General features: G+C 45.3%; 212 protein-coding genes, 1 pseudogene and 1 riboswitch (2 of these 214 cut by a window edge). Of the genes and pseudogenes, 96 read left to right on the forward strand and 117 right to left on the reverse strand.

Going from position 1 to position 230,686, the window contains the following annotated elements; all coding sequences use genetic code 11:
- On the forward strand, positions 1-634 hold the 3' portion of the coding sequence (locus C1S73_RS20215) for a DeoR/GlpR family DNA-binding transcription regulator (protein ID WP_038869147.1). 107 nt of this gene lie to the left of the window's left edge; the window shows 634 of its 741 coding nt (coding positions 108-741); its start codon lies beyond the left edge, outside the window; it ends in the stop codon at positions 632-634.
- Here the strand turns inward: C1S73_RS20215 and malI are convergent.
- Complete coding sequence (malI, locus tag C1S73_RS20220; RefSeq protein WP_005453001.1) at positions 631-1,653, reverse strand: Mal regulon transcriptional regulator MalI; 1,023 nt, start codon at positions 1,651-1,653, stop codon at positions 631-633. The two genes, C1S73_RS20215 and malI, sit on opposite strands and share 4 nt — an antisense overlap.
- Positions 1,654-1,890: 237 nt before the next feature.
- Here malI and malX point away from each other — a divergent pair, with 237 nt between their 5' ends.
- The 3 genes from malX (at position 1,891) to manA (ending at position 5,941) form a co-directional block, all read left to right on the forward strand.
- Complete coding sequence (gene malX, locus C1S73_RS20225) at positions 1,891-3,462, forward strand: maltose/glucose-specific PTS transporter subunit IIBC (RefSeq protein WP_005436347.1); 1,572 nt, start codon at positions 1,891-1,893, stop codon at positions 3,460-3,462.
- A gap of 91 nt (positions 3,463-3,553) precedes the next feature.
- Complete coding sequence (locus tag C1S73_RS20230; RefSeq protein ID WP_038869149.1) at positions 3,554-4,732, forward strand: MalY/PatB family protein; 1,179 nt, start codon at positions 3,554-3,556, stop codon at positions 4,730-4,732.
- Positions 4,733-4,753: 21 nt separating this feature from the next.
- Positions 4,754-5,941 (forward strand): mannose-6-phosphate isomerase, class I, encoded by a 1,188-nt coding sequence (manA, locus tag C1S73_RS20235; protein WP_038869150.1) that lies wholly within the window; start codon positions 4,754-4,756, stop codon positions 5,939-5,941.
- Between the two features lie 71 nt (positions 5,942-6,012).
- On the opposite strand, the gene C1S73_RS20240 is transcribed toward manA, so the two are convergent.
- From C1S73_RS20240 to C1S73_RS20250, 3 genes are all read right to left on the reverse strand, one after another.
- On the reverse strand, positions 6,013-6,906 hold the full coding sequence (locus C1S73_RS20240; protein WP_038869152.1) for a DMT family transporter: 894 nt from the start codon (positions 6,904-6,906) through the stop codon (positions 6,013-6,015).
- 134 nt (positions 6,907-7,040) lie between these two features.
- Positions 7,041-7,844, reverse strand: coding sequence for an alpha/beta hydrolase (locus C1S73_RS20245; protein ID WP_038869153.1), 804 nt, complete (start codon positions 7,842-7,844; stop codon positions 7,041-7,043).
- A 165-nt stretch (positions 7,845-8,009) separates the two neighbouring features.
- Positions 8,010-8,366, reverse strand: coding sequence for a VOC family protein (locus C1S73_RS20250; RefSeq protein WP_038869155.1), 357 nt, complete (start codon positions 8,364-8,366; stop codon positions 8,010-8,012).
- Between the two features lie 259 nt (positions 8,367-8,625).
- Here C1S73_RS20250 and katE1 point away from each other — a divergent pair, with 259 nt between their 5' ends.
- The 3 genes from katE1 (at position 8,626) to sodC (ending at position 11,245) form a co-directional block, all read left to right on the forward strand.
- On the forward strand, positions 8,626-10,140 hold the full coding sequence (gene katE1, locus C1S73_RS20255) for a catalase KatE1 (RefSeq protein ID WP_038869157.1): 1,515 nt from the start codon (positions 8,626-8,628) through the stop codon (positions 10,138-10,140).
- Positions 10,141-10,240: 100 nt separating this feature from the next.
- Positions 10,241-10,705 (forward strand): ankyrin repeat domain-containing protein, encoded by a 465-nt coding sequence (locus tag C1S73_RS20260; protein ID WP_038869159.1) that lies wholly within the window; start codon positions 10,241-10,243, stop codon positions 10,703-10,705.
- A 27-nt stretch (positions 10,706-10,732) separates the two neighbouring features.
- Positions 10,733-11,245 carry a superoxide dismutase family protein gene (gene sodC, locus C1S73_RS20265; RefSeq protein ID WP_038869160.1) on the forward strand — a complete coding sequence of 171 codons (513 nt, stop codon included), beginning with the start codon at positions 10,733-10,735 and terminating at the stop codon, positions 11,243-11,245.
- A 58-nt stretch (positions 11,246-11,303) separates the two neighbouring features.
- Here the strand turns inward: sodC and C1S73_RS20270 are convergent, their stop codons facing one another.
- Both C1S73_RS20270 and C1S73_RS20275 read right to left on the reverse strand, forming a co-directional pair.
- Entirely contained in the window at positions 11,304-11,999 is a 696-nt protein-coding gene (locus tag C1S73_RS20270; RefSeq protein WP_050566694.1) for a nicotinamidase, read from the reverse strand.
- 32 nt (positions 12,000-12,031) lie between these two features.
- Positions 12,032-12,757, reverse strand: coding sequence for an NUDIX domain-containing protein (locus C1S73_RS20275; RefSeq protein ID WP_005436370.1), 726 nt, complete (start codon positions 12,755-12,757; stop codon positions 12,032-12,034).
- A gap of 390 nt (positions 12,758-13,147) precedes the next feature.
- Between C1S73_RS20275 and pncB the strand changes: the two genes are divergently transcribed.
- Positions 13,148-14,458, forward strand: a complete 1,311-nt coding sequence (gene pncB / locus C1S73_RS20280) for a nicotinate phosphoribosyltransferase (RefSeq protein ID WP_038869162.1) — start codon at positions 13,148-13,150, stop codon at positions 14,456-14,458.
- 31 nt (positions 14,459-14,489) lie between these two features.
- Here pncB and C1S73_RS28270 read toward each other — a convergent pair whose 3' ends face one another.
- A complete protein-coding gene (locus C1S73_RS28270) occupies positions 14,490-14,672 on the reverse strand; it encodes a hypothetical protein (protein WP_038869163.1) in 183 nt (60 codons plus the stop codon).
- A 231-nt stretch (positions 14,673-14,903) separates the two neighbouring features.
- On the opposite strand from C1S73_RS28270, the gene C1S73_RS20290 reads away from it, so the two are divergent.
- The 3 genes from C1S73_RS20290 (at position 14,904) to C1S73_RS20300 (ending at position 16,369) form a co-directional block, all read left to right on the forward strand.
- Positions 14,904-15,263 carry a hypothetical protein gene (locus C1S73_RS20290; RefSeq protein WP_038869165.1) on the forward strand — a complete coding sequence of 120 codons (360 nt, stop codon included), beginning with the start codon at positions 14,904-14,906 and terminating at the stop codon, positions 15,261-15,263.
- 19 nt (positions 15,264-15,282) lie between these two features.
- The gene (locus tag C1S73_RS20295; protein WP_038869166.1) at positions 15,283-15,630 is read left to right on the forward strand and encodes a GlpM family protein; all 348 of its coding nucleotides are present in this window, start codon (positions 15,283-15,285) and stop codon (positions 15,628-15,630) included.
- A gap of 220 nt (positions 15,631-15,850) precedes the next feature.
- Complete coding sequence (locus C1S73_RS20300; RefSeq protein ID WP_038869168.1) at positions 15,851-16,369, forward strand: glycine zipper 2TM domain-containing protein; 519 nt, start codon at positions 15,851-15,853, stop codon at positions 16,367-16,369.
- Between the two features lie 87 nt (positions 16,370-16,456).
- Here the strand turns inward: C1S73_RS20300 and C1S73_RS20305 are convergent, their stop codons facing one another.
- Positions 16,457-17,548: a transporter substrate-binding domain-containing protein gene (locus C1S73_RS20305; RefSeq protein ID WP_038869171.1), complete on the reverse strand. Its 1,092-nt coding sequence runs from the start codon at positions 17,546-17,548 to the stop codon at positions 16,457-16,459.
- A 327-nt stretch (positions 17,549-17,875) separates the two neighbouring features.
- Here C1S73_RS20305 and C1S73_RS20310 point away from each other — a divergent pair, with 327 nt between their 5' ends.
- Positions 17,876-19,555, forward strand: coding sequence for a hypothetical protein (locus tag C1S73_RS20310; protein ID WP_038869172.1), 1,680 nt, complete (start codon positions 17,876-17,878; stop codon positions 19,553-19,555).
- Positions 19,556-19,653: 98 nt separating this feature from the next.
- Here the strand turns inward: C1S73_RS20310 and C1S73_RS20315 are convergent, their stop codons facing one another.
- The 3 genes from C1S73_RS20315 to C1S73_RS20325 form a co-directional block, all read right to left on the reverse strand.
- Positions 19,654-20,496 (reverse strand): IS3 family transposase, encoded by an 843-nt coding sequence (locus C1S73_RS20315; RefSeq protein WP_244179738.1) that lies wholly within the window; start codon positions 20,494-20,496, stop codon positions 19,654-19,656.
- Complete coding sequence (locus tag C1S73_RS20320) at positions 20,493-21,002, reverse strand: helix-turn-helix domain-containing protein (protein WP_038873058.1); 510 nt, start codon at positions 21,000-21,002, stop codon at positions 20,493-20,495. The genes C1S73_RS20315 and C1S73_RS20320 overlap by 4 nt, the downstream gene beginning before the upstream one ends.
- A gap of 69 nt (positions 21,003-21,071) precedes the next feature.
- Positions 21,072-21,980 (reverse strand): DMT family transporter, encoded by a 909-nt coding sequence (locus C1S73_RS20325; protein ID WP_038864958.1) that lies wholly within the window; start codon positions 21,978-21,980, stop codon positions 21,072-21,074.
- Between the two features lie 94 nt (positions 21,981-22,074).
- Here C1S73_RS20325 and C1S73_RS20330 point away from each other — a divergent pair, with 94 nt between their 5' ends.
- Positions 22,075-22,959 (forward strand): LysR family transcriptional regulator, encoded by an 885-nt coding sequence (locus C1S73_RS20330; RefSeq protein WP_038864959.1) that lies wholly within the window; start codon positions 22,075-22,077, stop codon positions 22,957-22,959.
- 46 nt (positions 22,960-23,005) lie between these two features.
- Here C1S73_RS20330 and C1S73_RS20335 read toward each other — a convergent pair whose 3' ends face one another.
- Both C1S73_RS20335 and C1S73_RS20340 read right to left on the reverse strand, forming a co-directional pair.
- A complete protein-coding gene (locus tag C1S73_RS20335) occupies positions 23,006-23,818 on the reverse strand; it encodes a 5'-methylthioadenosine/S-adenosylhomocysteine nucleosidase (RefSeq protein ID WP_038864961.1) in 813 nt (270 codons plus the stop codon).
- Between the two features lie 193 nt (positions 23,819-24,011).
- On the reverse strand, positions 24,012-24,521 hold the full coding sequence (locus C1S73_RS20340; protein ID WP_038864963.1) for a copper resistance protein NlpE: 510 nt from the start codon (positions 24,519-24,521) through the stop codon (positions 24,012-24,014).
- A 198-nt stretch (positions 24,522-24,719) separates the two neighbouring features.
- Here C1S73_RS20340 and C1S73_RS20345 point away from each other — a divergent pair, with 198 nt between their 5' ends.
- Positions 24,720-24,956, forward strand: coding sequence for a hypothetical protein (locus C1S73_RS20345; RefSeq protein WP_038864965.1), 237 nt, complete (start codon positions 24,720-24,722; stop codon positions 24,954-24,956).
- Between the two features lie 76 nt (positions 24,957-25,032).
- Here C1S73_RS20345 and C1S73_RS20350 read toward each other — a convergent pair whose 3' ends face one another.
- From C1S73_RS20350 to C1S73_RS20360, 3 genes are all read right to left on the reverse strand, one after another.
- The gene (locus C1S73_RS20350) at positions 25,033-26,274 is read right to left on the reverse strand and encodes a quaternary amine ABC transporter ATP-binding protein (RefSeq protein ID WP_038864967.1); all 1,242 of its coding nucleotides are present in this window, start codon (positions 26,272-26,274) and stop codon (positions 25,033-25,035) included.
- Positions 26,267-27,166: an ABC transporter permease gene (locus C1S73_RS20355; RefSeq protein ID WP_038864969.1), complete on the reverse strand. Its 900-nt coding sequence runs from the start codon at positions 27,164-27,166 to the stop codon at positions 26,267-26,269. Before C1S73_RS20355 ends, C1S73_RS20350 begins: the two co-directional genes overlap by 8 nt.
- An 88-nt stretch (positions 27,167-27,254) precedes the next feature.
- Complete coding sequence (locus C1S73_RS20360) at positions 27,255-28,247, reverse strand: ABC transporter substrate-binding protein (RefSeq protein ID WP_038864971.1); 993 nt, start codon at positions 28,245-28,247, stop codon at positions 27,255-27,257.
- A 341-nt stretch (positions 28,248-28,588) separates the two neighbouring features.
- Between C1S73_RS20360 and C1S73_RS20365 the strand changes: the two genes are divergently transcribed.
- The 4 genes from C1S73_RS20365 (at position 28,589) to C1S73_RS20380 (ending at position 30,329) form a co-directional block, all read left to right on the forward strand.
- Positions 28,589-28,879: a DUF134 domain-containing protein gene (locus C1S73_RS20365; protein ID WP_038864973.1), complete on the forward strand. Its 291-nt coding sequence runs from the start codon at positions 28,589-28,591 to the stop codon at positions 28,877-28,879.
- Positions 28,876-29,379, forward strand: a complete 504-nt coding sequence (locus C1S73_RS20370; RefSeq protein WP_038864975.1) for a NifB/NifX family molybdenum-iron cluster-binding protein — start codon at positions 28,876-28,878, stop codon at positions 29,377-29,379. The genes C1S73_RS20365 and C1S73_RS20370 overlap by 4 nt, the downstream gene beginning before the upstream one ends.
- Positions 29,379-29,582 (forward strand): (Na+)-NQR maturation NqrM, encoded by a 204-nt coding sequence (gene nqrM / locus C1S73_RS20375; RefSeq protein ID WP_038864977.1) that lies wholly within the window; start codon positions 29,379-29,381, stop codon positions 29,580-29,582. The genes C1S73_RS20370 and nqrM overlap by 1 nt, the downstream gene beginning before the upstream one ends.
- 132 nt (positions 29,583-29,714) lie before the next feature.
- Positions 29,715-30,329, forward strand: a complete 615-nt coding sequence (locus C1S73_RS20380) for a sugar O-acetyltransferase (RefSeq protein ID WP_038864979.1) — start codon at positions 29,715-29,717, stop codon at positions 30,327-30,329.
- Between the two features lie 84 nt (positions 30,330-30,413).
- Here the strand turns inward: C1S73_RS20380 and C1S73_RS20385 are convergent, their stop codons facing one another.
- Entirely contained in the window at positions 30,414-33,428 is a 3,015-nt protein-coding gene (locus C1S73_RS20385; protein ID WP_081634734.1) for an EAL domain-containing protein, read from the reverse strand.
- Between the two features lie 336 nt (positions 33,429-33,764).
- Here C1S73_RS20385 and C1S73_RS20390 point away from each other — a divergent pair, with 336 nt between their 5' ends.
- Positions 33,765-33,959: a hypothetical protein gene (locus C1S73_RS20390; RefSeq protein ID WP_038864981.1), complete on the forward strand. Its 195-nt coding sequence runs from the start codon at positions 33,765-33,767 to the stop codon at positions 33,957-33,959.
- Between the two features lie 62 nt (positions 33,960-34,021).
- Here C1S73_RS20390 and fusA read toward each other — a convergent pair whose 3' ends face one another.
- The 4 genes from fusA to C1S73_RS20415 form a co-directional block, all read right to left on the reverse strand.
- Positions 34,022-36,040 carry an elongation factor G gene (gene fusA, locus C1S73_RS20395; protein WP_038864983.1) on the reverse strand — a complete coding sequence of 673 codons (2,019 nt, stop codon included), beginning with the start codon at positions 36,038-36,040 and terminating at the stop codon, positions 34,022-34,024.
- Positions 36,041-36,349: 309 nt separating this feature from the next.
- Positions 36,350-37,336, reverse strand: a complete 987-nt coding sequence (gene dgcA, locus C1S73_RS20405) for an N-acetyl-D-Glu racemase DgcA (RefSeq protein ID WP_038864984.1) — start codon at positions 37,334-37,336, stop codon at positions 36,350-36,352.
- A gap of 14 nt (positions 37,337-37,350) precedes the next feature.
- A complete protein-coding gene (gene dgcN, locus C1S73_RS20410) occupies positions 37,351-38,355 on the reverse strand; it encodes an N-acetyltransferase DgcN (RefSeq protein WP_038864985.1) in 1,005 nt (334 codons plus the stop codon).
- Between the two features lie 151 nt (positions 38,356-38,506).
- Entirely contained in the window at positions 38,507-39,391 is an 885-nt protein-coding gene (locus C1S73_RS20415) for a LysR family transcriptional regulator (RefSeq protein WP_038864986.1), read from the reverse strand.
- A gap of 234 nt (positions 39,392-39,625) precedes the next feature.
- On the opposite strand from C1S73_RS20415, the gene soxR reads away from it, so the two are divergent.
- Positions 39,626-40,063: a redox-sensitive transcriptional activator SoxR gene (gene soxR, locus C1S73_RS20420; RefSeq protein ID WP_038864987.1), complete on the forward strand. Its 438-nt coding sequence runs from the start codon at positions 39,626-39,628 to the stop codon at positions 40,061-40,063.
- A 40-nt stretch (positions 40,064-40,103) separates the two neighbouring features.
- On the opposite strand, the gene C1S73_RS20425 is transcribed toward soxR, so the two are convergent.
- Positions 40,104-40,952, reverse strand: a complete 849-nt coding sequence (locus C1S73_RS20425; RefSeq protein WP_038864988.1) for a tetratricopeptide repeat protein — start codon at positions 40,950-40,952, stop codon at positions 40,104-40,106.
- Positions 40,953-41,147: 195 nt separating this feature from the next.
- On the opposite strand from C1S73_RS20425, the gene C1S73_RS20430 reads away from it, so the two are divergent.
- On the forward strand, positions 41,148-41,621 hold the full coding sequence (locus C1S73_RS20430; RefSeq protein ID WP_038864989.1) for an ASCH domain-containing protein: 474 nt from the start codon (positions 41,148-41,150) through the stop codon (positions 41,619-41,621).
- Between the two features lie 53 nt (positions 41,622-41,674).
- Here the strand turns inward: C1S73_RS20430 and C1S73_RS20435 are convergent, their stop codons facing one another.
- The 3 genes from C1S73_RS20435 to C1S73_RS20445 form a co-directional block, all read right to left on the reverse strand.
- Complete coding sequence (locus C1S73_RS20435) at positions 41,675-42,238, reverse strand: GNAT family N-acetyltransferase (protein ID WP_038864991.1); 564 nt, start codon at positions 42,236-42,238, stop codon at positions 41,675-41,677.
- A gap of 34 nt (positions 42,239-42,272) precedes the next feature.
- Entirely contained in the window at positions 42,273-42,860 is a 588-nt protein-coding gene (locus C1S73_RS20440; protein ID WP_038864992.1) for a class I SAM-dependent methyltransferase, read from the reverse strand.
- Between the two features lie 88 nt (positions 42,861-42,948).
- The gene (locus C1S73_RS20445) at positions 42,949-44,466 is read right to left on the reverse strand and encodes a phospholipase D family protein (RefSeq protein ID WP_038864993.1); all 1,518 of its coding nucleotides are present in this window, start codon (positions 44,464-44,466) and stop codon (positions 42,949-42,951) included.
- A gap of 589 nt (positions 44,467-45,055) precedes the next feature.
- Between C1S73_RS20445 and C1S73_RS20450 the strand changes: the two genes are divergently transcribed.
- From C1S73_RS20450 to C1S73_RS20460, 3 genes are all read left to right on the forward strand, one after another.
- A complete protein-coding gene (locus C1S73_RS20450; protein ID WP_009706355.1) occupies positions 45,056-46,213 on the forward strand; it encodes an efflux RND transporter periplasmic adaptor subunit in 1,158 nt (385 codons plus the stop codon).
- A gap of 13 nt (positions 46,214-46,226) precedes the next feature.
- Positions 46,227-49,385, forward strand: a complete 3,159-nt coding sequence (locus C1S73_RS20455) for an efflux RND transporter permease subunit (RefSeq protein ID WP_038864995.1) — start codon at positions 46,227-46,229, stop codon at positions 49,383-49,385.
- Between the two features lie 282 nt (positions 49,386-49,667).
- A complete protein-coding gene (locus C1S73_RS20460) occupies positions 49,668-49,934 on the forward strand; it encodes a hypothetical protein (protein WP_005429553.1) in 267 nt (88 codons plus the stop codon).
- 685 nt (positions 49,935-50,619) lie between these two features.
- Here C1S73_RS20460 and C1S73_RS20470 read toward each other — a convergent pair.
- The 4 genes from C1S73_RS20470 to C1S73_RS20485 all read right to left on the reverse strand — a co-directional run bounded on the left by C1S73_RS20470 (position 50,620) and on the right by C1S73_RS20485 (position 56,541).
- The gene (locus C1S73_RS20470; protein WP_038864997.1) at positions 50,620-53,721 is read right to left on the reverse strand and encodes an efflux RND transporter permease subunit; all 3,102 of its coding nucleotides are present in this window, start codon (positions 53,719-53,721) and stop codon (positions 50,620-50,622) included.
- Positions 53,718-55,046: an efflux RND transporter periplasmic adaptor subunit gene (locus C1S73_RS20475; RefSeq protein WP_038865000.1), complete on the reverse strand. Its 1,329-nt coding sequence runs from the start codon at positions 55,044-55,046 to the stop codon at positions 53,718-53,720. Before C1S73_RS20475 ends, C1S73_RS20470 begins: the two co-directional genes overlap by 4 nt.
- Positions 55,033-55,689 carry a TetR/AcrR family transcriptional regulator gene (locus C1S73_RS20480; protein ID WP_038865002.1) on the reverse strand — a complete coding sequence of 219 codons (657 nt, stop codon included), beginning with the start codon at positions 55,687-55,689 and terminating at the stop codon, positions 55,033-55,035. Before C1S73_RS20480 ends, C1S73_RS20475 begins: the two co-directional genes overlap by 14 nt.
- A gap of 192 nt (positions 55,690-55,881) precedes the next feature.
- Positions 55,882-56,541, reverse strand: a complete 660-nt coding sequence (locus C1S73_RS20485) for an HAD family hydrolase (RefSeq protein WP_038865004.1) — start codon at positions 56,539-56,541, stop codon at positions 55,882-55,884.
- A 343-nt stretch (positions 56,542-56,884) separates the two neighbouring features.
- Here C1S73_RS20485 and C1S73_RS20490 point away from each other — a divergent pair, with 343 nt between their 5' ends.
- A complete protein-coding gene (locus tag C1S73_RS20490) occupies positions 56,885-58,486 on the forward strand; it encodes a long-chain fatty acid--CoA ligase (protein WP_038865006.1) in 1,602 nt (533 codons plus the stop codon).
- Between the two features lie 102 nt (positions 58,487-58,588).
- On the opposite strand, the gene C1S73_RS20495 is transcribed toward C1S73_RS20490, so the two are convergent.
- Entirely contained in the window at positions 58,589-60,172 is a 1,584-nt protein-coding gene (locus C1S73_RS20495; RefSeq protein WP_038865353.1) for a BCCT family transporter, read from the reverse strand.
- 292 nt (positions 60,173-60,464) lie between these two features.
- Between C1S73_RS20495 and C1S73_RS20500 the strand changes: the two are divergent.
- Positions 60,465-62,874 (forward strand): annotated as a pseudogene (locus C1S73_RS20500) (beta-mannosidase).
- Positions 62,875-62,952: 78 nt separating this feature from the next.
- Here C1S73_RS20500 and C1S73_RS20505 read toward each other — a convergent pair.
- From C1S73_RS20505 to C1S73_RS20550, 11 genes are all read right to left on the reverse strand, one after another.
- Positions 62,953-63,606 carry a LuxR C-terminal-related transcriptional regulator gene (locus C1S73_RS20505; RefSeq protein ID WP_038865010.1) on the reverse strand — a complete coding sequence of 218 codons (654 nt, stop codon included), beginning with the start codon at positions 63,604-63,606 and terminating at the stop codon, positions 62,953-62,955.
- Positions 63,606-64,421: a helix-turn-helix domain-containing protein gene (locus C1S73_RS20510; protein WP_038865011.1), complete on the reverse strand. Its 816-nt coding sequence runs from the start codon at positions 64,419-64,421 to the stop codon at positions 63,606-63,608. The genes C1S73_RS20505 and C1S73_RS20510 overlap by 1 nt, the downstream gene beginning before the upstream one ends.
- Positions 64,422-64,486: 65 nt before the next feature.
- Entirely contained in the window at positions 64,487-65,503 is a 1,017-nt protein-coding gene (locus C1S73_RS20515; protein ID WP_038865014.1) for a GGDEF domain-containing protein, read from the reverse strand.
- 373 nt (positions 65,504-65,876) lie between these two features.
- Complete coding sequence (locus tag C1S73_RS20520; RefSeq protein WP_038865015.1) at positions 65,877-66,131, reverse strand: hypothetical protein; 255 nt, start codon at positions 66,129-66,131, stop codon at positions 65,877-65,879.
- 148 nt (positions 66,132-66,279) lie between these two features.
- Positions 66,280-67,506, reverse strand: a complete 1,227-nt coding sequence (gene gltS / locus C1S73_RS20525) for a sodium/glutamate symporter (protein WP_038865017.1) — start codon at positions 67,504-67,506, stop codon at positions 66,280-66,282.
- Between the two features lie 217 nt (positions 67,507-67,723).
- Complete coding sequence (locus tag C1S73_RS20530; protein WP_038865019.1) at positions 67,724-68,263, reverse strand: disulfide bond formation protein B; 540 nt, start codon at positions 68,261-68,263, stop codon at positions 67,724-67,726.
- A 12-nt stretch (positions 68,264-68,275) separates the two neighbouring features.
- Positions 68,276-68,431, reverse strand: coding sequence for a DUF5993 family protein (locus tag C1S73_RS27930; RefSeq protein ID WP_005429588.1), 156 nt, complete (start codon positions 68,429-68,431; stop codon positions 68,276-68,278).
- 159 nt (positions 68,432-68,590) lie between these two features.
- Positions 68,591-70,075, reverse strand: a complete 1,485-nt coding sequence (locus tag C1S73_RS20535) for an efflux transporter outer membrane subunit (RefSeq protein WP_038865021.1) — start codon at positions 70,073-70,075, stop codon at positions 68,591-68,593.
- 2 nt (positions 70,076-70,077) lie between these two features.
- The gene (locus C1S73_RS20540; protein ID WP_038865023.1) at positions 70,078-73,134 is read right to left on the reverse strand and encodes an efflux RND transporter permease subunit; all 3,057 of its coding nucleotides are present in this window, start codon (positions 73,132-73,134) and stop codon (positions 70,078-70,080) included.
- A 9-nt stretch (positions 73,135-73,143) separates the two neighbouring features.
- The gene (locus tag C1S73_RS20545; RefSeq protein WP_038865025.1) at positions 73,144-74,226 is read right to left on the reverse strand and encodes an efflux RND transporter periplasmic adaptor subunit; all 1,083 of its coding nucleotides are present in this window, start codon (positions 74,224-74,226) and stop codon (positions 73,144-73,146) included.
- Positions 74,227-74,329: 103 nt separating this feature from the next.
- Positions 74,330-75,211, reverse strand: coding sequence for a LysR family transcriptional regulator (locus tag C1S73_RS20550; RefSeq protein ID WP_020196069.1), 882 nt, complete (start codon positions 75,209-75,211; stop codon positions 74,330-74,332).
- 129 nt (positions 75,212-75,340) lie between these two features.
- Between C1S73_RS20550 and C1S73_RS20555 the strand changes: the two genes are divergently transcribed.
- Both C1S73_RS20555 and C1S73_RS20560 read left to right on the forward strand, forming a co-directional pair.
- Positions 75,341-75,700 carry a DUF6559 family protein gene (locus C1S73_RS20555; protein WP_038865028.1) on the forward strand — a complete coding sequence of 120 codons (360 nt, stop codon included), beginning with the start codon at positions 75,341-75,343 and terminating at the stop codon, positions 75,698-75,700.
- Positions 75,701-75,728: 28 nt separating this feature from the next.
- On the forward strand, positions 75,729-76,643 hold the full coding sequence (locus C1S73_RS20560; protein WP_038865030.1) for a LysR family transcriptional regulator: 915 nt from the start codon (positions 75,729-75,731) through the stop codon (positions 76,641-76,643).
- 76 nt (positions 76,644-76,719) lie between these two features.
- On the opposite strand, the gene C1S73_RS20565 is transcribed toward C1S73_RS20560, so the two are convergent.
- On the reverse strand, positions 76,720-77,724 hold the full coding sequence (locus C1S73_RS20565) for a DUF1214 domain-containing protein (protein ID WP_050566668.1): 1,005 nt from the start codon (positions 77,722-77,724) through the stop codon (positions 76,720-76,722).
- Positions 77,725-77,849: 125 nt separating this feature from the next.
- Positions 77,850-78,806: an AraC family transcriptional regulator gene (locus C1S73_RS20570; protein WP_244179737.1), complete on the reverse strand. Its 957-nt coding sequence runs from the start codon at positions 78,804-78,806 to the stop codon at positions 77,850-77,852.
- A 201-nt stretch (positions 78,807-79,007) separates the two neighbouring features.
- Here C1S73_RS20570 and C1S73_RS20575 point away from each other — a divergent pair, with 201 nt between their 5' ends.
- Positions 79,008-80,483: a DUF1214 domain-containing protein gene (locus C1S73_RS20575; RefSeq protein WP_038865035.1), complete on the forward strand. Its 1,476-nt coding sequence runs from the start codon at positions 79,008-79,010 to the stop codon at positions 80,481-80,483.
- A gap of 69 nt (positions 80,484-80,552) precedes the next feature.
- Here the strand turns inward: C1S73_RS20575 and C1S73_RS20580 are convergent, their stop codons facing one another.
- From C1S73_RS20580 to ppsA, 6 genes are all read right to left on the reverse strand, one after another.
- Complete coding sequence (locus C1S73_RS20580; RefSeq protein WP_038865037.1) at positions 80,553-80,849, reverse strand: Dabb family protein; 297 nt, start codon at positions 80,847-80,849, stop codon at positions 80,553-80,555.
- Between the two features lie 313 nt (positions 80,850-81,162).
- A complete protein-coding gene (locus C1S73_RS20585; protein WP_038865039.1) occupies positions 81,163-83,739 on the reverse strand; it encodes an AAA family ATPase in 2,577 nt (858 codons plus the stop codon).
- 372 nt (positions 83,740-84,111) lie between these two features.
- Positions 84,112-85,368, reverse strand: a complete 1,257-nt coding sequence (gene tyrS, locus C1S73_RS20590) for a tyrosine--tRNA ligase (protein ID WP_038865041.1) — start codon at positions 85,366-85,368, stop codon at positions 84,112-84,114.
- Positions 85,369-85,449: 81 nt separating this feature from the next.
- Positions 85,450-86,271, reverse strand: a complete 822-nt coding sequence (locus tag C1S73_RS20595) for a LuxR family transcriptional regulator (RefSeq protein ID WP_038865043.1) — start codon at positions 86,269-86,271, stop codon at positions 85,450-85,452.
- 117 nt (positions 86,272-86,388) lie between these two features.
- Entirely contained in the window at positions 86,389-87,168 is a 780-nt protein-coding gene (locus C1S73_RS20600) for a lipid-binding SYLF domain-containing protein (protein WP_038865045.1), read from the reverse strand.
- A gap of 183 nt (positions 87,169-87,351) precedes the next feature.
- Positions 87,352-89,721, reverse strand: coding sequence for a phosphoenolpyruvate synthase (gene ppsA, locus C1S73_RS20605; protein ID WP_038865047.1), 2,370 nt, complete (start codon positions 89,719-89,721; stop codon positions 87,352-87,354).
- 180 nt (positions 89,722-89,901) lie between these two features.
- Here ppsA and ppsR point away from each other — a divergent pair, with 180 nt between their 5' ends.
- The gene (ppsR, locus tag C1S73_RS20610; RefSeq protein WP_038865048.1) at positions 89,902-90,735 is read left to right on the forward strand and encodes a posphoenolpyruvate synthetase regulatory kinase/phosphorylase PpsR; all 834 of its coding nucleotides are present in this window, start codon (positions 89,902-89,904) and stop codon (positions 90,733-90,735) included.
- A 141-nt stretch (positions 90,736-90,876) separates the two neighbouring features.
- Here the strand turns inward: ppsR and C1S73_RS20615 are convergent, their stop codons facing one another.
- Entirely contained in the window at positions 90,877-92,088 is a 1,212-nt protein-coding gene (locus tag C1S73_RS20615) for an MFS transporter (RefSeq protein WP_038865050.1), read from the reverse strand.
- A 93-nt stretch (positions 92,089-92,181) separates the two neighbouring features.
- Between C1S73_RS20615 and C1S73_RS20620 the strand changes: the two genes are divergently transcribed.
- The gene (locus C1S73_RS20620) at positions 92,182-92,961 is read left to right on the forward strand and encodes an AraC family transcriptional regulator (protein WP_038865052.1); all 780 of its coding nucleotides are present in this window, start codon (positions 92,182-92,184) and stop codon (positions 92,959-92,961) included.
- Positions 92,962-93,077: 116 nt separating this feature from the next.
- Here C1S73_RS20620 and ansB read toward each other — a convergent pair whose 3' ends face one another.
- Both ansB and C1S73_RS20630 read right to left on the reverse strand, forming a co-directional pair.
- Positions 93,078-94,142 carry an L-asparaginase 2 gene (ansB, locus tag C1S73_RS20625; protein WP_038865054.1) on the reverse strand — a complete coding sequence of 355 codons (1,065 nt, stop codon included), beginning with the start codon at positions 94,140-94,142 and terminating at the stop codon, positions 93,078-93,080.
- Between the two features lie 326 nt (positions 94,143-94,468).
- Positions 94,469-96,022 carry an EAL domain-containing protein gene (locus C1S73_RS20630; RefSeq protein WP_425275241.1) on the reverse strand — a complete coding sequence of 518 codons (1,554 nt, stop codon included), beginning with the start codon at positions 96,020-96,022 and terminating at the stop codon, positions 94,469-94,471.
- 398 nt (positions 96,023-96,420) lie between these two features.
- On the opposite strand from C1S73_RS20630, the gene C1S73_RS20635 reads away from it, so the two are divergent.
- Positions 96,421-96,636 (forward strand): hypothetical protein, encoded by a 216-nt coding sequence (locus C1S73_RS20635; protein WP_080774341.1) that lies wholly within the window; start codon positions 96,421-96,423, stop codon positions 96,634-96,636.
- A gap of 163 nt (positions 96,637-96,799) precedes the next feature.
- On the opposite strand, the gene C1S73_RS20640 is transcribed toward C1S73_RS20635, so the two are convergent.
- On the reverse strand, positions 96,800-98,056 hold the full coding sequence (locus tag C1S73_RS20640) for an adenylosuccinate synthase (protein WP_005439252.1): 1,257 nt from the start codon (positions 98,054-98,056) through the stop codon (positions 96,800-96,802).
- Between the two features lie 107 nt (positions 98,057-98,163).
- On the opposite strand from C1S73_RS20640, the gene C1S73_RS20645 reads away from it, so the two are divergent.
- Entirely contained in the window at positions 98,164-99,030 is an 867-nt protein-coding gene (locus C1S73_RS20645; RefSeq protein ID WP_009706318.1) for a LysR family transcriptional regulator, read from the forward strand.
- A 3-nt stretch (positions 99,031-99,033) separates the two neighbouring features.
- On the opposite strand, the gene C1S73_RS20650 is transcribed toward C1S73_RS20645, so the two are convergent.
- Positions 99,034-99,468 carry a DUF6795 domain-containing protein gene (locus C1S73_RS20650; RefSeq protein WP_038865057.1) on the reverse strand — a complete coding sequence of 145 codons (435 nt, stop codon included), beginning with the start codon at positions 99,466-99,468 and terminating at the stop codon, positions 99,034-99,036.
- A gap of 186 nt (positions 99,469-99,654) precedes the next feature.
- On the opposite strand from C1S73_RS20650, the gene C1S73_RS20655 reads away from it, so the two are divergent.
- Together C1S73_RS20655 and C1S73_RS20660 are read left to right on the forward strand one after the other, a co-directional pair.
- Positions 99,655-100,047: a ribosome recycling factor family protein gene (locus C1S73_RS20655; protein WP_038865058.1), complete on the forward strand. Its 393-nt coding sequence runs from the start codon at positions 99,655-99,657 to the stop codon at positions 100,045-100,047.
- 84 nt (positions 100,048-100,131) lie between these two features.
- Positions 100,132-100,581, forward strand: coding sequence for a YHS domain-containing (seleno)protein (locus C1S73_RS20660; RefSeq protein WP_038865059.1), 450 nt, complete (start codon positions 100,132-100,134; stop codon positions 100,579-100,581).
- 70 nt (positions 100,582-100,651) lie between these two features.
- Here C1S73_RS20660 and C1S73_RS20665 read toward each other — a convergent pair whose 3' ends face one another.
- Positions 100,652-101,173 carry a DUF2058 domain-containing protein gene (locus tag C1S73_RS20665; protein ID WP_038865060.1) on the reverse strand — a complete coding sequence of 174 codons (522 nt, stop codon included), beginning with the start codon at positions 101,171-101,173 and terminating at the stop codon, positions 100,652-100,654.
- A gap of 427 nt (positions 101,174-101,600) precedes the next feature.
- Here C1S73_RS20665 and C1S73_RS20670 point away from each other — a divergent pair, with 427 nt between their 5' ends.
- The 5 genes from C1S73_RS20670 to C1S73_RS20690 are packed head-to-tail and all read left to right on the forward strand — an operon-like array spanning position 101,601 to position 111,008.
- Positions 101,601-102,200, forward strand: a complete 600-nt coding sequence (locus C1S73_RS20670; protein WP_038865061.1) for a DUF1449 family protein — start codon at positions 101,601-101,603, stop codon at positions 102,198-102,200.
- 21 nt (positions 102,201-102,221) lie between these two features.
- Entirely contained in the window at positions 102,222-104,309 is a 2,088-nt protein-coding gene (locus tag C1S73_RS20675; RefSeq protein WP_038865062.1) for a flotillin family protein, read from the forward strand.
- Positions 104,310-104,366: 57 nt separating this feature from the next.
- Positions 104,367-109,229 (forward strand): DNA repair ATPase, encoded by a 4,863-nt coding sequence (locus C1S73_RS20680; protein WP_038865063.1) that lies wholly within the window; start codon positions 104,367-104,369, stop codon positions 109,227-109,229.
- Positions 109,230-109,934 (forward strand): phospholipase D-like domain-containing protein, encoded by a 705-nt coding sequence (locus C1S73_RS20685; protein ID WP_038865065.1) that lies wholly within the window; start codon positions 109,230-109,232, stop codon positions 109,932-109,934.
- Positions 109,935-109,949: 15 nt separating this feature from the next.
- Positions 109,950-111,008, forward strand: a complete 1,059-nt coding sequence (locus C1S73_RS20690; protein ID WP_038865067.1) for a toxic anion resistance protein — start codon at positions 109,950-109,952, stop codon at positions 111,006-111,008.
- 142 nt (positions 111,009-111,150) lie between these two features.
- On the opposite strand, the gene C1S73_RS20695 is transcribed toward C1S73_RS20690, so the two are convergent.
- From C1S73_RS20695 to C1S73_RS20715, 5 genes are all read right to left on the reverse strand, one after another.
- The gene (locus tag C1S73_RS20695; protein ID WP_038865069.1) at positions 111,151-111,348 is read right to left on the reverse strand and encodes a hypothetical protein; all 198 of its coding nucleotides are present in this window, start codon (positions 111,346-111,348) and stop codon (positions 111,151-111,153) included.
- A 163-nt stretch (positions 111,349-111,511) separates the two neighbouring features.
- Positions 111,512-112,603 (reverse strand): alkene reductase, encoded by a 1,092-nt coding sequence (locus C1S73_RS20700; RefSeq protein WP_038865071.1) that lies wholly within the window; start codon positions 112,601-112,603, stop codon positions 111,512-111,514.
- A gap of 10 nt (positions 112,604-112,613) precedes the next feature.
- Positions 112,614-113,243, reverse strand: a complete 630-nt coding sequence (locus tag C1S73_RS20705; RefSeq protein WP_005439224.1) for a GrxB family glutaredoxin — start codon at positions 113,241-113,243, stop codon at positions 112,614-112,616.
- A gap of 79 nt (positions 113,244-113,322) precedes the next feature.
- The gene (locus C1S73_RS20710) at positions 113,323-114,510 is read right to left on the reverse strand and encodes an MFS transporter (protein WP_038865072.1); all 1,188 of its coding nucleotides are present in this window, start codon (positions 114,508-114,510) and stop codon (positions 113,323-113,325) included.
- A 99-nt stretch (positions 114,511-114,609) separates the two neighbouring features.
- Positions 114,610-115,278 (reverse strand): SDR family oxidoreductase, encoded by a 669-nt coding sequence (locus tag C1S73_RS20715; RefSeq protein ID WP_038865073.1) that lies wholly within the window; start codon positions 115,276-115,278, stop codon positions 114,610-114,612.
- A 121-nt stretch (positions 115,279-115,399) separates the two neighbouring features.
- Between C1S73_RS20715 and C1S73_RS20720 the strand changes: the two genes are divergently transcribed.
- Positions 115,400-116,323 (forward strand): LysR family transcriptional regulator, encoded by a 924-nt coding sequence (locus C1S73_RS20720; protein WP_009706305.1) that lies wholly within the window; start codon positions 115,400-115,402, stop codon positions 116,321-116,323.
- A 7-nt stretch (positions 116,324-116,330) separates the two neighbouring features.
- On the opposite strand, the gene C1S73_RS20725 is transcribed toward C1S73_RS20720, so the two are convergent.
- The 3 genes from C1S73_RS20725 to C1S73_RS20735 are packed head-to-tail and all read right to left on the reverse strand — an operon-like array spanning position 116,331 to position 118,184.
- Entirely contained in the window at positions 116,331-116,873 is a 543-nt protein-coding gene (locus tag C1S73_RS20725) for a nucleotidyltransferase family protein (RefSeq protein WP_038865355.1), read from the reverse strand.
- 5 nt (positions 116,874-116,878) lie between these two features.
- Positions 116,879-117,253, reverse strand: coding sequence for an MmcQ/YjbR family DNA-binding protein (locus tag C1S73_RS20730; protein ID WP_038865074.1), 375 nt, complete (start codon positions 117,251-117,253; stop codon positions 116,879-116,881).
- A 19-nt stretch (positions 117,254-117,272) separates the two neighbouring features.
- Positions 117,273-118,184 (reverse strand): LysR family transcriptional regulator, encoded by a 912-nt coding sequence (locus C1S73_RS20735; protein ID WP_038865076.1) that lies wholly within the window; start codon positions 118,182-118,184, stop codon positions 117,273-117,275.
- A gap of 230 nt (positions 118,185-118,414) precedes the next feature.
- Between C1S73_RS20735 and C1S73_RS20740 the strand changes: the two genes are divergently transcribed.
- Positions 118,415-121,291 carry an MGH1-like glycoside hydrolase domain-containing protein gene (locus tag C1S73_RS20740; RefSeq protein ID WP_038865077.1) on the forward strand — a complete coding sequence of 959 codons (2,877 nt, stop codon included), beginning with the start codon at positions 118,415-118,417 and terminating at the stop codon, positions 121,289-121,291.
- A 101-nt stretch (positions 121,292-121,392) separates the two neighbouring features.
- On the opposite strand, the gene C1S73_RS20745 is transcribed toward C1S73_RS20740, so the two are convergent.
- Positions 121,393-122,286, reverse strand: coding sequence for a LysR family transcriptional regulator (locus C1S73_RS20745; protein WP_038865081.1), 894 nt, complete (start codon positions 122,284-122,286; stop codon positions 121,393-121,395).
- Between the two features lie 160 nt (positions 122,287-122,446).
- Here C1S73_RS20745 and C1S73_RS20750 point away from each other — a divergent pair, with 160 nt between their 5' ends.
- Positions 122,447-123,316 carry a Vmh family MBL fold metallo-hydrolase gene (locus C1S73_RS20750; RefSeq protein WP_038865082.1) on the forward strand — a complete coding sequence of 290 codons (870 nt, stop codon included), beginning with the start codon at positions 122,447-122,449 and terminating at the stop codon, positions 123,314-123,316.
- A gap of 63 nt (positions 123,317-123,379) precedes the next feature.
- On the opposite strand, the gene C1S73_RS20755 is transcribed toward C1S73_RS20750, so the two are convergent.
- The 6 genes from C1S73_RS20755 to C1S73_RS20780 all read right to left on the reverse strand — a co-directional run bounded on the left by C1S73_RS20755 (position 123,380) and on the right by C1S73_RS20780 (position 130,831).
- Complete coding sequence (locus C1S73_RS20755) at positions 123,380-124,954, reverse strand: DEAD/DEAH box helicase (RefSeq protein WP_038865083.1); 1,575 nt, start codon at positions 124,952-124,954, stop codon at positions 123,380-123,382.
- A gap of 264 nt (positions 124,955-125,218) precedes the next feature.
- Positions 125,219-127,615, reverse strand: coding sequence for a carboxypeptidase-like regulatory domain-containing protein (locus C1S73_RS20760; RefSeq protein ID WP_227740513.1), 2,397 nt, complete (start codon positions 127,613-127,615; stop codon positions 125,219-125,221).
- A 76-nt stretch (positions 127,616-127,691) separates the two neighbouring features.
- Positions 127,692-128,384 carry a fimbrial biogenesis chaperone gene (locus tag C1S73_RS20765; RefSeq protein ID WP_038865085.1) on the reverse strand — a complete coding sequence of 231 codons (693 nt, stop codon included), beginning with the start codon at positions 128,382-128,384 and terminating at the stop codon, positions 127,692-127,694.
- Positions 128,381-128,815: a DUF4402 domain-containing protein gene (locus C1S73_RS20770; protein ID WP_081634735.1), complete on the reverse strand. Its 435-nt coding sequence runs from the start codon at positions 128,813-128,815 to the stop codon at positions 128,381-128,383. Before C1S73_RS20770 ends, C1S73_RS20765 begins: the two co-directional genes overlap by 4 nt.
- 66 nt (positions 128,816-128,881) lie before the next feature.
- Positions 128,882-129,316, reverse strand: a complete 435-nt coding sequence (locus tag C1S73_RS20775; protein ID WP_038865086.1) for a DUF4402 domain-containing protein — start codon at positions 129,314-129,316, stop codon at positions 128,882-128,884.
- Positions 129,317-130,120: 804 nt separating this feature from the next.
- Positions 130,121-130,831 (reverse strand): lipoate--protein ligase family protein, encoded by a 711-nt coding sequence (locus C1S73_RS20780; RefSeq protein WP_038865087.1) that lies wholly within the window; start codon positions 130,829-130,831, stop codon positions 130,121-130,123.
- Between the two features lie 242 nt (positions 130,832-131,073).
- On the opposite strand from C1S73_RS20780, the gene C1S73_RS20785 reads away from it, so the two are divergent.
- Both C1S73_RS20785 and C1S73_RS20790 read left to right on the forward strand, forming a co-directional pair.
- A complete protein-coding gene (locus C1S73_RS20785; protein WP_038865089.1) occupies positions 131,074-131,529 on the forward strand; it encodes a hypothetical protein in 456 nt (151 codons plus the stop codon).
- A 79-nt stretch (positions 131,530-131,608) separates the two neighbouring features.
- Positions 131,609-131,935: a DUF4156 domain-containing protein gene (locus C1S73_RS20790; protein WP_038865090.1), complete on the forward strand. Its 327-nt coding sequence runs from the start codon at positions 131,609-131,611 to the stop codon at positions 131,933-131,935.
- Positions 131,936-132,045: 110 nt separating this feature from the next.
- On the opposite strand, the gene C1S73_RS20795 is transcribed toward C1S73_RS20790, so the two are convergent.
- Together C1S73_RS20795 and C1S73_RS20800 are read right to left on the reverse strand one after the other, a co-directional pair.
- Positions 132,046-133,074 carry a hypothetical protein gene (locus tag C1S73_RS20795; protein ID WP_038865092.1) on the reverse strand — a complete coding sequence of 343 codons (1,029 nt, stop codon included), beginning with the start codon at positions 133,072-133,074 and terminating at the stop codon, positions 132,046-132,048.
- Between the two features lie 432 nt (positions 133,075-133,506).
- Positions 133,507-134,655 (reverse strand): aminotransferase-like domain-containing protein, encoded by a 1,149-nt coding sequence (locus tag C1S73_RS20800; protein WP_038865093.1) that lies wholly within the window; start codon positions 134,653-134,655, stop codon positions 133,507-133,509.
- A 124-nt stretch (positions 134,656-134,779) separates the two neighbouring features.
- Between C1S73_RS20800 and C1S73_RS20805 the strand changes: the two genes are divergently transcribed.
- Together C1S73_RS20805 and C1S73_RS20810 are read left to right on the forward strand one after the other, a co-directional pair.
- On the forward strand, positions 134,780-135,649 hold the full coding sequence (locus C1S73_RS20805; protein ID WP_038865095.1) for an AraC family transcriptional regulator: 870 nt from the start codon (positions 134,780-134,782) through the stop codon (positions 135,647-135,649).
- Between the two features lie 105 nt (positions 135,650-135,754).
- The gene (locus C1S73_RS20810) at positions 135,755-136,669 is read left to right on the forward strand and encodes a LysR family transcriptional regulator (RefSeq protein WP_038865096.1); all 915 of its coding nucleotides are present in this window, start codon (positions 135,755-135,757) and stop codon (positions 136,667-136,669) included.
- Positions 136,670-136,732: 63 nt separating this feature from the next.
- On the opposite strand, the gene C1S73_RS20815 is transcribed toward C1S73_RS20810, so the two are convergent.
- On the reverse strand, positions 136,733-137,605 hold the full coding sequence (locus C1S73_RS20815; protein ID WP_038865097.1) for a B12-binding domain-containing radical SAM protein: 873 nt from the start codon (positions 137,603-137,605) through the stop codon (positions 136,733-136,735).
- 311 nt (positions 137,606-137,916) lie between these two features.
- The gene (locus tag C1S73_RS20820) at positions 137,917-138,720 is read right to left on the reverse strand and encodes an SDR family NAD(P)-dependent oxidoreductase (RefSeq protein WP_038865099.1); all 804 of its coding nucleotides are present in this window, start codon (positions 138,718-138,720) and stop codon (positions 137,917-137,919) included.
- 231 nt (positions 138,721-138,951) lie between these two features.
- Between C1S73_RS20820 and C1S73_RS20825 the strand changes: the two genes are divergently transcribed.
- Entirely contained in the window at positions 138,952-139,191 is a 240-nt protein-coding gene (locus C1S73_RS20825; RefSeq protein WP_038865100.1) for an HP1242/YdcH family protein, read from the forward strand.
- Between the two features lie 76 nt (positions 139,192-139,267).
- Here the strand turns inward: C1S73_RS20825 and C1S73_RS20830 are convergent, their stop codons facing one another.
- Positions 139,268-139,921 carry a cupin domain-containing protein gene (locus C1S73_RS20830; protein ID WP_038865102.1) on the reverse strand — a complete coding sequence of 218 codons (654 nt, stop codon included), beginning with the start codon at positions 139,919-139,921 and terminating at the stop codon, positions 139,268-139,270.
- A 579-nt stretch (positions 139,922-140,500) separates the two neighbouring features.
- Between C1S73_RS20830 and C1S73_RS20835 the strand changes: the two genes are divergently transcribed.
- The 3 genes from C1S73_RS20835 to C1S73_RS20845 are packed head-to-tail and all read left to right on the forward strand — an operon-like array spanning position 140,501 to position 143,357.
- Positions 140,501-141,643 carry a membrane protein gene (locus tag C1S73_RS20835; RefSeq protein WP_038865103.1) on the forward strand — a complete coding sequence of 381 codons (1,143 nt, stop codon included), beginning with the start codon at positions 140,501-140,503 and terminating at the stop codon, positions 141,641-141,643.
- Positions 141,633-142,559, forward strand: coding sequence for a metal ABC transporter solute-binding protein, Zn/Mn family (locus C1S73_RS20840; RefSeq protein ID WP_038865104.1), 927 nt, complete (start codon positions 141,633-141,635; stop codon positions 142,557-142,559). The genes C1S73_RS20835 and C1S73_RS20840 overlap by 11 nt, the downstream gene beginning before the upstream one ends.
- 3 nt (positions 142,560-142,562) lie before the next feature.
- Complete coding sequence (locus tag C1S73_RS20845; protein WP_038865106.1) at positions 142,563-143,357, forward strand: metal ABC transporter permease; 795 nt, start codon at positions 142,563-142,565, stop codon at positions 143,355-143,357.
- A gap of 157 nt (positions 143,358-143,514) precedes the next feature.
- On the opposite strand, the gene C1S73_RS20850 is transcribed toward C1S73_RS20845, so the two are convergent.
- Positions 143,515-144,861 (reverse strand): DUF1501 domain-containing protein, encoded by a 1,347-nt coding sequence (locus tag C1S73_RS20850; RefSeq protein WP_038865108.1) that lies wholly within the window; start codon positions 144,859-144,861, stop codon positions 143,515-143,517.
- A 5-nt stretch (positions 144,862-144,866) separates the two neighbouring features.
- Entirely contained in the window at positions 144,867-146,351 is a 1,485-nt protein-coding gene (locus C1S73_RS20855) for a DUF1800 family protein (RefSeq protein WP_038865110.1), read from the reverse strand.
- A gap of 437 nt (positions 146,352-146,788) precedes the next feature.
- Here C1S73_RS20855 and C1S73_RS20860 point away from each other — a divergent pair, with 437 nt between their 5' ends.
- Both C1S73_RS20860 and C1S73_RS20865 read left to right on the forward strand, forming a co-directional pair.
- Positions 146,789-147,508 (forward strand): beta-ketoacyl-ACP reductase, encoded by a 720-nt coding sequence (locus C1S73_RS20860; RefSeq protein ID WP_038865112.1) that lies wholly within the window; start codon positions 146,789-146,791, stop codon positions 147,506-147,508.
- Between the two features lie 391 nt (positions 147,509-147,899).
- Positions 147,900-151,943, forward strand: a complete 4,044-nt coding sequence (locus tag C1S73_RS20865) for an NACHT domain-containing protein (protein ID WP_038865114.1) — start codon at positions 147,900-147,902, stop codon at positions 151,941-151,943.
- Positions 151,944-152,229: 286 nt separating this feature from the next.
- Here C1S73_RS20865 and C1S73_RS20870 read toward each other — a convergent pair whose 3' ends face one another.
- The 3 genes from C1S73_RS20870 to C1S73_RS20880 all read right to left on the reverse strand — a co-directional run bounded on the left by C1S73_RS20870 (position 152,230) and on the right by C1S73_RS20880 (position 154,804).
- Positions 152,230-153,435 carry a DUF3103 domain-containing protein gene (locus C1S73_RS20870; RefSeq protein WP_038865116.1) on the reverse strand — a complete coding sequence of 402 codons (1,206 nt, stop codon included), beginning with the start codon at positions 153,433-153,435 and terminating at the stop codon, positions 152,230-152,232.
- A 256-nt stretch (positions 153,436-153,691) separates the two neighbouring features.
- A complete protein-coding gene (locus tag C1S73_RS20875; RefSeq protein ID WP_038865118.1) occupies positions 153,692-154,336 on the reverse strand; it encodes an HAD-IA family hydrolase in 645 nt (214 codons plus the stop codon).
- A gap of 63 nt (positions 154,337-154,399) precedes the next feature.
- Positions 154,400-154,804: a putative signal transducing protein gene (locus tag C1S73_RS20880; protein WP_038865120.1), complete on the reverse strand. Its 405-nt coding sequence runs from the start codon at positions 154,802-154,804 to the stop codon at positions 154,400-154,402.
- 257 nt (positions 154,805-155,061) lie between these two features.
- Here C1S73_RS20880 and C1S73_RS20885 point away from each other — a divergent pair, with 257 nt between their 5' ends.
- Complete coding sequence (locus C1S73_RS20885; protein ID WP_038865121.1) at positions 155,062-155,541, forward strand: GNAT family N-acetyltransferase; 480 nt, start codon at positions 155,062-155,064, stop codon at positions 155,539-155,541.
- 117 nt (positions 155,542-155,658) lie between these two features.
- On the opposite strand, the gene phnX is transcribed toward C1S73_RS20885, so the two are convergent.
- The 5 genes from phnX to C1S73_RS20910 are packed head-to-tail and all read right to left on the reverse strand — an operon-like array spanning position 155,659 to position 160,115.
- Positions 155,659-156,483: a phosphonoacetaldehyde hydrolase gene (phnX, locus tag C1S73_RS20890; RefSeq protein ID WP_038865122.1), complete on the reverse strand. Its 825-nt coding sequence runs from the start codon at positions 156,481-156,483 to the stop codon at positions 155,659-155,661.
- A gap of 43 nt (positions 156,484-156,526) precedes the next feature.
- Complete coding sequence (phnE, locus tag C1S73_RS20895; RefSeq protein ID WP_038865124.1) at positions 156,527-157,327, reverse strand: phosphonate ABC transporter, permease protein PhnE; 801 nt, start codon at positions 157,325-157,327, stop codon at positions 156,527-156,529.
- Between the two features lies 1 nt (position 157,328).
- Complete coding sequence (gene phnC, locus C1S73_RS20900) at positions 157,329-158,144, reverse strand: phosphonate ABC transporter ATP-binding protein (RefSeq protein ID WP_050566669.1); 816 nt, start codon at positions 158,142-158,144, stop codon at positions 157,329-157,331.
- Between the two features lie 21 nt (positions 158,145-158,165).
- Positions 158,166-159,011 carry a phosphate/phosphite/phosphonate ABC transporter substrate-binding protein gene (locus C1S73_RS20905; protein ID WP_050566670.1) on the reverse strand — a complete coding sequence of 282 codons (846 nt, stop codon included), beginning with the start codon at positions 159,009-159,011 and terminating at the stop codon, positions 158,166-158,168.
- Between the two features lie 12 nt (positions 159,012-159,023).
- Positions 159,024-160,115: a phosphonoacetaldehyde reductase gene (locus C1S73_RS20910; protein WP_038865125.1), complete on the reverse strand. Its 1,092-nt coding sequence runs from the start codon at positions 160,113-160,115 to the stop codon at positions 159,024-159,026.
- Between the two features lie 193 nt (positions 160,116-160,308).
- Between C1S73_RS20910 and C1S73_RS20915 the strand changes: the two genes are divergently transcribed.
- The 4 genes from C1S73_RS20915 to C1S73_RS27935 all read left to right on the forward strand — a co-directional run bounded on the left by C1S73_RS20915 (position 160,309) and on the right by C1S73_RS27935 (position 162,891).
- Complete coding sequence (locus C1S73_RS20915; RefSeq protein ID WP_042602589.1) at positions 160,309-161,163, forward strand: LysR substrate-binding domain-containing protein; 855 nt, start codon at positions 160,309-160,311, stop codon at positions 161,161-161,163.
- 778 nt (positions 161,164-161,941) lie between these two features.
- Positions 161,942-162,154 (forward strand): transcription antiterminator/RNA stability regulator CspE, encoded by a 213-nt coding sequence (cspE, locus tag C1S73_RS20920; RefSeq protein WP_038865127.1) that lies wholly within the window; start codon positions 161,942-161,944, stop codon positions 162,152-162,154.
- A 120-nt stretch (positions 162,155-162,274) separates the two neighbouring features.
- Positions 162,275-162,475: a hypothetical protein gene (locus C1S73_RS20925; protein WP_038865129.1), complete on the forward strand. Its 201-nt coding sequence runs from the start codon at positions 162,275-162,277 to the stop codon at positions 162,473-162,475.
- A gap of 251 nt (positions 162,476-162,726) precedes the next feature.
- A complete protein-coding gene (locus C1S73_RS27935) occupies positions 162,727-162,891 on the forward strand; it encodes a hypothetical protein (RefSeq protein ID WP_167391666.1) in 165 nt (54 codons plus the stop codon).
- A 225-nt stretch (positions 162,892-163,116) separates the two neighbouring features.
- Here C1S73_RS27935 and C1S73_RS20935 read toward each other — a convergent pair whose 3' ends face one another.
- Positions 163,117-163,326: a hypothetical protein gene (locus C1S73_RS20935; RefSeq protein ID WP_038865132.1), complete on the reverse strand. Its 210-nt coding sequence runs from the start codon at positions 163,324-163,326 to the stop codon at positions 163,117-163,119.
- Between the two features lie 504 nt (positions 163,327-163,830).
- Here C1S73_RS20935 and C1S73_RS20940 point away from each other — a divergent pair.
- Positions 163,831-164,088: a hypothetical protein gene (locus C1S73_RS20940; RefSeq protein WP_038865133.1), complete on the forward strand. Its 258-nt coding sequence runs from the start codon at positions 163,831-163,833 to the stop codon at positions 164,086-164,088.
- Between the two features lie 427 nt (positions 164,089-164,515).
- On the opposite strand, the gene C1S73_RS20945 is transcribed toward C1S73_RS20940, so the two are convergent.
- The gene (locus C1S73_RS20945; RefSeq protein ID WP_038865135.1) at positions 164,516-165,049 is read right to left on the reverse strand and encodes a dihydrofolate reductase family protein; all 534 of its coding nucleotides are present in this window, start codon (positions 165,047-165,049) and stop codon (positions 164,516-164,518) included.
- Between the two features lie 99 nt (positions 165,050-165,148).
- Between C1S73_RS20945 and C1S73_RS20950 the strand changes: the two genes are divergently transcribed.
- Complete coding sequence (locus C1S73_RS20950) at positions 165,149-165,715, forward strand: TetR/AcrR family transcriptional regulator (protein WP_038865136.1); 567 nt, start codon at positions 165,149-165,151, stop codon at positions 165,713-165,715.
- Positions 165,716-165,930: 215 nt separating this feature from the next.
- Positions 165,931-166,791 carry a glutathione-dependent disulfide-bond oxidoreductase gene (gene yghU, locus C1S73_RS20955; protein ID WP_038865137.1) on the forward strand — a complete coding sequence of 287 codons (861 nt, stop codon included), beginning with the start codon at positions 165,931-165,933 and terminating at the stop codon, positions 166,789-166,791.
- A gap of 320 nt (positions 166,792-167,111) precedes the next feature.
- Here the strand turns inward: yghU and C1S73_RS20960 are convergent, their stop codons facing one another.
- Positions 167,112-168,719, reverse strand: coding sequence for a BCCT family transporter (locus tag C1S73_RS20960; protein WP_038865139.1), 1,608 nt, complete (start codon positions 168,717-168,719; stop codon positions 167,112-167,114).
- A gap of 502 nt (positions 168,720-169,221) precedes the next feature.
- Here C1S73_RS20960 and C1S73_RS20970 point away from each other — a divergent pair.
- The 3 genes from C1S73_RS20970 (at position 169,222) to C1S73_RS20980 (ending at position 171,803) form a co-directional block, all read left to right on the forward strand.
- Positions 169,222-170,391 (forward strand): D-alanyl-D-alanine carboxypeptidase family protein, encoded by a 1,170-nt coding sequence (locus tag C1S73_RS20970; RefSeq protein ID WP_050566671.1) that lies wholly within the window; start codon positions 169,222-169,224, stop codon positions 170,389-170,391.
- A 106-nt stretch (positions 170,392-170,497) separates the two neighbouring features.
- On the forward strand, positions 170,498-170,905 hold the full coding sequence (locus C1S73_RS20975; RefSeq protein WP_038865140.1) for an SPOR domain-containing protein: 408 nt from the start codon (positions 170,498-170,500) through the stop codon (positions 170,903-170,905).
- Positions 170,906-171,098: 193 nt separating this feature from the next.
- A complete protein-coding gene (locus C1S73_RS20980; RefSeq protein WP_020194703.1) occupies positions 171,099-171,803 on the forward strand; it encodes a class I SAM-dependent methyltransferase in 705 nt (234 codons plus the stop codon).
- A gap of 70 nt (positions 171,804-171,873) precedes the next feature.
- Here C1S73_RS20980 and C1S73_RS20985 read toward each other — a convergent pair whose 3' ends face one another.
- From C1S73_RS20985 to C1S73_RS20995, 3 genes are all read right to left on the reverse strand, one after another.
- Complete coding sequence (locus C1S73_RS20985; protein WP_038865142.1) at positions 171,874-172,347, reverse strand: peroxiredoxin; 474 nt, start codon at positions 172,345-172,347, stop codon at positions 171,874-171,876.
- A gap of 138 nt (positions 172,348-172,485) precedes the next feature.
- On the reverse strand, positions 172,486-173,475 hold the full coding sequence (locus C1S73_RS20990) for an efflux RND transporter periplasmic adaptor subunit (RefSeq protein WP_038865143.1): 990 nt from the start codon (positions 173,473-173,475) through the stop codon (positions 172,486-172,488).
- 3 nt (positions 173,476-173,478) lie between these two features.
- Complete coding sequence (locus C1S73_RS20995) at positions 173,479-173,973, reverse strand: hypothetical protein (RefSeq protein ID WP_038865145.1); 495 nt, start codon at positions 173,971-173,973, stop codon at positions 173,479-173,481.
- 168 nt (positions 173,974-174,141) lie between these two features.
- On the opposite strand from C1S73_RS20995, the gene C1S73_RS21000 reads away from it, so the two are divergent.
- Both C1S73_RS21000 and C1S73_RS21005 read left to right on the forward strand, forming a co-directional pair.
- The gene (locus C1S73_RS21000) at positions 174,142-175,065 is read left to right on the forward strand and encodes a LysR family transcriptional regulator (RefSeq protein WP_038865146.1); all 924 of its coding nucleotides are present in this window, start codon (positions 174,142-174,144) and stop codon (positions 175,063-175,065) included.
- 154 nt (positions 175,066-175,219) lie between these two features.
- Positions 175,220-176,854 (forward strand): sensor domain-containing diguanylate cyclase, encoded by a 1,635-nt coding sequence (locus C1S73_RS21005; protein ID WP_038865147.1) that lies wholly within the window; start codon positions 175,220-175,222, stop codon positions 176,852-176,854.
- Positions 176,855-176,929: 75 nt separating this feature from the next.
- Here the strand turns inward: C1S73_RS21005 and C1S73_RS21010 are convergent, their stop codons facing one another.
- The 4 genes from C1S73_RS21010 to cspE (C1S73_RS21025) form a co-directional block, all read right to left on the reverse strand.
- Positions 176,930-177,934, reverse strand: coding sequence for an adenosine deaminase (locus tag C1S73_RS21010; RefSeq protein ID WP_038865149.1), 1,005 nt, complete (start codon positions 177,932-177,934; stop codon positions 176,930-176,932).
- Between the two features lie 100 nt (positions 177,935-178,034).
- A riboswitch (purine riboswitch) is annotated at positions 178,035-178,134 on the reverse strand.
- A 319-nt stretch (positions 178,135-178,453) separates the two neighbouring features.
- Positions 178,454-178,594: a PA3496 family putative envelope integrity protein gene (locus tag C1S73_RS21015; protein WP_038865151.1), complete on the reverse strand. Its 141-nt coding sequence runs from the start codon at positions 178,592-178,594 to the stop codon at positions 178,454-178,456.
- A 51-nt stretch (positions 178,595-178,645) separates the two neighbouring features.
- Positions 178,646-178,855: a hypothetical protein gene (locus C1S73_RS28160; protein WP_038865152.1), complete on the reverse strand. Its 210-nt coding sequence runs from the start codon at positions 178,853-178,855 to the stop codon at positions 178,646-178,648.
- A gap of 305 nt (positions 178,856-179,160) precedes the next feature.
- Complete coding sequence (cspE, locus tag C1S73_RS21025) at positions 179,161-179,370, reverse strand: transcription antiterminator/RNA stability regulator CspE (RefSeq protein WP_038865154.1); 210 nt, start codon at positions 179,368-179,370, stop codon at positions 179,161-179,163.
- Positions 179,371-179,694: 324 nt separating this feature from the next.
- Between cspE (C1S73_RS21025) and C1S73_RS21030 the strand changes: the two genes are divergently transcribed.
- A complete protein-coding gene (locus tag C1S73_RS21030) occupies positions 179,695-180,543 on the forward strand; it encodes a pirin family protein (RefSeq protein WP_038865155.1) in 849 nt (282 codons plus the stop codon).
- A gap of 179 nt (positions 180,544-180,722) precedes the next feature.
- Here C1S73_RS21030 and C1S73_RS21035 read toward each other — a convergent pair whose 3' ends face one another.
- Positions 180,723-181,577 (reverse strand): patatin-like phospholipase family protein, encoded by an 855-nt coding sequence (locus C1S73_RS21035; protein WP_038865156.1) that lies wholly within the window; start codon positions 181,575-181,577, stop codon positions 180,723-180,725.
- Positions 181,578-181,801: 224 nt separating this feature from the next.
- On the opposite strand from C1S73_RS21035, the gene C1S73_RS21040 reads away from it, so the two are divergent.
- The 6 genes from C1S73_RS21040 (at position 181,802) to C1S73_RS21065 (ending at position 186,973) form a co-directional block, all read left to right on the forward strand.
- Positions 181,802-182,254, forward strand: coding sequence for a Fur family transcriptional regulator (locus C1S73_RS21040; RefSeq protein ID WP_038865157.1), 453 nt, complete (start codon positions 181,802-181,804; stop codon positions 182,252-182,254).
- Positions 182,255-182,350: 96 nt separating this feature from the next.
- A complete protein-coding gene (locus C1S73_RS21045; RefSeq protein ID WP_038865158.1) occupies positions 182,351-183,691 on the forward strand; it encodes a dihydroorotase in 1,341 nt (446 codons plus the stop codon).
- Between the two features lie 149 nt (positions 183,692-183,840).
- Entirely contained in the window at positions 183,841-184,401 is a 561-nt protein-coding gene (locus tag C1S73_RS21050; RefSeq protein WP_038865159.1) for an LbetaH domain-containing protein, read from the forward strand.
- Positions 184,391-185,395, forward strand: a complete 1,005-nt coding sequence (locus C1S73_RS21055) for a CobW family GTP-binding protein (RefSeq protein ID WP_038865160.1) — start codon at positions 184,391-184,393, stop codon at positions 185,393-185,395. Before C1S73_RS21050 ends, C1S73_RS21055 begins: the two co-directional genes overlap by 11 nt.
- Before the next feature lie 253 nt (positions 185,396-185,648).
- Positions 185,649-186,557 (forward strand): CDF family Co(II)/Ni(II) efflux transporter DmeF, encoded by a 909-nt coding sequence (gene dmeF, locus C1S73_RS21060; protein WP_038865161.1) that lies wholly within the window; start codon positions 185,649-185,651, stop codon positions 186,555-186,557.
- On the forward strand, positions 186,557-186,973 hold the full coding sequence (locus C1S73_RS21065) for a MarR family winged helix-turn-helix transcriptional regulator (protein WP_038865162.1): 417 nt from the start codon (positions 186,557-186,559) through the stop codon (positions 186,971-186,973). The genes dmeF and C1S73_RS21065 overlap by 1 nt, the downstream gene beginning before the upstream one ends.
- Positions 186,974-187,048: 75 nt before the next feature.
- Here C1S73_RS21065 and C1S73_RS28225 read toward each other — a convergent pair whose 3' ends face one another.
- Genes C1S73_RS28225 through C1S73_RS21070 form a run of 3 tightly spaced genes read right to left on the reverse strand, consistent with a single transcriptional unit; the run spans position 187,049 to position 187,724 of the window.
- A complete protein-coding gene (locus C1S73_RS28225; RefSeq protein WP_038865164.1) occupies positions 187,049-187,177 on the reverse strand; it encodes a hypothetical protein in 129 nt (42 codons plus the stop codon).
- Positions 187,177-187,353, reverse strand: coding sequence for a hypothetical protein (locus C1S73_RS27810; RefSeq protein WP_155396650.1), 177 nt, complete (start codon positions 187,351-187,353; stop codon positions 187,177-187,179). The genes C1S73_RS28225 and C1S73_RS27810 overlap by 1 nt, the downstream gene beginning before the upstream one ends.
- A 35-nt stretch (positions 187,354-187,388) precedes the next feature.
- Complete coding sequence (locus C1S73_RS21070; protein WP_038865166.1) at positions 187,389-187,724, reverse strand: hypothetical protein; 336 nt, start codon at positions 187,722-187,724, stop codon at positions 187,389-187,391.
- A gap of 542 nt (positions 187,725-188,266) precedes the next feature.
- On the opposite strand from C1S73_RS21070, the gene C1S73_RS21075 reads away from it, so the two are divergent.
- On the forward strand, positions 188,267-188,479 hold the full coding sequence (locus C1S73_RS21075) for a hypothetical protein (protein ID WP_227740514.1): 213 nt from the start codon (positions 188,267-188,269) through the stop codon (positions 188,477-188,479).
- 18 nt (positions 188,480-188,497) lie between these two features.
- Here the strand turns inward: C1S73_RS21075 and C1S73_RS21080 are convergent, their stop codons facing one another.
- From C1S73_RS21080 to ugpB, 5 genes are all read right to left on the reverse strand, one after another.
- A complete protein-coding gene (locus C1S73_RS21080; protein ID WP_038865169.1) occupies positions 188,498-189,322 on the reverse strand; it encodes an HAD-IIB family hydrolase in 825 nt (274 codons plus the stop codon).
- Positions 189,315-190,460 carry a sn-glycerol-3-phosphate import ATP-binding protein UgpC gene (locus tag C1S73_RS21085; RefSeq protein WP_038865170.1) on the reverse strand — a complete coding sequence of 382 codons (1,146 nt, stop codon included), beginning with the start codon at positions 190,458-190,460 and terminating at the stop codon, positions 189,315-189,317. The genes C1S73_RS21080 and C1S73_RS21085 overlap by 8 nt, the downstream gene beginning before the upstream one ends.
- Positions 190,461-191,309 (reverse strand): sn-glycerol-3-phosphate ABC transporter permease UgpE, encoded by an 849-nt coding sequence (gene ugpE, locus C1S73_RS21090; protein WP_038865171.1) that lies wholly within the window; start codon positions 191,307-191,309, stop codon positions 190,461-190,463.
- The gene (ugpA, locus tag C1S73_RS21095) at positions 191,309-192,190 is read right to left on the reverse strand and encodes a sn-glycerol-3-phosphate ABC transporter permease UgpA (RefSeq protein WP_038865173.1); all 882 of its coding nucleotides are present in this window, start codon (positions 192,188-192,190) and stop codon (positions 191,309-191,311) included. The genes ugpE and ugpA overlap by 1 nt, the downstream gene beginning before the upstream one ends.
- Before the next feature lie 127 nt (positions 192,191-192,317).
- A complete protein-coding gene (gene ugpB, locus C1S73_RS21100; RefSeq protein WP_038865174.1) occupies positions 192,318-193,625 on the reverse strand; it encodes a sn-glycerol-3-phosphate ABC transporter substrate-binding protein UgpB in 1,308 nt (435 codons plus the stop codon).
- A 230-nt stretch (positions 193,626-193,855) separates the two neighbouring features.
- On the opposite strand from ugpB, the gene C1S73_RS21105 reads away from it, so the two are divergent.
- The 3 genes from C1S73_RS21105 to C1S73_RS21115 all read left to right on the forward strand — a co-directional run bounded on the left by C1S73_RS21105 (position 193,856) and on the right by C1S73_RS21115 (position 195,690).
- A complete protein-coding gene (locus C1S73_RS21105) occupies positions 193,856-194,608 on the forward strand; it encodes a glycerophosphoryl diester phosphodiesterase (protein WP_038865175.1) in 753 nt (250 codons plus the stop codon).
- Positions 194,601-195,353: a DeoR/GlpR family DNA-binding transcription regulator gene (locus C1S73_RS21110; protein ID WP_038865176.1), complete on the forward strand. Its 753-nt coding sequence runs from the start codon at positions 194,601-194,603 to the stop codon at positions 195,351-195,353. The genes C1S73_RS21105 and C1S73_RS21110 overlap by 8 nt, the downstream gene beginning before the upstream one ends.
- A gap of 118 nt (positions 195,354-195,471) precedes the next feature.
- Positions 195,472-195,690 (forward strand): hypothetical protein, encoded by a 219-nt coding sequence (locus C1S73_RS21115; protein WP_005439057.1) that lies wholly within the window; start codon positions 195,472-195,474, stop codon positions 195,688-195,690.
- Between the two features lie 65 nt (positions 195,691-195,755).
- Here the strand turns inward: C1S73_RS21115 and C1S73_RS21120 are convergent, their stop codons facing one another.
- The 3 genes from C1S73_RS21120 to C1S73_RS21130 form a co-directional block, all read right to left on the reverse strand.
- Entirely contained in the window at positions 195,756-196,181 is a 426-nt protein-coding gene (locus tag C1S73_RS21120; RefSeq protein WP_009706243.1) for a universal stress protein, read from the reverse strand.
- 155 nt (positions 196,182-196,336) lie between these two features.
- Complete coding sequence (locus C1S73_RS21125; protein WP_005452623.1) at positions 196,337-196,588, reverse strand: DUF6482 family protein; 252 nt, start codon at positions 196,586-196,588, stop codon at positions 196,337-196,339.
- Positions 196,589-196,647: 59 nt separating this feature from the next.
- Complete coding sequence (locus C1S73_RS21130) at positions 196,648-197,241, reverse strand: TetR/AcrR family transcriptional regulator (protein ID WP_038865177.1); 594 nt, start codon at positions 197,239-197,241, stop codon at positions 196,648-196,650.
- Positions 197,242-197,355: 114 nt separating this feature from the next.
- Between C1S73_RS21130 and C1S73_RS21135 the strand changes: the two genes are divergently transcribed.
- The 9 genes from C1S73_RS21135 (at position 197,356) to C1S73_RS21175 (ending at position 210,873) form a co-directional block, all read left to right on the forward strand.
- On the forward strand, positions 197,356-198,246 hold the full coding sequence (locus tag C1S73_RS21135) for a DMT family transporter (RefSeq protein WP_038865178.1): 891 nt from the start codon (positions 197,356-197,358) through the stop codon (positions 198,244-198,246).
- 8 nt (positions 198,247-198,254) lie between these two features.
- On the forward strand, positions 198,255-198,650 hold the full coding sequence (gene tsaA / locus C1S73_RS21140; RefSeq protein ID WP_038865179.1) for a tRNA (N6-threonylcarbamoyladenosine(37)-N6)-methyltransferase TrmO: 396 nt from the start codon (positions 198,255-198,257) through the stop codon (positions 198,648-198,650).
- A gap of 343 nt (positions 198,651-198,993) precedes the next feature.
- Positions 198,994-200,565: an ABC-F family ATP-binding cassette domain-containing protein gene (locus C1S73_RS21145; RefSeq protein ID WP_038865180.1), complete on the forward strand. Its 1,572-nt coding sequence runs from the start codon at positions 198,994-198,996 to the stop codon at positions 200,563-200,565.
- Between the two features lie 175 nt (positions 200,566-200,740).
- Positions 200,741-202,897, forward strand: coding sequence for a prolyl oligopeptidase family serine peptidase (locus C1S73_RS21150; RefSeq protein WP_038865182.1), 2,157 nt, complete (start codon positions 200,741-200,743; stop codon positions 202,895-202,897).
- A gap of 641 nt (positions 202,898-203,538) precedes the next feature.
- A complete protein-coding gene (locus C1S73_RS21155; RefSeq protein WP_020194731.1) occupies positions 203,539-204,330 on the forward strand; it encodes a hypothetical protein in 792 nt (263 codons plus the stop codon).
- Between the two features lie 75 nt (positions 204,331-204,405).
- Positions 204,406-205,539, forward strand: a complete 1,134-nt coding sequence (locus C1S73_RS21160; protein ID WP_081634736.1) for an efflux RND transporter periplasmic adaptor subunit — start codon at positions 204,406-204,408, stop codon at positions 205,537-205,539.
- Between the two features lie 5 nt (positions 205,540-205,544).
- The gene (locus C1S73_RS21165) at positions 205,545-208,685 is read left to right on the forward strand and encodes an efflux RND transporter permease subunit (protein WP_038865187.1); all 3,141 of its coding nucleotides are present in this window, start codon (positions 205,545-205,547) and stop codon (positions 208,683-208,685) included.
- A gap of 106 nt (positions 208,686-208,791) precedes the next feature.
- Complete coding sequence (locus C1S73_RS21170) at positions 208,792-209,913, forward strand: OmpP1/FadL family transporter (RefSeq protein WP_038865189.1); 1,122 nt, start codon at positions 208,792-208,794, stop codon at positions 209,911-209,913.
- Between the two features lie 162 nt (positions 209,914-210,075).
- Positions 210,076-210,873: a hypothetical protein gene (locus C1S73_RS21175; RefSeq protein WP_038865191.1), complete on the forward strand. Its 798-nt coding sequence runs from the start codon at positions 210,076-210,078 to the stop codon at positions 210,871-210,873.
- Positions 210,874-210,955: 82 nt separating this feature from the next.
- Here C1S73_RS21175 and speG read toward each other — a convergent pair whose 3' ends face one another.
- Positions 210,956-211,486, reverse strand: a complete 531-nt coding sequence (gene speG, locus C1S73_RS21180; RefSeq protein ID WP_038865193.1) for a spermidine N1-acetyltransferase — start codon at positions 211,484-211,486, stop codon at positions 210,956-210,958.
- A gap of 303 nt (positions 211,487-211,789) precedes the next feature.
- On the opposite strand from speG, the gene C1S73_RS21185 reads away from it, so the two are divergent.
- The 5 genes from C1S73_RS21185 (at position 211,790) to C1S73_RS21205 (ending at position 215,255) form a co-directional block, all read left to right on the forward strand.
- Positions 211,790-211,942, forward strand: coding sequence for a hypothetical protein (locus C1S73_RS21185; protein ID WP_095760490.1), 153 nt, complete (start codon positions 211,790-211,792; stop codon positions 211,940-211,942).
- Positions 211,943-212,309: 367 nt separating this feature from the next.
- Positions 212,310-213,716 carry a cytochrome c peroxidase gene (locus tag C1S73_RS21190; protein WP_038865195.1) on the forward strand — a complete coding sequence of 469 codons (1,407 nt, stop codon included), beginning with the start codon at positions 212,310-212,312 and terminating at the stop codon, positions 213,714-213,716.
- A 115-nt stretch (positions 213,717-213,831) separates the two neighbouring features.
- A complete protein-coding gene (locus tag C1S73_RS21195; protein WP_038865197.1) occupies positions 213,832-214,194 on the forward strand; it encodes a VOC family protein in 363 nt (120 codons plus the stop codon).
- Between the two features lie 127 nt (positions 214,195-214,321).
- Entirely contained in the window at positions 214,322-214,837 is a 516-nt protein-coding gene (locus C1S73_RS21200; RefSeq protein ID WP_038865199.1) for a GNAT family N-acetyltransferase, read from the forward strand.
- 19 nt (positions 214,838-214,856) lie between these two features.
- The gene (locus tag C1S73_RS21205; RefSeq protein ID WP_038865201.1) at positions 214,857-215,255 is read left to right on the forward strand and encodes an NUDIX hydrolase; all 399 of its coding nucleotides are present in this window, start codon (positions 214,857-214,859) and stop codon (positions 215,253-215,255) included.
- A gap of 70 nt (positions 215,256-215,325) precedes the next feature.
- Here the strand turns inward: C1S73_RS21205 and C1S73_RS21210 are convergent, their stop codons facing one another.
- Positions 215,326-215,979 carry a DsbA family oxidoreductase gene (locus tag C1S73_RS21210; protein ID WP_038865203.1) on the reverse strand — a complete coding sequence of 218 codons (654 nt, stop codon included), beginning with the start codon at positions 215,977-215,979 and terminating at the stop codon, positions 215,326-215,328.
- A gap of 194 nt (positions 215,980-216,173) precedes the next feature.
- On the opposite strand from C1S73_RS21210, the gene C1S73_RS21215 reads away from it, so the two are divergent.
- Both C1S73_RS21215 and C1S73_RS21220 read left to right on the forward strand, forming a co-directional pair.
- Entirely contained in the window at positions 216,174-217,337 is a 1,164-nt protein-coding gene (locus tag C1S73_RS21215) for a MerR family transcriptional regulator (protein WP_038865205.1), read from the forward strand.
- A 7-nt stretch (positions 217,338-217,344) separates the two neighbouring features.
- Complete coding sequence (locus C1S73_RS21220) at positions 217,345-217,917, forward strand: GNAT family N-acetyltransferase (protein WP_081634737.1); 573 nt, start codon at positions 217,345-217,347, stop codon at positions 217,915-217,917.
- A 108-nt stretch (positions 217,918-218,025) separates the two neighbouring features.
- Here C1S73_RS21220 and C1S73_RS21225 read toward each other — a convergent pair whose 3' ends face one another.
- The 3 genes from C1S73_RS21225 to blaCARB all read right to left on the reverse strand — a co-directional run bounded on the left by C1S73_RS21225 (position 218,026) and on the right by blaCARB (position 220,574).
- Positions 218,026-219,075: an alcohol dehydrogenase family protein gene (locus C1S73_RS21225; protein WP_038865207.1), complete on the reverse strand. Its 1,050-nt coding sequence runs from the start codon at positions 219,073-219,075 to the stop codon at positions 218,026-218,028.
- Positions 219,076-219,077: 2 nt separating this feature from the next.
- Positions 219,078-219,593 carry a TetR/AcrR family transcriptional regulator gene (locus tag C1S73_RS21230; protein WP_005435424.1) on the reverse strand — a complete coding sequence of 172 codons (516 nt, stop codon included), beginning with the start codon at positions 219,591-219,593 and terminating at the stop codon, positions 219,078-219,080.
- Positions 219,594-219,722: 129 nt separating this feature from the next.
- A complete protein-coding gene (gene blaCARB / locus C1S73_RS21235; protein WP_038865209.1) occupies positions 219,723-220,574 on the reverse strand; it encodes a CARB/PSE/RTG family carbenicillin-hydrolyzing class A beta-lactamase in 852 nt (283 codons plus the stop codon).
- A gap of 212 nt (positions 220,575-220,786) precedes the next feature.
- Between blaCARB and C1S73_RS21240 the strand changes: the two genes are divergently transcribed.
- Positions 220,787-222,118 (forward strand): ferredoxin reductase family protein, encoded by a 1,332-nt coding sequence (locus C1S73_RS21240; protein WP_038865211.1) that lies wholly within the window; start codon positions 220,787-220,789, stop codon positions 222,116-222,118.
- 110 nt (positions 222,119-222,228) lie between these two features.
- Positions 222,229-222,759 (forward strand): hypothetical protein, encoded by a 531-nt coding sequence (locus tag C1S73_RS21245; RefSeq protein ID WP_038865213.1) that lies wholly within the window; start codon positions 222,229-222,231, stop codon positions 222,757-222,759.
- A gap of 118 nt (positions 222,760-222,877) precedes the next feature.
- Here the strand turns inward: C1S73_RS21245 and C1S73_RS21250 are convergent, their stop codons facing one another.
- On the reverse strand, positions 222,878-223,786 hold the full coding sequence (locus tag C1S73_RS21250) for a LysR substrate-binding domain-containing protein (RefSeq protein WP_038865215.1): 909 nt from the start codon (positions 223,784-223,786) through the stop codon (positions 222,878-222,880).
- 152 nt (positions 223,787-223,938) lie between these two features.
- On the opposite strand from C1S73_RS21250, the gene C1S73_RS21255 reads away from it, so the two are divergent.
- Positions 223,939-224,466 (forward strand): autotransporter domain-containing protein, encoded by a 528-nt coding sequence (locus tag C1S73_RS21255; RefSeq protein WP_038865217.1) that lies wholly within the window; start codon positions 223,939-223,941, stop codon positions 224,464-224,466.
- A 79-nt stretch (positions 224,467-224,545) separates the two neighbouring features.
- Here C1S73_RS21255 and copI read toward each other — a convergent pair whose 3' ends face one another.
- From copI to C1S73_RS21275, 4 genes are all read right to left on the reverse strand, one after another.
- A complete protein-coding gene (copI, locus tag C1S73_RS21260; RefSeq protein WP_038865219.1) occupies positions 224,546-225,091 on the reverse strand; it encodes a copper-resistant cuproprotein CopI in 546 nt (181 codons plus the stop codon).
- Between the two features lie 76 nt (positions 225,092-225,167).
- Complete coding sequence (locus C1S73_RS21265; protein WP_038865221.1) at positions 225,168-228,377, reverse strand: efflux RND transporter permease subunit; 3,210 nt, start codon at positions 228,375-228,377, stop codon at positions 225,168-225,170.
- A gap of 2 nt (positions 228,378-228,379) precedes the next feature.
- Entirely contained in the window at positions 228,380-230,098 is a 1,719-nt protein-coding gene (locus C1S73_RS21270) for an efflux RND transporter periplasmic adaptor subunit (protein ID WP_038865223.1), read from the reverse strand.
- Positions 230,099-230,110: 12 nt separating this feature from the next.
- Positions 230,111-230,686, reverse strand: partial view of a TolC family protein gene (locus C1S73_RS21275; protein ID WP_038865224.1) — the end only. Its footprint extends 813 nt past the window's final position; 576 of the gene's 1,389 nt are visible here — the last part of the coding sequence; its start codon lies beyond the right edge, outside the window; the stop codon is at positions 230,111-230,113.

A 230,686-nucleotide genomic window follows, 5' to 3' on the forward strand; every position in this document is an offset into this window, starting at 1 on the left:
GGATTTGAACTTCCTTGAGCAACAAGGCTACTTAAAGCGTGTACACGGCGCTGCGACGGCGCTACAAAGTGACGATATTGATACGCGACTCGAAGTGCGCTTCGACATCAAACAAGCGTTAGCCAACAAAGCGGTAGACTTGGTATCGCCAAACGAAACCGTGTTAATCGAAGGGGGCAGTGCAAATGCGCTCTTGGCTCGCACGTTGGCTGAACGTGGTGATGTCACCATCATTACCCCATCGGCGTACATCGCCCATCTCATCCGAAACACTTCAGCCAACATCATCTTGCTTGGTGGAGTGTATCAGCATCAAGGCGAGAGCTTGGTTGGACCGTTAACCAAGTTGTGTATTGAGAACATTCATTTCAGCACGGCTTTCTTGGGTATTGACGGCTTCCATCAAGATACTGGCTTTACTAGCCGAGACATGATGCGCGCAGAAATCGCTGAAACCATCATTGCGAAAAAGCGTCGTAACATTGTGCTGACGGACTCAAGCAAGTTTGGGCAAATCTACCCATCTTCGATTGGTAAAACGAGTGAAATCTCGGTGCTGTTAACCGACGAAGCCGCTCCGAAAAGCGACCTCGAACAACTGAGAAAGCAAGGCGTGGAAGTGGTGTTGGGTTAAGCCGACTCACGAACAATGAGTTTGGGAGGCAGGATCAAGCTGTAAGGCTCGCTGTCTTCTTGCTTCAGTTGATTGATCAATCGTTTTGCCGCTTGTCTTCCCATCTCTCGTGCATTGGAATTAACGAAGGTGAGCGGTGGTTCAATTAACTCTGCTTCTTCAACGTCATCAAAACCAATCACCGATACTTGCTCGCCGATAAACTGATCTTTACCGATGGATCGTCCTGCTCGATGTATGCCATAGACCGCGCCTAGTGCCGTCGAGGAATGGTGACAAAGGACTGCAGTAATCTGTGGATGCTCCAACAACAATTGCTGCACAGTTTGAGCGGCAGACGCTTGGCTTTTCTCACACTCGACCACCCACTCTGGTTTGAAAGGCAAACCAAACTGCATCAGAGTTGAACAATACCCACCAATACGCTCAGCACGACACAAAGAACTGCTCGCGCCACCGACATAAGCGATTCTGCGATGCCCTTGCTTAACCAGATGCTCCGTCGCCAACTTGGCGGCGTACATGTTGTCTGGTCCCACGTAGTCGATTTGCTTATCCACCGAAGCGCGTGAAATGCAGACCATTGGCAGATTGTGCTGCTTGAGGTTTTCGACATTGAACTGCTGGCTTTCACCAATCGGGCAAAATGCGATACCACCGACACCTTGGCGTGCCATGGTTAATACACACTTCTCAAACTTTTCTTGGCTATCCCCACTTTGAGCCAGAAACAGCATGTAACCTTGCTGCTCAATTTCCTCACTCAATCCTGCCGCGACTTCTGCGTAATAGGGATCACTGATGTCTTTGAGGATCAATCCAATGATTTCACTCGAATTGGATCGTAGGTTGGCAGCGGCACGGTTACGGATATAGCCAAGCTCTTCAACCGCAGCGTTGACCTTTTCTATTGTGTCTGGAGAGATCCGCCCTTTATTCCCCAACACCATAGAGACGGTGGTAACTGACACGCCAGCATGTTTAGCGACTTCTGTAATGGTCACTTTTTTTGACGACATAGATTCACTTTATGGATTAGAAAAACGTTTTATCATCAAACTGTAACCCTATTAGGTTGATTTTAAAAGCCCTACACAGTTTGTGGAAAAAGATATCTAACTCGATCACAGAATTTTTGGTAAAACGTTTTATCAAAATTTTTAGCAGCGTATATTGAGTGCATAAAAACAACACTTCATGCGCACATAATGTGATGTGTATGAGCCCTACAAGTTCTCAATTTCCGGAGACAAACTATGTCTAAAAGCAATAAATCGACCATGTGGGAGTTCTTGCAAAGCCTCGGCAAGACCTTCATGTTGCCAGTCGCGCTGCTGGCATTCTCAGGTATTCTTCTTGGTGTCGGCAGCTCGTTTTCTAGCGCCGCTATCAAAGAAGCCATCCCATTTTTAGACAACACCCCTCTGCAATACCTGTTTATGTGGATGACCAAAATCGGTCTTGTCGCATTCATTTACTTGCCTGTAATGTTCGCCGTTGCTATCCCGCTTGGGTTAGCACGTGAAGAGAAAGGCGTGGCAGGTTTCGCGGGTTTCGTTGGCTATGCTGCGTTCAACCTTGCGATCAACTTCTTCCTAACCGTCGCTGGTGTACTAGATAGTGAAGCGGAACGTGCCGCTTACGGTGTGAAAAGCATCATCGGTATTGAATCGATTGATACTGGTATCCTTGGCGCGGTGATCGTTGGTGTGATTGTTGCGAAACTTCACCAGCGCTTTTACACCTTCAAAATGCCAGATGCGCTAGCGTTCTTTGGTGGTGCTCGTTTTGTTCCAATCATTTCTGCCTTGGTACTGGGCGTTGTCGGTGTGTTTATCCCATTCGTATGGCCTTACTTTGCTGCGGGCATCAATGGTATCGGTCATGTGATTGAAGGCGCGGGCGATTTCGGTCCAATGCTGTTTGGTACAGGCGAGCGTTTATTGCTGCCTATCGGTCTTCACCATATCTTGGTTGCGCTGATTCGATTCACTGAAGCAGGCGGTACTATGGACGTGTGTGGTCAAACTGTGTCTGGCGCACTAAACATCTTCTACTCTGAATTGTCTTGTCCTGACACAACGGCATTTACACCGGAAGTCACGGCATTCTTGTCTCAAGGTAAAATGCCAACCTTCCTAGGCGGTCTGCCGGGTGCGGCTCTTGCGATGTACCACTGTGCTCGCCCTGAGAACCGCTCAAAAATCAAAGCACTGCTTATCTCTGGCGTCGTAGCTTGTGTGGTAGGCGGTATCACTGAGCCGCTTGAATTCTTGTTCCTATTTGTTGCGCCAGTGCTTTACTTCGTCCATGCGATTCTGACAGGTCTGGGCTTTATGGTGATGGGCTTGCTTGATGTCACCATCGGTAACACAGACGGCAACCTGATTGACTTCTTGGTGTTCGGTATCCTGCAAGGCACGGCAACGAAATGGTACTTAGTACCGCTGGTGGCGGGTGTTTGGTTCGTGGTTTATTACTCAGTATTTAAGTTTGCGATCACTAAGTTCAACCTAAAAACACCAGGTCGTGAAGTCGACACGGCGGAAGTGGACAAAGAGCTTGAAGCCGCTTTCATCAATGAATCTGGCAAAGGTGCCGCAGTATTGGCAGCTCTTGGTGGCAAAGAGAACATCACGGCTCTGGATAACTGCATCACTCGTCTTCGCTTGTCTGTTAACGACATGAGTTTGGTCGACGACGCTAAGTTGAAAGCCAACGGCGCTCTGGGCGTAGTGAAGCTTGATGAGCACAACCTGCAAGTCGTTATTGGTACGCAAGTTCACCTTGTGAAGAACGAAATGCAAGCCATCATGTCTGCAAGCTAATCACTGCCTTGATAGATGCTCCCCCTCGGCACAATCTCCATCCTCCCCCCAATGAGATTGTGACGAGGGACCTTAATATTGGAATATTCGTATGACTCAGAATTTCGACTTTGATACACCGATTGATCGCACCGGCACTTACTGCACGCAGTGGGACTACGTTCAGGATAGATTTGGAAAACCGGGTTTATTGCCGTTTACCATTTCAGATATGGATTTTGCTGCGCCAGAGCCCGTGATGGATGTACTTAAACAACGTTTAGAGCATCCGGTATTAGGTTATAGCCGCTGGAACCATGAGGATTTTAAGTCCGCGATTCGCTACTGGTATCAAACTCGTTTTGACTGCGAAATCGACACTCAGCAAGTGGTGTACGGACCATCGGTTATCTACATTGTGTCAAAGCTGATTGAGCAATGGAGTCAGCCGGGACAGGGCGTGGTGTTCCATACGCCAGCTTATGATGCGTTCGACAAAATGATTGAAGGGCAAGGTCGTGCGTGCGTTTGCAGTCCGCTCATCAAGCAGCAAGGTCGATTTGAAATTGACTGGCAAGATCTGGAAACCAAACTCGCTGACCAGAACAACACTGTGCTGTTGTTGTGCAACCCTCATAACCCAACAGGGCGAGTGTGGAACCAAAGCGAATTGGAAAAGATGGCGGAGCTTTGTAACCAACACCAAGTCAAAGTGATATCGGATGAGATCCACATGGACGTGAGCTTTAAGCGTCACATCCCTTACGTGGGGTTTGGTTGTTCACAAGATTGGGCTGTCGTCACATCGGCGTCTAAATCATTCAATATTCCAGCCTTGAATGGCGCGTATGCGTTGATCGCGGATTCACCAACTCGCGAACGTTATCTGCATAAACTCAAAGAGGTGGATGGTCTTTCATCGCCTTCTATCATGGGTGTGCTTGGTACGATGGCGGCTTATCATCACGGAGAACCTTGGTTAAAGGCGCTTAACGAGTATGTATTGGCTAATCATCAATACGTGAAAGAAGCACTTGAAAGCGCCTTTCCTGAAGTGAGTTACCTTGTCCCAGACGCGACCTATTTAGCATGGATTGACTTATCTGTTTTGAATCTAGATATGACGCTGTTTAATCAAGCGTTAATTGAGCAATTCAATGTCGCCATCATGTCTGGAGATGTTTATGGCGATTCTGGTAAAGGCTATCTCAGACTCAATCTGGGCTGTCCGAGAAGCAAAGTCGAGCAGGGCGTTTCAGCCTTGATTAAAGCGATCAAATTGCAGTGTTAAAACACCGTGGGAGAGTGTGAGATGTCACTGTTCAAGTTAGATAACGTGATTCAAAACTACGCTTGGGGAAGCAAAGAGTCGATTTCTAAACTATTTGGCATCGACAATGCGAAACATCAACCTCAAGCTGAAATTTGGATGGGAGCCCACCCTAATGGTTGCTCGCGCCTCGCAGCAACCGGTGAGTTATTATCTGATGTGATTGCGAGAGACAAAGCAAGTATGTTTGGTGATTACACCATGATGCGTTTCGGTGAACTTCCGTACCTATTCAAAGTGCTTGCGGCGGATTCTCCGCTCTCGATTCAAGTTCATCCTAGCAAGCGTAAAGCTGAACTTGGTTTTGTACGAGAGAATGAACAAGGTATTCCAATTGATGCTCCTAATCGCAACTACAAAGACGCTAATCACAAGCCTGAGTTAGTCTATGCGCTGACTTTCTACAAGGCCATGAATGGCTTTCGTCCGATAGAACAAATACTGATGCTGTTCCGCCAATTCGGTATTCGTAGTTTAGACGGCGAGGTGACCGCGTTAGCCGAGCACCCAAATCAAGACGGGTTGAAAGACTTCTTCACGGCGATCATGACGTTGAGCGAAACTCATAAAATTCAATCCTTGGCAGAACTGGACGCAGCGTTAGAGCGTGGTCCAAAGACGGCATTGGAAAGAGAAGTGCTCAGTTATGTGGCGGAATTTCAAAAGCACTACCCGCAAGACATTGGATTGCTGTCTCCGTTGATGTTGAACACGATAGAACTCGCGCCAGGTGAAGCGATGTTCCTCCATGCCGAAACGCCTCATGCTTATGTGCAGGGTACAGCGTTGGAAATCATGGCGAATTCTGACAACGTGCTTAGAGCTGGGTTAACGCCCAAGTACATTGATGTGAATGAGCTTATCACCAATACGGCATTTCACACCACGCAACCGGAACAGATTAAACTGTCGCCAATCCACAAAGAGGGCAAGTTGAGCTATCCAATTCCGGTGGACGATTTTGGGTTTGATATTCTCTCTTCCGATGAGGAATGCAAGCAACAGTTTGTGCGTGGTGCTGAGATTGTTTTTTGTGTTGAAGGCAGTGTTGAGGTCATGACATCAGAGACAAGTCTGACTCTTAAAGCCGGAGAATCCGCGTTTATCACTAACGATTGTAAGCTCTACCAATATCAAGGGAGTGGTACGTTGGCGAGGGCGTATAACTAGTCATTTCGTTGTTAATACTAAAAGGCCGCTTGAACAGCGGCCTTATTTGATTTTATGACGCCTAAAAACGGTTAAGCGACTTTTTCTTTTCGTTTCGCCAGCATTGCGGCGGGAGAGAAGCCGGTCACCAACATTGTCCCGCTTAGCACCAGAATGGTCCCTATGATGGTGTTGAAACCGACTGGCTCATCCAAAACTAGGTAGCCCCATAGAATACCGAAAACGGGCACAAGGAAAGTGACGGTGAGAGCCGAAGCAGGGCCAATTTCAGAAACTAGGCGGAAGTAAAGCAAATAAGCCAAACCTGTACAAACCACACCGAGAGCAACCACAGAGCTCCACTCTATACTGGTTGGTTCTGCACGCATTGGTAAAAATGGCAGTAGCGGAAGTACCCAAATAACCGCTGCCCACATACTGCCGTGTGCGTTGTCAAAAGCTGGGACTTGTGGTGCATTTTTAGTGTAGTTGGTTGCAATCCCATAGCTGAAAGAAGCCATTAAGCTTGCCCCAATAGGGAGGGTAGCCTCTCTGCCGATGATTGAAGAATCCAAACCGACAAGTACAGCGACACCGCCAATACCAATCATCATACCTAGAATGGCTTTTGCCGTTAAAGGGCTGCGATACCAAACAAAACCAATTAATGCGCCCCATATCGGTGCGGTTGAGTTGAGAATGGCTAAGGTCGACGCATTAAGTGTTTGAACAGCGTAAGCAAAAAGCAGAAAGGGCACGGCGCTATTAAATAAGCCAATAATGAAAAAGTGCTTAATGTGCTTTGTGAAGGCAAGTTTCTTTTTGAGATAGAAAGCTATCAAAAGCAATGCTATTGCCGCAAATGCAACACGAAACTCGATTAAGTAAGCCGGTCCGAACGTATTAGCGGCGACTCGCATAAACAGAAACGAGCCACCCCAAATAGCAGCGAGACAAAGTAAGCGAAAAAAACTGGCTGCAGTCATGATACATCCTTGGTCGAGGTCTAGCGCCCCATTGATTAATTGTTGCGCTAACAGTGGATTAAACCAAGGATGAGATCAACCAGAAATGCAACGCCAGCTCCGAATCTGGCTACCACTGACTTATTTTGATGGTCTTAAATTTCTTCTTTTGGAAACAAGATTGGGAGGCTGTCCCTGTAGGTGTGATACCACATTTTTCCATGATCTAAATTTTTATACTCGATAAGAGTCGGTAAATTGAAACCCATGTAGTTCTTGGTTTGTATATGTTTATAGAAAGCCTCAACGGAGGGGTGATTTCCTATGTGTGTTGAGCTGAATATAGCGGTGACTTCTAACCATGGCGAAGCCTTATAACGTTCCTCTTCCAAAGGATAGATGGTGTCTTCAATACGCCAGAACGAACCGTCGGCGATAATAAAATTCTTGAAAAACTGGCTCCCAATATCTTCTGATACCATGATATGTGCTGTTTTTGCACCTCCAAATGAATGTCCAGCCAGTGTGCGTTCATTTGGATCGATATCGTATTCGGCTTCGACAACTGGGATGAGTTCTTGGGTTAAGAAAAGGTAGAAGTCATCGACCCCTGGTGGCAAATAATCAATATTTCTGCGTCCAGGAGGACCTTCATGAATGGCGATTAGAATGACATCGAGTTCGGCATTGGCGACAAGGTTGCCAAACCCCTGACCCGTCCCATTACCATCGGAAACGTAGATAACGGGCAAAGATGTTGTGCGCTCTTCATAGTTTTCTGGCAAGTAGATGTCGTAGGGATAGCTGACGCCAGTGATATTAGAAAAGATATTGTCTTGTACTTTTTCCGCAGGAACATACGCGGAGCTGCTGTCAACAGAGGATCCATCTCCCCCACCACATGCTGATAACACAAGCCCCAAAGAAAGGGCGATGAACCAACGCTTCAAAACTTCCATGTTTTACCTTTGCTTTTGATTTAAAGAACAAAAACAATTGTATAAGATTTGAGCAATCAAGAAGCCTCGCGTTATCAACAAATGAAAAGGCGGGGCGAGCGGGTTTGTAACTCTTCGAGTCAATTATCGAATGCGGTGGTACGTTATTGTTTTACCTGTCATTAATTATTGGCTTTCAGACCAGACCGCGAACTCATTGCCACTTGGTTCGGTAAAATGGAAACGACAACCTCCCGGGAATTCGAAGATAGGGCGGATGATTTGCCCTCCGAACTGTTCGACTTTGGCTAACGTGGAGTGAATATCTGAGCTATAGAACACCAATAGTGCTGCCCCATCTGTTGTTTGGCTGACTTGCTCTGCTGCATAAAAGCCACCGTCCAAACCTTGACCTGAAAAGGCGCTGTACTCAGGACCATAATCAACGAAACTCCATCCAAAGGCTTGCTCGAAAAACTGTTTAGTCGCATTGATGTCTCGCGTGCCAAACTCAACGTAATTTAACTTTTCATGTTGGTGCATTCTGGTGTCCTTTTCATCGCTGTGCTTTTCTGTCAGTGTATTAACTCTTCGGTCTAGTTTCTCAGCCCGAGTCTAGGTTTTATTAATCAAACTGATAAAACCTCAAAAATTTCATTGGTTATCCCTATTAAATCTATCGTTATTTCCCATTAAACAAATGTAATCATTGAAGATATATTCTTCGTGGGCAGAAAAGAGCTTTTGAGTATCCATTGACCACTCGACTGGTCAAATGGTTAGCACGCATTGGAGAGCAACCATGCAGATGTCAAAAAGCTTTTTATTAATTACAGTTGGCTTAGCCAGCACATCTCTACAGGCGCAAACCCTGACAAGAGACAACGGTGCACCAGTCGGTGACAACCAGAATTCAATCACAGCAGGTGAAAACGGCAGCGTATTACTGCAAGACGTTCACCTGATCCAAAAATTGCAGCGTTTTGCCAGAGAGCGTATTCCTGAGCGTGTTGTGCATGCTCGTGGTACAGGTGCTCATGGTGAGTTTGTTGCATCGGGTGATTTTAGTGACTTAACGGTTTCCGCTCCTTTTACTAACAAAGGAAAGGTAACCCCTGTTTTCGTTCGTTTTTCGACCGTTATTCACTCAAAAGGATCACCTGAGACACTTCGCGATCCTCGTGGTTTCGCCACTAAATTTTATACTGAGCAGGGTAACTGGGATCTGGTAGGGAACAACCTGCCTGTGTTCTTCATCCGCGATTCAATCAAGTTTCCGGATATGGTGCATTCTCTAAAACCGTCTCCTGTTACCAACGTTCAGGATCCAAACCGATTCTTTGATTTCTTCAGTCATGAGCCGAGTGCGACCAACATGCTGACTTGGGTTTATAGCAACCTAGGTACGCCAGCAAGCTATCGCACGATGGATGGTTTTGGTGTGCACGCTTATAAGTGGATTAATAAGCAAGGCGATGTGAACTACGTAAAGTTCCAATGGAAGAGCCAACAAGGTATCGAAAGCCTGCGTCCTGAGGAAGTCACCGCAATGCAGGGTAAGGACTTCAACCATTTAACCAATGATCTGTATAAAGAAATTGGGCGTGGTAACTACCCTAAATGGGATCTCTACGTGAAGGTGCTGTCACCAGAAGCTCTGAGCAAACTGGATTACAACGGGTTGGATGCGACCAAAGTATGGCTGAATGTGCCAGATCAAAAAGTTGGCACTATGACGTTGAACCGCCTACCAGAAAATTTCTTTTTAGACACTGAACAGTCGGCATTTGCGCCTTCGAATTTGATTCCTGGTATCGAGCCATCGGAAGACCGTTTGCTACAAGGCCGTTTGTTCGCTTATGCAGATACACAGCTGTACCGCGTGGGTGTGAACTTGTTCCAGCTGCCAGTAAACCGTCCTCTAGCATCAGTGAACAACCATAACCAAGATGGATTGAGCAACAACGCGAAGCAAGGCAATGGTGATGTGAACTACGAACCAAGCCGTAAACTGGCACTGGCAGAAGACACGCAATTTAAAGCGGTTGAAACCAAGTTGGTTGGTACTGTTCAACAAAAAGCGATCAGCAATCCTCGTAACTTCTACCAAGCGGGTGTGTTGTTCCGCAGCATGAACGAGCAAGACCAGAGTGATTTGATTGCCAACTTAGCGGGTGACCTGAACAAGGTGATGGATAAAGACGTTAAGGAAACCATGGTGAGCTATTTCTATCGCGCAGATAAAGAGTACGGTACGCGTCTGGCTGAGGCGACAGATACCAATCTCAAGCAAGTGAAAAACAAAGCGATGATGTAAGCAATAAGTTTTGACCTGCGGGAGATTTATCTGCTCTTTTCTGCCCGAAAATCAGGGCTCCCGTGGGTCATTCTCAAATTCTGTTAGTGAGGGTGAGTAAATGAAAACCGTGTTTTTGCTCAGTGCCGTTCTGTTCTCTTTAAGCTTCTCGCTGAGCTTATTAGCTGCCGAAGACGAACTAGAAGAGGAATACCAATCTTTGGTTGAACTGTTCTTTGACGCAGCGCGAATTGGCAATAACGAAGTGGTCGATACATTTGTTTCTCAAGGCTTCCCAATCGACCAACGTAACACTCAAAGTTATACCGCATTGATGGTGGCAGCGTATCAAGGACATCGAGAAACCGTTCGCTTGCTGCTCGATTCTGGCGCTAACGCCTGCCTGCAAGATAAACGTGGTAACACTGCATTAATGGGAGCACTCATCAAGCGTGAAATTGGCATAGCGAAAGACCTCTATCAAGCGGACTGTTCACCAGAGCTGCGCAATAAAGCAGGGTTAAATTTGAAAGAGTTTGCCGAAATCTATGGTCAATCCAATGTGTTGAAATCACTTCAACACTGATAAATAACAATAAATAGGACCCACAGTATGAATAAAACAACATGGCTTGCTGCACTTACGCTTCTCTCTTTCCCAACTTTTGCCGAGACAATAAGCGTAGAAATGATTGACCTTGGCTTTGGTCAATCCACCGGAACTGTGATGATCAGCGACAGTGATTACGGCACCGTTTTTACGCCGAAACTACAGGGTTTACCTGTTGGTACACATGGCTTCCACTTACACGCTAACGGCTCGTGTGACAGCATTACCAAAGAAGGTAAAACGATACTTGGCGGTGCTGCCGGAGGGCATTATGACCCAGAAAAAACAGGTAAGCATGGCTTCCCTTGGACGGACGACAATCACCTTGGCGATTTACCAGCGCTTTACGTGAATGCTCATGGTGTGGCGGATCAGCCAGTATTGGCACCACGAGTAAAACTTGATGACGTAAAAGGTCGTGCTTTGATGGTTCATGCGGGTGGCGATAATCATTCTGACCATCCGGCGAAACTTGGCGGCGGCGGTGCTCGCATTGTGTGTGGTGTGATTAAGTAATCCCCTTCTTAGATGCCACAAACAAAAAACGGTCCAGATAAGTTGGACCGTTTTCTTTTTAAGCAAAAGCTGATGGGCTTAGGTTCAAACCGACGCAAATTACGCGAAATTCATCGACGATGATGTCATCTGCATTGCTAACAAATACTGCACCTTTCTCTTCCATCTCTGCAATCACTGCATCGATAGTATCTGGAAATACTGCGCGGCTAGAGGCTAGGTTCACAATCACTTTGAAACCTAAATCGAGCGCTTGAGTGACGGACTTTTTCACACAAAAATCAAGTGCTAAGCCACCAACAACAACCGTATCGATGTGGTTGAATTTAAGGAACTCATTCGCACCTGTAGTTTTGGTATCAGCCACGTCGTGGAAAAAGATGCCATAAGGGTGTGCGTCTGGGTCCATGCCTTTGTTGACTTGGAAATCGTATTCCAGAACAGGAGGTAGACCGTCCAGCAGTTCAACGCCCGTAGTACCAAGCACGCAGTGGCGGTTCCACTTAATGTCCACATTAGGTAGGCCTACAGGTTCAAGCATATTCGCTGGCGTTTCTGCATCCCAAGCTGCTTTTGGTGGGTGCAAATCACGGCTAACGAGCTTTAAGCGACCTTTAGTGTGGTTCTTTAATAGCTCAGGAACAATGTCTAATGCGCCAGTGACGGGCAGCTCGTCAGGACAAAGTTCGGTGAAGCCTTTTTCAGGATCCACGTCGATCACTGCGGTAGTTTGGTAGTTAACTCGAACGGTCATGGCAGACTCCTTGTCTGTCTTTTGTGCTTGCGTTAACCACGCAAACAGTTTTGGAAAAAGGTCACTTCGTCGCTTGCTAGGGTGTACACCATGGCTGGCTTACCGCCTTTACCTTTATTGGTGGAAGCGACTTTGTTGGTTGGCTTGAGTACACCTGAATCAATCAAGCGGCGTTTGATCGTCATGCGACTGATGTCGATACCGAACTCTTGATAGGCGGCAATGATGTCGGCAACCAGAAACTCTTTATCAAGTGCGAACAACAGGACCGAGGTGTATTCGATAGAGGCACGCAGCTTCTGCCATGCCTTTTCAATCATCTTTTGGTGATCAAAAGCGAGGGTTTCTTCGCCATCAAGGATTGCTTGCAGCGGGAACCACTTCAAATGACATTCTGGTACACCAGCGTTGTCGATTTGTTCTTTGTTATTGCGGTCTACTAAGGCGTAGTGGGTGATGTTCAGGCTCCAATCTTCAGGGTCACGCTTTGGGTCGCCATCGACAAAAGCTTCGCTAAAGTGGCGAGGGTAGGTGTGAATTTTTTCACGGCAGATTCTACGTCGCGCTGCTTCGAAGTTTTCGTCTGCTGCTCGTCCACCTTCGTGCGTCATGTCTTTATCAAACACAAATCCACCAGGCAAAGCCCACACACCGTGGTAGGGGCGTTCTGGATTTGAGCGTTTAATCAGCAACACTTCCAATCCTTTATCGGCACAGCCAGATAGTCTGAATGGAATGATGTCGACAGTTACGATCATGATTGGGTCCTGAGATTGATTTGTAAGTAATCTAGCGCATAACAAGTAGTCAATCAATGGGTAAGTAACCGATTGTTAGAAACGTACATGCATTTTCTTAGTGGTGGCGTTTAAGCATGAATGTGCGTATATGTTCAGGTTGTCCACAATAGCTGTTGGATTATTGCGCGTAAAAACCTTATAAAAAAGAGTGGTTAGTAACAAAAGTTGACAAACTAATAGTGGGTGTTTATTGTTTACGCAATTTAGTTAGTAACAACAAGTTATATACCCAAGTTTGCCTTGTTGAGAACTTCCCACCAACTTTGTTGGGAAAACAATAAGATGCGGTTTGCACCGTGCTGAGGGAATTTGGGTATAAACGAAAAAGGGCGTGTAGAAGGGCTCCGAATGACCACCAATTTATTTTCGTCTCGCATCATTCAAAGTGCGTTAGATTTTGACGTATACAAAGTGAATATGATGAGTGCTGTTGCAACGCTTTATCCAGATGCGATGGTGTCCTACAAATTCATTGTTCGCAGTGAAGAAGACCTGTCTGAACTACTGCCAGATGTGAAAGCGGAAGTTCTAAAACTGCAAGACATCACTTTCTCGGCAGAAGAAATCGAGTACATGAAAGGCGTCGCGCCTTATCTTAGCTCTGAGTTTGTTGACGCTCTGCATGCATTTCGTTTTAACCCTCAACGTGACGTTTCTTTCAATACTAAAACCATGGCTGATGGCACAAGCCAATTACGCATCACCATCAATGGTCTTTGGAAAGAAACCATTCTCTACGAAACCATCATCATGAGTATTGTGTCCGAAGTGCGCAGCCGTGCACGTTGGGCAGACATTCCAGTCGAGCAATTCCAATCTGTTCTTAAAGAGAAAGTTAGTCATCTAAAATCTGAACTAACACGCCGCAATATCACTAACTTTAAGTTTGCGGATATGTCGACGCGTCGTCGTTTCTCGTTTCAAGCACAGCGATCAATGCTGCAGTATCTGAGCGAAGAGTTGCCTGACAGCCTAACTGGAACCAGTAACTACCATTTGGCGAAAGAGCTTGCTCTCACGCCAATCGGTACGGTGGCACACGAATGGTTTATGGGACATCAAGCGCTGGTGAATGTTCGTGATTCACAAAAGGTAGCATTGCAGCGTTGGCAAAAGATGTTTAATGGCGCGTTAGGCATTGCTTTAACAGACACCATTGGTATTGATGCGTTCTTAAAAGACTTCGATGAAGAGCTAAGTAATGCTTACGCTGGTGTTCGTCATGACAGTGGCTGCCCTTACACATGGGGCGAGAAGATGATTGAGCATTACCAATCGCTTGGCATCGATCCTATGACCAAAACCTTGGTGTTTACAGACGGCTTGAACTTTGACCAAGCATTGGATATTTGTGAGCACTTCCAAGGTCGAGTACAAATCAGCTTTGGTATTGGTACGTTTTTGGCCAACGATATGGGCGAGTACGTGAACGCACAAAGTGTTGCGTACAAACCTCTGTCTATCGTTATTAAAATGGTGTCATGCAACGGCTCACCTGTTGCGAAAATCAGCGATGAGCCAGAGAAAGCGATGTGCGAAGATATCTTCTTTCTGATGAATTTGAAGCGTCGTTTTGAGCAACCGCTCGATCTTGATGAGTGCCGTGTTTTGATTGATCGCCTCGAAGACGAAGGCGATAACTACCTTATCGACGCTTAAGCTATCGATGAATAAGGGTGATGTTTTGTCATCACTCTTTCTCTGTGGCGCAACTTTCGTTGTATTTTATTTCGCATAGTGCGCCACATTTCATGCGATAGGGAAGACGCTTACTTCCTGTGTTCGCACGTATCCTCTTTACAATAAGCCCTTCTAGATTGGCACTTTTCAGGTGCTTTTCGCGCACTTTTTTCCAGTAGTCATCAAAAGCCATACGTCACCTTTACTATCGCTGTCATTATTTTTATAAATATGCAGCCATTTTATGCAACACAACGCGGTTTCTGATGTCAGAAAAATCCTAAAAATCGTTAGGTAAAAGGCGAATTGTTGTAACGCTCTCGTTTCTTGATTTTTACCTTCTATGGTTTCGATAAATTAATATCGGCAAACCTAACAGGCGATTTGGTTATAGTACAAGCAAAGGTCAAGTCAGGAATGAACGATGAATTTGGTTGTGCATCTACAGAAAAAAGCGATCAACAAACACGGCTATGAGTGGGCAACGCGCCAAGCTTGGAAGTGTGGAATAAAAGCGAATCTTGTGAAACGAGTGATCGGGATCTTCAAAGGTCAGATTGTTTGTGTTGTTGAAGGCTGTCGTGCAGAGCTTACTACGCCAATCAATAACCCACTACATGAAGAAGAGAAACAAGGGCGTTACGTGTTTGTTGGCGGCATTTTTTGGGAGCCGAACAATATGATTGCACCAGGATTTCCTGATTTTATGTTTATGCATTTGCGAACGCTCAGCCATCGTCATAAATACCTGACGGATGATGAATTGTTCTTGAGTTTAGCGTAGTCACTTTATTAACCTATTAATGACCAGTCTATTTTTAAAATCGATACTCGGAGCTTGCGCTGTGTTGATCATTGCCATGCTCTCTAAATCAAAAAGCTTCTATATTGCTGGTTTGGTGCCTTTGTTTCCGACCTTCGCATTGATTGCGCATTTTATTGTGGGCAGTGATCGAGATATGGAAGCACTTCGCCAAACGGCATTGTTTGGCATTTATTCTTTGATTCCTTACGCCGCTTATTTGATTTCGGTATTTTACTTCAGCTATCGTTTGAGCCTTATTGGCACACTCACCGCCGCAACTCTGGTCTGGATACTTTTTGCAACCATGCTGTTAGCATTTTGGACTCGCTGGATGGTGCCTGCCTAAAGTTTGCTCAACTTAGCGTTGTATTTAACGCAATATTCATTGTTCAAACTGATGTGATCTCGCTCCAATTGACCTTTCTCTGAGTTTTCTCTAACACAGTCTTTATAAAACGCCGTATTTTAACCTGCTAATGACCGGATGTTTGTTTTCACCTGATGTGAATTTTTCTTCTAGATTTACTATACCGCCAAGCAAAGATAACCATACTGGGAAGTAAACCATGAATATGAAATCTATCGCAATCGCAACTGCGGTTGTAGCCGTTCTCGCAGGCTGTAAAGACAAGACACCACCAGCACCAACAGAAGCAAACATCACGCTGGTTGAAGCAGTGACGGAAACGGTGAAGAACCCGCATCAAGTATGTAAAGATGTAGTCGTAACTCACAAAGTTGAACCAACAGACAACAACAAGATACTTGGTACTGTCGGCGGAGCAGCAGCAGGTGCAGCCTTAGGTAACCAAATTGGTGGTGGTTCTGGTAAAGTGATTGCAACTGCAGCCGGTACTGTTGCAGGTGCAATGACAGGTCGTAAGATTCAAGACAATGTGCAGAAAGGTGATGTAGTCACGTCAACTGAAAAGCAATGTCACACTGAATACACCACTTCTGAGAAAGTAGTAGGTTACGATGTCACTTACGAAGTTGCTGGCGCGCCAACAACCGTTCGTATGCAAAGCAAGCCAGCAGGTAAGACATTCCCAATTCAAGATGGCAAAGTAGTACTACCGCAATAATTGCCGACTTAGTTGAACCTAAAAGCCCTTTAGATTAAAGGGCTTTTTCTTATTTCAATGAAAATTAAGATTCATGGCAACTCGACATTACTTATCGGCAAAGTAATCGACTAACGTTTTGCGCCATTTCCGTGATTCACGAATTTGCAGAAGCGCACGGTTAATTTCTTCTTCATACGTGTTGTTTTCTGTAATGATGAAGCCATAGTTCTGCTTTTCTAACTGGTAAGGTAGCACCTCTAAATTATCAAATTGCCCTGATATTCTGCCATTACCAATCATGTATTTGAGTACGACATCATCGGCAACGATGGCCTCGACTTCACCATTCTCTAGTGCAGCAAGCAATGTGGGCATATCTTGGTATGTTTTGTGACGAAGTCCGAAACTCGTCAAAAGCAGAGAGGAAGTGGTGGCATTCTTTGCACCAACCTCAACGTTGGCAAGGTCGTTAATCCCTTTTATCTGTGAAGCGCCTTGGCTGAGAGTGAGCTTACTGGCTAATACCGCGGTAATACTCGCGATGAAAAGCATACTGAACACTCCAATAAACACGGTAACTATTCGTCCGGTTAAACTCTTAAATTCGAAGTAGTTAAACGGCCCGCGAGTGATGAAGAGTAAGCCGAGAATAAAGCTTTCTATCCAGCGGCCTGAGCGACTTTTCATTGAGTAGAGCTTCTCATTATTCCCTTTCTCTAATGCATAGAAGAAGGCACCAATAACACCAGCAATAAGAACAATGACACCAATGATGAGCCATAACGCAGGGTTTAAAAATATGGATTGTAGGGTATGAAAATACCCCTGATTTTTTACTGCTATGGCGAGGTGGGTTTCATAAAAAGAATGCGAGAAATCAGCGAAAAGTTCACGCTCTGGTGTGATGGATATACAGGAGACACCAATGTCTATTTGCTCAGCTTCAATGGCATTGAGCAGATCATCTAACGGGTGATGCTCGAAGGAAAACTCCACATTCATCTCCTTCGCAATCAATTCCCACAGCTCAACACTTAAACCATTCAGTTGAGTATCGACTGAGCCGATCACAAAGGGTGGGCATGGATAGGTCCCAACTTTTAATTGATCTGCATGAGAAAAAGTACTGAATAAAACAAAGAAACAAAGTGTTGAAGTGACTAGGTATCGAAGTGTCGTTTGGAAACCATTTTGCATGCACAGGCCCTCAAAAGAGAGGCAGTGAATGAATTGTATCCACGGCGATGAGTCACCCTAGAATGCAAACATGATCAGAAGTTAATGGAAACGATGACGAATTCAGCACTGCCCTAGTTTTTATTTACTGTTTTAACTATAGCAGTTGATGCTAACAACGACTTTCACCAGTGACTGACATGCAAGCACTTACATTGCTCACTTACAAAAACGCCATTACTGAAGGTTTCTTAAGCGCGTGTAAGCGAACGTAAGAATCAGAAGAAAGTGCAGTTTTTTTGTTTATCATGCTCCTCAATATTGAACGGTGTTTTATTGGAGAAAGGAATGAAAAAACGAGTATTGGCCATGAGCATTGCCTTGGCGGTGTCTGGTTGTGGTTCAGAAGGGAAAGATGGAAGCGCTAAGGAATCTAACACATTTACGTCCCAGTGTGGTGACCAACTGTCAGCTCAAGAGTCTGGCTTGTCATTTGTGGTGAAAGGAGACATCGCAGAATTGCAAGGGGTGATTTGTCAGGGCTCCCCAAAGGCGTTCGAGCAAATGATGGCGAAACACAGTAACGTGAAGCAGCTTAAGTTCATTAGTATTGATGGTTCCGTTGATGATGAATCAAACCTGGAACTGGCTTACCAAGTTCGTGCTAAACAGCTGGATTCCCATATTGCGAGCAGTGGGCAGATTGCCTCTGGCGGTACAGATTTATTTTTGGCTGGTGTAAATCGAACAATTGAAAGCGGTGCAACGATTGGCGTTCATTCATGGGCAACCGAAGACCAAGTCGCAACGGATTTCCCTGTCGGTCACAAGTATCATCAACCTTACATTGATTACTACAAGAAGATCGGTTTGCCAGACCCTGAAGGTTTCTACTACTTCACGATTAATGCAGCGTCGGCACAAAACATACACAATATGTCTGAGCAAGAGATAACCAAATACGGCCTAGGTAAACTTGTCTCCCCTGAAGGCGAAACGTCTTTGACCAGTGAGGTTGATAGTAAGCTTTTCGAGCAACTTAATGCTTCTGTGAATGCACTGAAATTCCAATCCCTTTGGGGCGGTTACGGGAACTACTTATCAGGTACGCCAGCTTACTTTCTACGCTTGGATGAAAAAAGCAGCACGCCAGTCACTGCCTATTTGGTCAATCCTTCCAAAGTCCCAGAGGAAGCGCAAAAGTTAGGCGTCAATGAAAGTGGTGCTCTGAATATCTATCAATACGAAAACAATATGCACGTCTTTCATGACGTAATAAACAAAGGTAATGGGGCGTATGAAAGGCAATATACGTTTAACGGAGCGAAGTACTATCTCCAAGTGTATAAGCCCTCAGAGACCTTCGTAAAAGGTGAGCATCAACGCAACACCATTGCATTAGCTGTGCATGAGATGTTTCATGATTATCAACTGGAGCACTTTAGCGACCCTGCCAATTACTTCAACGAGCTCAACGGTTACCCTGTGAATGTAGAGCAGATTACTTACAAGCTAGCGGTACTGGATCTGTTTAAATCTTTGCCTAAAACAATGACCCAAGACGAAGCGAAAACCATGCTCAAGCAATACATCGCTTTGACTCAGGAGCAAATCAATATTGATACCAGTAGTAAGCGTTATGCGAAGAATATGGGACTTGGCCAAGAGTTGTTTGAAGGCAGTGCTTGGTATGTTGAAGTGATGGCATTGAGAAATGCGCTACCGAATTTTTCCGAGCTCAAGTTCGTTGATAGCTACGCGTTTACGACTCAGTATCAAAATCGTGAAAGTGTGGAGTCTCAGTTTGGCTGGGGGTACTTCTATCCAAGTGGTGCAGCCGCTATTTATACCTTGAAGACGGCAGGCTATGACATCCTTCAATTGGAAAAAGGAGTGACACCCTTTGAGGCTGCAAAACAGGTGGTTGGTACGTTTGATGTTACTGACACCTTGAACCAAATTAAGCAGAGCGCTGACTTTAAAGCGCTACAGCAAAAAGCGGTAACCATTAACGCCATCAAAAACTAATGAGTCGATAATCCACGAAAGACAAGGCTCATCTGTGTTGCCCTAAAACAAAAAGCCGAGCGATGAATGAAGTGACCCCGTAAAGTTGGACATTTCTGTTAAGCGGCTTTCAAGGCCTGAGTTCGATACTCTATCGGAGTCAGGCCTTTTAGCTTCACCTTTATACGTTTGGTATTGTAGTACTCGATGTATTCTTTAATTTGCTCTATCAGAGTATCTGCATCTTCAAAGCTCTGGTTGTGATACATCTCTGTTTTAAGTAAAGCAAAAAAGTTTTCTGCAACAGCATTATCCAAGCAGTTACCTCTTCTCGACATACTTTGTATTAACCCACTCTCTTCGATTTTTTGCTGATATTGTCGATGCCGATATTGCCAACCTTGATCGCTATGTATAATTGGCTTTGAGTTCGGTCTAAGCTTTGATATCGCTTCCGTCAACATATCAATGACAAGCGGCAAACAGGCATTTTTAGCTACTCTATAAGCAACCACCTCTTGAGTAAACAAGTCGACAACCGGAGACAAGTACACTTTCTGCTCTTTGACTTTGAACTCCGTAACGTCAGTTACCCACTTTTCATCTGGCTGGGACGCACTAAAATCTCTTTCAAGTATGTTGGGAGCTGTTCTTCCAGACTCACCTCGATATGAACGGTACTTTTTAATCCTGACCGTTGATTTAAGGTTTAGCTGAGCCATAAGCCTTTGAACCGTCTTGTGATTCAACATGAAGCCTCGCTTTTTTAGTTCCAAGTGAATACGGCGGTAGCCGTATCGCCCCTTATGCTCATGATAAATTGACTTTATCAACCGCAGTTCACTTTCGTAACTATCAGTACGCTTGCTCGCTTGAGCCTGATAATAAAAGACACTTTTCGCCAGTTGCAGAGTTTGCAACAGGTGCTTCAGTGGGTACTTACCTTTAAGAGTTAGAGCTATGACCGCTTTTTCTTTGTTCGACGGTTCTTTTCTTGCTCCAACTCTTCCAACTTTTTTAGAACAGCATTCTCAGTTCGTAAGTAGATCAACTCCTCTCTTAGCTCCTCAAGTGTCATTTCATTATCTGGTTTAGTGGTACGTTGAGGCTGCTGTTTCATTGAAGGTCTTCCTTTCTGGCGAATTTTGAGCCCTTTGATACCGAGCTCGTTAAATCTTTTGAGCCAGACAGATAGTATCCCAGGGGACGAGAGGTTAAATACTGCGCTAGTGTGCGAAAGAGACCAGTCATTCGTCCACATTAAATTTAATGCTTTTAGCTTTGTTTGAGCAGAAACAGCATGTTTAGTTGGTAAAAATGAAGCTGCACCATGGATAGCAAAAACTTGGGCCCAATACCGAATCTGTCTCGAAGAAACTGAATATTGCTTTTCTAAATAACTAGATGACGTACCATTTAAGCATTGTTTAGCAATGACACATTTTAGCTCGCGGCTATATTTGGACATAAAAAGACCCCCAATAATTAGTGTCCAACTATGGGGGGTCAGTTCAGAATGCTCGGCTTTTTTGATCATTTACGCTGCTGGTGCTTGATGGTGATTTTGTTCTTCCAATTGTTTTTCGGCTTGCGCTTGTTTTTGTTTTCTACGCTCGCGTTTGGATAGCCAAATCAAAGGAACGACAATCATCACTGTGCCAATCGCCATAAAGATATCCGGTACTTCACCAAACCAGATTAAACCAACGAAGACAGCGCCAATTAAACCACTGTATTCGGCACTGGCAATTTTGTTGCTATCAATAGAGCGGTAAGCCAGTACACAAGTTGCCGCATAAATCATAATGAATAAGCTAGATCCTGTCGCGACTGGGAATGAACTCCAATCCCATGCTTCCCCTTCGATAAACACAAGCAGCAGAGATACTGGAATACCCGCGAGGTTAGTCATAAGTAGCGTGTGGACGACGGATTGATTCTTTGGCAGCTTACGGATCAATAAGTTGTTGATGGCTAGTGTTATCGCGACCGCTAATGCTGATAATGCCGCCCAATCAACTTGGTCTGGACGAATAATTACAAGCACGCCAGCAAAGCCCATGACGGCAGCGGCGATAGACTGAGCAGAGAGCTTCTCACCAAAAAAGAACGCGGCAAGTGGCAACATGATAAGTGGAGCTGCATAGAAGATCGCATTGGCGGTTGCGAGCGGCATTGAAGAGATCGCAAAAACCATAAAAATAGCACCCGTCAACCACACGTGAGCACGCACAGCATGCCATTTAAAGCCTTCCATTAGAGGGGTTTGTTTAGTGAATAAGTACACGGGCAATAACATCATTACAGCGGACAATTGTCGGTAAAATACGAACTGAAAAACCGGCACCTCGTTACCGACACTTTTGATCAAAGCGTCTGAGAGCACCGCAATTAGGTTACCAACAATTAATAGCAGCATGGCTGCGCCGACAGATGTGACTTTCACGTTATTCCTCTCCTCATTCTTTGCCAAAGAGTAGGGGATGTCATAGGATGAAGTGAAATGATATTTATTAGTTTAAGTATGAGATTTTTAGATAATGAAGCTGCCACCTTTAAGAGCGGTGCACTGTTTTGAATCGGTCGCGCGCAATCTAAGCTTTTCACTCGCTGCAGAGGAGCTCAACGTGACTCAAAGTGCGGTAAGCCATCAAATACGTTTGCTCGAAGATTATCTCGGTGAAGCTTTGTTTATTCGTCAAGGACGCAAACTGTCACTCTCGGAAACGGGAGCTCGTTATCTTGAAGACATCAGCCCCGCCATCAGTTCGATCGCAATGGCTAGTCAGAAAGTGAGAGAGGGTGATAAGGGCAGTTTAAGGTTGGCGATATACAGTTCGCTAGCGGTGAAATGGTTGATCCCACGTCTGGCGGATTTTAAGCGGTTACACCCCGATATCGACCTTACCTTGAATATGGTTGCGGGTGATCCTGAACAAACGGACAGTGTCGGAGACTGTTTCATTACGGTTCAAAAACCGAAGCGTAATTACATGGCGGTACGTTTGTATGATGAGACTTTGTACCCAGTTTGTAGTTTGAATCTTTGGAAGGAGATTCAAGACCAGCCGTTGCCGGATGCGCTTTGGAACTATCCGATTCTTTCTACTGACTCCATCTATCGTGAGCGTGGTAAAGATTGGGCAGAGTGGTGCAGCGTGGGTGGTTATGAGCTTCCAAAGAACATCGACATGCAGCACTTCAGCCACATGTTGCTGGCTATCGAAGCCGCTCGTTACGATCAGGGCATTACGTTTGCCAATGACTTCATGTTGAATGAACGGGATAAGGCTCAAGATTTGGTTTATATCCCTTCGCACGGTTTGGAGACGGGAGATAGCTTTTACTTTGTGCACAAAAAGAGCCGAGCCCGTCAGACCGAAATTATAAAACTGACAAACTGGCTCAAGCAGCAGTGCCTATAAATAGGAAAGGGAGGCGTTGTGCCTCCCTTTGCGATTCAAAAAGCGACTATTGCTTTTTGATCAGCGCTTTAATCACATCAATCGTGTATAGCTGACAATCGACAGCGGTTTGCGGGTCAAAGTCTTGTTTGTGCTGGTCAGTATTCGACAAGATGCGAATCCCAACAAATGGCACTTGGTAAGCTTGAGCAACCAAAGCCGCTGATGAGGTTTCCATCTCTTCAACAGATGTACCGTACGTTTCATGGAACCAGTTGATGCGGTCAACTTCGCGGTTCCACTCGTCCGCTGAACCAATCAAGCCTTTTACAACTTTGCCTTTTTTGTATTCTTCAGACAAAGAAAGAGCAGTTTCAATCAATGCCGGATCCGCTTTGAACTGTTTATGTTCAACAAACTCACCATCTTCACGTAAACGCATGGTTACGTCGAAGTTCTGCCACTTCGTTGGGTCGATGCCTTTGCCTTTTTCAGTAAATTCAGACTTGTATGAACCCATGTTGAAGCTTGCTTCACCGACAACAATATCACCACGGTAAAGCTTAGGGTCATGACCGCCAGATGTGCCTTGGTTGATGATGTATTTAGGATTGAAGTGTTCAATTGCAATCGTGGTAGAAGCGGCAGCATTGGCCAAGCCAACTTCGGTACGAGATACCACGACTGGGTAGCCGTCGATTTCACCTTGCCAGAAAGTCCAAGAACCAACGGTGGTTTCTTTTGCGTCATCTAGGGCTTCTACAAGCGTGCTGGTTTCAATATCCATTGCACCTTGAACTAGGATTGGTTGAGTTTGAGCGAAAACAGAGAATGAAAGCACGGCAGGAACCAGTGCGGCGAAACGTTTAAGAATTTGCATACGACATACTTACAAAAGGAAAAGATGGCGCAATCTATCAATAGCAAACGTTTGCGTCAATTGATGAATTTGTTAATTTTCTTAATGGATGACTTTTTTTGATTTTCATTCTAAATAACGAGAAATAAAAAATCCGAGCGGGGGAAGCTCGGATTTATGTTCTATCAGGGCTAAATTGAATGATGAATTAGCGCTAAGGCATTTTGCTTAGGTTGTAGAATGACGCTAGCTCGCCTGTTGCTTTTTCGCCATTCATATCCAGTTTCATTAGCATGTTTTCACCAACGAAATACTGGTTTGGACCTGACTCGTCGACCAAAGTAATGGTATTGCCAGACTCGTTCCAAGTGAACTTACCTTCAGATTTGATTGGTTCACCTTCTTTACCCTCATACAGCTCTACCAATGAGTAAGTGCCGTCTTCATTCAGTATTAGCGTGGTATCGATTCCTGCACAATCTGCACATGGAAGCTTGCCTTTGTATATGCCGTTCCAATCCAGTGCATTTTGCGCATTGTGGCCAGAATCGACAAACGTATCAGTCGTGATCACTTGCTCTTCTTCAATAGGAGTTGCATCAACCGTACTTTCAACTTCTGTCGCCTGAGGAACGTCAACTGTGGTTGTCTCTGCTGGTTTCTCGTCCTGACAACCGGCTAAAATAAATACGGCACTGGTGAGTGCTAATAGTGTCTTTTTCATTTTATTCCTCTTTTAATCAACAAGTTGATATACCGAAATGATCTCGAAGCATGTATGCTAAGGTCACTTGGGTATATGGTCTTAATAATAGACTCGTTTCCTACACCTGCGTCAGAAGAAAGCAAACCATTGATCTTCCTTTGTTAGAAAAACTCTTTAACGTCAGTGATTTGCAAATAGAAAGACAGGGAAGTAAAAATGGAAGAATTACTTATAGGAACTGCCCGAGTATTGGGTTCGCTTATTCGTTGGCTCATGTTTGAACTCATTTTAAATAGCGTTGTTTATCGTATTGGGTATGCGGGATTGTATATTCTGACGCTAGGTAAATGGCCTCATCGACCGGTATCACCAGAGATGAAAGGGCGAGTTCTTCTGTTTGGTATTGTGTTGTGTCTGTTGGTTTTTGCCTTACTTATATGGTTGCACTCTTAATGAGAGCCAGTAGGTAACAAGACAGAGATAGCTAGAAAAATAGAAAAGGCTCATCAGATGATGAGCCTTTAACCTATTAGGACGCCTTATCCATTGGCGGAGGGGTTTTGACCTCCTTTGATGGTGCTTCCTCTTCTGAAGCATCAGTGAAGATCTCTGCTACGGCGCTGCGTTCTAGCTCACCTTGCAGGTTACCTTCGTCATCAACCACTGGGAGTGAGTAATCGCATGACATAGTGTCAGGCAGAACTTGTTCAATAACCGTGTCTGGAGAGACAACAGGTACTTCCTCGTAAATCTCGTCATCCAACTCTTGCGCACCGTCACTCTTCGCTGCGTCCAATAAGCTTTCTTTGGTGACAACACCTTGATAGCCTTCGTCGGTCACGTGGTAGGCATAATCTTGCTTCACACGCTTCATTTCGATGAGGGCTTCCTCGATAGTTGTTGCTGCAATGCGGTACGCTGGTGGCTGCATTACGGTTTCAACTGTGAGCGCGCGGGCACGGTTCACGTCTTTAACAAACGCCTCTACATACTCATCAGCAGGATGAAGCAGAATTTCGTCTGGAGAACCTTGCTGTACTAACTCGCCGTCCTTCAAGATCGCAATGCGATCGCCTAAACGAAGTGCTTCGTCCAAATCATGAGTAATGAAGATGATGGTTTTGTGCAGCTTCTCTTGCAGTTCGATAAGCTGATCTTGCATTTCACTTCGGATCAAAGGATCGAGAGCGGAGAAAGCTTCGTCCATCAATAGGATCTCTGCATCGGTTGCTAATGCGCGCGCTAGCCCCACACGTTGTTGCTGACCACCAGAAAGCTGGGCTGGATATTGGTTCTCGTAGCCTTTTAAACCAACGGTTTCTAACCACTCGTTCGCTTTTGCAAGGCGCTCATCTTTCTTGAAGCCTTGAATTTCAAGGCCGTAAGCAACGTTGTCTACGACAGTGCGGTGAGGGAGCAGCCCAAAGCGTTGAAATACCATCGACATCTTGTGACGACGAAATTCTTCCAACTCTTTTGGTGAAAGTTTCATCACATCGACACCTTCAACCAAAATCTGCCCCATCGTTGGGTCAATCAAGCGGTTGAAGTGGCGAATCATTGTCGATTTACCAGAGCCAGATAGACCCATGATGACAAAAATTTCGCCTTTCTTGATTTGTAGATTGATGTCTTTCAATCCGACCGTATGACCCGTATCAGCAAGTATTTGGTCTTTGCTTTGTCCTTGCTTAACACGGTCGATAACAGAATTTGGTTTTCGGCCGAAGATCTTATACAGGCCGCTGATTTCGATAAGAGGCTTAGTCATGTTTCAGATCTCCTAAATGCGCTTGAGTGCGTTTCGCGTAGGCTTGTGATGCACGGTCGAATAAAATTGCCAATGCCACAATGGCCAAGCCGTTTAACAAACCAAGTGTAAAATATTGGTTGGTAATCGACTTCAGTACAGGCTGACCTAAGCCTTTTACGCCAATCATCGAAGCGATAACGACCATAGAAAGCGCCATCATAATAGTTTGGTTAATGCCCGCCATGATGGTTGGCATTGCCAGTGGGAGTTGAACTCCAACCAAGCGTTGTTTCTTGCTCGCGCCAAAAGCGGTGGCGGCTTCAAGCACTTCTTTGTCTACAAGCCGGATACCAAGGTTGGTAAGGCGAATGACAGGCGGTATCGCATAGATGACCACCGCAATCAATCCCGGAATTTTACCGATACCAAGCAGCATAACGACTGGAATCAGATAGACAAAGGCTGGCATGGTTTGCATTACGTCCAGCAGTGGTGTTACGACGGATTGCACTCGGTTAGAGCGGGCCATCGCAATACCAATGGGGATGCCAAGGGCAATGGCGAGCATAGTACACACAGTAATGATGCTGAGTGTTCGCATGGTGTCTTCCCACATGCCGAAATAGCCAATGAGCAAGAGAGAGCCAAAGCACGCGACACCAAGTTTCCAAGATCGACTTGCTGCATAAACTAATGCGGTGCAGACGGCGAGAATGATCACCCAAGGGGTAGTGATTAGCAGTTTTTCGAACCAAACGAGGAATGAGAGTAATGGGTCGAAGAAGGATTCAATAAGGTCGCCATATTCACGAGAAAAATCACGGTAGGCACCATCGAGCGTTTTACGGATGGCTCTAAGATCGGAGCGATCCATCTCTGGAAATTCGCTCAGCCAGTTCGAGTCAGACATGTTTACTTCCTTTTCTTACCGAGGCTCTATTGAGCCTCGGCATACAACAAATGCGGTATTCCTATACCGTTTACGAAACGTCTAAGTCTTACAGTGCGCCTTGCACTTTTTTAGCTACGTCTTGAGGAACCCATGCGGTCCAGATTTGTGGGTAGTTTTCTAGGAAATGGAACATAGTTTCTTCACCGTCAGCTTGATTGTCTTCCATCCAAGCCAATAGCTGGTTCATGTCCGCATTCGTAAAGCCACGCTTAGAGAAGTAGTTATAAGCCTCAGGAGAACGTGAAGCGAACTCTTCTGTAGTAATGGTATGAACAGGTGAAGGTGGGTACATGGTGGGTTTTGGTGCATCACATTCAGGTTGAGTTGTACAGTTCACAAACTCTTCTAAATCGACGCCGCTACCGAAATCGACTTTCACCATGTCGTATTTCCCTAACACAGCCGTCGGCGCCCAGTAGTAGCCAAACCACGCTTGTTCACGTTCGTAAGCTTTTGCGATAGAACCGGATAGGCCAGCGCTTGAACCTGGGTCGATAATGTCAAAACCAGCACTTGCAAGATCCATCGCTCTGTATAAGTTACCCGCACTGATTTGGCAGTTCCAGCCCGCAGGACAACTGTAGAAAGCAGACTTACTTTTATCTTCTGGGTGAGAGAACAGCTTAGCGTGCTTCTTCACACCTTCGATGGTTTTCATTTCAGGGTATTGTTTAACCAGATAAGCAGGAATCCAGAATCCTTCTTCACCGCCATCAACTAGAGCTTTGCCGGCATAACGAAGGCGCTTTTCTTCCACACCTTTATCTAACGCATCTTTGAGACTGTTACTCCAAAGCTCAGGAGCAACGTCTGGTTGGCCTTTTTCAATCATTGAGGTGCCGGTTGGCATGGTGTCGCCAGGGATGAGTTCGGCATCACAGCCGTAGCCGTGCTCAAGAATAAAACGGTCCACGTTAGCAATCAGTGTCGCAGAGTTCCAGTTCATGTCTGCGATGGTAACCGTTCCACACTCACTTGCGTTTGCGTTGGTCGCTGCTAGCGCACCAATCGCTAGTAGTAAGGGAGTTTTGTACGTCATATTGAGTTTCCTTTCTCTAAATAGCCTACTTAGGGTAACTAATTAATCATTAGTGTTCAAACTAATGTATTAGATGAATTATAGTTTCAATTGTTAATTGGTGTGAATGTGTTCGTGAGAATTAGATGAAAATAGCCACATAAATTAAAGGTTTTTCTGATGTGAAGTGCGATGAATCGTATGGTGGTTTGTAATGCTGAGCGCTAATTTGTTAGATGTCTAAAGAATATTTCGCTTAGGCGTCGATTTTTGCAAACTAAGATATTGGCATGTGCTAAAAACTGTAATTGGCATATGCCATAAACAGGCGTAATGTGAAGGCGTTATGTAGAGAGGTTGTCATGGCGAGACCAAAAATAGAAAGACGCATATGTGGACGTGCTGCACACCATTGTTTTAAACCCAATGGAGTTCCATTTTATGAACTCGAAAAAGTCGATATTTTGCCAGAAGAATTGGAAGCGTTGCGTTTGTCTGATTTTGAAGGGTTAAGCCAACAGCAAGCGGCCGAGCAAATGTGCGTCTCTCGCCAAACCTTCGGAAATACGGTGAAAAGCGCACGTTTTAAAGTTGCGAAAAGCCTAGTTGAGGGTCATGCATTAGTTTTTCCTGACCAGGAGTCAAACTCATGATTTATGCCATTCCAAACGACGGCGAACGCGTCGCCAACCATTTTGTCAAAGCACCGTATATTGCGATTTACTCAGATTCCGACGGTTTACTAAAGAACTTAGCAAACATCGCTTCTATGCCTCAATCTGGCTGCAAAGCGAAGTCTCAGCTTATTCAATCCTTGCATGAGTACAAAGTCGACGCGGTCTTGGTTCGCAATATTGGTGAACGCGCTTTAGGCAAGTTACTAAGTAGTGGTAAGCAAGTGTTTAAGTTGTCTACTCGCAGTTCACTTGATGATGTTTTAGGAGTACCACGTTCACCTCTCACGGTTGCCACGCAGGGTCGACCTTCAACCAATCACGCCAAAAAAGACAGTTGTAGAGGTTGTAGCAGTAAAAGCAAAGAAGTGCCTTCGTTATTACTCAATCCCAAACCTCAATCAAAAAAAGCACTCATGGCGCTTCGTCCGGCTAAGCTTAAAGCATTGGTTTCTTCTTACGTGAAAGAGGTGAAGTAATGGTTTGGCTATTCACTTTTTTAGGTTTCCTAACCATCATTTTGTTGATGTCACTGGGCGTGATCTTTCACAACAAACGTATTCAAGGCAGTTGCGGTGGCTTGAATAACGTGGGTGTGGATAAGGTCTGTAACTGCGAAATTACATGTCCTGAGAGCGAACGCCGTTTATATCAAATCCAAGAGCCTAGCTCGAAAGCGTAGTGTGCTTAACAGCCAACATCAAAATGCGTTGTTGCTCGCAAATACCTAGCGAAATGATGCGAAAAATTGGTAGTTAACTGGCTGAATTTACGATTATTTATCGATGTTTTTTTGGTTCTTTAGAGGTTGTCGATGAGTAGTAAACTGGCTGATTTTTCTGTGCATATTCCTATTACGCCTGAGTTGTTTGAGTTTCAAACCGAAGTGAAGGAGAAGCTGTATGACTTTAACCACGCACGACCTTCTGAGCATTTGAAGAAAGCTGAGATCATCGAATCACTTCTTGGCAGTGCAAACGGCGTGAACATCGTCCCGCCTTTCTATTGTGACATGGGCAAGAATATCCACTTTACTCAAGGTGGTTTTTTGAATGCTGGCGTTACCATTCTCGATCTTGCGCCTGTTCATATTGGTGAGTACGTGCAAATTGGTCCTAATGTGGTGATCAGTACGGCAGGACACCCCTTTGAGCTCGCTGAGCGCGTTCGTCCCATAGCAACGGGCAACCCAATTACCATCGGTGATAGTGTGTGGATTGGTGCGGGGGCCATTATTTTGGATGGCGTGACAATTGGTGACCGAGCGATTATTGGGGCAGGCAGTGTGGTGACCAAAGACATCCCAGCAGATTGCGTTGCAGTGGGGAATCCATGTCGCGTAGTGAAAACCATCGAGCAAAGCGAAATGCCATCAGAACAAGAGATCATTGAGATGTGGCGACCGTTGATGGAAATGAAGTTGGATTAGACAATATGGCTTTCTAAAGCGAAGTATTTAAAACCAACGGTGAAGGACAGAACAAGGCGAGCACATGTGCTCGCCTTGTTGTTTTTAAACAGCACCAAGTGGCGTGTATTGTTGCTCTAGCTGAGAAATAGGTTGGGGTTTGCTGAAGTAATAACCTTGAAGTAAATCCACGCCGAGTTCGCTTAAGCTAGAGACATGCTCTGCGGTTTCTACCCCTTCTGCGACCACGCGATAACCCAAACTTCTGCCCATCAAAATCATAGTGGAAACGAAATCGAGGTTGGATTGATCTTTGATGATGTCGGCGATGAAAGAACGGTCGATTTTGACTTCACTCAATGGCAACTTCTTCAATAACGACAACGAAGAGAAGCCTGTCCCGAAATCGTCCAAAGAGATGGTAATGCCCGCTTTTCTGAGCTTCTCAAGCGATTTCACACACAAGTCATAATCACTAATGGCTGCTGTTTCGGTGATTTCGATGCAGAAAAGAGACAACGGCAATCGGTAGTTAAGGATGGTTTGAATCACCTCGTCAGCAAAATAAGGCTGTACCAACTGACGTGCACTGATGTTGACCGAAATATGGCTCATCGATTGTAACCAAGCGGACTGTTGCACGTCACGACAGACTCGATTGAGAATGTATTCTCCCAATCGCGAGATCATACCTGCGTTTTCAGCGACCTGAATAAACTGGCTTGGCGGGACAAAGCCAAGCGCTTCAGATTGCCAACGAGCCAAGGCTTCTACTGCAAGCACACGCTGCGTTTTGTGGCACAACTGAGGTTGGTAGAACACATCAATTTCGCTTTGTTCTAAAGCGCGATTTAGGTGGTGTTCGAACTTAATTAAGCTTTGTGTCGTCGCTTCCATGGTGTCGTTGTAATGCACCACTTTGCGCCCACCGAGTAGCTTCGCTTGATACATGGCGATATCGGCTTTTTTGACCAACTCTTCAGGGCTATGGCCATCCGATGGGTAGAAGGAAATACCTAAACTGCCTTGGCTAACCAATTCCATCTCTTCATGAATCATTGGCTTTTCGATGGTACGTAAAATCATGCTAGCAACCTGGTTGGCTTGGGCGGCATTGCTGACATGACAGAAGAACAGAAATTCATCTCCGCCGAGTCGCGCAATGGTATGAGGCTCAACCAAAACACTCTCTAACTCTTTGGTTATGTGGCAAAGCAGAGCGTCGCCGACATGGTGTCCAAAAGAATCGTTGATCATTTTAAAGCGATTGAGATCCATCAACATGATGGCGCGAGGCTTATCCGGGTTGACGCTGATGTGTTCAACAATCTCTTCCATGATTTTGCGGCGGTTGGCGACGCCCGTTAGCGCATCGAAATACGCCATATGATGGATCTTCGCCGCGCTTTCTCGTTGCTCGGTCACGTCCGTCATTGAGCCGATAAAGCGCACCGCATGACCTCGTACGTTGCGTACTGCAGAGCCATTGGCTTGTACCCAGATATAGCTGTTGTCGTGTTTGCGAATACGAAATTCGGTTTTGAACGCCACTTTATCGATCAAGTGAGCTTGGATGTGTTCTTCTAATTGGTCGATGTCTTCTGGATGAATAAATTGGAACAGCTGATCGCAATCGATGTAGCGTTTGTGGGAGATGTTTTCATTGCCGAGCATGTTGACCAAGCGGCTGTTCCAACGCAGTTTATTGCTGGTCAAATCCCAGTCCCAAATACCATCATTTGAGCTGTTTGAGACCACCTTGAGTTGCTGTAGCAGTTGCTGTGAGTTCTTTTGACGTAAGGTGCTGGTGTTGAGTAGCGCATCACGTTCGATGAACAAAGACAACATATCGAGATAGTTGTTGAACACCGATTGGGTACCGATGTTTTGTTGATCTTCAAGCGAATCAACCACGGCGACTAACTGCCACTGGTTTTTTTGTCCCGTGGCAATTGGCATTACTGTCGCAACAAAGTGTTCGCAGCCTTCAAGGAAAGGGAAGTCACGAATGTCATCACTTGCTGTGCTCTGTTTTGGTAACGTGGTTGGTTGTGTCATGCCTTGTTCGACCCAACTCTCGATATGATATTGCTCCTGATCGCACTGTGCTAAACATGCCCAATCGAGGTTGTTGCCATACAAGCTTTGAGCGTCAAGGATGGAGTTAAAACCGTTCTGAGCTTGAGAATAGAAGTTCTCAAAAATCTCTGCCGGAGAGCGGCCTTCCACATTCAGCAGCGCATGACGAATGGAGTTCGGACATTCTGTTGATTCATAGGTTGGATTGCGATTACCGCAGGACTGACGGATAACCAGTTTCTGTGGCACTTGGTTAATCTGGTTTGAAAACGCAGCCCCTTGAATGCGCTCGATAGCTCGGCTAAATGCTCGGCGTGCCAGAACTTCCAATTGCTGATCGGCAGTGGTTAACGGTGGCTGAGTTTGTTTACCGAAGAAGACGTTATCAATACCAACCACGGCGACTTCATTTGGTACGGCAACTTGCAAGTGTTTGAGTTGCTCCATCATGCCAATAGCGTTGTGGTCGGTAGCACAAATAACCGCCGTACATTGCGAATTTCGCTGCACGAACTCAACAGCAGCTTCTCGTCCACCCGCTAATGAGCAGTTGCTAACGCTAAAGAAATCTTCGGGATTGAAAGCCCCTTGATGTTCCGTCGCAGCATGTTGGTAGGCTTTAAAACGTGAACGTACATCGTTAACCGACAAGTCACCACAAAAACCAATGCGTTGATGTCCTTGCTCCAACAGCCAGCGGTACAAGGCTTTTACGCCGTCACTTTGTATGCTGATGAACTGCTCTACATCAAGCGGTGCGTAGCTTGCACCCAAAGACAAAACAGGAATGCCTTTGCTCAGCGCTGTTTGCACCAGATGATCGGATGCAGAATGCAAAACCACCATCAATGCGTCGAGATGATGCAAAGCAACAGACAGGTCGAAGTCTCGGCGATGCCCGCTACGAATAAATACCAAATTAACCCCATGTTGCTTAGCCATTTGGCGCAACGTGGCGTTAAGCTCTCCCATATAAAAACCGCTCAACATAGGCAAGATGATGCCAATGGTTGGGCGTTTATCAAAAACACGTCTATTCATCTGAATCAGCAAGTCGAGTAAAACTCAAAAAGAAAAAGGTCACCTCTATGAGTAAGTTGAATATGAGGCTATTTGCATCCACACATTACTGACTAAAATCTCAAAAAAAAGACATAATTTGTGGAAATGATAATAGGCGCACGTTTGGTAGGGGATAGGATGAGTTCGCTGCCAGTTCGATGACGTAGTGTCAAAATTCAGTTCATGCCTGGTTTATAAAATGCTTTGGATTTAACAATAAAAACTGCCGAGAATGTCTAATTTTTACACAACTTGTTTTGCTTATTTTTTAACCGCCTTTAACTTTAAGGTTCGTATTAACAAAGGAGAACCAAAATGGCATTTATGAAACAGGATATTCCAAACCGTGTAACGGTGTACCATGACAATGTCGATCAGGAAAAAGAGTTGAAAAACGCGATGTTGCCAGAGAAACCTCGCTACTTTAACGGTTCTCCAACTTATCAGGCCGAAAGTGTGGAAGCGTTCGAAAGCAAGCTCAGCCAGATAGGTTTGTCACTTGATAAGTAATTTGATTGATAATGAGAACGCCCTCTAGATTGAGGGCGTTTTTGTTGAAGCCAGTGCTAACTTTACTGCGTTGCTTCGTCGCACACTTGTTTTTGTATGGCTGGTGGCGCTGGTTCGTAATGGCTTAGCGTCATATTGAAACTGCCTTCACCGCCAGTAATTGAGCGCAGACGACGAGCATAATCTTGCAACTCGTTGACCGGAGATTTGGCTCTTAACATAGTGAAGTTCGCGTCGATAGGCTCGGTACCTTCAATAAGACCGCGATTACCAGATAAATCGCCGGATACATCACCCACATTCGCGGTTGGAATATGAAGCTCCATTTGAACAATCGGTTCCAATACAATTGGTCCGGCATTATTGATGGCATCTAGAAAAGCTTTTTTACCGGCGATCACAAAGGCGATCTCTTTTGAATCAACCGAGTGGTATTTACCATCGTAAACCGTTACCTCGACATCTTTGATTGGATTGCCAGAAATCGCTCCTTCTTCAAGAGCTTGTACAATGCCTTTTTCTACAGCAGGGATAAGTGAGGTTGGAATCGTTCCGCCGACCACTTTATTCACGAACTTAAAGCCAGTTCCCCGTTCTAGGGGGCGTACTTTCAACTGCACTTCACCAAACTGACCAGCTCCGCCACTTTGTTTCTTATGACGGTAATGTCCTTCAGCAGGCTTAGTAATGGTTTCAAAATACTCGACACTTGGTTGGCTGGTCTCCACTTCCAGTTTGTAAACAGAAGACATTTTCTCAAGCGCTACTTTGAGGTGGAATTCACCCTGACCACTGGTGATGGTTTCATTAGTACGTGCGCGATGTTCGATTCGAAGAGAAGGGTCTTCACTGGCGATTTTATTCAGCACATCCCCAAGCTTTTGTTCGTCGCCACGCTTAACTGGTTTTAGGCACAGCGAGTACATTGAATCTGGGAAGTTGAGGGTTTTAAGTTGCACGCCATCTTCTTCATGAGAGTCATGAACAATGGAATCAAATTCCAACTCATCCACTTTGGCGAGCACACAGAAATCGCCGGCAAGCGCCCTTGGGATCTCCGTTCTGTCTTTGCCTTGTAACTGGTAAAGGTGACCGACTTTAAATGCTTTGTTGCTTTCGCCTATGTAGAGCTGGCTGCCTGCGTTGATTTCACCTTGGTAAACACGCAAGTAGGCGAGTTTGCCCATGTAAGGATCAACGCTGATCTTGTACACATGCGCGACGCTGTGCTCAAGTGCTTCACAGTTTACTTTGACCTTCTTGCCACTTTTCTCCAACAGCGGTGGGTTACCTTCATTTGGCATCGGCATGATTTCTGCCAACGTTCTTAAGAGCAGGTCGACGCCTGCGCCCGTTTCAGAAGAAACAAAACAAATTGGAATCACGTGGCCTGTTCTTAACGCTTCCTCAAATGGGTCGTGCAGTTGTTCTGCTGTCAGTTCTGAGCCTTGTTCGAGATAGAGTTCCATTAAGGCTTCATCGACCTCAATAACCTGATCAATCAGAGTTTCGTGAGCATCTTCAACTCGTGAAAGCAAAGTGTCACGTTCTAATTCTGGCTCAAAATAACAGTCGACCACGGATTTGGCATCGGCTGAAGGTAAGTTGATTGGTAAACAGTTATCGCCAAAATGCTCAATGATGTTTTCCATCACGGCTTCAAGTTGGTTACCGTGATTGTCTAGCTTGTTGATGATGATCATCTGGCATTTTTGTTGCTGTTTCGCGAAGGTAAATAAGCGATCAGCTGTTTGGTTGATGGGCATTTGAGGGTCGATGATCAACGCTGAAGTTTCCACGGCAGGGAATACGCTGAGCGTGCGTCCGAGTAATTCGTTCTGTCCCGGAGTGTCGATGATATTGAGGCGATGTTTATTCCAACTTAGGGCGACTGGGGTGGCTTCGATACTGTGTTGATATTGGATGGATTGTTGGTCGAAATCGGTCACCGTATCGCCTTTTTCCACACAACCTAAATGGTTGGTAGCTTGGCAGGTGTAGAGCAGTTTTTCTATCAGTGTGGTTTTGCCGGTACCCGTTTGACCGACAAAGGCGACGTTGCGGATCTTATTGATAGGCATAGAGCCTCCTTGCAAATGACGTGCGAAACCGAGTGAGCCTTTAGCGGCCAATCAACGGTTCCAAAGCAAACCTGATATCAGGCACGAACTGCATTGGAGTAGGGCGGGTTTACCGCCTTTTCGTCTTCCATGTCATTTTTCGGATGACTCTATACATACAACCACCACCTTGCTGAAAAAGCGCATTAGAGGTTACTACGGTATTAGCATGCCGTAATAACCCCGTAATTTATGTGACTTATTTCATGCTGACGGTGATTGTTTTTTAATCTAGGTCATGAAATGGGTGATGGGGTGATCACTGATCCTTTACAGGACGATTTCACCTTCTCGATATACCAAAGCAGGCTCAACATCTTGACCCAGTAAAACCGGACCATCTAAGTCGACCACTTTCGATTGAACAGCGATAGGTAGTGCTGCTCGCATCGCCAATGAAGTGCCTAGCATGCAACCAGACATCAAGGTAAAGCCAAGGCGTTTCGCTTCTTCTGCAAGCAGTAGGGCTTCGGTTAGACCACCCGTCTTGTCGAGCTTGATGTTGACCATCTCGTATTTGCCTACCAATTCATGCAATTGTTGGCGCGTATGGCAACTTTCATCGGCACAAAGTGGAATTGGGTGCGAAATGTCTTTTAGCTTGTCATCGTCATTCGAGGGTAAAGGCTGCTCAATCATCACAATATTCAGTGGCGCTAGCGCGGCAAAGGTGGCGTCTAAATCCAGTTCTTGCCATGCTTCGTTCGCATCCAGCACGATCATCGCATCGCCTGCCGCTTCACGAACAGCGCGAACACGCTCAATCACTTGTTCGCCATCGAGCTTCACTTTAAGTAGTTTTGCGCCTTGTTTGATGTAGTTACGAGTCTGGTTTGCCATCGCTTCTGGCGTGTTAATCGACACGGTCATCGCAGTGACAATCGATGCTGGCAGTTCAAATAAATCTTGAGTGTGTTGCTTGCCCGTTAGCTTAGCTTGTAAGTTCCACATCGCGCAGTCGAGTGCATTACGTGCCGCACCACCAGGGAGAAGGGTTTGGAGCTTTTCTCTGAGGGAGACAATATTCGCATCACCTCCGGCAAACAAACCTTGCAGTTCATGGGCGGCTTGAAAAATGGCTTTGATCACCGATTCCACCGACTCGCCGTAACGGGGATAAGGCGTACATTCACCTTGGGCGCTGATGCCGTTTTGCTCTATGGTTACTCGCACCACGTGACATTCGGTTCGACTGCCACGGGAGATACGGAAAGGCGTCGCCATCGCAATGGTGACGGGCTCTACATGAATTTTCATCGCGTCTACAATCCTTAAATCGCAATAATGTGTTGAGCAATTTGCTCTACGCCAAAACGCACAGGATCGGTAACAGGGACTTGGTATTTCTCAGTCCAGTCTTGGCAAAGCTGTGCGGCATCATCTTCACTGATTGCGCAAGTATTCAAGCAGATTCCGACAAGACGTGTGTCAGAGTTTGTTAAACGTGCGGCTTGCAAATTGGCTTCAATGGTTTGTTCGATGCTTGGTAATTTTGCATGAGGAAGGTTGCGAATGTGCGGGCGACCGATCTCGTGACACAATACCAAAGCGTCTGCTTGAGCACCGTGAAGCAAGCCTAAACTCACACCAGCAAAAGAGGGATTGAACAGTGAACCTTGCCCTTCAATGATGTCCCATTCATGGTCAGTAAACTCTGGGCTAATGGCTTCCACCGCACCGGAGATAAAGTCCGCGACAACAGCATCAATCGAAATACCACTGCCCGCGACTAAGATGCCCGTTTGACCTGTGGCTTTAAATTCTGCTTTACAACCAGATTGCTGTAAGGCTTTCTCAATTGCGAGGGCTGAGAACATTTTTCCAACCGAGCAGTCGGTGCCAACCGTTAGTAAGCGTTTACCTGAGCGCGCTTTACCATTGCCCACTTTCAGCGGTTCATCGTAATGGCGTACATCGTGCAACTTGGTTAAGTCACGTTGCTGTAAGTCATTCAAAGGCGCAAATTCAGAAAGACGTTGATGCATACCCGAGGCAATTTCAAACCCCATTTCCGCCGCTTCTAGTAACGTCGCCTGCCATGATTCAGGAATAACACCGCCAGGGTTTGCTGTACCGATGACGAGCGTTTTTGCGCCTTGCTGCTGAGCTTGTTGCAGCGTCATGTCGGTTAAACCTAATGAAACGGTTTCTGGCGTAAGACGAAGCTGACCTAAACAAATCTCTGAGCGCCATTGATGGATACCGCGTGCAGTTTTTGCGGCTAATGGATCGGTGACGTCGCCAAGAAAAAGTAGGTAAGGTTGAGCAATTTGCATGATGGTTCCCTCTGTCATTCAATATGTTTTCAAACAATACGTTTTCAAGTAATGGCGTTTTCAAACAATGTAGCCAGTTTGAAGAGGGAAGCCGAATGCCTATTTGTTGTGCGCCTATAACTTGAAGTTATGGACAAAGGTAAGCACTAACTTACTGATTCACCTGATGCTTTACGGAATCAATAAATAGCTTGGTAGAAATAGACTGTGGGGTGTGCTCGGCAAATAATATAGACACTGAAAACGACAATGTAGGAGAGAGTGAGCGCACGCTGACTGCTTCATCATGCTGATATTGTTTTGCGGTCCAAGGATCAACAATGGCGAAACCCGCGTGGTGTTTGACTAACTCTGCCGCAGCCGCGTAACTGCGCACCGTAATTGGATGTTGGTAGTGTTCGTCGCGAGCGGTTAAGGTTTGGTGCAGCAATAAACCAAGCGGGTCACGACTGTCCAAGCCGATGATTGGCAAGTCGTGCTGAATCAAATCATCAAACGAAATGGTCTCGTCGTCCGAATTGAGCGCTTCTTTTGGCGCAATTAGAACAAGTTGTTGCTTAAGTAAAACCTCACTCAAAATCGCGGGAGGGGCTTCTTCACCAAAGGCAATCGCCACATCCAATTCGTGCTTAAGCAAGCCTGAACATAGCTCATCACGGTTTGCCGTTAGTAGTTCAAACGAGATACCTTGTTGCTTGGAAAGAGTGGCAACGGTTGGAGCAAGCAATTGGGAAGCCAATACGGGGGGAGCTCCAACTCTCAAGTGTTGAGTGCCTTGTTTCACCTTATTGGTGAGCGAGCGAAATTGGCCGAGTTGCTGATAGACCTTCTCTGCTTCTGGAAACAGTGCTTTGGCTTCTTGCGTTGGCACCAAGCGACCTTTGACGCGTTCGAATAAAGTAAAGCTAAGTTGTTGTTCCGTATGCGCAAGCACCCGAGTGACGTTTGGTTGAGAGACATGTAACAAACGTGCAGCGCCAGAGACTGTTCCGGTTTGCATGATGGCATAGAAGACTTCCAGTTGTCTTAAGTTCACTGCGCTTTCCTTTGCGTTTATTGAGCAAGATGAGAATCTCTAATTTACTTCATTAAGGATTGCATCTCTATATGGATGTGCGGTTCTGGTTTGTGAGAGGAAATCATATCGCACCAAACATAGTTGAAATGATTGTATTTTCTTCGTTTTTGTCTGCTTGAATATGTTAACGTGGTGTAACTTCGAACCTCAAGCATACTTGAGGTAAAGCGCTTTTAGAAAAAGGATGAAGAGATGGAAATCAGTGTTGGTGAAGTGGCAAAGCGTTCTGGCGTTAAGGTATCTGCATTGCACTTTTACGAGCAAAAGGGGTTAATTTCAAGTTGGCGGAATCAAGGAAATCAACGCCGTTATCATCGTAGTGTGCTACGTCGTGTTGCGGTCATTAAAGCCGCGCAGCAGGTGGGCTTGTCATTAGAAGAGATAAAGCAAGCACTGGAAGAATTACCTAAGCACCAAGCACCGAACAAAGTTCAATGGGAAACCATGGCAAGCCATTGGCATGAGCAGTTAGAGCAGAAAATTCAGAAACTCAAGGCATTGCAAAGTGACTTAGGTAGCTGTATTGGCTGTGGTTGTTTGTCATTAGAAACTTGTGCATTAAGAAACCCGGAAGACGTATTAGGGAAAGATCATGCAGGGTCGAATTTGACGCTAGATGAAGAAGGGTGAACGCCTTCTCCACCTGCATACTTTAAGATTTGAATGTGGATTATTGTTCTGCGGCTGAGTACAGCAAGCGTTCGAATCGTTCATGGCCATGAAGAAGTTCAAGGTCTTGCTCTTCCGCTAGCAGATCTCGAATTGATGGGCTGGTGTCTATCGCACGTTCAAGATCTTCAATCGCTTGTTCTTCTATCCCTAAGCGAGAGTATGCACAAGCACGTTGATACAACGCTGGGCCGTTGGTGTCATCGACTTCAAGTACGCGGTTACAGAGGCTCAATGCCCAGTGGTACTCTTTGATTTCCATTGCTGCGTCTGCTTTGTATGTAAGTGCTTCTAAATCTCCAGGTCGAACTAGTAAGATCTCATCGTAAATATCGATACGCTGCTCAGGTGTTTGTGAGCTTTGTGCACGCAACCATAAGTTGTGGATTTCGTTGATTTTCTCAATCTCTTTGTTGTTCTCACTGATGATACGCGTTTTGCGTTTTAAATCGCGTTCTAATTCTAGGAATTTTTTCTCATATTCTTGAGCAATTTTTTCGAGGCGTTTGTCCGCCATTTCTGTGGTGTTGTTCTTAAATTCGCGAAGAGATTGCCAACCAACAAAGGCGATCAAAGAAGCGACACCAGCAATGATGTAGAAGAAGTAAGTGACCGTTACGTTGGCGTAGTTCAACGATTTGTCCGCGACAGTCAGTTCACGATCGGTGATTTCGACGATCATTCGTCGCTCCAGATCTTGTTGTTCCTGACGCAGTGATTTCAGTTCATCGAGGATGTAGCGTTCCATCAATGGTCTGTCTAGCATCTCGGACTCTGAGTATTTTTCTTCTGATGCAAGAGTTGGAAAGGAGAGCAGAGCAGCGAAGAAGATGCCGATGATTAAGCGCATAGAACGTCCTTTTGCGTCGAGAATGGATGAATCTCTGAAACCATAGCAAATACAGACAAGGTTTAGCAAAAATCAGATGAAAAATGCTTGTTTTATAAAGTGTTCTGATGGGCTCATATCTTGTTCTTTTGATCATGAATGGATACTCTTTTCGGCTAGTAAAGCGATGGAAAAGCAGAATCAAGGAACAGAAGTATGGACGCCAAAGCACAAGCTTATCTTACCCATTATATGGAGACGCTCTCTGAACAAGAGCAAGCAGCGATTCCCTCAGTAAGTGCTGATTATTATTGTGCTGACGAGTACAACGCCAATACTTGTGCTGAGCTGGTGAGAATCGGCCAGAAAACGGCTTCTTGCAGTATGGAGCTCTGGTACAGCGAACACGGAGAGGTGATGCCTCAAGTCGGGCACTTACAAGTTGTGACTAATTGGGACGGCGAACCTGTTTGTATTATTCAAATCACAGACATCAGTACCTGCCGATATTCGGACGTGAGTGAAGAGTTTGCCCAAGCTGAAGGGGAGGGCGACCGCACAATAGCTTGGTGGCGAGAAGCGCACACTAAATTCTTTAAAGCGGAATGTGAGGAGCTTGGCATCGAGTGGCACGATCAACGTTTATTGGTGCTTGAGCATTTTAGAGTTGTTTACCCTATATCCAAGTAACCCAACTAAAAAGGTTTGGCGCGTTGCCAAGCCTTTTCATTAAATACGATGATTTACGCCAATTGTTCTTGGCTATAGAGCCGTTGGAGCAGCGCTTGCCATTCTTCTCTTAATACGCCGTATTTGATGGAGTCGTAGTACTCGCCTTGGTAGTAACGTACTTTACGAATCCGGGCTTCCTGTTGCATGCCAAGCTTTTCTGCGCAACGCATCATTCTTGGGTTACCAGACCACGTTGTTAAACCAACTCGTGCTATGTCTTGGGTTTCGAATATATGGCTAATCCAAGGCACTAGCGCACAAAAGCCCAACCCTTTATCCCAATAGTTCGAATCGTAAATGACGATGCCAGCTTCAAGCCAGCGAGTGCTCTCACATTCCCAATACCAACTCACTGAGCCAACAGGCTTACCTTCGAACTCAATCAATAACATGTCTTCGCCTTTTAGTAGGCGTTGAAAGGTGTGATTACGAAAGCCTTCTAATGTTGGTGTTTGATAGGGGAAGTAAGGACCATTGAATTGCGCCCAGCGTTCATCCTCAGTGATGAGCTTATAGAGCGCTTTGGCTTCTTCCGGAACGGTTCGTCTTAATGTGACGCCTTGGAAATGGTACATAACACTCCTTTTAGTAACGAATAAGAGTAACGAATTAACGTTTGACCGCAGTGACGCTGAACATGTGCCAATGTTTTGCATTGCCGAGAGCAGTGCTGCCATCTTCATCCCGCTCATGGAAGTGGAGAATGTCATATCCTTCAAACAATGCTTCGACTTGCTCTCTGGTGAACGCACTGATGTCTGGATGCGTTTTGGCTTTGACCCAAGAGTCTTTCACGCCCAGTAAATCCCCACAAAAAACACCGCCGGAGACTAAGGCTGAGTCGATTCTTCGCCATACGCTTTCAAAGTGCTCACTAGGGCAAAAGAACAAACTCGCACTGGCAATGAACAAGCTGCATGGCGGGTAATCAAAGTCACTAAAGCAAGACTGCGATATGGAAAAGTTAGGATTGCCTTCGAAACGCGTCAAGCAAGTTTCCACCGCATCTTGATGAGTGTCAAACGCGTAAACGGTAAAGCCTTGATTGAGGAGGTAGTTGGAATCTCGACCGGTACCGCATCCTGCATCAATGGCGATTTTGTTGTCGAGCGTAAGCAGATTGGCGGCACGTTCTACGTTTGGTCGGTGAGGTTGGCTCGCAACCTTTTGGTAGTATTCGTTCCATGTTACTGACATTGAGATTCCTTTCTTATGTGTAAAAACGCTACTCAGTGCTGAATAGCGTTTTGATTTAGACTAGCTGACGTTATCTTTCGCTGGGAAGCTAAAGCTGATCCTCGATTGGCAGGATGCCCGAGAACCAAGCGCCCATTTTTCTCCACACACTGGCTTCTGGCTCTGAATCAAATTCTTCGCCTGTTGCTTGATCAATCCATGCGATATCACCATCTTTGATGATGAGTTGATAGGCATTTTCTTTCAACTGCTCTGGCAAAACGGTTTGTTGTTTTTGCACGTACTCTGGTTGCTCTATAACTACGCCCATCTCTGTATTGAGCTCAGCCGAACGCGGATCCCAGTTCATCGAACCTACAAACAAGGTTTTCCCATCGATCATCATGGCTTTGGCGTGCAGACTCGCTCGGCTGCTACCGGTTAAGCTCCATTTACTTTTAATTTTCGCACTGGCTTTTACTTCCCAAAGTTTAATGCCCGCTTTGACCAAATCTTCTCGGTACTTGGCGTACCAACCGTGGACAGCGAACACATCGTTTGATGCCAAGCTATTGGTCACGATGGTGATATCAATCCCTCGTTTTGCCGCATCAGTCAGAGCTTTTGTTCCGGATTCTGTCGGCACAAAGTAAGGGGAAATTAGAACAAAAGAATCTTCAATGTTCTCAAGGAGTTCACCTAAGTTTGCGACCAGTTGGCTTTCTTGAGTGGCAATCTTATCGGGTAAATCGAACCACACTTGGCCTTGTCCCCAATACAGTTTCAGTTTGCCTTGTTGGAGCTCCTCGTACAGGTCTAACTCTTTGAAGTTATAGGGACCGATAGAAAACTTCTCTTCCAATTTGAGTTTTTTTACTTGCGCTTGAATCGCATCGTCTGCCACTTTTTCAGACTCAGGCACAATCCATTCCATTGGGATGGCATAGAGACTATTCCAATACAAATCGAATTGGTCAGCAGTTTGCGTCACGGCCTCGCCATATAGCATCAAATCGAAATCACCAAACTCGACATTGGACTCGAAAGAGAAGTATTCATTACCAATGTTTCTGCCGCCGACAATGGCAGACACACTATCGGAAATCAGAGCTTTGTTGTGCATGCGACGATTAAGGCGGTCAAAGTCACTTGCCAGTGCAAATACACGCGCATCTCTATATTGGTGTGGGTTAAACAGTCGGATTTCGATGTTTGGGTGAGCGTTCAGCTCTGCCATTCCTGCATCGTTTCGCTTTTGCATGTCATCTAGAAGCAGGCGAACGCGTACACCACGTTTTGCTGCTTCATACAAACGCCACGTCATTAGCTGACTGGTTTCATCACTGCGGTAGATGTAGTACTGCAAATCTAGGCTTTTTTCGGCAGACTCAATCAGTGCGATTCGAGCTAATAGCGCATCGTTTCCCTGATTAAGAGGGTAAAAGCCAGTATCTGAGTTCGGGTCTTTGTTGTAGCTTTCAAAAAATTCTGCCAAAGATGAGTCATTTTGATAACCGAACTGAAAGCTGGTGGATTTCTCACTTGGATCTCTTGGCTGAATTGAGGAGCAAGCCGAGACAAGTACAAGCATTGAACCGAGTAAGGCTTTAGAGAGAGAACGTAGCAATGCACACTTCCTTGTTAATACACAACGTAACTCTTTGATTATATATCAAGCTTTAAATCTGGGTAATGCGAGTGATTGTAGCCAAGTCGCAGATTTCTCAATAAACCAACCGAATCTGAATGACTCGATATGGCTTTTGGAAGGCATATTATTCGGGCGGACAATATCATGTTTTTTACTTATGTTTTACTCAGAAATGGTCAATATCACTAATATCTGGTGGTAATTACCAATACTGCACTGAGAAAAATTACCGTTTCAGCTTAACTTATTGATATTTAAAGGGTAAACGTTTGGCATGACGATTGCGTATAAATAGTGAGCGTGAGAGGTCGTAACTTGCGGAGATGGTTAAGTTTTTGTTAATTTTATTAACTTGCCATGGATAGTTCTTTTGTGATTGATAATCGCGAAACACAGCGGAAGCACGGCGCTCTTATAAAGTTGTCTATTTCAGATGCAAACACTCACTGTTTGTCCGCGGGGAGTAGGAGATTGGGTTATCGAACGTTTGGTTTGTTAATTCATCTCTAAGGCTAAGGCCTGACGGGGATGAACAGGAGAATACAAAAATAAAAAAGGATTTTTGATGTTAGCAAAACCAGTATTACGTTGGCTTTTACCCTTCGTCGTAGTTGGTGGTTCTTATGCGGGTTATGCCGCGATTGCCGCTACTGCGCCCGAAAAAGAGTCAATCAAAGACACCATAACTGAACCCACAGTACAAACCTCTTCACTTTTTCCTACCGATCATAAAGTTGTTATCACCAGTCACGGTGAAATGCGTCCATTCGAAAAAACGCACTTAGCAGCGCAAGTTAGCGGCGAAGTGATCAGTTGGCACCCAAATTTTGTGACGGGTGGAATCGTAAAGCGTGGTGAAGTGTTGTTCACGATTGAAAGTGATAACTATGAAGCGGCTGTTCTACAAGCAGAAGCGGGCTTGGCAAGTGCACGTGCTGCGTTGATCGAGGAACAAGCCAAAGCGGAAGTCGCAAAACGCCAAGCGAAAAAGTTAAGCGACAAACAAGTCACAGACCTTTACCTACGTAAGCCCCATGTCTTGAGTGCTCAGGCGCAAGTCAAGTCTGCTCAAGCTGCGTTGAAGCGAGCTAACCGCGACCTAGAAAACTGTAAAGTGATTGCGCCATACGATGCACTTGTTGTTGAGCGTGATATCGGTGTGGGGCAGTTTGTCTCTTCCGGCTCTCGCGTTGCAACCTTGAACAATATCGAAGTGGCGGAGATCCACGTTCCTATCGCTGGTTTTGACAGTGCATTCCTTCCTGAATCTTTGAAAGAGCTACGTGCGACTGTAACCCAGCAAGGCATTCTATCGACCACTCGTGAAGGTAAAGTGGTTCGCGATCTCGGCATGATCGACAGCGCGACGCGCATGATCAATATGGTGATTCAAGTTCGTGACCCATATGGTCTAGACAATAATCAGCCACCGATTAAGTTTGGTTCATACGTTGAAGTGAGCTTTACCGGTAAAGAGCTCAAGCACATTTATCGTCTCCCTCAGGAGTTAGTAAAGAACCGCACCGTTTGGGTCGTGAATGGCGAAAACGAACTGCAACCGAGAACCGTCAATGTACTTCGTGCAGAAGGTGAGTTCCTACTTGTGGGGGAAGGTCTTGAGCAATCAGACAAGTTGGTTCTGACGTTACCTGAGTACCCGCAAAAAGGCATGGCTGTCCAAGTCGCAAAAAAGAATGACGACTCCGAAACCGTCGTACAGTAAGTAGGAGTCAATCATGGAAGAGAATCAACAAAAGGGCATCATTGCCTATTTTGCGAACAACTCTGTCGCCGCGAACCTAATGATGGTGTTTATCATCGTAATGGGTATCGTGAGCTTCATGTTCATTCAACGACAAATGTTCCCGAACGTTGAAGTTAACTACATCAACATTCGAGCAGCTTATCCTGGTGCCTCTCCGCAAGAGATTGAAGAGAGTATCTTGGTTAAAGTCGAAGAATCGATCAAAGACGTCACTGGCATCAAAAAGACAGTGGCACGAGCTTCTCGAGGCAGCGCTTATGTATCGATAGAAGTGGATGTGAATGCCGACATCAAACGTGTATTGGACGATGTAAAGCAACGGGTAGATACCTTATCCAATTTGCCGGCAGGCATGGAACCCATCAACGTTTATCAGGTGGAATGGCGACAAGAGGTAATAGAAATGGGCTTGGTGGGCGATAGACCACTAGAAGAGCTCAAACCTATCGCTAAGCAAGTTGAAGATGAATTACTCCAACTGAAAAATGTCATGCTGGTGGATCTTAATGCACCAGAAGAAGAGATTGCTATCGAAGTTGATCCTCTGATTCTTCGTAAATATGACTTAACATTAAGTGATGTGAGCAACGCGATTCGTCGTTACTCAGCGAACTTTTCTGCAGGTGAAGTAAAAACCAACGCAGGTATGATCGCAGTACGTATTGAGAACCAATACTACCGTGGTGATGAGTTCCGCAATATTCCAGTTAAGCTTGGCGCAAACGGTGCAAAAGTTCTGCTACAAGATATCGCAACGATTAAAGATGGCTTTACTGAAGAAGATCGTTACTTCGAATACTCGGGGCAAAACGCGATCTACATGGCGGTTCAAGCCACGCGTGATCAAAACATCATCCCAGTTGCTGAATCCGTTCGTAACTACATCGAAGCAAAGAACAAAACCTTACCTGATGACATTCAACTGAAAGTTCTCGTTGATATGACCTACTACCTAAATGGTCGTCTCGACATGATGCTGAAGAACCTTCTTCAAGGTGCCGCTTTGGTTGCCATCATGCTCTCAGTATTCCTTCGTTTCCGCTTAGCAATGTGGGTAATGTTGGGGCTACCAGTGTGTTTCTTAGGCGCAGTGATGATGATGCCAATGCTGGGTATCACCGTGAATATTGTGTCTTTGTTCGCCTTTATCATGGTGCTCGGTATTGTGGTGGATGACGCCATCGTAACCGGGGAAAGTGCCTACAGTGAGATCGAAGAGAAGGGTGGTGGTGTTGAGAACGTTGTGACGGGTGTTAAGCGTGTCGCGACTCCGGCTACCTTTGGTGTGTTAACCACGATAGCGGTGTTTGCCCCATTCCTACTTTCAAGTGGGATTGATAGTGCCTTCTTCTACGGCATTGCGGGTGTGGTGATCCTGTGTCTAATCTTTAGCTTGATTGAATCAAAGCTGATCCTTCCAGCTCACTTAGCACACACTAACTTTACACCAATCAAAGCGGGCGGTTGGCGTGATAATTTCAACAAGCGCTTCTTCGGCTTTGTTAATGGTCCTTACCGAAGCTTCGTTAAGGTTTGTACTCATTGGCGTTGGACCGTGTTTGCCTTTTTCTGTGGTCTGTTGTTGATTAGTGCTGCTTTAGTTAGCTCGAACTACGTGCGTGTGATTCCAAGCCCTAAAGTACCAACGGATTATCCGGCGATTACGATTGAGATGAATGACACGGTATCGAGCGAGCAAACCATCAATGCGTTAAAAACCATTGAAGGCGTGATGCAGAAAATCGAAAACCAGATCATTGATGAGCATGGTCAGGGGATGATTCGTGATGTGCTTTCTTATAACCGAAGTCGTACTGAAGGTCGTATTCTTGTACCGCTTGTGGATGAAGAACTGCGTCCATTCAATACCTTTGAACTTGCACGTCGCTGGCGTGAGGCAATGCCAGTCATACCGGGGATGAAGAGCTTTAAGATCCGTGAGCAAAGTGCAGGTGGCGGTGACCGCGACGAGTTTGGTTACTTGCTGTTTGGTTCGGACATTAACGAGCTAAACGAAGCGGGTCGCTACTTGATTGGTCGCCTCCAGCAAGAAGAAGGTCTGTACGATATTTCTTCGTCTATCGATTCCGGTAGTAAAGAGGTACTGCTATCACTAGCTCCTGTTGCTTATGATTTGGGCTTGGATCTCACGATGATCGCAGAGCAAGTCGGTGGCAGTTTCTACGGTGGTGAAGCGCAGCGCATTATTCGTGATGGTGAAGAAATTAAGGTTATGGTGCGTTACCCGCAACTGACGCGTGAAGCCTTCTCATCACTGCGTTACGCTGTGATTACCACACCAGCAGGCAAAAAGGTCATGCTTGGTGATGTGGTGAAGATCAACGAGCAACCGGGTGTGAGTACCATTCGACGTGAAGGCGGTTATCAAACCGTTTATGTCTATGGCTCTATAGATGAAGAGTTGGTTGAACCTCAAGAAGTCGTGAAAGTTATCGACGACAACATCTTACCGGACATGAAGCAAGCCTTCCCAAGCGTGAAAACGGAATTGGGTGGTGACATCGAAGAGCAAGCTGCGCAGCGTAACGAGCAAATCATGTTCTTCATTGCAGGCATGATCATCGTATACATCTTGCTCGCCGTGCCTCTTAAGAGCTACACCCAACCGCTTATCGTCATGTCGGTGATTCCGTTTAGCTTAACGGGGGCGATTTGGGGACACTTCTGGCTAGATATGGACATCAGCATGATGTCGACTTTTGGTTTAATCGCGGCAGCGGGTGTGGTTATCAACGATTCTTTGGTGATGACAGATTACGTTAACCAAGTGCGAGAAAAAGGCATGAGCATTAAGCAAGCGGTTGTTGAAGCTGGCTGTGCACGTTTTCGAGCGATCACGCTGACGTCTATTACCACCTTCGCTGGTGTACTTCCTATCATGTTTGAAACCAGCTTGCAGGCGCGTTTTGTTATCCCAATGGCGGTCGCGCTTGGTTTTGCTGTTCTGTTTGCAACTGTCCTTACCTTGATTCTGGTGCCTTGTTTGTACCTGATGCTAGAGGATATTAAAAACATCTTCCGCATTATTAAACGATTCTTTGGTCGCTTGATAGGTAAGTTCAAATCACAGTCATCAAACACTGTTGGCAACGAAAGCACGCAAAGCTAGTTTCACCTAAAGCGAAAATCTAAAGCAGCCTTCGGGCTGCTTTTTTTGTGCCTTAGGCGAACTGAAATGGACTATCTATACTATAAGTTGGATGAATGGTTAAATATTCATAAATACCGTTGGTTAATTTAACACTGTGTGTGTGAAATTCGCCATTGAGCAGATGGTAGAAAAATGAACTTTTGTTTAAGTTGTTGATATTAAAGGTTTAAAAAGTTGGCATTCTATGTGCAATGTCATAGAGTGCAACCCAATGAACTGCTAATCCCTAAGGAGCTTATTATGCAAAGCGTATTTCTATCTACTCTAGGTCTTATTGCTGTAATGTCATCACCAATCGCTGCTGCTAACACTCTAGACAAAGAAGAGTGGAGTGCGGATTTACGTCAAGAATTTACAACAATGAAGCATGAGGCGGTTGCGGACATCCAACAAATGAACATGGACGCTATTGATGAACGCGATGAACGCATTGTTAAACACATCAAAGAACAACAAGCTCAACTGGTAAAGATCAAATGCCAGAAGACAGAGGCAACCAAGTCATAACCTCTGACGACAAAGATTCCGTGTTAGTCACAAGGACGAGTGATTAACCAGATTGCATCCGATACAAGCACGACGTTAGTGAGCAGTCAGCGTCAACCTTGTTGCTCTATTTGCCAACCTATTTATGGGTTGGCTTTTTTATGCCTGTTGATTGAGGAGGGGCGCGAAAACTGGGAATTGAGTAGGAGAAATACGGCAGATAGAAAAAAGCCCGCGAAGAATACCTTCACGGGCGAAAAAAGGGCACCAAATTGGGTGTCTATTCATTTTGGAGATGGTCGAACGTCCATATCATACTGACAATAGGCTTGGTGAGAGGCTTACCACCAGTGCGACCAACGAGGCTAAAGTTAACATTGTTGTAATCATTGTTAAAATGTTAATTCTTCAATCAATGATTTCATTATCGTTAGTTCAAATTGTGAATGTGTTGTCTGTGTGTATTTATACTGTGCTAAATGTCGTTTTTGATAATAAAACTTATCATAAATCCTATAGTGATCATTGGGGTTGGTTATATAAAACTCGACATACCGCATTCTCAATTGTTCATATTTGCACTTAATGCCACATAACAATCCTGTATTTGTTAAGTGTTTGTGTTGTTTTTAACGCTTTCACTGAAAACAAAAAGAGCGACCTAAGCCGCTCTTGTTCATTTTGATAAATTTACTTATCAGTCGTTTTAGATCTCTTCGTGTTTATGGACTAGGCCGAAGTCAGCTAAAATGGCATATGCGGCAGGGATCATAAATAACACCAGCAGAGTGGATGCGAAAATACCAAACACGATGGAGATAACCAGTGGTTGGATAACCTGTGCTTGCAGGCTGGTTTCAGTCAGTAACGGAAGCAAACCTGCTGCAGTGGTCATTGATGTCAGGAATACTGCTCTAAAGCGTTCCCGACTGGCTTTGACTACCGAGTCGTGCACATTATCTCCTTCATCGACATGATGGCGTATGTACTGAACTAACAGAATCGAGTCATTCACCACAATCCCCGCTAGTGAGACAAAGCCCATCATACTCGGCATACTTAATGAGTGACCGAGTAGGATGTGTCCCCATACCACGCCAATAAAGGCGAGTGGAATCGCAAGCATGACCACGAATGGTTCCAAATAACTGCGGAACTGGTAACTCAAAATCGCAAACACGCCAAACAAACCAAGCAAGAAGCCTTTACCCATTGATGCGCCAGTTTCAGCGGTATCTTTGGCTTCACCTTCAAAATCGAAGCGAAGGCCAGGATACTTTTGCATAAGCTTTGGCGCTTCATCCTGTTGGAACTGACGAATGATAGCTGTCGAGTTGGCTTTCGTATTGTCGATATCGCCGAATACGCTCACAGTGCGCAAGCCATCGATGCGCTGGATTCTTACGTAATTACGTTGGAAATCCAAAGTAGCAATGGTCGCGAGCGGAATTTGACTGCCATCGGACAAGATAATTGGGAAGTTTGACAATTGCTGTAAGTCACCAGCTTGCGCTTTATCAAGGCGAACTTCGATGGAAATGTTTTCTACCCCAACTTGGATTTCGTCTGCGGTTTGGCCAAAGAAAGCCGCGCGCAATTGATTGGCGATGAGTTGGCCGTTAATCCCATAAGCTTCTGCGCCCGGACGCAGTTTAACCAAGACTTCTTCTTTACCCATACGCATGTCATCCAACACGCCATGGACACCGTCAAACTCATTCAAGTATTGCTGAATGTCGATAGAGGCCGCTTTGAGCGCATCCAGATCATCATGCTTCGCTCGAATTTCAATCGCTCGTCCACCCGGCCCCATGGTCGGTTGTTTAAATACCAACGAGATAGGATCGGCAAGTTCGCCAATGTCTTCGCGCCATGCATCGATAAATTCATCGATAAGTGTGTTACGACTCTCGGCGCCCAGCAAATCCAGACGTACCGTGGCAATGTGAGGGCCAGATTCGTTCGCGTCGGCATTGGCGTTGAATTGACTGGTGATGTGCAGAACCAATGGATTGCCGTCTTCCACTTTTTCTGTCCATTCTTTATCTAGCTTTTGAGCGGAAGCGACGATCTTATCGACGACAGCTTCAGTTTGAGACAGAGAAGAACCCGGAGGAAGAATAATGCGCGCTTCTGCAATGTCGCCATCCAACTCAGGGAAGGGGTGGAACTTGAGCAAACCACCGACTAACGTGGCTGCGGAGATAAGCAGCAAGGCGACCACGCCACCCATAAAGGCATAGCGATACTCGACCACTTTATCGACTGCGTTGACCAAGGTGGTGTTGCGGAAGTTTTCAAAAGAAGCGAGCAGCTTTTGTTTGAACTTCGGTGTTTTTCGCTCTTGCTTTTGTTTATGCAGTGAATGAGAAAGGTGGTTAGGTAGGATCAAGAAGGCTTCCACCAAACTTAAACTCAGTACGAGGATCAGAACTTGAGGAACCGCTTTAAGTACCGCACCCATTTCACCTTGCAGGAATAACAAGCTACCGAAAATACACACCGTGGTTAGGAAGGAAGAAATCACCCCCGGCAGTACCTTTTTCACCCCTTTAATTACGGCATCATCGATCTCTTCTCCTCGGTCGAGGTGAGCGGCAATCGATTCGGCAATAACGATGGCATCATCCATCATGATACCGATGGCCATGAGTAACCCAACCAAAGACATGATGTTGATGGACAGACCAAGTTGCGCCATCAAAAATAACCCACCTAAGAAGGCAACGGGTAAACCAGCTGCGACCCAAAAGGAATAGCGAAAACTAAAGAACAACCACATGGTGGCGAAGACCAGAATGATACCCTGCCAACCGTTTTTGACCATCATGGTCAGGCGATCCCAAAGTACGGATGAAAGGTCATTGGTCATTTGTAGCATCACACCGTCTGGCGCGATGGCTTGTTGTTCTTCGACAAATTGAGCAACACGTTCTTTGATGCGCAGTGCATCGTCTTCTTTGTTTTTGCTGACTTTTAGTAGGGCAGAAGGGTGACCATCAAAGAGGACTTTTTGTTCGTCTAGCTCGAAGCGGTCTGTGATGGTGGCAATATCGCGCAGTCGAATGATAGAGCCATTAGGGCCTGATCCGACAACGATCGTTTCCAGCTCTTCTGGCGTCACGCGACGTTCGTCAAAGAGGATCAGAAAGTTCTTATCCGGCGTTTCGACATTACCACTTGGCAACTTGACGTTTTGACGACCAATTTGGTCTGCGATATCACCCACACTCAACCCAAGTTGGCGAATCGCTTGAGTGTCTAACTCTACTCTGTATTGGTGGTCAGAGAAGCCAGCAACTTCAACCAAAGACACATCGTAATCGAGCTTTAATGTGCGCTTAAGTTGTTCTGCGTAAGCTTTTAACTCTGGCCATGTGGTGTCTGCGGTAATGGCAACGTCGACAACGGGCTCATTCCAATCCAGCTCTTGCACCATTGGAGATTCAATCTCTTGAGGGAAGTCGTTAATAGAGTTGATTTGAGTTTGTACATCGACCAGCATGCGGCCAATATCAGCATCTTCATTCAGCTTTAAAATCAGTCTTGCTGAGCCCTCTATCGCTTCACATTGCGTTTCTTCAATGTTCGCGAGTCCATCGACGGCGTCTTCCATGCGTACACAGATGCTCTCTTCTACTTCTTGTGGAGAGGCTCCGGGGTAAACTACGCCAGCCATGATGTAGGGCGGATCAAACTCCGGAAAGGTTTCACGTTTAATCGTAGATAGTGAAGATATCCCCAATATTAATAGCGTCAGCATCAACAAGTTTGCTGCGGTTGGGTGTTTGGCGAAGAATCGGATCATGAATCAGACTCCTCGGCTTTCTGTTCTGGCTCAGGTGCGGCTTCTTTTAACAACATACCGTTAATCGCAGGCAGCAGGTCGTTGATGATAAGCTTTTGACCTTGCTCAAGATCGCCGTCGATCACCACGTGATTATCACGGCGATAGAGAACTTCTACAGCCACAATATTTAAGCGATTGTCTTCACCCATCAAGTAGATTTTGTCGCCATGTAAGGCTCGTTCAGGAATAACCCAACTCGGATTCTCTTGCCCTTCAATCAAGGCACGCACAAACATGCCGTTCACCAATGGCGGAGCAGAAGTTGGGTTTAATGCACGGTAATCTTGTTCAATTTCCAGAATCACACCGGCAGTCGCTTGGCTTGGATCAACCGTTTCACTGATGCGTGCCACTTTCGCTGGCCAGCTTGCAGAGAGGTTACCGCTGCTTAGTTCAATGTTGGCATGAATCGCATTCATATCAGGTTGTGGAATACCAGATTCATCGCGAACAAACTCACCGATGCTCGCCGCCAAAGTTTGCATGTCATGAATGGACAGTTGAGCTTCCACTTCCATGACATCAATACCATGTCCTGTCACCATGGTTTGTTGTAGATTAACCACTTGGTTTTGCTCAATTTCGACTTCTGCAATGCGCAAATCGTAAGGCAGAGTAATGATGGTTTTATCGAGAGAGCGCTTTGCCTCGTCAACTTTTGATGCATTGACTTTGACTAACGCTTCCGCAACCCGCTTTTCATCTGGCATTAATCCGATTTGGTTTTCGATGTCCAAAACTAATTTGCGTTGAGAGAGTGCGCTTTGCTCTTGTTGATCAACATCCGATTGAGACGTTAAGCCTTTCTTACGCAGGTTTTGTTTGCGGTCTAACTCTTTGTTGGCGATAACCAAACGGTTTGCTTCGATCTTGAGTGTACTTTTGAGGTTGGCTTCTTCTTGAGTCAGCTTAGCCAAAGAGGTTTCGGCAGATTTGAGGTCGGCTTGAGCTTGAACCAATTTCAATTCGTAATCGAGAGGATCGATTCGCAAGATTTCCGTTCCTGCTTGCAACACCTGTCCTTTTTCCAGTTGCGGATGACGGTAAACAACTTTACCGGTCACTTCGGCTATCGCTTTCCATTCAACTTTCGGAGCGATTTTACCAAAGCCAATTGCGACAGGTGCTATCGCCTTAAGCTCCAGTGGAATTGTCTCGACCAGCCTTGCTCTATCACCTGCGGGTTTAACGGGTAAGTCTGGTTTAAGGCTAATCGCAAGAAAGAGGATAATGACGCCGACAGCAAGAGCAGGAAAGAACAGAAGCTTTTTATTGATTTTCATATTGGTCGCCCGAGTCTAGAAATCCATGTTTCATCAGTTGTATGTTGTGTTCGAATAATCGGTTCAAGAAGGCTTCAGAAAGCTCAATGCCATGAATCGCAAGTAAGGCCGGTGGTGCCATAAATGGGAACACCATGAGACTAATATAAGAAACGCGGCACAGTTGTGGGTCGGCGTCTTTTCGCAGAACGCCACTGTCGATGAGCTTATCGAACATAATGCCTTGCATCGGCTTGCTGATGTCAGCAAAGACTTTTTCTAGTAACTTACGTTGAGTCTCTGAGGGGGGCATATGCATGACTTGAGCAATCAAGCGGGGGAATTGCGGTACTTTGATCATCTCACGATAGTAGGTACGCATTAAGTCGAGGAAGTTCTTTTCATTACTGTCAGACAATAAGGCCTGCATTTGCTTTTGCATCGGTGACAGCGTTTCACGCAGCATGGTCTCAAATAACCCTTCTTTGTTGCCAAAGTAGTAGCGAATCATTGCCACATTCACCCCTGCTTTTTGGGCCACCAAGCGAGTCGAAACTTTGTCGTAAGCCATGATGGTGAAGAGTTCACGCGCGTGAAAAATCAGTTTTTCCCGTGCGTCGATTTTATCTGTGGGTCTTCCCGCCTTTCGATGAGTTTCCGTCACAATCGTCTCTCAAGATATTAAACATTTGATTAATTATAAGGCGATGATTTCTCATGCGACATGCGAAAAATTAATCAGTATTTAATCAAGTGATTAATTTGTGAAGGAAGATCATAAAAAGAGCAGGAGAAACTGCCCTTTATTGAAATAAGAATGGGTTTGTCTAATAGATGCCGGCTTGAGAGGCTGGTTTCAACCCCAACTTAACACCGTCCAATTCGGCCGAGCGGCGTGCTCTTTTAAGCGAGGGCATGGATTAACCAGATAGGCGTAACCGGCGTATTCACACAGTGGTAAGTCGTTGATCGAATCCGTATAGAAATGGATGTCTGAATAGGTTTCTGGTTTTGCCTCTAGCCACTGTTTTAAGCGTGTAACTTTGCCTTCGCGATAACTCGGGATACCTTCTATTTCAGCGGTGTAGCCGTTGTCTTGTTCGACTAAATCAATCCCGAGCGCGTTAGGGATACCGATACGTCGACCAACCGCTTCCACCAAAAAAGTGACACTGGCAGAGATGATGACCATATCAATCTCATCACGAGACAGTTGTTCAATCAGTGTTTTGGCTTGCGGGAATTGTTTAGCCAGAATATGGTTTTCAACGCACTCTTCCACCAAGGCGTTGACCTGTTGAATCGGCATGTTTTCTAGCGGCTTCATGGAGAACGTTAGGTAATCTTCCATGTCCATTTTGCCTTCTGCGTACAAGCCCATTAGACGCTTATCTTCCTCAATAAAGTTAGGCGCAATGGCGATACCTTTCTCGACCATAAATTCATTCCAAATCATTGCGCAGTCAGCGTTGATTAAGGTTTCATCCAGATCAAAAACATACAAAGGCTTGGACATAGTTGGCTTCTCACAGTTTGGATTGAGGTCGATGTAACGTGTCGTTCAGTATAGAGCGAGGTTTACGAGTGTGGGACGTATGCTAACGACAAACTGTGACGGTTTCGTTGCACTTTTTCTGACCATGACAAAACTTAATGACTAAGTCATGGGATGAAGCATTTCTGACTTGGTGATAGAAGGCTACAATACAGAGGTACTTTAGAAACCGCGTACTTTAGATATATGGCGTCTTTCGAACCTGATCTCAATATTGTGTACTGAATACAGTCCCGTCTTTGAGCGATAATAGCGCCACTCGCGCAAAGCGAACGTTAAGAAAAATACAAAAAGAATCCCCGATATGAACCAGTATGTAAATGATCCATCCAATTATCAGTTGTTAATTAAAAACTTGCTGTTTTCCCCAGTTGCTTTCAACCCCGAGCAAGAAATCGTCTACGCAAACCACCGCCGTCACAGCTACAAAACGTTTCATGATCGTGTGAGACAGTTTGCAAACGCGCTAACCAAAATGGGCGTAAAGAAAGGTGATACGGTAGCGGTAATGGATTATGACTCACACCGTTATCTTGAATGCTACTTTGCCATCCCGATGATTGGTGCAAAACTGCATATGATCAACGTACGCTTGTCTCCAGAGCAGATCCTTTACACCATTGACCATGCAGAAGATGACATTATCCTGATCAACGAAGAGTTTCTGCCAATTCTGGATCAGATCAAAGGTCGTATTGATACGGTGACGCGTTACGTGGTTTTACGCGATAACGATGAATGTGAATACGAGCGCCTTCTGGAGCAAGAAAGCACCGAATACAACTTCCCTGATTTCGATGAAAACACCATCGCGACCACTTTCTACACCACGGGTACGACGGGCTTCCCTAAAGGTGTGTTCTTTACTCACCGCCAACTGGTTCTGCACACCATGGGCATATTGAGCACCATCGGCACCAATGCGTCACAAGGTCGACTGCATCAAGGTGATATCTACATGCCGATTACGCCAATGTTCCACGTCCACGCATGGGGGCTTCCGTACATGGCGACCATGCTTGGCGTGAAACAAGTCTACCCGGGCAAATATGTACCAGATGTTCTGCTTAACTTGATTGAACAGGAGAAGGTGACGTTCTCGCACTGTGTGCCAACCATCCTGCATCTGTTGTTGAGCTCACCAAAATCCAAGTCGATGGATTTCTCTGGTTGGAAAGTCGTGATTGGTGGTGCCGCGCTACCGAAAGCATTGTGTAAATCAGCCCTTGAGCGCGATATTGATGTGTTTGCGGGTTACGGCATGAGCGAAACAGGACCAATTCTGTCTATTGTTCAACTGACTCCTGAGCAACTCGAACTCGACCTCGTTCAGCAAGCGGAGTACCGCTCTAAAACGGGTAAGAAAGTCGCGCTGGTAGACGCTTACATTGTTGATGATGAAATGAACAAGCTCCCCCACGACGGCGAAAGTGCGGGTGAGATTGTGGTTCGCGCTCCTTGGTTGACTCCGAGCTATTACAAAGACAACAAGAACTCTAAAGCCTTGTGGCGTGGTGGTTACCTACACACTGGCGATGTCGCGCATATCGATCATGAAGGCTTTATCAAGATTACCGACCGCGTAAAAGACATGATTAAGATTTCTGGTGAGTGGGTCAGTTCTTTGGAGCTGGAAGACATTCTACACCAGCATCAGGCCGTGTCGGAAGTCGCCGTGATTGGCATGCCTCATAACAAATGGGGCGAGGTGCCGTTGGCATTAGTGACGCTAAAAGATGATGCAGAAGTAACGGAGAAAGAGTTGTTAAGTTTCGCCAAAGACTTCATCAGCAAAGGCATTCTAGCCAGAGAAGCGTTACTACTGAAAGTGAAGATGGTTGACGATATTGCGAAAACCAGCGTCGGTAAAGTGGATAAGAAAGAGCTGCGTAAACTTCATCTGTAAAGTAGTGAAGCTGTTTGCATCCAACCCATAATATTCGGCCCCGATACATAACTTGTATCGGGGCCGATTTTTATCTAGTGACGCGAAAGTCTTGGTTGTGTATTAAATCAAACCTTGTTCTTTCGCCATGTGGTTAGCGATGCTCGGCGCTTTCCAGATGCTTGGAAGCAGTATGAAAGACACAGGAACAGCTGTAATCACGATGAAAGACTGCAATGCCGAGATACCGCCAGAGCCCATCGAGATAAGCGCGATCGCCACCACACCCATCATTAAGCCCCAGAACGAGCGGATCACTGCGTTTGGTTCTGTAGAGCCAGTCATTACCACACTGATGGTGTATGTCATTGAGTCACCCGTTGTCACGATGAACGTCGTGGTCAGGATCAAGAACAATACTGAAATCACCATCGGGAATGGTAGCTCAGAAGTAATCGCAAGCAGAACGGCAGGCAAGTTAAAGCCCTCAAATGCCGATGAAATCAAACCTGGGTTTTCTAGCTCGAACGCCAAGCCACTGCCACCAACGATGCTGAACCAGAAACACGTGATCAATGGTGCTGCAATGCTGATAGAAAGGATTAATTGGCGAATTGTACGGCCGCGTGAGATTCGCGCGATGAAAATTGCCATCATCGGACCGTAACCAATGAACCAGCCCCAGAAGAAGACTGTCCACCAACTTAGCCATTCAGTGTCACCACGGTAAAGCGCCATTGGAAAGAAGTTATCTACCATGCGGCCAATGCCTTGCACGTAACCATCGACAATAAAGCTGGTTGGGCCGAAGAACAGGATGTAACCAATTAGAGCCACAGACAACACGATGTTGTAACGGCTCACAAGCTGGATGCCTTTACTTACACCGCTTAGGGCAGACAAGGTGTACATCAAAATCGCAGCGACGATCACTAAGCTTTGAGTAACAAAGGTATCAGGTAAGCCAAATAGCGAGTTCAGGGCGTAACTGATCTGCAAACCTAAGAAGCCAATTGGACCAATAGTACCTGCGGCTACGGCGATAATGCTGCATGCGTCTGCGACGTCGCCAATCCAACCGTTGATCGCTTTGTCACCAAATACTGGGTAAAGCAGGGTACGAGGTTTGAGTGGTAAGCCCTTATCGTAGTGAAGGTGCATCAAAACGACTGAAGAAAGACAACCTAGGATAGCCCAAGCAAGGAAACCCCAGTGCATGAAAGACTGAGAAAGTGCATTGATTGCAGATGCTTTTGGCGACGCTTCGCCATACAGAGGTGGTGCAGAAACAAAGTGGGCGATAGGCTCTGCAGCAGCCCAGAATACACCGCCACCAGCGAGTAGGGTACAAAGTACGATCGACAGCCACTTGAAGGTGTCGATATCAGGTCTCGCTAAACCGCCTAAACGTACGTAACCCGTACGACCTAGTGCAATAGCCAAACCAATAAGGAAATTCAGAAGGAGTAATACTTGCCAGAAGGCACCGAAGTATTGAGTCGCAAACCCAAAGCCTGCGTTGACCATCGCGGTCAGAGATTCTGTATTTGTTAAAGCGAGCAGAACAAAGACAGTAAGGAAGCTACCACTTAACCAAAATACAGGGTTAGTGAGTTCAAGGCGCTTGATAAGGGAAGGAGGATGAATCGCAGAATAGTCTGCCTCCTGAATAGGAGCATGAGAGGCGGCATTCGTCATATTTGACATAATTACTTCGCTTTTTAGGGCTCGGAAGCCGTGCATTTCCCTCACACAAATAGGTCGAAAAGTGTGAGGATGATCAAAAAGCCGCTGATACTAGCACGTTGAGCACCTCAATATAACCGTAGATTCGGAATAATTGTCTACGTAAGCGGCAAATTACTGATTTCTAGGTAGAGATTTTTTGCGTGAAGTGCGCCGCATTTCGTATGTAAATGACATTTCCTTTATTCTTGTAAGGACACCGCAGGATTACATTGAGCGAACCTGTTCTAATAAAAATTAAAGGTCTTACCCTATGGCTCATTTTGAACTCAATGGACAGTGGCAACTTACCTCGCCACAGCGTCCAGACATCAATATTCCGATGACTTTGCCTGGCGATAATGTCTCTGCACTTTTGCAAGCAGAGCTTATTCCTAACCCATATGTGGCAGATAATGAATCCAAGGTTCGTTGGATTGAAGAATGCGATTGGCATATTGAACGCGAGTTTGCTGTCGATGGTTCTGTGCTCTCTGCCAAACAAGTGTGGATGACGCTAACCCGTGTAGACACCTTAGCGACCTTTTATATCAATGGTGAGCAAGCACTAACTAGCAGCAATATGTTTGCCCAGCAACGTATTGATATCAAACCTTACTTAAAGCAAGGCACTAACGCGATTCGAGTTGAGTTTGTCCGTGTGGATTTAGAAGGGCTAGAACGTGCAAAGAAACTGCCATTCCCTATTCCTTCGGCGATGGGGAACAACCAGATCCCGCACATGAACTTGATTCGTAAAACCCAATGTCATTCAGGTTGGGACTGGGGCATTTGCTTGATGGTCTCTGGTATTTATGACCCGATTCTAATTGATGTCGTTGAAGATGTGTGGCTAAAAGGATTCGCGACAGAGCAACAATGGAAAGCTGACGGCAGTGTGCAGATCGATGTCTTAGTCGAAGTTGAAGCGGATACCCAACATCATGAAATTGTTGTTGAATTTGATGGTCAGCGCCAATCGATTCAAACCGAAAGAAGTGGTCACTATCACTGTCAGTTCCATATTTCCAAGCCAAAACGCTGGTGGCCTGCGGGTTATGGCGAAGCGCATCTTTATCCGATAACGGTCGCTTGTGGTGAGCAATCACTGTCACGCATGATTGGTTTGCGAGAGCTGAGTCTAAACAACCAAGCTGATGAGCATGGCTCGGCGATGGAGTTTGTCGTTAACGGTGTACCAATCAATGCTAAGGGTGCAAACTGGATTCCGGTGGACGCCATGCCGGGGCGAGAGTGTGAAAGCCGCTATCGTGCACTTCTGCAGAGCGCGGTCGACGCCAATATGAACATGATTCGTGTCTGGGGTGGAGGCCAATATGAGAGCGAAACTTTCTACAACCTGTGTGATGAATTAGGCCTGTTGGTTTGGCAGGACATGATGTTCGCTTGCTCGCTGTATCCATCCGATGACGATTTCTTGAAAGATGTGGAACAAGAGTTGCGATTCCAAATCCCGCGTTTGAAAGAGCACCCTTCGATTGCACTTTGGTGTGGCGATAATGAAGTGATTGGTGCGATTGGCTGGTATGACGAATCCAAGCACAACAAAGTCAAATACACAGTGAATTACGATCGTCTGAATCGAATGATCGAACAAGTCATCGGTCAGCAAGACGAGTCACGTCGATTTTGGCCAAGCTCTCCTTGCAACGGCGAGCTGGATTTTGGCGATGCGTGGCACGATGACAGTAAAGGCGACATGCACTTCTGGGACGTTTGGCACTCAGGCAAATCGTTTAATGCTTATCTAAACATTAACCCGCGTTTTTGTTCCGAGTTTGGCTTCCAATCTTGGCCGTCTTTTGCAGAGGCAAAGAAGTTTGTGCCAGAGCAAGACTGGAACGTCACCTCACCAACGTTTGAGCAGCACCAAAAGAACCCTCGTGGTAACAGTATCATCACAGAGATGTTTACTCGTTACTTCCGCTTCCCATCAGGCTTCGAGGAGATGTTGTACTTAAGCCAAGTTCAGCAAGCGATGGCAATCAAAACTGCTTGTGACCATTGGCGCGCCATCTCTCCAATATGTCGTGGCATGTTGTATTGGCAGCTTAATGACAACTGGCCAGTGAGTTCTTGGTCTAGTTTGGAGTACAGTGGCCGTTGGAAGCAATTGCATTACCATGCGAAACGCTTCTTTGCGCTCCAGTATTTGGTGTTCTCAAAGCACACCGGTAAGCTGAGCCTCCATTTGCTAAACGATGCCAAAGAACCCGTTGATGTGAGTGCGCAATTACATTGGGTGAACTGGCAAGGTGAAGTGAAGCAAACTTGGTCGCTAGAGCACACCGTTTCCAGTGACAGCAACATGGTTGTCTGGCAGTTGGATGGGCAGTTTGATTCGTCTGAATTGAAGTCAGGCTTCCTCTACGTAGAGGGACAAGCAGGCGAAGAGCGAATCACGAACACATGGTTTAGCACTCATGAACTGAAAACCCTGCCGATGCAGAAGGCGAACATCAAAGTGACGATAGAAGCCAACCAAATCACTCTGGTGGCAGATAAGCCAGCATTCTTTGTGCATCTAGAAGCGGACACGGATGGTCGATTCTCCGAATCCAGTTTGACGTTACTTGCTGAACAACCTGTAACCGTGACGTTTTTTTGGTAAGGATGTGGCGGCGATGGCAGAGTCACTTCGTGTTTACCATTTAATGCAATAAGAAAGCTTAAGCGAGTCGAAGCACAATACACTCAGCAAAAGGGAGCTTACGGGCTCCCTTTATTGTTTCTTGGGTTCGCTAAAACAAATGACGCTTAGCCCAAGTTATGGCCTGCATTCTATTTTTGACTTCCAGTTTTCGAAAAATGCTATATAGATGAGATTTCACCGTGTGCTCGCTCACAAACAAAGAGTCTGCGATATCCAGGTTCGAGCCTCCTTGACATAGTGCGGTCAATACCTGCATTTCTCGCCGCGTGAGCTCAATATCGAGCTTACTGTCTAACTCAGTAACGGTGTGATTTAAGTTCATCAAGTAGCCAATCAATCGATTAAGAATATCTCGAGATAACCAGTTCTCCCCATTTAAGATTCCTTTAAGACCTTTGATTACTTTGTCGAAATCGTCTTCAAAATAAAATAAACCTTTTAGGTTAGACCAGCTGAGTAAACTCTCCACACCTAAGTTTGGTTCGGCATTGACTAATATCGTAGCGTCGACGTGGTGAAGCTCACTCAATGTGACTTTAACATCACAGAGGTCGGGTAGAGAGCTGTCAACGATCGCGACATAGTGTTCGTCATAGTGAACGGGTAGTTCCACATCCGCCCCTTTGGCTAATAAAACGGGTTGCCCTAAGCGCTGCTCGATTGCGGTTTGTAATCCTCTGCCTTGAATATTGTTGAAGGTGAACAATAAAATAGTGTTGTTGGTTGGATTGTCGTACATCATTAGTTTGCCTCCTGTCGAGACTGCATAAATTCATTTCCTACTTGGTGAAAGCGGTAGAGCACCAGATCGAGTAATCCGTCAAAGCAATGTTTCACCATGGGATTTTCAAATATCCTGGCAGCAGGCGCTTTAAAAAAGGTGACTCGCCGATGGTGGTAGAAATCCCGTATAAAAATGTCGAACAAAAGTTGTTTAATCACGGGCTCATGAACAGGAAAGTGGATGATCGCGTTGCCCATTACTTGAATAATGTCAGAGACCAAAAACTTCAAAATTGAGCGGCCTAAATGCCATAGGCTAAGAATCCTGAATTCAGATCTCAGCTCCTGATAAATCATGTGTCCGACTAACATACCTTTACAGTAATAAAGCCGAGCTTTACTTGGGGATTGGTCGAATTGGTTAAGTGTGTCTTCCACGCCTCCTGGCGTTATCAGTTGCTTATGTACAGCGTTGATTTGCTCGAATTCAGACACACTGATTTGGTTGAGGGAGCAACTTTTTACATCGGTAACTTGGTATTCGTACACAATGTCTTTAAAGCTCAAATAAATACTTTTACTTTGAGAAGCTTTGACTCTTTTATACTCGCTGGAGGTGTATTGATATTGTTCTCCGATGAAGTGTGAAAAGGCCAGTCGCTTTAATAGACTCGGTGTAACTTTACCGCTTTCCCACTGGCTTAATGTTGGTTGATTTAAGCTTTCGAAAGCGCTGTAACTCCTTGCTAACTCATCGGCTAACTGGCCTTGAGTCAAACCCCTTTCCTTTCGAATTGCAGCAACAGCATGCGAAAATTCTAACTTGCTAACCATATATCTACGTCCTGAACTCATTATATTTTTTGATTGCTTGAAGCAGCCCGAGATGGGCCAAATTTCTATGTTCTAGATTTTTTAGTGAGGTACATCATTTGGTCAGCATGCTGGATAAGCGCGTCACTGTTACTCCCTTCATGAGGGAAGCGCGCCATTCCGATACTCAAACCGATGTGAACGTTTTGAAAATGGATGAAAATAGGTGCACTACATGCGTGTTGTAGTAAAGACTGAAATTGTTCTAAATCCTTTGTACTTTCTAGGTTGGGAAGACAAAGGATGAATTCATCACCACCAATTCGTGTAGCAAATTGATCGTTACCCAGCAGTTGTAAGATCCGTTGGGCGGTGACTTTCAAAACCTTGTCGCCGGCATCATGGCCGAACTTATCATTCACGGCTTTAAAGCTATCTAAGTCGATGTACAACAGAGTAAACGGTTGAGCGCGTTGTATCTGATGTTCAATTAACTGATGGCCTTTAAAGCGGGAATAACACCCTGTCAGCTCGTCTATCTCGAGCAGTCTTTCTAGTTTTTCGACCTGTTCGTACTGCATTTGCCAAGCGTTTTGCCAATAACGCTCTATAGAAAGCAATCCTTTGTAAATAAAAAGGTTGAACAGGTACAGAAACGTACTCCGAATGGAGAACTCACTTAAACCCTGTAGTTTAAACGGGTCACTACCTGCAACTATCAAATCTATGTTAAAGCAAGCAGCCATTGATAGTGCGTATGCAATTAGCGACCAAAATACGCCAAATTCAATTAAGGCTAAAAGGAGATTGACCGTCACTAACGACGAAAAGAGAAAATGCCCGCCTAAAAAATAATACAGGTAAAAAGTGAGTGTGAAGCCGAGGATAAGAGCAATGACCACCGCTTTGTTTTTTTGTTCAAGAACGAAAAAGCGCCCAGCCCAAAGATAAGTTAGGCAGGCGACAGCGGCGAACAGGTAAGGAAGGTATACAACAAATTCTACCCCTCTAATTGCACAAGCGAATAGGGTAATCAGAATGCCCAAACTCGTAGAGCGCATGTAATAGCGCGTAAAAATTTTGGTGAACTGTGTTCTGTCCATAGTTATGTCTCAAAGGAACAGCAAATAATGGGCAGACTAGGAGAGGATTCTGTATGGATTGAGTGTGGATGGATGACTTGTAAAGACGAAACGACTTACCCCGCATGAGTCTGTAAATGCCAGGCGCATGTGCTTTTTTGGGCGTTTTTCTCGTCTGCAAGCGACACTGCATTTCATAAAGTTGCTCGATACCTACTGCCGTTTTTATAAACTATTCTATGAGGCAGGGTTGCATAAAACTATACGGTTTTCGGGAAAATGCCCCGATCTCAATATGTCCGCATAAAAAGTGGGTAAACGGCAAATTTAGTGAGGTAAAACTAGTACTTACATCCTACTAGTGAATTTAAATTCAGTCTAAAGTATGAGGTGTCTACTTGAGTTTTTGATGGATACGGTAACCCATCGCGTAACCAAGATAAAATAGCGCAGCGAGTGTGAAAAAAGCGGATATATAAGCAACAAGATGATTCAACCCCAATCCGAAGGATAGAGTGAATGCGATACCATTTACGGCTTCTACTGGGATCTTGTACCACGCGGAATGCACAGTTGATCCAAATAGAATTAATGTACCAATTAAAAAAAGTGTGCCGACTGTTAAGCCAACCCATCTGCTGCTGTTCATGCGTCTTCTCAAGGGTTACGACGTTCGTAACAAAATATTACAAGACAAGCATTATACAACTGAGTGAGGGGCAAGGTGGTAGCAATATTTGCACGATTAAATCAAGAGGCCACCGAAGTGACCCCTTTTTAACCGGTTAGCATCTTAATTAGCCAATCCACCGGATGAAGTAAGGGATGATCAGCGCGTTCGCCAAATCGATAAAGAAAGCACACACCAAAGGCACAATAATAAAGGCTTGGTGAGAGTTACCGTATTTTTGTGCAACGGCCGACATATTCGCCATTGCGGTTGGGGTAGAACCCAAAGAAATCCCCCCAAAACCAGAGCAAACAACCGCAGCGTCGTAGTTCTTTCCCATTAGAGGAAAAACGACGAATATGGCGATGCAAATAGCCACAAAGAACTGCGCGCCAAGAATGAAAAAAATAGGTCCTGCTAAATCGACCAAAGCCCATAGCTGCATGCTCATCAGTGACATGGCTAAAAACGCGCCCAACGCCATATCCGCAATCAACGCAACCGCAGGTTTTCTTGCTGGCCAACGAGTACCCGTAAGGCGAGGGTAAGAGGCGGGAATAAGGTTAGAAATCAAGATACCGGCGAACAAACAGGTCACGAACAACGGTAACTCAAGCCCTAAGCTGCTTACGCCTTCGTTCAAAATTGCGCCCAAGATGATACAAACATGAATCGCTAACATCGCATCTAAGAAGTCATAAGCATTGATAGACGGTTGCGGTTCATCTTGCGCCGTACCCACGTCCATTTCTTCTACTTTTGCAGGCTTTAGGTTGTGTTTGTTGATTAGGTATTTTGCAATCGGTCCGCCCATCAAGCTTGCTAAAATTAAGCCAAACGTTGCACTCGCGATGCCGATTTCCATTGCGGTATCAAGATCGAATATTTCAGCGATTCGAGGTGACCACGCAATCGCAGTGCCATGTCCACCAATCAGAGACACCGTGCCGCTCAACAAGCCAACCGCTTCTGGTTGATCTAACATGGTCGCAATTCCAATCCCAGTTAGGTTTTGAATTAGCATGTAACCGATGGTGACCGAAAGCAGGATCAATAATGGCTTACCGCCTTTGAACAGATCTTGCAGACTGGCGTTGATGCCGATGGTGGTAAAGAAATACACCAACAACAAGTCGCGGGTAGCAAGATCAAATTGGACATCGATTTGAGTGACGTAATGGATAACGGCGAACAACACCGATACTAAGATGCCGCCGGAAACCGGTTCAGGAATACTGAATTCCTTTAAGAAACTGCTGGCTTGGGTTAGGCGCCTGCCTAAAAACAACACGATGATCCCGAGGGTCACCGCGAGAAAAGATTCGACCTGTAATACACCGTCGACAAAGTTCATAACCACTCCTGCTTTGGTAAAACATGATGAGAGAATTAATCGGTACGTTTATCTCTAAACATACTGACATGTTTGTATGACATCCAATTGCATACCAACGAATTTGAACCAAGTCGGATTGTGCTGAGAATCGTATTTTCGTAACCGATAGAAAAGAGGAGTAATACAAGGTCACATGTACCTATGCATGACTCCTCTTGCTTCGACTAAGGACTCGTTAGTTAAATAGCCAGTAGCTTTCTGGATTGTCTGGACATTGATAAGGGCCACACTCGGCAAAAGTCCCAATCACATTGAGTGCCACAACAGAAATCGCCAGCAAACATGTGATGCGACCTAGGTTGCTCATTTCGTAAGGTTCTGGAGATTCCTCTTTACTGGTGAGCATCAGAATAACGGCGACCGCGAAAATGGTGGCAACAAACAACACAAACGCCCAAGTGTAATAGTGCATCCCGAAGATAGGGCTACCGTATCCAGGCGTACCGGGAATCACGTGCAAAGAGACTTGTCTCAATGACGTAGCGACGCCATAGAGTGCGCCAATAATGACCACACCATAATGTCGCGACTGCGGTCCATACACCACGTTCAACAAGAAGCCGAACATGATCATGATGAAGCCAATGCGCTGCAATAAACACAAAGGACAAGGCAACTCATTCAGTACAAATTGCAGAACAAAGCCAATCAATAAAACGGCTGTCATGCCCAGTAAACCAAGGGTATTAAGTAAAGCCAGATAGTTTCGATTCATGTGCAATCCCCCTTACAACAAGATGGAAAGAGGGTCGGTGGCGTGATGATTGAACCAATACAGTCCAATGATCACCGAGGAAGCAAAGAAGGCATAGCCCACCGCTTTCTTACCTAAAAATGCACTGAGCATCGCAATCAATAACAGCAAAAAGATTAATGTCATCATGAGGGAGTTCCTTCCTTACTCTCTGATTTCAATCCTTTTAACTATAGGAAATGCGAGCCAATGCGCGACTTTATACCCAATAAAAAAGAGGAGGGGTTAGATTCGAGGTCCCCGTTGAAGCTAACCCACTCCCCAAAATCGTTACTTAACTCATTCGGTTTAACTTTGTGGAGATTGTTCTAATGCCCAATCGCCACCCAGTGATTTGTAGAGTGCGACAGTGACCTGAGCCGTTTGCAATTTGGCTGCGATTTGTCGGTCTTGCATCATGCGTTGTTGGCGCTGAGCATCCAGTACCGACAAGTGGTCAATCAAACCTGCACGGTAAAGGGATTTGGCTTTCCCCACGGCTTTATCTGTCGCAACTAGAGCATCATCAATACGGCGCTGATTCTCTTGGCTTCTGCCATAGGCAAATAAAGTGGAATCCACTTCAGCAAAAGCCGAATCTACGGCGTGTTGGTAAGTCAGTGTTGCTGCGTCAAAACGAGCTTGGTTGATGTCTTCTAAAGCATCGCCACGACCGCCATCGAACACATTCCAACTGATGCCTGCCGCGCCAACCCAGCCGAAAGAATCACTGCTAAACAGGTCATCAAAGCTAGAAGCAGACACGCCCGGAGCGCCGGTTAAGAAGAACTTCGGATATTGATTGGCGATACTTGCCGCAAGTTCTTCATTGATGGCTGCAATTTCTCGCTCCGCTAAGCGGATATCAGGGCGTCGCTGCAGTAAGTCGGAAGGTAATCCGATTGGCATGACATTTTGCATTGCAGGTACACCTTGAGTCTCTGCAAGTCGCACTTCGACTTTTGATAAAGGCTCACCAAGTAGTACCGCGATACGATGTTTGTGTACTTGCTGCGCGATTTCCAACTGAGGAATGATTGACTCCATCGCTGCAAGCGTCGCTTTGGCTTGCGCTAAATCGAGATCCGAGCCATAACCGCTACGAACCACTTTCTCGACCAAGTCCATGGTTTTCCTTTGGTCTTCAAGGTTTGATTTGGCTAAGTCGAGACGCTCGCTTGCCCCTTGATACTGCAAGTAGTTATGAATCAAATCCGCAGTAAGTAAAGTTGTCAGCCCGCTTTGATAAATCTCTGCTTGCTCAACACGTATTTGCGCCGCATTGGATTGACGATCAATGCGATCGAACAAATCCAATTCCCAAGCGATACTTGCTCCGGCAAACACACCATCGTGCTGGTTGTCCAACAAGGTTGTATTGCTAATTTGTGGTGGCAGGCCAGCGGCGGAATCACCAATCGGGTTTAGTGCAGGGCCAAGCAGCGAGTCGTTCTTACTCAGCTGATAATTGACGTATCCGGCACCAACATTGATGGTCGGCACCTTGAATGATTCAACAACGCTTTTATAGCTGTCTGCCATTTTAATGCGCTCTGCCGCGACCTTAAGCGGAATGTTTTGGCTTTGCATATCAAGCACCAAATCGTTCAACGTTGGATCGTTAAACTCTGTCCACCAAAACGCTTCTCTCTCAGCATTGCGGCTGACGCTATTTTGGTCGGCATACAAATACGTTTCCGCCATGCTGGTGGTTGGCGTTTGATAGTCTGGCCCAACGGCACAACCGGATAAACTCATTGCCAATACCAGTGGCGCGATAACGAACTTTCTCATGATTACGCTTCCTTCAATTCAGCATCAGTTTGCGCTGTTGGTGATTTTTCTTTATATGCCAAGCGATACAGTGCAGGCATGATGAACAGTGACAAAACGGTTGCGGCTGCCAGACCGCCGATGATGGTGGCTGCCATTTGGTCGAACAAGAGATCCGATAGCAGCGGGATCATGCCGAGTGCGGTTGTTAGTGCACCCATCGAAATCGCCATGGTGCGGTTAACGGTGGCTTCTTTGATGGCGTCCGACAATGGGCGGCCGTTCGCACGTTCCAACTCAATTTGGTCCATCAACACAATGCCGTTTTTAATGATCATGCCCGTCAGGGTGATGGCACCAATCAACGCCATAAAGCCGAATGGTTTGTCAAAACCAAGCAGAGCAAAGGTGGCACCGGTAGCCGCCAAAGGCAGTGTGGCTAGAATGATGATCGGTTGCTTAAAGCCGTTAAACATTGCGACCAGAATGATCACCATGATCAGCATGGCTTTTGGTAGCTGTTTAAAGATGTCAGTAACCGCTTTGTGTTCATCGTAGTATTCGCCGCCCCATTCCAAGCTGTAGCCGTCTGGCAGAGGAATCGCTTCGATTTGATCTTTAACCGCGTTGCGTACTCTTGCTGGTGTGGTTGAACGCTCAACACCTGCTTGTGCTGTGATGGTTTTGATGCGATTGCGACGCCAGATCATGCTTTCTTCTGGTACTAGCTCAAAGCCATCGACCACTTGGCCGAGAGGCACACTATGCGTGCCAAGTAGCGAACGCACGGGCAATGTTTCTAGTGACGCCATGTTTTGAGACGTGCCACGCAGCTGAATTGGAATCAACTCGTCATTAAGGTTCATCTGACCCAATGGCATGCCATCAGAAGCGCGTTTCAGAGCAAAGGCGATGTCCGCACGGTTGATGCCAGCTTGGCGCATCTTGTCTTGATTGATGATGGGTTTCAGCACCTTGCTTTCTTGACGCCAGTCATCACGAACGTATTTGGCATCGGGATGCGTGGCAAAAATGGCTTTTGCTTGATCCGCCAGTTGGTGCAACGCCGCTTCATCAGTGCCAGAGAAGCGCGCTTCTACTGCGTACTTGTCTGAGGTCGCCAGTTTTAGTGCTCTAAAGCGAGGTTCTGCGTCTGGGAACGTGTTTTGCAACCACTTGTCACCACGTTCAACAAGTTGGCTGATGCTTTCGTAATCCTTGGTGTTAATCAATATCTGCCCGTATGCCGGATCAAGCGGTTCTGGTTCTACGGTCACCGAGAAGCGCGGCGCACTTGCGCCCATGTAGCTAGAGATGCTTTCTACTTCTGGCTGCTTGAGTAGCCACTGCTCGACTTTGCGCATGTCTGCTGAGGTTTGCTCGATCTTGGCGCCATTCGGTAGCCAGTAATCAAGGAACACGATAGGGCGATCCGATTGCGGGATAAAGTTCACCGCTACGTAAGGTACGGCCACTGCAGTCACCAAAAGCAGAGGAATCAATGCTGTCAGTGCTTTCATTGGGTTATCAACCGTCCAAAACACCAACTGCTTGTAGCGGCTTGGCTTTGCGTCTTCATCGACAGGTGTTGCTTTGATCAACATCCAACACATCAGTACGGTGAAGGTCATCGCGACCAACCAAGACAGAAGAAGCGAAGACGCGACGATGTAGAACACTGAACCCGCAAACTCGGCTGAATCGGTTTTGGAGAATAGAACTGGACTTGCACCCATTATGGCAATTACCGTCGCGCCAAGAAGAGGGACTGCGGTTTCCTTGACCGAATCAATAGCAGCACGTGTGCGCTCGATGCCTTTGCTCAGTTTTACGATCATCATGTCAGTGATCACGATGGCGTTGTCTACCAACATACCTAGAGCAAGGATGAAGGTACCTAACGAGACTCGATGCAAATCAATACCTGCAATATTCATGTAGATCAGCGTGAGCAGGATAGTCAGCAATAAGCTCGAGCCCACAATTGTCGCGCTCTTAAAGCCCATGAAGACCAACAGCACCACAAACACAATGCCGACACTTTCAAGCAGGTTACCGACGAAGTCATCAATCGCTTTTTGCACTTCTTCAGGTTGGTAAGCCACAGTAGAAATATCAACGCCAAGCGGCAGTGTTTGTTGGTAGTTTTGGATGATGTCGCGAATCGTGTCGCCGAGTGAGACCACATTAATGCCTTCAACAGGGCTGACCGCTAGCGTCACCGCAGGCTCACCATTAAATCGGCTTTCTGTTAGTGCTGGTGTTTGGTAGCCCATGGATACATCGGCGATGTCCCCTAAGCGAATCAAGCCTGTACCTAGTTCACTCACGCCGCCTTTGATGACCAAGTTACGGATATCATCTAATGATTGAAATTCACTGGTTTGAGTGATGCGAATGCGCTCGGTGCCAGCATCGAACTTGCCTGCTTCAAAAGTCATGTTCTGTGTGCTGAGTTGGTTCCACACCTGCGCGACAGACAAGCCATATTGAGCCAAACGTTCGTCAGGCATATCAATGTAAACCACTCGCGGTTGCACGCCGTGTAGCTCAATCTTCTTAATGCCTTTTACGGCTTTGATTTGGCGTTGCAACTCTTCTGCATAGCGGCGTAACTCTTCTGGTGCGGCGTCTTGGCTATGGATAGAGAAAAGCATGCCATACACTTCAGAGAACTCATCCTGAACAATGCTGATTTGCGCTGTAGATGGCAGTTGCAGTTTTACGTCGTCGACTTTGCGGCGCAGTAAGTCCCATTGCTGCGGAAGTGCTTTGGAATTGAGGCTCTCTTTCAAGTCGACAAATACCATTGACATGCCCGGACGAGACAAAGAACGTAGGCGATTCAACTCGGCCATTTCTTGCAGCTTGGTCTCAATGGTATCGGTGACTTGTTGTTCTACTTCTTTCGCCGAGGCGCCCGGATACAAGGTGACAACGACGGCGGTTTTAACCGTGAAGCTAGGGTCTTCCAACTTGCCTAAATCGAAGTAAGAATACAGCCCTGCCACCACACTTAAGGCGATAAAGAACAACACGAAAGTGCGCTGTCTTATCGCGAATTCAGCTAAATTGATCATGATTTGAACCTATAGCGTTTTGATGGTTAAGTTCGGCGTGTTGTCGCCAGCTTGCAGATAATGGGTGCCGCTAATGACCACATAATCACCTTGGTGGAAAGCACCAGAAACACAGGCTTGATGAGAGTCGATGGATTGCAAACTCACTGGCTCGGTGTGCACGATAGCGTCACGAACGACATTGACGTGTAGCGATTTCTTTTCACCTAAAATCGCAGAATAGGGGAAGCAATGACTGGATTGATCTGGCTGAAATGAGGTTGTGACCGTAACGGCTTTGCCATTGAACAGTTCGCTAGAAATTGAATCGATAGCTAGAGTGACAGGGTAAGTTTGTTTGATGAGATGCTTTTTAGGCGCGATTTCAGCGACGTTCGCACGGTATGTTTGCTCTGAGCCATACCAAGACAGTGCCGCTGTTTGCCCAAGATTAAACTGACGAATCATGTTTTCAGGCACATCGATATCCACTTCCCATTGACCATCTTGTTGAAGAGTGGCGACGCTAACGCCCGGCAATGTCTGCTCGAATGCGTCGATTCGTATCTCGCCAATGCTGCCAGAAAATGGTGCACGCAGCGTGGTGTAAGCCAAGGCATCTTCCGCACGTTGGATATTCTTCTCTACCACTTTAACTGCAGACAAACTGCGCTCATAACCGCTGATAGCACGATCCAAATTCACACTGGCAATCGCGTCATCATCGGTGGCTTGCTTAACGCGTTTTAGTTCAGCCTTTGCCAGTTTATGCGCAGACTTCGCTTCCAGCATACGTGCTTGAAGTTCTTCCAAAGAAACTTGGTAATCGTGAGGATCAAGCGTAGCAATGACCTGTCCTTTCTCGACATGATCGCCTTTCTTCACCAAAACGCGGTCAACCGTGCCAGGAACGCGAAAAGAAAGGGAGGCGGTCTCTTTTGCTTGAACAATGCCACTAAACGATTTGTTCAATGCCGTATTTTCACCCGTGACTTCAACAACTTGAATTGGGCGAGGGGACTCTGGTTCGGTGAACGTGTTTTGGCTTTGATTACAGCCAAACAGTGCCAATGTCGCGGCACCTAATGCAGTAGTTTTGAATAGACGATTCATACGATGGCTCCATAATTTTGGTGCCATCATACAATTGTACAATGTTCAGATAATCACTCGGCAATGAGACTCACTGTCTCAAAAAACGAGACAATGTATTCAGCTAAACGAGTTTTGGGACTTCTTTAATGAGGTGGTCAATAAGTAGTCGGCTTGCCTGACTCAATGTCTTAGGCTGAGGGTAAAGCAACCATCCCGATTCTTCAGTGACAGAATATTGTGACAATAGCTGCACCAAACTGCCGGATTCCAATTCACGCTTCACCAGCAGTTTGGGCATAAAGGTGATGCCACGATCTAAAATCGTCGCGTTCTTAATAAAGCCAATGTTGTTGGAAATAAGCTTCGGATGCAGTTGTACACTTTGCTCTTGGAAGTGCCATACATTGTCCACCTCACCATTTGGCCAACGAAAACAGACACACTGGTGTTCCTTCAGTTGTTCTAGGTTCTCTGGCATGCCGTGTGTTTCAAGGTAATTGGGAGAAGCGACTAAACAACGGTCGAGTGTCAAAAGCTTACGGGCAACGATGTCGGAATCAAATAGGGCGCCACCATGAAAAGCGATGTCCAAGCCCTGTTGGAACATGTCACTAAAGCCATTGTTGATGTTGCGAATATCCAACTCAACATGAGGGTATTTATCGTGGAAGTTAAACAGAATTGGGCGAACCAGTTCGTCGGTTTCTGGCAGTAACCCGAGTTTGATGCGGCCGCGAACTTCATTGGTGTCGTTGCTGACTTGTTCGTTCGCCGAATCGAGCATCGTCAGCGCTTTTTGCAGGTTCTCGTAGTAGGCTTCGCCATTATTGGTTAGCGATAAACTGCGTGTGGTGCGATGGAATAACTGAGCGCCTAAGGATTGCTCTAATTCGCCAATTCGTCGACTCACATTCGCGCGCGGCAGATCCAATGCGTTTGCGGCGGCGGTAAAGCTTCCTAGCTCGACCACTTTAATGAAGAGTTTAAGATCGTCGATTTTCACACTGGCGCTCCATGCTTATTGAACACTGTACTAAACCGTGACACTCTAAAGCATCATCACGTTATGCACAAAATATAACGTGACTTTTGATAACCGATACTTTTTTGAAAAGAGAAATAGGGAATTAATGTGCTAAGAGTCATTCAACGTCGTCGAATCAAGAAGGTCATTAAGTTGCTTTCTGCCAGATTGATTAAGGGCTATGGAAGTCGCGAGTATTTCTCTATCGGACAAGTACAAAGCAGCACAAGCGAGTTGAGCAAGCGCCAACAACAGATCGCTTTGGCTCTGTATGCCGATCCTCAAGAACTGACCGCAGAAGTTAGAGCTGAGCTTAGTTCCTTCCGTGCTGATGTCTCGAATGACTTTTTTGATGGTGGAGATTACACCGCACAAGACGTGCTGAATCTACTTGGTTCGGGTGGTTGGAAAGGCGGTCGTATGGACGATGACATGTCGCACCGATTCGGAATGAATAGCCGATATTAAACAGGGTTGTATTAGGGAATGAATCACGATGAAGCAACTGGATCTCAACTTACTTCGCATCTTTCTGGTGTTACTTGAAACCAAGAACACGCGTATTGCGGGTGACCAATTAGCGTTGAGCCAACCTGCAGTCAGCAAAGCGTTGGGAAGGCTGCGTGATTACTTTGATGATGAGTTGTTTACTCGTGTTCACTCTGGCTTAAAGCCAACGCCTCGTGCACTTGAGTTGGGTGACAAGCTGCCGATGATCATGGAGAGTTTGGATGAGGTGATTCTTGACTCGCCAACGTTTGAGCCTACCGACTACCAAGGGAACATTACCATTGCGATTAATGGCTTTATCTCCAATTGGCTCGGTGCACGCTTGTGTCTCGCGGTGATTGAAGAGGCACCAAACGCACAAGTAAACATAGTGAATTGGGGCTCTCAAACACTCAAAAAGTTGCTCGATGGCGAAATTCAAGCGGCCATCAACTACTCGCCAATCGACACCAATAAGCAATTTACCCACCAAGTGATTGGTGAAGATGATTTTGTTGGGTTAGTGAAAATCAACCACCCGTTGGCAGGAAAGACCTTGTCTCAAGCTGAAATCAATCAAGCAGAATACGCCAGTTTGGTGGTGCCGGGTTGGAATGATACTCAGCCCTTTATTGCTAAGCACCTTTCAAGTGAAGTGTTGAAAGTAAAAGCGCGAAGCTCCTATTTGCATACCTTGCTCGATGTAGTTAAGCAGAGTGAGATCATCTTGCCTTGTTCTCGACAGCTTGCCCATTATCTGCGCGGTGAGTTTGGATATGTCTCTTTCCCTAATCACACCCCAGATGAACTTAAAAATATTGTGCTGGTGGAATCGCACAATAAGCGCATGCACCCGATGCATCAGTGGCTCAAACGAAAAATCATCACCACTTCTCAAACCATCATCCAAGAAAAACAATAAGCCTCTCCATCGAGAGGCTTGTTCTTAGAGGTGTGTTCTCAGAGGCTTGGTCTGAAGAGATTAAGCCTGTTCTGCGTTATTTTGCCGTCACGTTCGGGAAGTTGTGCATTTCCTCAATCGCTTTGGCTTTGTCACTTGGACGATAAGCGCGCAGCGCGAAATTCCAGCCCGCATCGTTCACTTCAATCACGTTATTCGCGGCACCACAAGTCTCGCCTTTCGGTGCGAAGTGAATGGTGTAAGAGCCATCTTTGTTTGGTACAGCGGAGGTTGAGTCTGCGCTGTTGTTATCCGTCATCAACCAGCCTTTGCCTGAATATGCGGTGATAGACCAGTAACCGCCTTTTTCATAGCTCAGTGACGGTTTATCGAAGGTGATGTCAGCACACTCAACTTTGCCAGTACCTGCTCGTGAAGAGTACACCGCGTACTCTGCTGGTAAGCCAGCCCAGCCCACAGCGGTACCAATCATAAATTGCTTGTTATCTGGTGTTGCAGTAATGCCAGTAGTGAAGGCTTCTTCAGTCTTAATCGTGTTGACTTGCTTCTCCCATTTCGCACGCACCGCGTCGCGAGAGGCGCTGTCCCAATCTTGTGCTGGCTTAAATGGTTTTGCGGATTTTGCATTAATCACGGCGGCATCTTGTAAGCGATGTGCTTCTTCCATGCCAGCCGTCGTAGCGGTACGCATTAAGATGTAAATGTAATCCGAGCCTGCAATTTTCGAATCAATGTAGATCTCGTCACCACCATAAATCGCCATGTGGTTGTCGTGATTGTTGTTGAAGAAATGCATGATTTGGTAAGCATCACCTTTCGCTAAACGGAAAGTGGCCCCTTTCGACACATCGACCACGGCTGTCGAGTAGAGTAAGTCGGTATTTGAGCGAATGATCATCTGATTATCAACGGTGACGCTGTCTCGGTTGTGGTCAAACACATTGATTGGTTGGCGCTCTAGTTGTTGAGTGAAGTACAGGTCAGTTTCTGCACGGGCGAAGTTTTCGTCGGTCACTTTAACGGCTGCCATGGTCTGCATAGAGGTGATGGCAATAAGAGTCGCTAAGATGGTCTTTTTCATGTCGCTTACCTTGAGGTCGTCATTAACAGATGACCTCACTTTATCGATATGCCTGTGATGAAAGAAATGAATTGATGTAATTCAGGTAATAACTAAATCGAATTGCAAGCTCGGATTGCCAACCGTCACACGCGATGCTGTTTTCGATATTGCAAAGGGGTGATGCCATTGGTGCGTTTGAACTGTCGGATAAAAGAATCGGCAGAAGCGTAGCAAAGCATGTCAGCAATGGTGCGGATTGGATATTCGCTGTTGGTGAGCAGCTTCTTACTCTCGGTGTCGCGAACTGAATTCACGATATCTCGGTAGGTGAGGTTATTTTTGTTCAACAAGTTCTGCAACGTTCTGGGGTGGATGCCGAGCATTTTGCTGACCAAGGTTTTGCTGATATCACTGAGAGGAAGCAATAGCAGAATAGAGTTGGTGGTGATTTCCAATAGCGTGTTGTGATGTTGAAGACCATGAGAGACTTTGCGTCGCATTTGATTGGTGATGGTCATCTCCAAATCGGGCTTTTCTGCGAGTAGGGCTTTGGGGAACTCAAAACCATCAAACTGACTACCCAATATCACCTTGCATCCAAAGAAGCGTTCAAGACGTTCTATTTGTGTTTGATGTTGTGCTCCTGATTCACCTTGGTAGCGCGCTTTAAAATGCACTTGATGCAACTTCAACCGTTCGCCCAATACCATCTTGAACGTTGTAATAATGCCTCCGATAGAAAGCAAAGCGTGTTGGCTTGTATCGACATTGGGTTCGAATAAGAACTGAGTAAAGTGGCGAGCAATGTCTTCACGAATATCAAGTTGATGGCGAGAAGCACGTTGCTGATAGCTGTATAGGCCAAATAAGACCGGATAGATGTTTGCGAGAGATTCCTGACTGGCAATCAGCAACATAGCGATGTCCAAAGACTGGTAGTCAATCAAGGTACTGAGCTCTAGGGCGAACAGCGGGTCTTTAGTCTCTTTGGCGGCCAAGTTCAGCAGTTCTGCAAATTGCTGGTGGCTAAGCTCTTGGTTTTCATCGTGTAAGGTTGAGATTTGAATATTGAGCTTTGAGGTTAAGGTTTGAGGCTCCACACCATATCGTCTGCACAATCTAGGAAAAGCAGAGAGGTATAACGCGCTCAATCGATATTCGTTTTTCACTCAAATATTCTCAAAATGTCAATTTTCAGTCTTGGCTTGTTTTTATACTGCGCCACATTGAGTTGGTCAAGAAATGGCTGATTTCAACCTCATCCTCCCGATACCGCCTGAAACGACGAGTAGAGAATAGACATGAAAAAAGTAACGAAAACCCTTATCTCTGGTTTGATATTTGCCGCTTTAACCAGCTGCGCAAACGCAGACAACAACATCAAGATTGAGAACATGCACACCCGCTCTGGTGATTTTGCTTTTGAAACCAGCGTGCTCAATGGCATTCCAACAGAAGAAAGCTCAAAGAAATTGTTTAATCTGATGGATTTTCAGCGCGCGACACAAGCTTACATTTGGTCTATTCCGCTGACGTCTAACTACGCGTGGAAGGCGGCGTATGAAAAAATGGGCTCAGAAGATGGCCAAATTACTTATGTGGCATCACATCAATCCAAATTGGGCGGCTTAACTTATAACACCTCAACGCCTTACGCGATTACATGGTTTAACGTAGAGAAAGAGCCCGTAGTGGTGAACATCCCGACCGATGAACTGCGTGGCGCGGTGCATACCATGTGGCAGATTGGCATTGCACAGATGACTAAACCAGGCACATACGTGATAAAAGCCAAGGGCAGCGAAACACCGAAGAACCTACCAAAAGATGCGGTGGTACTTGAATCGGATACCAACTATGTCTTCTTTGGTGTGCGTTTAATGGCGAAAACCGAGAAACAGCGCATGACGGACTTGGAGTCGATGTCTATCACGCATCTGGATGGCAAACCCCTTAGCGATCGAGGTGTTAACTTCCCGAAAAAAGGTCTCGATGCGAAACACCCACATGGTATGGAGTTTTGGCAAGTGCTCAACGAAGCCATTCAAACAGAACCTGTTGCAGAACGCGATCGCATGATGCATGACATGTTGCGTCCATTGGGTATTGAGAAGGGTAAACCTTTCGAGCCAAATGCCGAGCAAGTGAAGATAATGAAAGAAGCGGTAGTGCTTGGTGAGGCCATGACTAAGAATATCGACTTCAACAAAACGGGTCGTTTACATCAATCGGAATATGGGCCTGAAGGGAACCGTTGGGAAGTCGCAACAGCATCAACACCAAACCAAGATCGCGCTTATGGCATGGATCTCGATGGTCGCGCGGCATGGTTTTATGAAGCGGTGACGAACGACATTGCGATGCATGGTTTTGAAAATGGTGGCTGGGGTCAGATATACCTTGATAACTATCGTGACGGCGAAGGCTATGGCCTAAATGGTAGCAATCACTACACGCTGACATTAGATGGCGATGTGAACTACGCCGATTTGTTCTGGACCATTACGGTGTACAACGTGGAAAACCGCGCCATCATCGATAATGATATTCAACGTGCGGATGTCGGCTCAAACGTTCCGGGCACAGTGAAAGACGCAGACGGTAACTACACGTTCCACTTTTCACCAACCAAGCCAAAAGGTGTGAATGAAGCAAACTGGGTACAAACTCGACCAGATGAAAACTGGTTTGTGTATTTCCGCGCTTACTCACCAAGCAAGGCGTTTGTTGAGCAGAAACCAGAAACGATTCTGCCAAACTTTAAACACGTGAAATAACCCGAAAAGCCACCATGATGAAAATTGTCGTGGTGGCTTTTTAATTGTCCGAACATTCACCTGAGAGAGTCAGATTTCGTAATCAAACACGATGATGTCTTCAAGCAGTGGTCTAAATACCTCTTTCAATGCATCGTGCTCTGGGTGAGGTAGGTAGTTCTGACGACCTGCTTCATCAGCAAATGTCATCATCACGGCGTGTGTGTAGTCTTTACTCTTTCCTTCTGGGCTGTTGTTTAAGCCCCATTCAACGTCGGTTACACCTTCCACTTTCGTTGGCATGGCTTCGAATAGCTCTCGAAGTTGTTGGATTTTTTCGCTGGTGGCAGATGCTTTAAATTTGATGAGTAGAATGTGTCTGACCATGGTTTTGAGCTGTTGTTATATTTTGTTGTGTTTGAAGAACAACACTATAACGGGCATCCACTCTAAAGTTAGCTTTTGGCTTCACAAAATAGGGAATCAAAAACGCGAGCACTTTGGCTCGCGTTTTTGTTGGTCTAGCTAGGTCGGAGGTCGTAGGTCGTTAGATGGGAATCGTTAACCCTTGACGCTTGCAAGAGCAATCAACATCAAATTAATGCAAACATTCCACCTGTCGTGAATTAAATCTAGAGCTTTTCTGATTTCAACTCAAAACTTATCCTAAAAGAAGAGCGCCGAAGCGCTCTAGTTATTATTATTTTCGTCGTTGTTTCAATGCTTTGAAGTATGCATCCAGATCATTCACATCTTTCTCAAACTCACTCGCTCGAGGGCAATCAACTGCTAAACCTGTCGCGTTGTCATGACCACACATATAGGTACTGCACTTAGACATTGCAGCGTTAATTATATCGTTATCCTCAGAGGTTACGTCGTCGACAATCTCTTTTAAACTCTGAGTCTTAACCGCGCGGCCAAATCGCTCAACAACCTTTCTCAGTAGCCACTCTTCAACAAGACGTTCATAGGTTTCACGCATTAAACCATAGCCATGTTTAACGTACATTTCGTAACTGAAATCACCTGATGCTTCCATTTTTTTGAGTTTAGGTGCAAGGTTCTTTAATTCACCAACTCGAGCGCCTGTATTCTTGGCATCCCAAGGAGGCTCTTGGAGTGGATAACCAGCTATATCACCCAGTTTTCGGATAGAAATTATGTTCAATTCAGCTTGAGCTATTCCAGTGGACTCCTCCAACATCTTCAAGAAAGCCATATCGTGCGTAAACACGATAACCTGACGCGCCAAAGCTTCCTGAGCGATACGATCAGCGAACAAGCGACGCCAGTTGTGGTCGAGAGAGTTGATAGGGTCGTCGAAAATAATCGCTGATTTTCTGTCATCAACTGTTAACTCTGCCATAAAACCGGCGAGTGCTACGCATTTCTGTTCACCTTCGCTCGCGACATCAGAAATTCCGTTTGTTTTGCCAGTTAAGTTAAGTTTGAGCAACTGCTTACCTTGGGAACCTCTAGTTTTCGTGCCAACAGCGAAGTTCTGGAAGCCTAATTTTTTCAGTTCGCTGCTGAATGCCGCTTCAAGATTGCCAATCGCACCACTCTTTGCGATGTTAGTAACTTGACCTGTGACAGATGTTGTATGGCAAGACTTGCTCACGTTATCAAACAGAATGACCATCCCCTTGCGGTCGATCTCTTTAATGACGTTCTGCTTAATCGCCGTGAAGCTTTTGCGCTCTTCGAGCTCTGTAATCAAATCAATGAGTTGTTTAACCTGTTGAGTCAAGCCATCATCTGTCGCAACCGCAGCTTCGTTCTTTTTCCAAGATTCAATTTGACCGTTAATCCATTCAATCGGACTAAACTCAATTTCCAACTGAGTAAAATCAGGCTCCGTTTTGACTAAATTGGTGCAGAGGGTCTCCAGCTTGTTGTTGAGCTCAATGATCTTGTTGGCGTATTCAGGCTTATAGTCGCGGATCATGTTAAGAGACAATTCGTATGGTTGGAGGTCAAACCTAAGTAGTTTTAGATTTTGTATGTAAGCGTCGAATGAGCCTTTCGCTTTATCTGCTTCAACCTGAGTTCGGTCTTTTAGATAATCATTAAAAGACTTCAGTTTCTCTGCTGCCTCTTCAGAAATAGGCTGAAGGCAAGTAGGGCAGGGTTCCCCCGCAGCTGGTGGAAAGACATGCTTTGCATTATGTGTTTGCACGAAAATCCTGATGTGAGTCCACATCTCTTTCCACTCTGGTGAGCAAATGCCTTCGATTGCGTGTCCATCTACAGCCTGAGTGCGAGCGAGCTCAGCTGCATTTTGTTTAGTCTTGTAATCATCATAAGACTTCTTGATGGCATCAAAGTGTGTTTGATCTAGTTTCGCTTTAAGCTTGTTAAAGTGATCAAGTAAAGGCTGCATTGTCTTTCGCTGGTCGGCGTATGACTTGCGAATCTGCTCTGGCGTCTGAGTTTTTAGCTTAATCAACTCAGCTTGATGGACTTCGATGGATTGAATTTCTTCTTGCGTGAGGCAAAGAGCGTCAACACTTTCTGGTTTGGTTGTTGAAGATAAGGTCGAAAGAAATGCCGCCACTTTTCCACCAGACATATATGGAGGAATAGGGTGAGAAATATTGTAAGGCTGTTTATCTCTCTCATTTTCCTTTCGGACGTACTCACATGCTCGAATTAACTGCGAAAGGAGCTTAGTCCCTGCAGGTTTATATTCGATGGTGTCTTCACCAGAAATGTAGTGTGCTGCCGACGTATTGTCGAAGATGCGAATAGACTTCAAGTCTTCTCGCGCAGCGTTGCCTTTTGCCCACGTGATCTCGTGCAGATTTTCATCAATAATAATGGAAATTTCAGCTTCAGGATTGCCGGTAACATCAGAGTAGATATTCGACAAGATGTTTGGAGTTTCCCCGCGAGTTAGGCAAGCATTTTTCAGAATTTTCGAATAGCTCGACTTACCTGAACCGTTATCGCCGTAAACGGCTGTTAATCCGCTCGTGTTAAATTCAAGAAGAGCATCTGATACCAAAGCAGAGACGTGGTTAACTTTACCAACACTCTTTAAGGTTACAGCCTGTCCTTCTTCACCAAAACCTGTAAGGTCGAGCGGCGCAATGTAGCCTGGATAAGATTCGTTCTGCGCCTCTAGGCCATGTTCCATCTTTGCAACGGTGAAAAGGAGCTGTAAGTCATTCGTCCTTAATTCACCTTTCTCAGCAGCCAATCTGATTGCATGACGCCACCAAAGGTTCTTTTTTAACTTGTTAGCCCAGCTAACAACGCTTTCAATCGACATATTATCCTCCACACGCGTTGTGTAGCAACAACTTATACGCCTATTCAATTTGTAGTCAATTGATTGCACTTGATTCTGTGGCAATGCGACACATTGTGCTCGAGGAAAAAGTAAAACAGCCTCATGACAGAGGCTATTTCGTCAAACTAAAGCGGCTAGCTCTAACGTTAAAGATATCTGTTTGTTCTTGGTCGCACGTAAGAGGTAGCGTTTCAAACGTGACAAATTCGAAAGATCGCCATAACGCCTCCCACTTTTCGCTAAGCGATGTATTTGCTGAGTGGTAACCAGAAATAATGCAGCCAAACTTTAAACACGTGGAACAATTCCCAAAGTCTTTATGGCGAAAGTAACTATGATCGCTAATTTTTATCAATTGGCGATGCGTTTCACCAAGTAGAAGTGCTTTTTACCGCGCTGAAGCAACCAGTACTGATCGAACAGCGGGAAGCTCAAGCTTGGGTTTTCTGCGTCAACTTTCTCGCCGTTCACACTGATGGCGTTGTTGCCAATCAGTTCACGAGCAATACGCTTTGAGTTGGCTAAGCCTGATTCAACCAGAAGCTCGACCAAGTCTTGCTCAGCACTTTGCATGCTCGGTAAGCCATCGAGTTCCAACTGTTTTAGCTCGCTCAAACTTAGCTGCTGCACATTGCCACTAAATAGCGCTTGAGTGATTCGCTCCGCACTTGCTAAGCCTTCTTCACCGTGGACAAAACGCGTCATTTGCTCCGCTAAGATACGCTGTGCTTGTGGTTTGCCTTTGCTCTCTTTGTCTTGTGCTTCAATCGCAGTAATCTCATCGCAACTCAAGAAGGTGTAGTAGCGCAGGAAGTGGTAAACATCGGCATCTTCCGCGGATAACCAGAATTGGTAGAAAGCGTAAGGCGAGGTCTTACTTGGATCTAACCACACTGCGCCACCTTCGGTTTTACCAAATTTAGTGCCGTCAGATTTGGTGATCAAAGGTAAGGTTAGACCGAAGACCTGCTCACCATTTTGACGGCGAGTGAGGTCAATGCCGCTAACAATGTTGCCCCATTGGTCATTACCACCGATTTGTAGGCGGCAGCCGTACTGACGGTTTAATTCTGCGAAGTCGTAAGATTGCAGCAGTGCGTAACTGAACTCGGTAAATGAGATGCCTTGATCTGGACGTTGTAAACGTTGTTTAACAGACTCTCGGCTGATCATGGTATTTACGGAGAAATGCTTACCTACGTCGCGGAAGAAGTCGATCACGTTAATCTGCTTCACCCAATCCGCATTGTTTACCATGATCATTGGCTTGCTGACTTGGTTATTCATCAACTGTTGAATTTGATTCGACAGATCTTGTACCCAACCCGTTACGGTTTCTTCTGAGTTTAAGCTTCGCTCAGTGGCTTTAAAACTTGGGTCGCCGATCATACCCGTAGCTCCACCGATCAGGGCGATGGCTTGGTGTCCTGCATCTTGAAAACGTTTGAGCATAATCAGTGGCACAAGGTGGCCAATGTGCAAGCTACCTGCGGTTGGATCGAAACCGCAGTACAAGGTTTGTGGCTTAGATAGCAGTTGTTGAACTTGGTCTAAATCGCTCGCTTGGGCAATCAAACCGCGAGCTTGTAAATCTTCAATCAGTGTCATCGTCTTATCTTTATCTGGTTTGGTTGTATTCAGATTAAAAGGCGATGCGGAATCGAGATATATCCCTAAAGGGACGGTTTGTTATCTTGATAGAGTGATCAGGTGGTTGAGAAACAACTGAAAGAACTCGCTTAATGACGCGACATTTAGCTGCGCGTAGATGCGTTTACGGTGATTCTTAACTGTGCCTTCTGCAACATCTAGCTGCGTTGCAATCTCTTTGCTGTCAAAGCCTTGCGCGATCAATGCCGCGATTTCTTGTTCTCGTTTGGTGAGGACGGTTTGGCCAAAAGATGTCAGTGCGGATTCAATCGCGGCACGCATTTGTCCTGAATAAGCGTTAGAACTGAAGACTGGTTCGGCGAGTGTAAACTCGGTTTGTTTCCAGTGTTGTTGGCATAAAGACTGAATAATCGCGAAGTAAGATTTGAGCTTGGTGACTTGAGGTTTGGTGAAGCGTTTGTCGTCTTGCATAAAACCGAAGTAGAGCATCACCCAACGTGCCGGCTCGATTTCGATCAGCATGCTGAGCTCGTCCTTCCAGCCCGTTTGATGGTAAAACTGCTGACAGTAGGCTTGGTAATCGAGATCGTTACGCGCGACGTCTTTGCTTACCACATCTTTGAGCGTAAAGATGCCTTGCTCTTTGTTGGCGTTAAGCTTCTGGTAAAACGGGTCGTTTTGAAAAGAGGTGGTGAGGTAACGCTGAAACAAAAGCTCGCGCTCATTCTCAATTGAATCATACAGATAGATAGGGTGTTTGCCTTCGCGGTAGCCGAGGATCACCGCGCAATCAAAACTCAATAACGAAGCAATAACGCGCATCAGTTTAGGCGTAAAGCTTGGTGAATTAAGAGCAGATATTGTTTCTGCAAGTTGAGTGTTGAATGCGTCGTTAGGCATGGGAATTCGAGTGTGCGATAAAGGTTGAGATAAGCATAACGCAACAGACTGATATCCCAAAGTGATCAAAAAGGGGAGCGTTGTGCTCCCCATCAATAATTCATTGTAACCAAGCGATTACTGCGAATCGGTCAGCTCTTTGTTGACCCAGTATTTCGAGCCAGAAACGTTCGCATCAACCAACAAGCCTGTGGTGTTGAGCTGATACACTGCCACGCCGCTGTTGAATTGCGCAGTCATTTCTTCGCCATCCTCACCAGCGACTAAAGAGGCTTCACTCGATGCTTCCCAGCCTTCTTCGACAAAAGTGTTGAAATCTTTTTCATGTTCGAACAACACCACTTGTTGGTAGAACTTACCGCCAACACCAAGGGCAACACCCGCACCAAACATGTTCATGTAAGTGCGCTTATCCGTTGACTTGTTGACTGCAACACCAGAGCCGGAGTTAGTGTGGAACATCAGCGACAGTTTGCGTGAATCAAACACAGCATAGCCGTAAGCTTTATCGTAGAGATCTTTCGCTTCTGGTTTCTCATTGAAGAGTTTTAGTAAGGTGCTATCTGCCATTAAATCAATTGCTTGGCGCGCTTCTTCTGGCGTATCACCCTCCATCAATTCATCGATTTTCTTATCGGCATCATCGATCCACTTTTTACTGGTGTCAATGCTGGCATCAGTCCATTCACCCGCGGTGTTGATCGCATCTTCAGACCAGTTAGTGAAATCTTGCCAAGCTTGTTTTGAGAACGCCTTGGTGTCATCCCAAGTGTCTTTTGCAGTATCAGAGACGGCGTCACCAAGGTCTGAGAGACTGTTAGATATGTCGTCCCAATCTGCGTAAGCCGGAGAGGCGAGTAGCGTTAAAGCGGTAACAAGTGCAAGTGGCTTTTTCATAGGTCCATTCTTTTATGAAATCAGATTCTTTCATTCTAGGTGAAAAATCTCAGAGGGAAAATTAGCACGCCGTTTAGGTTGGGATTGTCGTCACGAACTCACAGAGCTTTGACATGATAGACAAAGAAAAAGCCCTCAAACCGAGGCTTGAGGGCTTTGCATTGCGAGTTGGAAAGGAGCGTATTACTTGCTCACTTTACCTAGCTTCAACCAAGTATCGATAACCGTATCTGGGTTCAATGACACAGAGCTGATGCCTTGTTCCATCAACCATTCCGCTAGGTCATCGTGGTCTGATGGGCCTTGGCCACAGATACCGACGTATTTGCCTGCTTTGGTTGCCGCATCAATGGCCATTTGCAGCATGGCTTTCACTGCTGGGTTGCGTTCATCGAATAGGTGAGCAACGTCGCCAGAGTCACGGTCAAGACCAAGCGTAAGCTGAGTCATGTCGTTTGAACCGATAGAGAAACCATCGAAGTACTTCAAGAACTCTTCAGCAAGTACGGCGTTTGACGGTAGCTCACACATCATGATGGCTTTCAAACCTTGGTCGCCGCGGCGTAGGTCGAACTTAGCCAGTAGGTCGATAACCGATGCCGCTTCGCTTGGTGTACGTACGAATGGGATCATGATTTCAACGTTCTTCAGACCCATCTCGTTACGAACGCGTTTGATTGCTTGAGTTTCTAGCTCGAAACAGTCTTCAAACACTGGAGAAATGTAGCGAGACGCACCACGGAAGCCCAGCATAGGGTTCTCTTCATGCGGTTCGTAACCTTTACCGCCCACCAAGTTGCTGTACTCGTTCGATTTGAAATCAGACATACGAACGATCACGCGTTTTGGCCAGAATGCAGACGCGATAGTCGCGATGCCTTCGGTTAGCTTGCTAACGTAGAAATCGATTGGATCTTTGTAGCCACGGATACGCTCAGTGATCTCTGCTTTTAGCTCATCACTCTGCGCATCGAAGTTCAGCAACGCTTTCGGGTGAATACCAATCATCTTGTTGATGATGAATTCAAGACGCGCAAGACCCACACCTTCGTTTGGAATTTGAGCGAAGTCGAATGCACGGTCTGGGTTACCCACGTTCATCATGACTTTGGTTGGAAGCAGCGGAAGCTCATCGACCGCAGAGCGTTTGATTTCGAAATCCAGCTCGCCTTGGTAAACGTAGCCCGTTTCACCTTCAGCACAAGACACTGTTACGGTCTCGCCGTCAGTCAGTTTGCTGGTTGCATCACCACAACCAACGATTGCAGGAATACCAAGCTCACGTGCGATGATCGCTGCGTGGCAAGTACGGCCACCACGGTTAGTGACAATCGCAGACGCCTTCTTCATCACCGGTTCCCAATCTGGGTCAGTCATGTCTGTCACCAGCACATCACCATCTTGGACCAATGACATTTGGTCTAAAGAGTCGACTAAGCGCACTGGGCCTTTACCGATACGTTGACCAATTGCACGGCCTTCAACCAACACATCTGCTTTGTTGCTTAGCTCGTAACGCTCAATCACGTTTTGCTCGCTTTGAGAGCATACTGTCTCTGGGCGTGCCTGTACGATGTAAAGTTTGCCGTCGATGCCATCTTTTGCCCACTCAATATCCATAGGACGTTTGTAGTGCTTTTCGATGATCATCGCTTGTTTTGCTAGCTCTTTGATCTCTTCATCATTCAGAGAGAAGGCGTTGCGCTCTTCTACTGACGTGTCGATGATCTCAACTTGCTTACCGATTTCTTGACGGTCTGAGTAGATCATTTTGATCTGCTTAGAGCCAAAGGTCTTCTTAACAATTGGGTGTTGACCCGCTTCTAGCATTGGTTTGTGAACGTAGAATTCATCAGGGTTAACCGCACCCTGAACCACCATTTCACCCAAGCCCCAAGAAGAGGTGATGAATACGACTTGGTCGAAGCCAGATTCCGTATCTAGGGTGAACATAACGCCAGAAGAGGCTTTGTCCGAGCGCACCATGCGTTGAATACCTGCCGATAGCGAAATGCCACGGTGGTTAAAGCCTTGGTGTACACGGTATGAAATTGCACGGTCATTGAACAAAGAAGCGTAAACGTGCTTGGTCGCTTCTAATACTGCATCAATGCCTTTTACGTTTAGGAACGTCTCTTGCTGACCAGCAAATGACGCGTCCGGTAGATCCTCTGCAGTTGCAGAAGAGCGAACGGCAACAGAAATCTCAGGATGATTGTCTGTCAGTTCTTTGTAGTTATCACGGATATCTTGTTCAAGATCCGCAGGGAATGGCGCTTCTAATACCCATTGACGGATTTTTGCACCTGTCTCACGCAGTGCTTCTACATCCTCAACGTCTAGTTCATCAAGTAGTTGGTGAATACGTTCATCCAAACCTTCGTGGTCTAGGAATTGATTAAACGCATAAGAGGTGGTCGCAAAACCGTTTGGTACTGATACGCCAACATTGGCTAGGTTAGAAACCATTTCGCCAAGTGAAGCATTCTTACCGCCGACTTTGTCGACATCATCCATGGATAGGCCATTGAACCAGAGGGTGTTCTTTTGCATGTCTTTCTCCAGAAACATTGCAGCAATTGTAGGGGGACTTAAAGGCAAACGATTACGTATTGGCTGAAAAAAATTCTCAAGGAATTTTCAAAGCTGTGGGGAACGTAATTGCAAGCCAAATTGATTTATTAATATTATGTAAACCATCCTACTCAAATGAATTTGAAAAAATAAACAAAAATGCAAATAAATAGCCAAAGTCGTGATGTATTCTATGTTTCTGACGGAACGGCCATAACATGTGAGACATTAGGGCATGTTGTTCTGGGTCAGTTTCCTTTCATTGCTAATGAAAAAACCTTTCCTTTTGTCGAAACGCCAGACAAAGTTGCCGATGTTATTAAAGAAATTGAAATTTCCTACCAGCGAGAAGGCGTTAAACCATTGGTATTCTTCTCAATTGTGGTACCAGAACTTCGTGAATTGCTTCGCAAAGCCCCTGCAAATTGTTATGACGTGTTAGAGAGCATTGTGCAGAAAGTAGGAGACGACATTCAAATGAAGCCACAACCAAAGCTGCAACGTTCACGCAGTGTTGGTAAAGATTCTGATACTTATTTCGACCGAATCGCTGCGATTGAATACACGCTTGCTCATGATGATGGCATCACTTTAAAAGGCTTAGAAGAGGCCGATATTATTTTGCTGGGTGTGTCGAGAAGTGGTAAAACGCCCACCAGTCTATACATGGCGATGCAATTTGGTATGCGCGTAGTGAATTACCCGTTTATCGCCGAAGACGTCAAGATGATGCGTTTATTACCGGAGTTTGAAATCCATCGTCATAAGCTGTTTGGTTTAACCATCAACCCTGAACGGTTGAATGAAATCCGCGAGAACCGCTTGTCAGGCAGCGAATACGCCAGCACTGAGCAATGTAAGTTGGAGCTTGATACAGTAGAAGCGCTGTTCAGAAGAGAAGCTATCCCTTACATCAACACGTCATCGCTGTCGGTGGAAGAAATCACCACGCGTATATTAGAAAGAGCAGGAATGAAACGTCGCCTATTTTAAGGACATTTCCGGATATTACTTGAGGACAGAACTTAACAAGGTGCCGATAGCCAATATCGGCACCTTGTTTTCTTATGGGTGTGTCTTTTTAAGGAGATCTTGCCTCAATTCATAGCGTTGATACTAAGTAAGCTGGGAGCCTTAACGGGTTTTGATCATTTGTGGTTTGCCTGCAATGAAAGCGATGCCAGTCCATACCAAGGAAATCGCAAATAGGAAAATCAAAGGCTCTTGCCAAGAATGAAAGGATTCATGCAAAAAGCCGAAAATCATCGGGCCGGTGGCGGCAAATAAATACCCGACGCATTGCGCCATACCGGACAGCGCAGCCGCTTGGTGTGCGTCGTGCGTGCGTAAGCCAACAAAAGACAGGCTAAGAATAAACCCGCCACCAAGACTAAACCCGATCGCAATGACCCACACCACAGCAAGCTGAGGCAATAGCATTAACCCGATAAGCCCCAATGCAGCACAAGCTGAAATCATGCTGCTTAAACCGCGTTTGTCTTTCATTCTGGCCATAAGAGGGATAAGAACCAAAGCAGGAACAGCAGTGGCAAGTTGAAGCTCCCCATGTAAGACGCCGGCTTCATTTTCTGAATAACCTTTTTCAAGCAATATGCTTGGTAACCAGCTTACGAAGATGTACATCATAAAAGAATTAAGCGCGAGGTAAGCCGTGACCTGCCATGCTGCGAGTGTGCGCCAAAGGTAATGATGGCCTTCCAATGTAGTGGTATCTGCCGTTGGTCGAGTATGTTGGTGTACTTGCGGTAGCCACAGCACAATCGCAAGAACTGGGAAAATCAAGACGCTAGCCAATGACAATCCCCAGTGTGGGATTTGGTCAATATGCCATTTGGTTGCCCAATCCATGATCGGATACGCTGCGCTTGCACTGAATGTTGATGCGACGCCCATCATCAAGACATACATAGAGGTGAGTGTCGTGACCTTATGAGGAAAATCTCTTTTCAGTAGGCTGGGTAAAAGTACATTCCCAAAAGCAATACCAATGCCAATCAACAGAGTGCCAAGGTAAAGCATAGTAACTGCCCCAAGTGAGCGTAGGATAATCCCGAAAGAGATAACCACGAGCGCAAACATCAATGCTGGTTCTAGCCCTACTTTACGCGCAACGCCTGACGAAACTGGAGAAAATACTGCAAAGGCGATCAAAGGCAAGGTTGTAATAAAGCCAGCGAAAGTGGGGGAAAGTCCTAAGTCTTTAGAGATGAAATCAAGAATGGGACCAACCCCGGTGATTGGTGCTCTTAGCGTGCTCGCGATAAGCATAATGCCAAGAATCAGGAGCAGAGGATGATTGAGCTTTACTTTATTTTTATGTGACATAATGTCGCCTCCTAGATAGTGGCGTCATAGTACGTCTTCGATTAGAATCTGAATTTATTGATATTGACATATTATTGCTAAAAACAGACAAATATGGCGAACCCCCTTCCTAGCTCTTACTTTGACTCCGATGACTATCACCAAAAAGTGGTTGCGCTACGGATGCATGAAATCGAGCAAGATGAAGTGCCTTACCATCAGCATCGCAAGGGGCAATTGATCATGCCTTTGACCGGATTTGTAAAGAGTCAGATAGAAGATGCGATTTGGATGGTGCCAAATCATTGCGCGGTGTGGATTCCGAGCCACATTCCCCACAATAATGATATTGCGGCAAATACTGATATTTGCATGCTGTTTGTCGATCCGGTTATTCAAGGTTTACCCAATAAAACGTGCACCTTATCGGTTTCTCCTTTATTGCGAGAGTTAGTCATAAAGCTTGCCAGCGAAGAGAAAGATTATGATGAAGCAGGACGAGTTGGGCGTTTAGCTCAAGTTTTAATCGATGAACTTATTAGCATGCCGACAGAGCGGTTTGATTTTCCAATTCCGAGAGAGCCGAGACTCAATAAATTAGCGTATTGGATGATTGATGATCCGAACAATCAAATACACATTGGTCAATGGGCGAAATCATTGGCGATGAGCGAGCGCACTTTAGCAAGGTTGGTTCAACAAGAATTGAGTATGACGTTTGGTCAATGGCGAGCGCAATTACATGCGATTGTCGCGATACAAAAACTGTCGAAAGGAGAAAGTGTTCAGCGAATTTCCGAAGATTTAGGCTATGAGTCGGTTAGTGCGTTCATCACTTTTTTCAAAAAATTATTAGGTAAACCTCCTGCTCAATATATGAAAGATTTCCGTTGATGTCAGAGAGCAATTCATATCAACGAGATAGTGAGTAAGCCTTGAGGAGGCATAGTATTCGCCCCCTCATTGGTTGCAGATTATGTCATGCTTCTATTGACCTTTTACTTAGGTGATCAGTAAAACTCAAACATCTTTTGCACGGCTTGATAATCTTTAGTTTGTGTCAGAGACAACATCAATAAAATACGAGCTTTCTGCGGGTTCAATGTACCAGATGCAACGAAGCCATATTTGTCGTCGTCTATTTCTGCGTCCAAGGTAGTAGACCCAGTAGGCGTGCGAGAGCTGCGAACAACCATGATGCCATCTTTACTCGCCTTTTCTAACTCATCAAACACGCTATGGTATAAGTTCCCATTGCCCACACCAGCACTGACAATACCATCAAACTTCGCATCAACTAACGCTTTGACTGGCAAATTAGACGCGTTGGCGTAGTTATAAACAATGCCCACTTGAGGCAGTTTATCAAGTTTAGATACGTCAAAAGTGGTTTCAGTAGTGTGTTTGCGCTCTGGACTTCTTTGATATTTCGCGTCGCTGTTATGAATGTAGCCAAGTGGACCAAAGTTCGGTGATTGGAACGTGCTGACCGAAGTGGTGTTGGTCTTAGTGACATCACGGGCATCAAATATGGTGTCGTTCATTGCGACTAAAACTCCGCGGCCTTGTGAGTCTTCATCTGTTGCGGTCACAACGGCATTGTAGAGGTTCACTGGGCCGTCTGCGCTCATCGCGGTAGAAGGTCGCATTGCGCCAACAATGACGACGGGTTTGTCGCTTTTTACGGTGAGGTCAAGAAAGTAGGCTGTCTCTTCTAATGTATCCGTACCATGAGTAATGACGATACCGTCGACATCATCTTGCGCGAGCAATTCATTGACGCGCTTCGCTAATTTCAACCATACCTCGTCATTCATATCTTGAGAACCGATACTGACAACCTGCTCACCAGAGATATCTGCAATCTTTGTCATGCTAGGCACCGCGTTGATCAGAGAATCTACTCCGACCTTACCAGCTGTGTAGCTGGATTCAGTGGCTGATTGTCCAGCGCCAGCAATCGTACCACCAGTCGCAAGAATCTTTATATTTGGAAGATCCGACTGAGCAAATGATAAAGAGCTGAAGCACAAACCAAGTGTTATCGCACTGAGGCGGAAAAGATTTTTCTTCATAGGGATCACCTGTTTTTGGGTTAGATGTTGGGGGAAGCGTTATCTATCCTAAAAACAGTACGGTAGATTTTTTGAGCACAACCTCACCAATTTACAGATAAAAATAGTGATCAACCAAGCACTTAAAGAATATCAAATCAGATGGTTAACGTAATCGACGTGCTTGATTAACAAGTGAGCCTTTCCAGTAATCTGGTCAACAATTGATTAATCGTAATTGATTTATTAGTAAATAAAGAAGCGCCGTTGTACCACTGGTCGGGAACAGGAAGTGGTAGGGCAGTTCCGCCTAACCAAAGTTCCGTGTAGTTCTAATGGTCAGTGCTTCAGTTAAATACAGGTTGAAGTTTTTGCAACTGGGATGACTGGCTTGATTGTACGTACTCAAGGAAGTCTTGTTTTGGTATAGGCTTTGAAAAGTAGAACCCCTGAATGTTATAGAACCCAAGCTCATGTAACACTCTCAGTTGAGAAGGATCTTCCACACCTTCGACTATGACCGACATATTTAAGGTTTGCGAAAGAGTATGAATGGCTTCGAGCAAAGGCTGGATGGTATGTCCGTTACTCAAGTTGTTCACAAAGACACGATCGATTTTTATGATATCAAATGGGTACTGAGTGATGAAATCTAAGCCTGAGTAACCTGTACCAAAATCATCAACAGCAATACGGATACCGAGCCTTGATAGGCGGTCCAAGTGTGCACGCAAGGTCAAAAATTCGTCATCATTGAATATAGCCTCTTCGGTAATTTCAAACACCAAACGTTCACTGGCTAGATAGTGATACTTCAATCGAGACTCGACTTCATTAATAAAATCTCCTCGAAGTATCAAAGAGCGACTCACGTTTACACTGATATAGCGCTCACTGAACATGATTTTGTTTTCGCTGATCATGGTGATTGCATTATCTAAAACCAAGTAAGTGATTTGGTCTATCAAACCGACTTTCTCTGCCAAAGGAATAAAAATACCCGGAGAGATAAACCCTTGTACTGGATCGTTCCAACGGACTAATGATTCTCCACCAATTACAGTTCTATCTCGCTGATCGACAATTGGTTGGTAGTGCACGCTCAAATTACGGCCTTTTATAGCTTGTGTTAGTGAGAATTCTAAACTGTTTTTGGCAAACTTCTTTGATGAGAAAAATAGGTGTATGACCAGAGCACAAGCCATGCCTAATAGTCCGATCCAGAGTTTGCTTGCCAAGTATTGCCAATAAAATGGAAAGCCTATTGTTGAGTAGACGGTAAATGGTAATAGTTTGGATGTGGCTTGCTCTTGCCTAAGTTCATTTTGAGTGATGGTGTTTATCGCCGTTCTATCAATGATGTCGATACGATAATGCATGTCACCAAAGCGGAAGATATCGGCAACCAATATTTGCAAGACTTGTTTTGGAAAGACGACGCTGATACCTCGATCTTTTTGTTCAGTGAAGAAAAGGATCAAGGCTTGATTGTTGGTAAGTGCCCTTTGAGTAAATGATAACGTAGCATGTATGTCGCTATCTCCCAAACGATTCAATATGCTGGAATAGATACGAAAAGAAGGATGTCGTTCACTACTGGTACATAGAGCATTGCCATTCTGATCGAACGTAGAGATATCTTTCGCCATTCCTAAGCTAAAGATGCTTGTTCGTAAGTCATGAATTAGTTCGTCGCATGATTTAAGGAAGTACTTGTCATCTAACAAAGGGAGCAATTGCTGCACATTATCGCGCAACTCAGTTTCGATCGCCGAAACTGCTTGTTCTGTGAGCTTTTTATGATGTTGATTTGCGAGGGGGATAAAAGCCAACATTGAAATCGTAAATGATAGTAGGCCAACACCGACCAACTGAAAATTATTATTCCACTTCTTAGACATTGTTTTAAAGAATTGATTGGTCACAGAATTAAATCGTGCAAGCAGGTAATGACATAAAACTATCTTAACCGTCTCAGTTTTAGGATTTGGTCAGCGTAAACTGTGATCGCTATCTTATAAAATATAGCTAAGTTACTATTTTAAAATAAAAAATGTCGATTTCATTCACCTTTTTTTAAAGCTTAATGCATGTGCATGCATGAACGCTTTAGAGCGGTTTTTACCATTTCATTCAGTAGATAATCATCAAAAAATGACTTACACAAAATGCGATGGAAACGCACATTTTTTCACGAGTGCTCTGACAATGTCCTAACGAAAACACAAATAACTTCGATTAATTTAGTCTCGGCAAACGTTTTCGTTGTGTGATATTCCACTATCAAGAGGTTAGAGAAATGATCGCGAAAATTTACTCTGTTAAAGTGACTTGTCCGTGCTGTGGTGAGCTGCATACTCAACAATCGAAAGATTGGTTTATTGACCGAACTACACCGTTCTTAGTTGGGGAGGGATATGACTTCCACTGCGGCTGTGGGCAGGAAGTTGAATTTTCTTTTTTGGCTCAACAACACGGTTCGATTGTCAGGCCGATGAGTGATTTAGGTATTTGATACGAGAAACCTACAAGCATTCTTTTCTGCAACACTGGTTCGATGTATCTAACGATAAATAAGTTAAAAAAAAAGCGGCTTTACCCCGGAAAAGATAAAAAGCCGCTTGCTAATATAACCAAGTACTTAATGTGACTTGGATATAGACGTGTTAATCCACGTCTTAACGCATAATCATTTGCTCGCGACCAGGACCAACAGAAACCATTTTCACTGGCACGCCCATTAGTTCTTCAATACGTAGAACGTATTTTTGTGCCGCAACTGGTAGCTCTTCGAATTTACGACAACCAGTAATGTCTTCGCTCCAGCTTTCCATCTTCTCGTAGATTGGTGCTAGAGCAGCCGTTTGAGGCCAAATTGGGTTTTCGCTGTGCTCGCCTTCGTAACCAACACAGATTTTTAGATCTTTAAGACCCGTTAGACAGTCTACTTTGGTCAGAGCGATTTCAGTCGCTGCTTGAAGCTCAACGCCGTTCTTAGTCGCGACTGCATCAAAGTAACCCATGTCACGTGGACGACCTGTTGTCGCGCCGAATTCACCCGCTAGTTCACGGAATGCATCTTGCTCTTCCATTGCAGTGATTAGCGTACCAGTACCTACTGATGAGCTGAACGCTTTTGCTACTGCAATAACACGCTCTGGACGCAGAGCAGGAAGACCACTACCGATACCAGCGTACATAGACACAACGTTTGAAGATGTTGTCCATGGGTACTCACCGTAAACAAGGTCACGGCCTGCACCTAACTGTGCTTCGAACAGTAGAGTTTGGTCTTTTGCTTGCAGCTCTTTTAGTGGAAGCGTTACGTTGCAGATAGCATCACGCCAAGGAGCTGATACTTCTAGCAACCAGTTCGCCATCTCTTCTGCGGTTTGCTCGAATTCGAACGTTGGGTAAAGTGCACGTAGTTGTGGAAGTTTCCAGTCCATCCAGAACTTGATGCGTTCTACTAGAACTTCTGGTTGTTTCAACCAACCAACTAGGATGCCTTTTTTCATCACACGGTCGCCGTATGCAGGTGCAATACCTTGACGAGTTGAACCGTATGCTTTGTCGCCTAAGCGTTGTTCTTCTAGCGTATCTTCTAGTGCGTGCAGAGGTAGGCACAGTGTTGCGCGATCAGAGATGCACATGTTCACTTTAACGCCCGCTTCCGCGACTTCCGCAATCTCCTCAGACAGCGACGCAGGGCTGATAACCATACCCGGACCTAAAACTGCCAAACAGTCAGGGTTGAAAACGCCACTTGGTAGCTGGTGCAGCTTGAACGTGCCTAGGTCGTTAACTACGGTGTGACCCGCGTTGTTACCACCTTGGAAACGAATGCTTGCAGAAGCTTGCTCTGCCAAAAAGTCAACGATGCGGCCTTTGCCTTCATCACCCCAGTTTGCACCCACAACAACGATAGACGACATAATTCATTCTCCAAAAACAGACCGGAAAATCTTAGGATGCTCGCATGAATAAGAGAAATTAATTATACTCATTAACTTGATAAGAAAGTCATATCGGGTAATTTTCTATGTTGGATTTGAACTGGTTACGTACGTTTGTCACCTTGGCAGAAGTAAAACATTTCGGAAAAACAGCGATTGAACTGCACATGACGCAGCCAAATGTCAGTCTTCACATCAAGCAACTAGAACAAGCCACTCGTACCAAGTTGATAGAACGCAACCCTGTACAACTGACTCAGGCGGGTAAGCGGTTATTAGACACTGCCGAACACATGTTGAATGAGCTGCAAATCTGCCAATCCGATCTCAATGCCATTAATGACTTAACGCAAGGAACGCTCTCGATTGCGGCGAGTGACATTGTCTCGCGTCTGTTACTTATCAAGCCATTCCAGCAGTTCAAAAACGAGTATCCTGGTATCGACTTAGCACTGTTCAACACCACTTCATCGCAAGCGGTGGATTTGGTAAAAAGTGCTCGTGCTGACATCGGTTTTGTTATTGCGCAGAAAGAGAGTCAACCACTGCACTTTACGTCGCTGACCCAGATTCATTGGTGTGCTTTCGGCGATAACATTTTCGATTGGCGAGATAACAGCGAAGAGAACCAAACACTTATCTTGCTCGGTCACGATACCCGAACGCGTGAGTTGATTGACGCGTCTCTGCCAGAGCTAAACCTGCCAAAACATAGAGTCATGGAAGTGGGCAGTGTAGAGGCTCAAATTGATTGGGCAGAAGCCGGTTTCGGAACGGCAATTGTGCCTGATTTCTCCCTCGATCCAAGATTGAAACTATCAAGAAAAGTGACGCCATTACCCAGCTTCCCCAACACCGATTTTGGCTATATTGTTCGCCAAAACCAAGTGCTGTCTAAAGCCGCAAAACAGCTTCTTAAATGGGTAGCTGAGAATGTGTCTGTGGTGGGGTAAAGCTTAATACAGTTCTTCGAGGTTAAGCACGTTAAGTTCACAAACACTATAGATTTCATTAGTGATGGGTTCCGTTTTTGTTGTCGGATAAGTGAAGACTTTGAGTGGGGCGTCCAAGTTGCAGGTCAAGTTTTCAAGAGAAATGAACAGAAGGGGAGACGGGTGGAATGAATGGACTTTTGATTGCCATATCGTTATCTCATTACCTTGAAATTGGGTGCTAAGATCCAGCTTTACTCGAATATCTTGCAATGACTGATGTTGATGTTTTGAATCTAATAGCACGGCTTCAAAAACAAAGTACCCTTCCGCATTAGATTGTGTCGAGTCAGATACAACACCTTTGAAAACAATCGTCCTTTCGATATTGATGCCCTCAACGGGCTTGCCATTTAAACGCAGATAGCCAGATATATAAGGACTTAAAACACCTTTCATTTTTCATGTCACCTCTTGCTGAAATATAAAAGGTGTCAGAATCTTTAAAGTTTATTGAGCGAGCAAGAATAAACCTTGTATTTTCGACTAAAATCACCACGCTTTGAAAACGATTAAGTTTTCTCGATGAAAAAATGAGGCGAGCTGTTTATCATAGGCAACGAAATTAACCATGCCACTATTGTGATGACTGACAAGATTATCTCCATCCCTCTACCATCTTTGATTCACCGAATTGGTGGTGATCATGCTAAGCGAGCCAAAGCTATCGCCGCAGAGAACAAGTGCGAGCTGAAGCGTATTCGACGCTCGCGTAATTGGGAAATTGTAGGTGAGGCTTTGGATTTGAAAGCGTTCCTCGATCATATCAAGGCAGAAGAATCTGAGCCAATGCGATTTGTGATCAACAAAATGGAAGTTGGTCTTGCCAAGCACAGCGACAAGCTTGAACCTTTGGAAGCCAAGCTGATTCGATTCGTCTTGGAGAATCCAAACATTACTTTGGCGGAGCTAATGTCGGAAACCAACTGTACCATCGCCCAAGCTCGAACGGCGCGTTTCGATGCTGAGATGCTATAAACCTGAAAGTTTCTTCTCCTATTCCCTGTCTATATAGGTAAGCGATTGATTATCAAACATCGGATAACGTAGAGAGGGAAGGTTATGAAGCTGATATTGAAACTGTTGAGTGTATTCTTCATTTGGGGGAGTTTGACGCTTCCTGCTTTCGCTCTTGATCCTGTTTATAGCGACTTTCTCGGTAAAGCGATTCGTGGTTATGACCCTGTCGCCTACTTCACTCAATCAAAACCAGTCAAAGGTGACAGCGATTTCACTTATCGTTGGAATGATGCCAAATGGTACTTTTCATCGGCTGAAAATCGGGATGCATTCGTGAAAAAACCTGAGAAATTTGCACCGCAATATGGCGGCTATTGTGCTTGGGCAGTGAGCAAAGGCTATACCGCCAAGATAGACCCCAATGCGTGGAATATTCACGATGGAAAGCTCTACCTAAACTACAGCAAATCCGTTCAAGCCTCTTGGCAACAGGACATTCCGGGCAACATTGCGAGCGGGGATAAAAACTGGCCGAAGTTACTTGCAGAATAACGAAGTCTAACAAGATAAAAGGTCGCTATTACAGCGACCTTTTTCAATTTTGGTTCCATGAAATGGAGCATTACCACATCAGATCGTCTGGTACTACGAAATCTGCGTACGGGTCATCTTCTGCAGGGATATCCGCTTCTGGTTCTTTCTGTTCGATGATCACAGACTCGTCACGTTGAGCAATCTTGTTCGCAACAGGACGAGGAATGACCACATAGCTTTCACCAACGATGGCGATTGCCAAGATGCCTTTGATCAACTGATCACGGACAAGTGAATCGACATAGAGAGATTTCACTAGCGTGCCGTGAGTGAAATTGTATTTGATGTCACCATCTTTCAAATCAAGCTTGTTCATTTCGATTAGCTGAATGATTTGCGCTTTAACTTCTTTGCTCAAACGCTCGTTGTTTTGCTGCTCGCTAAGTTGCTTGTCACGTTCTAACTGCTGACGTTTGTTCTCTTCAACCGCCGCTTTTACTTCGCGGGCTTGAACGCGTGATTTTTTAGAGCCTTTCTTAGCTTTCTTCAGTTTTTTCTCGTTAACCAAGCCTGCTTTTAGCATCTGCTCTTGAAGGGTAAGTTTTGCCATGTTCTATCCGGTTAGTGCGCAATTTTGTGCATTTTAACCAGTCAGAAGACGCAAAGGAAGAGGGGGAAGTCCTTCTCATTGATATTGAGTTCGCTAATCTAAGGAGAACAATGGAAATGAGTAATGGTTAAAATATAGAACTTGGTTCGATAAAAAATAGTAGAAATAAAGAGACTATCATTCTGTAATATAATTGAGTAATTATTAGATAATTCCAACGGCCTTTACTTTAGTGTGCTTATTGTTATTTATTCTTCGATTTATTGTGAGGCTGATAATATTAGTAATCATTGATGTAGTTGATTTTTATTTTATTGGTTTTAATTTTATCGATGTCAGTCACAAAAAAAAGGCAGAGGAAAAAAACTCAATTTATGATCCTTTACCATAACTCGATAACCCTCACCGTTGAAATCTATTATTTGTAATGATCGATATATTGCTGTCCTTTCCGACCAATGTGTTCTTTGTGCCGTTTGTTTTTCTTCTTTTGATTATGTGCATTGATCTCATCTTTAATGTTGTAGATGTGGCGGTCGCAGATATCGATTTATTTGAATCGGGAAATCTATTTAGTGGTGGGCTCTTATTGCCCCCTATATTATCTAAAGTCCCACTAGCGGTGGGCCTGTGCGTGAGTTTCTTCTTTGCCACTATTCTGTCTTTCTATTTTTATTCTTTTATAGATCAATACATTAGCACTACTACAGCGATGATTGCGAAAGTCGTTTCTATCCCCGTTAACTTCTATTTGTCTTTGTATATTAGTGCCAAGTTATTAAGCCCATTAGCGCCACTCTTTGATAAGAGTAAGGCGTTTGCAAAGGTCGATTTTGTAGGGATGAAAGCAAAGGTGCACAGTGGTGAAGTGAATGCTCAGCGCGGTGAAATTATTGTCCATCATAATGGCAGTGAATTCTTACTGGATGCCCGAATATTAGAGTCGGATGCACCCATTGAATATGGTAACGATGTCGTAATCGTTTCTCTAAATAAACAAAAAAAATATTACATTATTAATCAGTAGCTAGAAAATTAAGGAGCAGCTATGCAGATTTCTCCAAGTCTGATATTCCTTGGGATTGGTATCGGGATTTTTTTGATTATTCTTGTGTTTCTTACCACCCGATATAAAAAAGTTCGAGGTGAAGGCGACGCGCTTATTGTAAACGGACTGCATGCTACTCGCGCTTCTTTAACTGGTACTTTTGTTTGGCCAGTGATCAATAAATTTGAGTTCATGGATATTACTCGTAAAAAAATCTCTGTCGTTAGAAGTGGTCGTAAAGACCAAGAAGGCGAAGAATATGAGGGCCTGCATTGCCGAGATAATATTCGTGCGGACCTTAAAGTCGATTTCTATATCGGTGTGAATCATGAAGAAGAAGACATTGTTCGTGTTGCTAAACTCTTTACTGCTCATGATGCTTCTAACCTAGACCGCTTAAAAGAGCACTTCCAACCTAAGTTTTCTGAAGCTCTTAAAACGGCGGTAAAACAGTTTGAATTCGAAGAGCTGTTAACTAATCGTCGTGCGTTTCGTGATGCCGTTGTTGATGTAATCGGTAGCGAAATGGATGGCTTTAAAATCTATGATGTTGTGATCGATAAAGTCGACCAAACGGCTTTAGATGCGCACAGCCCAGGCAATATTCTCGACGTAGAAGGCATTCGTAAAATCTCTGCTATTACCGCGCAAAAGAACACGGAAACTAACGCGATTCGTCAGGATGAGCAAACGACCATCAAGAAGAAAAACGTTGAGGCCGAAGCGAATCGTCTCCAGCTTGATAAACAAGAGAAAGAGAGCATAGCTCGTACTCAGCGTGAAATCGATATTATCAAAGCGCAAGAAGAGGCGTTGGCTGCTGAAAAACGTGAAGAATATGAGCGAATTACTAAGCTAGCTGAACTTGAAACCGAGGAAGAAGTTGCTAAGAAACGCGAAAGTGTCGAGATGGAAGTCGAAATGACACGTATTGCAAACCAGCGCCAAGTGGCAATTCAACAAGAAGAGCTCAATCGTTCCGTCGAGACTGAACGAGTTCGCACTTCAGCGGAAGTCGCTGAAAAAGAAATGCAGAAAGAGACGACGGTCGAAGAAGCGATGAAGTCTGTCGCAGAGACTCGTTCTCAGCGCGTTGAAATCGAACGTAAGATTGCGCGCGAAGAGGAAGAAACGGAAAACTTGCGCGTGAATGAGCGTGTAAACCGTGAAAAACGCATCAAGCTGACGGAAGCAGAAGCGGTTGCGGAATCTGCTCAGATCGAACTATTGGTTGCAGCTCGCGCAGAGAAAGACGCAGCTCGTGAACGTTCTGAACGTATCTTGATCGAAAACGAAGCTGAGATGAAAGTGAAGACACGTGACGCGGAAAATGAATTGGCAGTGAAGACTCGCCAAGCTGAAGCGGAGCAGGTGGTCACAACCAAACGTGCGGAAGCAGAATTTGTGGCGAAAGATCGTGAAGCCGCAGCGAAAGAGCGCATGGCACAAGCAGAGAAAGAGTTGATTAGTGCAACAGGTCTTGCTGAAGTGGAAGTAGAGCGTGAGCGTGCGCTTGCGATAAAAGAGACGGGTGAAGCAGAAGCTTACACCTTGCAAAGTGCCGGTGAAGCCGAAGCTCAAGCCCTACGTGCTAAAGGCCTGGCAGAAGCAGAAGCTCAGACAGCTCGTTTCGAGGCGGCTCAGCAATATGATGATCACACACGTGAACACGACAAGTGGGTGATGCAGTTACAGCAAGAGAAAGACCTTGAATTGGCGCGTATTGATGCTCAGAAGACTGTGGTCGGAGCGAATGCTCAAGCCTTGGGCGAGGCGCTATCGAAGGCAGATATCCGTTTGTTTGGTGGTGAAGGGATGGAGCAAATCCGCCGCACTATCATGGATGCTGCTGTCGTTGATGCGAAGTTTAACGAATCAGAGGTTCTTAACCCACTGGTCTCAGATTACGTAAATGGCAACCGTAGCTTGCCGCAAGACATCAAAGACGTGTTAGAGAGTACGGAACTGAAAAGTAGTGATTTGAGTAACGTTGCTTTAGCGGGTTTGCTGAATTCACAAGGTGGCGCCGCGGAGCTAATGAAGAAAATCCAAAGCTCCCTAGATACGACAACCAGCGATAAATCATAATTTTCACTCTCTCTAAAAAATCCCGCTTCTTCGTAAGCGGGATTTATAGGTATTAGCATGTCAGATATGACTCAAAAAGCGGTGAGTGATGCTGGTGCATACGATGTTTTAAAGACGCGTTTGTTGCAGCAAGGCAGCCAGCTAAAGTCTCTCTCCCAATCCTTCAATCAGCAACGCCAAGAAACGTTTGGCGGCCAAGATTTTAAATTGATCGGCAAGGTCAATGTTCAAACCGATGCTAAGTGCATTCCAATCGATATGGCTCAGGTAAACCAGCATTTATTGTTCGGTTATCATGTGCAAGTTGGGATGAAAGCGACGCCTTCATTAGATGATGTGTTTGGGCTTTATCACCTCCATGAAAATGAAGGGACATTTCGTGTTGAGCCGCTTCCACTTGAATCCAGTTTTTTATCCGATTCCCGTTTTACCCATGAATTGACGGAACTGTTTACTTACTACCGAGACGCAAAGCTTTCTCAAATCTCTCGTCAAGAAAGCACGCTTTATATCGCCTTCCAAATTGGCATGCGTCCAGAAGACAGAAAAGTTTTCCGTTTTCAGATCAACGCTCATTCTATCGAGTACATTGATTCCTTAGGTCAGAACGCCTTAACCAGTGTTCCTCAACATGATTTTGATTGGATCCCAACAACGCGAGATGACCACGTGCTTGGCGATCATCCGCATGTGTCTATTCAAGATAAGTTGTTTGTTGAATGTGTTGGCGGGGACTTAACCATCAAGGTGGAAGACAATACCAAAGATGGTAAAGGTATCTATAGAGAAGACGTTGAAGACCCACACCAAAGCGTGGCTGACGCACATATCGATTACGCGTTTGTCGGAGACTTAATTGCACTACGAGTAAAGCCAAACCGAGAAAAACACGCTCGATACTTCCTCTACAATTCAGTGACTCAGTCCGTCGTAAGGGCTGATGCATTAGGGGCAAGCGCAAAAACGCTACCTGAAGATCATGGCGTGCTATACGCCAATGGCTACGTTCTATCTAATGGTGAAGACAAACAGTTCGCCTTTGACGCTGACCAGCTCAAGTTCTTCCAGCAGATCACGTCACCGAATGGTGAGGATATTCTTTATATCTTTTTCAACGCCGTTGAAGGTTATTACATCGCGTACACCTACAACTTGATTGAGAAGAAATTTGAAGCGCCAATGGAGAGCCACGGTTACAGCTTATACCCAGATGGCCGCTGGTTAGTGTTTCAATTGTCTGAGAATGAAGAGGCGTCGACCATCCACCCGATGAGAATTTGGGATACGCCATTTTCTACCCCAGAGCACTATGCGAAAGTCAACGCGCAAACCCAAGGCAGTAGTCCACTGTTCAATCTTGGTAATACGGAGTTGGTTCGAGCGCTGTCTTCTGTTCTTTCGATTTGCCAATTAGCGCAGAGTGAAGAAGTAACTCAAGCGGCCTATGAAGTACTTATCAAGCAGTGTCGCTCGACCCTCGATCACTACACTTGGCTCAATCATGATTACGCTTGCGGAATAGGCAGTGCGATCAATGAACTCATGGGGACTACCGATAAGATCATCGATGAGTTTGCCAAAGTTCAACAGTTACAAAAACATGCTTCAAGCAGCCTAGATGAGCAAAAATTGGCCGTTTCCGAGCTCATTGGCAAAATCAAACTGGCCCCAAAAGAGCAAGCGAACACATTACTGAGTTTGCTTAGTGAAGTAAAAGGGCAAGTCGGTGTGACTATGTCGCTCCGTCAGCAACATTACATTGATGAAGTTCAAGTTGACCGTTTGCTTGAAGAATTACAGGCACAGCGCGAGTCACTTAACCTGCACTTGCTCACCCTTCTTCAAGACGAAAAAGCGTACGTCCCTTTCAAGAAGCAAATTCAAAAAGTTGAATTACAGCTCGAAGAAGTAACCAAAACGGCGGAGATTCAGAAGCTTAATGAAGAAGTGGAAACGCTTCGTCATGAGCTCCAGATAGTGACAGAAGAAGTCACGGATATCGAAACCGAAGACCCGACACAAGCAACTCGGATCTTAGACCTCACGACAGAAGTAACGTCGCTGCTTAACACTGTTTCAGCCAAGCTAAGAGCAAAATCTCAAGGCTTACAAAGCGAAGAAGCTCAAGCGGAATTTAGTGCTCAATTTAAGCTACTCAGCCAGTCGGTGAGCAGTGCAATGGAGCAAGCGTTAACGCCAGATGATTGTGATACCCAGCTTGCTAAGCTCGTTGGGCAATTGGATAAGTTAGAGTCGCGTTTTGCAGATTTCGACCAGTTTTTGACCGAAATATATTCAAAGCGTGATGAGATCCAATCGACACTGGATAACCACAAGCAACAGCTCATAGCGGGTCAACAACGTCGAGTTCATAACTTGCTCCAAGCGGCGAATGTCACTATGAGCAGCGTAGAAAAGCGCGTTGAACGATTTGATGATGTCGCAGGGCTAAATAGCTACTTTGCTACTGATGCAATGGTACTTAAGCTACAACAGTTGTCTCAGACTATTCGTGAGCTTGGCGACAGTGTGAAAGCTGACAGTGTTGACGCAAAATTGAAATCGCTTCAAGACCAATCTTTGCGTGCGCTACGTGATAACCAAGACATCTTCGAGAAAGGTGGAACCGTTCTGCGTTTGGGCAAGCATAGGTTCAGTGTGAACCAGCAACCACTTGACCTTAGTTTGGTCGATCAAAGTGGTGAATTGGCGTTACACATTTCCGGTACGGATTTTTACCAAGCAGTTGAAGATAAAGCATTCCTCGACTTGCAAACCGTTTCTCGTTTAGACGTAGCCTCAGAAAGTGAAGATGTCTATCGAGCGGAATATCTGGCGTATTTGATCTTGCATCAAGCTTCTATCAATCAAGATGGGCAGAGCCTAGAAACGCTTTATGAAGCTTTGAAAGAAGATAAGTTGAATGAACTCGTTCAACGCTTTGCGGCGCCACGTTATCGAGAAGGGTATGTCAAAGGTATCCACGATCATGATGCGGTCAACATTTTACGTAAAGTGCTGCCTGTTTATCAGCAAGCGGGGTTACTGCGTTACAGCCAAACCGCGCGCTCGAAAGCCATCTTATGGTTATTAGAGCAAGATGCTGATCAAATAGATCACTATCAACAACAGGCGCAAAACGCGAAGTTATTACGAGAGCATTTAAATGCATCGCAAGCGTATCAAGAGCTGCAAAAACAACTGGTTGATTCCCTAAATGATGATCAACATGAAGCCGCTGACTACCTTGCGCAGCTATTGAGTGAGCAAGATTGGCAAATTGAAGTGAGCCAGGATTCTCTTTCTCTCTGTGAAGATTATTTGCAATTTAGACGCAGTTTGGGCTGGCAACCTCAACCGCTCAGCTTTACCGAATCATTTAACGATCATCATCAGTGGTTAAGCGCGTACACTGCGAAAAAGCAATACGGTCAGGCATTCGCATGCGAAGCGGCGACGGTTGCTGTGGTGAATACCTTGTCAGAGAAAAGGCTAGCCAGTGTCGACTTTTCATTGGTGTGTCATGTCGAAGGATTACTGGGAGAGCACACTCGAATTAGCAAAGGCAGTGTAGAGCTCGTGTTGGATGACTTTATTCAAAGAAACGAACATCATCGAAGCTCGGTAGTTCCTAGCTTTGAAGCTTATCTATCCCAGCGTACCCAGTTGCTGAGCTCTGCCAAAGAAGATTTCCGTCTTAGTGAGTTTAAACCTCGCCCATTAACGTCATTTGTGCGCAACAAGCTGATCAGTGAGAGTTACTTACCTCTTATTGGCGACAACTTTGCTAAGCAAATGGGCACGTTAGGCGACAAAAAGCGTACTGACTTGATGGGTATGCTACTTCTTATCTCTCCGCCTGGTTACGGTAAAACGACGTTAATTGAGTATGTTGCGCACAAATTAGGTTTGGTGTTTATGAAGATCAATGGCCCATCCATCGGTCATCAAGCGACATCCCTCGATCCAGCCGACGCCCCTGATCAAAATGCGGCGCGTGAAATTGAAAAAATTAACCTCGCGTTCGAGATGGGCAACAATGTGTTGCTGTACTTGGATGATATTCAACATACTCATCCTGAATTTTTACAGAAATTCATCTCACTCTGTGACGGTACTCGCCGCATAGAAGGTACATGGAAAGGGAAAACGAAAACTTACGACATGCGTGGCAAAAAGTTTGCTGTCGTCATGGCGGGTAACCCGTATACCGAGAGTGGTGAAGCGTTCCGAATCCCAGATATGTTGGCTAACCGTGCGGACATCTACAACCTCGGTGACATGCTGTCTGACCAAAAATCGATCTTCGACTTAAGCTTTATCGAAAACTCGCTCACCTCCAACAATGTTCTTGCGCCTTTAGCAACCCGAGACCTGAATGATTTGTACCGCTTTGTCAGAATGGCAGAGGGAGAAAATATCGCCCTGAGTGAGATGAGCCATTCGTACTCAGCAATCGAATCTGGCGAGATCGTGACAACCCTACAAAAACTGATCATGGCTCAGCAAATTGTGCTGAAGGTGAATCAGCAGTACATCAAGTCAGCCGCAACAGCGGATCAGTATCGTGTCGAACCTCCGTTCAAGCTGCAAGGCTCGTATCGAAACATGAATAAACTGGCGGAGAAAATCTCGTCAGTGATGACCGACCAAGAGATGAACACGCTGCTTCAAGATCACTATCAGGGTGAAGCGCAAACGCTGGCTGCGGGCACTGAAGAGAACCTACTTAAGCTTGCAGAGCTACGTGGTGACATGACGGATGAACAGCGAGCTCGTTGGTCTGAAATCAAAGAAGGGTATCAGCGTCAGCAAATGATGGGTGATTCCGAAGACAGAGCCGGACAGGTGGTGCAGCAACTTGCCATGCTGAATCAGCACGTTGCTCGCTTTGGTAACCATGAACAGGAGGGCAACTAAATGAATCGACAGAAATGGTCTGCATGGTTGGAGGCCTCGATACAAGATTACCGCCTAGATGATAGTGAGCGAAGAGAGCTCCAATCGGAGCTGCAGGATTCGGTATTAAGTCATGAAGACCGTTCGTACCTGCGGAATTTGAGCTTTAAGCTTGTACAACAAGAAATACAAAACCAAGGTGATGCAGCCGCTTTGGTTCGCTGGTTAGAGCGAGTAGTCAAAGTCTTAGACAATGTAATGAGTGCGAATTCGGCAGATACCGCGTCGAGTTGGTTTTCACCGGGTAGAGCGTGCGCATCCGGCATTATTGAACAGCTGAAACTGGCTCGTCATTCAGTGGATATCTGCGTTTTCACGATTGCAGATAATGACTTAACCGATCAGATCCTTGCGGCGCATAAAAGAGGCGTGGCGGTCCGAATCGTGACCGACAACGACAAAATGTACGATAAAGGCAGTGATGTTGAATATCTTGCAGCACAAGGTGTGGCGGTTAAAATTGATACCACTCGATATCATATGCACCACAAGTTCGCGATATTCGACCAACAGCGGTTGATCAATGGCAGCTTTAACTGGACACGCAGTGCTTCTAAATACAATCAGGAAGATATTACGCTTACCGACGATCGCAGGTTTGTTTCTGCGTTCTCAAGACAATTTGAAACGTTATGGCAAAAGTTCCCTTGTCATAAGCCGTCATAAATATAGGGAGATCCCATGACCGAATTGATGAATTCTGAACATCAGGTACTTGAGGTGGACGCTACTCCTCAAATCGTCGCGCTAGCAGAGCAATTTGATGCGTTTGACAGTGTAGCGACGATCACTTTTGGTAAAGAAGCACTAGAAAAAATCACCGCTTTCTCTGACGAAGTCTTAGAGCAAGTCCGTGTTCGCGACAGCGGTGAAGCGGGCGATATTTTGCATGCAATGGTATCGTCCATGGACAGCGCTGAATTCTCAAATCTAGGCAAAACCAGCTTGTTATCGAGACTTCCTCTAGTCGGTGAGCTTTTTGATTCATTCAAAAAATTCTCGGCAAGTTTTGATTCAGTGAAAAGCCAATTGGAACAGCTTTCAGGGCGTTTAGAAGCACAAGAGATGAAGTTGGCTCATGATATTACCCAGCTCGATACGCTCTATGATCATAACTTAGATCTGCTTGGCGGATTAGAGCAGTACATCGCCGCTGGTAGGTATAAGTTAAATCAACTTACTCAGAATGTGTTACCAAGCTTACTGGCACAATCTGAGCAAAGTGGCGACGCGTTGGATGCTCAGAAATATCGGGATGCGACCCAAGCTGTTGCGCGTTTAGAAAAGCGCGTGCATAACCTTGAGCTTACTCGCCTTGCTGCCATCCAAACTGCGCCCCAGATTCGATTGTCTCAAGAAGGCAATAAAATGCTGATGGAAGACATTCAAGATATCGTTCACAACACCTTCCCATTGTGGAAGCGCCAGTTCTTGATTGCGATTTCCAATTACGAAAAAGAGAAAGCGTTAAAGGTAACGCGCGCGGTGAAGGATTACACCAATAAGCAATATGTGCAAAACGCGGAGAAACTGAAGGCGTTAGAAGAACAAATTGCAGAAAACTACCAGCGTGGCATTCTCGATCTCGATTCTCTAGAGACCGTGAATCAACTGACGATAGAAACGTTGAACAATACACTATCTCGAGTGAAGGAAGGCAGAGCGCAACGCGAGCAGGCTCAGCAAGTGATTGAGCGAGCAGAGGCGGAACTTAAACAAGCGCTTCAGCAAACCTTGTAAGGTGAATCATCGAGAAATCACTCCCTTACTTATTTTTTATCTACTTGTAACTAGTAATAGAAAATAGGGAGTGATTTTTTTGGTAAAAGAGACAGCGTGGTTTCATGCCGAGTTTACAGAACCACATCAGCGGTGATTGCGCTTACATGTGACCAGAACCGTGGAACATGCCACCGAACATTCCGCCAAATATCATCCCTAAAATGCTGAAGATGATCCCTAGAATGATCATCGCCGGGATTGAAGCGATAGCGAACTTGACCATAAAGATCACCATCGACATAAATGGCATCTTAATATCAACAACAGTCACTTCCTGTTTTGTATTTTCATCAGACACGAGCGTTCTCCTAAATTTGCATTCTGAATATGCAGTCAGTTTATTACACTCAAACTTAAGAAAACGTTGAGCTGCGTTGCGCTTTTCCCTTTATGGGATAGCAACTGACTAATCTGAGAAATACGGCACGCTATGAATCGCTATCAGAAGCGGGTAAAGCCTCTCAACCAAGCGCTGGATAATCGGTATAGCCTTGTTCATTACCACCAAAGAGTGTGGAGCCATCCAGTTCAGCCAGAGGTTGTTGGTGCTGTAAGCGCGCCACCAAGTCTGGGTTAGAAACAAACGGGCGTCCAAACGCCACTAAATCCGCATAGCCTTTTTCAAGTACCTCGTCAGCACGCTCTTGGGTGTAACTGCCCGCGACGATAATCGTGTTGGTGAAGTATTCGCGTAGTTCGATGCGGAAGCTTTCTGGAATCACTGGTGCGTCGTCCCAATCCGCTTCAGACAGGTGCAAGTACGCAATATCACGAGCTTGAAGTTGTTTCGATGCATCAAGGATGGTTGGCACAATGTCTGGGCAGTTCATGTCCTTGAAAGTGATGAAAGGTGCGAGTCGTACTCCCACTTTGTTGGCACCAATGGCTTCGCTCACTGCATCGACCACTTCTAACAAAAAGCGAAGTCGGTTTTCGCGAGTTCCGCCGTAGTTGTCGGTTCTGTGGTTTGAATTGGTACGTAGAAACTGGTCAATCAGGTAACCATTACCGCCGTGGATTTCAACGCCATCGAAGCCTGCTTCAATCGTCCGTTTCGCGGCATGAGCGAAATCACTCACTACACGGTCAATATCCGCTTGAGTCATCGCTCGTGGCTCTACACAGTCGACCATATTGCCATTGCCTTGTTCGTCGGCAATCCACACTTGGGTTTCTACCGGTTTTAGTGCTGATGGGGCAATAGGCTGTTCGCCTTTTTGGAATGTAGGGTGTGATACGCGGCCAACATGCCATAACTGACAAAACATCGCTGCGCCTTGCTCTTTTGCTGCTTGAGTGACGGTTTTCCAGCCAGCCACTTGTTCATCAGTGTAGACGCCTGGTGTGAACGAGTAACCTTGCGAATCGTCTGAAATCTGGGTGGCTTCAGAGATGATTAAGCCTGCGCTAGCGCGCTGCTTGTAGTAAGTCGCCATCATTTGGTTTGGAATATTTCCCGGTTGGCTGGTGCGCGCTCGGGTCATTGGTGCCATGACTACACGGTTTTGTAGATCCAGTTGTTTTAGCTGTGCTGGTTCAAATAGCTTGCTCATGATCGACTCCTTACTTAAGTAGTGGTACTTGGGTTTTGTTGCTTACCGATTCCATCCAATCTTTCACGATGTTGTCCCATTGGATTTCTGCGGCACTGAAGAAACCGCGCAAAATAGAAAATAAGATCGCTTCGTCTACCAAAGTCACATGCTGGTAGGAATCGAGATTCAACACACTTTTCGCACGTTCGATGAGCGCTTCTACCTCTTTGGCAATGTTTGGTGTGTCTTGCAGAAGTGCGTCAAAATTGAGTGCTTCCGTTTCCTTTTTCGCGCGCCAAGCGAGCTGTGCAGACTGAGTGGCAAACTCTGGTAAATCCATGTTTGACCAACGTGGGTAACCCACCTTCTGCAGTGGAAGAAACGCGATTTTTTGCCAATCTAGCGCTTGTTGAGATGGGTGACTTGTTTCACTTGATGTAGCCAGTTCAAGGAAGTAAGCAATGATATCTAGGCTTTCTGCCATCGCTTCACCATTGTCTTTGATAAGAAGTGGTACTTGTTTGGTTCCAATCAGGTCTGTTGTGGTCTTGTCGTCGTCATAAGCAATATTGATGACGTCGAGTTGGATATTCAGCATGCCAGCAACATAGCGGACGCGAGCACTGAATGGGCAATGTTCGTAAATGTAGAGTTTCATAGTGTTTTCCTATCGATTCGTATTGGGTAGCCCCTCTTGTTCGGGAGGCGTAAAGTCAGGGCTACCAGTAGGGATGAAATTAGTTGTTGAAGCTTGGTGTTAGCTCAGTTTGTTTGCTTTCTTTGCGGTTCGCCTTGGCGATGAATAGCAGACCAATCAGTGGAACAATGATGGCTGCGTAAGGGATCATACCTGCGCCCATTTGGCTATCGAGCACCATGCCGCCTAAGAAACCACCAAAGGCATTGGCTAAGTTGAACGCAGAGATGTTTGCTGTCGCTGCTAACTCTTGACCTTCACCACCGTGGTTCATTACTCGAAGCTGCATTGCTGGCACGTTAGCGAATGACGCAATACCAAATACAAAGGCGGTGGCAATAAACAGAACTTTGCTGTCGACAGCTAGGCCGACCAGTACCAGTGACACAATCATCGCGATAGCCCAGAACATGGACGCTTTTTGTAGGTTTTTATCTGATGAACGACCACCCATGGTGTTGCCGACAATCAGACCGACACCAACGATAACCAAAATCCAAGTCACGGCACTTTCACCAAAGCCAGTGATGTGCATGGCGATAGGGGCGATGTAGCCATACAAAGTCATAAACCCCGACCAAGCAAATACGGTGATCGCAAGGCTGATAAGTAGCATTGGGTTTTTGAACGCAGCCAATTGCGCTTTGACATCTTTTGCTTCGCCATGACCAGTCGATTTGATCACTGAAGTGATGAAGAACAGAGCCACTAAACCAAAAGCGGCAACAGTTAGGAAAGTGGTGTGCCAGCCGAATTGCAAGCCAATCCAAGTACCGCCAGGCACACCTAAAACGTTAGCCAGTGTTAGGCCCGCGAACATCTGTCCGACCGCACGGCCTGCCATTTTTTCTGAAACCAAGTTGGTCGCCACCACGGCTCCGATCCCGTAGAAAGGACCTTGAATCAAGCCCGTGATCACTCGGCTGACCATCAACACAAAGTAGTTCGGTGCGAAAGCGGACATTACGTTGCCGAGAATAAACAGCACCATTAGTCCAGCCAGTACGGCTTTCTTGTTAAAGCGCGCTAAGTAAATCGTAAGTAATGGGCCGCCAAACACAATGGCAAGCGCGTAGGCACTGATTAGGTAACCCGCTTGCCCTTCCGTGATGGACAAAGAGTTGGCGACTTGAGGAAGGATTCCTGCAATAACAAATTCCGCGGTACCGATAGCAAAAGCTGCAAGCGTTAAGATCCATACCTGCAGTGGCATTTTTTCTTTATTCATGGGGAGTCTCTTTTTTTATTTCGTTTGAACCCATTGGTGCCATGCTTTTTTATGGCTTTGGCACCTTGTTTTTATTTGCGGTTAGCTAAGCGTGTGTTGTTAGCCAAGCAGTGCGCCACCATCAACATCAATCACGGCGCCAGTCATGTAGCTGTTTTCAATCAGAAGTAAGTAAGCTTTTGCAACGTCACTGGCTTCGCCAACTTTGCCTACAGGTAAGCTATTTTGTGTGCGTTGGTACATGGCATTTCTGTCGTCTTTGCTCATGCCTTGATACGCCTCAGTTTTAGTCAAACCAGGGCTGACCGCATTCACTCTGATTGGAGCCAATTCTTTCGCCAGTACTTTCGTGGTCGCTTCAATGGCTGCGTTGATGGCAGTTTTGACGTAGGTGTTAGCAACAACTTTGCGCGATAACATGCCAGACGTTAGCGTAATTGAGCCGCCTTTCTTGATGTAGCGTGCGCCATGTTTCGCCGCGTTGATTGCGCCCCAAAATTTGGTATCGAACGCGTATTTTGCTTGGGAAACTTCTACATCCACCACTTTGCCTGCCGGAGCATAAGAGCCTGCTGTGACGATCAGGTGGTCAAAAGCACCAATGGCTTCGAAGTAGTGGTAAACCGACTGTTCATCGCTGATGTCTAACCCTGTTTTGCGGCTTGCTACGTGGACAACCGCATTCTCGCTTGCAAGTTGTTGGCTAAGTTCAGCACCAATACCTGATGTGCCACCGAGTACGACGTAAACGGTTTTTTCTGTTTTCATGATTTGTTTCTCCAATCTCGTTTCGTTGGAGCCAGTATATTGATTGGAAGAAAATTGATAATTGGGTAATATTTGAATTTATTATTCAGCTCAGTCGAATAATGAGGTTTTAGGAGGGAATGTGGACAAGTTTTCGGATATGACGCTGTTTGTCAGCATAGTGAAGAACCAAGGGCTGGCGGCGGCTGGCAGAGAGCTCGGCTTATCGCCAGCAACAGTAACGGCAAGATTGCAGTCGCTGGAAGACCGTTATGGGGTGAAATTACTTAATCGTAGTACGAGGCATATCTCACTGACGGACTCTGGCGCTATGTACCATCAGGCATGCTTGGAAATCATCGACAGCGTTAAAGAGACGGAGAACTTGCTCCAAACTGGCACCAAAGAAGTGCGCGGCACACTTAAAATCTCAGCTCCTCGTGATATTGGTAAGCAATACATTTCGCCAATTCTGTCGGAATTTAGTCAGCTCTATCCCGATGTTATCCCTTATCTGTATTTGAACGATAACTTATCCAATTTAGCTGAGTCCGGTTTGGATATCGTTATCCGATATGGGGAGCTAGCCGACAGCAACCTTATCTCTCGCAAACTGGCGTCCAGTCGCCGAGTGCTTTGCGCTTCTCCTCAGTATTTGGCAAAGAAAGGCACGCCGATCACGCCACAAGATTTAGCACAGCACGATTGTTTAGCCATGGTTCGCAGCAATGAAGAGTTGAAGACATGGCACTTTCAAGATGAAGAGCAGCACAACGTTGTAACTGTCGTACCGAAGCGTTTTTCTGATGATGGCGAAGTGATTCGTCAATGGGCATTAGATGGGGCGGGGATTGCGTTGAAATCGATTCTCGACGTACAAGAGGACATCAAACAGCAGCGTTTAGTGACGGTGTTAAATGGCTATATGAAGAACTTCAACGCATCGACCTCTTCTGCAGGCGCGGATTTGAACGTGATTTACCTGAGCCGCCAGTATCAACCCAAGCGACTTCGTTTGTTTTTGGACTTCTTAATTGAGCGTTTTCATAGCCAGTTTCCGGAATAAGCAAGACTTAGACGGCAACCCGTAATCTAGGCCATGTGATTAACCAGTTTTTGGATTCTACCCGAGATTGAAACAGCGCCCATGTTCGCTTGGGGTTGTAAGTAATCTGGCCTTCAAACAAAGACTCAAATCCGAACGCAGAAATGCACTCTATCTGGTTCTTTTCGTTCAATCTGGCCGCAACCGCCGTCTCTTTTTCTGGCCAGTAACTCATCGCATCTAAGGTACTTTGGTAAGGTGTATCACCATTTCTTAGGTGCATGTTTGCTTGATTGCGCACTTGCCAGTTGAACTCTGGCATCAAGGCGTTTAGCTGCGTTTCGTATTTGAGGTAGGCTTGTTCGTCCAACTCATTCGACTCGAAATAAACAACATCAAGATCGTTTAATGGTGTTGGATTATGCTTTTGATGAAGGTTGTCCCAAACTAGGTTTCGTACAAAGCCTGCAGCAATGTAGCAATCTGGTAAAGCCAGTGAGCGAACACACTCCAATGCTTGAATGCGAAGTGGATCTTCTGCTAAAAACTGAGCAAGTTTATCTTCAAGCATCGGCATTACTTCGCTGGTGGCAGTTCAATGCCGAGTTCATCGCGTTTTCGTTTACTCAAGCCAAGTGCAACCAATCGATAAGATTCTGACAAATAGTACTTTAGCTCTTCGTCTAGGCGTCCGGAGGTTTCCGTTTGCTGAATCCACTTCATTCCACGGTTTGCGAAATAAGGGGCAGGAATATAGCCCTCATAATCACTTAAAAAATCGAAGTTTAAAGGGGAAGTCTTAAACGTAAATGCAGGCTGCTTGTCTTTACTCCAGCCACCAATAGCAAACACCTTTCCGCCTACTTTCCAAACGTGCGCATCACCCCATTGAACAACATGAGAAGTGGCAGTGAATGAGCCGCAGAATTGATTAAATTCATCGTATGTCATTGGGTTACCTCAATAGTGATTAGCTTAAATTTTGGGCTAGCTTAGTGATGTGTGCAATCAAAGCCAAGTGAGATTCTGAGGTTTCCCTTCTATGGCGATAGATGCCGACAGTACCCGGCTTGGGCTGTGATTCCACGGTTAAGATTTTCAACCCTAACGATTGTAAGTAATCGCTCAGGTGGCTGGTATAAGACATCACGGCTATGCCACTTTTTAGTACATCAATACTCGCAAGTAACGAATCGACTTCGTAAGTTGGACGGTTATCAAGTTGCTGACGTTCCCTTTCGTTTTGCTTGGGAATTGGGTTGTCTAAAACATGGTTAAACTTTTTTGCATCATAGGTGACGGATAGGGCGGGGTATTCATGGAGCATTTGTTTCGTCACCATTTTACCCAAAAGTGGATGATTGGGAGAGACAAAGTAGGCGTCAACAGTTTGAAATAAAGGAATAAAAGTAACATCACACTTTGACGACAACCCTACAATTTCATGACCAATGAAGAATTCAATTTGCTCATTAATCAAAGAATCCATTAAGCCTAGATGGTTGCCAAATTCGACGTGTGTAGATGCCGATGGTTGATGAGACAAATGTTCATCTAAGGTTTGTTTTACGAACAAAGGCCACCACGCATCTCCGGTTCCTATTTTTATTTTGCCGACTTGATACTGCTTCCTTTCTTCAATGCCTTGCATCATTTGATTATATTCGTGCTGCATTGCATCGCTATGACGATAGAGAATACGACCAAACTCGGTCAGAACCATGCCGCTTTGGTGGCGTTCAAAGAGTGTGACGCCAAGAGACTCTTCCAGCTTTTTTAAATTACTCGTCATTGTCGGTTGGCTTAGTCCGGCCATCCTTGCGGCGGCACTTATGCTTTGACAACGAGCAATCAGTAAAAATTGCTGTAGAGATTTGTCCATTGTTATTCCCCTTTTTGAAACAAGGTTTCTTGGGGGTATTGTGCACAATTTCTTTTATAAATCACAAATCTGCTATCTGACATAATTGAATTTATTAGTGTTTCATAGATCTAAATCACTATTGGTGAGCAACATATAGATGTTGTCTATAAAGCTGGCGCTGTTACCTATTTTTCTCTGAAGAGCGTGTTCCTTAGACTGTCGCCAAAATAACAATCTAAGGGGTGAACATGAAACCAAGTTTTATTGCGCTTGCTGTTGCTGCAACGATGGGGTTAGTTGGATGTGGTTCAGATTCTGATACCACGGAGGTGGTCGATAAACCGATTATTTCGGAAGACCTTTACTTACGCGGATTGAATGGCGATTGGGGGACTGCAGAACACGCGAAGCTGAACTATTTAGGGAACAATGAATATGAAACGGTGTTGCGTGTAGCGCGAGGCAGTAACCAGTTCAAGATTGCCGATCCTGGCTGGCAAATCCAATACACTCATTTTGAACAGCCTGCGATGTTTGATGAGGCTCAGGATTACTTACCAAAACCAGAAACGAATGAAGCATGTATGAATGACGACTGCAATTCGGAAATCACGTTTGAAGATAAAGGTTACTATAAGTTCTCTGTGAGTTTTGCGGATGAAAGCAGCGCGACGATGACCGTAACAAAAGCCACGCAGGAAGAGGCAGAGAAGTATTACTCAGATGCTATTTTGGATCCTGAAATGGTGCATGAGGGGCATCAAAATAAAGAACTAAAACTGTTCCGAAACTATGATGACAGTAATGAAACTGTGACATTTTCAGTCAAGGATCCTAAAGCAGAACTGCGTGAATTTGGCATCTCAACTACGACGGAACTGCGAGACGCTCTGGATCAAGGCATGGTGATTACGGAGAAAGAAGGGCCGCGTGTTGTATCTGGCGATCTCGCGTTTGATGCACTGTTCGCTTTGACTATGAAAGAGCTCGATCAACTTGCGGTGTCTGAGATCAAAGACGGCAATTACAACTACAACAAACCAATAAAGGCAGAAGTGTTTGAGACAGGTGCCAAGTGGCATTACGTTTGGACTCGTGATTTGGCATATGCGGCCGACCTTTCCCTTGCATTGATGAATCCTACGCGTGTTGAAAACGGTTTGGAATTCAAGTTATCAGCCTTCCGAGACTCAACAGATCAACAATACGATGGTGAGCAAATCGTCCAAGATACAGGCACTGGTGGCAGTTGGCCGATCAGTACCGATCGAACAACATGGGCGTTAGGGGCAGAACGTTTACTGTCGGCACTGGATGGCGAAGCTTACAACCAATTTGCAGAGCGCGCTTACAACGCAGTTAGCAACACGCTAGAAGCTGACCGTTTAGCGGCGTTTGATCAAGACTCAGGCCTTTACACGGGTGAACAGTCTTTCTTGGACTGGCGTGAACAGACATATTCTACTTGGACGCCAGATGATGTTAATGCGATTGGTAGTAGCAAGGCGCTATCAACAAACGTGGTTCACTATCGAGCAATGCGCTTAGCGGCGAAGTTGGCAGAACAATTTGACTCAAAAAACGCGGTGAAATACGCAGATTGGGCTGAGCAGTTAAAAACGGCAATCAATACTGAGTTTTGGAATGAACAGCGTGGTATGTACGTGAGTTACTTGTTCGATAATGGGCAAGATATTGCTGTCGACAAATATGACATGCTCGGGGAAGCGCTGGCGATCATAAGCGGTATTGCAAGCAATGAACAAGCGAAGCAAATCATGGAAAACTACCCTCATAGTGAGTTTGGTGTGCCAGTTTATTTCCCTCAACAGCCAGGTGTTCCGGTTTATCACAACCGTGCGATTTGGCCATTTGTCACCGCATATAGCTTGCGTGCTGCACATCGTACTCAAAACGTGGCAGCGGCTAACAATGCGATTCAATCCCTAGTTCGCGGTACCGCAACGAACCTATCAAACATGGAAAACTTGGAGTGGTTGTCTGGCAAATCGTTCATTATTCACAGTGATCATGGTGCAGATGCTTCTTTAGATGGCCCTGTGATCAACTCGCAGCGCCAGCTATGGTCGGTAGGTGGTTACCTCAATATGGTGGTCGAAACTATCTTTGGTATTCACACTGAAACAGGGCAATTGGAAGTTAAACCGTTCATTACAGGATGGGTTCGCAATCAACTTTTTGCTCAATCAGATCAGATTACATTGGAGAACTTTAGCTTCAAGGGTAAAAGCTACTCTGTGACGGTTCACTTGCCAGAAGTACAAGATGAGTCAAACGGTTACTATCCAGTGGAAGAGGTGACGGTTGATGATAATGGTCACTACCAAGTCACCTTGGGTAGCCTTGCTGCTGACGACAGCAGTATAAAAGTGGTTGATGGAGTTAAACCTTACGCAACGGAGAGCGAAAAAGTCTTTTCTCCAAAAGAGCCTGAGCTCGATGTCGCTCGCACCAATAATAATGTGACGATTGGTGTAACTAGTGACTACAACATTAACTTGTACCGCAATGGTCAACTGATCCAAAGCAATGTTAACGGAAAAGAATACAGCGATACCTTAAGCGGTTTTGCGTGTTATTTGGCTGAGGGTATTAATGAACAAGGCTTCCGTTCTAACCCAAGTGAACCTGTTTGTGTTGGCGAAGATATTCGCGTCAAACTCGAGGGTGATTACCAACCGCTAAAAGAAGATGTATCAGTGGTCACTGTCAGCAAAGATAGTGGTGATGTAAATGGTCTGAGGGCTTTCACCGTCCCTACCAGTGGGCGATACCAGTTGGCGGCGCTGTATAACAATAACCTAGGCCAACTAAACACCGGTATTACTAACGCAGTGAAAGAGCTTGAAGTTCTCGACGAATCTGGCCAGTCAGTTGGTCAAGGTTACATTCAAATGGGCCATATTGGTGAGAACAAAGGTATGCGTTACTCAACACCGATTGAAGTTTCCTTGGAACAAGGCAAATCATACCGACTGGTTCTCAAAGACCATTTCAATATGAGTTACTTGAAATCTAATGAAACCTACATTTACTCAGGTGGTGTAGATGGAGAGATGAACGAAGCGCAGATTGCTGATATCCGCATCACACCGCTTCAATAACGTGAATTGAAGTTCTAAGAAAAAGCCGCTGAGATTATCAGCGGCTTTCTATTTAAGTAACCACTGGATGTTCGTTGTAACGTGAGTGTTCAGAAAAGTGCTTACCAGCGTTTGGATTCCGACATGCTAGTGGAGAGATGGTCGATAAAGGCTCTTAATAACGGTGTGACTTGTTTACGCGTGCCATAGATGGCATGAACGCCTAACGTTTTTGGGTGCCATTCCGGTAACAACTGAATCAACTTACCCTCAGTGAGCATATCCTTCACTGTTGGGTAGGGCTGTAAGCTGATTCCGTTACCATTTAAGGCGGCAGCAAGCAGTACTTCTGGGGTATTCGCGCTGATATTGCCTTTGATGGAGACTGATTCATCACCGTTTGGTCCAGAGAATATCCACTCAGAACGACCAAAATAGCTAAAGGAAAGACAATTGTGGTGTCCTAGGTCTTGGGCGTTTAACGGTGCGCCTTTTTGTTCTATGTATTTGGGGGACGTACATATCACCGAGCGGCATTCACCTAATTGCTTTGCTACGACATTAGCAGGTAACTCATTGGTGATACGTATGGCAAGATCAATGCGTGATTCCACGAGGTTTACGGTTTCATCTGTCGACACAATATCAATCGCCACATCAGGCCACTGTTCAACAAAGCTTGTGATTGCGTCAATTAGGAAGCTACTCACAATGGAATAGCTCGCGGTAATACGCAATTGACCTTTTAGATTCACTCGATTTTGATTTCGGATTCCGCTTAGGGATTCTTCAAGTGCAAGTAACTCTCGTGCAATCTCAAGCGTCTCTTTCCCTGCACTGGTTAAACTGAGGCTTCGAGTTGTGCGGTGGAGCAGACGAGTATCCATCCACTTTTCGAGCTCACCTAAATAACGTGTCACTTTAGTTCGCGAAAGATCGAGATGCTCAGCGGCAGCACTTAAGCTTCCTCGCTCTACGATCGTGACAAAGACATTCATTGCCTCAAGTCTGTCCATTCTGTTGCTTCACCTTAAGAAAATCACCGTCACAGTATATGTCCGGATTTCGCAATAGTGAAAGTTAATTTGCTGTCTATTTCATCTAAAACCAATCAAATAAGATGACCTCAACATGAAACGAGCCGCATGAGTTGGTTCTCTAACACGGAATAAGATGATGAATAAGCGTTCAATTACTCTACTGATCACCGCACTAGCGGCATCGAACTATGTGTCGGCTGCGGACTTAACGATTACCCACTACAACCCCGGTGAAAATGCGATCTTTCCTGCAAGCTCTGTGCTTGTTTCTGGTGAAAAAGAACTGATGTTGTTTGACGCGCAATTTAGCGTCAAAGATGGAAAAAAGTTGGTGGAACAGATTAAAGAGAGTGGTAAAGAACTGTCGATGATTTACATCAGCAGCGGTGACCCAGACTATTATTTTGGCTTAGAGCCTATTGTTGCGGAATTCCCTGATGTCAAAGTGGTTGCGAGCGAAGCGGTTGTTAAACATATCGAACGAACAAAAGACGCGAAACTGGCGTACTGGGGACCTATTTTGGAAGAGGGGGCACCATCAAAAATTGTTGTGCCTACTGTACTCAATGACACCACTCTGACGCTTGAAGGTAAGCGCATTGAAGTAAAAGAAATCAATACTCATGATGCTTACCTTTGGGTGCCTGCGAAGAAAACTGTATTTGGTGGTGTATCGGTTTACAGTGGTGTTCATGTTTGGATGGCGGACACTCAGTCGAAACAAGAGCGTGCTCAATGGTCTCAATCGTTGGAGCGCATGAAAGCACTGAAACCAAAGACCGTGATTCCGGGACACTACCTTGGTGATATGCCGAAAGGTGTGGAAGGTGTTCAATTCACCATGAACTATATCGCAGACATTGAGCAGACGTTAGAAAAATCGGGCACGCCATCATCAAGCGAGATTTCGGCAGCGATGAAGGCTAAGTACCCACAATTTGCTGCAACAGAAGGCGATCTTGAACTGGGTGCGAAAGTGCTAAGTGGTGAAATGGAGTGGCGTTAATCTAAGCCTGTTATTCACCATACTGCCAAAAAACAGCCCCTCATTGTGAGGGGCTGTTTTTTATTATTTTGCTGCTTGCGGACGTGGCTTACGACGTTGTCCTGATGGCTTGTTGCCTGACGGTTTACCGTTTGAAGGCTTTGTGCCAGCTGGCTTGCCGCTGTTAGGCTTGCGGTTACCTGATGGTTTGCCACCGTTACCGTTTTTATTTGCGCCCGGTTTGTTCGCTCCAGACTGGTTGCTATTCGGCTTGTTACCGCTTGGCTTGCCGTTTGAACGAGCTTGACCGTCACGGTTGCCTTTTGGCTTACCAGCGCCGCCTTTACCTGCTTCGCCTTTGCCACTCTTGTTGTCGCTGTTGAAGCGACGCTTTGGTTTGTTGTTACCGCCGCTGTTTTTCTTCTCAGCGGTTTGACTGTTTTCACCTTCTGCTTTTGGCTTCTTAGGCTTTTTCGGTTTCTTAGGCTTGATTGGGCGAGTATCCAATTTAGATTCTGGAACCACATTGGTTGGTGCAAAGCCCGCTAGCTCTTTACGTGGAAGCAGTTGTTGAATCAAACGTTCAATAGCAAAAAGCTCTGATGCTTCAAGTGCGCACACTAGAGAAATCGCTTTACCCACTTCACCAGCACGGCCTGTACGACCGATACGGTGAACGTAGTCTTCTGCCACTTTTGGTAGCTCGAAGTTAACCACTTGAGGAAGCTGAGGAATATCGATACCGCGTGCAGCGATGTCTGTTGCTACTAGTACACGAATCTCGCCAGATTTAAAATCAGCCAACGCTTTAGTACGAGCACCTTGGCTCTTATTACCGTGGATCGCTGCCGCTGGTAGCTTTTCGTCCACTAAGAATTTCGCCAGGCGGTTTGCACCGTGTTTAGTGCGAGTGAAGACCAGTACTTGTTTCCAATCACCATCTTTGATCAGTTTTACCAGCATCGGCGCTTTCTTCTTCACGTCTGATGGGTAAATGCTTTGCTCTACAGTGCGTGCTGTAGAGTTTGCAGGGTTCACTGAAATCTCAATTGGGTTGTTCACAAGGCCTTTCGCAAGGTCACGAATCTCATTCGAGAATGTCGCAGAGAACAGTAGGTTTTGACGTTGCTTAGGCAGCAAATCAAGAATCTTACGAATGTCGCGGATGAAGCCCATATCCAGCATGCGGTCCGCTTCGTCCAATACGAGTACTTCTAGTTGGTCGAACTTCACCGCGTTTTGGCTGTAAAGATCCATCAAGCGGCCTGGGGTTGCAACCAATACGTCAGCACCTTTACGTAGACGCTGCATTTGTGGGTTGATCTTAACACCACCGAACACAACAGCACTGTTTAGCGATAGGTGACGGCTGTACATGAACACGTTTTCTTGTACTTGAGCTGCAAGTTCACGCGTGGGTGTAAGAATAAGTGCACGAACATGATTACTACGAACGCGAGGGCCGTTTGACAAGCGTTCTAGGATTGGCAGCGTAAAGCCCGCTGTTTTACCTGTACCAGTCTGCGCTGCTGCCATGACGTCTTTCCCTTCCAGAATTGCAGGAATTGCTTGAGCCTGAATTGGCGAAGGGGTGTCGTAGCCTTTTTCCTGAATAGCTTTAAGGATTGGAGCAGATAGACCTAACGAGGTAAAACCCATATGTATGATTCTCAATTGTTGAGTTAGATAACAAGGCGTCGAATTTATGTGCGACGCGAAAAGTGCGCCATTCTGAGGCTTTTAGGCGTCGGCTTCAACTATTTCTGTTACCGATGAATACTTGATCCAGATCTCACTTCCGAATCGGTGACAGCGGCTGGGGATGACCTCTCTGTGTTTTTAAAATAGGTGGAGGTGGGACTTTATTGGGGCTGTTACTATATTTTTCTTTTGAATCATAAGCTTTGGTTGTTTTTCAATGTCTCAGTGAAAGTCAGAGACTTGGTAGTTCAGCTCACTTATCCAAAATTCATTGTCTAGGTGGGCTTGCATCATTCTTTTTTGTTGTCCGTTTTCTAGAGTAATAAGATAGAGTCCGGACGTGAGTCCTTCGACCATATAAAAGCCATCCTTCTCTATTTTACTTGAGAATTCCATATCGTTGGCAATGTGTTTGAAATGGAGATAGCTGTGGTCTTCAAGTGAGCCTTCGATTACTCCATCAATACCAAAAGAGGCGATCAAAACCACGGATATTTGTGTAACCCCCGCTTGGCGAGTATTGACTAGAATGGGATTGTGTTGCGTTGTTAAGTTGAGGTCGAGGGCGCTCTCATCAACATGGATAGAAAGGTTATCGTGGGCAGGAACTTGATGGAAAACAAACTCGCCGTTTTCATCACTCATCGCGAATTGGTCAAGCACACGCAAATTGACATTTGGGATCACGTTGCCTTGTTGATCGACGACGGTGCCGACGAGCTTGGCATAACTGTATTTGCTCCAATCTAATATTTCGGCAATGTTGTCGTCGAAATGGCTGCGAATCCCGGCCTCCGTAGTAAGCTCAATACCATAATGTTCGTGGTTGCCGAACAGTTTTATTTTGAAGCTTGAGTTTACGCGTGCTTCTAACGTTGCGGATAATTCAACATCGTTATTGGTATAACTGGCAGACAGGTTCGACATCACTTCTTCAAAATACTGCCCATAGTTAATCCAGCAATCGGTACAAATATTTCGCAACGAAGCTTCAGTTTGTTCAAGAGAACCGGATTTATCCCATGCCCCTTTTACACGCCATGAGGTATCAGAAAAGCCATTCTTGGCGAGCTCAATAGTATGTAAAAAGTCGTCGATATCTTCTATCTGGTCGCGTGTGTAATTGGATTCAACGCGGAGAAAAAGGTTACGTGCAACTTTTGCACTGAGTTGAGGTGAGATTTGGTACTTATCATCTTCACGTCTTAAATCAAGGTAGGCGTTATAGTAAGGGCCTGAAAAGCTGTATTTTAAAGCGTCATACAACTCGGAATTCCGCGTGAAATTCACCGTCTTGTTGAGCTCTAAGCTTAACGATTGTGTGCGACCAAACTGCATATCCAACTCAATAGGAAAACGTTGTAATTCAGGAATCCAACCCACATGCATTGCAAGCCAGTGGCGTGGGAGATAGCGTGTTTGGAAAGCCAAGAGCGTGTCGTGGTCTGCAATTAACGCGGTGCTGCCAAAAGTGAGGTAATCATCAATGCCATATTCCAAAATACCTGCGCCAACTTTTGCCTTTTCAAAGTCGGCGATGAGATCTATCCCCCATTGCCCTTTTGGAAGGAAGCCACCATCCAAACCTGCGATAATTACTTCCTCTTGCTGCCAAACACCTTTGGCCAAGTAATAACGGAAAGTGAGAGTATCGCCCGGTGCAATGTTACTTTCTTCTATCACAAAGCGACCAAAATCATCAGAGCGGTATGAGCTTTGATAAACCCCGTTGACTAAAAGATCGATGTTGATGTTTGGCTGGGTTGTCCTTTCCAATTGAAGGTTGCCAAATTTTGGCACCGTTTTGTGGTTGGAGTAGTGAAAGCCATTTTCGAGAATCACAGGATTCGAGTAGAGACCACCATCCAATAACACATGTCCAAGTTCAACTCGGTTGTGGTTGTCTGGTTGAGCGATTGTGATGTTGTAGTATGCCACTGGATGATCTTCTCGTGAATCTACAGACATTTGGCCAATCCAATTTTCTGTACTCAATAGAGAATCGGAGAGCAGGTGTCCTCCCTCCTTGTTATCGCTCTCATATGACGCGGTTGCGGAAAGGCGAGTGGAAAAGCCCAACGTTGATAGCGGTCTGACTGAGGGTTGTCGCGTCAACTGTTCGAGTCGTTTGGCTCTATCTCGAGAATCACGTTTGAGTTTTTGAATTTCCTCCTCTAATTCAGAGGGGGATTTATAGCCCTTGTCGATGATGAGTTGGTAGTCTTCGATATACCAACGAGCTTTAACGGGTAAGCAGTCATTAAGGCTACGCCAATGGATAAGCCATTCCTCTTCATAAAAAAGGATCTGGATAGGCTGTTGCGTTGAATTTGATCGGTAACATACGTGACGGCTTAGGTCGATAATGAAAGCGGGGGTTTCTCGTGCCACGTCTTGCGGTAGGTGTATTTCACAACGCTTATGAACACAGTTTCCGTGCATTTCCAATAAGTAAGCAATACTGCTCTCGATAGGCAGGTAGGGCTGTTCCTCGTCATCCATCATAACACGATAAAAACTGTCCCCCACATTACCCAAACGAACCTCGATGTGAGCAGGATACAAGGCTAACTGCGATGGTTCGTTGGCGAATAACGGAAAAGATAGGGCGAAGATCATTGACAAACACAGCCCAATGTAACGTAGTCTCATTCTCGTTAGATTGGGCTTAGTACGTGAATCGATGTAAGGGAGGTTACAAGGTGCATTCGTGTAGTGATTGTTGGTCTTGTGTGATAAGAATCTTACTCTTGGCCGGAAGTCGTTTCACGAGCTCAGATTGTCGAAGCAATACCAGCCTCTCTTGATGATTATCGGTGTTGAGCATCGCATTAAATTGATATCTGCCTTTGTTTTGGATGCGTAACTCACCTTGTTTACATTGGATGGATACGTCTTGTTGAACCTCGCCGCGTTGTGCGTAAACCGGGATGTAGCTGTTTACTCGGAAGTCGAGAGCAAAAGAGGGCCCAGAGCTTTGAGCGTCTGCGGTTTGGCTTTGAACCAAAGTGATAGGAGAGAACCACAAGTAAGCTCTATATTCGCCGTTGTCTTTATCTGCTGGTAAAGCGCTAAACCTCAAGCGAATCGTACGTCTTTGGTTTGGCTTTAACTCTCGAATGATCGGCGGAGATACTTTGATCCACTTTGCAATATCTTCCGTTTGCGCGATGTCTTTGTCGGTGCGGGTGACACCTCTCGAAGTGATAGGGCGATAAACTGGCTTAATTTCAAGCCTAATGGGTTTGTCTGAGTTGTTTTCTACGATGATCTTCTCTGTCACTGATTGATCCGCATTCAGCACCAAACGGGTGGGAGCAATCAGCAATTGCGCATAGCTGGGGAATGAGACAAATATTGTCGTGAGTAATAGAACTAGGTGCTTCATCGATAATTAACCTCAAAAGGAATGGTGCCAGAGTAGCTGCCTGCTGGAAATTTTGCGCCTATCCGAATTTTTGCGCCGATACACAACAATTTGCTTCTTCCGTTGCTGTTTATTTTTGCGCGCCCGCGTTTAGATAAACCACACCCATAAAAAATTCGACGAACCTTAATTTTTCGAGATGATTTGTCATGATTAAGGTATTGGTTGTTAGGTACGGTGACGGTAATTTTTCGTCCCGGCTCACCGTCTACATAAAAACGGACAACGTAAAGTTGACTGTGGGTTGGGTTGGAAACTGCATTTTGACCTCGTCCAGATAAATATATTCCTGGGAAAGTGATATCCATATTTTCTGGGACGATCGTCAATGCCAAGCAACTTTGATGAGTTAATAAAAATAACCCTAAATAAAAAGCGACTTTTAATGGCATGATATTCTTATTTTGATAATGGCGGCATTAAAATATTGCCGCCATTTCATTAAACAATACTATTGATTACTGGTAAGTAACATCAACTGGAACGCTAGCAGAGTATGTACCTGCGACAAGCGTTGCTGTTGATACTTGTGCTGTGCCACCAATTTTAAGCTCAGCAGTTCCACCTGTTAGTGTCAACGCAGGAGAGAAGTCGAAGGTTGCTGCAACGTTGTTTGCGCCATTTACAAGGTTAGTACCAGAGATAGCAACATCAACCACTTCGCCAGCGCCGCCGTCGATAGTGAATGTTGCAGCGCCCGCATCACCTTGGGCAATGACAACATCTGTTGTACGGTCTGATGTGATAATACCGAAATCAAGATTAGACGTTCTGGTCATAGTGATCGCTTGTTTTACTTCTAACGTTGCGTCGAAAGTATCGCTAACGGCAAAAGCATTCATTGATGAAAAGGTGATAGCAGATAGCGCAGTAACTTTTACAAATGTATTCATTTCTTTACCTGTTGTGTTTTGGTTTGAGTAAAATGTTCTTATATATGAGACAAATAACTAGGGGTTGGTATATTTGCCATTTGAATAAAATACACAGAAAGCATAGCTTGTAAAAATATTTCTATAATTAGATAGTTTATATATAAATAAGTTGAACAACGGTCACATAAGCTATTAGCGGTTACTAATTAAGCTGGTATTATATTGTGGCTAAAAAATTTAAATAAATTAACCATATAAATAATGTGTAGTTATTAGTTGCATAAAAATAAGGTGAATATTATTCAATATAAGTATTATCAAGCTTTAATGAAGAGGATGTTAATGTAGGCTTTAATAATTAAGGTGTAGTGATTGAGACATAATTAAATTTAATCTCTGTTATAACATTAAATACTTATACCCAAGTAACCTCAAGATGCTAGGTTCAGCGAGAGTGGCTTGGTTTGTAGACGCGGCGGCGATTTAAAGGTCTAGTGGACCTAAATCAAGAATCGGCAACAAAGTATACAAACCAAGACAACTCGCCCTTCGGGAGCGTGTCATTGACCCGACTTCTGTGTCAAACAACTTGGAAAGAGCTGGCTATTACGCTGCGTTGTTTTCCTTGATCTCGAATCAATGACAGCGCTCTGAATCCTGCATCTTGAAGTCACTTGGGTATATAATATAGTGCTGGTGGTAAATAAGGCTCAACCCTTATGGTCGACATAAGCAAAAGCACTATTTGAGATGCAGTGTCGGAGAGACTTTCCCACGCTCTGTGATTAGCTCTCAAAAGAGATGAGAGCTTATTATGAGAGTCTAGTCTTGCTTGGCGCGATCTAAAAAAGTTTGAGTGATGAGCTGGAACAAGGCATCCACACTCGGTCTTTGTTCAATTTGGTTAAATAGGGGAGTGTGAACATCACCGCGAATATGATCGGCATGGCCACACAATTGATTGCACAGTTTTACCGGTTCAACGATCTTTTCTACGTCCGCATCAATAAGAATGCAGGCTTGAGAGAGCACCACTTGCCCGCCTCCTTTCTTCAGTAAGACTCGTTGTGCGGTTCCGACCACTTTTTGTCCATTGATGTTTAGGTTGTAGTCCCCATCACAATATGAGTTTGGTGTTGCGTGCACATCAACCTTCACACCGAGTTGTTCAAAGAAAACCTCTAGGACAGAACATAAGTCGAGATACGCTTTTTTGATGTCGTATGGCTGACCTTCTGGCCAATGATAAATATGTGAGAGATTAATGATTCCTGGGACTTGTGGGACTGGTGCGCCCCCCGTTTTTCTCGAGAATAGCTTCCAGTTTGTGTCTTCAAGGCCTTGTTCAAGCTCATCCGAAATTGGCCACTTTTTTCCTGCCGGAAGAACCAGTGTTGGGCTCTTCACTTGCCATAACAGTAGGACTTGAGAGAGTTGATCCGTCTGCACGAGTTTGATCAGCTCATCTTCTTTACTGAAAACATCTGAGACTTCAGTGCATTGATAGCGGATCAGTTTATTTTTGGAAGCCAAATTCAGTCCCTCTTTTCATCTACCCTTCAGTTTTACTCCAATTCCTTCACAAAATCCAATCACAACTCTGTTTTTGTTTGAAAGTAAATGTTCATTAAAAACATTAAGTTAAAACCTTCATGCGCAAATATCGAGTCAGGTTTATAATTTGTTTTTAATGCAAATGTTGCGCTTGCAATTATTGTTATGTAATCTTTGTTTTGTACCGCTACTCACATCAAATCAAAAAAGAGAATACTGCTATGAAAAAGAAACTCGCTTTAGTTCATCGACTTGCTTCTATCAGTGCCTATCTATTGATCATGAGCTTTTTCACTAGCACCGTACTGGTGGAGTTGTTTGGTAACCACCAAACCATTTTGGCAGTAAAAACCTATATTTCTTATGCGATTTGGGCAGTCGTACCATTAATGGCAATCACTGGAATTACTGGTGCTAAGATGGCACCGAATGTGAAAAAAGGGCCTTTAGCTGCGAAGAAAAAACGCATGCCTTTTGTCGCCTTGAATGGTCTGCTGATTTTGGTTCCTGCTGCAATTTACTTAAAGTACTTAGCGGGAATGGGTCAGTTTGATACCATGTTCTACATTATTCAGGGGATTGAGTTGCTTGCTGGCTTCATCAATCTTACCTTGATGACGCTGAATATTCGTGATGCTCGCGCATTAAAGGCATCAAGAAAATCAATGCTTGTGTAAAGCATAAAAAATTTTTGTTGTTCATTGCTTAAACGATAAATAGAATCCGCAGTCTATTTAATTCTAAGGCGATGAAATTATGAAAAAGTTAATGACTGGTGCAGCATTAGCAACGTTATTAACTGGTTGTGTGACGTTCCCAACACAAGAATCAGAGCAAGTAAAAGTGATTTGGGATGATGTAAATGCAATCGAAAACTGCCAACACCTTGGTACAGTAATGGGCTCAGAAGGTCACTTCTACGATTACTGGCTCCATGCAGACAAAGACATGGTTTGGGGCACATTAAACCAAATGCGCATAAAAGCAGTGGAATTGGGTGCAGACACGCTTTACTTGTATCAACCTCTGGGTTTCTCAAGCTCGGTCACTATGTTCGCTAACGCGTATCAATGCCAAAACTAAGCTTGGAACAAACGAATAAAAAGCAGACTGTCGACAGTCTGCTTTTTTGCTTTATGCCCCCCAATTTTAAAGGGGCTGCAAGGAACGACAGGACAGGCCGTTCTTGAATTTTAGTTCAAGCTTGCGGTCGCCATAGCAACGGAATCGGTAAACGATACACTGAATGCGTCATCGGTATTGAGCACTTTGGCAGGAAATTCCAAGCTTAGCTGAGTTTGAGGCGCAACTTCAGATTCTACACTGGTAATGAATTTCCGAGTTTCTCCAGGAGAAATCGTCAGGTCGCTGTTTCCCTCTGGACCAAGTTCAGCAATACCAATGGTTGCTAGGCCATTACCTTCACCATCCACCAAACTCAACAGTGATTCGGATTTGTAAATCAACTCGCCTTTATCGGTTTGGTACGCTCTGAAGGTGTTAAAGCTTGGCTGTAAATCGCCTTGTGTTGCTAAGTTGGTCACAGAGAAAGTGACATTCGAGCCGTCAAATTTTTCGACTTTGACTAAGACATTCGCATCTTGATAACGAGCGGCTGCCGCAGCGGTTGCCAGCTCTTTCTGTCTTTGTTTCTCTCGTTCAACTTCAGCGATACGCGCTTCTTCCTCTGCAATACGTGTTTCTGCCATCGCGTAAGACTTATCTACCATCGCCAGTAGGGCAGGGATAGAGTAAGCAGACAAGCCCTCTAAGTGATCGAAGTCGATCTTCGCGTGAGTGGTCATGTTATTGGTCGAGAACTGACAGTGACCATCAATTAAGCTCACGAATGCGACTTCATATGTACCTTGTAACTTGCTTACTTCAACGCCGGCCTTCTCTATGTTGGCACGCACTTGTTTGATTTCTGCCAGCGACTGCTTAGGTAATGGGCCGTTTGGTGATACGTCGTTAGCCACAGAGACTAATGCTTCGGTCACGAATGGATTGTTTTTCTCTGGAACGACGGTAGTTACAAGGTTAGCTTGAGTAATATCTTCCCCAAGTAACACCGTCATTTTTTGCGATGCAGCGGTCTTATTACCGGCGAGAACGTCGCTACAGTTCGGTGAGTTGCTTGCATTTGCAGATGTTGCAGCAACGAGTGATAGCATGGCGGACAAGCCAGTGATGACGAGTCCTTTCGATGGTCGATTGTTCATCCTGATAACCCCTCTGGAATATGATGCGCTCAGCTAACGTTTGTTGCCCAACTTAGTTGGGATAGCGACATTCAGAATGGTTGTAGTTGCGTCCTCGCCACGTTCATCTTCACAAGACTGTTTAGTTGGATTTTCTGCCCAACTCTAAATCGCGATAAGCCGTCACGATCAAAAGTGTTTGAATTCGTCGATGATGCTACAAGGTCGATGTCTTTTTTCTGAAAGATAGACGTAACTTTTCCAAGCTTCAAATCCGTGATCGAGATCTATTTTTTGCGATGGTGCGAGGATCAAGAGAAAACAGACACTTAACGTAGAGAGTTGATTTTGAGAGAAAAAAATAAATTTTTTTGGGAACTTTTTGAAACGCTGCCTTTGAGACTTAATTCGCATCTCAAAGGCAGGTGTTTGGAAATCAAGGCGTAATTTTGACTACAGTGCGTTTAATACGTCCGCCAAACGGGTCACGGCAACTGTCAATTCTTCTGGTGTAGCGTTTGTAAAGTTTAAGCGCAGCGCTGCTTTGACTGCTGAGCCCTCTGGGTAGAATACAGGACTTGGTACAACGGCAACGCCGTTAGCCAACAATGATTTTGCCAGCTCAAAGGTATCGCATTCTGGGATCTCTACCCATACGAACATACCACCATCAACAGGCTTGAGGACGCAGCTTGATGGAAGCTGTTTTTCTAGCTCTGCATACATCACATCGTAGCGAGACTTGTACAATTCACAGATGGTGGTGATGTGGGTGGCAAAGTTGTCATGTTGAAGCAAGCCGTGCAGTAGGGCTTGCATCGGTACGCTTGAGTGCAGATCGGCACCTTGTTTGATTTTAATCAGCGGTTCTAGGTAGCTAGTTTTACCCGTAACCACACCAATACGAAGGCCTGGCGATGCAATCTTAGAGAATGAACGCAGTACGATAGAGTTCTGTGGACAGAAATCAGACACCAAAGGCAAAGCTTCACCAGAGAAACGCAGCTCGCGGTACGGTGCATCTTCGATAAATGCCACATTGTATTGAATACAAAGCTCTGCAACTTTTTGACGCGTTTCTAGTGCCCAGCATACGCCTGTTGGGTTATGGAAATCTGGCACCGCATAGAACATCTTCGGCTTTTGCTCAGCGAAGCACTGTTCTAGCTCTTCAAGGTTTGGACCGAACTCTGTTTGAGAAACAGTCACGATGTTCGCTTGAACCAAACCAAACACCTGCATCGCACCAAGGTAGCTTGGGGCTTCCATTACGACTTTGTCACCCGGGTTCACATAAGCACGCGCAATCAAATCCAAACCTTGCTGAGAGCCAGTCGTTACCATTGCGCTGTGCGTGTCTGGCAACTGGAAGTAATCCGTCAAGAAATTAAGCAGAGGTGTGTAACCGGCCGTCGAACCGTATTGGAAAACCTCAGGCATGTTTGCGAGATTTTCCAGTGTTGGTTTCATTAAATCGATTGGGAAGGTCTTCTCGTCTGGCAAACCGCCAGCAAGCGAGATGACGTTTTTATCGCTAGCGGCAGCGAGGATCTCTCGAATGTACGATGACTTTACTTGTTGTAGTGACTGTGCGATTTCCATGTGTTGTGTTTCTCGTATTTCTCATTGTTATGCGAGAAATAGTACATGGGAATTGCTTACTTTAGTGTGTCCATTTATGCTGTTAAACATGTCCATTTATGCTATTTAAGCCAAAAGACAGAATATGAGCCAACAACAAGTTTCCAGAATCAATGACGTACTGTTCTACATTCACCAAGACATTAGCAGAGAGTTATCCGCTAAAGAGCTGGCTGACGTAGCGGCGTATTCTGAGCAGCACTTCCATCGGATTTTTAAAGAGGTGGTTGGCGAATCGATTCATCAATACATTCGGCGAACACGAATGGAATACGCTGCAAACCAGTTGATGTTCGATACCAAATCGTCGGTATTAGAGATTGCCAATAAGTGCGGTTTCAGTTCGGTATCGTCATTCAGCCGTGCCTTTAAATCCACGTTTGATATGTCGCCCGGTGCTTGGCGCAAGCATGATTTGCATGTCGCGGAAAAGCCGTATCTCAAAGATCCAGAAGTCGCTGCGGGTTATCATCGCGTCGCCAAGCGTGCTTTACCAGATCCTAAAGTTGTCGAAGTGCCACAGCGGTTTGCGGCTTATGTTCGTCACGAGGGTTATAACCGTTCGATTCGCAATGCTTGGCTGGTGTTAAAAGCGTGGGCCAACTCAGAGAACCGGGACTTCTCTACCCAATATGGTTTGCATCATTCCAACCCGGCGTGGGTAGAGCTGGACAAATGTCGCTATGTGGCGTGCTTGGCCATTGATAAACCGCTTAAGTATCGCGGAGTGGTGAACCAGATGACGATTCCGGGTGGCTTACATGCGGTGTTCAGGTTGACTGGTGTGTATGGTGAGTTGCTGCCTCAAATCAGCATGGTGTTAGAGAAATGGTTGCCAAACTCGGGCTTTAAGCAACGCTCAACTCCTGCGTATGTGCATTATCATCAAAACCACTTTTTAAATCATGAAGAAGCGTTTGAATTAGATTTCTACTTGCCTATCAGTTTCTTCTAACAATTTCTTTTAAAAAGCTTTGCTTCACGTTCAATGCTTTACTATTGTGTCAGATGAAAATGCCCGGCATTGACGTCGGACTTTATAGAATAAGTTGAAAATGAAATGAATATAGAACATCTCAAGCTTTTCGTTCGTTTGGCATCAACGCACAACATCAGCATGGCAGGACAAGAGCTTGGATTATCGCCAGCCGTTGCCAGCGCCCACATCAATAAGTTGGAAGAAGGGCTAGGCGTTCGCCTTGTGCACCGAACCACACGTAAGGTCTCATTAACGGAAGAAGGTCAGGCATTTTTGCCACACGCGGAAGAAGTGCTTGCAACGGTAGAAGCGGCACGAGGTGCGGTCGGAGTAGGTCATAGCGCACCAACTGGCACGCTTCGAGTCACGGCTCCAGCATCGTTTGGGCGTTTGCATCTTGTGCCGGCACTCAAAGGCTTTATGGCGGCTTATCCAGAGCTAACGGTGGATTTTCGTTTCTCCGATTCCATCATTGATATGGTTGAAGGCGGGTTCGATGTCGCGATTCGTCTTGCAGAGTTGAAAGACTCAACGCTGGTGGCACGTAAACTAGCACCGGATCGCCGTATCATTGTTGCTTCACCAGAGTATTTAGAAAAGCACGGTACGCCGAAAACACCGCAAGAACTTGCTGAGCACGAATGCGTGACGCTAATGGGGCTAGACAATTGGGTGTTTGAAACCCCAGATGGTCATTATGCGATGCGCGCTTCGGGCTGCTTTAGAACCGATAACGGCGATGCGATGCGTGATGCTTGTATCGATGGACTTGGTGTGTCGATCAACTCGATTTGGAGTGTCTACAAACAGCTTCAAGCCGGTGAGTTGGTTGAAATCTTGGAAGACTACCCATTGGTGATGAACGCCAGCATTTGGGCGGTTTACCCTAGCTCACGTTTGATCGCACCTAAGGTTCGTGCCTTTATTGATTACTTTGCCGAGCATTACGGGCAGCCACCTTACTGGGAAACCGAACTGGCTACCCATCAGAAATAAACAAAAACGCTTTCCAATCGGAAAGCGTTTTTTATTGTGTTTATCTAGCGGGAAAGAGAACGACTACCAAGAGAAGGTCTGGATGACGTTGTCTTTTGCCATTGGGTTAGATGCAATCGCGTGATTGATGTTTCTCAGAAAATCCTCGCGTGAATCCAACAACCAACCTTTCTGTGGAACGATGTTGTTACCATGGTCGCCCCAGTAGAAGGTATCAATGTTCAAGTTTTCGAGTAGGTATTTCTCTTCCTCAAGCACTTGAAGTTGAGTTGGCATAATGAACTCGCCATTCTTTACTTCTTGTTCCATTACCGTACCTGGCTGAATCGCAAGTGCCATAGGCGCAATTTGCTCAGGATTGATTTGGTTCAAGATGTCTGTTGTCGCAATAATGTGTTCTTTTGAACGTTCGCGTCCACCTAGGCCAAAGATGAAAGACAGCAACACTTCAATGCCAGCTTCTTTTGCCATTGCCATGCCTTCGATCGCTTGCTCTGGTGACATGCGTTTTTTAATGCGCTCAAGAACAACGCGATCGCCAGATTCAAGGCCAGAATAGGCCATATCTAAACCCGAATCTTTCAGCTCTTTCAATTCAGCAATGGTTTTACGGCGGAAATCGTTCAATCCACTATAAAGAGAAATCTTTTTGCATTCAGGAAACGTTGAACGCAGTTTGTCGAAGATCTTAAGCAAGTAATCCGTACGTGCCGCCATAACGTTACCATCAATCAAAAAGATCGATTCTACATGTGGGTAGATAAGACGCGCTTCTTCAATGTCTTTAAACACGTCTTCAATAGGGCGTACCTTAAAGCGTTTGTCATCAAACATGCTGCAAAACGTGCAGGTGTTGATGCTACAACCCAATGTGGTTTGGATTAAGATGCTGCGGTATTCCGGCCATGGTCGGTAAACTTTGCCCTCATAGTTCATAGTTGGATCTCCAGTTAAAAGCGGGATGATTCGATGTCATCATTCGCGAAAGATAATGGGAACAAACGCGTTTGAGTCTGGCGTTTTTCCCGATGGCTGAAGATTAACAAGAGAAGGCTTTGTTGATAATTGGCCTTTATATCAAATGAGTTTTTAGATTTTATTGAAAATGAACAATGATGGCAGTTTTATAAGCGCGAGATCAAAACGTGAGAAACAGAAACGCCAGAAATCAGTAAACAGAAACCAGTACGTAAAAATGACAACACCCAGCCGAAGCTAGGTGTTTAACAGGAAACAACTGTGTTGAATTAAGCGAGTTTAGCAATCATTGCTTCAATCACGTCTACCACTTGTTGTGATTTGATGTCATTCAACGCATCACGATGAGGAGCGGCAAAAGCTTCGATATCGTTGTCGAAGTACGAACCGTGCGCTTGAGCAAATTCATCCGATAGTGCGGCACGAATTAGAATGTCTGCGCCCAAACTGATGTCATTACCCGCGATACCGTAAGCGTCTTTCACCATTTTGCTGCCAAGGAATGATTTTGGATTGACGGAAACCACCATAGGGCCGACATTTTTCAACTGCAATCCCATAACGCGTGACCACATTGTCAGTGCCAATTTACTTTGAGCATAAGCTTCACCGTCTGACAGTGGTTTTTCGCCCATCAAGGCTTCGATGCTCACTGGTGCTTGTGCCGCAGAAGATAGGTTTACGACACGACCTGTGTTGCCAAGTAGTGGGAGTAACTCTTTTGTCAGCATGTACGGTGCAATGGTGTTAACGGCAAAGCGCACATCAAGACCTTCTTGAGTTCTTGAGTTAGGTGTCGCGAATACGCCTGCGTTATTGATGATCACATCCAGTTTGCCAAAGCGCTCTGCCACTTCTGCAACCATCTGTTTAACGGCTTTGACTGAAGACAGATCAGCAACGATGCTTTCCACTTTGCCAGCATTCATCTCAATTAAGCCTTGCTCTACGTTTTGTAGTTTAGCCTCGTTGCGGCCATGAACAATCACGTGGTGACCATCTGCCACTAACATCTTTGCTGTTTCTAAACCAATGCCGTCTGTAGCGCCAGTAATCAGGATGATTTTTTGCATAATTGAGATTCCTCATGAAGTCGTTATGCAACAATCATAGAGTGAACAGAGTGATTAAACTATCGAGGTAAAGAGGGAAACACTTTATACGCAAAATTGAAAATCAATTTGTTATCTTTTTGTGGGCGATACGACGAATTAACCGCCCACGAAATGCTATGGTTATTTCAAGCGTTGCTTAAGATTTGAGCAGCTTGATTAACTAAAATACACTCAGCCCAAGAGGTCTTTATGTTAGGCGAAAATCACTCATTAACTCATGAATTCCCAGAACATTTGGATACCATCAATCAGCTGACAGCAAGTGACGCCTCGTTTGCTGAAAACGCTAAAAGCTACAACTCTCTCGATAAAGAAATCCGCGAACTAGAATTGCGAGGAAACCCACTCGACGACCATGAAATGAACACACTTAAACATAATCGTGCGGAGCTAAAAGACTGGCTTTACACAAAAATTATGAGCGCATAATTAAGACTGTGACTCCATGGATGGCGGCTCGAATTTCGAGCCGTTTTTTATGCCGTTTTTATACTGGTTCTAAACGCTACTCGACAGGTAAGTGCCCTGTCTTTACCCAGATGATCGTCTCTTGATCAACAAAAGGAAAATGCTCGCTCATGTGTGGGTTGCGTAACCACGTATGCTGGGGGTAGTGACCTAATTCATCATTAAACTCACCAGACAGAACAAAGATCTCTTCCCCTCCAAAATGGCGATGAGGTTGAAACTTTTCACCTTTAGGCCATTTGACCAATGCCACATGCTCGTGTTCAAAGTTGTGCAATGGCATCACCTCTAATCCACCAATACCCGGTAACCACTCGGTTTGGTTGGTATTGATGCGTACCGTTTCCAGATCGTTAGGATCAAATTGATTAAGTTTCACTAAGATCACGCAACCATCTTTGCTGAATGGGGCATGTTGGCTTCCCGGAGGGTTTCGTAGGTAAGTTCCCGCTGGGTAATCGCCATGTTCGTCAGAAAACACCCCTTCGAGCACCAGTATCTCTTCTCCATATGGGTGAGGGTGGGGCGAAAACTGTGAATTTGGCTCATAACGCACCACGCTGGTGGTGTGCCCAGATTCTTTGGCTTCTCGTTCTAGTGGCTTTCGCCAAACGCCTAATGCTGGGCTGGCAATCCAATCTTGTTGTGCGGTGTTAATCACCAACCGTTGTGAAAAATCCATGTTTAACATTGCTTGTTACCGGTGTCAGTCATGTTTGGAATAAATATATACCCAAGTGACTTCAAGATGCAGGATTCAGAGCGTTGTCACTGATTCAAGTTCAAGGAAAACAACGCAGCGTAATAGCAAGCTCTTTCCAAGTTGTTTGACGATGAAATTGCGTCAGTGACACGCTCCCGAAGGGCGAGTTGCCTTGGCTTGTATGCTTCGTTAACAATTTTTTATTTAGAGCCACTAGATCTTCAAATTGTTGCCTCGCCTTCAAACCAAGTCATTCTCGCTGAACCTAGCACTTTGAGGTTACTTGGGTATACACAGTTTCAAACTACACGTGTCTTGTCTGTTTGGCGGCTCTGATTTTTATCGTTTTAGCTCGCTGAACAAACATGAGGTAAGGCGGAGAGATGTGATGAGCAAACTGGACGTGTGATGGTCAACAATCATTAACCTTATGATTATTATTGATAATGTTCACACAAAATGATTTTACAAATTGTTACACGCTTCGCTTTTTTTAATTCTTGTTATGTTATAACATCCGCGAAATATTTGATGGTGTTATAACATAACAAAATAAGGAAAAACGTTGTGAATAAAAAATTGGTCTCTTTAGCGGTTGGTAGTTTGTTTGTTTCCCCAGTTTTCGCCGATACGCTTTCGAACCCTCAGATTGGCGTGGTACTAGACGGTTACTATCAAGATGGCCAGCGTCATAACTCAGAGCGTGAAGAAGGTTTTGGCCTGGGTCATACTGAGCTGAACATGTCTGCAAACATTGATGATAAATTCCACGGTGCACTAACGGCGGTTCTAGAAAGCCACGGTGATGAAACCGAGCTGATGCTTGAAGAAGCGTTCATCGAGACTCTAGCTCTTCCATACGGTTTAAATGTGCGTGCAGGTCGATTCCTTTCTGATTTTGGTTACTTAAACAACCAGCATATGCATACCGACAGTTTCGTAGAGCGTCCAATCGCTTATCGTACTTTCCTTGGTTCGCATTACTACGATGATGGTGTACGCGCAAACATCGTGCTACCCACTGATCTTTACGTGAAGTTTGGTGTAGAAGCGCTAAGCGGTAGCAAGATGTCTTCTGTTGAAGATGGCTCTGAAGTGGGTGTTTACACGACAACGTTGAAACTGGGTGACGACTTCTCTGAGTCTTCAAGCTGGCAGTTTGGCCTAAGTTACCTACGTAACGAAAACGGCAAAGTGACTGAGTTTGAAGATCACGACCACGGTCATGCAGACGAGCATGGACACGACCATAGTCACGGTGCAGCGGTAACTGGCGCTAACCTTTACGGCGCAGACTTTGTATGGAAGTGGGCACCAGACGGCAACTACAAATACAGCAACTTCACACTATCTGCTGAATACATGCTGCTAGACGGTGTGGTAGACAGTAAGTTCAAAGACGATGCAGAATCACCAGATAACCTAAGTGCTTACTACGTGTCAGGTGTTTACCGTTTCAACCCAAGCTGGTCTGCAGGTCTACGTTACGGTGAGGCAGAAAGCTACGATGGCCACGCACACGGTGACCACATGCACTTCACGGCTCTAAAAGACAAAGAAATGGATGCGATGATCGCGTGGGATTCTTCTCACTTCGGTACAATCCGAGCGCAATACTCTCGTATCGACAACCAAGACAGCGAGACAGACAACGTATTCACTCTGCAATACGTGATGACATTTGGAGCGCACGGTGCACATGCGTTCTAAGCTTACGCTCAGTAAATGCAGTGTAGCGATGATGGCGGCGGGGGCTGCCATCATCTCTTCGCCTGCTTTGGCGCTGAACATCTTCGTCTGCGAGCCTGAATGGAAAGCCTTTCTTGAAAGCCATGCGCCAGACGCCACCATCTATTCTGCGACGACCGCTAAGCAAGATCCCCATTACGTGCAAGCGCGTCCTTCTTTAATTGCCAAAATGCGCCAAGCGGACATGGCCATGTGTTCTGGTGCGGAGCTAGAAGTCGGGTGGCTGCCAATGCTGCAAGTTCGCAGTAGTAATAGCGCGGTGCAAAATGGCGCATCAAGCATGGTTTACGCGACCGATTTCGTGCGCATGTTAGACACTCATGATCATGTTGACCGCAGCATGGGGGACATACATGCGCACGGAAACCCACATGTGCAGTTTGCGGCGAATGACATGATTCCCTTGTCACGGGCGATCACTGAACGCTTGAAAACCATCGATCCAGATAACGCGCAAGCCTACCAACTTAACGGCATGAAGTTCCGAGCTCATTGGCGCAAAAAGCTGAATGAGTGGCATGAGAAAGCGGCACCGTTAAAAGGCAAACAAGTTGTCGGTTATCACGCTACCTATCGTTATCTTTACGATTGGCTTGGCATGGAGCAAATCGCTGACCTTGAACCGAAGCCGGGAATCTCGCCAACCACTTCTCATCTGCAATCATTAACCAAGTTAGAGGCCAATAGCTTTGATGCGATTGTATTCTCATCGCACCAAGATAAACGCCCCGCGAACTGGTTACAGCAGCAGACAGACAAGCCTCTGATCCAGTTACCGCTCACGGTTTCTAACGGACAAAGTCTTGATGAAATGTACGACCAAGTCATCGACGAATTGCTAGGTGTGCTGGTGCAGCCCGATCCGGTGAAGAGCTAAACCATGACAGAGTACGCATGGTTATTGCCCGCGGTGCTGTGTGGCCTGATCGCGTTAGTCGGTAACGTGGTGCTTGGTCAACAAGTGCTAAAACGCCAAATCATCTTCATTGATTTGGCGGTGGCACAAGTTGCCGCATTGGGGGCTGCACTCAGTCATTATTGGCTGAACCAATACGCGCTCTTCTCGGGTTCTTTCTTCGGCGAGATGGTCGGCCCTTGGGTGATGTCGTTATTGCTGTGTGGTTTGATTGCCATAATGGAGAAGCGTTACCAACAGCATTTGGAGCCGATGATCGGCAGCTTGTTTGTGGTCTCCGCCTCATTGGCGATCTTACTCGTAAGTAAAGATCCGCATGGTGCAGACTTTATCCAAGGCATTCTTAACGGGCAGTTATTGTGGTCGACATGGGATGATGTGTGGCCCTTGGCATTAATAACCGCAGCGATGTTGCTGTTGGTCTGGCTAAAACCTGCATTTATGCAGGGTAGTGGCTTTTACCTGATCTTTGCTATCTTGATGCCAATAACGGTCAAGCTCACGGGCATCTATTTAGAGTTTGCTCTGTTAGTGATTCCGGCTTTGTGTGCCGCGGCGTTAAAAGGAACGAGATTCTTCATTGCGAGCATCAGTATTGGCATCGTGGGGATATTGTCGGGCATCGCGGCGTCAGCGTATTATGACTTACCAAGTGGGGCGAGTATCGTGATCACCTTGTTCATTGCAGGCATGTTGTTCAATCTTTTGCTTCAGCCTTGGCTGCAAAAAGCGCAATCCGTTCATGAAGAAACAGCATGAAAACAGGCTGAGGAACCTGCTCGAACGTTGACCTTGTACTTTGGCTTAATGATAAAAAGGCTCCGCGTGAACGGAGCCTTTTGTTTAGCACTGCTTTTTCTTATTAGTAACCTTGCTAGTTATTAACTGATTACTTAGTTACTTATCTCCTACTATATTAGCAAGATTTGAACAGAGGGAGAGTCTGAGGTTGGATTGAATCTGTCAAAGTGTTATCCAGCGCAGGGAATAATTGATTAATTCCCGTTTCAGACAGTCCTAACCACGCCATTAAGCTCGCATGAAGCTGATCGGAAGAGATGGTTGGAATCACACGCCCACGCGAGAGCAAGTAAGGGCTTGTCTCAGATAAGTCTGGATATTCACCCACGATCGCTTTTCCGGCTACACCGCCGCCCATCACCAATGCGTGGCTTGCCCAACCGTGGTCCGTACCATCCGTACCGTTTGGAATCAAAGTACGGCCAAATTCTGAATGAGTGAACGTCGTTACCTGATCAAACAAACCATTGTTTTCCAAAGCTAATTGGAACGCGGCCATCGCTTCTGCCAACTCTTGCAGCAAACCCGTTTGGCGGCTAATTTGAGCAGAGTGAGTATCGAACCCGCCTAACTTACAACTAAAGTACTGCGCAGGATGTTGGAACTGATCTTTATGCAGCAGCAGTTTAAAGACCGCTTTTAGCTGATTACCGATGCGTGTTTCTGGGAATACCTCAGTAATCTCGGCGTTCAAAATGGCACTGAACTCCTGATACATTCTGGTCGAGTCCACCGCAACACCAGCATAGTGAGACTGAAAAACGTTGCCGTAACTGCCTGTATTTTGCAGTTGATCAAACAGATCTCGCGAACGTTGGTCATTAAAAATATCGCTCGGTGGTTGAGAGCCGACCGAGTTAGATTGCGCCTCGATACAGTTGGTCCACACTTGCGTGCCGCCAATATCAAACATTGGTGACAGCTCATTTAGACTGCGCAGCATAGTGCCGAGCTCGGTGGAAGTCTTAGCACCAAAGCCCTCTTTCGACAGAGACTTGGTCGCATGAGACTGAACCATAGTGGATTGATGAGAGTGGCTGAACAAATGAGCAGGGCGAGTGCTCTCACCATAAATCACATTGTTTACGCGCTGTGTCAGTGGACCTAGGTTCACAACAGGTACAAGGTTAGCATTATCCCAATAGGTCTTGAGCGCAGCCATGGCAGGGTTTAATGCCAGTTTGGCTTCATCATTGACCGCATCTAAATGAATACAGCTCGTCTCATCCAAAGCTAAGCTGCCACGCAGTGCACGATATTGGCTGTTCGCTGGTGCGGCAGTAGGGATCAGCATATTGTAGCCATCGTTACCGCCCGCAAGGTCAATACCCACAACGGCGCGATAGCCGTTTTTGCACTGATTGAAAGAGTCTGCAAAGGCAGGAAAAGCAGCAAGGTTAAGTGCAGAAACCCCAACACCAGCGGAACCTGCTTGTAAAAAACGACGTCGTGTTAAGTTCATGATGATTACCCCTGTGTGATGAATTCTGGTGAAAGCAGTGCGTTCATAACGAGATTCTTAATCTCTTTGCGCCATTTAGATTGGCGACTTGGGCACTGGGCGAGGTAATCGAGATAGCATTGACGAGCTTGCTCACTCATTTGATAAGCAAACAAATGTTCGTTGAGGTAATCCACTACGCCTTCGTCATCAAAAGCAAGGTATCGGGTAAACAGCACTTCATCCATGTACCAATCTTTGGCCTCTTCCTCGAAACGAGCGACAAGCTCACGGAACTGAATCCCATATTGGTAGATGTCATGCCATTGGTACACATTGAATTCTGGTGCCACCAGACCATTAAAATCAGGGTGGTTTGGCGCATCATCAGGTTGGTAATAATAAAACACAGAAGGCGCCGACAGCGGCAGCGTTCGGCTATACCAATTGAACTGTTTTGGCCACATCAATACGCCGTCACGTCGCTTCACTTGTAGCGCGCGCATCGCATGGGTAAACACAGAAAGCGGGTCACGCAATTTACCCACCGTGCTGCCAGAGCGAAGCGCGTCTTTATCCGTCAGAATCGCGATTATTAAGGCTTGCATGTCGCCATCAGAACGTTTGAACGCACGGCGCACACGGCGAATATAACCTGCTCTTGGATTACTGGTTACAAGCTTGTTGATGAAGAACTTAGTCACAAAGGTGTAGAGCGTATTTTGGTTCATCAAATGTTCGATCACCGCTTCCAGCTCTTCTTCTGCACCGACACCGCCAGGGAAGGTTTTACCAAGAATGGGCTTCTCACCTATATCGTGCTCGCCACGCGGTTCCATTGGCTGGCTGTACTTATCGTCACCGCGAATATCGATGAACTTCCAACCGGTAAAGACACGCGCCAGTTCTTCGATGTCCTCTTGCGTATAAGACGGCACTTCGTTACCTTCGGCATCCAAACGCACTTCACCGTTGTTACGCAGTTTAACTGGGCCAAGCGTGAACAGTTGCAACAGTTCACGCGCGTAGTTTTCATCTGGGGCAGTGAGCTCGTTAGAAACGTTATTCACAAAAGTCAGGTACTCACCCATGATTGGCGACTTCGACACAAAGCGAATCACATCGCGGAAGTTTCCGAAGGCATTATCGAGCAATCCGTCGAAGTAATTACACATGTAGCGACGCTTAGAAGCAGCTTTAAATGCCGGATCTTTCACACTGACTACGAACAGTTGAGACAGGGTATAAGCAATACGCTGACGCAAGATATCATCGCCTTCGACTGTCATGCGTGTCCAGCTGCTGGCGTAATACAAGCCTTGCCCTAAGTCCGGTACGTTGAGCTCATCTTGCTCAAAATGCTTCAGCCAAGAAGACGGTGTAATAAGTGTTTGTTGAGCGACCCAGTTTTCAATGCTTCCCGATTGAGCAAGATCATTAATGTCACGTTGGGATGGCCCGAACGTGCACTGTTGCAGCGTTCTTGCTGCATCTATGTAAGCCTGATTCATTTTATCTCCCGTAGGTTTTGTTATCTTTCTCAGGTAAGGCGTCCTTTGCTACGTCCATATTTAAAAGCACGCCGTATCTTTAAATCGTAATCGAGAATTTTGATAACAAGAATGTAATACCCATAGGTTTATTGTGACTTTGCTGCATAATCTAAGAATTAGTTTTATGAGCTCTAAATGAAAGGCGAGTTATTCAACAAACAGCGCACTTGTTACACCGCCATATCGACAGAACGGTGACGGAAACCCGTTATTTTGCAAACCATCATCAAGTTGTCTTGATTAGTTCACATCCGGCTCCCAGACTGTTCCTATAGTTTGAAGTAAATATGAAAGACCCTGCGTATGAGAAGCGCAGCTGTAACGCGGCTAGGCATAAAAACAAAAAACGCTAGGGAAAAGCGAATTTGTAATCTCAACATTTAAGGAAGACCAAGATGAAAGCGGAAAAAGTAGCAGTTGTTACTGGTGCGGCTCGTGGTATTGGCCAAGCGATTTGTGAGCAATTACTGGAGGATGGATTCCACGTCGTCGGGCTAGATATATCGCCTGTGGAATGGAGTCAGTCGGCGCAGCTAAGCAATTATCAAGTCAACTTGTGCGATGCAGCAGCTGTTAGCGAAGTGGTAGACAGTATCGTAAAGCAGCATGGAAGAATCGATGCGCTGGTTAACAACGCCGGTATCACGCGTGATGCCTTGTTGCCAGACATGCTAGAGCAAGATTGGGACAGCGTTATCGACGTAAACCTAAAAGCAGTGTTCTTGCTCACTCAACACGTCGCGCCAGTGATGCTAGAGCAGGGCGCAGGCAGCATTGTCAGCATCTCTTCTATTGTGGGTACGGATGGTAACATCGGCCAGAGTAATTACGGCGCAAGCAAAGGCGGTGTTATCTCGATGAGCAAAGGCTGGGCTAAAGAGCTATCAAGAAAGGGGGCGCAGATCCGCGTCAATTGCGTTGCACCAGGCTTTATCGCCACCGATATGACCAAGAACTTGCCAGAAAAAGTGATTCAAATGATGGAGGGCAAAACCCCATTAGGTCGAATGGGCTCAGTACAAGACATCGCCAATGGCGTCTCCTTCTTAACCTCCGACAAGAGCGCCTACATCACAGGCCAAGTACTCAAGATTGACGGCGGGTTAGTGCTTTAACCTTCAATACTCAGCCTCAAACAACAAACGCCCTTTACTTACGTGAAGGGCGTTTTTGTTGGGGAGGAGTCAATTGAGTTGCTGGCTAACAGTTGTCCCATAGTTTGTTAGTGCTAATACTCATGCGAGCTTTATTCATTTGAGTTTTCCATATAAAAACTAATGTGTGTTTAATGGATAAGACAGAACTCAGTACATCTAATGGGAGCTCTGGAGAGTAAAGTGTCAGTAAATTGTTGAAAAGTAACTCGACACTCTGCAAGCTTGATTTATGTTGACTACCTGTAACAGACTGATTATACGCATATTGCTTAAAGACATTACCTAAAAACTCTGTTAGATTTTTCGAGTAATTCTACACCCTTTTACCTCAGGAAAATGACTGCTGCCTATGTGTTCGAAGCTATATTTACAGCGTAGACTTTCAAATGAAAATAAGACTTTCTCAGAAGTAGAGCTCTTAGCTGTCTCAAATTACGTTGTCGTGTTAGCCGAACCTGGAGGTGGTAAAACCGAACTTCTTGGAAGTTTGGCTCAACAGTTGGGCACATCTTCAGTTACCGCAAACATGTTCGTACAATTAGGCGCTAGACATGAGAATACACCACTTGTTATTGATGCTTTTGATGAACTGGCCAAAATTGATCAAAGTGGCATACATAAACTTCTGGCAAAGATAACGAGAGCGAAGCCTAGTCATGTTGTTATTTCTAGCAGATCTAGTGAGTGGGATATATCTGCCACAAATGCAGTTAAGAATTTTTTGGAAATTGAACCATTGGTGGTTAGGCTTTGCGAGTTCGGTGATTCTGAGCAACGTGCGATCTTTGAGCACCATGCTCCAGGAGAAGACTTCACTAGGTTCTATTCAGAAGTATGTAGATTTGATCTGGAAGCCCTCCTGCCGAATCCTCAGTTCTTGAAAATGTTTGCTGACGCTTATCTTGAAAGCGAGAGAAACTTTGCAGATAAACAATCTATTTTCAAACTTGCAGTGGAACGTTTAGCTAGAGAAGTAAGTCAAACGTCCTCAAGAACCAGCCTATCACTTTCCGCAAGTCAAAAAGTCGATATCTCGTCAGAGGTATTTGCCAAACTGCTATTGTCTGGAGCAGAAGGAGTAAGCGTCAGCGAAATCGAAGAAAACCGCATATATCCTTTGCTTACATCACTTGCTGGTAATGAACCATCAGTTTTCAATATCCTTGCTACTCGGCTTTTCAAACCAGGGGATAGTACTGACCAACACCGTCCAGTCCACAAAATCGTAGCTGAGTATTGTGCAGCCGCCCACCTTACAAAGCGAATAGCAGACCCAGCAGATGCTCTAACACTACACCAATGCCTACCAATTATTGCGCCCAATTCTACCGTAAGAGATGAACTTCGTGGGTTACTGGGCTGGATGGCTGCTTTGGGGAATAAGGCTGTCCAGCATGCTGCAATTGAACTCGACCCTTACGCAGTCCTTGCAAACGGCGACCCCTCTCAGCTAGCACCGTCATCAAAGCAATTACTTTTGACTAAACTGAAGGAAATCGAGGAAACGGATCCATATTTTAGGAGAAGTGATTTTTGGCGTCGGTTTAGTGTTGCAGGCTTTTTCACAGAAGATATTATCTTAGATATCAAAGCACTGCTTAACAGCCAAGGCGATGGGCACCTACGTAATCTAATTCTTGAACTATTGATTGAATCTCCTATCGCCCATCTATTGATAGATGAATTGCGTCAGATCCTCTTGGATTCTCAAGAAGACAAGTATAATCGCATTTATGCAATTAAATGTCTTTTGGGCTGTACTACTTATGCGTATGAATCAGACTTGACGAAGCTTTTATCTGAAGCCACTCCAGCGTCACTTGAGGTGGCGGCTAAAGGAATGGAGCTCCTTGATTTAAATATGTTTGAGTTAGCGTTTCTTGAAACGTACTTTTTGGCTTGTGCAAATTTATATCCAAGCAATAAGCTTCGATTTGAACGAGTGATTGGAGCTCGTTATTTTATAAAGTCTATAATTTTCAGATTAAATCAAGAAATCGTTGAGCAGCTGTTAGATACACTAACTCGAGACCTTACCTGTACCTGTGGCTTAAAATCCTATAAATGTGATTGTCGAAACGGGATAAGTAAGATTGTCGGATATATGCTCGACCGTTATTTTGACACGGCGCTACCACCATATGAACCACTGCGTGTTTGGGGCTGGGTTGAAAATTTAAACTTCCATAGAAGTATGGAGCCAAAAGACAGTCGTTCTGTTCAAGTACTATACGAAAATAGCGAGTTACGGCAAGGTATTCTTACGCATGTTTTCAGTGGGTTAACTGGAAGTGACCAAATATTTGAGACTAAACGACATAAGTTCGGTATTCAATCACACTCAGGTCTCCGCTTATTTAAAGAAGACTATCAGTTTATTGTTGATCTAGCATTTGACACAGATAACCCTGAACTATGGGTAAGCTTTATTGTGAGACATGATAGACACCGAAAACCAGAGGAAAAAGGCTCAGATGATTTGCGACGCCACATGCGAACTCAGGCATTGGAGAAGCCGATGTTTATGCGAGAGTGGGCTAAATGCAATAGAGCTGATTCGCTATTTGTGAAGGAAGAATATAAGCGATGGGAAGCTAGAAGTAATCGAATGTCTCGCCGCCATAAACAGCGCCAAAAAAATATCCATGCTGAAAACATTCAATATATCCAAGAAAATCGGGAACTAGTTGAGAGTGGTCATCATTGGAGTTTTTTGGTTGATTTTGCCGAGACCGTGCTTATCGCTCCAGAAGATATTGTTTCGAAATTTGGCGACGTGGAAATTGTGAAGAATGCTCTTAAAAGTTGCCATGAATTCATTGAACCAGAAGTTCCTAGCATAAACAAGCTAGCTGAATGGCGATGCTCCTCAAAGTGGTCATATGTTGAAACGATTCTGTTCGCATCTTGCATCGAAATAATGCGTGAATACGGAAATCTAAATAGCGTTAAGCCAGAATTACTCCTAGTACTAAAGACCCATTTCAATGTTCATTATGATGCGGTTGATGAAACCGAGTATAACGCTCTAAAAGCGGAAGTTGATCGCTTACTGTTCACCAATAATGAATCCACTGAACAATTTCTTCGTTCTTATGTCGAACCTCAGTTGGCAAATTCTCAGTGCTCTCATCCGAGAGTAGATATGTTGAAGTATGATGAAATATTCACTCCCTTGCGGGCAAAGCTGTCAATTGAATGGCTTGAACGTTTCGATGAGTTAGGTTTTTCCACACTCGATACGCTATTCGATCTCGCAACGCAGTTTGGAGATAGAAATATGCTTAATGACATCATTCGAACTCGCTGTTCTGATTATTTGTCTAAGTTTCCTGAACAGACAGATGATGAAAATATCGAACAAAGGCGCAAATTTTGGTTCGTTCGAGCATTCTATTTTCTGGATTTAGAAATAGCGAAGCCATATTTTGATTGGCTTAAAAGCGATAGCAACTCACTGCTTCTGTTTGAGGGCCGCTCAGGTAGAATGAATAGAGATAGTTCCTCTTACTGGCCAAACTTGACATCCACTAAGATAGAATTAATTTTAATAATTTTCTTTCATCAATGGCCAAAGGTTCACCTCCCTAGCTGTTGGGGAACTGGAAGTCCAAAAGGAGAAACTGCATATCGTTTCCTTACCGAAATTATTTGGTCAATAGGTAGCGATACACCTGATGAAGCAATTCCTGTCCTTAATCGCCTTATTCAAGATCATACTTTTAGTGATATTCAGAGAGAGTTGAAAAGTATAAAAGCGGAGCAGCTGAGGAAAAAGTCACTGAGAGATTTCGAGCCACCTACTCCAGAAAAAATTGTGGATTTATTGGACAATAACGCTGTTGTTACAGTGGAAGGATTACGACAACTTGTTCTTCAAAAATTAGAAGACTATCAGAAGGATATAGATGGAGGGGAATTCAATGCTGCTACGCGATATTATACGAAAGATGATAACGGGAAAGTTATACACCGAAATGAAGTTAGTTGCGTTGAGATAATTGCCGAACGTCTGAACTTAGTACTTTCCCCCCAAAGTATTGCTATTTCGTCTGAATATCAGACTAAAAATCAAAATAGAATTGATATAACAGCAGCGAAAATGATTGAAGGTAAAAGACGACTACTCGTAATTGAAGCTAAAGGGCAATGGCACAAGGACTTGTATACAGCAGCTTCCGCTCAGTTGTATCAACGCTATTCAATTCACCCTGATGCAGAACAGCAGGGTATATATCTTGTCATATGGTTTGGTGCTAATGAAGCTATTGCTGGGCGTAAAAATATTGGAATTACTTGTGCACAGGATCTCAAATTAAGTATTGAAGAAAGGTTACCACCAGAAATCAAAGGGCTGATAGATGTATTTGTCTTAGATGTCTCGCTTTCCTAAAGCCACTAGAGTTTGAGATTATTTTAGATCGAGAGTGGAATAGCCATCTAGCTTTTAGACTGTAACAAGCCACTTTTTCCCAATTTCAACTTATCCGAAACCATCGGCTTAGTGCGCAAACTCTAAGACGTTTTTGTCCAAAAACGTGTTCTATCAAACACTCAAATAGATGATAAAAAGCCCTTCCTACTCCTAGAAAGGGCTTTTTCTTTCATTCTACCTATCTGGCTAGGTGCCATTCAATACAGAACCGCGAGTCCTACTAGCCAAAGTAATGAACCTAAACTTACTCAGTAGGCAGTATGGTGACTGGGGTGAAAGATGCCACTGCGTTGCCACCTGCGCCAGGGCGGTCAACATAAGGGGTTTTCTGCAGTAGCGTGTAGTACACGTCTACAAAGTCATCATCGTTAACCAAGATATTGTTTGGAATCAACTCAATGATTTTGCTGGTGATCTGCGGGATGATCACATAGCCCTGTACCTCTGGATCAGGGATCATCTTCAGTACTTCTTCTGCGGCTTTGACCAGCAGTTTTGCAAGCTCTTTATAGTTCGTGCCGTCATCGTGCTCCATCAGAATAATGTCTGCTGCACCCCAGCGGTAACGAGGCCAAAAAATGATGGTTTGATTTGGGTAATAGGTTTGCTTGTCGTAATCCAGATAAGGCATTTCGACCAGATCAATCTGCGGTTCTAAACGGCTGGCATCAACGCCCGTTACGATCGCGTAGATTTCGGCTTTACCTGAGATCCAAGGTTCTCTATCCACCGCTAAACGAATCTTCGTAAGCTGAGTCGTGTTCAGTTCTTCCGGTTCTGATTCGGATATAGAGTGACGAGCCTTGCCGATTAGAGGCTGTTTTTGAGGGTTGTCGACACTGTTTTTACCTTCGGCATTAATTTGGGTAGTCATGCCAAGCTGGTTCAGCTCTGCTTGCATCGCCATCAGGCCCGCTTTGAGCTCTTTGGCGCCATCACTGTCAATCACGAAAACAGGGACGTCCGGCATTTGGTAGACGTCTAACTCATGAACTTTCCCGTACACGTCGTACGCTTCAATGTATTGCCAATCGGCATCGTCACCGGATGGTTCGAATGCAAACAGCGGGCTCTTACCATCCTTCCAAGCGTCAATCATGGTTTCATCAGCCATGCGGATTTCAAGAACGGAGTCACTGAAGTTATTGATACCTTTCATCTTGCGATAGCTAAGATCGGCTTTTTGCATCTCGCTAGAGAAGGTCGAGTAGGGCTGAGCTGAATTCAGCTTGTCTATCGGCATCGATAAACTTTTTTCGGTGATCTGAGCTTTCAAAGAAGACTCAAGATCGGCGTAGCTGGCACTGATCTGCAATGCTAACGATTGTTTTTGCTCAGCAACGTTGGTTGAGGTTAATGACGAGGTAGTTGTGTTGATGCTGTCTGCATAGGAATGGAAGCCAACCACTGTGGTAGCAAGCGCCATACTGATCGAGAATGATGGTCTCATAAAAAGTCCTTATTTTAATTTTTATCACTAATAGAGTATTTACCCTACAGGGATCAACCTATCAATTTCGTGAATGTGTGAAAAACTTCGCTTGGATTTTTTGTTTCACTGTGCAGCACAAGATCTCAAATTGATTAAATTTTATAAAATTTATTGAGTGTTAGCTTGATATTTCATAGTTTATAAATTGGTAAATAAGGAATTTGTGGCGCTATTAGCTGCTGAACCTGTCTGTGTATCAGTTATCGGAATCGTTTTATGAAGCCGCTAGACAATAAGAGCCATTGTGGTTTTTGATCACCGTTAGGTGCCCAAAGCCTTGCAAGATAAGGTCTGCATCTTTTAGTTCATCTTCTCTATGGCTAGTGAGTAGCGCGACCGTAAAGCATCCAGCTCTTTTCGCTGATAACACGCCCGAGGGGGAATCTTCGAATGCCACACATTCGGACGGAGTGACATTCAGTGCATGAGCGGCTTTAATAAACGGTTCTGGGTCTGGTTTGCCCTTAAGGACGTCCTCGGCGCATATCATCACTTTAGGTAGATCAAAGCCTGACGCTAGTAGACTGGTGGTCGCCACTTTTTTTGGCCCGCTTGTCGCAATACCCCAAGCATTAGGACTAAGGTTGGAAATGAATGAATGGGCATTGGATATCGCCTGTGCCTTTGTCATCTCAGACAATGCGATGCTTTTTACTTTCTCTACTTGTACGTCACAAGCGTAACTTGGGGATATACAGTGCAAGGTTTCTTCAATTTTTCTTCCGTGGATGTATTGGCTCATATCAACATAGCTGACACCAACGGTCTCACACCACTTTTTCCAGATATTGTCTATTACGGCCTGAGTATCAACTAACGTTGCATCGACATCAAAAATAAACTTTTTACACTCAATCATGATTTCTTAATCCTATCGAATACTGCTGCTTTAAGTTGAGGAGGATAGCTTTCATAACATGGCTCAAAGTTGCTCGCTGAACTCACCACACTGATTGCATTTGTAGCCTTGTTTATAGAAAAACAGTGGAAACCCTAACAATATGAACACCAGAAATGCAGGTCGCTTTCCTTTTGTGTGGGCGGATAGATCACTACTTCCACAATGAGGGCAAAGGTCTTTTTTCTCTCCAGCGACTACGGAGTGAGTTTCAAGGCTTTCAGAAAAGTCACAACTCAGGATCTCGGTTGCTTCCTCAAAGTCCTCTTCCGAAACCATTAAGCGAACACCACCAATAGCGTTGGAGTAGAGCCATTGTGTATTCACGGTATGCTCATCGGCGATAAAGCTCTGAATACCAGCACTTTCAAGGTTTGCTTTGGCGATATGTGCTTCATGGGGAAAAGAAAACCTCGCTACGACAATCATGAACTTCTCCTTGTTGTATGACGTTGACTGGACAACTTTTCGTCTTATTTTGGATGGGCATTGTGCCGTGTTAGGTTATCCATCTTAATGGTAAATGAATAATATTTTCAATAATTTAAACTTATTGCATATTGATTGAGTTGCTACTAGGTTTTCATCCCTGATCATAGTACCTTATGGGGACGCCGGAAGCGTGGTTGACGCCGTTTATTCCCTGTTTAGTTAGGCGTTATATTTGATTTAGGAAAAAGGTAAGGATGGAAATTACTTTTCGACAGATAAACATGGATGACGATTTCGAGCTATGTGTTGCATCTAGGAAGGATGCGTACTTTTGTAGCTTCGGACACTATGATGGCTTCGAGGAATTCATCAGTGGTTATCGTGAGCGAGTCTCGGAACGATTATCGACATCAGGTTGGTTCTACATTCATATATTTGTGGATGGCGAGTTTGCTGGGCAACTCGAGTTTCGTAGTTTTTCGCCCGAGCCGGACACGGGCTATGTGCACCTTATTTATCTAAAACCGAATTTCCGTGGATTAGGGCTTGCCCCTAAAGTGCAAGAGTATATCGTCAGAACGTTAAGCCAGGCGGGGTGCTTGCGTGCGGTACTTTCTGTAAGCCGAACGAACACGAGAGCACTCACTTTTTATAAGCGCAATGGTTGGGAGTTCGCGCGTCGGAACCCGAAACATGATGAAACCGACTTCTATCAACTTTGGATAGGTCACTAGCAAATTTTTAGAAAGCAGCTCGCAACGTGTGGCGTTTCACCATGCAGATGGTTTAGTGTTTAGGACAGCTTAAAAGCCAACAGTCATTGCTGTTGGCTTTTTTAAAGGGCTGGTGAATCAATCGATATAAGTTGGATACTCTCCGTTTTTAATTCTCGCCTCTATTTGATTTATCACCTGTGGCAATTCTGCAATAGTCTCAATAACGTAGTGCGCACCAGCGGCGTAAAGCACTTTTTCTGCGGCTTGTTTTCGTTGTTCGATTTCTGTTGCTGTCATTGCTTGGAACTCTTCTGGCGTCGCCCCGAACTCGTTACCTGATACAGACAGACCAATCGTCCACATGCCTGCGTTTAGTCCTTCGTGAATACCAGCGACGGCATCATCAACCTTCACGCAATTACTGACGCGTGTTACGCCCAAATCAATAACGTTCTTTAGTGCCATCCAAGGGCCCGGACGAGAACCTGCTGCAATTTCATCGCTCGCAACCACACAATCTGGCGCGTAGCCGTGCTCGCGAGCTGCTGGAACTAACGCATCCATCACCGGTTTTGGGTAGCCAGAGCATGAGCCGATTTTGATCGACTTTTCACGTAAGAACGCCACTGATTCAAGTGCACCGTCAATCGGCTCAGCAAATTTCACTACTTGCTTGATCTGTAATGGCATAAAGGTATGGTAAATCTCTTGTGCATGCTGTTCGGTTGGGCGTTCACCAAACTGAGCTAACCAACGTTCGCTGATTGTTTCATCGTTTAGGAGCGTGCGAATATGGTCGATTTTCCCCATCCCCATTGGGCCGCGAGCCTCTGCCAGCGAGATGTTAAAATCGTAGGCCAGTTGGAACGCATCCACGAAGATTTGCGTTGGCGCGAACGAACCAAAGTCCACCACGGTTCCTGCCCAATCAAAGATAACCGCTTCAATCTGTTTGTTCATTGTCTTTTCTCTTAATGTCTTCTTTGTATTAGTTGTTGGGGGCTTATCGAATCATTTGACGCAGTTTTGCTGACATAATGTCAGTCGAGAACACTAAGCCAAGAATCACAAGTACACAGGCCGCTGTATCGCCGTATTCGAACATCTTCATTGAGGTCATCAACTCGAAGCCAATGCCGCCTGCGCCAATCATGCCCAGTACCGCTGAGATACGAATATTGGCTTCGAGGCGATACAAGATGACACTGATCCAGTTCGGAAAGACTTGTGGCAACACAGCGAATAAGATGATTTGCAGCTTAGAACAGCCCGATGCTTTCATCGCTTCGATTGGGCCTTGGTCCATCTCTTCAATCGCTTCGGCAAAAAACTTACCCACCATACCTGCGCCGTGCAGTGAAAGCGCCAGTACTCCGGCAAAAGGCCCCAGACCTACTGCTGCCACAAAGATAAGTGCAAGAATCAGCTCGTTAATGCCACGTAATACATTCAGTACTTGGCGCGAGAAATGGTATACCGCTAGGTTAGGTGTGACGTTTTTGGCCGCAAGAAAGCTAGCGGGCAGCGCCAGTGCTACCGCGAGCACGGTTCCCCATAATGCGATTTGCACAGTTTGAATCGCTGGGTCAATTAGACTGTCGCTGATGTAGCTTAAGTTTGGCGGTAACATGCGAGATAGGAAGTCCCAAATCCACGGTAACCCCTGCATCAATGAAGATACATCCATGCGGGCACCAATGGCCGACCAATGCAGCAGCGCGTAAGTGGCCGCAACGATAGGGATCAGAATCCACCAACCTTTCTTTGGCGGCGAGGCAATAAACTGTAAGTTGCTAGATTTCATTTCAAGCCACCTTTTCTGCTTGGATACGTTGCTGACGGCGCTTTTCAGCCATGCGAAGTACAAGTTGGCTAATGCTGTCGTCTTCTAAACCGGAATATATTTGGCTAACGATATCTGGGGTCAGGTCTTCTGGCAGGCCATCAAAAATGACTTTTCCTTCTGATAAGCCAACAATGCGCTCGCCAAACTCCATCGCATAATCGATTTGGTGCAAGTTACACAGCACGGCTATGTTGCGCTGTTTACAACTGTTTTGGATGTAAGTCAGTACCTTGCGTGACGATTTCGGGTCTAGGCTTGCCACGGGTTCGTCGGCGAGCATAAGCTCTGGGTTTTGCGCCAGCGCTCTTGCAATGCCAACACGCTGCTGCTGACCACCACTTAAGCTGTCGGCACGGGCATTTTGTTTGTCATCAAGGCCGACTTGGTCTAAGCACTCTTTGGCAATATCGATGTCTTGTTTCGGAAACAGCTGCATTGCACAGCTCCAAAATGGCAGGTTAGACATGCGGCCAACTAAGACATTTTTTAGTACCGACAGGCGCTTTGTGAGGTTATGGTGCTGGAATATCATTCCTACTGATTGGCGGATTTTGAGCAGCTCTTTGCCTTTCACGTGGGCGATATTGCGGCCGTTCAGTTCTATCTCTCCATCTGTCGCTTCAGTTAGACGGTTGATGCAACGCAAGAGTGTCGATTTGCCAGCGCCTGATGGTCCCAGAATCACCACAAATTCCCCTTCGTTGATCGCAAGGTCAATGCCTCTTAGTACCTGATTATCGCCGTAGGATTTGTGTAAGTTGTTTATCTTTAACATGATGGTTCCTTAGCGTTTCAGCTATTTGAATTTGGCTGCTTCACGCACGGGGTTGTAGGCTGCATCATTGGTTTCGATATAGCGGTTAACAATGCCTTGGTCTCCAAACTGCACCGCTTTCATCGATAAAAACGCCTGCTTAATACGTGCTTTATCAGCGTCTGGAATATCGTTGCGCCACACCATTGGTGACTCAGGAATAGATTCGGAACGCCAAATCACTTTGTACTCGTCTTTGCCAATAATGCCTTTCTCGACTGCTGAGTTAAGAATGCGATCTGCAACTGTGGCTGCATCCACTCGGCCATGTTTTACGGCTAGAATGTTGGCATCGTGAGCACCGGTGTACACCACGTTGGCAAAGAATTCGCGAGGCTTAATCCCTTCATTTCTCAGGCCAACGTAAGGGAATACGTAGCCAGATGTTGACGTTGGCGAGACAAAGGCGAAGTTTTTGCCTTTTAGATCAGACAGCTGATTGATGTCGTCGGCATTCGCTGGCGCGATGATTTGGCTGTGATACGACACATCGCCCGCTTTCGCTGTTTCTGCCACGACAAACGCTTCTACATCAACCACTTCTGCCGCTTTCACGTAGGAGAATGGACCAAGATAAGCGATGTCGATGTGACCAGCTCTCAGTGCCTCAATCACCCCGTTGTAGTCTGTTGCGACAAAGCCCTCTACTTTAACGCCCAGTTGCTCACTCAAACCATTTATCAGGGCTTTACTTTGTTTGATCATGGCACGTGAATCTTCCGAAGGGATGAGCGCCATTTTGAGATCATCTAACGCATTTACCGACGTAGACAGAAGTGCAGTACTGCCCGCAATCGACCATTTCAGCAGCGATTTTTTCATGTTCATAATCCGTTACCTTTAAAAGAAAATATTCATCAGTTGGTTGGAACAGCCAGAAAAGTTTTTGCCACGCTCACCTTGCAGGGCATCTTCCACCACTTGCTTCCATTCAGAGCGTGTAAAGCCATAATCTTCTGGTTGAGTTTTTACGTTTAATGCGTGAATCCATGCTTCTAGCTCTTGTGCAGCCACTTGTAGATCGGTGCCAAAGATCGTGCGTAAGTGCACCGATGTTTCACAATCCGAATGTGCAAACGAAGCGAGGACTGCAGGCAAAGTAAATGAACAAGCAATACCGTGAGGTAAGCCTTTGCGCAGCGTGACCGCATAAGAAAGGTTGTGAGAAATGGATGTTTTGGTGTTCGAAAATGCTAAACCCGCATTGAGTGAGCCTTGCATCATTAAGTTGCGAAGCTGCAGGTTTTGGGGGGCGTCAACTAGCGCTGGTAGTGTTGAACGAATCGTGGTGATCGCTTGCTGAGCAAACATCAATGACACAGGACTCACGTTATGATTCCAGATACTCTCCATCGCATGAGAAAGTGCATCCAATCCAGTTTGGACCGTCAGCGAGATAGGCAACTCTAGGGTTAACTTGGGATCGCAAATCGCTATTTCTGGGTACAAACTTGGGTCACTCAGTGAGAACTTTTTATTTGATGCCTTATCCCAAATGGTTGCCCAGCAAGTCACTTCACTGCCCGTTCCTGTGGTCGTTGGTAATACAATCATCGGTAGTGGGTCTTTGACAGATTCTCCCTCTGTTAGAACGCGATGAATGACACTTGCGTTAGACCTAGCGGCAGCCAAGGCTTTAGTTGTATCAATTACTGAGCCACCGCCAATTGCAACTAGCACTTCGACGTCTGCTTGGTGCGGTGAAAATGCGTCACATATGATAGGTAAATCGGCGATATCTGGGTTTTCAGAGACCTGATTGAGGGTAGCTTGGCCGCCACCGATAGAGCTTAGAATTTCGTCTGCTAGCGCATCAAAATAAGGATGGTCGTAAGTGACGATTGCGTACTTACGCCCATTTAGCGCCGTTTCTAAAACAGGTAGCGCATCTTTTCCAAAGCTAATACTGACTGGGTTGTGAAATTGCCACATCGTTGTGTTTCTCGTGTCTTGTCCGTTTCGATGTGCAAACTTTAATTTATGAAAATGACACTAATGTTTAATGAAAATACTATTTAATCACTCTTAACATAGAAAAAATCGAAGCTCGTTTTTGTGGTTATAAGACTGAGCGACAACAGGATAAAAACGGAATTATTAAGAGTAATGCCGGTTAGGGAAGACGATGAAACAAACGCAATTACGCTCATTTCACACTGTGGCGAAGCTAGGCAGTTTTGCCAAAGCCGCAGAAGCACTGAATATTTCTCAACCCACGATTACCGCTCAGGTTCGTGAACTGGAAGAGCAATACAATGTGGTGTTGCTGCATAGGCAACGTAATAACAATCGCCTTACCAGCACCGGCAAAGAATTGTATGAGCAGACTCGGCTGATTTTTTCACTACAAGAGCGCGCCAAGAAGCTGCTTGAGGGAAGCGGTTCGTTAAAAGTCGGACAATTAACGATGGGAGCCGTCAGCCCTGCCGCGGTGTTAACATTGATTGAACGATTTAAACGGTACTACCCAAATATTGATGTGAAGATTCGTACTGGAGGATCTGATCAAATTCGGAACGGTGTGTTAAGCGGAGAACTCGAAATCGGTATGCTAGCGTATCGTGATCCCAATCCTAAATTGGTTTCAACCAAAATAGCGGAGCAACCCGTGGTGCTAGCGGTGCCAAATACTCACAAGCTGGCTGAACGTAAATCGATAACTTTGGCAGAGCTAGAGGGGGTAAAACTTATCCATCGAGAATCCGGCTCTACCACCCGAAAAATCATTGAAGATGAATTGGTGCGAAAAAGCATTCTCACCCATAGCGAGCTTGAAATTGACAGTCGCGAAGGTGTTCGAGAGGCGAGTATTTACGGGCTCGGTATTAGCTATGTCGGTTTGCATGAGTTTCAACCGCACCCAAACATTACTATGGTGCAAATCTCTGATCTTGAGACTATGTCCAAGTCCTATCTGATTCACTTAAAAGAGTTGGAACAACTTCCTGTTCTTAAAGTAATGCGGCAGTTGGTCAATTAGCGGCTATCAAATGTGGATTCAAAGATCAAAAGCCCTTCATTGATATATCAGGAAGGGCGCCTTTCTTTTGTTCTAGTTATCGCGGCAAACTACCTTCGCCAACAAGCTAGCAAAAATAGCTTGGGCGGTGCTGTACCACCGCCAAGCTTTTAAGGCTGTACAGCTATAACCAAGTTTGCAACGCCAATGAACGTGATGACAAAAACGGTCAATCGACCAGATTAAGAACCTGACACAAAAAACAGCGTTAAACGCTTTAGGCTTTTTCAGGATAATCTGGCGCAGATATCATCGTGGAGCTGGGAAGCTAGTGCTCCCAACAAGGACTCCGAATACATTAGCGCAAACCAACTCTGTTATGACTTAATTGTAGTTGTAATAAAGGGGCGGACCATACATTTTTGTGGGACAACAATATTGGGTTGTGGGTATGCGATTTCTTCATCAGAAGCGAGAAACATTCACTTTTCCGATATCGAATATTAGCGTTGTTACGATTGTGCGAATGATTCTCGCACATTTAGAGCAAGAGATTAAATTTTACCTTTCAAGTTATTGAATTTATAGGGAATAAAATTTAATGAAGAAATGCATATCTATTATTTTTACTTGGTGTATAGTGTCGGCAGCTCAAACGGTGAGTTATTGATAATATATTTAGTTCAAGATCTTCTCAGTTTTTTCGATTAAGTTCGTCATATCTATCCTGCGATACCTTATTCTTTATTCCTTATTTAGTAGCTTTCTTTTTAACTTAATCAATGTATCGAGATATATTATGTCAAATAAAACAACTGGCTCAGTAAAATGGTTTAACGAATCTAAAGGTTTTGGATTTATCACTCCTGATAACGGCGGTTCTGACCTGTTTGTTCACTTCAAATCAATTGTTAGTGAAGGCTTCAAAACATTATCTGAAGGCCAAAAGGTTTCTTTTGTTGTTGAGCAAGGTAACAAAGGCCCTCAAGCGGGTAACGTTACGTTAGTGTAAGACATTTCTAAAAAGTCTCTTCTGTCGAGGAGACTTTTTTTACTTTACGTTTAATAAAGATCCCGAAGGTTCGAAATACGAATAAAAATAAACGTTGGGATCGATAAGGTAAGAAGTAACATGAGAAAACCAGTAAGAAAATCAAGCAAGAAAACACAGAAAAACAACTTCGAAGAACGATTCGCTGCTATGGTAAAAGAATACCAAGAAGCGAAAGGAATTCTCGATTCTATGACTGAAGGTTCATCAGAATATTTAGCACAGAAAAAAGCATGCGATAAACTTTTTGCAAACGCTGAACGATACATCAATAAAAAATAATGAATTGAAATGGCTTTATTCTAACTTGAATAAAATTAACTAAAATTATTTTGCTTAGAATCACTACATTTTTAAAAGCCTGAGCCTCAGTTTTCTGCAATCGTTGGTTCAATCTGTGTTGATCTCATTTAGAAAAATCATTGAATTACTGTTGCCCACTTATGTTCTGACTTGTGTAGTATCATTGTTGTTTTCATAGCCAATATGAACGCGGTGCGAAATTCAGTAAACCACCAAAAATAGGATGATATATGAGCAAGCTACCTAAACCGACACAAAAGCAGAAGCAATTTAGTATTAATCCGAAAGGGAAAAGGGTTAAGCGGATACCGGAAGAGTTGAAAACAATGGGTGTTCGCAAACGCATAGAAGAGATTGAGGAACAAAAAGAATGGGATAAGGAGTGGGGACTATGAGCTCAAGAAACCTCTCTGAACTTATCAATACGACACTCCTCTTACACTCCGAAAAGCTGAGTAACTTGGACCGAGACATGCTTACAGGTTTACGAGATCAACTTAATCGTGAGCAAGCGTTGTCAGACAAACAAGTTAAACTGTGCCAAAGGCTACTACGAAAAACGAATCAAACCTGTGTATTTATTCATGACGTTCCAAACGAATCATGATTGCTAGCAAACGTCAGTCTTCACTGCTATCTACCCAGCCATCATCAAGCGTCATTCGACTTAGCATTTGATCCATTAAATCTTTAATCTCAATTCGCATTGCGCCCTCTGGCGCATGATGCTCAGCTGAGCGCTTGGCGTTTGTTAGACTTTTCATGAAGATAGCTTCGCTATCCATCACGTCGTGTTTCGCGTTGAAGTAAGTGACCTGATAGGTCGGCATGGTACTATTCCTTTTGTGGGGACGTGGTGATGTGACGCTTTCAATATAGCATTGTTTCACGCTTAAACGTTCGAACTGACTTGGTTTCTTGCCAAAAGTTGACTAGGCAAACAACTGATTATCAAGGAGTATGGACGGAAAAGACCCGTCACACAATGGTTATTACCTCGCCCCATAAGCCTGCGCACGACGAGTATGTTTCATCGCTTCCCACTGTTTAAGCAACTTAACGTTCCATTTGCCATAATATTACGTGTGTCCCAGACATGTCGTGGTTGTCATCCCCAAAGCTTGTCTGTTGAAAAGCATCGTCTTTCTATGAGCTATCTTGTGCTTGTGGCGTTTCTAAGCTCAGAGGTGATCCATTCGGTGTTTTACACATCTTATTCGTACACAACTATCTTATTCAGCTCTGACTCCAATTCAGTCATCGGTAATACTAACTTTTCTTGCTAAAAAGGTAGAAAAGTTTATAGTATTATTAAGTTGAAATTGAGTATCATCATGCAATTACAGAAAAAAAAATCCAAAGTATCGCTAAACATTAAAATTTCATCAGACTTAGATTATCGTCTTAAACGAGCTAGAAAAGCAGCACGTGAACAGGGGTTGATGTTCAACGTATCTCAAGAAGTTGAAAAGTTTCTTGAGAAGGAAATAAAGAAAGTTGAGCGCCATCTATCAATAGATGAAGAGATTAAGGATAACTTAGAGGAGCTTGGTGGTCTAAATATGGATAAGCTTATGAAATCAATGGATTAATGAAAAGCACTTAAACTAGTACTAATTAGAATAGATAAGCTTGGAGATGATTATGGGAACGATAATTGGGTTACTGATTTTGGCTGTGATCGATGTGCAGCTAAAGCGTAATAGCGGGTTGCATTTGCATCAATGGATCGCAAAAAAATACAGTGATTATCAAAAAAACAAAAAAACACCTTTATGACTTACCAATGCCACTGAATTGATTTGAGCCGTATTTCTATTAGAAAAATGCTCAAAAATAAAATCCAGACTGGTAGGTTTACAGAGGACATTTTTGTGGTCGAGTACTTACTATACTTGCTCTAATTTGTAGCAGTTCTAACTCAAAAATGTCCTAAAATGAGTTCCATCGAACATCGCTATTGAAGACAAAAATCGCCCTTAACGTTATCGTCAAGAGCTTGATTCACTCACCCCCAAACTACCTTTGACGCACGTAAGTCGTTTTCACTAACGTATCTAAAATAACCTCGCTTTTCGTCACTTTGAAGTTGAGTGGTCGTTCCAAATCACCAAACAAAGGTGCGCCGCCGCCAAGTAGGATAGGGAAGCGCGTGATCACCATTTCATCAATAAGATCTTCTTTTAGGAAGTTCTGAATCGTCACACCGCCGTCGATGTAAAGCTCGTTAAAACCTTTTGCATTTAGGTCAGCAAGCACATCTTTTAGCTCGCCTTTTACTAAAAAGACTTTGTCTTCGTAGCCTTGTGGCACTTCTGTCATGGTGTTGCTGAGTACGAACACCGGTTTGCTGTATGGCCAATCGCAATCAAAGCTCAGCACTGCATCCAAGGTATTGCGTCCCATCACCAAGCCATCAATGCGTTCCATCAGTGAGAAGAAGCCAGTATCAATATTGTCTGGGTTTGGTACTGAATGTAGCCATTCTAGTTTGCCCTGTTTATCTGCGATGTAACCGTCCAGACTGGTTGCAATAAATACGATATTTGCCATGAGTACCTCATTAAAATGTTGGTGCTTGAGCCAAGTTAAAGGTTAGGTTAAAATTAATTCTACAATGTAGAATAATGCTGAGTTTATCGGGAAGATCAAATGTCTGTCAACGAAAAGAAACGCGGAAGACCGGCCGCCAAGCAGTCGCAGCTAAGCGCAGAAGGCATCTTAGAATCGGCCAAGCTATTGATGAAAAAGGATGGAAAGGTACCAAGCATTCGCTCGTTAGCGACGCAATTAAATGTCGATCCTATGGCGATCTATCACTACTTCAAAAATAAGAATGCCTTGCTTGAAGCGTTAACCACATCGCTGGTGGAGGAGATTTATCAACCTCAAATGAATGAAGATTGGCAAGGTGAACTCAAAAGCTTGTCTGTTAGCTACATTGCACTGCTACGTGAGTACAACGGGTTGCTGCAAACCATGTTGAGCATGACATCCCATGGCCCAGCTCAAGTGTTTACCGAGCGTTATCGAATCATTGTTGAGCCTTTGGGTTTATCCCCGCAAGTGGAGAAAGACAGTTTGGACTTGCTGGCGGATTACCTACATGGGTTCGCGTTCTCAATCAGTTGTTGTCACGATGCAAGCTTGATTAAGACTGAGATGATGGATGGACCGCTGAAGCTGATTTGTTCCTCGTTGTTGGTATCTCGAACCTAGCTCACATTAACGTGTACTTTTTACTTATAGCGTGAAAGAAATTCCCATAACCAAAGGTTCTAACTAAAAGAGATTGAAGGACTTTTATTTGGCGAATTCGACCTAATATCTTGAATAGGCTTTATCGTATTTGGCGATGGGGACATTTGATTATGCTTGCTGGCGTGATTAGGACGTCAGTTTGAAGATGCATTCAAACACAATAAGGGATAACAATGACTAACGAATATACTCCACCAAAAGTTTGGACAAACGACAACGAAAACGGCGGCCAATGGGCAAGTATTAACCGTCCAGATTCTGGTGCAAGACATGAGCAGGCGCTTCCTGTTGGCGAGCACCCATTCCAGCTTTACTCAATGGGTACGCCAAATGGTCAGAAAGTCACGATCATGTTTGAAGAACTGTTAGCAGCTGGTGTAACGGAAGCAGAATACGACGCGTATTTGATCAAGATTGGTGATGGTGATCAGTTTGGCTCTGGCTTTGTGTCGGTGAACCCAAACTCGAAGATCCCTGCACTAGCGGATCATTCCGGTGATGAGCCAGTGAACGTATTCGAATCTGGTAACATCTTGTTCTATCTCGCGGAGAAGTTTGGTCACTTCCTACCACAAGAAGGTGCAAAGCGCGCTGAAGTCATGAACTGGTTGTTCTGGCTACAAGGTTCTGCGCCATACCTAGGCGGTGGTTTTGGTCACTTTTACGCATACGCACCAGAGAAGTTCGAGTACCCAATTAACCGTTTCACGATGGAAACAAAACGTCAGCTAGATGTACTGGATAAGCGTCTTGCGAACAATGAATTCCTTGGTGGCGATGAGTACAGCATCGCTGATATCGCAACTTGGCCTTGGTACGGCAACCTAGTCTTGGGTCGTGCTTACGATGCGGCTGAATTCCTAGATGTAGCAAGCTACAAAAACGTCGTGCGTTGGGCAAAAGCGATTGATGAGCGTGAAGCGGTAAAACGTGGTCGCATTGTTAACCGCGCATGGGGTGAAGAGTGGGAGCATGTGGCAGAGCGTCACAGCGCATCAGACATTGATGCGGCGCTGGCGAAGAAGCCTGAATAATTGCCCTTTCTGAATGAGTAAAAAGGAATGCTTCGGCATTCCTTTTTTGTTTCGTCGAGAGGCGTACGCAAAGTAATAAGTGATCGCCTTGAAATAAAGCTGCGTAACAAAGGATGTCATAGGACTAAGTCCGTTCCAGTGGTGAGTTAGAATCCCTTGACCAATAACTCATTGCTTTATTCGCCCCAACACCTTTGCGTTTGGGGCTTTTTTATGTGTAAGAACGGAACTTATTGATTCGCAATACAATACGGTGACGAGCATAAAAAACGAGCGCCAAATGGACGCTCGTTTCTCATATTGATGATATAAAGCTTTTGCTAAGCAACAGAAGGTTTCTGCATTGCGTTTTGATACGCCGGTAATTCTGATCTTAAGCCTTTAATCAAGCTCACACACATGACCAATAAGACTAAGGTGAATGGTAAACCCGTTGCGACAACGCCAGATTGCAGTGCTTGCAGTGCCTCTTTACCACCAATCCAAAGCATGACGGCAGCGATAGAGCCTTCAATACATGCCCAGAAAATACGCTGTGGTACTGGTGCATCAATTTTGCCGCCAGCGGTGATGCTATCGATAACCAGCGAGCCAGAGTCTGATGACGTAATAAAGAACACCAAAATCAGAACGATAGACAGGATTGAAATGACTGAACTAAATGGCATGGCGTCATACACATGGAACAACGTCAGTGAGATATCGGTTAAGCCATTTGCGCCTAATTCACCGACTTTATTGACGACTTGGTCGAGTGCGATACCACCGAATACGGCCATCCAAACTAAGGTTACTGTGGTTGGAATCACGATAACCGCGAAGATAAACTCTCGAACGGTACGTCCTTTCGATACACGTGCGATAAACATGCCCACGAATGGTGACCAAGATACCCACCACGCCCAATAGAAAACAGTCCAACCGTGCATCCATTCAGTGTCTTCACGACCAACAGGGTTGCTGAGTGCAAAGATATTCTGTGCGTAAGCGACAGTGGTATCCCAAATGGATGTTGTCGCGATATCGAAGCTAATGAACATCACGAACGCCAGCAGTGCAAAAGCCACCGCCATGTTGATGTTACTCAGTAGTTTGACACCTCCATCGATACCTCGGATCACAGAAAGTACTGCGATAAAAGTAACGAATGCGATAACAATCATTTGCGTACCAATGCCACCTTCTAAACCAAATACATGGTTAATGCCACTGGTTGCTTGTTGTGCACCTAAACCGAGAGACGTCGCTAGACCAAATAGAGTGGAGAGTACCGCTAGAATATCGATAACGTGACCTAACCAACCCCAAGCGCGGTCCCCAAAGATTGGATAAAACGCTGAGCGCAAAGAAAGTGGTAAACCTTTATTAAAAGCGAAGAAGGCCAGTGAGAGTGCAACAATTGCGTAGATCGCCCAACCGTGGATGCCCCAGTGGAACATGGTTGCGGCCATCGCAAGTGATTTTGCTTCTTCGGTATAAGGCTCTACGTTGAGAGGAGTACCGAACCAATTGGTAAAGTAAGCGGTTGGTTCTGAAACACTCCAGAACAACAGTCCAATACCCATACCGGCAGCAAAAAGCATAGATAACCAAGAAATGGTTGAGTGTTCTGCAATGGCGTCTTTACCGCCGATTCTAATTTTTCCGAGGGGAGAAAAAAGAATCGCGATAGCGAATAAGATGAAGAAGTTTGCTGACCACATAAAGAACGAGTCGAAATCTGAAATGATGCCGTTCTTTAGGCCGTTTAGGGCATCACGAGCAGTCGCAGGGTCAACAATGAGAAGAGAAGCAAGACAAAGAAGAACAAGACCAGCACTAATTCCGAATACTGGATTGTGGATATCGAATCCCCACTTTTGAACGTTGTCTTGGCCAACCTGATAGTCGGTGGTGTCGATACTATATTTTTTTAGTGCATTATCCATAAATACAACATGTACGCTTTTTAAAAGTGCTGTCCTTTTTCAAGAAAAACACCAAAACCGCTCTCCATTTATTTTGAGTTCAAATTAAAAAATGCGACGAGATAATAATGTTTTATGTAAAAATATGCAAATTTGCGCTTTTTTTTGTCCTTTTATGCGAGTTTTGACCGTGCATTTAGGGTTGAAAAGTTATGAGGTGTAATGTTTTGATGTGTAATCTTTTTGGGTCTTGAGCACAGAGAGTAAGGGCTAAAAGGACGGGGCTAAGATGGAAAGTTCAGCTCTTTGCTATTAGCGCTTTGGTATTTTGAATGGTGATAAATGTTAGTTGTCTCATATGCTTGACTAGCGTATTTATATGCCGGTTTTGTGTGCAATATTCTACGGACATCGCATTCTTTTCGACAAACATCGAGTAAACGTAACGAATCGTAACAGAGCTGCTGTAACTGAACAGCGTTTCAATATACTCCACTTAGTTTGTAAGCCACAGAAAGCTGCTATGAGAAAAAACACTTTAATCAATGCTACGTTAGCGACTGCTCTGACTGCAGTATCTACTTTTAGTTTTGCTGCACCTACCGTTGTTCCTAATGCTCCGGAGCTTAGCTCACGCGGTTACGTTTTAATGGATTACCACACCGGAACTGTATTGGTAGAAAGAGACGCAGATAAGCGTCTTAACCCCGCAAGTTTGACCAAACTGATGACCGCCTATGTTGCTGGTCAGGAGGTTAAATCAGGCAACATCAGTCTGGATGACGACGTGGTGATCAGCCGAAATGCATGGGCAAAAAACTTCCCAGACTCTTCAAAAATGTTCATTGAAGTGGGTACCTCTGTTTCTTTGTCTGATCTATATCGTGGTTTGATTGTTCAATCGGGTAACGATGCCAGTGTGGCTATCGCAGAACACGTTGCAGGCAGTGAAGCTGGGTTTGTTGGATTGATGAACAGTTGGGCGAATCAGCTTGGTTTATCAAACTCTGCATTTACCAACCCACACGGATTGGACAGTGATGGTTTGTATTCGACACCTCGTGATATTGCGACTCTCGGCCGTGCCATCATTCGTGATTTACCAGATATCTACCCGTTGTACAGCGAGACTTCGTTTACTTACAACGGCATTACCCAATACAACCGGAATGGCTTGCTACGCGATCGCAGCATGAGTGTGGATGGCATGAAAACCGGTTACACCAGTGGCGCAGGTTACAGCCTTGCGACGTCGGCAACTAATGGTGACATGCGTTTGGTCGCGGTTGTAATGGGCGCAAAAAGCCCAAGTGTACGTGAGTCAGAAAGCAAACAACTACTGAGTTATGGCTTCCGTTTCTTTGATACGGTTGTACCAACTGAAGCTGGTAAAGAAGTATCAACAGCGCGCGTTTGGATGGGCAATCAAGATGAATTGAAAGTCGGCGTCGATCGCGATATTTATCTAACGCTACCAAAAGGCGATGTAAATAAGCTGCAAGCGGAAGTTGAATACAACGGCGATTTAATTGCCCCGATTCAAAAAGACCAAGTGGTTGGCAAGGTTTTGTATAAGGTCGACGGTGACGTCGTGAAAGAAACTGAGCTAGTGGCGTTAGAGCCCGTTGATGAAGGCAGTATCTTCAAACGTCTAATGGATTGGTTTAAGCGCTTGGTCGCGAGCTGGTTCTAAATCTCGATTACACGCAAATTGATTTACTAAGGCGGCCGAAATGGTCGCCTTTTTGTTTTGAGCACTCATTAAGAGAAACATTCAGAACAAAAAAACGGAGTTACGTGTGCGCAAGATTTTATCTTTGGCCTTGGCTTTTTCCCTTACTGGCTGTGTGCTGCCGCAGCATCAACCAGTCGATTCTGGGCAATGTGTTGGTGTTATGTCATCGCAAGATGCTTATGGATACCTCAACCCAAATCACTACACGATGCAGGTACTGGCACTCAAAAAAGAAAAGGATGTCAAAGAGTACATTCGCTATATCGATCCGAAACATCCGGTTTGGGTGAACTGGAAAAATAGCCGTGGTACACGATGGTATACCGTGACGGTTGGGGATTTCAAAACCAAGCAAGACGCTTATAACGCACTGTCTTCGTTGCCAAGCCGCGTTAAGCAATCTTCCCCGTTTGTGCTGACGTTTGGTGAAATGCAGCGCAAGCAAGAGACCAGTGTGGTGCGAATGCGTTAATACCTAGGCTTCGATTCGATTAGGGGTTTGCACACAATTCAGAGTCTTTCGATACATCGGTAAGGCTCTTTCTATTTTTCAGAACGCCACTTCTTCAATGTACGCGCAAGATCACTGATCTGACGTGCTTTTCACTTTACTTCATATCGAGTATTTTCTAGTCTTCGCATCCCACTTTTTCGTTGGAGTCACCATGAAGCAAGAAATGTACACCACCTACGCAAAGCAATACGATTTAGCCGCGCAAGATAACCTGTACAACGCGCATTTTGAGCGTCCAAACACCCTTGAACTAGTCGGTGATGTGGCAGGCAAAAAGGTGCTGGATTTAGGTTGTGGTTCTGGTATTTACGCGCAGCTTCTTCTTGAGCTGGGCGCAAGCTCAGTAACCTGCATCGACGCTGCACAAGAGATGATAGATATCGTAAAAGAAAAGCTAGGTAGCTCGGTCACCGCTTACGCGCAAAACTTGGCGCTTGGTTTACCTGAAGAGGCGGACGGGCAGTACGATTTAGTCATTTGCCCGCTGATGGTTCATTACATTGAAGATCTTCGTCCCTTGTTTAACGATATTCAACGAGTACTAAAAGCCGGTGGTCAGTTTGTCTTCTCAACCCATCATCCATTTGCGGATTTCGAATGTTCGGCTTCTGGTAATTACTACGATAAAGAGCTGGTTGAAGATATGTGGAATACGGTAGGAGAACCGGTTCCTGTGGCATTCTACCGCCGTTCATTACAAGACATTACCGATGCGATTACGGGCAGTAACATGGCGATGCTGGCGATTTCAGAAGGTAAGGTGAATGAAAAGATTCGTGAAATCTCTCAGGAGCATTATCAACGTTTGGCGACGTTCCCGAACTTCATCTTCATTAAATGTGTAGCGCTGAGCTAGTAAAATCAGTGAGTTCAGATAGAAAAAACGGAAGCGCAGAGGCTTCCGTTTTGTGATCTTAGCGTTGAGCTTAAAGTGCAGCGAGAATGGTTTCTGCTTTGCTCGCTTCGAATGTTTTTGGCTCTTCAACATTCAGCGTTGTTACTACGCCATTTTCAATGATCATTGCGTAACGCTGTGAACGAACACCGCCAAAGCCGCCCGTGTCCATTTCTAGACCAATTGCTTTAGTGAAGCTTGCATCACCGTCACCCAACATGAGTAGCTCAGAAGCATTTTGCGCTTCGCCCCAAGCTTGCATGACAAAGGCATCGTTGACCGATACACAAGCAATAAGATCAACACCTTTCGCTTTCAGTTGGTCTGCTAATACAACGTAGCCAGGTAAGTGAGCTTCAGAGCATGTTGGCGTAAATGCACCTGGTACCGCAAACAACACGACTTTCTTGTTGGCAAACAGTTCGGTTACTTCGTGATTTACCATGCCATCCGCAGTCAGTTCGCTAAGCGTTGCGGCAGGTAGTACTTGGCCTTGTTGAATCATCATTTTCTTCCTTATTTGGGTAGCTTTATATAGCTCACTCAGTCTAGCGCCAAAAGTGTTTGCTAACCACAGACGAATTGTAGGGGCATCATTGACTTCATAAAAACAAACCGCCTCTGTGGGCGGTTTGTTTATTCTCTACATCGCGTTCAAGTAAGACTTATAAGAGTGAAGGCGAACCGTTGCTGCGCCAATTACATCAATGAAGCCAAACAGGCTGTGTGGTTTATTTGCGGCAATCCACGCTGAGCCAGTTGCACCGATTGGGATGGATTTGCCTTCGGGTTCGAAGATTTCCAAAATCACAGTTCGACCATGGCTACTGGTGTTTGCTCCCACGTGCTGACGAACGCTTTGCGGCCCTTGCAGAGGAGAGACAGAAGATTCTCCGGTACCCGCCGTGATACTGTGCACGCGCGCACGGAATACTTCACCAGGGTATGCGTCGACGTAAAACTCAGCAAACTGCCCCGCTTCAACGTAACGATAAGTTTGGTCAGGGATGCGCATTTCTAAAAACTTACGTGAGGTGTCGTATATGTGCATGTTACCCACACGGCTGCCGTCAGCGACGTTAACAACGGCTACTTGGCCATCATAAGGCGCTCGTACCGTTTTACGCTCTTGCTCAAAGACAGTCTTCTCAAGGTCAGCATGGAGTGATTTTAATGACGCTTTGGCGACGCGTAATTGTGATTCGTAGTATTCCAGATCGCGGCCTTTGAAGATTTCTGGTGAAGTTTCACCACGCACGATGTCACGCTTCAACTGAGCGATGGTCTCTTCTTGCTGCACAATCCCAGCCTTAATCTTCTCGACGTCGGCTTGCGAAGTGGTATCCACTAAGGTGTAAATCACATCGCCTTTCTTGACTCGTTGGTTGTGCTGCACATTGATGTGGTCGATTTGCTCACGAAATAGGGGAGACAATACGGAGTGTGGTGCTTTGACTGTGGATGAGTAAGTGAGATCAACCGGAGCCCACAAACGGGATAGAATCCCCAGCACTACAAGAATGAACGCGCCGCCAGAAATAATCCAAAACGCGCTTTTAAGTGTCCATTTGATCGCGCCAGTAGAGACCAAAATCCACATGATCAAAATGTACGGAATCATTACCTCTTTCATCGGTTATTCCTCCGTTGCTTTTGCTGGCGTTTGGGGTTGTGTTGACAGGCGGCTATTGCGAATAATGTTGCTAAGTGATTGACCAATGTGTTCCCAGTTAGCGAACGCAATGATAAGTGCCAATACCCACCATGCTTTATGGATGAATAAACCACATAAAGACAAAGCAAAAACCAATTGAATGTGAGAACTGTTCTTTTCTTCCGCTCGGTGCACTGCAACTTCATGGATCTGCCATAGCAAATAGATAACAAAAAGGACAAGGGCTATGGTGACAGAGAACAGGTACCCGCTGAAGTATTCAGAGTTAAAGATCACCATCATGGTGTCGTTGGGCGTGTTGGTAAATAAACTCATATCAATGTCTTTTGAATTGATCGTACCTATAGGTGCAAGCAAATAAGCACCGCAAAGCATCAGAGCCATGAAGATCGAGAACTTTAATAGCACCATAAAAATCGCAAATATCACGCGACCTATGGCTTTTATGACGTTCATAGTTATACCTTTTGTCGATGTTTGGAGGGTAGAACGTTGAGCGAGTGATGGTTGTTTTATTTGTTTCATCACGTGCGCGAAATTGTATGAAAAAACGCCATAAGTTGAGTTATATGTGATATAAGTTATGGCTATATCACTGGATAAATTGGCGAGAATACATAAATTATGAAGCACTCAGATTACAGCCTTATGCCGACCTTTGTGGCGATTGTCGAAGAGAAAAGTTACACCAAGGCGGCGCAACGATTGGGTATTAGCCAATCAGCGGTCAGCCAAGCGGTAGTCAGGCTTCGTGAGATGTTTAACGACGCACTGTTTATACGTGAAAGCCACGGTGTGTCACCGACGGCGTATGCTCTGGATATTTACCCAACGCTTGCCAGTGCAGTTGAAAGTATTGCGTATATGTTGCCTGAACATTCTCGATTTGACCCTGCCCAATGTGATAAGCGTTTTGTGATCTCGTCGTTGAGTGTGTTCGGTTTTACCTTGTTACCAGAGTTGTCTGCAATGATTAGTCATACTGCGCCAAAAGCGATGACGCGGATTGAACCACTCTATAGCATGGACTTAACCAACCTTTTGCGAACTCAGCAATGTGATCTTGTGATTGAGGCACAGACTAACTTGCATCCTCATTTACGTTCTCAAGTGTTGATGTCTGATAAGTTGACGGTAACGTGCCGGGCTGACCATCCACGCTTACTAGGCAATACCATTAGCGTGGATGAATATTTAGCAGAAAAGCACGTCACTTTATCTCAACTTGATCAACAAGGAGGGTATTTGACTGGACGTGGGATTAAAGACGAAAAGATATTAGCTCAGCGTGACGTTGCTTGGCAGAGCAGCAGTATTATAGAAATATTGCCGGTGATACAACGTTGCGATTATATCGCCCTTATGCCTCAAATATTGTTAGAACAGTACAAAGAGTTGTATCAATTGAAAGCGTTAGAGATCGACTTTCTAAAAGAGCCTATCGATGTTGCCATGTATTGGCATTCATCTCGTACCAACGATCCAAGTCATAAATGGTTGAGAGAACAATGTGCATTGGCAGCGAAGAAGTTTTCAATAAACTATTAAATTTCGACCGTTTTTCATACTAAACCACATAGCAGACTCTTTACTAACAAACTAGACTATATGCATATCCTCACATCTAATAAGGACATTTGTGGATATCGCGGGGTTTGCTTTCCGAAGTGTAAGAACCAAGTTTGTCGTGACGTATTCCGTAATGACGATTTGTTTCGTCCTGATTCTTTTCGCTGTTTTGTACTTTAAAGAGCGGCAACGGATCTTTAGTGTCGCCTTAGAAAACTCCATTCAACTTTCTAACCTTCATTCAGACGTCATCAGTCAAGAACTGCAACGACATGTGGCGTCATTGCACACCATTAGTGGTCACCAACGTGTTCAAGAAGGGGATATCGACTTTATTGTCGAAGAGCTTAAGTGGCTCAAAAGCATGTCTAAGAAGTCTGTGATCAATACGCTTTTCGTCGATGAGCATTGGAACCTGATTGATTACAAGGGTAGAGCCATAAAAATTGAGTGGCCAGAATTTGTAGAAGACGCTCGATGGAAGTACGGAGATTATCACATCACAGCACCGCACGTTGGCTTACTAGTCAAAACGCCCGTTGTGGCCCTTGGTGTGCCCGTGTATGACGAAGCGGATAACTGGAAAGGGATTGTTGGTGTGTCTATCTCTGTCGACTATCTCGCGCAGCGTTTGTCGAAAGTGAAGTTAGGCAACAGCAGTTATGCTTGGATCTCTGATAGCACCGGGACAGTGGTTTCTCACCCCGACAGCTCTCTGATTTTGCACGCCAATATTTTTGAAGGTGAACGAGTTGGTTTTGAAGGCTTTGCTGACATTGCGGTGCAAACCAATTGGGAGAATGTTGGACACGGCCACTACTACGACAGAAAGGTCAATGAAGCCAAGATCGTGACTTTCGCTAAAATCGATACTTTGCCCAATTGGACGCTCTTTGTGACAACGGAAGAGTCTGATATTTTCCTCGATATCAATGAGCTACTGGAAGATGTTGCGATTACTTCATCGGTGGTGATTGTTGTTTTCATGCCTATCGTGTTTTATCTCACCAATTCCATCACAAGGCCGATTTTGGATCTGACGTACGATGTCGAAAACGCAGTGAACAATCATTACACCGCGTTTTCTGGCTACGATTCGAAAGATGAAATAGGTCAGCTTTCCAATGCTTTTAAAAACACCTTTGATGAAATCCATCAGCACAATAGAAAGCTAGAGGAAGTGGTCGCACTCAGAACACAAGAGCTCAATACTGCGAACCAAGAGTTGGCGTACTCGGTCAATTTGCTCAATGCAAATAACCACAAGCTCACTTGGTTGGCCATGCATGATCCACTCACCAACTTATTTAACCGTCGTGCACTGATCACCAAAGTCAACGAGCAGCTTCAAAAGGCACGAGCGCACAGCTGGTCTGTCTCATTGATTTTGCTCGACCTTGACCACTTTAAAGAGGTTAACGACACATTTGGGCATGATGTTGGGGATGACGTACTAAAGCATATTGCTGATTTTCTGGCCCAAACCCCTTTAGAGGAAGGTATGTTGGCACGATGGGGCGGGGAGGAGTTTGTCATCGTTGCTTCCGAGGTATCTTTAGAAAAGGCACTGCAATGGGCACAAAACCGTTTAGAGGCGCTTAAGGATGAAGATTTCAGCCCTGTTTCGAAAGTGACGTTCAGTGCGGGCATTGCCACATTAGGGTTAGAAGACAGTTTTGATGAACTGGTCGCCAGAGCAGACAAGGCGCTCTATGTTGCAAAAAATGCAGGGAGAAACTGTATTAAAACCGAACGAGATACATCGTGAGGTACGTAGTAAAGGTGTATTTCAAACAACAAAATAAGGGCTAGATAGCTAGCCCTGATTGGTTTGTATTTATAATCAGTGATTCGCTAAATAATCAGCGACTTGAGCACGGTATTTGGCTTTAAGTGCTTCGCTGATGAAGCTCGCATTAATCGCATTGATGGTGAATTGAGCTAGCTCTGGCTTCGTCATCGGGTGTGCATTGCTGACCGCCAAAAAGTTATCCGTCATGTAACCGCCAAAGTAAGCCGGATCATCCGAGTTAATGGTTACCGCGACACCTTTACGTAGCAAATCAACAATGTTGTGCTGCTCCATTTCATCAAACACGCAAAGCTTAATGTTCGACAACGGGCACACCGTGAGAGGCATTTTGCTTTCGATAAGCGCTTCGACCAACGATGCATCTTCAACGCAGCGAACACCATGGTCTACTCGACTGACACTTAGCATCTCTAGTGCGTCAACAATATTCTGCGCTGGACCTTCTTCGCCAGCATGAGCGACCGTCAGCAAGCCCGCTTCTTTTGCCTGTTGAAATGCACGCTTAAACTTCTCTGGCGGATGACCAAGTTCGGAAGAATCCAAGCCAACACCAATGATTTTATCTTTATGTTCTAAGATCGATTGCAGCGTTTCGATCGCGCTTTCTTCAGATAAGTGACGTAAGAAGCAAGCAATGATTTGTGAGGTGATACCGAGCTTTTCTTGTCCGTCTTGCATGGCGCGAAAAATACCATGAATGACAACATCAAATGCAATACCGCGGTCGGTGTGCGTTTGCGGGTCGAAAAAGATTTCAGTATGGATAACGTTGTCGGCTTTGCAGCGTTCTAGATATGCCCAAGTCAAATCGTAGAAGTCTTGCTCTGTACGCAGCGCATTTGCCCCTTGGTAATAGATATCGAGAAAAGATTGTAAATCTTCGAACTCGTAGGCTTTACGCAGTGCTTGAGGTGATTCGAATGGGATGTCGATTTGGTTGCGTTTTGCTAGCTCAAACAACAATTCTGGCTCTAGCGAACCTTCTATATGTAAATGTAACTCTACCTTTGGAAGACCTTGAATAAATGCGTTCATAATAAACTCCCACTTTTTCTTATGGTTGTTGTGGATGCAGTTACTCTAAGAATAGGTATAGATTGGAAAAAATCGAACGCTATTACAAAGAGTAAGATCCACAGTGATCTCAACTCTTCGTAATCAGCACTTTAAGGGAGCTGGTAGAGACCCCCAAACCATATCATTGGGGTTATACGAAGCAAACGGTTGCGATTATACGCAAAAAATCGGGGTTGGCTAGCGTTGTTAGAAAGCAGATGGGTGATAGTGAAATGGAGAAGAAGGTTAGTCTTTCGGGCGTTGTAGGGGTTATTTCATCGCGGGGTGTTTCGGTTCCAGCACACACCGAGCTGTGAATCGAGTATTCAGAGGCTAATTCTGAATGACACCTTGCGAGAAATTTGGTGTTTAATATCGGGTTTCTGTGCTTTGCTCATTGTGAACTGAGAAGGGGTGGCGATACCTTGCACATCGATATTTTTAATAGGTAAGAGTAATGAAAAGAGTATGGAGGGATTTCATTTATTCGTTTAAACATTAAAGATCAAACAATTTATCAAATTCTCTTTGCTCCATAATGTCCTCAATACGTCGGCGTGTTTGTTGTTTTACTGCAGCGGCGTTTTGTTCAGACTCTTTCTTTTCTTGTTCTATTTGTTTTTTACTTTTTCTGGCCATTTGAATACCTTCCTAGTTATTCGCATTACTAATTAATGCATCAAAATAGACTTATTTGATACTAAAACTTCCTAACTTTGAACCTGAGTCACACAGTATTTCACCTGAGTAGCTCTTCTCACAGTATTTAAAATCAATGAGATAACAAGTTGATTGAAGCTTTGGCAGTATATGGCGCCTTAAAATGTCACCGTTAAGTTGATGTATTTTGGCGTTCCAAGAAATGTCGGGTTGTTTTAAACGGAATTCAATTTCTAACATCTATTCTCCTGTTTCTTTGTGATTTTTTCTTTATTTGATAATTGATACCAGTGTCGTTGACGACCAGTTCTTCTAGACATAATTTTTCCTAATTTTAAGTAAGTGATATACCAACGATTACAATAGTGTTCTAACGATAGATACAGTGTGCTAGTGATGGATATCATGTCCGCAACCCATTTATTTTAGGCAGCAGGAAACCGAGCAAATTTTATTGAATATTGCTGAGTGTTAAGTGTGAGGAATTTTTGAAGGGGGAGGAGAGTTTGGTGCAGCAAGGAGATGCTGCACCAAGAAAAGCTATCTTATAGAGGAGTAACTTCAGTCGCTTGAGGACCTTTTTTACCATCTTCTACATTGAAGCTTACTTTCTGACCTTCAGTCAAAGTTTTGAAACCGTCAGCAACGATAGCGTTGAAGTGTACGAATACATCTTGGCCGCCGTTGTCTTGAGATAGGAAACCAAAACCTTTAGTTTCGTTAAACCATTTTACTGAACCAGTTACTTTAGACATAAAAACCTCTGAATTTAAACAATAATATACGAGTTTTAGTGGATCTTTTTTAAGCTATTGAATGTGCAATCAAGAGGAAGTTTTACGCAGGTGTCTGAATTGAGGGATTCAAGAATTTACTGAGAGGGAACTTAAACTAAATGTAGCATTAACAGCTCTCTTCTAAGAGCCAGCCGTCACTATACAGCGTGTTTGAAAAATAGCTACCATTATTTTGAATTTATTTTTGTTCGAAAAAATCGATGGAGTAGAACAACTTCATCCACTCATGATTTTCTCCCGCCCTTTCTACAATGGAAGCATACCAATAAGGGAGGCAAGATTATGAGTACATTGAGAGAGATTCGTCAGGTTATCCGTTCACACGCAACCGCGGATGGTGATGGTGTAAAGATTCGTCGAGTTGCCGGATTCAACAACGCCAGCTTTTCTCCTTTCTTGATGGTGGATGAACTGAAGTCTGATCAGCAAGCGGATTATATTGGTGGCTTTCCTCCACATCCTCACCGTGGCATAGAAACGCTAACGTACATGATGAAGGGCCATTTCCAGCATCGCGACCATATGGACAATGTTGGTGAACTTCGTTCCGGTGGAGCCCAATGGATGGCCGCAGGGCGTGGCGTTATTCATAGTGAAATGCCAATCATGCAAGATGGCGCTTTGCATGGATTTCAGATTTGGATTAACCAGCCAGCGCGCAACAAAATGACGCCAGCGCAATACCATGATTTTCAACCTGAAACGATCACTGAGTATCACCAAGAAACACAAGGTTTGGTGAGAGTGTTGTCCGGCGATCTGAATATAAATGGTGAAGTGATTCGAGGTCCACTCGATAAAACGGGTGTGCCCGTTACGGTTGCTGATTGGCGTTCTGCCGCCGGGGACTGTTTAAATCTTATAACGCCCTCGCATCACAACATGATGGTGTATGCCTACAAAGGCAACGTAAGTCTTGGTGACCGTGTTGTTAAGCAGGGGGAAATGGCCTTGCTGTCTCAAGGTGATACGGCTGAGTTAAACGCGAATGAGGCTAGCGGTGCGCTTATCTTCATCGGTGAGCCGATTGATGAATCAGTTGTACACTATGGTCCTTTTGTAATGAACAGCATCGAAGAAATCGAACAAGCGATTCAAGATTACAACGCAGGTTTATTTGAGACTTATTAAACCGTAAGGAAAACATGCTGTTTGGCCGCTCAGCAAGATGGAAAAAGCGCACAATGATTTGGAACTCCCTTATTGAGTTCAACTGCAAGCAAAGACGATATCCACTGCCATCGAATTTGCAACAGCCACGCCTAGTCGGTGTGGCTTTTTTTATCTGTTTAGTTTTTGATTCGTGCTACCTAGTTCCTAATTTTGTTCCAGCGTTCAATGGCGTGTTGACCAAATTCAATGCCAAGCTCATAAGCTTTACGTAGTGGCTCTGGAGAGCGACTTAAGCGCTTAAGTTTAAAACCTTCCGGAGGGCAAATCTGGATGATCTCAACACCTGCTGGTGGATTCTCTATTAATTCCAAAGACTGGTTATAACGAACATGGCGAGTGAGCATTGGCTCGACCAACGCAGGGTGATCTTTCAATAGACGCGCGGTGAGTTTTTCAAACTTTGGTTTGGATTTTCGATAACTTACAGGTCTGCTCCGTAAGACCATGATTTTGGTCGCCCCGCGCTTGATGGCTTCTGCGACAGGAATAGCGTCGGCGACCCCACCATCGACATATTTTATCCCTTTCAACGCGACACCGTTGCGATACAAAACAGGTAATGCGCTGCTTGCCTTCATTGTTTCCGCGAGCATATCAATTGTTGGGGTTAAGTACTCTGCTTGTCCGTTGTCTTGGCGAGTGACACCTAAAAAGAAAGGGCGAGCATCAGCAGACAGTACCGCTCTATCTATATCGAGTTCTTTGAGCGTGATGTCCCACATCCAATCTAAATCCATCATGTCTCCGCCACGTACAAGCTGCGTTGGAGAGATAAATTCATTACGTAGGCTGTAATCGAGATAAATTTTAAGGTTTCGCCCCGGCATATTTGCAAGGTAAGCCGCTAGATTGCTTGCTCCCGCAGATACCCCCCAAAAGCTATCAAAGGGTGAGAAGTTATGAGCCATGAAGTGATCGAGTATGCCGCAGGAAAATACGCCGCGCATTGCGCCGCCTTCTACGATGAGAGCGCGAGAGCCAACTTGTTCCATCCTTGCCATCCGTTTTGATTGTTATGATTTGGGATATCAGGCTTCTAGAGTAACGGATCTAATTCATATACCCAAATCGCCCTTAGGCCAAGCGTTGTTGGTTCGTGGACCTCTGCCTTATCTTGGATACTTCTGTGTTAGCTTGATGAACTTTTAATTTATGTTATAACATAACAATTATTATAAAATATATTGGGTGGCATAAATGTTTTGTGAGGTGGGTAATGGGCGATATCGACGCGGTTATTAAGCATGTAGAGAAAATCTGTAAAGCTCGAGGCAAGCAACTGACATCAAAAAGGAAGCTCGTCTTAAAAGCACTGGTTCATTCTAACAAAGCGTTGTCAGCGTATGAGTTGATGGACTATTGCAAAACGCATTTTGATCAAAATATTCAGGCCATGTCGGTTTATCGTATTTTGGATTTCCTTGAAAGTGAACATTTGGCGCACAAGCTAAAGGTCTCTAATAAGTACATTGTCTGTTCTCATATCCTGTGCGACCACGAACATGGTATCCCTCAATTTCTGATTTGCTCTAAATGCGACAAAATCAGCGAGCAAACCATCGATCCTGCCATGATTACTGGCCTTCAATCGAATGCGCGACAAGAAGGTTTTACGGTTATCAGCCCTCAATTGGAAATCAGTTGTGTCTGCGACGATTGTGTCAAATAGAGGTGTGAGCTCACTCTACCTACCATGAGCGCACAAAACTCACTTTGTGCGTCATTCATTTTTTCATCCCTAACAAAAAGGAACCGGCGAAACGTCATGCCTGCAACGCTGATTAAGAATGCCCGTGTGGTAAATGAAGGAACGATTACAGAAACAGATTTGCGGATTGTCGATCAGCGAATTGAAACCATAGAAAAGGATATTATGGCTCGCCTAGGTGATGCAGTTATTGATGCGAGAGGCTGTTATTTGATCCCAGGAATGATTGATGACCAAGTGCATTTTCGTGAGCCAGGCTTAACCCACAAAGGCTCGATAGCGACAGAATCTCGTGCAGCGGTCGCGGGCGGTATTACCAGTTACATGGAAATGCCGAACGTAAACCCAGCGACAACCACAATTGATGCATTAGAACGGAAGTTTGCAATTGCCGAGAACAACTCACTTGCAAATTACTCGTTTTACCTCGGTGCGACAGAAGACAATCTGGACCAAATTAAGTTGCTCGACCCAAGTAAGCATTGTGGTGTAAAAGTCTTTATGGGTGCTTCAACAGGGGATTTATTAGTTGAAGCGCCGCAAGCTTTGGACGCGATTTTCCGTGATTCACCTGTGTTAATTGTCACCCATTGTGAAAGCGGCCCTAACATTGCTCAAAACAAGCAAAGGTTGCTGCAAAAAAAGTCGGAACTCACAATCGAAGATCACCCAGTGTTACGTGATGACGAAGCTTGCTATGCCTCCTCTTCTTACGCGGTTGAGTTAGCGAGAAAACACCATAGCCAACTGCATGTTTTACACATTACCACCGCAAAAGAACTTGCCTTGTTTGAGGCTGGCTCCATTCAAAATAAGAACATCACAGCAGAAGCTTGTGTTCACCATCTCTGGTTTAGCAATGAGGATTATGCGGAGCGTGGGAACCAAATCAAATGTAACCCAGCAGTGAAATACCCAAGCGATCGTGAAGCGCTTCTAAAGGCATTAAGCACAGGCCAGATTGATATTATCGCGACGGACCATGCTCCACACACTTGGGAAGAAAAGCAAGTCCCTTACGACCAAGCACCTGCTGGCTTACCTTTGGTGCAGCACGCACTACTGACGCTGTTTGATCAAGTGAGTCGTGGCCACATGACGATGGAGCAAGTTGTAGAGAAAACCGCTCACAACCCTGCGATTCGTTATGGTGTTCAAGAGCGCGGTTTTATTCGCGAAGGCTACTTTGCTGATTTGGTTCTTGTTGATGCAGCAGTACCAACGCCGGTGACGAACGAGAACAGCTTGTACCACTGCGGTTGGTCGCCGTTTGCTGGGCATACGTTCTCATCACAAATCAAAACAACGTGGGTAAACGGCGGTGTGGTTTATGCCAACCAACGAGTGATTGAACCAAAGGAATATGGCATGCGACTGTCATTTGAACGTCGGTGCTAGGTTTATCTCTGGGCTGATTTTTGACCTTCATTTTTGAAAGCTTATTTGTACTCCCTGTTTTTTAAACTTGATTTGTAGAAGCTGTAATGCTTGAAGTTAGACGTTGTAGTTTGAGTGTTTAATAAGACGCCGAATAAAGAGAAATCAATATGTTAAGAAGAAATCCAACAGGTCACATGCCGGAAGTGTCGGAAAATGCATTCATCGATCCGACTGCTATTATCTGTGGCAAAGTGATCATTGAAGATAACGTTTTTATTGGTCCTTATGCGGTAATTCGGGCTGATGAAGTCAATGAACAAGGCGGTATGGAAGCCATCGTGATTAAGCGTGATACCAATATTCAAGACGGTGTGGTTATTCACTCGAAAGCGGGCGCTGCCGTGACCATTGGCGAGCGTTCTTCTATTGCGCACCGTTCCATTATTCATGGGCCTTGTGAAGTGAGTGACGATGTTTTTATCGGCTTCAACTCGGTCGTCTTTAACGCCGTGATTGGCGCAGGTTGCGTGATTCGTCATAACTGTGTGGTGGATGGTCTAGACTTGCCAGAGCATTTCCATGTACCACCGATGACCAATATCGGCGCTGATTTTGACTTGAACAGCATCTCGAAAGTGCCACCAGAATATTCGGCGTTTTCGGAGTCTGTTGTATCTGCCAACCATGAGTTGGTTCAAGGTTATAGGAGAATCGCCAATGAGCTCTGATAATCAACCTATTTTAGGGGTTCCAACCAACATTATTACTGGTTTTCTCGGAGTGGGAAAAACTTCGGCGATTCTGAATTTAATGGCGAATAAGCCAGCGAATGAACGCTGGGCGGTATTGGTGAATGAGTTTGGCGAAATCGGTGTGGATGGCAGCTTGGTTCAAGGCCAGCACAATGGGCAGCAACAAGTTTTCATCCGTGAAGTCCCAGGTGGTTGCATGTGCTGCGCTGCCGGTTTGCCAATGCAAATCGCGCTAAACCAACTGCTTAATGAAGCGAAGCCAGACCGCCTGCTGATTGAGCCAACTGGGCTTGGTCATCCAAAAGAAGTATTGCAAGTACTGTCGACGCAGCATTACCGAACCATATTATCATTGCAAAAGAACATTACGTTGGTGGATGCGCGTAAGCTTTCTGATGCTCGTTACACCGACCATGAGACCTTTAACCAACAAATTGCCATTGCCGATACCGTGGTGGGTAACAAACTCGATCTGTATCAAGAGGGCGATTCGGAAAAACTAAAGGTGTATGTTGAAAATGTTGGTCGTCCGAACACGAAGGTGATTTTTGCGCAGCATGGTGTGATTCCATCTGCCGAGTTCGAAGGGAATACCACTATTCATGAGAATCCTCCGCATCATCACCATCATCATGCGAATGAAAAGCCATTGGTTTCTGAGATGCCCATGCCAGAGAGTGGCTTGCTGAAAGCGATGAATGAAGGTGAAGGCTTTCAAAGCGTTGGTTGGCGATTCTCTCCTGAGAAAGTGTTTGATCGCCAGCAGCTCATCGTATTATTGGTTGATCTACAAGTAGAACGTATGAAAGCGGTCTTCATCACCAATAGCGGCATTTTTGGTTACAACCTTACTCCTGATGGTTTAACGGAAGTGGAACTGGATGACTGTGCAGAAAGCCGAATCGAATTGATTGCCGATAGGATTGATGAGCAATTTGAAGACAAGCTTCTCGCCTGCGAGATGCGATAGAATCACATAACTTGGGCGTTAAACCTGATAAGGTTCAACGCTCTTCTTTGTTTTTCCTCTCTTCTTCCTTTTTCTCTTTTTCTGACGATCTATCCTGACTTTTCAAAAATGCCTTTCTCTGCAATTCATGCGGCTCATCGGGCAATGTGCTTTCAACATCATTTATTTTCCGCATTGACATTGTTTGATTGTCAAACTAAATTGAAATCAAATAATTTGATAATCAAACTAAAATTGGAAGGTAAGTGTCGCAATGGCTGTATCGCAACATTCACATGATTTCGTTTCTCACAACCAAAAGGGTGAAAAACGCACGCTCTACGTATTGATTCTAACCGTGACCACTATGGTGGTGGAGATTGCTGCCGGAACCATGTTTGGTTCAATGGCATTGCTGGCAGATGGTTGGCACATGGGCACACACGCAACGGCATTTTGTATTACTCTCTTTGCTTACCGCTACGCGAAACAAAATGCGCACAATGACCGCTTCTCATTTGGTACGGGTAAAGTCAGTGTACTTGGCGGTTTTACCAGTGCGATTGCGTTGGGGATTGTGGCATTGATGATGATGGTCGAATCGATTCATCGTCTCTTTAATCCAGAGAGTATCCAATTTAACGAGGCGATCATGGTCGCGGTGATTGGTTTAGTGGTGAACCTTGCAAGCATGCTACTTTTGCAAGATCACCATCATCATGGGCATGACCATCACGATCACCACGGACACGATCACGAACATCATCACGACCACAACTTAACCGCTGCGTATTTCCACGTGCTAGCGGATACATTGACGTCTTTGTTGGCGATTGTGGCGCTGATTGTCGGTAAGTTTTACGGCTGGGTGTGGTTAGATGCCATGATGGGTATTGTTGGTGCTGTTGTGATTGGTAAATGGACGTTGGGCTTGATGAAGCAAACCGCGCCAGTACTTTTGGATGAGAGTATCGATAAGAACTATCGTAAAGAGATAAGAAAGTCTATAGATCCGTATGCGGAGGTTGTCGACTTACATATCTGGAAAGTCAGTGGCCATCATTATTCTGCGGCGATTGCATTGAAGAATAAGAGTGATAAAACACTGGATGAATTTAAGCAAATACTGGCTAAGTTTGATAAGATTCATCATCTTACTTTGGAAGTTCAAACGACTGAGTGATGCGCGAATTAGAAAAGCTGAATCAAACGCTTACCGAGTTTTATGACAAAATGTCTTCTTGGGAGCAATCTGTAGTGAAAGGCACTGGTTATTCACTGGCTCAAATCCACACGATTGAAGTGTTGGGTGGGCATGGTGCACTGCGTATGAAAGAACTGGCGGAGAAGCTAGGGATTACGACCGGTACATTGACGGTTCAAATTGAAAAACTAGTGAAGGCGGAGTTGATTGAACGTTGTCCTCATCCAGAAGACCGCCGTGCTATTGTCGTGAAGTTAACACCGAGTGGCGAAGAAATTCACCACCACCACAATCAGCTGCATCTAGATTTGGTTCAGGACTTAACGCGTAATATCGACCCCGAGCATCAAGCCATTCTGTTTGCGTGCTTGCAGAAAATGAACAGAGAGTTTTGATTAGGCTTTTCGTTTTCTAACACAAACCCTGAACACCAAATTACAAAAAGTAGAGCACCGAAGTGCTCTACTTTTTTATAAGCTCGATAGAATTTGTTCGATTGGCAGTTGTGTAAATGCGTACGTCACGCCAACACAGAATGCAGAACCGGTAATACCGATTCCAACAGTTGTTGCGAGTAAGAGAAGCGTAATTTTAGGCATTAGAGGCTAAACTCCTTTTTGAAGGTAGGGTACATCACCCCATTTGCTTCTTGATAAGTTTTAAAACCATAACCGAATGCTAGTGCTGCCATAACAATGGCAAATGCTGCAATATTTCTTCCTTTCATCCCTAAACTCTCAACTGTTGGAGGCAAAGTGACAACCACTCTGCCCATTGCGTTTCTATCGTTTATTGATCTTGGATGCTCAATTATTGGTTAAAGCACACGAACAGAACCCACGCTGTCGCCAGCACAAGTAGTGGTGTGAATACTTTTTGAATTGATGCACCATCGGTCAAATCGTAAATCACGATCGACTCTTTATAGAATGCGCGTTTGAATGAACTAAAGCTGATTTCATTTTTTACATCAGATTGCTCGTAGCGTTGACGCGCAGAGTCTGCCATTTGAGATTCAAGATCTTGCATCTCATATTCTTTGTTAAAAAATGCATCCCACGCCGAAATGCGAGCAATAGCTTTTGGTGAGCGATTGCCCTTTAGTTTTTCTAGACGCTTAGCGTATGCAGCTTGATATTTATCCACGATAAATTCCTACATGAATAGACTGTTATGCAGAACACAGCTTGAGATGTTCTGCTCAGTGGTTGTAAAAGCAAAAAGTGGGAAATTAAAGGTGTACTTTCACATATAAAGATTGGGATTAATCGGTATGCAGCATCTGATTGTTAAAGAGCGAAAGGAATGTCATCCCTTGTGTTGCGGATAATATGGGCTGCTCTTGGATGCGACAAACAAAAATAATTAGTGAGAACCACAAGCAATTTTTGTTGCGGACTTTTCCATTCTGAGCATCGCGGAGCATTTAACATGGATAAATGCTAAGTCTACCAAGGGCTTGAGATGCGTTTCTTCGTGGGAGTTTTTTAAGCACTTGTGGTGAAGAAAGTTCATAACTGCTAATTATAAATACATCAAAAAGCGATATTATTTTTCTCGTTGGAGTAGTTATATAAGATTGGGAATTTTGATTTTCTCATGCAATCCGCCGCAGTCTTTACTCCTTCTTTCACTCAATCCGTGGTATTTCCCCCCTCCATGGATGATATCCGGATTGAGTGTCTTTTTTGGAAAAAGATAAGAAAAGAGTTATGGAACAACAGCAGTTTAGAACCTTGAAGCGCCACCTAGATAACTTAACGTTATCGCAATTAAATGAAATTGATAGGCTGATTAAAAATGCAAATAGGCAGCAAGGAGCGGTAGAACTTAGCGAAGAAGAGCGCCAATTTATCCATGGTTTGTTTACCAAAGAAACATCAACGCCTTCTTATTCATAGTACGACACCACAAGCGGTTTATTCGTTAGTGTTGCTGCCATTTTTTGCTTGTACAATCAGGCTCGCGAGTTGTGCAAAACCAAACCCACCGTATTCAGAAGTAAGATATTTCGGCTGATGCGTTAAGCTATCTAATAACGGGCGAATATTCTTTACACCGAAAGTCACAGGTAACCATTCAAACATCCCTTCATCATTTAATGAATCTCCTACGTACGTCACTCGATTCAAATTGGGTAACGTCCCCTGATTAAATTGCTTAATGTAGGCTTCGCTGCTGCTTCGTTTGCTGTGGCTTCCTATCCAAGCATTGATATGAATGGAGCTTAGGGTCGCGTTGACTGGGTTAGATTCTACGTTAAGATGCAAAATACGGTTGAGGATCTCCATCGTAATTGAAGCCGCAACAGGGGAACGATCCTGGGCAATGTTGACCGCTACATCGCAGAACCGAAAGCTCTGATCTTGGCTTAACTCAACTTCAGAATACTCCGTCAAAATGCCCTTTATAGTTTCTTGCAATGTGCGTTGTTCTTTTCGCATCACTTCCGCTGGGCGCGCAAAGGTAGTTCTGAATCCTGCGGCGTCTTTTCTCATCCAAAAAGCGCCGTTTTCACCTATGATCCCATGCAGCGGCCACATCTTTGCCATTTGGTCACACCAACCAGCACATGCGCCTGTTACAGCGACCACTTTTACACCCACGCGCTCTAGCTCTGCGAGCGCAATTAAAGTGTCTGGCGGCAGCTTTCCTTGCCAAGTTAATGTGTCGTCTACGTCGGTCAACAACCATTCAATATTTCTCAGATACTCTGTATTGAGCTCTGATAGTGGATTAGGCATTCACCACTCCTCGTTGTGTCTGTTTGTCATCTATCGTACTTTTAACTGGCGTTGATAACGCCGCTTTGAGTGAGCAATCAATGCGCTTTTCGGTATTGGCATCAAATAAGTGAAGGTGCTTGGGCTTGATATCTAAACCGAGTTTGTCCCCGATTTGAATCGGCGTATGTCCCTCAACTCGAACAACCAGCTTTTGTGAATCACCGCCTTCTGTGCGGCAGTAAAGCAGCAAGTCAGCACCGAGCGACTCAATCAATTCCACTTCTACTTGCAACCATGGTTTATCTTGGTTGATTTGTAAATGCTCCGGACGAAGACCTAGTTTTACTACCCCCAAATCCAAGTTTGTTGTGGATGTAGGAAGCAGTGCGTCACCAATAGTAATGCCGTCGACGGTAACATTGGCATCCAAGATGTTCATGGATGGTGAACCAATAAAGGTCGCGACAAACAGAGAAGCAGGGTTGTCGTATATCTCTAGCGGTGTCCCCACTTGTTCTACATTGCCGTTGTTGAGCACCACGAGTTTGTCCGCGAGTGTCATGGCTTCTACTTGGTCGTGGGTAACGTAGACCGATGTAGTTCCGAGGCGACGTTGCAGCTTCTTAATTTCCAAACGCATTTGAACACGCAATTTGGCGTCTAAGTTAGATAGAGGCTCATCAAACAAGAACACCTTTGGTTCACGTACAATTGCACGCCCCATCGCGACACGCTGACGTTGTCCGCCAGAAAGCTGTCCCGGTTTACGATCAAGAAGGTGATCCAACTCTAGCATCTTTGCTGCTTCGTGAACCAATCGCTCGATTTCCGCTTTCGGTGTTTTGCGGTTGCGCAGCCCATAAGCCATGTTGTTGTACACCGTCATATGTGGGTACAAGGCGTAGTTCTGGAAAACCATGGCAATGTCGCGCTCGCCAGGTTCGAGGTCGTTGACGATTGTGGTGTCGATCTTGAGCTCGCCAGAGCTGATTTCTTCTAGGCCTGCAATCATGCGAAGTAGGGTGGATTTACCGCAGCCACTTGGGCCAACCAATACGACCATTTCGCCGTCGCAGATATTGAGATTAAGTTTTTGGATCGCCTGATAGCCGTTCGGATAACATTTAGCGATATTTGAAAGAGTTAACGTGGACATTTATTTCTCCGAATCTACCAGACCTTTAACAAAGGCTTTTTGCATTGCAATTACCACAATCACGGGTGGCAACATGGCGATAATGGTGGTGGCCATAATTTTGTTCCATTCCACAACACCATCAACTACTCCAAGCATCTGTTTGATGCCCATCACGATGGTGTAGTACTGCACGTCAGTGGTGATCAGCAGTGGCCATAGATATTGGTTCCAACCATAAATAAAGGTGATGACGAACAGTGCCGCGATGTTGGTACGCGACAGAGGCAACAAGATATCGAAGAAGAACTTGATCGGTCCTGCGCCATCAATTCGTGCTGCTTCCACTAACTCATTCGGTATCGTTAAGAAGAACTGACGGAACAAGAAAGTCGCTGTCGCACTGGCAATCAGCGGAATGGTTAAGCCGTAAAATGAGTTGAGCATGTTGAGGTTTGTAATCACCTCAAACGTCGGCATGATGCGAACTTCAACGGGTAACATCAGCGTGAAGAAGATCATCCAGAACGCCAGCATTCGTCCCGGAAAACGGAAGAACACCACAGCATAGGCAGACATGATGGAAATGCTCAACTTACCAATGGTAATGCACATCGCCATAATGAAAGAGTTCAGCAGCATGCTGCCAATCGGCAAAGTATTATTGTTGTACTGAGTGTCGTTACTCAACAAGTCAGTAAATACACTAAAACCCAAATCTCCAAACCAAAGTGGAGTGCCAGTAGCGAATGCACTGTTCTCATGGGTCGTTGCTACGATTGCAATCCAAACCGGAAGCGCAATCGAAATGATGCCAAGAATCAAAATGACATGGCAAAACAGATTGAAAAACGGTCTTCTTTCTACCATCAGTACGCCACCTTCTTCTCAACATACTTAAATTGAATCACAGTCAGGGAAGCGACCAAGATCATCAGGATTACGGACTGCGCGGCCGATGAACCTAAATCCAACCCGATAAAGCCATCGTTGTAGACTTTGTAAACCAAGGTCGAGGTGCTGTTACTCGGACCGCCTTGTGTCATCGCGTGGATGATGGCGAACGTATCAAAGAACGCATAAACAAAGTTCACGACCAACAAGAAAAAGCTGGTTGGTGAAATCAGTGGGAAGCTAATGGTGATAAAGCGTTTGATCGGACCGCTACCATCAATGGCTGCGGCTTCGTGCAAAGACTTCGGCACGGATTGCAGCGCTGCTAAGAAGAACAGGAAGTTGTAGCTGATTTGCTTCCACGTCGAGGTGATGATCACCATCCACATCGCATGGGTGCCATTGAGCGTTGGATTCCAGTCTACGCCAAACAGGTTCAACAGTTCGGTCATCACACCGATGGTTGGATCGAATAAAAATAGCCATAACGAACCTGCGACAACCGGAGCGACCGCATAAGGCCAAATCAAGAAGGTGCGATACATGGTCGCGCCACGGATGATTTGTTCGGCGAAAGCGGAAAGAACGAGTGCGCTGACCAACGCGAGCACCGCAACGCTGATGCTAAATTGCAGCGTGGTCATTAACGAATCTAGGTAAAGGGGATCATGGATGAGCTTTTCAAAGTTCTCCAAACCCACAAACTCACGGCTCATGCCGAAAGCATCTTCAAGTTGAGAAGATTGGAAAATGGCTTGTCCTGCCGGCCAGATGAAGAACACCAAGGTGATCACCAACTGAGGTGCGATCAGCGCAACCGGAAGCCATTTGTGTTTAAAAACAACAGGTGAGGACATACAAATACCAAAGTAAAACAGGCAAGGTGTGTGAACGAATTCCCCACCCAAGATGGGCGGGGAGAGTGCGTATCTGAGCGGTTATTTGAATAAGACTCAGCGCACCATTGTTCGTTATTAATGTTCGTTACTTCTGTGTGCGCTCAAAGCGACGTAGCTGCTCGTCACCGCGACGAACTGCATTGTTTAGCGCAGCTTGTGCCGTTGCTTTGCCTGCCCACACTGCTTCTAGCTCTTCATTGATGATGTCGCGAGTTTGCAGGAAGTTGCCAAAGCGAATGCCTTTCGAGTTTTCTGTAGGCTCGGTTGACGTCATTTGTAGAACCGCTGTATCTGTGCCTGGGTTCTTAGCATAGAAGCCTTGTTCTTTGGTTAGCTCATAAGCCGCTTTAGTGATTGGTAGGTAACCAGTGAACTGGTGCCAATCTGCTTGGACTTCTGCACTAGAAAGGTAAGAGAAGAACTTCGCCACGCCTTTGTATTCCTCGCTTGAATGACCACGAAGTACCCAAAGTGATGCACCACCGATGATGGTGTTTTGTGGTTTAGCGACGATCTCTGAATCGTAAGGCAGTTGCGCTACGCCGATATCAACGTCTTTCATGTTCTCTTTAATGCCAGCCAGACCTGCCGAGGAGCCCATAGTCATTGCACACTCTTGGGTGTAGAACAGTGGCATACCATCAGATTGGCGACCGCCATATTTGAAGATGCCTTCTTTCGACCATTTGCCCATTTGGTCAATGTGACGAACAAACGCCGAATCATTGAATTTAAACTCAGTGTCTAAGCCAGCAAAGCCGTTGTTGTTATTGGCAACAGGAACATTGTTACGCGCACCGAAGTTTTCGATTTGCGTCCATGATTGCCACGTTGTGCTGAAACCACACTTCGCACCAGATGCCAGCAGCTTACGAGAAACTTCTTCCATCTCTTTCCATGTCTTTGGTGGGTTTGCTACGCCAGCTTTTGCGAACATGTCTTTGTTGTAGTAAAGCACTGGCGTTGAGCTGTTAAATGGCAGAGAAAGCATGTTGCCTTCGTTTGTGGTGTAGTAACCCGTTACGGCGGCAAGGTAATCATCAGAGTTGAACGACTCTTTGGTGTCTTCCATCAATTGATAAACAGGATAAATCGCTTTGTCTGCGCCCATCATGGTCGCCGTACCCACTTCGAATACTTGTACAATCGCTGGCTGCTCTTTTGCTCGGAACGCCGCGATAGCACTGGTCATGGTTTCTGCATAGCTGCCTTTGTAAACCGGTTTGATCTCGTATTCTGATTGGCTTGCGTTAAAGTCTGCTGCAATTTCATTAACCTTGTTACCTAGCGCGCCGCCCATCGCGTGCCACCACTCAACCTCTGTTTTTGCTTGTGCTTGCGTGCTGATGAATGCCGCTGCAACTGCAAGTCCGGCGAGGTGTTTAATAGCCATAATGATTCCTTTTCATTGGATGATTTGAACAGGTGTTTCCTTGCGAATGTTCATTTTGATTATGAATCCGCTCCAAAAAATTCAAATGAACATTAAATGAGCCAAATGACGTTCTAGTTACAAAAAAATGAACTTATTTGAACAATGTTTTCGTCACCATTTTGTAATCAAAGCGTCATTGAGGGTTGAGATAGTTCATTTGAAAACAAATGAAAAAGACGGAATAAAAAATGAAAATAACAGCACACCGCGGCTTATCCAGTTTGGCTCCAGAAAACACGTTATCGGCAATACAGCGCGCCATTGAGTTTGGTTGTGAATGGATTGAAATCGACGTTCAGCTTAGTGCGGACAACATTCCTGTCGTTATCCATGACAAAACGGTCAACCGCTGCACGAACGGTCGAGGCAAAGTCAAAGATCTGACTTGGCACGAGCTGAGATCGCTCGACGCAGGCTTGTGGTTCGGTGATGACTTCGCAGGCGAACCTATCCCTAGTTTAGAAGAGACGCTTGAGCTGACTTCAAGAGCGGGTGTGAAGCTCAATATTGAATTGAAGGTTTACTCCGGTGACGAAATCGACCTGTTGTGCGAAAAGGTTGCGCAGGTGATTGAGCATTTAGGTGTAGAAGCGGACGCGATTCTGTTTTCTAGCTTTAACACAGAAGCCTTAATGATGATGAAAAACTACCTGCCGGAAGTGAGAAGAGGGCAGCTATGGCAAGAGATTCCAGATGATTCCGCTGTCGTGCTACAACACATCGATGCATACAGTGTGCATTGTGATTACCGCTTCCTGACCGAATTGCAAGCTCATAAAATCAAGCAGTATGGTTATCAACTCTTCTGCTATACACCAAACTTTCCTCAATTAGTTGAAGCACATTGGCGTTGGGGCGTGGATATGATGATTACAGATACGCCTCAACGATATAAAGTAAAAGTGCCTTCAGCCATACGAGAACTCGCACTGAATGAATAATTTAAACGTCCGTCAACAAAGCATCATTGAACTGGTTCATCAGCAAGAATATTGCTCGATAGAAGAACTTGCCCAACGTTTCGAAGTCACAACGCAAACCATTCGTCGCGACATCAATGAACTTTGTCGACTCGGACTCACCCGACGCCATCATGGTGGTGTCGGGCTGCCTGCCACTTTGAGCAATCGCAGCTATGCCTCTCGCCAAGTCACCAATCAACAGGAAAAGCAGATCATCGCCGATGAAGTAGTCAAAGCTATCCCAAACGGAACGACTTTGTTTCTAGGTATTGGTACTACGATTACTTTGGTTGCCGAACGTCTAGCTAATCACAGTGAGTTACGTGTGGTGACCAATAACTTCGAAGCGGCGCATATTCTTTCTCACTTTGAGAACATCGAAACTTGGATTCCGGGTGGTCGTATTCGAACTAACGATCGCGACGTGGTGGATGGTTCGGCAGAGCAGTTTTACGGCCAGTTTTCCGCAGACATCGGAATTATTGGCTGTGCAGGTATCACCGAAATCGCGCAGCCTCATTCAGAGATGGTCAATTTTGGTCGCACAGAAGTTGATACTCAGTTGTTCGCGATGGAACATGAATTGAGAGAGGCCAAGGTCAGCCAAGCAATTTTAGCCAACTCCGAACAAAAATGGCTGGTGGCGAACAAAAGTAAATGGCAGCGAAGAGCCAACACTAAGGTGGCGCCACTCAATTATTTCGACCGGGTTTTCAGTAACTAAGCTTTTGCTTGCCGTGCTTGTCTAACTCGTAGGAAAATCCGTTATTGATTCGACCTGCGTGATGCTTTTTCATCGCGATTCGCTATGCTTAGATGATTGAAAATAAAGAGGTCCTGCCATGTTTGAATCGGATAAAACCAAAGTAAGAAACTTGCTTGTTGCGACACGTTTTGGTGTCTCTGCCTCTGAAATGCCAACCATTATTGGGGTGAAGCAAGATAAAGCGCTCAAGCTGATTAATGAGCTGAAGCAAGAAGGGGAAGACATTCACTCGTTAGGGGAAGGGAACAACCCAGAAGAGTTGGTGCTGTATTCGATTGGTGAAATAGAGCCTTAATTGAGCCAACAAGAACAACAAAAAAGCCGCCCATCGTTGGCGGCTTTTTAGATCGTTCATTCAAACTAGTCGTGAATCGGCACAACCAGAATATCGACCGGAGACTTGTTGATCAGATGTCTTGAGTAAGAAATGATCTTGCTCCAGAAGTCTTGATGGTGGCCACAAATAAGCAGATCAACTTCTTGTTCTTTGATGGTCACTTCCAGTTTGTCCGCCAAGTCACCCGTGCCAACGAAGAAGTGCTTCAATGGCTGCTCCATGTAATCGCTAAAGGACTTCAAGCACTCCATTGAATGTTCATTCAACGGTCTTTGGTCTGGGTTTGCTTTAATATCGACAAGCTCACGATAAATTTCGCCATGAGTACCATCGATATGAATAAAAGAAATCTCGGCACCGAGATAACTCGCCATAGATACCGCTCGGTCAATCAACACAGTACTCTCATCAGACAGTTCCAGTGCGACTAGGATATGTTTGTATTTCATAACCACGCCCTCTTGTGGAATACACTACCAATAGCATAGTACGCCTTTAACAAAAAATGTGTTGATAAGATCCCGAAATCGCTCAAAGTTTTGGCAAATTATCACCAGCCTAAGAGCGAGAGGATATTGAGGGGAGGGCGAAAAAAGAGCCGATACTAATACCAGCTCAATTCAATCTCTAGTGGCATGTCACAGCGTATTCTCTCTCCACACATTTCATCGGATGCGTTGAGGTGAACCAGTTTTGCAGAGGAGTATCCTTCTCCTCGAAAGTGGTCTCTTGCCTCGCAGAGGCTGGCGAATGTGAGTGGGCTTTTGTGCTCGTTCAAGATCAAAGATCTTGTTTGGTTTTCTACGTTATAAGCGAGGTAGATACCACCCTCGACCGATTCAATCAAAAGATTCATAGCCGTTTCCCATTGGTGTTTTCACTCTTTGGCTATTACGGCGAGCGATGGATTTTAGTTCACTTCTGATGCTCGATTGCTGCCAACAAAAACTCAGTCACTTCTTGCACGTGCTCCTTTATTTCGGCTTGCGTTGGCTTTTCCATTCCCATTAAAACGCCAGAGCGAATCGACAGCAGCATGCCTGTCCAAAGGCGAATCTGTGTTTCCGGTTCCTTGATATCGAAACGATCTTGGAAGAACTGAGTGAGCTTGGCATCGGTATCGTCCGGACCGACTTCGCGGAAGATCGCCGTGATCTCAGGCGCTTTGGCACTTTCTGCAATCAACAAGCGGAAGGTCGCCAAGTGTTCATCAGAAAGGTGGAAAGAAACGAAGTGTTCACCAAATGAATTCAACGCTTCTCGCAGATCATCCTTTTGTAGGTGACTAATGAAGCCACCATCCATGTTTTCACCTATCTGGCGCAATGTTGCTTCAAATAGCGCTGCTTTAGATGGGAAGTAGCGATACACGGTTTGCTTTGTCATGCCTGCTTGGGCGGAGATTTTATCCATGTTCGCTAACACATACCCCTCGGACAAAAAGTTCTCTTTCGCGGCTTCCAAAATAGCTCGGCGTTTCTTCTCTCGGTTTTGCTCGATCTTGCTCATGCTCAGATTCTCTTGATTTGATAATCATACTATACGGTATGATTTTTATTGACGCAACTCCGAAATTATAAAACCATACTTGCGAGTATGATTTATTTTGTGAGGAGAGAGACGATGACGACGGCATTTATGAATAACCTAAACGCCAAAGGCGCACGCTTTGCCGGGGTGATGATCACCTTGGTTGGTGCACTGCTGATGAGCCTAGACCCAATTTTTATTCGCTTCTCGGGCGTGAGTGGTGTGGATACCGCATTTCTATTTGGCTTGTTTACCGCGATTTCGATGCCAATATTTATCCAACTTCGCGATGAGCGCGGTCTGGTTCGAGCGGTGAAAGAGAGCGGCTGGCATGTATTGTTGTCTGGCTTATTGATGCTCGGCAGTGCTGCTGGTTTGGTGATGAGCATTAAGCTCACCACGGTTGCGAATACCTTTGTGATTCTAAGTGCAGCACCAGCTTTGGCTGCATTGTTTAGCTGGTGGTTTTTGGGTGAAGTGACCCAGCGCTCGACGTGGATTGCGATTGTTGCTGTGATGGTGGGTATTGCGATTGTGGTATCCGGCTCTTTTAAATCGGGTAACTGGATTGGCGATGGTTTAGCAGTGTTTGCCGTGGTGTGTTTGTCGCTCAATCAGGTACAGCTGCGTAAGCATCAGCACGTAAGCCGCATGGCAAGCGTTGGTTTTGGTGGGCTGTTCTTAGCGATGGCAATGCTGTTTTGGGCAACGCCTTCAACTTACAGCGCGAATACTTGGCTGATTATGGGCTTGATGGGGCTATTTACTGCGCCGTTTGGGCGTGTGCTTTCACAAGTTGCGACTCGTTACATCACGGCACCTGAAGTTGGCATGATTCTGATGATTGAAACCGTGCTAGCACCACTTTGGGCATTACTCTTCTTTGATGAAACCCCTGCCATGGCAAGCATTCTTGGTGGCTCAATCATCTTGGTCACCATTTCCATTTACGCTTTTTCAGCGATGAAGTCAGAACAAAAATAGAGGTTGATATGAACACAATTCAAACCCCACAACTTGAGTTTATTGGGCAAATTCGCACGCCATATACTGATGTTTCTCAGTGCCCAAATAACATTCAGCCACAAGATGGACCTGTGTGTGAAATTCAACTTAAATCTCGGTATTACCAAGGGCTCGTAGGGCTTGAAGTCGGGCAGAAAATACTGGTTCTGTATTGGCTTGCTGATGCGAACCGCCAACCTGAAATGCTGCAAGGGAAGAAGGGCACATTTGCGTTACGTTCTCCGCACAGACCAAACCCTATTGGCGCGGCGGTAATACCGATTGAGTCTATCGACGAGGGAGTAATTAAAGTGCGTGGGTTGGACTGCTTAGATGGCACGCCTTTGGTTGATATCAAACCTGCAATTTACTTTGAAGCATAGTCCTAGGTTTGTGCCCTTGTAAGCTAGGGCACCCAAACGAGCTCTCGGTCTGAAAGCGGCTTGTGACAGAAGTCGCTTGCTTTTTATACAACAAAACCTTTAGACTTTGCTCATCACTTCTCTAGGAGATTACGCCAACATGAACAACTAAACCTGTCATCCAACTCTCATTTTATTTTTTTGGATTTACAGGGTTAGTAGGCGTAGCTCACTTTCCGATATTTCTTTGCAGTTACCATTTTTCTGTTTGAAGCGCTTCTATGGGCGCGTGTATTTGCATCGATCTCATCTCTAGATTTATCTCAAGCTACGGCTGTTGTCCCTGTTATACAGGAGGCAAATTATGCCAGTCTTACAGGCTTACAATATCAGTCATCAATTTGGTAACGGCGAAACGCTTTTTCAGCAAATCTCATGTTCAATGACCAAACGCCGTGTTGGGTTAGTCGGACGTAACGGTGTCGGAAAATCGGTGTTTGCATCGATACTCAGCGGTGAGCAAACCTCAACTAGCGGTACAGTAACCTTACCAAGGTCCTTTGCGGTGTATCGCCAGCAACCATCTCACTTGTTGGGGGGAGAGCTGTCGATTGCCCAGTTTTTAGCAAAGGACAACGTGTTAAGCGCGCTCAAACAGATCGAGATGGGCGATTGCTCGGAATATCTGTTTGAGGTGGTAGGTGAACAATGGGATTTGCCCATCCAACTTGCTAAGCAGTTAGAAACCATGGGTTTGCCGCCACAGCTAGACTTTCCTTGTTCGCAATTGAGTGGCGGGCAGTTAGCGCGTTTGCAACTGTGGCAATTGTTCGAAAGCGAAGTGGAATTACTGATCCTTGATGAACCGTCGAACCATCTTGATACACATGCCAAGCAGTGGTTGATTCATTCGATGCGCAATTTCTCAGGAGCGAGTCTGCTTATAAGTCACGACCGAGAATTGTTGCGCGAGATGGAGGAAATCTGGGAGCTATCCGGTTTAGGCTTACAAGTGTTTGGCGGTAATTACGACGTGTATGCCGAGCAAAAGCGCACCGAACTACAAGCGGTGGAACGGCAGTTAGCTGCTGTCGATAAACAAAAAAAGCAATTGGAAGAGCAAGCTCAGCGCAATCGAGAGAAAGCAGAACAAAGAGCGGCTCAAGGTAACAAGCTAAGAAAGGATGGCAGCCAGCCGAAGATCTTATTGGATGGTATGAAAGACAAAGCCACAGCCCGAGCCGCCAGTCGTAATAAAAACGAGCAACTTCGCCAAGCACATCTGCAAGAGAAAGAGCAAAGCTTGCGAATGCGCAAAGAGCAAATCAAAGGGCAAAAACTGTATTTGGCAGACAGTCAAAGTCGCTCACGAAAAGTCTTGTCGCTTTTAGAAGGTGTGTTGCCATTTGGTTCGGCTCAACCCATCACTGCGCAAGTTCATGCGGATGATAAATTGCATTTGTTGGGCAAAAACGGATGCGGTAAATCGACTTTACTGAAAACACTCTTGGGTGAGTTCTCATTGCAAAGTGGTGAGCTACAAATCAATACGCCACTTTATTATCTCGACCAACACTTTGGTGCGATAGAGCCTGAACTCTCCATGTTGCAAAACCTAATGCAACATTGTGAGGGGATGAAAGAGATCGATGCCAGAACATTACTCGCAGGCATTGGCTTTCGCCGAGACAGTGTGTTTCGTTTGGGCAGCGTATTGAGTGGCGGCGAGAAAATGAAGCTCGCTATGCTGATTGTCAGTCATCAACCAACGCAGCCTTTGTTGCTCTTGGATGAGCCAGATAATCACCTCGACTTGGATTCGAAAATCATGCTTGCTCAGGCACTAAGCGCGTATCGAGGTGGCTTTATTCTTATCAGTCACGACCAAGATTTTTCCGCGGAGTCGGGTGTGTCTCGAAACATTGAACTGAGTTAACAAGCTCTTGTCTATAACTCCAGATTGAGGGGAATCACCGAAGCTAAGCAGCTAGTTTGGCTTTGGTGACCTTAAACCTTTACTAAGCAATTTTCTCAAAGCCATTAGAATCCATACTTCGATATGGGTAAGATGCTTGATGCATTACACAAAACAAAAACAGAAAAGGAAGTCTATGAAAAAGAAAACCTTAGCACTGGTGACTGCGTTTGCGATGACGGGCATATTGCCGAGAGCTTATGCCGAAGACTCAACAAAGGAATTGGTTGAACACGTACACAAAATGGCGGTGAAGTACCCAACGACAAAGAAAGTCGATGTGGTGGATGAGTATTTTGGCACCAAAGTCAGTGACCCATACCGCTGGTTAGAAGACGACCGCAGTAAAGAAACGGCAGATTGGGTGAAAGCGCAGAACCAAGTCACGTTCGATTACTTGGCGCAAATTCCTTATCGTCACCAGATTGAAGAACGCTTAACTCAGTTGATGGATTACGAAAAGTTAGGGCGTCCATTCAAAGAAGGTGAATACACCTATTTTTACAAGAACGACGGTTTGCAAAACCAAGATGTGCTTTACCGCCAACTTGACGGTGGCAAGCCTGAAGTCTTCCTCGACCCAAATACCTTTAGCGAAGATGGCACGACCTCGTTGGCGAATGTGAGCTTCACCAAAGATGGTTCTTTAGTCGCTTACAGCATTTCAGAAGGCGGTAGCGACTGGCGCAAAGTGATTGTGCTTGATGCTGAAACCAAAAAGCCTGTCGGTGAGACGTTAGTGGATATTAAGTTCAGCGGCGTAAACTGGCTGGGGAACAAAGGTTTCTACTACTCAAGTTACGACAAGCCAGAAGGCAGCGAGCTTTCGGCAAAAACCGACCAACACAAGCTTTACTATCACGAGCTAGGCACTAAGCAGAGTGAGGACAAGCTTATCTTCGGCGGTACAGAGGAAGAGAAGCACCGATACGTTCGTGGTTACACTTCGGACGACCAACGTTACCTATTTATCTCAGCAAGCACTTCAACGTCTGGCAATAAGCTCTTCTTCAAAGATTTGACCAAGCCAGACAGTCCGCTGCAAACCATTTTGGATGACACCAATTCTGATACGTGGGTGATTGATAGCAAAGACACCAAGCTGTATTTGGTCACTAACTTAGATGCTCCAAACAAACGAGTGGTGACGGTAGATGCGAGCAATCCTGAGCCGAAGAATTGGAAAGATTTAATTCCTGAAACTGAAAATGTGCTTAGCCCATCAACTGCGGGTGGTTACCTGTTTGCCAGCTACATTGTTGATGCCCTTTCGATGGTCAAACAATACGACATGGACGGTAAGTTCATTCGTGAAATCAAGCTACCAGACATCGGCAGTGCTTACGGCTTTTGGGGTAAGAAAGAAGATGCTGAAGTCTACTACTCTTTCACCAACTACAAGACGCCAAGCACGACCTATCGCCTAGAGATCAAAGACGGTGACAGCGAGGTTTACCACAAATCGAACGCACCATTCGATCCAGAACAATTTGAATCTCGTCAGGTGTTCTACAAATCGAAAGACGGTACCAAGATTCCAATGATCATCACCTACAAAAAAGGCACGCCGATGGACGGCACAGCGCCAACGATCATGTATGGTTATGGTGGTTTCAATATCAGCCTAACGCCTTACTTCAGCCCAAGCCGAGCAGCATGGTTGGAAATGGGTGGTATCTACGCTGTCGCGAACATTCGTGGCGGTGGTGAGTACGGCAAAGAGTGGCACAATGCCGGCACCAAGTTAGAGAAGCAAAACTCGTTTGATGACTTTATTGCCGGAGCTGAGTTCCTTATCGATAAAGACTACACCTCGTCAGACAAGCTCGCGATTAACGGTGGCTCGAACGGCGGCTTGCTTGTTGGTGCAGTGATGACGCAGCGCCCAGAGCTGTTCAAAGTGGCACTGCCAGCAGTGGGTGTATTGGATATGCTTCGCTACCACACCTTCACGGCAGGGGCGGGCTGGGCTTATGACTACGGCACAGCAGAACAAAGTAAAGAGATGTTCAATTACCTCAAAGATTACTCGCCAGTACACAACGTCAAAGCCGGCGTTAAGTATCCAGCAACTATGGTCACAACCGGTGATCATGATGACCGCGTGGTGCCAGCGCACTCTTACAAATTTGCTGCTGAACTACAGTCGAAACAAGCGGGTACAAACCCAACTTTGATTCGAATCGAAACCAACGCAGGTCACGGTGCAGGTACACCGACCAGCAAGGTTATTGAGAAAACCGCCGATGTTTACAGCTTTACTTTGTTCAATATGGGCGTTGAAAAGTTGTAAGCGAGAGGGCGGATTAACCGAAGAACTTAAGCTCATTCACATTGGAATTAAAACGCAGTCTTCGGGCTGCGTTTTTTATGTGAATACAAGGGGTAAAGTAAGAGTGACAGTTCTCACATTCCTCATTATTTATCTGTAGGGTATTAAGCGGTACTTTTACAAAAGGGAGAATAACATTATTTTAATATAAAATGCTCCACAACTGTAAAATATAAATATAAATATAAATATGAAATAGGAAATTTACATAGATATAAAAAACTTCTGTACCTCACGTATTTACTAGCTATTATCAATAGTGATTCTTTTTTGTTAACTTATAGAATCAAAGAAAGATTTCACATGAAGAAGTGATGTTAAAAACAACTTGTTATTTGTTTTGTCAATGCTTGTTTATTTCTAGTTCCATTGTTTTCTTATTATTTCTTCTTTTACCAAAGTTTAGGTTATAACTCATATAACCATAGGTGATTGAACTTTCTATACCATTTCTCTTAATTTACGCACAGCGTCAATCCTTTAGCCATCATTAGAATAGCATTTAGAAATATTATCCTCCAAAGCTTGCTTCTGAACGTTTGCTGTTTGTGATGACTCGATGACGCAAAACAATTAATTATCATGAGAATGGACAAAATCCTATGAATTTGGTGAAACCATCTGTTGTTGTAATGGCAGCAGTAATCCAGTTTGCGTCCCCCGTTTTTGCTGAGACAAATTCAGATGAACAATTACAAGATATGTCGGATCCTCTTGCGGTTTATACCCAAGCAGGTTTTGGTATTACGGACAAAGGAGCAAACATCAAAATAGGCCAAACTTATAAAGCGTCACAACCGGGCACGATGGCAATGAACGTTATCGAAGTCAAAGGTATTGGTGGCGAACTGTTTGGCATTCGAGACGAAGATGATCCGTTGTACAGCAAAGTGGATGACAGTATTGATTCCTTCCGCCTGCGTAATTTCCAAGTTGAAGTGGCGAAAGGATTGGGACGTCAGCTTGATGTGAACTACGACGTGGATGCTGACAAGTTAGATGCATCGTACAGCTTCATCAAGGCCTTGCCTAAGCTTGGTGTCGTCCAGCTTTACCCACTAGCAGGTGCAGGTGTAACGATCGCCAACGATTTCAGTGGTGAAGACAACGGCTACGAGATTCCGGGGACGTTTACTGTGGTCGGTATGTATTCGAAAATCGATATTACCGACAAAATTTGGATCAACTACAACCCGATGTATATGCACACCTTGTCGGGCTCAAGTGATTATAAAGACACGTATTATGCAGGTGAGGATAATATCTTAACGCATGAATTTGCGATTTCTTACCAAATAACACCACGCTCAAATATTCGTTACTTCGCTAACTGGAATGAGCAAGTCGACTTTGGCGATGGTGATCACCGCATCGAATATAACTACCAATTCTAATAATTATATTTATATCTCAGGAATAAACGAGTGGGCGTATTTTCATAAGCTCACTTTTTCCTAAGTAGGTCTATTATGAAAGTCCAAAATAAAGCAGTATTACTCTCTCTACTTATTACGACTACCTTACTCTCTGGGTGTAATACTGATGAGGCGAAAACATTAGATAAGGCAGTCCCATCAGTCGAAACGCTCACTCTCACTAAAACACCAATCACCCCTTACCATACCTTTATCGGCAGAACAGAAGCTGTCAACGATGTTGATATTATGCCGAGAGTGGGAGGAGAGCTGACCGCGATTCATTTCAAAGATGGAGATATGGTTGAAAAAGGTCAGCTTCTATTTGAAATCGATTCGAGACCCTACGAAGCCGCACTTTCCTATGCCGAAGCATCATTAGAAAAGGCGCGCGCTAACTTGCTTCAAGCTAACCGAAATGCACAGCGAGCTCAAAAGTTGATCAAAGACAAGAGCATCAGTGAGCAGCAGTTTGATGAGGCGATTACAGATAAAGCAACGGCTAGTGCAGAGGTGGAAGAGGCAAAGGCGACTCTGGTTTCAGCTAAGCTTGATTTGGAATTCTCGTCAGTTCGTGCTCCATTCTCTGGGCGTGTGGGATTCAGTAACTTTCGCGTTGGCGACCGCATCTCAAAAATACAACTTGTTCCACTCGTTTCGATTACTCAAATTGATCCGATTCGCTTTGGCTTTGATGTGGATGAAAAACTCTATCGACGTGTAAGAAATGCAATTGATGTTGCACGAAGCCACGACGAAAAGCTTAATGTTGATGTAACGCTATCTTTATCCGACGGCAAAACATATCCGCACAAAGGAAAGATCTATGCACTTGGGAATAAGATCGATTTAGAAACAGGCTCAATTCAGGCTGAGGCTCAGTTTGACAATCCAACTTACTCACTCATGCCGGGTGAATACGGAAATTTGACGATCAAACTCCGTAACAAAACGATTGATGGGTTGCTAGTTCCGTCATCAGCGATTCAACAAGATCAAGCTGGTAGCTACGTTATGGTGGTTGCAGATGATCATGTTGTCTCACGTCGCAATATCGAGTTGGGTCAAGTTTATGGTGTGAACCATGCTGTTCTATCAGGCCTGTCTGAAAATGAAAAAGTCATTGTGAACGGTCTACAAAAAGTGCGTCCAGGCAGCACTGTGAATGATATTGAGCGACAGGGTTAGCCACGATGTTAAGTAAATTTTTCATTCACCGACCAAAGTTCGCTTTGGTCATTTCATTGGCGATGACCTTGATGGGGATGATCGCTTTAAATGTGTTGCCGATTTCTGAGTATCCCCAAATATCACCGACAGTAATTTCAATAACAACCATGTATCCGGGTGCAAATGCGGATGTGGTTAAAAAGACGGTAGCTCAACCTATCGAAGCCAAAGTCAATGGTGTTGAAGACATGATTTATATGTCATCCGTCATAGGTAACGATGGTTCATACACGCTGAAGGTTTACTTTCGGGTAGGTGCTGACGGTGATATGGCACAGGTTCGAGTGAACAACTTAGTTGCCCAAGCGACCTCCTCTTTACCTCAAGAAGTAAACCAAATCGGTGTAACGGTGAAAAAGAAGTCGTCGGACATGCTTGGCGTTATTACTCTTCGTTCACCAAATCAATCATTCGATAGCATTTACCTTTCCAACTATGCAGATTTAAACGTAGTTGAACGTTTGAAGCGTATTGAAGGTATGAGTGATATTACCTTACTGGGTAAAAAAGATTACTCCATGCGAGTTTGGTTAGATCCTAACAAGCTAGCGACCTTGAAGCTTTCTGCCAGTGACGTCATCACAGCAATCAAAACACAAAACATACAAGTTGCCGCAGGTAAGGTTGGCGGAATGCCTGCTCCGGGAGATCAGCAGTATCAATATGTTTTGCAGACAAAAGGTAGACTGACGACTGCCGCTGAGTTTGAAAACATTGTGATTCGAGCAAGTGAAAAGGGGACTTTAATTCGCCTTAAAGATGTCGCTCGTGTGGAAGTTGGCGCTCAAGGATATGAGGCTGATGGTCGCATGAATAACGCCCCTGCAGCAGTACTTGCGCTGTACCAATTGCCTACAGCGAATGCGTTGGCAGTCATGGAAGAAGTCAAGCAGGCAATGAAAGAGTACGAAAAGACGTTTCCTGATGATCTTGTTTACGATATTGCTTACGACTCTACCGAATATGTAGAAACGTCCATCGATGAAGTGTATGAGACCCTCGTTATTGCGGTTCTTTTAGTTACGCTAGTCGTGTATGTGTTTCTCCAAAATTGGCGTGCAACGGTCATACCCACGTTAGCAATTCCAGTGTCGATCATTGCTACTTTTGCGGTAATGGCTCTTATGGGGATGACGATAAATACGATATCCCTATTTGGACTGATATTGGCAATTGGTATCGTCGTCGATGATGCCATTATCGTGGTAGAAAACGTTGAGCGTGTAATGCATGAGGAGCACCTTGCTCCTGTGCCTGCCACTATTCAAGCGATGAAAGAGGTGACGGGACCTGTACTGGCAACCACACTTATTTTACTTGCTGTATTTGTACCTGTTGCACTACTGCCAGGTATTTCAGGGCGCATGTTTAATCAGTTTGCGGTGACGATTTGTGTCTCGGTTCTTATCTCAGCAGTCAATGCGTTATCACTTACACCTGCATTATGTGCGCTGATGCTCAAATCAACACATGAGCAGCCTATCGCACCTTTACGTGCTTTCAACCGCGGTTTTGATGCCATCACTCGCAGATATCAAGGCTTAGTCGGCTTTTTGAGCCGTCGTCTTGTTCTCAGTCTTGGAGTTTATGGAGCGTTAATCGGTGCGCTTGCCTATGGATTTATGAATGTCCCGTCGTCGTTTGTTCCAAATGAAGACAAAGGTGTGTTTATGGTTGAGATGAGGTTACCTGATGCTGCAGCGTTGCAACGCACCGCCCCTTTAATGAAAAAATATGTCGATGAGCTTAAACAGATGGATGGCGTGGAGAATGTTGTCTCGGTGGCAGGCTTTTCCGTCATCAATATGGCCGCTATCCCAAACTCCGGCATGTTAATTATTAAACTGGATAATTGGGATGAGCGACAAGATCCTGTGTTGCATCAACGTGCTCTGATGGCAAAAGTGAATCAGTTGCTGAATTCTACGCCAGATGCAGCCTCGTTTGTATTTGCGACTCCTGCAATTAAAGGGATGGGAGCGGTCGATGGCTTCAATCTTGTTTTGCAAGATAACTTGGGTCGGTCTCCGAAGGAGTTGGCAAGAACTACCGCAGAGTTTGTAGCAAAGATAAACCAACTGCCGCAGGTTGCACGAGCGTTTTCCATTTTCCGCGCAAACATCCCACAGCGTTACATCAACATTGATCGTGATAAAGCAATCTCAATGGGAGTGCCATTGAATGAGATATTTACAACGCTTCAAGCCGAGTTAGGCGGTGCGTATATCTCGGACTTCAATTTATTTGGTCGTTCTTACCAAGTAAAGGTTCAAGCAGAGGAGCAGTTCCGAGACAACGTTGATGACATTAGCCATCTATATGTTCGCTCTAGTTCTGGAAAGATGGTGTCTTTGGCAACGTTAGTAAAAGTAGAGCCGATCTTTGGCCCGGATACTCTATCAAATTACAACATGTTTGGTTCGGCAACAGTGAATGGCGCTCCTGCTCCAGGTTACAGTTCTGGTGATGTCGTTAACGCGATAGAGGAGCTAGCACAAACCAGTTTGCCGAGCGGCTATTCTTACGAATGGTCAGGCATGACTTATCAAGAGCAAAAGGCAGGCAACCTTGCGCCTATTGCTTTTGCTCTATCCCTCTTATTTACCTACCTATTCCTTGTTGCTCAATATGAAAGTTGGACGATTCCTGCTGCGGTAATGATGGCAGTACCCGTAGCCATTCTAGGTGCAATGGGAACGCTGGTCATGGTTGGTCAGTCTTTCGATCTCTATGTACAGATAGGCGTTGTTATCTTGATCGGGATGTCGGCGAAAGTTGCCATTCTCATTGTGGAATTCGCCAAAGTACTTCGAGAAGAGAAAGGGCTATCGATTATTGATGCGGCAAAAGAAGCAGCTCGAATTCGTTTCCGAGCGGTTCAAATGACGGCATTTGCATTCATTTGGGGTGTTTTCCCGTTAGTGATTGCGTCTGGTGCAGGCGCTGCTTCACGTCATTCATTAGGTTTCGCTGTCTTCGGCGGCATGATCCTTTCAACCTTTGTCGGCACATTATTGACTCCAGTTTTCTTCGTGATGATGCAGTCATTGCGCGAACGATTTAAGCGTAATGTTCCAACTAAAACGGAGGAACCTAGCGCGTAAATTCCAATTGCTCCTCCCCATGTTGCTGCAATGAAAAGAGTTTTTGTTGAGATAAAACCAAATTGTCAGCATGGGTTTTCTTTTAAATATACTTATAGGTTTTAGTATGAAAAATCTTACCAAAATCGTTGCTGTGGGGTCCCTCATCTCGTGTGCAGCAGCGCAAGCAGGAGGTCTATATTTGTATGAGACTTCCACCACAGATATTGGTTTAGCGTCTGCGGGTATGGCGGCAAGAGCGCAGGATGCCTCGGTCATGGCGGCGAACCCCGCAGGTCTGTCTAACGTGGCGGGTCAGTCATTTTCGGGCCATTTGATCAGCTTGTATGGCGACACAACACTGGACACATTTGGTGGCGGTGACGCAGGTAACATCATTGGTTACGTGCCACTTGGTTCTGCGTTTTATAGCCAACAAGTGAACGATAAGTGGACGCTTGGTATTGGTATGTACGGCAACTACGGCTTGGGTCTGGAATACGATAAGCTGTTCAGCCGTATTGATATTCCTAATGCAATTACTCAGGCCGTGACGGTTCAACCTTCTGCTTCATACCGTATTAACGATCAATGGTCTGTAGGTGCTGCATTGGGCATCCATTACGGCATTTTAGATATGGATGTCAAAGTTGATGGTACGGCAATCGCTGGTGGCATTGAAGATACAGACACTCAAGTCAATGGCCGCGTTGGTGTGCTGTATGAGTTGAATTCAGGTACTCGCTTAGGTCTGTCTTACTCGAATGAAACTGAGTTCGAATTCGATGATAAAGACTTCTCGACCAGTGCCGTTGCGCCTCAGCAGTTGGTATTCAGTGCTTACCATGAGCTCAACGACAAACTGGCGGTGATGGGTAACTTGAACTGGCAAGATTGGAGTGCTTACCAAACACTGATGGATGTAGAAACACAAGACACCTACCAGATTGCTTTGGGTACACAGTACAAGGTTAATAGCAAAGTGATGTGGAATGCAGGTTTCGCATTTGACTCAAGCATGTACACAGACCAATCCAACGGTGATCTGACTATCCCAACTGGCAACGCTTACCGTCTAGGTACGGGCATTGATTACAAGATTGATGAAGCAAGCACGGTGTCAGTTGCTTTTGAAGCGACCTTGATTGAATCGTCAGAAGTGAAAGGTCGAGCGGGTAACACGATTGCAAGCTTTGATGACCCAGCGTTGTACTTCCTGAGCATCGGCTACAGCTGGAAAAATCAATAATCCGGCGTTAACGCAATCACTAGATTAGCGATACGACGAAAAGCAGCGGTAAGCACGTCCTAGGCTTACCGCCGTTTTTGTTTGTAACGGGACCGCATCAATTCAACTGAATAAAAAGCACAAAGTAAAAAGACGATAGCGAATTCGTCGAGGAAATTTAAAATGAACAACACGTTTTGGCTGGCATGTGCAGCGTTAGTTTTAAGCTCGTCGGCTCTGGCTAGTGAACGCGTTCCCAAAGAGAACAAAAACAAATTAGCCGATGACCCTACTAAGGTTATCACTAAGTTTGGTGCATCTTATTCCAACAACTATGATTTTGATGACCAGAACATCTCATTTTCTGGCTCGCTGGCATTAGATGAAGCGCGTAAAATTAACGTTCGCATCAATGATGATGCAAGTGAGTGGCGCGTGGGCGGCTCTTGGCTCTTTCCGGTGGGTATCGTGAACTTCAACTTTGGTAAGAATGAATACACCAACGGTGCCGATCAAACCAACTACAGCGTTGGAACCTTTGTACCTTTGAGCTATTTTGGCATCGAGCCAGCAGGCTTTCAGATCTTCCCTATGGCTGGCTACACTTATAACGATGGCGATGTGCCAGTTTGTGATGGCGCAGTGGACAGTGCATGTTCAGCCCCTGGTTTTACTGGCACACCTAGCCCCGAGAATGGGTTCAACATGATGAACTCTTCAGGCAGTAGCGGTTATCTGGGAGCATTCACATTGAAACCCCTAACAGAGCAATTGACCTTGATGGGGTTTGCTGGTGGATCTTACGGTTCGGAAAACAGTGAAGGGGATAATTACCAAGGCGTTTTTGGTGGAGTAGGCATGAGTTATCTGGTGCAGAAACGTCACTCCTTTAATGTGATGACGTTTGCCATGGACAACAACACTTATCTCGATGACCCTGACAAGCGTGTCATCTTCTCATACCAATATCAGTTTGAATAATCGAGCATGTGTCATACCACTCGCTACTTCACGAGTGGTATGTCCAATCTCGTTCACCCAACCGTGTGAAAGGGATTTGCGCTTATTGGTCAACTTCAAATTTTGTACGAAATTGATTTTGCAAAATGTACATACGTTTCACATCTCTATAGCTGCCATTAATGAAGAACTCTTGCACTAAATGACCTTCCTCAATAAAGCCACATTTCTCATAGAGATGAATCGCCTTTTCGTTGTCGAGCGCCACCAACAGATAAATTTTGTGCAAGTTTAAGATTGAAAACGAATAATCAAGTGCACGATTAATGACCTCTTCCGCGTAACCTCTACCTTGATGATCAGGGGCGATAATAATTTGGAACTCGGCGCTACGGTGAATATAGTTAATTTCAATTAGCTCTACTAGGCCAATAAGTACGCCTTGCTCATCCTCTACTACAAAGCGACGTTCTGCATCATCATGAATGTGCTTTCTGTACAATTCTTCTAATTCATCATGCGACTCATACGGTTCCTCAAACCAATACGTCATGATGTTGCGGTTATTGTTGAGATCGTGAATAAAACGCAAATCAGAACGTTCTAAAGCGCGAATTGTGAGTCCATTTTTCATTGTCTTTCTCCCAATAGGATTCGATATCCAAGTTGCCTCAAGAAACTAAGTTTTAGCGAGAATGACTTGGTTTGGTTAACCTCATCATAGCGTAATAGGGGGAAATCTCCCCTTTACTTATGCGAAGCTGAATGCGTAAAAGCGATCTCTATCAAACCTTAACAAAGCCTTGAAAAACAAGGCTTATAACAATAATAAATGTTAATCATAACGACAAAAAACCTGATTAGGCTAAGGGGGCGATTTCAGCTTAAATACCGCCAACGACTTAAGGTCATAATCTACATAAACAGGGTATTAAATATGTTTTCAATCGGTGACGTAGTAGTAGCTACTAAAGGTATCGATCTTGGTGAAATGGTTGTTACAGGTCTAAGCAGCGGCGGTTTTTACGTACGCGTTAAAGCTGGCGAAGCAACGCTAACTTACCCAGCTAAAGACGTTAAGAAAGCATAATTTAATTTGCTGACTTGCAAAAAAGGTAGCTTACGAGCTGCCTTTTTTTGTGCCCATATTATTTTCCTTTACCCCTTCCACCATTCTTACTTTATTTCGTTCTGAATTATTTTTAATCGAATTTAATATGTTTGGTTAATATATTGGAGCTCCCGTCATTTTTGACTCATATCAATAAAAGTTCTAGTTTTAAGTTGTTGTTTTTATGTTGTATTTTTTACGTTCGTCGGCAAGTGTCTGTTTTAAAAACTATTAGATGTTAAATCCGCTTCTCATCTAAATATTCGATTAATATCTATTCCTTTTTCCCATTTTTAAAAATATCGGTATTTCAATAACTTTCGCCGCAACGGATTAGGGGAAAGTTATGAATAAAAAGAAAATTACGCTAGGGATCGTTGGAGCAGGCTTAGTGGCTTACTTAGGTACTGTCTACATGGTGAAGCAAGACGATCAAAAAGTGGCTCAACAACAGTTAGTGCAGTTCAGTTCTCTGGATAAATCGACGCTAGATTATCAAGCAATGAAGGTGCTCTCAGACAAAGGCTGTGGTTATTGTCATACGCCAAACAGCGAAATGCCTTTCTACTCAGAAATGCCAGTAGCAAAACAAATCATGGAAGCGGATGTGAAGGTGGCCATGCGTCACTTTGATATGACCAACCTGTTTGATGATGTCAAACAAGATGATTTGGTCTCTGAAGTCGCATTAGCTCGTTTAGAAAAGGTGTTGTACGACGATTCAATGCCGCCAGCGATTTACCTCACGATGCACTGGTCAGCGAGCATGTCGAAAGACGAAAAGCACACCTTGTTGAAGTGGATTCGTGAGAAGCGTGCAGAGCGTCATGCACAGTCTCCGGTATCGGAAGAACGTAAAACCAAAGTTCTACAACCAATTTACACCACGTTCGAAACCGATGCAGACAAGGCTGAATTAGGTAAGGTGCTTTATCACGACACGCGACTATCAGGAGACAATAGTGTCTCATGTGCGTCATGCCATAGCCTTGATACAGGCGGCGTGGACCGACTCGTAACATCTGTTGGTATTCATGGCCAAGTGGGTGGCATCAACGCGCCAACCGTGTTTAATGCTGTGTACAACAAACTGCAATTCTGGGATGGCCGTGCTGCGGATCTGCAAGACCAAGCGGGTGGTCCTCCGTTTAACCCTATTGAAATGGGTTCTGTGGATTGGGATGAAATCGTCGACAAGTTAAGCCAAGATCCAGAAATGGTTGCGATGTTCAAAAAGGTTTACTCAGGTGAGATTAATGGCAACAACATTACGGATGCGATTGCCGAATTTGAGAAAACCCTAACCACACCAAATAGCCGCTTCGACCAATACATGATGGGTGATACTCAAGCGCTGGACTCGCACGAGAAATACGGTTTAATGTTGTTCAAGAAGTACGATTGTCAAACTTGTCACGCAGGTGAAGCGATGGGTGGTGAAACGTTTGAAACCATGGGTATGAAAGCGGACTACTTTGCTGAGCGTGGTACTGATATGACGGACGCAGACCTTGGTCGTTACAACTTCACTGGTAGCAAAGAAGACAAACACAAGTTTAAAGTGCCAACCTTGCGCAACATTGAACTGACACCACCATACTTCCACGATGGTCATGCTGATACGCTAGAAAAAGCCATCTACGACATGGGTAAATACCAAGTCGGAGTGGAAATGTCGGATGAAGAAGTGGATGCCATCAAAGCGTTCCTAAAAACACTGACGGGCGATTACGAAGGCCGTCCTTTAAGTTAAGCTAGGGCATAACCAACAAGTTTGTCACCGATAAAACGATAGACTTCGCAATCGAGACCACCTTTGATTAAGGTGGTCTTTTTTATGGAACAAATTCAATCAAGTAGGGATAGATATGATTGATCATTTTGAAATCAAAGTTGTGGATTTTGATGCTTGTGTCGCTTTTTACTCCAAGGTGCTTACCCCTCTGGGCATCGAACTAAAATGGTTGGACGAAGCAGCGGCAGGCTTTGGATTAGTTGGTGAACCCAATACGCGTTTTCTGATAGAAAAGAGTGACCAAAGTGCCCCTTGCCACATTGCGTTTAAAGCGAATGACAAAGCGTCCGTCGAGGCTTTTCATAGAACAAGTATCGAAGCTGGGTTTACTTGTCATGGAGAGCCAGGTTTACGTGAACACTATGCGCCCAATTACTACGCAGCGTTTTTTTATGATCCCGATGGTAACAACATCGAAGCGGTGGTTTATTTATAGGGTGTTAACTATAGGATGAGTCAGTGGGTATTTACTGATCGAACGATCGCTAGGTCATTGGTTTTACGATCAAGATAGAAGATAATCGAGCTCCTATTTCATCCCTATAAAAAGAACGAAAAATACTATGAAAGTTGTCGTCACAAAGGCACAAAAACAGCACGCTCAAGGCATTACCGAAGTTCTCAATCCCATCATAGAAGAGGGCTTATACACAATCCTTGATACCACCTTCACCCCAGAAGAGGAAGAAGGCTTCATTGAAAGCTTTCCTGAAACGGGTGTGTTCAATGTGGCATTGAATGTAAAAGAAGCGGATGAGGATGAGAGCGCCGTACTGGGTTTCCAAAACGTAGAGCCTTTCGCCAGTTATACCAAGGCATTCGCTCACGTTGGCATTATTGGTACGTTCGTCGATGCCAAGTGCCGTCGACAAGGTGTCGCTTCAGCGCTGTTTACCGCCACCTTTACCGATGCTAAATCCAAAGGTTATGAAAAGTTGTTTGCTTATGTTCGAGAGGACAACCCCAACGCGCTCGCAACGTATCTAAAACATGGCTTTGAAGTGGTCGGCACCGCAAAGAAGCATGCCAAGGTTAACGGCCAGTACATTAATGAAGTTATGATCGAGAAGTTTCTCTAGCGCTTAGAAGGAAAGCAAGATGCACAAGTCAGCAGGTATCATCATTAAAGACGGCGCGTTGTTAGTGCTGCGCTCAAAAGGCAAAGACACCTTCTATGCGCCGGGCGGAAAACTGGATAGTGGCGAAACACCAGAGCAAGCGTTGTGCCGTGAACTGAATGAAGAAGTAAACATTGTCGTGGCGGAAGATGCCTTAACGTTGTTTGGTTGCTTTGAAGCGCCTGCACACGATAAAGACGACATTACTTTGGTCATGGATGTGTTCTTCGTTAACGATTATTCGGGCGAGGTGGTTGCCGGTAACGAAATCGAAGAGTGCCAATGGGTAGATTCTTCAAACGTGGATGACATCGCGATAAGCACTATTTTCCGCAATGAGGTTTTCCCGAGCTTGGTTGAACAAGGATTAGTGAAATAACACTAAACCTCGAGCAGAATACAAAAACGCCCATAATGCGAACGTATTATGGGCGTTTTCTTATGACCTGTTACTTAGTCAGTTTTTCTGCGTATTCGCTCAGGATCTGCTTGAAGACTTCAACTGGTTGAGCGCCTGTCACTGCACTTTCCATATTGAACACCACTGTTGGTACTGAGCTCACGCCAAGTTGATGCCATTGGCTTTCTTGATACTCGATAGAGTCAGCATTACTTGCATCGTCTAGGGTGGCGATGCCCATATTTGCATCTAAACCAATGTCAGTCAGAATCGTTGCCAGTGTGTTTCGGTCAGAGACATCTTTGCGTTGACCAAAGAAGGCCGCGAACAGGGCTAACTTCAGTTCAGTTTGCTTACCAAATTGCTCTGCCCACTGCAGCAGTACGTGTGCATCTCGCGTGTTAACCATCTTCATGTCATCAAAGTAGTCAAAGTCGAATCCCACTTCTTTACCCAGATTAGTCAGGTTATCGCGCGCACGAACGCTGTCTTCCGGCGTTGTTCCGTATTTCTTCGCTAGGTGTTGGCGTAGGTTTTCACCTTCTGCTGGCATGTTTGGGTTCAATTCGAACGGTTGCCATTCCAACTCAATTTTGTCTTCCAATCCTAGTTCTTGAATTGCTTGTTCTAAGCGTTTGTAGCCGATGATGCACCAAGGGCAAACCACATCTGACACTACGTCGATTTTGATTACTGATTCCATAAAACAGACCTTACTTTTTCGAGTTATAAAGTGGATATGGAGACCAAGAGTATGAATTCAACCAGTTACCTTTTAGTAACCTGATGCTTTTCTATCCGAGTTTTATCTTTCATCGTATCTTTTTCTACAATTCATGTTGACCTGTCTATAACTCTACAGTTTAAGATGCTTTCATCAGCGCTGAGGAAAATTACATGTATCGGATATCGGAACTGGCAGAAATGCTGGGTTTGTCTCGCACCACATTGCTCTATTACGAGAAGATTGAACTCATCAAAGGGCAACGGTTAAGCAACGGCTACCGCGCGTATAGCGATGCGGATCTACAACGCTTGCGTTTGATCCAGCAATTGCAGAGTGGCGGACTGACGCTCAAGGAGTGTAAAGCCTGTTTGGAAGCCAAAGTAGATCGACAGTTGATGCTGGAAAGACTCAAACAGCTTGATGAAGAGATTGAGCAAAAGCAGAAATCGCGACAGCTCTTGGCAGCGCTGCTTGGCGAAAAACCGTTAACCGATTGGCATGAATCGTTGGATGAAGTCGCGCCGGATGCGCACTTGAAATGGCTGATGACGCAAGGTTTTAGCGAGAAAGAAGCCCTTCACTTACGTTGGTTATCAAAAGATATGAATACTCACGACGACTACATGGCGGACTTCTTCCGCGTATATGAAGCCTTGGAGTTTTGGGGGCCTGGTTCAGAGCAAGATACGTTGAAAGCATTGAGCCTATTACCAACTCAGCCTGATGAAATATTGGAAATCGGCTGCGGGCAGGGCATTGCGACTCGTACTTTGGCAAAACATGCACACGTCACTGCAGTCGATAACGACGAGCCGTCTTTGCAACGCTTGCAAGGCAAAGCACAAGCTCTTGGTCTAAATGACAATATCACCACGGTGTGTGCGAGCATGACAGAACTGCCATTTGCAGATGGGACGAGTAATCTAATTTGGGCGGAAGGCAGTGCTTACATCATGGGGGTGGAGAACGCATTCAAAGCATGGCGCCTATTGCTTAAAGACGGCGGTATCTTAGTGGTGAGTGATTTGGTGTGGAACACGGATACACCAAGCGAAGATACGGTGGCGTTTTGGCAAAAAGAATACCCAGATGTGGGCAGTGTCGAGAAGCGTATTGAGCAGGCGAAAGCAGCAGGCTACCGAGTGTTAGAGACGTTCCCAATTAGCCAACAGGCATGGGATAACTACTACGTTCCTTTAGATGAGCGTGTGCAAAGTTTGAAAGCTGAGATGCCAGCATCACAAGCATTAAAAGACATACAAGTTGAATTAGATATCGTTAAACGCCGTGGAAATGAAGTGGCGTATCAGATGTATATCTTACAAAAAGATTGATAGAAAAATGAACGAAACAACAAATCAAAATACTCAAAAATCGAACTACACACTTTCTCAATATGAGAGAGGCATGAGCAGCGAGATGATCGCTTTGTTTACTCAAACCTTTTCTGATTCTGAAGGTGAAGCAGAAGGCAAAACCATTGGCTTACTCGTCGGTGACTTACTGACAACAACCCCAGAACAGGAGCTAAAAGGCTTTGTGGCAAAACAAGGTGAACGTTTAATCGCAGGCGTGTTATTTACTCCATTGAGCTTTGAGAATGGTGAAGTGGGTTACTTGTTGTCGCCAATGGCAACGCTAACAGAATGCCAAGGTAAAGGCGTAGGACAAGCCCTGATCAACTCTGGCCTTGAACACTTGAAACAGCAAGGTATCGAGTTGGTGTTTACCTACGGCGACCCTAACTTCTATTCGCGCGTTGGTTTCCAACAAGTGACGGAAGCGCAATTCAAAGCGCCTCATACTTTGAGCTTTCCACATGGTTGGTTGGCACAATCACTTGCCGGTGAATTGACGCCAATCCAAGGTACATCCTTTTGCGTGCAAGGTTTGGATAGTCCTGCTTACTGGTAACCCATTAAGCTCCGGTCGTCGGTTGATCTAACCTGAACGAAAAAGCCCTTCTGCGATGAACTTGCAGAGGGGCTTATTAATATGCTCTATCAGTGTAGAGGTAGCTAATTACTTCACGGTAAGAACCATCTTGCCTACGTGGCCCTTCTCTTGGAATGCCGCTTGCGCTTGGTTGATGTCCTCAAGTGGGAGCGTCTGTGCGACTAATGGTTTGATGTTGCCTTGTTCAATATGATGAACCAAGTTTCCAAACACTTCAGGCTCAAGGACGGTACAACCAAAGAAGCTGAGATCTTTGAGATACAGAGTGCGAACGTCTAGCTCAACCATCGCGCCGCCAATGGCACCTGATACCGCGTAACGACCTTTCGGGCGCAAGACTTCGAGGAACTGTGGCCACTGCTCGCCAGCAACCAAATCAATCACCACATCGACGCTGTTACTGCCAAGTGCTTCAACAAGATTTGCATTGCGTGGCACGACTTCATCTGCGCCCAGATCCAGCACTTGTTCATTTTTGCTTGGGCTTGTGATGGCAATAACAGTAGCACCGCGCGCTTTGGCAAGTTGAATCGCCGCAGAGCCGACCCCGCCAGAAGCACCAGAAATCAGGACACGATCTCCTTTGGCAACACGAGAGCGCGTGAGCATGTTTTCTGCCGTTGAATACGAACATGGGAAAGAAGCAAGTTCAACGTCAGTCAAATCCGTCTTTAGCTGGTAAGCGTGCTTAGCTGAGACCACGGTGTATTCTGCAAAACCACCGTCGCATTCTGAGCCAAAGTACCAAGGTGGATTAATGGTTTCGCCATTTACATCGCTTAGGCAAGGTTCAATCAACACGCGTTCACCTATGCGGCCTTCATCCACCATACTACCCACAGCAACGATCTCGCCACAGACGTCAGCGCCTTGAATACGTGGGAGAACCAGTGCATTGCCGCTCCAACTTGCATCCTCGCTGTCATTGTCACCTTTTGAATACCAGCCGATACGCGTATTGATATCGGTATTGTTCACGCCCGCTGCGGATACTCGAATTAGCACTTCGTTCTCTTTTGGCGTTGGGACTGGAATATCTTGGCGGTGTTCCAACATTTCTGGTCCGCCGTGACCGGTCAATAGAACACCTTTCATTGTGGTTGGTAGCGTTGTCATGATTAATCTTCCTTTAGCAATCTTAAAACAGCTTGTTGCGCAGAGTTCAGAGCCTCGTTACCCAGTACTGGCCAAGCGCTGGAGACGCCTTCGTGCAATAAGAACAGCTGCGTGGCGAGGTCTTGGCGAAGGCTCTGTTTACCCAAAAATTGTCGAACGTCTTCTTTGTGCGCTTTCACGGTTTGGTTGATGATGTCGTGCTCGGGAAATGCCGCAATCGCATTCATCGACATGCAACCATGCGGTGCGTAGTCTTCCATCCATTGTTTGAGCTTGTTGAATACGTGTTGAGTCGCTTCTAGCCCGGCTTGTGGCGAGTTATCCAGCAGGAAGTTTAAGTAGCGCTGGTGGCGGTGTTCTAACGCGGCCACGATCATGTCTTCCTTAGATGGGTAATGCTTGTACAAGGTGCGTAGGCTAACGCCACAGGCAGTCTTGAGCTGTGCCACACTAGGCTCGGCAAATCCAAGCTCGCTAAAAGCTTGCTCTAAACTGGCAGCGATCTGTTCTTTCAACATAGCGTCTTCTCATGAGTAGAATGATTGTTCTACTTTTAGGGTAGAGCGATCGTTCTACTTGTGTCAATGTAAATCGAGAAATAAAAAAAACGGAGCACAAAGGCTCCGTTTAAAATCATTAAGTTAGATCTAATAAGTTTGGTATTGGTCGACAATCAATTGACTGATCTGAGCAATCACTTGGTTTCTTGCTTGCAATGACAAGTCTGTCTCTGTGATATAGATGCTGACATAAATCGGTTTATGATTCTCTTTCCAAATCATCGCTGTCACGCCCCTAGAGCCAAAACCGCCAGCGCCAGAGCGGTCGGCAATCGACCAACCTTTCGGTAGGACTGAACGAATAAGTGGATCCGAAACCTTATTATCCTGCATCCAAATTTTAAGTTGGATGCGAGATTCGTAAGATAGCGCATCGCCTTCTAGCAGAGTGTGCAGAGTGTTTACCATGGCGTTAGGTGTTGTGGTGTCTTGCTTATCACCTGGTTTGGCTTCATTCAGTCTTGGCTCAAAACGGTCCAACCTCGTCGCTTTGTCGCCAAGAGAGCGTAAAAAGAGCGTGACCCCTCGTGGACCACCAATGCTGCGTAATACGATATTTGCTGCGGTGTTGTCACTCATGAGCATCGCTGCTTCACACGCGTGTTCGATGCGGGTGGTTTGACCTGCCATACGATCCATGACAGGTGACCATACCACCATGTTACGTTCTTCGACTTTCGCAGTGGCGTTTTTATCTAGCTTTCCGGTGTCCATTTGATTCAGCATTGTGGCACAGGCAAGAGTTTTGAAGGTACTCATCATCGGGAAGCGTTCATCGCCTCGGTAATCCCAATGCTCGTTACTTTGTGTATCCCAAATCGCCACACCGATTCGACCCGCGATGTGTTGTTCGATGGCAGAGATGTCTTCGTTCAGTTTGGCGGCGTATGTTGCACTCGAACAGACTAACAATCCGAGTAGCAGAAATAGCTTTTTCATTATTGATTTTCTTAGTGTTATTTATTCCAGTTCGCATCTTGGCGAATTTAACCGGAACTATAACGAGTGAATACTCTAATGACTGTTAGATTATTGTCTTTTTTCTGTAGGAATCCTTGCATATGTCGAGCTTTACCCGCTTTTACTCTTATTGACGTTGCTTTACATGTGAAGCGCTAAAGTAAAGTTGTCGATTAACCGAGTAATCAATCATGAAAACATTCCGCAATCTCATCTGGGCAATGATCGCCGCGATGTCCGTATTATGGTTTGCGATGGAACCGCAGCTTTTCTCTTCTACCAATGTCTTTGAATGGCGATCTGCCATGATCCAATATTCAGGCATTCTGTCTTTGATGCTGATGTCGATCACCATGGTGTTGGCAATGCGTCTTCCTGTGGTTGAAAACTGGCTGCACGGCATGGACAAAGCGTATCGAGTGCATAAATGGCTCGGCATTGGTGGCGTTGCATTAGGTCTTGCGCACTGGCTTTGGTATCAAGTGCCGAAATGGTTAGTCATGTCTGGTGTATTAGCAAGACCAGAGAAACACACAGGTACAGGGCCGGAGGGTAACCTCTCTGGAATCGAAGCTTGGGTTCATGGTCTGCGCGACCTTGCTCAAGGCATGGGTGAGTGGGGCTTTTACATGCTGTTGGTTTTGCTGGTGATTTCTCTATGGGGCGCAGTGAAATACAAACCCTTTAAACTATCGCACCGCTTTATGTCGGTGGCGTATCTACTGATTGCGATTCACTCCGTACTGCTGCTCAAACGCGCGTATTGGGGCGAGCCTATTTACTATCTTACTGTTGGTTTTGCAGTCGTCGGTTCGGTTGCCGCACTTTACAGTTTGTTTGGCTTTGTTGGTCGCCGTAATAAACATTCTGCGGTTGTGGCGTCGACACGTTATTTCCCTCTAGCTGAAGTGATGGAATTGGTCGTGAAACCAAATGGGTCTTGGCAAGGGTACAAAGCGGGGCAATTTGCTTACTTACGTTTTGGTGATGAAGATGCGCATCCGTTCACCATCGTCTCTAGCAGTGAAAGTGATGAATTACGTTTCCTAATCAAAGAGCTAGGCGATTTTACTACCGGCTTGTATGAGGGCGTAAAAGCGGATGATGCTGTAATGGTAGAAGGGCCCTACGGACGTTTGGAATTTGATTTAGAGAAACCTCAAATCTGGATTGCTGGTGGGGTAGGGATTGCTTCTTTCTTTGCTGCTTTGGAAGCATTGAAAGTGCAAGCGCAAACTAGCGACGTTCATTTGTTTTACTGCAGTCGCGGTATCGACGGTCAGTTGGTCGATGAACTGTGGCATTTAGCGCACCAAGCAAGCGTCAAACTGCATGTGATAGATACCATGAAATCGCCACGTTTGAATGCTGAGCGTATTGCGGCTCAGTGTGGTGATTTGAACCAGTATGAAATGTACTTCTGTGGACCAGAAGCGTTCTCAAAAACACTGAAAAAAGAGCTAGATGCGTATCAATTTAATATTGAGCAGAGTTATCACGAAGAGCTATTTATTATGCGCTAAGTGTCAAGATTGTTAGTCATGAGTTAGCTCAGCGGTGAGCTTTTTAAGCCTCAATTTCGATAACCGGAAATGGGTAGGGTAATAAGCAAATCCAAACCGAGAGAGTAAAGATGACTATCACATCAAAACGCATTCTAGCGCTAACAACATTGGCAACAGTGACCGCTTCTGGCCACGCATTGGCAGAAGGCCGCAACAACTCAATTGAAGCGGGTGCGACCTTCGTTGGCGACCACGAAATGTACACCTTGGGTTACAGCCGCGATGTGGGTAACAACATTGTCACCGGCGGTGGTATTTTTGTTGGTTCTGACGCAATTGATATACCCGTAAAGAACGATCAAGACGCTTGGGGCATGTACGCGAACATTGGCTACCGCTTTGAAATTGCTGAGTTCGATATCATTCCTAAGCTTGGTATCAACTACTTTAATGCGGACGTTGATATCAATGGTGGCACTCACTCTGGCCAGAGTATGAACATTGATAGTGTTTACGCTTCTGTTGGCGGTACGGTTAACTGGCGTATGGTTGGTCTAACAGTTGATTACGGTAAGATCAACGACTCAGCGGTTAACCCGATCAATGGTAAAGAATTTGAAGAAGATGTGGTTCGCGCTACGTTGAGCTTCAACTTCTAACGTTTTTCATCGACCTTTATATTTTTGTCGTTTTATTTTTACTGCACACACTGCTTTTTTGCCGCCTGTACCGGGCGGCTTTTTTGTATGTCTAGTATGCCAGTAATGACCATTGAAGTTACAAATCGTTGAGAATATCGGATAGGTGCTTTTCTAATTTCACTATCGTTGGGTGTTGATAATAGCCACGGTGAAATTGCAAACCAATATCGAAATACATCTGTTGATTGTTTTGAATCAACGGAATCTTTTTGATGTTTTGTGGTAACACTGAGTCAGGCAAAGTAAAGCAAATCATCACGTAATCGGTTTTAGTTAGCCAGTCCAACGCTGCATGAACAGAGGGGACGGTGAGGCGTTTGGTTAGCGCGAAACCCAACTGACGTTTCACTCTCTCATAGTAAATTGCGTCATCGAGCGCGCCCATGGATACTCGTACTAACTTTTCACTTTGTAAGCGCAGAATATCAATTTGTTCTGCTTGCCAGAGTGGATTGCTCTTTGAGGTATAGAGATACAGGCCAAGTTCGCCAATTTTTCTTTCTACCACACGCTCATTCATCACCGAAGGGTAACCTGAAATCCCAACTGCAAGTGACCCTGCTTTGGGAAACTCAATGCCGTCTAAATTCCAGTCAACCATAGAAAAATCGTCAACATTTTCATGTTGCTCAAGCAACTCTAATAAAGGAGTGGTTAGAAGAGCACTAAGAGGATTAGGGACGAAGAAACGAAATTGCGTTGGTTGAGAGGCGGCTTCAAGTACATTGATTTGAGTCTGTGCTGACTCTAGCTGTTCAAGCGGTTCTTCAATAAGACTCATAAGTTGGCTGCAAAACAACGTAGGTTGGTAAAGCCCCTTATTGGCGATAAACAACTCATTTCCAAATAACACTCGGCAATCGGCTAATTGGCGATTAAATGTTGCTCTACTGATATCGAGTGTATGACACACTTTAGGCATCGATTTTTGTTCAAAGATCAAATGCAAAAAGCGGTATAGATTGAGGTCGATAGAGTGTTTCACAAGAGCCCTTTAAATAAAAAAAACACATCGATTAATACGACATTGTGTGTTGATTTAAGGTTCAAATTTGAGTCTCTTAACCGTCAAAAATGCGCACGTAATCCACGTATTCTGAGAGTGGTAAATCGACGTATTCATAGCTCGGAGGTGTCATGCTTAAAGATCTGGTTGGCTTATTCATTTTGGTGCTTTTGCTAAGTGCTCCAGTATTTGCAGAAGAGAGAGAACCCTTTATCGCGGGTGGCGTGACGTTTTTGGATAAGCATGAGGTCTTGAGTGTAGAGATGGGCGCAGAAGTGTTACCCAATATCAATTGGTCACTTGGCTTCAACGCACCGATAGACAGTGGTGAGCAAGAGCACTTCGGCACGCATTGGGCAGAGAAGCAAGTTTGGGGATTACATACGGCATTGGGCTACGAAATTCGCGTGAATGACGTGTTGGCGATAACGCCGCGTATCGGGTTGAATTACAACAATGTCGAGATTGAGTATTTTGAAGAAGAGACGGGTGAGTATGTCGACACAGACAGCCAAAACAACTTTGAACCAACCTTAGGTGTTAAAGTCGATATTGCCAGCGTTGGACTTATTGTTGAAGGCTACAAAATTGACGAGGACATCAGCTTATCGGAGGAAGATGAGATGGCGGTTCGAGTCATGGCAGCCTATAACTTCTGAGCTGATGCCACTGCGTAAGCATGGATTCAGAGAAAAAAGGAGCTGAAATGTCAGCTCCTTTTTGATGTGCAAGTACGATTTACAGCGTAATGTTCTTCGTCATGCCCGCCTCTGCATGCCCTGGAATGTTGCACGCGAACTCAACGTTGTTGTCACCGTGGAAATGCCACAATAACTGCTTCGCTTTACCCGGTTCTACCGTTACAGAGTTGCCTGAGTCGTGCATGTGATCACCGCTCATTGTCTTCATCATTTCGCGATGTTCTAGCTGTTCTTTGGCAGAACCGATTGTGAACTCATGGTTGATCTTACCTGTGTTCATCACCACAAACTGCACCACATCGTTTGGCTCAATTTTAACGTCTTTCTTGAACTTGATGGTCATGTCATCACCCAAGATAACGTGTACGACCTTGTCTGGCTTTGCACCTTTTGCTGGCATACCTACTGCCGACATGCCCGGCATATCCATCATGTTTGAATGGTCCATTTTACTGTGGTCCATATTTTCATGCTTCATGTTGCTATGGTCCATGTTCGCGTGGTCCATGTTTGAATGATCCATTTGGGCAAACGCAGTCGTTGTTGTTAGGGCTAGAGCAAGAGTGATTAGTGTCTTTTTCATTTTTATGTCCTTGTTTTAATTCATTAATAACTTGGTTGCTTCCCCTCAAACGGCATGTTTGAGAGGAAGGTAGGGATTAAGCCTTGTTACCGGTGTGATCTGTGTTGTCGGCGTTTTCGATTTGGTTGCCAGCTTGCGTGTTTGTTTGACTAGAAGTTGAGTTACCTGAGCGCAACTCGCGTTGTTTCCACAGCTTAAAGATGGCTGGAAGTACCAACAGCGTCAGTAGCAGTGCCGATGCCATACCACCAATCATTGGTGCGGCGATACGTTGCATTACTTCTGACCCTGTGCCTTCGCCGTACATGATCGGAATCAGACCAATAATTACTGTCAGTACCGTCATCATTACTGGACGGACACGCAGGCCTGCACCTTCACGAATTGCATCAGTTAGGTCTTTCGCCTCAAGCTTCTGTTGGCTCTCTTCCGCATCGAGTTTTTTGTAGTGCCATGCTTGGTTGAGGTAGACGAGCATGATGACCCCAATTTCAACCGCGACGCCTGCTAGGGCAATAAAGCCGACCCCAACGGCAATCGAGAAGTTGTAGTTGAGGATATGCATGAGCCATAAGCCACCGACCATAGCGAGCGGTAGCGTAAGCATGATGATCATTACTTCGCCGACACGACGGAAGCTGAAGTAAAGCAGCAGCATAATGATGGCGATGGTGATTGGTACCACGACACTCAAGCGGTCTTTCGCACGCTCCATGTATTCGTATTGACCAGACCAAGCCAGCGAGTAACCCGCAGGAAGTTCCAATTGATCAGCAACAACCTGTTGTGCTTCTACGACGTAAGAGCCAAGGTCACGACCATCGATGTCGACAAATACCCAGCCGTTTGGACGCGCGTTTTCCGTCTTGATCATCGGAGGGCCGTCTTCGTAACGAATGTCCGCTACATCAGCCAGCGCAATACGAGCGCCATTTGGTGTCACTAATGGTAGGTTTTGCAGTTTAACCACTGAATCACGGTAGTCTTGTGGGTAACGAACGTTGATTGGGTAACGCTCCAAGCCTTCGATGGTTTCACCCACATTCATGCCGCCAACCGCAGTGGAGATCACTTGTTGAACGTCTTTGATGCTTAAGCCGTAACGCGCTGCGGCACGACGTTTAATGTCGATCGTGACATAACGACCACCTGCTACACGTTCTGCATAAACCGATGCCGTGCCCTGTACGCCATTAAGAATTGGCTCTAACTGAGAACCGATCTTCTCAATCACTTTCAGATCGGGTCCGGCGATCTTAATGCCGATAGGGGTTTTGATGCCCGTTGCCAGCATGTCGATACGCGTTTTGATCGGCATTACCCAAGCATTAGTAAGACCAGGGAACTGAACCAACTTGTCGAACTCTTTGCGCAGTGACTCGGTTGTTACCCCTTCACGCCATTGATCGCGTGGCTTCAACTGAATCACGGTTTCAATCATGGTGAGTGGCGCTGGATCGGTTGCGGTCTCAGCTCGGCCAATCTTGCCCCATACGGTTTTCACTTCTGGAACGGTTTTGATCAGCTTGTTGGTTTGTTGTAGAAGCTCACGCGCCTTACCAATCGAGATACCCGGATAGGTCGTTGGCATGTACATCAAGTCGCCTTCATCCAGCGGCGGGATGAACTCGCTACCCAGTTTACTGGTTGGGTAGTAAGCCGATGCCATCAGACCTAATGCGATAACAATCATGGTCTTAGGGTATTTTAAGCTAGTGTTCAACAACGGACGGTACAGCGCGACCAAGCCACGGTTAACCGGGTTTTTGTGTTCCGGTAACACCTTACCGCGAATGAAGTAGCCCATAAGCACAGGGACGAGTGTGATTGCCAAACCTGCTGCTGCTGCCATGGCGTAAGTCTTAGTGAACGCAAGCGGCGAGAACATCTTGCCTTCTTGGCCTTCTAAGGCGAACACCGGTACGAAGCTAAGAGTGATGATAAGCAACGAGAAGAACAGCGGTGCGCCGACCTCTTCTGCGGCTTTGCCAATTACTTGCCAGCGGTTTTTATCGGTCAGTGGCGTTCGTTCAATGTGCTTGTGAACGTTTTCAATCATCACGATTGCCCCATCCACCATGGCACCGATGGCAATCGCAATACCACCCAAAGACATGATGTTGGCGTTGATGCCTTGCCAATGCATTACGATAAACGCACTAAGAATACCGACCGGTAGGCTCAGAGCGATAACCAACGAAGAACGAATGTGGAACAGGAACAACGCACACACAATCGCAACGACGATGAACTCTTCTGCAAGCTTCTTCCATAGGTTTTCTACCGCTGAATCGATAAGGGTAGAGCGATCGTAGGTTGCAACAATTTCCACGCCTTCTGGTAAGCTGCGTTGTAGGTCGGCGAGTTTGTCTTTGACTTTCGCAATCACTTCACTGGCGTTTTCACCAAAGCGCATCACTATAACGCCACCTACCGCTTCACCTTCGCCATTCAGCTCTGAGATACCACGGCGCATTTGTGGGCCAAGGTTGATGTCTGCGATATCACCTAATAGCAACGGCGTGCCTTTCTCGGTGACTTTGAGAGGCAGTGATTTGATGTCTTCAATGCTGGTTAGGTAACCCGTCGTACGAACCATGTGTTCGGCTTCCGCAACTTCGATAACGGACGCGCCGGTTTCTTGGTTACCGTTTTGGATTGCCATGTTCACTTGTTGCAGAGTGAGGTTGTACGCACGCAGTTTGGCGGGATCAATCTGCACTTGATACTGCTTCACCATACCGCCCACGGTCGCGACTTCAGAAACGCCATCAACGGTTTGCAACTCGTACTTCAAGAACCAGTCTTGTAGGCTGCGAAGATCGGCCAAATCATGCTTACCAGTTTTGTCTTGTAATACGTAACTGTAAACCCAGCCCACGCCCGTTGCATCAGGACCTAGGGTTGGTTTTGCATTCGGTGGCAGCTTTGGTGCTACTTGGCTCAAGTACTCCAAAACGCGTGAACGTGCCCAGTACATGTCGGTATCATCGTTGAAAATGATATAAACGTAAGAGTCACCAAAGAAGGAGTAGCCACGCACTGTCTCAGCACCCGGCACGGCAAGCATGGCGGTGGTGAGTGGGTAAGTAACTTGATCCTCAACGACTTGAGGAGCTTGACCCGGATAGCTTGTCTTGATGATCACTTGCACATCAGAAAGATCCGGAATCGCATCAACAGGCGTATTCTTTACACTGTAAAGTCCGCCTAATACAAGGGCTAAGGTCGCGACCAACACTAGGAATCGGTTGCTCAGTGACCAACGAATAATAGCATTGATCATAATTAACCCTCGACGGCTGTTGTTGCAGGAACTAGCTGTCTAAGAACGTAGTCAGATCCTTGTTTTTCAACTAGAAACCGAACTTTCTGTCCTTCTTCAAAACCCGATAGATCAACATCTTCACCCACAGAGAAGTTCATCTCGCCAGCATCCCAGTTCCATTCTGCAACCGGTAGGTGGTTTAAGGTGATCATGCCAAAATCAGCCATCAGCATTGTGATGTCACCAGTTAGCCAAACCTCTGCGACAATGACGCTGTTGTCTGCCTTGTAGTCGATGATTTGGTACTGACCGGACTCCGTCTTTTGCATTTCAAATTCGATAGCCTGACCTTTTTTCAAGTCACCCATCTCAACGCCATCTGCGAAAGTGAAGTTCATTACCATGCCCGGCCAATCCCATTCTGGTACAGGCTGGTGGTCGATGGTCAGCATGCGGTGATCTTTCATTACGTCTGTGATCTCACCTTTGGCCCATGCTGTTTCCGCCGCTGCTTCTACACCATTGATGCGAGACAGATCCGCCGACTGGCTTGATTCAGAGTCGAGCATGAAGTGAGATGAAGTAACGATCTTATCGCCTTGTTTAAGTCCTTGTAATACTTCGGTTTGTTCGCCAGCTTCGCGGCCAACTTCAATTCGAGCTGAGCGATATTTGCCGTCGCCTTCAGCCAGAACAACGCGAGTCATACCGCCAGAGCGGATAACAGATGATTTAGGAATCGTTAACACTGCGTCGTCAGTGACAGGTTGTAAGGCAATATTGGCGAACATGTTTGGCTTCAATGCGCCATCTGGGTTAGGGAATTTAAGACGCACACGCAACGTACGTGTTTTCGGATCGAGGATTGGGTACACGTAATCCACGACACCTTGCCATTCATTGCCCGGAATCGCGTCAAGGGTCATCGTGGCTTGAGAACCCGCTGTCATCCAGTGCGCTTGACGCTCAAATACTTCTGCATCAACCCAAACATTGTCCAAAGGACCTGCACTGATCACCGCTTGAGCAGGGGACAAATAGCCACCTTCACGCACGTTTAAGCTCGCGATAACGCCATCAGCAGGAGCTTTGATTTCAATGGTTTGCGATGCTTTACCACTACGAGTAATGGATTTGATTTGAGCACGGTCAACACCAAGCGTTACCAAGCGTTCGGTCGCGCCTTTTACAAGACCTTTGCGGCCAGTGCGGTACGCATTCAGCAATTCTTCTTGTGCTTTAACCAGTTCAGGAGAGTAGAGCGTGAAAAGAACATCGCCTTTCTTCACTTTCTCACCCACGGCATTGATGTAGAGTTTTTCTACCCAACCTGCCACACGAACGTTGGTTTGCCATAACAGACTTTCATCAAAGGCAATATAACCAACTGTTTCGATGCGTGGTGACAACTGTTGCAGTGTCGCGTTTGCAGTTTTAACCCCGAGGTTATTTTCTACCGAAGGGTCAATAGTCACTGTACCCGGTGCATCTTGTTCACCGGATAGGTCTTCTGCGTAAACCGGAATCAAATCCATGCCCATTGGGGACTTACCCGGCTTGTCGCGTTTGTAATTCGGATCCATTGGGGCAACCCAGTAAAGTGGATCATTGGAGCTTGCAGCAGATTTGCCACCCATCGCACTCATGTCGTGAGCCGAGCCCGTAAGAAAATGATTAGCACCAAACCCCAAAGCACCACCAACAATCAGCGCGATGGTTGCAACTTGTAATGTTTTCATTGTTTTACCTTATTATTTTTTAAATTCAGACAGTTCTGGTTGCTCGACGTGATAGTCGAAACCACCGAGTAGGGTGGCTAAATTGCTGTTTGCGATGTTGAGATCGGTCAGCAGACGTTGTTGCTCTAATTGCAGAGCCAACTCGTCTGTGGTGGCAGAAATTACATCGTTAAACTGCGCTGTGTTGTTTTGATAACCCCGCTCAACGGCTTGAATGCGCGCTTTCGCTTGAGGCAATAAGGTGGATTGATAACGTTCTAAACGCTGGGTTAAGTTGCCGCGATCAACCAGCAAAGTGTTCACCTTGGCATTCATTTGCGTTAGTAAGGTGTCCTTTTGTGATTGTGCCGCGCCAACTTGGTATTGAGCGGCAGCAAGATTGCGATCTTGGCGGTCACCTGTGAACAGCGGAATGTCCATGGTGAGGTAAGCGCTAACCAAATCAGAGGCGGGCTCACCCATCATGTTGTCGGCTTGGCGGTAGGCGTACATTACTTCGACGCCAAATTGTGGGTTGTAGGCTTGCTCAGCAATTTCCACCTGCGTTTTATTGGCAGAAATGCTGACGTCGGCCATCTTAACCATCGG

It is taken from the genome of Vibrio jasicida 090810c (assembly GCF_002887615.1).
Lineage (GTDB): Bacteria > Pseudomonadota > Gammaproteobacteria > Enterobacterales > Vibrionaceae > Vibrio > Vibrio jasicida.

What these genes read in the sequence shown, in the direction of transcription:
- malI (WP_005453001.1), bottom strand. Translation starts at nt 1,653, where the DNA reads ATGTCGTCAAAAAAAGTGACCATTACAGAAGTCGCTAAACATGCTGGC.
- malX (WP_005436347.1), top strand. Translation starts at nt 1,891, where the DNA reads ATGTCTAAAAGCAATAAATCGACCATGTGGGAGTTCTTGCAAAGCCTC.
- C1S73_RS20230 (WP_038869149.1), top strand. Translation starts at nt 3,554, where the DNA reads ATGACTCAGAATTTCGACTTTGATACACCGATTGATCGCACCGGCACT.
- manA (WP_038869150.1), top strand. Translation starts at nt 4,754, where the DNA reads ATGTCACTGTTCAAGTTAGATAACGTGATTCAAAACTACGCTTGGGGA.
- C1S73_RS20240 (WP_038869152.1), bottom strand. Translation starts at nt 6,906, where the DNA reads ATGACTGCAGCCAGTTTTTTTCGCTTACTTTGTCTCGCTGCTATTTGG.
- C1S73_RS20245 (WP_038869153.1), bottom strand. Translation starts at nt 7,844, where the DNA reads ATGGAAGTTTTGAAGCGTTGGTTCATCGCCCTTTCTTTGGGGCTTGTG.
- C1S73_RS20250 (WP_038869155.1), bottom strand. Translation starts at nt 8,366, where the DNA reads ATGCACCAACATGAAAAGTTAAATTACGTTGAGTTTGGCACGCGAGAC.
- katE1 (WP_038869157.1), top strand. Translation starts at nt 8,626, where the DNA reads ATGCAGATGTCAAAAAGCTTTTTATTAATTACAGTTGGCTTAGCCAGC.
- C1S73_RS20260 (WP_038869159.1), top strand. Translation starts at nt 10,241, where the DNA reads ATGAAAACCGTGTTTTTGCTCAGTGCCGTTCTGTTCTCTTTAAGCTTC.
- sodC (WP_038869160.1), top strand. Translation starts at nt 10,733, where the DNA reads ATGAATAAAACAACATGGCTTGCTGCACTTACGCTTCTCTCTTTCCCA.
- C1S73_RS20270 (WP_050566694.1), bottom strand. Translation starts at nt 11,999, where the DNA reads ATGACCGTTCGAGTTAACTACCAAACTACCGCAGTGATCGACGTGGAT.
- C1S73_RS20275 (WP_005436370.1), bottom strand. Translation starts at nt 12,757, where the DNA reads ATGATCGTAACTGTCGACATCATTCCATTCAGACTATCTGGCTGTGCC.
- pncB (WP_038869162.1), top strand. Translation starts at nt 13,148, where the DNA reads ATGACCACCAATTTATTTTCGTCTCGCATCATTCAAAGTGCGTTAGAT.
- C1S73_RS28270 (WP_038869163.1), bottom strand. Translation starts at nt 14,672, where the DNA reads ATGGCTTTTGATGACTACTGGAAAAAAGTGCGCGAAAAGCACCTGAAA.
- C1S73_RS20290 (WP_038869165.1), top strand. Translation starts at nt 14,904, where the DNA reads ATGAATTTGGTTGTGCATCTACAGAAAAAAGCGATCAACAAACACGGC.
- C1S73_RS20295 (WP_038869166.1), top strand. Translation starts at nt 15,283, where the DNA reads ATGACCAGTCTATTTTTAAAATCGATACTCGGAGCTTGCGCTGTGTTG.
- C1S73_RS20300 (WP_038869168.1), top strand. Translation starts at nt 15,851, where the DNA reads ATGAATATGAAATCTATCGCAATCGCAACTGCGGTTGTAGCCGTTCTC.
- C1S73_RS20305 (WP_038869171.1), bottom strand. Translation starts at nt 17,548, where the DNA reads ATGCAAAATGGTTTCCAAACGACACTTCGATACCTAGTCACTTCAACA.
- C1S73_RS20310 (WP_038869172.1), top strand. Translation starts at nt 17,876, where the DNA reads ATGAAAAAACGAGTATTGGCCATGAGCATTGCCTTGGCGGTGTCTGGT.
- C1S73_RS20320 (WP_038873058.1), bottom strand. Translation starts at nt 21,002, where the DNA reads ATGTCCAAATATAGCCGCGAGCTAAAATGTGTCATTGCTAAACAATGC.
- C1S73_RS20330 (WP_038864959.1), top strand. Translation starts at nt 22,075, where the DNA reads ATGAAGCTGCCACCTTTAAGAGCGGTGCACTGTTTTGAATCGGTCGCG.
- C1S73_RS20335 (WP_038864961.1), bottom strand. Translation starts at nt 23,818, where the DNA reads ATGCAAATTCTTAAACGTTTCGCCGCACTGGTTCCTGCCGTGCTTTCA.
- C1S73_RS20340 (WP_038864963.1), bottom strand. Translation starts at nt 24,521, where the DNA reads ATGAAAAAGACACTATTAGCACTCACCAGTGCCGTATTTATTTTAGCC.
- C1S73_RS20345 (WP_038864965.1), top strand. Translation starts at nt 24,720, where the DNA reads ATGGAAGAATTACTTATAGGAACTGCCCGAGTATTGGGTTCGCTTATT.
- C1S73_RS20350 (WP_038864967.1), bottom strand. Translation starts at nt 26,274, where the DNA reads ATGACTAAGCCTCTTATCGAAATCAGCGGCCTGTATAAGATCTTCGGC.
- C1S73_RS20355 (WP_038864969.1), bottom strand. Translation starts at nt 27,166, where the DNA reads ATGTCTGACTCGAACTGGCTGAGCGAATTTCCAGAGATGGATCGCTCC.
- C1S73_RS20360 (WP_038864971.1), bottom strand. Translation starts at nt 28,247, where the DNA reads ATGACGTACAAAACTCCCTTACTACTAGCGATTGGTGCGCTAGCAGCG.
- C1S73_RS20365 (WP_038864973.1), top strand. Translation starts at nt 28,589, where the DNA reads ATGGCGAGACCAAAAATAGAAAGACGCATATGTGGACGTGCTGCACAC.
- C1S73_RS20370 (WP_038864975.1), top strand. Translation starts at nt 28,876, where the DNA reads ATGATTTATGCCATTCCAAACGACGGCGAACGCGTCGCCAACCATTTT.
- nqrM (WP_038864977.1), top strand. Translation starts at nt 29,379, where the DNA reads ATGGTTTGGCTATTCACTTTTTTAGGTTTCCTAACCATCATTTTGTTG.
- C1S73_RS20380 (WP_038864979.1), top strand. Translation starts at nt 29,715, where the DNA reads ATGAGTAGTAAACTGGCTGATTTTTCTGTGCATATTCCTATTACGCCT.
- C1S73_RS20385 (WP_081634734.1), bottom strand. Translation starts at nt 33,428, where the DNA reads ATGAATAGACGTGTTTTTGATAAACGCCCAACCATTGGCATCATCTTG.
- C1S73_RS20390 (WP_038864981.1), top strand. Translation starts at nt 33,765, where the DNA reads ATGGCATTTATGAAACAGGATATTCCAAACCGTGTAACGGTGTACCAT.
- fusA (WP_038864983.1), bottom strand. Translation starts at nt 36,040, where the DNA reads ATGCCTATCAATAAGATCCGCAACGTCGCCTTTGTCGGTCAAACGGGT.
- dgcA (WP_038864984.1), bottom strand. Translation starts at nt 37,336, where the DNA reads ATGAAAATTCATGTAGAGCCCGTCACCATTGCGATGGCGACGCCTTTC.
- dgcN (WP_038864985.1), bottom strand. Translation starts at nt 38,355, where the DNA reads ATGCAAATTGCTCAACCTTACCTACTTTTTCTTGGCGACGTCACCGAT.
- soxR (WP_038864987.1), top strand. Translation starts at nt 39,626, where the DNA reads ATGGAAATCAGTGTTGGTGAAGTGGCAAAGCGTTCTGGCGTTAAGGTA.
- C1S73_RS20425 (WP_038864988.1), bottom strand. Translation starts at nt 40,952, where the DNA reads ATGCGCTTAATCATCGGCATCTTCTTCGCTGCTCTGCTCTCCTTTCCA.
- C1S73_RS20430 (WP_038864989.1), top strand. Translation starts at nt 41,148, where the DNA reads ATGGACGCCAAAGCACAAGCTTATCTTACCCATTATATGGAGACGCTC.
- C1S73_RS20435 (WP_038864991.1), bottom strand. Translation starts at nt 42,238, where the DNA reads ATGTACCATTTCCAAGGCGTCACATTAAGACGAACCGTTCCGGAAGAA.
- C1S73_RS20440 (WP_038864992.1), bottom strand. Translation starts at nt 42,860, where the DNA reads ATGTCAGTAACATGGAACGAATACTACCAAAAGGTTGCGAGCCAACCT.
- C1S73_RS20450 (WP_009706355.1), top strand. Translation starts at nt 45,056, where the DNA reads ATGTTAGCAAAACCAGTATTACGTTGGCTTTTACCCTTCGTCGTAGTT.
- C1S73_RS20455 (WP_038864995.1), top strand. Translation starts at nt 46,227, where the DNA reads ATGGAAGAGAATCAACAAAAGGGCATCATTGCCTATTTTGCGAACAAC.
- C1S73_RS20460 (WP_005429553.1), top strand. Translation starts at nt 49,668, where the DNA reads ATGCAAAGCGTATTTCTATCTACTCTAGGTCTTATTGCTGTAATGTCA.
- C1S73_RS20470 (WP_038864997.1), bottom strand. Translation starts at nt 53,721, where the DNA reads ATGATCCGATTCTTCGCCAAACACCCAACCGCAGCAAACTTGTTGATG.
- C1S73_RS20475 (WP_038865000.1), bottom strand. Translation starts at nt 55,046, where the DNA reads ATGAAAATCAATAAAAAGCTTCTGTTCTTTCCTGCTCTTGCTGTCGGC.
- C1S73_RS20485 (WP_038865004.1), bottom strand. Translation starts at nt 56,541, where the DNA reads ATGTCCAAGCCTTTGTATGTTTTTGATCTGGATGAAACCTTAATCAAC.
- C1S73_RS20490 (WP_038865006.1), top strand. Translation starts at nt 56,885, where the DNA reads ATGAACCAGTATGTAAATGATCCATCCAATTATCAGTTGTTAATTAAA.
- C1S73_RS20495 (WP_038865353.1), bottom strand. Translation starts at nt 60,172, where the DNA reads ATGTCAAATATGACGAATGCCGCCTCTCATGCTCCTATTCAGGAGGCA.
- C1S73_RS20505 (WP_038865010.1), bottom strand. Translation starts at nt 63,606, where the DNA reads ATGATGTACGACAATCCAACCAACAACACTATTTTATTGTTCACCTTC.
- C1S73_RS20510 (WP_038865011.1), bottom strand. Translation starts at nt 64,421, where the DNA reads ATGGTTAGCAAGTTAGAATTTTCGCATGCTGTTGCTGCAATTCGAAAG.
- C1S73_RS20515 (WP_038865014.1), bottom strand. Translation starts at nt 65,503, where the DNA reads ATGGACAGAACACAGTTCACCAAAATTTTTACGCGCTATTACATGCGC.
- C1S73_RS20520 (WP_038865015.1), bottom strand. Translation starts at nt 66,131, where the DNA reads ATGAACAGCAGCAGATGGGTTGGCTTAACAGTCGGCACACTTTTTTTA.
- gltS (WP_038865017.1), bottom strand. Translation starts at nt 67,506, where the DNA reads ATGAACTTTGTCGACGGTGTATTACAGGTCGAATCTTTTCTCGCGGTG.
- C1S73_RS20530 (WP_038865019.1), bottom strand. Translation starts at nt 68,263, where the DNA reads ATGAATCGAAACTATCTGGCTTTACTTAATACCCTTGGTTTACTGGGC.
- C1S73_RS27930 (WP_005429588.1), bottom strand. Translation starts at nt 68,431, where the DNA reads ATGATGACATTAATCTTTTTGCTGTTATTGATTGCGATGCTCAGTGCA.
- C1S73_RS20535 (WP_038865021.1), bottom strand. Translation starts at nt 70,075, where the DNA reads ATGAGAAAGTTCGTTATCGCGCCACTGGTATTGGCAATGAGTTTATCC.
- C1S73_RS20540 (WP_038865023.1), bottom strand. Translation starts at nt 73,134, where the DNA reads ATGATCAATTTAGCTGAATTCGCGATAAGACAGCGCACTTTCGTGTTG.
- C1S73_RS20545 (WP_038865025.1), bottom strand. Translation starts at nt 74,226, where the DNA reads ATGAATCGTCTATTCAAAACTACTGCATTAGGTGCCGCGACATTGGCA.
- C1S73_RS20560 (WP_038865030.1), top strand. Translation starts at nt 75,729, where the DNA reads ATGAAGCAACTGGATCTCAACTTACTTCGCATCTTTCTGGTGTTACTT.
- C1S73_RS20565 (WP_050566668.1), bottom strand. Translation starts at nt 77,724, where the DNA reads ATGAAAAAGACCATCTTAGCGACTCTTATTGCCATCACCTCTATGCAG.
- C1S73_RS20575 (WP_038865035.1), top strand. Translation starts at nt 79,008, where the DNA reads ATGAAAAAAGTAACGAAAACCCTTATCTCTGGTTTGATATTTGCCGCT.
- C1S73_RS20580 (WP_038865037.1), bottom strand. Translation starts at nt 80,849, where the DNA reads ATGGTCAGACACATTCTACTCATCAAATTTAAAGCATCTGCCACCAGC.
- C1S73_RS20585 (WP_038865039.1), bottom strand. Translation starts at nt 83,739, where the DNA reads ATGTCGATTGAAAGCGTTGTTAGCTGGGCTAACAAGTTAAAAAAGAAC.
- tyrS (WP_038865041.1), bottom strand. Translation starts at nt 85,368, where the DNA reads ATGACACTGATTGAAGATTTACAAGCTCGCGGTTTGATTGCCCAAGCG.
- C1S73_RS20595 (WP_038865043.1), bottom strand. Translation starts at nt 86,271, where the DNA reads ATGCCTAACGACGCATTCAACACTCAACTTGCAGAAACAATATCTGCT.
- C1S73_RS20600 (WP_038865045.1), bottom strand. Translation starts at nt 87,168, where the DNA reads ATGAAAAAGCCACTTGCACTTGTTACCGCTTTAACGCTACTCGCCTCT.
- ppsA (WP_038865047.1), bottom strand. Translation starts at nt 89,721, where the DNA reads ATGCAAAAGAACACCCTCTGGTTCAATGGCCTATCCATGGATGATGTC.
- ppsR (WP_038865048.1), top strand. Translation starts at nt 89,902, where the DNA reads ATGCAAATAAATAGCCAAAGTCGTGATGTATTCTATGTTTCTGACGGA.
- C1S73_RS20615 (WP_038865050.1), bottom strand. Translation starts at nt 92,088, where the DNA reads ATGTCACATAAAAATAAAGTAAAGCTCAATCATCCTCTGCTCCTGATT.
- C1S73_RS20620 (WP_038865052.1), top strand. Translation starts at nt 92,182, where the DNA reads ATGGCGAACCCCCTTCCTAGCTCTTACTTTGACTCCGATGACTATCAC.
- ansB (WP_038865054.1), bottom strand. Translation starts at nt 94,142, where the DNA reads ATGAAGAAAAATCTTTTCCGCCTCAGTGCGATAACACTTGGTTTGTGC.
- C1S73_RS20630 (WP_425275241.1), bottom strand. Translation starts at nt 96,022, where the DNA reads ATGTCTAAGAAGTGGAATAATAATTTTCAGTTGGTCGGTGTTGGCCTA.
- C1S73_RS20635 (WP_080774341.1), top strand. Translation starts at nt 96,421, where the DNA reads ATGATCGCGAAAATTTACTCTGTTAAAGTGACTTGTCCGTGCTGTGGT.
- C1S73_RS20640 (WP_005439252.1), bottom strand. Translation starts at nt 98,056, where the DNA reads ATGTCGTCTATCGTTGTTGTGGGTGCAAACTGGGGTGATGAAGGCAAA.
- C1S73_RS20645 (WP_009706318.1), top strand. Translation starts at nt 98,164, where the DNA reads ATGTTGGATTTGAACTGGTTACGTACGTTTGTCACCTTGGCAGAAGTA.
- C1S73_RS20650 (WP_038865057.1), bottom strand. Translation starts at nt 99,468, where the DNA reads ATGAAAGGTGTTTTAAGTCCTTATATATCTGGCTATCTGCGTTTAAAT.
- C1S73_RS20655 (WP_038865058.1), top strand. Translation starts at nt 99,655, where the DNA reads ATGACTGACAAGATTATCTCCATCCCTCTACCATCTTTGATTCACCGA.
- C1S73_RS20660 (WP_038865059.1), top strand. Translation starts at nt 100,132, where the DNA reads ATGAAGCTGATATTGAAACTGTTGAGTGTATTCTTCATTTGGGGGAGT.
- C1S73_RS20665 (WP_038865060.1), bottom strand. Translation starts at nt 101,173, where the DNA reads ATGGCAAAACTTACCCTTCAAGAGCAGATGCTAAAAGCAGGCTTGGTT.
- C1S73_RS20670 (WP_038865061.1), top strand. Translation starts at nt 101,601, where the DNA reads ATGATCGATATATTGCTGTCCTTTCCGACCAATGTGTTCTTTGTGCCG.
- C1S73_RS20675 (WP_038865062.1), top strand. Translation starts at nt 102,222, where the DNA reads ATGCAGATTTCTCCAAGTCTGATATTCCTTGGGATTGGTATCGGGATT.
- C1S73_RS20680 (WP_038865063.1), top strand. Translation starts at nt 104,367, where the DNA reads ATGTCAGATATGACTCAAAAAGCGGTGAGTGATGCTGGTGCATACGAT.
- C1S73_RS20685 (WP_038865065.1), top strand. Translation starts at nt 109,230, where the DNA reads ATGAATCGACAGAAATGGTCTGCATGGTTGGAGGCCTCGATACAAGAT.
- C1S73_RS20690 (WP_038865067.1), top strand. Translation starts at nt 109,950, where the DNA reads ATGACCGAATTGATGAATTCTGAACATCAGGTACTTGAGGTGGACGCT.
- C1S73_RS20700 (WP_038865071.1), bottom strand. Translation starts at nt 112,603, where the DNA reads ATGAGCAAGCTATTTGAACCAGCACAGCTAAAACAACTGGATCTACAA.
- C1S73_RS20705 (WP_005439224.1), bottom strand. Translation starts at nt 113,243, where the DNA reads ATGAAACTCTACATTTACGAACATTGCCCATTCAGTGCTCGCGTCCGC.
- C1S73_RS20710 (WP_038865072.1), bottom strand. Translation starts at nt 114,510, where the DNA reads ATGAATAAAGAAAAAATGCCACTGCAGGTATGGATCTTAACGCTTGCA.
- C1S73_RS20715 (WP_038865073.1), bottom strand. Translation starts at nt 115,278, where the DNA reads ATGAAAACAGAAAAAACCGTTTACGTCGTACTCGGTGGCACATCAGGT.
- C1S73_RS20725 (WP_038865355.1), bottom strand. Translation starts at nt 116,873, where the DNA reads ATGCTTGAAGATAAACTTGCTCAGTTTTTAGCAGAAGATCCACTTCGC.
- C1S73_RS20730 (WP_038865074.1), bottom strand. Translation starts at nt 117,253, where the DNA reads ATGACATACGATGAATTTAATCAATTCTGCGGCTCATTCACTGCCACT.
- C1S73_RS20735 (WP_038865076.1), bottom strand. Translation starts at nt 118,184, where the DNA reads ATGGACAAATCTCTACAGCAATTTTTACTGATTGCTCGTTGTCAAAGC.
- C1S73_RS20740 (WP_038865077.1), top strand. Translation starts at nt 118,415, where the DNA reads ATGAAACCAAGTTTTATTGCGCTTGCTGTTGCTGCAACGATGGGGTTA.
- C1S73_RS20745 (WP_038865081.1), bottom strand. Translation starts at nt 122,286, where the DNA reads ATGGACAGACTTGAGGCAATGAATGTCTTTGTCACGATCGTAGAGCGA.
- C1S73_RS20750 (WP_038865082.1), top strand. Translation starts at nt 122,447, where the DNA reads ATGAATAAGCGTTCAATTACTCTACTGATCACCGCACTAGCGGCATCG.
- C1S73_RS20755 (WP_038865083.1), bottom strand. Translation starts at nt 124,954, where the DNA reads ATGGGTTTTACCTCGTTAGGTCTATCTGCTCCAATCCTTAAAGCTATT.
- C1S73_RS20760 (WP_227740513.1), bottom strand. Translation starts at nt 127,615, where the DNA reads ATGATCTTCGCCCTATCTTTTCCGTTATTCGCCAACGAACCATCGCAG.
- C1S73_RS20765 (WP_038865085.1), bottom strand. Translation starts at nt 128,384, where the DNA reads ATGAAGCACCTAGTTCTATTACTCACGACAATATTTGTCTCATTCCCC.
- C1S73_RS20770 (WP_081634735.1), bottom strand. Translation starts at nt 128,815, where the DNA reads ATGCCATTAAAAGTCGCTTTTTATTTAGGGTTATTTTTATTAACTCAT.
- C1S73_RS20775 (WP_038865086.1), bottom strand. Translation starts at nt 129,316, where the DNA reads ATGAATACATTTGTAAAAGTTACTGCGCTATCTGCTATCACCTTTTCA.
- C1S73_RS20785 (WP_038865089.1), top strand. Translation starts at nt 131,074, where the DNA reads ATGAAAAAGAAACTCGCTTTAGTTCATCGACTTGCTTCTATCAGTGCC.
- C1S73_RS20790 (WP_038865090.1), top strand. Translation starts at nt 131,609, where the DNA reads ATGAAAAAGTTAATGACTGGTGCAGCATTAGCAACGTTATTAACTGGT.
- C1S73_RS20795 (WP_038865092.1), bottom strand. Translation starts at nt 133,074, where the DNA reads ATGAACAATCGACCATCGAAAGGACTCGTCATCACTGGCTTGTCCGCC.
- C1S73_RS20800 (WP_038865093.1), bottom strand. Translation starts at nt 134,655, where the DNA reads ATGGAAATCGCACAGTCACTACAACAAGTAAAGTCATCGTACATTCGA.
- C1S73_RS20805 (WP_038865095.1), top strand. Translation starts at nt 134,780, where the DNA reads ATGAGCCAACAACAAGTTTCCAGAATCAATGACGTACTGTTCTACATT.
- C1S73_RS20810 (WP_038865096.1), top strand. Translation starts at nt 135,755, where the DNA reads ATGAATATAGAACATCTCAAGCTTTTCGTTCGTTTGGCATCAACGCAC.
- C1S73_RS20815 (WP_038865097.1), bottom strand. Translation starts at nt 137,605, where the DNA reads ATGAACTATGAGGGCAAAGTTTACCGACCATGGCCGGAATACCGCAGC.
- C1S73_RS20820 (WP_038865099.1), bottom strand. Translation starts at nt 138,720, where the DNA reads ATGCAAAAAATCATCCTGATTACTGGCGCTACAGACGGCATTGGTTTA.
- C1S73_RS20825 (WP_038865100.1), top strand. Translation starts at nt 138,952, where the DNA reads ATGTTAGGCGAAAATCACTCATTAACTCATGAATTCCCAGAACATTTG.
- C1S73_RS20830 (WP_038865102.1), bottom strand. Translation starts at nt 139,921, where the DNA reads ATGTTAAACATGGATTTTTCACAACGGTTGGTGATTAACACCGCACAA.
- C1S73_RS20840 (WP_038865104.1), top strand. Translation starts at nt 141,633, where the DNA reads ATGCGTTCTAAGCTTACGCTCAGTAAATGCAGTGTAGCGATGATGGCG.
- C1S73_RS20845 (WP_038865106.1), top strand. Translation starts at nt 142,563, where the DNA reads ATGACAGAGTACGCATGGTTATTGCCCGCGGTGCTGTGTGGCCTGATC.
- C1S73_RS20850 (WP_038865108.1), bottom strand. Translation starts at nt 144,861, where the DNA reads ATGAACTTAACACGACGTCGTTTTTTACAAGCAGGTTCCGCTGGTGTT.
- C1S73_RS20855 (WP_038865110.1), bottom strand. Translation starts at nt 146,351, where the DNA reads ATGAATCAGGCTTACATAGATGCAGCAAGAACGCTGCAACAGTGCACG.
- C1S73_RS20860 (WP_038865112.1), top strand. Translation starts at nt 146,789, where the DNA reads ATGAAAGCGGAAAAAGTAGCAGTTGTTACTGGTGCGGCTCGTGGTATT.
- C1S73_RS20865 (WP_038865114.1), top strand. Translation starts at nt 147,900, where the DNA reads ATGTGTTCGAAGCTATATTTACAGCGTAGACTTTCAAATGAAAATAAG.
- C1S73_RS20870 (WP_038865116.1), bottom strand. Translation starts at nt 153,435, where the DNA reads ATGAGACCATCATTCTCGATCAGTATGGCGCTTGCTACCACAGTGGTT.
- C1S73_RS20875 (WP_038865118.1), bottom strand. Translation starts at nt 154,336, where the DNA reads ATGATTGAGTGTAAAAAGTTTATTTTTGATGTCGATGCAACGTTAGTT.
- C1S73_RS20880 (WP_038865120.1), bottom strand. Translation starts at nt 154,804, where the DNA reads ATGATTGTCGTAGCGAGGTTTTCTTTTCCCCATGAAGCACATATCGCC.
- C1S73_RS20885 (WP_038865121.1), top strand. Translation starts at nt 155,062, where the DNA reads ATGGAAATTACTTTTCGACAGATAAACATGGATGACGATTTCGAGCTA.
- phnX (WP_038865122.1), bottom strand. Translation starts at nt 156,483, where the DNA reads ATGAACAAACAGATTGAAGCGGTTATCTTTGATTGGGCAGGAACCGTG.
- phnE (WP_038865124.1), bottom strand. Translation starts at nt 157,327, where the DNA reads ATGAAATCTAGCAACTTACAGTTTATTGCCTCGCCGCCAAAGAAAGGT.
- phnC (WP_050566669.1), bottom strand. Translation starts at nt 158,144, where the DNA reads ATGTTAAAGATAAACAACTTACACAAATCCTACGGCGATAATCAGGTA.
- C1S73_RS20905 (WP_050566670.1), bottom strand. Translation starts at nt 159,011, where the DNA reads ATGAACATGAAAAAATCGCTGCTGAAATGGTCGATTGCGGGCAGTACT.
- C1S73_RS20910 (WP_038865125.1), bottom strand. Translation starts at nt 160,115, where the DNA reads ATGTGGCAATTTCACAACCCAGTCAGTATTAGCTTTGGAAAAGATGCG.
- C1S73_RS20915 (WP_042602589.1), top strand. Translation starts at nt 160,309, where the DNA reads ATGAAACAAACGCAATTACGCTCATTTCACACTGTGGCGAAGCTAGGC.
- cspE (WP_038865127.1), top strand. Translation starts at nt 161,942, where the DNA reads ATGTCAAATAAAACAACTGGCTCAGTAAAATGGTTTAACGAATCTAAA.
- C1S73_RS20925 (WP_038865129.1), top strand. Translation starts at nt 162,275, where the DNA reads ATGAGAAAACCAGTAAGAAAATCAAGCAAGAAAACACAGAAAAACAAC.
- C1S73_RS27935 (WP_167391666.1), top strand. Translation starts at nt 162,727, where the DNA reads ATGAGCAAGCTACCTAAACCGACACAAAAGCAGAAGCAATTTAGTATT.
- C1S73_RS20935 (WP_038865132.1), bottom strand. Translation starts at nt 163,326, where the DNA reads ATGCCGACCTATCAGGTCACTTACTTCAACGCGAAACACGACGTGATG.
- C1S73_RS20940 (WP_038865133.1), top strand. Translation starts at nt 163,831, where the DNA reads ATGCAATTACAGAAAAAAAAATCCAAAGTATCGCTAAACATTAAAATT.
- C1S73_RS20945 (WP_038865135.1), bottom strand. Translation starts at nt 165,049, where the DNA reads ATGGCAAATATCGTATTTATTGCAACCAGTCTGGACGGTTACATCGCA.
- C1S73_RS20950 (WP_038865136.1), top strand. Translation starts at nt 165,149, where the DNA reads ATGTCTGTCAACGAAAAGAAACGCGGAAGACCGGCCGCCAAGCAGTCG.
- yghU (WP_038865137.1), top strand. Translation starts at nt 165,931, where the DNA reads ATGACTAACGAATATACTCCACCAAAAGTTTGGACAAACGACAACGAA.
- C1S73_RS20960 (WP_038865139.1), bottom strand. Translation starts at nt 168,719, where the DNA reads ATGGATAATGCACTAAAAAAATATAGTATCGACACCACCGACTATCAG.
- C1S73_RS20970 (WP_050566671.1), top strand. Translation starts at nt 169,222, where the DNA reads ATGAGAAAAAACACTTTAATCAATGCTACGTTAGCGACTGCTCTGACT.
- C1S73_RS20980 (WP_020194703.1), top strand. Translation starts at nt 171,099, where the DNA reads ATGAAGCAAGAAATGTACACCACCTACGCAAAGCAATACGATTTAGCC.
- C1S73_RS20985 (WP_038865142.1), bottom strand. Translation starts at nt 172,347, where the DNA reads ATGATTCAACAAGGCCAAGTACTACCTGCCGCAACGCTTAGCGAACTG.
- C1S73_RS20990 (WP_038865143.1), bottom strand. Translation starts at nt 173,475, where the DNA reads ATGAAAGAGGTAATGATTCCGTACATTTTGATCATGTGGATTTTGGTC.
- C1S73_RS20995 (WP_038865145.1), bottom strand. Translation starts at nt 173,973, where the DNA reads ATGAACGTCATAAAAGCCATAGGTCGCGTGATATTTGCGATTTTTATG.
- C1S73_RS21000 (WP_038865146.1), top strand. Translation starts at nt 174,142, where the DNA reads ATGAAGCACTCAGATTACAGCCTTATGCCGACCTTTGTGGCGATTGTC.
- C1S73_RS21005 (WP_038865147.1), top strand. Translation starts at nt 175,220, where the DNA reads ATGACGATTTGTTTCGTCCTGATTCTTTTCGCTGTTTTGTACTTTAAA.
- C1S73_RS21010 (WP_038865149.1), bottom strand. Translation starts at nt 177,934, where the DNA reads ATGAACGCATTTATTCAAGGTCTTCCAAAGGTAGAGTTACATTTACAT.
- C1S73_RS21015 (WP_038865151.1), bottom strand. Translation starts at nt 178,594, where the DNA reads ATGGCCAGAAAAAGTAAAAAACAAATAGAACAAGAAAAGAAAGAGTCT.
- C1S73_RS28160 (WP_038865152.1), bottom strand. Translation starts at nt 178,855, where the DNA reads ATGTTAGAAATTGAATTCCGTTTAAAACAACCCGACATTTCTTGGAAC.
- cspE (WP_038865154.1), bottom strand. Translation starts at nt 179,370, where the DNA reads ATGTCTAAAGTAACTGGTTCAGTAAAATGGTTTAACGAAACTAAAGGT.
- C1S73_RS21030 (WP_038865155.1), top strand. Translation starts at nt 179,695, where the DNA reads ATGAGTACATTGAGAGAGATTCGTCAGGTTATCCGTTCACACGCAACC.
- C1S73_RS21035 (WP_038865156.1), bottom strand. Translation starts at nt 181,577, where the DNA reads ATGGAACAAGTTGGCTCTCGCGCTCTCATCGTAGAAGGCGGCGCAATG.
- C1S73_RS21040 (WP_038865157.1), top strand. Translation starts at nt 181,802, where the DNA reads ATGGGCGATATCGACGCGGTTATTAAGCATGTAGAGAAAATCTGTAAA.
- C1S73_RS21045 (WP_038865158.1), top strand. Translation starts at nt 182,351, where the DNA reads ATGCCTGCAACGCTGATTAAGAATGCCCGTGTGGTAAATGAAGGAACG.
- C1S73_RS21050 (WP_038865159.1), top strand. Translation starts at nt 183,841, where the DNA reads ATGTTAAGAAGAAATCCAACAGGTCACATGCCGGAAGTGTCGGAAAAT.
- C1S73_RS21055 (WP_038865160.1), top strand. Translation starts at nt 184,391, where the DNA reads ATGAGCTCTGATAATCAACCTATTTTAGGGGTTCCAACCAACATTATT.
- dmeF (WP_038865161.1), top strand. Translation starts at nt 185,649, where the DNA reads ATGGCTGTATCGCAACATTCACATGATTTCGTTTCTCACAACCAAAAG.
- C1S73_RS21065 (WP_038865162.1), top strand. Translation starts at nt 186,557, where the DNA reads ATGCGCGAATTAGAAAAGCTGAATCAAACGCTTACCGAGTTTTATGAC.
- C1S73_RS28225 (WP_038865164.1), bottom strand. Translation starts at nt 187,177, where the DNA reads ATGCCTAAAATTACGCTTCTCTTACTCGCAACAACTGTTGGAATCGGT.
- C1S73_RS27810 (WP_155396650.1), bottom strand. Translation starts at nt 187,353, where the DNA reads ATGGGCAGAGTGGTTGTCACTTTGCCTCCAACAGTTGAGAGTTTAGGG.
- C1S73_RS21080 (WP_038865169.1), bottom strand. Translation starts at nt 189,322, where the DNA reads ATGCCTAATCCACTATCAGAGCTCAATACAGAGTATCTGAGAAATATT.
- C1S73_RS21085 (WP_038865170.1), bottom strand. Translation starts at nt 190,460, where the DNA reads ATGTCCACGTTAACTCTTTCAAATATCGCTAAATGTTATCCGAACGGC.
- ugpE (WP_038865171.1), bottom strand. Translation starts at nt 191,309, where the DNA reads ATGGTAGAAAGAAGACCGTTTTTCAATCTGTTTTGCCATGTCATTTTG.
- ugpA (WP_038865173.1), bottom strand. Translation starts at nt 192,190, where the DNA reads ATGTCCTCACCTGTTGTTTTTAAACACAAATGGCTTCCGGTTGCGCTG.
- ugpB (WP_038865174.1), bottom strand. Translation starts at nt 193,625, where the DNA reads ATGGCTATTAAACACCTCGCCGGACTTGCAGTTGCAGCGGCATTCATC.
- C1S73_RS21105 (WP_038865175.1), top strand. Translation starts at nt 193,856, where the DNA reads ATGAAAATAACAGCACACCGCGGCTTATCCAGTTTGGCTCCAGAAAAC.
- C1S73_RS21110 (WP_038865176.1), top strand. Translation starts at nt 194,601, where the DNA reads ATGAATAATTTAAACGTCCGTCAACAAAGCATCATTGAACTGGTTCAT.
- C1S73_RS21115 (WP_005439057.1), top strand. Translation starts at nt 195,472, where the DNA reads ATGTTTGAATCGGATAAAACCAAAGTAAGAAACTTGCTTGTTGCGACA.
- C1S73_RS21120 (WP_009706243.1), bottom strand. Translation starts at nt 196,181, where the DNA reads ATGAAATACAAACATATCCTAGTCGCACTGGAACTGTCTGATGAGAGT.
- C1S73_RS21125 (WP_005452623.1), bottom strand. Translation starts at nt 196,588, where the DNA reads ATGAATCTTTTGATTGAATCGGTCGAGGGTGGTATCTACCTCGCTTAT.
- C1S73_RS21130 (WP_038865177.1), bottom strand. Translation starts at nt 197,241, where the DNA reads ATGAGCAAGATCGAGCAAAACCGAGAGAAGAAACGCCGAGCTATTTTG.
- C1S73_RS21135 (WP_038865178.1), top strand. Translation starts at nt 197,356, where the DNA reads ATGACGACGGCATTTATGAATAACCTAAACGCCAAAGGCGCACGCTTT.
- tsaA (WP_038865179.1), top strand. Translation starts at nt 198,255, where the DNA reads ATGAACACAATTCAAACCCCACAACTTGAGTTTATTGGGCAAATTCGC.
- C1S73_RS21145 (WP_038865180.1), top strand. Translation starts at nt 198,994, where the DNA reads ATGCCAGTCTTACAGGCTTACAATATCAGTCATCAATTTGGTAACGGC.
- C1S73_RS21150 (WP_038865182.1), top strand. Translation starts at nt 200,741, where the DNA reads ATGAAAAAGAAAACCTTAGCACTGGTGACTGCGTTTGCGATGACGGGC.
- C1S73_RS21155 (WP_020194731.1), top strand. Translation starts at nt 203,539, where the DNA reads ATGAATTTGGTGAAACCATCTGTTGTTGTAATGGCAGCAGTAATCCAG.
- C1S73_RS21160 (WP_081634736.1), top strand. Translation starts at nt 204,406, where the DNA reads ATGAAAGTCCAAAATAAAGCAGTATTACTCTCTCTACTTATTACGACT.
- C1S73_RS21165 (WP_038865187.1), top strand. Translation starts at nt 205,545, where the DNA reads ATGTTAAGTAAATTTTTCATTCACCGACCAAAGTTCGCTTTGGTCATT.
- C1S73_RS21170 (WP_038865189.1), top strand. Translation starts at nt 208,792, where the DNA reads ATGAAAAATCTTACCAAAATCGTTGCTGTGGGGTCCCTCATCTCGTGT.
- C1S73_RS21175 (WP_038865191.1), top strand. Translation starts at nt 210,076, where the DNA reads ATGAACAACACGTTTTGGCTGGCATGTGCAGCGTTAGTTTTAAGCTCG.
- speG (WP_038865193.1), bottom strand. Translation starts at nt 211,486, where the DNA reads ATGAAAAATGGACTCACAATTCGCGCTTTAGAACGTTCTGATTTGCGT.
- C1S73_RS21185 (WP_095760490.1), top strand. Translation starts at nt 211,790, where the DNA reads ATGTTTTCAATCGGTGACGTAGTAGTAGCTACTAAAGGTATCGATCTT.
- C1S73_RS21190 (WP_038865195.1), top strand. Translation starts at nt 212,310, where the DNA reads ATGAATAAAAAGAAAATTACGCTAGGGATCGTTGGAGCAGGCTTAGTG.
- C1S73_RS21195 (WP_038865197.1), top strand. Translation starts at nt 213,832, where the DNA reads ATGATTGATCATTTTGAAATCAAAGTTGTGGATTTTGATGCTTGTGTC.
- C1S73_RS21200 (WP_038865199.1), top strand. Translation starts at nt 214,322, where the DNA reads ATGAAAGTTGTCGTCACAAAGGCACAAAAACAGCACGCTCAAGGCATT.
- C1S73_RS21205 (WP_038865201.1), top strand. Translation starts at nt 214,857, where the DNA reads ATGCACAAGTCAGCAGGTATCATCATTAAAGACGGCGCGTTGTTAGTG.
- C1S73_RS21210 (WP_038865203.1), bottom strand. Translation starts at nt 215,979, where the DNA reads ATGGAATCAGTAATCAAAATCGACGTAGTGTCAGATGTGGTTTGCCCT.
- C1S73_RS21215 (WP_038865205.1), top strand. Translation starts at nt 216,174, where the DNA reads ATGTATCGGATATCGGAACTGGCAGAAATGCTGGGTTTGTCTCGCACC.
- C1S73_RS21220 (WP_081634737.1), top strand. Translation starts at nt 217,345, where the DNA reads ATGAACGAAACAACAAATCAAAATACTCAAAAATCGAACTACACACTT.
- C1S73_RS21225 (WP_038865207.1), bottom strand. Translation starts at nt 219,075, where the DNA reads ATGACAACGCTACCAACCACAATGAAAGGTGTTCTATTGACCGGTCAC.
- C1S73_RS21230 (WP_005435424.1), bottom strand. Translation starts at nt 219,593, where the DNA reads ATGTTGAAAGAACAGATCGCTGCCAGTTTAGAGCAAGCTTTTAGCGAG.
- blaCARB (WP_038865209.1), bottom strand. Translation starts at nt 220,574, where the DNA reads ATGAAAAAGCTATTTCTGCTACTCGGATTGTTAGTCTGTTCGAGTGCA.
- C1S73_RS21240 (WP_038865211.1), top strand. Translation starts at nt 220,787, where the DNA reads ATGAAAACATTCCGCAATCTCATCTGGGCAATGATCGCCGCGATGTCC.
- C1S73_RS21245 (WP_038865213.1), top strand. Translation starts at nt 222,229, where the DNA reads ATGACTATCACATCAAAACGCATTCTAGCGCTAACAACATTGGCAACA.
- C1S73_RS21255 (WP_038865217.1), top strand. Translation starts at nt 223,939, where the DNA reads ATGCTTAAAGATCTGGTTGGCTTATTCATTTTGGTGCTTTTGCTAAGT.
- copI (WP_038865219.1), bottom strand. Translation starts at nt 225,091, where the DNA reads ATGAAAAAGACACTAATCACTCTTGCTCTAGCCCTAACAACAACGACT.
- C1S73_RS21265 (WP_038865221.1), bottom strand. Translation starts at nt 228,377, where the DNA reads ATGATCAATGCTATTATTCGTTGGTCACTGAGCAACCGATTCCTAGTG.
- C1S73_RS21270 (WP_038865223.1), bottom strand. Translation starts at nt 230,098, where the DNA reads ATGAAAACATTACAAGTTGCAACCATCGCGCTGATTGTTGGTGGTGCT.